The organism is Siphonobacter sp. BAB-5385 (genome assembly GCF_002261125.1).
Lineage (GTDB): Bacteria > Bacteroidota > Bacteroidia > Cytophagales > Spirosomataceae > Siphonobacter.
In genome coordinates this window covers 1-226,243 of the sequence record NZ_NMPS01000220.1, presented here as the reverse complement: position 1 = coordinate 226,243, position 226,243 = coordinate 1, and the positions used below count along the sequence as shown (strand labels likewise).

Genomic DNA, 226,243 nt, shown 5'->3' with positions numbered 1-226,243 from the left:
AAATTTCAATTCCACTCTGGTACGATTAAGACTGGGCACGGCTCCGCAGGAAATCATGGTCCGGTACCATTTCAATTCCACTCTGGTACGATTAAGACCTGTTCCCGTAAATGAGCTAGGAACACCACCACCATATTTCAATTCCACTCTGGTACGATTAAGACCCCAATCAAAAACGTGTAAAAAAGGCCTTTTCAGGCTTCTGCACGCTACTTACTTGCTATAAATTAAATCAAAAAATCGTCGATCTCCAATGGTATGAAAATACCCGTCGATCGACGACTTCTGATAATCACGGCTTTATGTCAGTAGAAGGGTAATTAATGCACGAAACAGGTAACTGCCACCGAGCTGTGTAATTCGATCGACGATCCCGTTTTACAAAAAATCGTCGGTTGATTGCCGTTCTATACCGACGATTTGTTTATCCAGCCACTTCTGGTCGCGATTCTTGAACAAAATTAGGCTGTCTTCCTCTTCATTCATGATCCGTTTCGCTTCGTGTAATAACTCCCTCAACTGTACGTCGGTCATCTCACCCTCAAAAACCGAGTTCTGGATCCAGTTCAAGTAACGCCGACAAAGTTTTAACATCTTGCCCACGCGTTTCTGGCCCATATCGTACACTAAAATGACATACATCTTTTATTGATTTTGAAGAAGAAAATCTCCAGAGGCAGGAGTATAAAGAACGAAGAAGTATTCTATAAACCATTCACCACCAGGCTTTAAAAGGTTTGTAGGCGTCAATGCCGAGCAGGTGCTTTTGTAATTTATAGCATTCCAGTTTAATCAGGTGTTTGTAGCTTACACTCCGGCCCAGCGAGCGGTGTTTGATGGTTTCTTTCAGCGAGGTATCAAATTCCTTTAAAAACCGTTTGCGGGCCGCTTCTTTCATGAGACAACCTTCTACTTCCATTCGAAAATCGGAGGGTTGCAACTGCTTTTTATTAACCATTCGAAAAATAAGTCGGTCGATAAGAATGGGTTTGAAAATCTCCGCCATATCCAGGGCGAGCGAGTACCGTCGGGCACCGGGTTCGTGCAGAAAGCTGATCGTCGGATTGAGTTGGGTATGGTAAATCATGCTTAAACAAGCCGAATAACAGAGCATGTTTCCCAGCGAAATCATGGCGTTTAATTCATTTTGCGGGGGCCGCTTGCTCCGCCCTTCCATACAAAAAGTCTCGCCCAGAATCGCATCAAAACAGCTGTAGTACGTTTGTCGAATGTTTCCTTCGATGCCCATCAACGACGGTACGTCCGTGGCCGAATGAATCAGGGTCATTAGCTGCTCGATGGTTAAAATGGCCTCGTTGAGCCCGCCGGCTTTCCGATTTTCGTAGTATTTGAGGACGCGTAAAATGTTAGTGGCCGCTCCTTCGACAAAGGCTTTAGCCAGAATGATTCGCTTCTTGCCGGAGACGTAATGTTTGGTTTGTTCTACCTGCATTTTGCCCGCCAGCAGGTACTCGCGGGGCATGAACGAACCCGTATAGTGTTCATAGTAATCAAAGAAGTGTACGGCGATCCCTTCTTTCCCCAAAAAATTATACAGGGCAGAGTTGGCGTCTAAACTTCCAAACACATACAAGTCGGAAACTTGGTTGACGGGCAGAAAACGCGGCTGTCCTTCATTTCCGTCTTCGTCAACGGGCGTAAACTTGAGGGTATGATCCTGCCGACTCAGCCGACCGGGATTCATCAGGTACTTGGTCTGTTTCATGGGTGTGGTAGAGAAAAGGGGAAGGAAGGGGTCAGGCTTCTGACTACGTCTATTCAACTTCCTCGGCGTAACAAAAATCGAAGTAACTACAGGCCTGACATCTACTCTTACTGATTCGCCCGGGGCACTGTTCGGAGTTTATTATACGTTCAATATCCTGAATCCAGCTCTCGACTACGGATAGGTCCGTCTCTTCCAGGTAAACCGTCTGGGTCTGGCGGAGTTTGGGATACTCGATCAATCCCGTGGCTCCTGCTACGCCATTCTTTTGCAATAGATAGAGATAGAACTGCACCTGAGCCACGTGAGAGTGCTCAAGCTTATCGGATTTTTTGATTTCATGGACGACTTTGTTATAGGGATCATAAAAGTCGATTTTAGAACCGTCGAGGGTAATTTCGCGGTAACGTTCGGCTCGCTGGGGATAGGCGTGTTCGTGCAGTTGTTTGCCTTCGGCAACGGCTTCTGAAGTATGCTCCATACGGATATGATTGGCATGAAGCCACATTTTCCGGTGGCAAAGGTGGTAGTAGTTAATTAAGGTAGCGTTGGGGTAGGACATGCATGGTAAACGGTTTAGAAAACAGGAGTTACTTCCGCTTATTTATTTCTATATACTTTCAATAATGTCAAAGTAACTCTGCTTTGATTATACCAGCAGAATTGATTCAAGATTATCGCATGTATATACTATAAAAAATTAAAATCAGGTGAACGTTCTATTCGTTGATAACCAACGCCTTTAATGTATTTGAAATTAGTTGCTACAAGCGTATTTTGCTTATCCTCCAATTTTAACTGATGTTCTTTAGGACATTCCCAAGGATAAGCCTGCACTAAAAGCTGGCTGGCTTCAATGTATTTGCCTTCCTTTCTTCTGGCCTCAAACTCGGATTTCAAATTCTCACAGAGAACGTCAATTTTTAAATTACTTTTATCAATAACTTCTTCAACCCAATCTGCCCAGTCACCCGCGTGAAATGTCTTCTCAAAATTAACAATTCGTTCGTGCGTGAAACCGATCAGAAAATCTCGTTCTTGTTCTTCAGTATAACCCTTCGCATAAACTTCATCACAGGCATCGACTAAATGTTGCTCAGATAACTCTTGTCCATTCAGTTTCAACAGAACACGCCATGTTTCATCTACGATAGCTTTGTCATAAATACGTTTGGTATTGCCAACGCTATTTTCAAAAAGATATATTTCTGATGGTTTTTTACGCTTCCCAGCTCGATTAACGCGACCGAATCGTTGAATCAGTGCATCAATAGGGGCATTTTCTATGAAAGCAACATGATAATCAATATCCAAACTAACCTCTACAGCCTGCGTAGCAATTAGTAGTGAAGGACGTTCTTTTCGATCATCAGCCGTAATGCTCTTTTCAATTTCTTTACGGTCTTCACGATGAAATCCGCCGTGTAGTAATTTAGGATTGTACTTTTCAAAAATCTCACTAAGTTTTTGACATGTGCTAACATTATTGACAATAATCAGCACAGTCTTCTTGTCTTCCTCTAATAGTTGCTTAATCTGATCAATTGAATTAATAATGGTTTTGTTAGCTTGGCAGATTAGCTTATGACGGATGCGTTTCAGTATTTCGGCATCTGCGGGTTCTTTTGGATTTGGACGTAAGACGCTGGATTCATCGCCATCAAATAATTCCCTGACAAGACGCTCAAGTAAAAACTTAGGAATCGTAGCCGACATCAGCATAATTTTGGCGTTGCAAAATCGTTTAAGCCACTTCAGTGTAGCCAGCATCATGCCTGTTAGGTGTGCATCGTAGGTATGAAATTCATCAACAATAAATAGTGCATTTTGGTAATCAAATAAACTCATATCCCAGCCTTTACCATGTAGGGCATGTTTCAATACCTGATGCAAGGTAGCTACTTTGACAGGATAGAACAATTCACGTGAAGCCGACCGCTTGTTTCGAGCAATCTCTTCACTTTTTTGAAAATTGTTCGTTTCGTTGATCGCTTCCTCATAGAAAAAATCAAGAGCTTTACTATGTAGAGCCGTTACACGGTCCTTGCCGTAAACGCCTTTAAGCCTACGTGTCATAGCGTTGATACTAGCCGTATATGGTAAAAGATAGAATAACCTGACATTTTCTGTCTGATTGGCATACACCCAACTTAATGCAGCTTCCGTTTTCCCCGACCCTGTTGGTGCGTGTAAGATGACATCGCCTTGGTAATGCTGCATTTGCTCCTGAAATGGCCGGAAAGGTACTCGAATGACTTTTTTCTCATCATTTATAGTAGTAGGATAAAAATCTGTCAATTCAAGTCGTTTCCATATGGGCAGCTCACTTTCTGTCTTTGCAGAACCAATGTGGTCAGCGGCCATTAGTAAGCCACGCATACGAGCTAGTTGCAACTTGTCTACTTCTATTGATTGTTGTGTGTTCTTGGATAAAAGGCCGTGAATTTCATCAGAATAATAATCTTTCGGAGAAAGATTATTACTTATGGGCCAAACCTCTTTAAAAATTGTTTTCCACTCTTTTACTATATTTTCAGCATTCTCAATTAATGCAGAATCTTCGGCCAGATGAAAGGCTAAATCGTTTCCGATTTCGTAAAAAGACAGCTTTTTGAAACCATCTGAAACGATCCCCTTATGGTGCGTAGCAATCGCAAATAATTCATCGATAGGAAGCTTTAAAAACTGTTCACAAAACCAGAGTGAGATGAGCTCATGACGAATACTTACGACTGTTGTTCCTTTTTTAGATTTAGCTGAAAATGCTTATGAATTTTACCTATATCGTGCCATACAGCACAGCGAATAGCTTTTTCTAGCCACTCCTTACGCTCAGGCTCCGTGAAAGGCAATCTGTTTACTAGTTCGATAGCCGCCCTGATTACTCTTCGTGTATGTTCCTCAAGCGTCATGCATAAAGCAAACGTTGAGTCATCGCTTTTGGCTTTGTAAACGCTGAAGTCCATATTAATTATTGCCAATTGTGTAAATAGAAACTTTTTCCCTCCTCGGTTTTAAACAAATTATTGATTGATACTTCTTGGCCATTGCCTGCCGCTAAATTGATAAAGACACGTGGATTTATCGGTTTTCGACCTGCCCCTATTCGCGAGTGTTCTTCGTAAGCATCGGCTAGCTGCACTAACTGTCCAGCTACCTGCATACCGGGTGAAAAAGGTAAGGCACATCCGCTAAGTTTGGCCTGAGCAATGGCCTCGACTGCGACCACCCGAACTGAATTAAAGCGAATTCGCAATAAGTCCTGCGAGCGTCCCAGTGCAGGTGTACCAACCGGATAGCGGAAGTAATCCATCCAATCCGTACGATTGAGCCAGAGAGTCAAACAGGGTTGAAGATCACCTACTGAATCAGTTTCCGCTATAACATGAAACTCCCGTTTGTATGCATCCGTACCCTTAGCGTGTGGCTTGACATTTCGGCCATCAAACTCTAATCGATGACGGGTTTCCAAATCATTAGCTTCTGTCACATATTGATAATGAAATCCAATCTGTACCTCATCATGTGAAACGATACGCCCTAAACAACAGCCAATCAGTCCAAGAAGCGAAGAATAAGAGGGGACGGTCATGCATAGGGCGTTTCCAGAAAGAACGAAGGGCAGGCGTGGCGTTGCTGTCCATCCGTCAAATTGAACTTCCAAAACTTCATTCATTGGGCGTTGTAGTCAAGTGAGCATTTATAAAATCTTGAGCAACGCTTATAGGCGAGCCTACCACAATTGTGGAATTATTTGCAAGTGCTTTAACTTCAAGTTCGTTCTGCAAATAGCCTTCACGTATACCAATATAAACGGGAGTAGCCAGTTTGCTTTGGTAGTCGTCGATGATCTGTTTTAAAGCGTTTATTTTTAAAGATGGCATTTCGCCAGAACCTTCAAACAGATTATTAAAAACTGGATTTGCACATTCAATTCCGGCTAAAATCAGCACTTTAGGGCTGACATCTGCTCCAAAGGCGGCTTGCTTTGCCCCACCCCGTAAGAAGGCTAATCCACGAAGTAACCCGGCAGCACGCTGTTTCCGTGATTGTTCAGCATTGTATAGCGTGAAGCGTTTGAATGTCCCCTTCGCTCCTAAAGGTTTGCTATCCAACTGATCTGCATATTGTTTCACTGTCTCGGAGGCCAACTCTTGTTTACTCCCCAGATTATCGAATTGCCCAAGTCGATAATATTCGAGATTGAAGAATCCCTCAAGATGAGCTGCGTAGAATTGGGTTGAGTAGGGAAGCGGCGTGTTTTCTTTGAGGTGTACAAAACCCTCATCAACGTTTAACGTCCGCTTACCTCGAATACCCTTTAAAACAGAGCATTTAAAGGGCGACGTACGTTGAACACTCTCCGCTTTCGTTTTTGCTGGGGCTTCATCTTCATCCTCTTCGTCTCCTGATCCCGACTTATCGTTTCCGCCACTACGCATGTAGCCGAACAAATCATCTTCTGGAAATGAAATTGGATCGAGTTGTGTAGCTATTTTGTTAGTTGTACCTTTTTTCGAGACGCCAATTGCTTGTAACTCACTTGGTGTCCAGTTATTCTCTTCATTAGATGTATTTCGAAGCCATCGTCTCCATGCCTGTGCGGATACATATGGAACGTCTTCTAAACGGCCATTCGCCGCACGTTCCTTAAATGTTTTAGGTACTACTTTGTTGCGATCTTCTCCTGCACCTAGACCTGCACCATTTAAAAAAGCAGCTGTACCATCAATGACTAATGCACCAGTAATGTTATTAAGAGTTGCCATATTAAAGTGTTATAAAGGAATGAGTTAATTGGTGATAAAATTGATTTAGAAGATATTCAATAGCAAATCGGGCAAACGATGGATTGTATCTGCCCATATAATCGTACAGAAGCTTTTCAGGAGGAATTGAAGAGGCAAAAGGTAGTTCCAATTCCTTTTCAAGTTTGGCCATACTTTCTCGAACAGAATCTATCCATTGAGCAATTTGAAAACTCTCTCTCCGCATTGGAATCAGTACATGCTGGTGAAATTTCTCTTCATCCAACTGACCTTTGCTTCGTCCTTCCTGGTAGTAATAGATATATTCTTTCGCGAACTGATGAAAATGTTGCAAGTAGTCCTTTTGTTCAATACTTGTTTTAGGAAGGAGGTTGATGGGTTGTTTTTCTAAGCGTGGTATTGACTCTTCACGGTAATAGTTTAAGTAGATTCTTACAATGTCACGAAGGCCATAAGCGTTTAATCGGTTTTCTGCGTCGAACAATAAAGCATAAATTACTTCAAGCTCATAAAACTGACTGCCTTCTCGAATTAATAACGGCAATGGACTGCCTTCCTGATACCGAGACCCTAACCATCGACTGCTGTAGCTACGCTTGTCCTGACCCAGCAAATGAAAGAATAGATTAACTGATTGGCCGACAGGTAGGTTAGATATATTAGAAATAGCAGGGACTGTTACGCCGATATCATCTGGTGATGTTAATAAGTGTAGATAATAGAAATGGACCATCCTATACATCCGACTAATCGCAGCATCTATGGGATTTCTTTCAGGATGATTGAGAATCGAAATGTGATAAGTCCAATGCCATTCTTTACGAGTTGCTGCTTTTACTAATGATTCGTAAACCATGCTTTTATATAAGGCATAGTCATCAGCAGGAGCATCTGTTTTTTCTAAGAATTTCTTTTGAGCTTTACTCCACTCTTCTTTAGCTAACAGGTGGGCAATATATTTGGCATATTCTAACCTTTCATCATTTCTAATGAGCCTTTGATATTCCTCATAAAATTGAACAGAAACGCCTTTTGAATTTTTGTTGGCGTATAGCCCATAGAAATCTAAGTTTCCTTCGAGAGAATCTAGGAAACCAGACTGAATTTTTGAATTCATTAAAATCCCTTCCAGCGTTGGCCTCAGTGAAGGGCTTCTGTACAACTTGAGTAGCTTGACGATTAATTGATTTGGAATACGATCTATCTCACAACTAGCTCCTGTTCCAGAATTGGTAAAACTCCAAAGATTAAAAGCAGTGATTTTATCATTTCGCTCCTTATCCGCAAGAATTTGCAAGGCTCTATCTAAGTAATGGCCTTTAGTGAAATCCTTAACGTTATCAACCGATGAATTCGATGAACCTGCCGTAGCTCTACTTTTTATGAGGGCTACATGATCAGCTATTAGCCGTTTAGACAACTCTTCATTCGATGAATCAATCAATAAAATTCCACCTTTGTAAAGTACCGCAGATAAGGGTAAAAATTGCATAATAGCCAAACAAATAGGGTGTACCGTAAGTGCATATTTGGCTTGTGGTAAAGCCTGAGCATCAGAGCCTAACCCACCGAGTAATGGAAACCAACATCGATTGACAGTTTTATCCTTACCATTAATTTTACTGGCTGGATAACCTACCTTGCGGAGTGTTTGTTCATAGAAAGCATCGAATGTAGTCTTGAACCTCAACCCTGACAATTCGCAAGTATACGGACCCTCATTCTCAGGGTTTTCCAGAATGCCAGCAATGAGTTGGTTGTAGATGGCTTCACCAAACTCTTTATCATTGAGCAGCGGGCCATTTTTAGAAAAGAGCATGGTGTAGCTCTTCAATCGCTTATTTAAGCGTGTAAGGGTATGTAAACCGTCATTGTACGGATTTTTGAATAGTTTAAGTAACGTATTAGTATCTAAAGTATTGATACGTTGATTGGTCAATGCTTCAATAGTTTGCAACGCGTTATTGAGCATCGCACTGCCAGTATAGATTCTAAACAGTATCATCGCATATAAAGAAGGTTAAATTGCAACATATTTCACAGTGGTCTTCTCGCTCTGCTTGAGTAGCTAACCCGCAAAGACTGCATCGTACAGGTCTATTTATTAGAGTATCCGCATGCTTCTTCATAACGCTGTTTTTGTTGTTCTCAACAAACTAAAACAAATGCTATGATAAAAACAATCCAATAATATGCTTAACTCTACCAAATATTGCTTACACTATTATTTTGACATATTTTTACTTTTCAAAGTCAGTGACAGAATTGAAATATAATATGCTTGTCTCTAATCGTACTATACTGACTATTAAGTGATTATATGTTATTATTTACTCGCACACCCAAACCCCTCCGCATTATACCGCCCTACCCCCGCAAGCACAGCCAATTCCAGAATCTCCTTTGGCCCCGTTAGCTCAAACGAAAACCCATAATACCCCCGCACCTTGGTTTCCTCCCGCGAGTTCTCCTTGATCGTGACTAGCCGGGATTTGGGTTCGGATCGTCCTGCTACGAATCGGTAGGTCAGGCTGTCTGCTATCCAATCTTCTCGATCCGCTACCAGAGGTATACTACGCCATTTTGCCAGCAGATTCGAAACCAGTAAAGGTCCAAAGGCTTCGTCGGCGGGATGCAGGTATTGATCCATGCCGCGTTCGTCTTTCTGAGCGATGACTACCGGAGAAAGGGTTCGAAGGTATAGGGTATTTTCTGTAATGTTGAGGGGAAGAGCTTCTACCCGTTCGACGATGAATTCTGTCCGATGGCGGGGAGAAGCAATGACGCACTTCTGATCCTGAAAAAGACCCATAATGAAATGCTGGGCCGCCTCATCTACGTAAAAACTTACCACCCACTCGATCGTAGGACTATTCACCCATAAGCCACCAGCTCTGGCATCTACCCGGGCCTGGGGCATGATCAGATCCGAAAACGTAAAAAGCTTGAATCGTCGGGTTGAGGAATATGTGTAGCCCTGATCATGTAAGAATTGAGCATACTGAACATCGGCGTCGGCCAGTACGCTGTAAATGAAGGCACTCAGCCGATACGCGTAGTTAAACGGTACCAGCGTTTGAGTTGAAGTAGGTCGGAGGGTTAAGCGAAATTGCATATCTACGTATCCAGTTCTAGGTCAAAAGGTTAACACGAAGTAAAAAGTTTTTCTTTATTAGCCTGACAAAGATTTGTAAGTTGCGTGCAGACTCCATGCACGATGCTGAATTAATTTTAAAGATTATCTCCATGCCCGCCTCCCAATCGCAACGCTTTCAAGCTATTAACGAGCAGCTTCGCCGGGGAGCCGCCGTTCCTACGGCTGTGCTCATGCAGTATTGTGGCGTGGCCGAACGTACGCTTAAAGAAGACATCGTCCGGATGCGGGAGCGGTACGCGGCTCCCATCCATTATGACCGTCGGCGGGGTGGCTACTGTTATACCCAGGCATTTGACCTGAAAACGGTCGAGATCGAGCTAACGGATCAGGACGTAGCCGCTCTGAAAAACGCCGTAGCAACGTTGAATCAATTCCGGGATTTAGCCGTATTCTCTGATTTTCGCGGAACCGTTGACAAGATTGAACAGGCCGTACGTTTCCGTTTCGGTCAGCCTCTACAGTCGCAGGCTCATATCATTTTCGAAGCCGTACCGTCGGGTCGAGGCCATGCGTTGCTGGATGTAGTACTGGCGGCCTGTCTGCATAAGCAGGTGATTGAATTCCAGTATCAGAAATACGGCGAATCGGAGTCCCGCTCACGAACGGTTTTTCCGCACCTGCTCAAGGAACATCGCAACCGTTGGTATATCATCGGCTATGAGCTGGATCCGCCCCAACTAAGGGTTTTTGGTTTAGATCGGGTGGTCACGGGAACGCTTAAGCGGAGCGAACTACCGTTTGATCCCCCACCGTTTGATGCGGACGCTTACTTTCGTCCGGCGTTAGGGGTAGCCGTATACGATCATCCGGCCGAAGAAGTAGTCTTATCTTTTTCGCACCGGGAGGGCCTTCGCTTTCAGGCTCAGCCTTTTTATCCCTTTCGGGAAGAAGATATTTTGCTGGATACACCGGAAGAATTTCGCGTGCAATTGTCGATTATCATCAATCAGGAGTTAGTCTTCGAACTGGCCCGACTGGGCGATTCCGTACGGGTACTCTCCCCACCGGCTTTGATTGATTCACTGCGGCAGTTTCATGGGCGGGCCGGACAGCAATACGAAGATTTACAGTCCGATAAGCCGAGCTAGCAAACGCTTTGACCCGCTGTTTCTACCAAGGAACTACCCTGACGATGGCTTTTACTAAAACCGGTTTCCCCTTTTTATTCCAGAATAAAAGAAGCCGGGATGCGTAATATCTGTCTTTGCTGTTGGTACTCGCTTGTAGTGAAAGGTCCGTAACGTTTACGGCTGCGATGATCGATAATCCAATAATTTTCTTTGGCTGATAAGATGCGTTGATAGAACGGATCACGGGCTATGATTCGATCAGCCAGGGTACTGGTTTCCATAATATCCGCATAGCTGTTGGCGGCATATTTGTGATTATTTCGCCTTACACTATCAGCAATCATAGTTTGATACTCGCGATATTCGGGTTTTTGTCGAGCGATAATGAAGGTGTCATCATACGCATACTGAACGACTTTACCGCCAATACTTTCCTTGCCTAAAGGAGCTAGAATTGCATCTCCATCACCACCCCGAAAGAGATACCCACCGGGCAGGTCTTCGTAATAGTCCATACCGCCTGCCCCAAGCATGAGTAAGGCTAAAATGGGTAAGAGAATAACCAGGCTTGTCAGGGCTAGTCCAAGTAACAGTTGCCATACTGAACGAGTACGCATGGGAGAAAAAGTGAAGACCTATGGAAGCGAATCCGTTTTTACAAAAGGATGTTAGACGACTACCGGTAAACCCTATACGGGAAAATAATCAGAACAAGCCACAGGGATCAATCTGATTAAAGGCCTCTTGGACTTCAATGACATAGTAGTAAGACTTGTATTTTTTGGCTTTGTAGATATAGTCGTAAAATTGTGACTTGTGGTGAACAAAGTTGGATACCCGATGCACGATATTGATGTACTTATCACGATCCGTTCGGTGTGCAATTCGTATGGTTATTTCTCCATTGCTGCATACTTCATACGATAAAGAATTTTGCTCCTCGGGGGTCAGATAGGTAGCTAACTGGTTCTGAACGGCTTTGGGTACCACCGTGAACGATTGATGGTTTGCTTTTTCTTCGGTGATAAACGTATAACAGCCGTCCGACTCCCTCTTTAACGTATCCTTTAAAACCTCTTCGAGCAAAGCATCCTTTTGCTGGTATAAAAGGTCGATGACTTTGCTGTACCGAGGCATATTGACTTCCACATTTTTGTAATAAGCCGCATTCTGCAACTCCCTTTGCTTTTCTGGCCAGGGAAGAGGTTCCTCGTTACAGGTGGACATGATCAAGGCAAAGACAGCCCAGCTCAGAATGGGCGTAAAAAACAGTAACAGACAAATAATAATCAGGACGATATAGAAACCTTTCATTGGGTAATAAAGGATGAAGGTTGATTACTTGGGTGGTTGATGTTGGATAGGTGAGCAGGTGTAGGGGAAACAGATGCAAGTTTTCAAACCGATAGCCTTCCGGCTGGGAATGCCAGTTTCCCCTCCAGATCGAGGTGACTATAGAAATTCGATGCAGTAATCGGGACGGGTTGTCCGTAGCATTCGCTACGGACTTTTATCCTTCGTAGGCTGTGCCTGCCCGGCTGGTCTGGTTCCCCGCATTTTATACAAGGTCCTACCGGTGTTTGGTGGTTTGGTTGAAAAAAGGACTAGGCTAGTGCAGATTCCCAAACCCGTACCGATTAGTAGAAAAATCCCAGCCTCTTGGTTACAGAAAGGGGCAGATCATCTAAATCCTAAGAATGCCAAAGACTTACTTGAATCCGAAAAACAGGGGAAAAAGGAACGTAACGATCACCGTCCAAACGCTATAGATGGGCAAGTAAAAGGCCATGGCTTTACCTACGTCAATGAGGTCTGATTTCTTGGCGATGACCTTAAAAAGTCGAAGCGTAACGAGTAGTAAGTTAATCAGTATCAAAATATTACTGCCCAGCACGGCCAATCGGTTCGGCGTGATGCCCCATTCTGAAATTCGGAATACAATCGCTGACAGGGCGATGCCATTCACCACGATGGTTACTACCGATAAGAGGGCGAGTATCCAGACCTCAAACATTCGCTGCTGGTTTTTGCTTGTTTCCGCTATCGAAAAAAAGATGAGGGCCATCACCCCAATCAGTAAGGCATTAAACAGCAGCAGGAATTCGCGATCCTGGTAAGGGTCTTTCCCCGAGTAGAAAATGGCGATCAGATAAATCACCAGCATGACGAGTACCAGCGGACTGAATAGTTTGGCAATCACGGGAGATACCTTGCCAACGAGCTGGGGATTGGTCTGCGTCAGGTAGGTACCCACCAGCGGAGCCGCAGGCAGGCCAAAAATGACTATGTACTCGAAGTAAAACTTCTGAATGTGCAGGCCGATTAACTCGAATAAGCCCAGGGTTAGACCCGTTAGAATGCCGCCAGCAATCAGAATCAACGTAGTCATGACAATCAGATCGCCATTGTAACGTAAATAGCTGAGCCGTTTTTCCGGGTCATCTTTTACGGTTCCTACAAACGTAAAGCCAAGTATTGACCACAGGAACAAGAGCAGATGAATACACGACAAAACGAGTGTATCACTCCTGGATACATCCGGGAAAACATTGATGAACACCAGCCCCCCCAGACTCAGAGCGACGATGATTGCAAGGTTGGACGTGGACAAGCGATGCTTCCAGGCAAAATAGGCCAGTAAAGGAGGAAAGGCAATAAAGCCGATATTCCGGGGATAGAAAAATTCCTCGCGGAACCCAAAGATGACGGGAAATTTAGCAATCAGTCCGGCCAGTAAAGCCGCAATTCCGATGAATAGTAATTCGCCGCGGCTGCCCCAGTGCAGTTCATCGCCTTCGTACTGAAGCCGTTCATGCCAGAAGTCGGCCAGGGGATTACCCCGAAGTTCGGGATAAAGACTGTTGAATTCCCGTTTAAACGATCCTTTGTTGGTCCGGTACAAGTGTTCGAGTTGCCGGGGATCGTGCAGCTGACTACGGATTTGCTCTTTCATGGAAGCTTTTCTTAACGCTTATCGAATGATTAATTCCACAAAGTGCCATCCAGGCCCACAATCGTACCCATCCATACGGCTACCAGGTAACCCAGTACGCCGATCAGCGTAGCCACTACTTTTTTCCAGGTTTCGTGTTGTCCCCATTGTCTGACCATGTAAAAGAAACCACCACCCAGAGCCCCCGCGACGGGAACCAGTACCAGCGGACGAACCATCCAGTACGCAGGCCAATTTGGATTAGGATGCTTCACACCCGCTAGAAAAAAGGAAATCAGCAGTAGAGCAAGCGTGGTTCCCACGACCAGGTGTTTAACGAAAGAAACAGTAAAGAAAGATGGGCTGGAGAATGAGCTGATCGGTGTCATGGTCGTTGCGTATTGAATCGATTATGAATTAGTTAAAGTACTTTGTGATGCAAAGTGAACGAATAAAAAATAGGGTTTTACGGTACTATTAAGCATTCACGAAAGATTACGCTTTCAAAATCAGAAAATACGTTCAAGGTAATCGATCAGTGCTTTAATAATTTTCTAAAAGTACTTTGTGGTTCAAAGTTATTAATGGTTTTTATTTTCACAAATACTCTGTCTATTTTCTGCTAAAAAATTTTACTTCCTCTGCTGGAGACGCCTATCTAAAGGTTACAAGCAATTCCTACGAGATCATTGCTCAGTAGTAACATGCTCAACGCTCGGGCAAAGCAGTTCGGGGCATTCGTCAGTAACCGCTAAAATTCTGTAGTAACTCGCCCTTGTTTCTGGTACGGTATAAGTTCAGACAGGCTTTGATGTAGTGATAGGGACGCGAAGTAAGTACGTAAAATTGAATATATTGACGCAACGTACGTATATCGCTTGATTTCAATCCGTTTCTACAATATGAGCCTAGCTTACGACTCTTCCCCGCAAGCCTTGGCAAACTTCCCAGAGCCATTGGCTCGACCAATCATTAAAAGTTGGTTTTCAACCCGGCCCATCTTTTAATGGATTTCATTTCAAGTTACGATCCGATATTCCTTTTTATTGGTAACAAATCATCCAGTACTGATAAATATTTGGCAGATATTCTAAATAACCCTAAAAAACTAGTGAAAAAAGTATCAAAGCCTAGTAAATATTGGGAGTTAGTCTAAGAGGTGGTTATCTACCTTTGAAGATACGCAAACGGATACGAGTAACGAAACCGTTTGCGTCCCGTATTACACTAACCTCATTTGTATCCGCCTATGTTTATGCGATACCTCTTCATCGGGCTCCTTTGCTGTTCACTCACTACGGCTCACGCCCAGGGAACTTTACGCGATTATCAACGAAGCGAAACGCTAAAAAAGCAGCTCGCTGACCGGGCTTACCACATTCCCCGACAGATCAACTGGCAGGAAAACGGTACTGGCCTGGTGTATATGATCCAAACTACGAAAGGCAGGGAGTATATCCAGGTGGATGGTCAAACGGGCAAACGTAGCAATGCTTTCGATCAGGAGGGATTAGCCAGACAGCTTGAACAAGCCCTGAGCAAAACCATTCCCGCGTACCAATTGCCCATCCAGGGACTGAAACGCACGGCTACGGGTTTCTCCTTCGACGCCGAAGGCTCCCAATGGACGTACGACGCCGGACAACTTCGCAAGAAAGGCAGTATGTCGGCTATGAATCGCTACTGGGGCGATCGTTCACGTGGCGAGCAGGTTCGACGTTTGTACACGCCCGACAGTAGTTATTCGGCTATTATTAAAAATTACAACGTATACGTTCGTAACGAACGCAGTAAAGAGGAGTTTCCGATGAGTTTCGACGGCTCGGAAGGGGAGTACTACAGCAGTGATCTTCGCTGGTCGCCCGATGGTACGAAACTGGCGGGAACGAAAACGCGTAAAAATACGCCGCATCTTATTTATTTGATTCGTTCCTCGCCCACGGATCAGCTCCAGCCCAAACTGGAAACCCGTAATTACCTCAAACCCGGCGATGCCTTGCCCATTCAGGAACCCGTGCTGTTTGATATCGCCTCGCGAAAGCAGTTGCCCATTGCGATGGATCTGATTGCTCAGCAGTACGAACTGAGTGATCCCAACTGGCGGGCGGACAGCAAAGCGTTTACGCTGGAATACAATCAACGCGGCCATCAGGTGTACCGGGTGCTGGAAGTAGAGGCCGGTACGGGTCGCATCCGTCCGCTGATTGAGGAAAAAAGCAAGACCTTCATCGACTACAGCGGCAAGCGTTTTCGCCACGATACACCCGATGGCCGGGAAATCATCTGGGCTTCCGAACGCGATGGCTGGAATCATCTCTACCTCTATGACGCGGCCAAGGCTCAGGTCAAAAATCAGATTACCAAAGGAAATTGGGTCGTTCGGAATGTCGTCCACGTGGATGATGCGAAACGGACCATTCTGTTTGCCGCCAGTGGCCAAACGCCCGGCGAAGATCCGTATTACCTGCATTACTACCAGATTAATTTCGATGGGAAAGGCCTGAAAGCCCTTACGCCCGAAGCAGCCCAGCACGAGGTTACGTTTTCGCCGGATTTTTCCACCTTCGTCGATACGTATTCCCGGATCAATCAGGCACCGGTTACCGTGCTTCGCAAGACTACCGACGGGTCGATTATCACAACGCTGGAAAAAGCCGATCTTACCGAATGGGAAAAAGCGGGCTGGAAGGCTCCCGAACCCTTTGTCGCCAAGGCTCGCGATCAGCAGACGGACATTCACGGCATCATCATTCGACCCACTAATTTTGATCCTTCGCGGAAATACCCGGTCATTGAAATGATCTACGCGGGTCCGCAAAGTGCCTTTGTGCCGAAAGCTTTTTCGACCAATACGGCCATGCACGAACTGGCGGAACTGGGTTTCGTCGTCGTACAGATCGACGGCATGGGGACTTCCAATCGCTCCAAAGCGTTTCACGATGTCTGCTGGAAAAATCTGAAGGATGCGGGTTTCCCGGATCGGATTCTGTGGATGAAAGCCGCCGCTCAGAAGTATCCGTACCTCGATCTGGAACGGGTGGGCGTGTATGGGACATCCGCCGGAGGTCAAAATGCCGCGGGAGCCGTCCTCTTCCAGCCCGATTTTTACAAAGTAGCCGTAGCTTCCTGCGGCTGTCACGACAACCGCATGGACAAAATGTGGTGGAACGAGCAGTGGATGGGTTATCCCATTGGCCCACAGTACGCCGAATGTTCTAACGTCACGCACGCCGATCAGCTACGCGGTGAATTACTGCTCATCGTGGGTGAAATGGACGATAACGTCGATCCTTCCTCTACTTACCAGCTAGCCGACGCTCTGATTCGGGCGAATAAAAATTTTGAACTGGTCGTCGTACCTAACATGGGCCATTCGGCGGGTGGTGACTTTGGCGAACGCAAACGCCGGGACTTCTTCGTACGTCACCTGCTGAACGTACAGCCGCCCCGCTGGAACGCGGCCCCGGTAGCAACGGAAGAAACGCCCGGGAAAGCGTCCCGATCTGAGCGTTAGTACTGACCACTCTTAACCGTTCCCGTTTATGCACGTTCGGCGTATCACTTTTCTTCTTCTCATGAGCGTAAGTACCCTTGCTACGGCTCAGGGTCCCACTGACCCGACTAAACTTAGCCAGCACATTATTCAATACGAGGCCGACCTGGGCAGTCTGCGTCGGTTTTATACCATTGCCAATTCACCCGAACGCCGCCAGCGGTTCAGGGAGCTGAATCAGCAGTACCTCTCGCAACTGGATAAGCTCGATTTCAAAACCTTGACGCCCAACAATCAGGTTGATTTCTTATTGTTTCAACGGGATTTGAAAGAAGACCTGCGGCTGTATACCGTGGCCGATCAGGAATCCGAACGCATCAAAGGCTGGTTTCCTTTTGCTGAACCGATTTACGGGTTGGAAAAAAAGCGGCGGCGGGGACTGGCTCTCAACGCCGAAGCACTCGCCCAGGATTTCAGTACCTGGACGGTACAGGCCGCTCAGGCTGAAGAAAAACTGGAAAAGATGTCCAGTATGGACCCTGTACTGGCTAGCCGGGCGGAAGAAACGGTGAAAGGACTGGAACAGGCCATTAAAAGTGTATTCGAGTTTTACAACGAATATGACCCCGCCTTTACCTGGTGGATGGCCAAACCGTACCCGAAACTCATTGAACAATTACAGAAACTCACCCGATCCATTCAACCCCGGGCCCAGCTGGGCGAAAAGGCCAAGGACGGCAGTGGAATTGTAGGCGTGGCCGTTGGACGCGAGGAGCTGATGCGTCAGCTGAAGATGGAATACATTCCCTACACGCCCGAGGAGTTACTCACCATTGCCAATCAGGAATTTGCCTGGTGCGACCGGGAATTACTGAAAGCCAGTCGTGAAATGGGTTTTGGCAATGACTGGCGGGCGGCTCAGGAAAAAGTCAAAAACAGTTATGTACCCGCCGGAAAGCAACCCGAACTGATCCTGCGACTGTATCAGGAATCCATGGACTTTCTCAAGCAGCACAACCTGATTACGATCCCACCGCTGGCGGAAGAAACCTGGCGAATGGGGATGATGACCCCCGAGCGGCAACTGATCAATCCCTTCTTTCTCGGCGGCGAACAGATTCTGATTTCGTACCCAACCTCCGGGATGGAACACGCCGATAAACTGATGAGTATGCGGGGAAACAATCCGCACTTTTCCCGCTCGACGGTGCACCACGAACTCATTGCCGGGCATCACCTGCAAATGTTCATGAACAACCGGTATCAGACGCACCGCCGTCGTTTTTCGACGCCCTTCTGGATTGAAGGCTGGGCTTTGTACTGGGAAATGGTACTCTGGGATAAAGGATTTCCGCAGTCACCGGAAGATAAAATCGGTATGCTGTTCTGGCGAATGCACCGCTGTGCCCGGATTATCTTCTCGCTTAATTATCACCTCGGCAAATGGACACCCCAGCAGTGCATTGACTTTCTGGTGGACCGGGTCGGGCATGAGCGGGCCAATGCCGAGGGAGAAGTACGCCGTTCCTTCGTGGGTGGTTACGAACCGCTGTACCAGCTGGCGTACATGACGGGTGGGCTTCAGTTTATGGCCCTCCGTCGGGAGCTGGTCGATTCCGGAAAAATGACGGATAAGCAGTTTCACGATTCCATCCTTCAACTCAACGAGTTGCCCGTGGAATTCATCCGGGCCTTGCTGACCCAACAGCCGCTTCGAAAAGATTTTCAGACCAGCTGGAAGTTTTATTCTTTTGCTAAATAACCCCTGAACAACTACTTCACAATGAACTTGAAAACGATGACCCATCGCGTGTTAGTAGTGAGTGCACTCGCTCTTACTACGCCGCTCTGGGCTCAACAGTCTCCCTGGAAAAAACTGGAGGAAAAACCATCGACGCTCCATCTGGAAAGCGGCTACGTAACCTTGCCGGGCCCAGCCCTGGAGCTACGTCTGGTGAAAGCCTCGCAAACGGTGGCATCGCTGAAACCTAATGCAGAAAAAGGCTTTGATTTTACTCCCGGTGATCGGCTCAAGGTTCGCAGTAGTGATGGACTCTATCATCTGGGAGATATTAATCTACGGCTTCGTACTCCGGGGCAGTCGGACTGGCAGGCCTATTCTTCCGCTCAGAAGCGAGGCGATGTCAAGACCTTGCCTGCTACCAAACCGGCAGCGGCTTCCGCCGATTTGTCGCCTAGTTTTCCCGCCGAATTTCCCCTGGAAGTCAAACGAAGCTGGGAACAGTCGGGTAAAGGCTGGGTGGTACGCTTCACGCTGAAAAACAAAAGTACGCAGCCCGTAGAAATCGGATCACTCGGTTTTCCGCTGATTTTCAACAACATTCTGGAGGGAAATACGCTGGAGCAGGCCCACGACCGCAATGTGTTCTATGATCCTTACATTGGCAAGGAAGCCGGATACTTGCAGGTAACCCGATTGCACGGCAAAGGTCCGGTATTGCTGGTACTGCCCGAGGGGAATACGCCTTTTGAAGCGTACAATCCTTTACTTGATGACCCCACCCCCCGGGGCATTACGTTTGAAGGGTTTCACGAGTGGATGGTTCACAGTAAAGCCCACGCGGAAAAGGACTGGTCGAAAGCTCAGCCCTGGAATCAGCCGACGTCGCTGACGCTGCAACCCGGCGAAAGTAAAAGTTACGGTCTGAAGCTGGTCCTGGCTCCGGCTATTCGTAGTATTGAATCGACCCTGGTGGAGCAGAAGCGGCCCGTGTCAGTGGGTATCCCCGGTTATGTGGTTCCGCAGGATGTGAACGCCCGACTTTTTCTGAAATACCCTTCGGCAGTGAAATCCGTGCAGGTAGAACCTGCTGGAGCTTTGAGCTGGCAGGTTGATCTGGCTACCAAAAACGGCTGGAAAGCGTATCTGATTCGCGGGAAACAATGGGGACGGGCTCGATTGACGATTCAGTATCAGGATGGCTTGACGCAAACGATTCATTATAAAGTAGTGAAACCCGAAGCCGAAACGATTGCTGATTTTGGGAATTTCCTGACGACGAAGCAGTGGTTCGAGGTACCAAAAGATACGTTTCATCGCAGTCCCTCGGTGATTAGTTACGACTACGAAACCAAACAGCAGGTGACGCAGGACAGCCGGGCCTGGGTGGCGGGTCTCAGTGACGAAGGCGGGGCCGGAAGCTGGCTCGGAGCGATGATGAAACAACTGGTGGTGCCTAATCAGCAGGAAATTCAGAAACTGGAACGCTTTGTCAACCAGACCCTGTGGGGCAATATTCAGCACAACGAAGGTCCGGAAAAGTACGGCGTTCGGAAGAGTCTGTTTTACTACCAGCCCGATTCCATGCCGCCGAATACCTACAGTACGGCGGTCAATTACAAGGGCTGGTCGGCCTGGCCCCGTAAAGAAGCCGAATCGCTGGGTCGTTCTTACAATTATCCGCACGTAGCCGCGGCTCACTGGGTCATGTACCGAATGGCCCGTAATCACCGCGATCTGGTCACGCAGCAGGACTGGAAATTTTACCTGGAAAACGCCTGTCAAACGGCTCTGGGCATGGTGAAGCTGGCTCCGTACTACGCTCAGTTCGGACAGATGGAAGGCACCGTTTTCTTCCTGATTCTGAAAGACCTGAAACGCGAAGGACTTACGGCACTGGCTTCCGAACTGGAAGCGGCCATGAAGAAACGGGCCGACCTCTGGAAATCGCTGGCGTATCCCTTCGGCAGCGAAATGCCCTGGGATTCCACGGGTCAGGAAGAAGTCTACATCTGGTCGTATTACTTCGGCTACCGCGACAAAGCCGAGGTAACGCTGAATGCGATTCTGGGTTATATGCCCACGCTACCGCACTGGGCTTACAACGGCAACGCCCGTCGGTACTGGGATTTTCTGTACGGTGGAAAAATCTCTCGGGTCGAACGGCAAATTCACCACTATGGCTCGGGTCTCAACGCCATCCCGGTACTGACGGCCTACCGCGATCAGCCGGACGATTTCTACCTGCTTCGCGTGGGCTACGGTGGCCTGATGGGAGCGATTGCCAACATTACGGAAGACGGATTCGGACCCGCCGCTTTTCACTCGTTCCCCTCTACGCTTGAGAATGACGCTCTTTCGGGCGATTACGGCTGCGGATTCTTTGGCTACGCGGTGAATACGACCGCTTTCCTGACGCAACATCCGGAGTTTGGCTGGCTGGGTTTTGGCGGAAACGTGACTAAAAGCAAAACAGACGTGACGCTGACGCCTACCACAGCGGCTCGGACCAGCGTATTTCTGGCGAGTGTTGGGCTGGATATCAGTCTGGATGCCGGAAAAATTGAAAAGGTAACGCTTAACCCGCAAACGAAAACCGTTACGCTTAGCCTTCAACCCGCTACGGTCACTACGCCAACGGCATATCTTCGACTGAAAACGGGTAAACAGTCGTATCATCCGAAAAAAGCATTTGCCCAGGAACGGGAAGCCTACGTAATTCCCCTGACCAATCAAACGCAGACGATTACGCTGGTATCGTCAGCGAAGAAATAAGCAACCTACCTTCAGGTACGTTTAAAAACCCTGGCCCCTTAAGTGGCCGGGGTTTTTCTTTACAAAACCAGCTTTTTATGGGAATAAATTTGCGTAGCTACTTAGCTACGCTTTTATTTGTAGTCAAATGACTACGCAATGAATTTAAGACGAGATGTATTCCAGGCAATTGCTGATCCCACGCGAAGAGCAATCCTCTTGCTGGTGGCCGCTCAAGCCCTGCCGGCGGGAGCAATCGCCGCCAACTTTGATACCGCCCGCCCGACGGTTTCCAAGCACTTACAGATACTGACGGAATGCGAATTACTCAAAGCCGAACCCAACGGTCGGGAGATATACTACCAACTGAATCCAGAAAAGATGAAGGAGGTCGCTGATTTTATCGAGCCTTTCCGTCAACTATGGGAGGAGCGGTTTAACACACTGGAAGCCCTTATGAAAGACTATTCCTCAAAAAGCAAGGAGTCATGACCCAGAAAACAAAGATTCAGGCCGAAGCTGGTAAGCAGGAGTTGGTGATTACCCGGGAATTTGACTTACCCGTAGCCTTACTGTTTAAAGCTTACGTAGTTCCCGAACTCGTGGAGCAATGGATGGGCACCAAAGTATTGAAGCTGGAAAGTAAACCCCACGGTAGCTGGCAGTTTGAAACGACGAATCCCCAGGGAGAAGTCGTGTTTCGGGCCAATGGTGTCATTCATGAATGTATACCAGATCAAAAAATCACCCGAACGTTTCAAATGGAAGATTCTCCTTTCGACGTACAACTGGAATTTCTGGAATTTGAAGCTTTATCTGATACCACGAGTAGACTTACCATGCATCAGGTATTTCGTTCGGTTGCCCTGCGGGATCAGCTCCTTCAATTGCCTTTTGCCAAGGGCTTAAACTGGGCTCATGATCGGTTGCAGGAAGTGGTCAGCCAACTGATTGAGCACTAAATAGAACAGGCGAACGCCTGCGTATCTGTGAAAACTTAACCTTATAACGGTGATGAATAATCCCTCTAAATCTTTGTCTGCTGAAGAGCAGGAAGCCTTATTGAACACGCTGAAGGCTCGTTTTGCGAAAAACCATCAACGCCACCCGGGGCTTGAATGGCCTACCGTACAGGTCCGTCTGGAAGCCTACCCCGAAAAACTCTGGTCGCTTCAGTTGATGGAAGAAACGGGCGGAGAACCTGACGTACTGACTCAGGATGCCAAGACGGGAGAATTCCTTTTTTACGATTGTGCCCCCGAAAGTCCTAAAGGTCGTCGCAGTCTATGTTATGATCGGAAAGCACTGGATGCGAGGAAGGAACATAAACCAGAAGATAGTGCTCTCGATCTGGCGGCTGCGATGGGCATTGAACTATTGACGGAAGAAAACTATCGGGAGCTGCAGATACGCGGAGCGTTCGATCAGAAAACGTCCAGCTGGATTAAGACCCCCGCCGAAATCCGGAATCTCGGCGGGGCCCTGTTTGCAGATTGCCGCTACGGGCGGGTCTTTGTTTACCACAACGGAGCTGAATCGTACTACGCCGCCAGGGGCTTTCGGGGTTCACTACGCGTGTAAGCCTTCGTATAAAGGGTAGGGGTGCCGTTTTATCGACCTCTGGTGCCTTTAAAAAAGCTGGAAAGAATCCAGATCAGTCCCAGGAAAAATGCGAGACTCAACAACATGAGTAGTATTTCCGGTCCGCCAATGCTAAATAAGAACATAGGATAGGGTTGTTTAGTGAGACGGAAAAATACGTAGTTATTTGTTGAAGGTGAGAACTTTGTGACCAATGGTTTGCCGCAGCTAAAGCAGGTTATTGGGTCCGGTGGGTTCCTATTCCTTCAGCATCCGAATACCATATACCGGCCCCGCCTGATTTCCTTTTTTTGCCTGAAAGGTGAGGACAACGGACGTTTTGCCGCTAGTCATTTCAGCGGGTAATGCGTAGGAAATATCATAGAAGCGGCTCTCTTTATATTGGTTGAGATCCTCGCTACTGAGCTTTTTGCCATCCACCAGAATGTCAAACTGGCGACCCCGGTTATCCATGCCCCAGTACGTAGCAATCAGCGTATTTTTCGCGTTGGGAGCTACTTTCATGGTGAATTGAAAGCTACCCCCCTCATTGGCTACCCGGAATTTCCGCGTATGCGACTCACCCGTTTCCAGCTTGTCGCCCGAAAAGTCGTGATCGCGTTCGGGCTGCATTTCACCCACGCGAAGGTTGTCTACAGTGCGAAGCTCCAGGTCACGGGCCTGGCGGCGTTGCTCTTCGTAACGTTTCTGCTGTTCTTTCCAGGTCTGGCTGTTGAATACATCCCAGTACACGCTGTAATGATCATCCTGTAGAGCGTAAAAAGGCTGTAAGGTCACCGTACCTTCTTTGCCTAGGGCCGTCGTCTGAAATTCCAGGGGCCGACCCGTTGGCTTGATCCAGTGATTAGGATTGGAGTCATTGCTGACAAAAACGGGTACGCCCTGAGCCGGATCAATTTCCTTGGGGCCCAGATTGCCCGCCAGAATCAGCGGACCGTAGAAATACGCCTTCCGATCCGGATTATCGGGCATGGCTACCGAATAGAGTTGCGTGGGTAGTTTGAGTTCGAGTACATCGCCCGTTTTCCAGGTTCGGTCAATCACTAGATATCCCGCTTCTTCGTTGACCTGTGAAAGCGGTTTTCCATTCAATAGTACTACGGCTTCCGTAGCCCAATGGGGTTTGCGGATACGTACGGGTAAGGAAACGGCTTTGCGAGTAGTAAAGCTCAGCGATAGGGTAGAGTCGGCGGGTAGGGTAGTCTGTAAAGTTACGCCCAGCCCTTTTTCCGCCCAGTTGAGTTGGGAGGGTATGAATAGATTGACGTACAAACTGCCGTCATTTCCCTGAAAATAAATGCTTTCGTTGTACTTCGTGTGGTTTTCCATGCCTGAACCCACGCAGCAGGTGAAATCGTCGTACCGACTGCTGAAGGGCTTCCGGGCACCCATCCGCAGGGGAACGAAGTAACACATCATACCCGTGGTATGGTTTTGCGAGGCCAGAATGTGGTTGTACAGGCCGCGTTCGTAATAATCCATGTACGTCGCTGAAGGTTGCAGAGCGAACAAATGCCGGGTAAGCTTCAGCATATTGTACGTGTTGCAGGTTTCCATGGTATTCTCCGTCAGCTTGTCGTTGAGCTGATCAGGAGTACTCAGGTACTCGTAATTGCTGTTGCCACCGGTCGCGTAGGAGTGATGGTTGACTACGGTATTCCAGAAAAAAGAAGCACTTTCAAGGTCTTCTTTGTTTCCGGTTAACTGATAGCGACGAACGGTACCAATCAGCTTGGGAATCTGCGTATTGGAGTGTTTGCCGGGGAGAATGTCTTTGTGATGGGCCAGTGAATCCAGAATCCAGCGGTCGTGAAATTTGTAGGACAGGTCCAGAAACTTCTTGTTCTTCGTCAGAGCGTAGGTATTCACCAGTACATCATTCATGCCGCCGTACTCGCACAACAGCATTTTCTGAATCTGCTCGTCATTGAGGTTTTTCAGCGTCTGTTCGACCCAGTTTGCCATCCCGACATTGATAGAGAGTGCTTGGGCGTTGTCGCAATACAGGTACGCATCCAGTAAACCCGCCATGACTTTATGCACGGTATACCAGGGCGACCAGGCTCCGTTGAGGTCAAAACCCCGGGAGCGAATGTCGCCGCGGGCGACTTCCGTAAAAACCGTATCTTCTTTGGGGATGGCTCCGATGTATCCCGTTTTGCGGGCTTTCTGGCATTCCGCCAGTTCATCCACGATGTAATTTATCCGCTTGAGGTATTCCGGATCTTTACTGCTGGCGTAGTGCATGGCACAGGCGGAGAGGTAATGGCCCAGTGTGTGTCCCGCCAGTCCGGAAGATTCCCAGCCGCCGTACTTTTCAGCTTTGGGTTTGAGGCCCGAATGACTGCGGAAATCCGACAACAGCCGGTCGGCTTCCAGGTCTTTCAGGAAAGCCACATCGGCCTGCATGGCCTGACGGAAAGGACTGTCGAGTAGCCGGACCTGACTCAACGGGAAACCGTATGCCCGGATCGGTACGACGGGCTGAACTTTTATCTTAGCATTCGTTCGCTCAGGCATGATGGACTGTCCAAAGACAGGCAACGTAACATTACCCAAAAGAATGACTGCGGTAAACAGGAATCTTTTCATGAATCAATACGCGTTATAAATGACTGGCAAATCCGTATTCCACCGGAGAACCTTTGCAAATTTGCTCGAAAGGCCATGAAATCTTAGGCCTGCGTTTCGCGAATACTGATACAATTCTAACCTTTCAGCCAACTGGAGAATACCGGGGCAGAAAAAGAAAAAAGCAACCTAAATGATTTGATTTGTTGCAGACGGTACGTTCAAATAGTTTAATGTAACCTAACTACTCTTAACTGGTACTTGTCTTGTATAACACTAGAATTACTAGATAAGCTGTAAGGAATAAACGAATGATAGTTAGCATGTAAAATGTTATATAATTGACCTTATGTTAAATAGTAAAAAGTAAGCCATGAAGGTATCTGTGGTAAATAGCTCCTCGCCCACCCTATTATCGATGATCCTGACCCGTAAGCTTTCGTAGAGAGCTCTGTGTTCAGGAATAACGCCCTCAGCAAATCAGGAATGCGTAGTGGCAACAACCTGAAAATGCTATATTTTTGACCCAAACCTCTATACGTCATGAATATACTGTGTAAGCTCACCCTGGCCCTGGGTATGGTGGGAATAATGCTTGGAGCCTGGAAAGCGAAAACACCCGCCCGCAAGCCACCCAATATCATCCTGATACTTGCCGATGACCTGGGTTATTCAGACCTGGGCTGCTACGGTAGCGAAATTCACACCCCTAATCTTGATTTCCTGGCTCGGCATGGCCTGCGTTACCGGCAGTTTTACAACACGTCCCGGTGTTGCCCTACCCGAGCCGCTCTGCTGACGGGTTTGTATAATCATCAGGCAGGCATTGGCAAAATGACTGATGCCGAGAACCAGCCCGGTTACCAGGGGCATATTACGGACCAGACGGTTACGCTGGCGGAAGTATTGAAATCGGCTGGGTATCAAACGGCGATGACCGGAAAGTGGCACGTATCGAATACACTCGTCCAGCCGAAAGGAACTGATCAGCAAGCCTGGCTCAATCATCAGAAAGACTTCGGTACCTTTTCTCCGCTGGAACAATATCCAACCCGTCGGGGATTTGACAAATTTTTCGGTACCATTTGGGGCGTAGTGGACTTCTTCGATCCTTTTAGTCTGGTCAATGGTACCGAACCCGTGCGGCAGGTGCCCAAGGATTACTACCATACCGACGCCATTAATGACACGACGGTGTCTTACATTAAATCCTTCGCGTCTTCGGAAAAACCATTCTTTATCTACGTTGCCCAAAATGCTCCGCACTGGCCTTTACAGGCCAGACCCGAGGACATTGCCAAATACGAAAAAACCTATCAGGCGGGCTGGCAAGCCATTCGACAGGCCCGCTACGAGCGAATGGTCAACATGGGACTCATCCGAGCGGATCAGGCGAAACTTGCCCCGACAGATTTACCCGACTGGCAAGCGAATCCGACCAAAGATTGGGACGCCCGGGCGATGAGTGTACATGCGGCCATGATTGATCGGATGGATCAGGGCATTGGCCGTATCATTCAGGCCCTTAAGCAGACGGGCGAGCTGGACAATACCCTGATCGTTTTTCTGTCGGACAATGGGGCCAGCTCCGAAAACTGTGCGGCTTACGGACCAGGCTTTGACCGTCCGAGCGAAACCCGGGATGGCCGGAAGATTGTGTATGCCACCGAGAAGCAGGCGTTGCCCGGGCCGCAGACCACCTACGCTTCCTTGGGAAAACATTGGGCAGCGGTGGCGAATACTCCTTATCGGTACTGGAAAGCAGAATCGTACGAAGGCGGAGTTAATACGCCATTCATTGCGTTCTGGCCGCAGGGGATTACTGCACCTAAGGGTTCGTACAGTGATCAGGTGGGACACGTCATGGATCTAATGGCTACCGTATGTGAACTTTCGGGAGCCAGGTACCCAACGCAGATCAATGGTAAAGCCATTCCTGTCAGCACCGGCCGAAGTCTGGTTCCCTCGTTTAAAGGCAAGTCCGCCGACCGGCCAACGGAGCTTTTCAATGAACATTTTGGGGCTCGATCCGTGCGGCAGGGTTCCTGGAAACTGGTATCCACAGCTTCAGATTCCACCTGGCATTTGTATAATCTAAAAACGGATCGAACCGAGACGCTGAACCTGGCCGCTCAACATCCTGAAAAAGTGACCGAACTGGCTCGCCTGTGGCAACGCTGGGCGGCGACGCATCAGGTATTGCCTAAACCAGGCCGTTAAACAGAAAAGCCCCTTACCGTACAAGTAAGGGGCTTTTTTGTACGAAATGAGCTTCATTCCAATCGTTATGCCTACCATTCCCTACGCCGGAACTATGGTTTTGATGCAGCGTGTAAAGCGATCAATCTATTGGGCGTATGCAAAAGTCAAAACAGTCTGGTTAGGTCAGGTAAGGAGTACAGTTCAGCAGGCAATCGATGACTTTCAGCAGAAGTTCTCAGCAGTTGAACCGGATTGACCTGGTGAAAGGTCCGCTTTGAGGCTAGGTTGCAGGCGAAACAACCGTTTTCCTTCAATCAAATGATTTCTTCGTTCAAACCGTTTTTGATGCTCGTATTCATTCTTCATACAACGAGCGTATGGGCCAGTTCGCTTCCAACGGGTAAATGGAGCTATGGCCGCTTCTCACCCACCAGTTTCTGGGGTACAGATGGCAGTTACAAGGGAGCCGCTAATGAACAGGCCATGCTCTGCACGTACAGGCCAACGGCACGTTTGAAATGTATGTACTCAATTCAGCAACCTATTACAATTGCCGCACGAGTTCTTATACGTACTGGAAGGGCACCATGCAGCCGGGCAATCAAACGTTCACACTCACGCCTCAGCAGGGAACGTACCGGGGTGAGTACAGTTGTTACCCCGGTAAAAATTTCAAAAGGCCGGCCAATAATCAGGAGATAGCCGCTGCTCAAAAACAATATCGCTATGCCTGGGAGAAAGACCGCGAAGGTCGAACAGCTCTGCGTATTTTCTTCGGAGCGGACGATCAACAGGGTGCTTTATTTACGCCGGGCCATTGGTAAGATAGCTATTCAACCTTCTGTGATACGATAAGGCAGAAGGTTGAATACTTTATACAGTTAAATAGGGTAGAGCTATAAGAACACTATTTAACATTTGTCTATACAAATCAACATTATAACGTTTTTTTTACGTTATAATAATTTTAAATATTTACAGCTGTGTAATACACTTCCTTATATATATACTAATCATTGCTTGCCTAACAAAGTCAATTTTTCTTCCTAAGAACTTCCAAAAACTTTTAAGTTCTTTTCGGGTTAATATCCTGCATTAAACTTTTCTAATGCTGAAAATTCTACACCACACACGTTCTCTCTGGCTTCCCTTCATCGTATGTTCATTGATCGCAATCTTGGCTGGAAAGTTATCTTCCATTATACCTGGAAAGGGCTGATTTACTATACCGTGCTTTCCGTAACGGTCTATCTACTTCACGATTATTACAACCTTTTTCATTTACACCTGCCGTTCACAACCATCACAGCGATTAGCACGGCACTCTCCATTTTCTTAGGCTTTAAGAACAACAATGCGTATGACCGCTGGTGGGAAGCCCGCCAGATCTGGGGTTTGTTAGTGAATTACAGCCGGGCCTGGGGGCGGGAAGTACTCATTATGATTATCCCCGAAGATCCGGCAGAAGCCGCAGAAGTTCGGGAACTGCAACATCGCATGGTATACCGACACATGGCCTTTGTGCATGCCCTGCGGGTTTTCTTACGGCGACCCCAGGCTTACAATCGCACCAGCCAGGAAGAAATTTACGAAGAACGCAATGAGTATTCAGATACTGAATCGTTTCTATCTTCGCAGGAATACAAGGTCTTTTGTAAGAAGAATAACCCACCCAATTATCTGCTCAACCTGCAGGGGGAAGATTTGAAACGGGCTTACCAGAGAGGCTGGCTATCGGATTATCGTTTTACTAAAGTGGAAGAAATTCTGGTTGAATTCAATAACATCCAGGGTCGCTGCGAACGCATCAAGAATACCCCCTTTCCCCGACAGTATAGTTTTTCTTCCCGCGTTTTCGTATTCATTCATGCTTCCCTCCTCCCCTTTGTCTTTGTCGAGGAAATCGGCTGGGCCAGCATGCCTGTCTCCGTGATTATTTCCTTTGTATTCCTGTGTCTGGATTTACTGGGTGAACGCATTGAAGATCCTTTCGAAAATCGGATGGAGGGTATCCCGATGACGGCCATGAGTCTCACCATTGAAACCAACCTGAAAGAACACTGGGGCGATAAAGATCTGCCTAAACCGCAACCTGCCGTGAAAGGTGTCGTATTATAAGTAGGCCTTCGCTCGAACAGCAGACCGCGAAAGAAAAATAATTAACGTTGCCATGGCGTTATGACAATTTTAGTACCTTTAGAGATCACTGACCATTACGCCTATGCCCCGTTTAAGCAAGGAAGGATTCAAGCATAACGCCAAAATCTTCGAAAAAACCTGCCAGTGGTGCGGTACGCCCTTTTTCGCCTCCCGCTCAACGGCTAAGTTCTGTTCATCTACCTGCCGGGCGTATTCGCACCAGGCGGATACACTCGATACCGCTGCTCCCTGGCAGGAAACCGAACGGACCGTCGATGCCCTGCTACACCAGATTGCCTTTTTGAAATCACAGATTGAATCGCTCTCGCGGGACAACCTGCAATTACGGCAGGCTTTGGAGAAGCAAAATCAGCCCCAGCCTGAGGCATAGGTTTTAGCTTCTTTTATTAGTTTCCGGAAGTTAGCTACGGCGTACGTTTTCCATACTAAGGGGCAACCCTTTGATTCGTTGATCAGGCGGTCAGGTTTTACCTAGCCGCCTGATCCATTGCTGGTGGTTTAGCTTCCCAGGTTTCGGTCCAGTTCAATGGCTGCTGTAATCAGAGCCAGATGGGTCAGGGCCTGGGGATAATTTCCCAGCTGTTCGCCCCGTTTACTGAGCTGTTCCGAAAACAGGCCGAGGGTATTGGCGTAGCCAAGAATTTTCTCGAAGAAATTACTGGCTCGCTCAATCTGTCCACCCTTGGTTAGACACTCCACGAACCAGAACGAACACATCGTAAAGGTCCCTTCTTCCCCGTCCAGTCCGTCAATCTGCGTTTCTTCGTTGCGGTACCGGTAAATGAGTACATCCAGCTTGAGTTCGCGTTCGATGGCCAGCATGGTTTTCTGCCAGTGGGGTTCATTGGGCGTAATGAACTGAACCAGGGGCATCAGCAATACGGAAGCATCCAGAGCTTGTCCACCCCGAACCTGTACGAAAGCTTCCTTTTCTTCACACCAGAATTCTTTGAAAATGAAGTCATAGATTTCGTCGCGTACCCGGTACCACTGTTCCCTTGGGTAGGGAAACGAGCGTTCATCTCCAATGCGAATGGCCCGATCCAGGGCTACCCAGCACATCATGAATGAATGCAGGAACTGTTTTTCTTCCCCCCGAATTTCCCACATCCCGTGATCGGGCAGTCGCCAGTGTCCGCAGACAAATTCGACTTCCTTGCTGAGTTTTTTCCAGAACTCGTACGTAATGTGGCCGCCGTATTTGTTGAACAGGTAGATGGTATCAATCAGCTCCCCGTAAATGTCCATTTGACGTTGCGTAGCTGCACCATTACCAATCAAAACCGGTTTGGAATCTTTATGACCCGAAAAATGACTGAGTTCTTCTTCCTCCGGCGGCGTTTGTCCGTCGATGGTATACATCAGTTTCAGGGATTCGTTGAGGCAGTGGTGTTCCACCCAATCCATAAACCGCCGGGCTTCATCCAGAAAACCCAGTTTCAGAAACGCAAACATGGTAAACGCCGAATCCCGTATCCAGGCGTAGCGGTAATCCCAGTTACGTTCTCCGCCCAAGCTCTCAGGTAAACCGAAGGTAGGGGCCGCAACTACCGAGCCGTGTTCGTGCGAGGACATGAGTTTCAGCGTAATGGCGGAGCGAATCACAATTTCCCGCCAACGCCCCTTATAAGTAGACTGCCGGGTCCAGGTTTTCCAGAACGCATGGGTGGCGTCGTAGTACGTCTTACATAAATCAGCGATACTGGATTCGGGCGTTTTGCTTTCCTCACAAAGCTTACTCTCATCGCATAGAATAAAACATAGTGTTTGGCCTTCCTCCAGTCGAAATCGCGATACGACGTCTGATTCGGATAGCTCCAGCGGAATTTCGCTGTATAACTGTAACTCCTGACCGTCCGCATCGGTAAACCGGATTCCCATTTCGTTCGCCTGAGCTTCGTGGCTGATTCGACCGTACGAAAAACGGGGCTTACACTGGATTTCAAACTCGATGTTTCCCCGTACAGCCATTAGCTTACGAATGACGGTCATCCGGGAACCCTCTTCGTGCACGGGCATGAAGTCCGTTAGTTCGGCAATGCCGTAATCGGAGAAAAAGCGGGTCACCAGTATAGCCGTATCCGTTAGATAAAGCTGCTTGTACGTTAAATCCGAAAACGTGGGCCGGATGGAAAAGTAACCGCCCTTTTCCGAGTCGAGTAGCTGGGCAAATACCGTGGGTGAATCAAACCGGGGCAGGCATAGAAAATCAATGGTTCCGTTGCAGGAGACCAGAGCCGCCGTATTCATGTTTCCGATTAAGCCGTGTTGATCGATGGGTGTCTGATTCATACGAATAGCGACGAACGCGTGGGTTCGTTCCGAGGGGATTGGCAGATGATAAGTGTCAACTGGTAGCGGGCGGGTTTTGTTTTGGGTCAGCCGGAAGCAGGCTTTGCTGATTTTCCGCTATTTTCGTCGGAAACGCTAACCTCTATACATGCTAAAACGATTCATTCCTCTGATCCTGCTTCTCCTGGGAAGTATGGCCTACGGTCAATCCCATACGGACTGGCCACGGTCGATGCCCTGGTGGAAAGCCAATAATCTCCGCGTAATTCAGTTCAACATGCCCGCTTACGAAGCCGCTACGATGCATCCGGATTCCATCGTGGAAGATTTGCAGCGAAGTTCGGCCAATACGCTGTTGATCAACATTGGGGGTATTATGGCTTTTTATCCCACCAAGCTGGATTTTCACTACCAGAATCCTTACCTCCGCTCACCCACGCTGATGGATGATCTGATTCGGAAGTGCCACCAGCAGGGCATCCGGGTGATGGTACGCTTTGATTTCAGCCGGGTGCACGAAAGCATTTTCAAGGCTCATCCCGACTGGTGTTACTTGTCTCCCAAGGGCGAGCGGGTCTACAATACGGACATGGTGATGGTTTCGATCAACGCTCCCTACGTACAAACCAAGGCTTTTGAGATCATCGCCGAAGTCATGGACCGTTTTCCCATCGATGGTATTTTTCTGAATATGCCGGGGTATCAGGTCAATAATCCTTACGAGGGCGTGTACCATGGGATTGATCAGAATGAACACGACCAGAAGCGATTTGCCGCCTACAGCAAGGGCCTTCGCTTACCGGTGAAAGAAAACAAAGGGGATTCCGTGTATAAGGTCTACGAAGCCTTTAAAAAATACACCGTCGATGACTGGACCAAACGCCTGCACGAGCTGATTAAATCCAAAAATCCACAGGTGGCTCTTTGTACCTACATGGATGAATACGTGGACATCATCCGCCACGAATCCCAAAGTTCGACTACACTTCCCTACTGGCCCTATACGGCATCGGATAATGTCAACAATGCCGTTCATTCCTATCCGGATCACATCATCAGTAACGCCAGCATTCAGCAGATTTCTTTTCAGTCGCGGTACAATGCTGTAGAACCAGAAGAGGTTAGAATCCGCCTCTACGAAAATATTGCCAACGGTTCAGGACTGGATATCAGCATGATGGGTGACATGCGGGGCTACGAAGACGAACGAAATTTTAAGGTCATCCGTCAAATCTACGCCCATCATAAAGCCTATGAAAAGTATTTTGGTCGCTACCGTTCCGTGGCCCGCATTGCTCTGATTGCTCCGGGTTCCTGGCCCAGCGGTTTACCCATGCAGGAGTATCGGGGCCTTCAACTCATGCTCAAGGAAGCTCACCTGCCTTTCGATATTATTGAAGATTCGCAGCTTGCCCGACGGGTCCAGGACCTGAAAAAATACCGGGTTTTGCTACTTCCTGACCTCACCTATCTGAGTCCAGGTTCGGTGGAGGCGTTAAAACAAATCAGTCAGCAGGGGACCAGTCTGCTGGCGACGAACCGTACCCTTTCTGATCATCCAGTGGCCTTAGCCGAATTATTCGGGGCGAAAGCAGTTCAGAGCGACCACGACGGCAGCGGTTTTTACCTGAGTCCCGAGCGGCAGGCACCGTTTAAACGTTTTCCGGGACAGAAAATGCTCTTCTGGAAGTTCAATCTGGGTCTCTACGATTTTTCGGCAGCCGACACCACCTACTTGCCCATTTTGGCGAAAGGACGACCCGGTCCGCCCGAAATCATTGGCGGCCACGACCCCACGGGCTACTATGCCATGGGGCTAAAAACCTACGGCAAAAGTACCAATGCCCTGTTACCCATTCATCTCGGTCGCCTGTATTACCAGCACGGGTATCAGCAACACAAAAACCTCCTGCTTGATGTGCTGGACCGGCTATATCCATCGGCGGGCCACCTTGTCCAGACCAATGCTCCCGACCGGGTGGAAGTCATTGTCCAGGAATTTACCGAAAACACGCCCCAGAAAATCCAGCAATCGGCCAGCGATGGCTGGATTGTACACCTGGTCAATCTGACCGGTTTTAGCGGTAACACGTATTTTACACCCGTACCTCTTCAGCAATTGCGTTTCCAGATGGCCTGTCCTTTCAAACCCAGCCGGATTCATATACTGGGTCAGCAAGGCTCGCTTCCTTTTTCCTACCAGAAAGGTACCGTTGCATTTACCCTGCCCTCGCTGGCTTCGTTTGCGGGTATTGTACTGGCTCGGTAAATGGTTGAGTGAAGTATCAAGTTTGATTTAGAGTATCAGGTTTGATTTTATGCATCGGAGGCTTCTTTCACTGGGCTTCCCTTTAGAAAAAGGTACGAACACAAGGGCCCCGGAAATTTTGATTTCCGGGGCCCTTGTGTTAGGTATCAAGTTTGATCCTAAACCTTAATAACTCATTTCCACGATGGCTCGTACATCCTGAGGCGTTAGCGATTTATGTTCGCCTAGTCCCAGCCAGCCCCGTTCCGTAAAACGGTCCTCAATGCGTTCAGCCGTACCTTCGTAGTTTTCGGTGTACTGCGAGAGTTTGGTTTTGATGTCGAGGGAGTGGAAAAATTCTTCCGTACGACCAATGGCCCGGATGGCCACTTCCTCTGGAGGCCCCGTCAAACCCCATACGCGTTGGCCGTACTGAGTCAGTTTTTCGCGTTTGGTGCGGAAGTTATACCGATAATGACTCGGAGCGATGATAGCCAGCGTTCGGGCGTGATCAATATTATAGAGAGCCGTAAGTTCGTGGCCCATGGCGTGCACGGCCCAGTCGGTCGGTACCCCTTTCTGAATCAGTCCGTTAAGGGCCATCGTACAGCAATACATAAAATCACCAGCTGCATCGGTATCAGACGGGTTTTGCATGATCACGGGAGCGATTTCAATCAGCGTTTGCATGATGCTTTCCGCAAAACGATCCTGTAAGCGAGCCCCGACCGGATAGGTCATGTATTGCTCCAGTACGTGCGTAAAGGCGTCGGTGATGCCATTGGCCAGTTGTCGCTGCGGTACGGAGCGAACCACCTGAGGGTCCAGAATTGAAAACGCCGGAAACAAACCTGATCCACCCATGGAGCGTTTTTCCTGCGTTTCGGCCCGGGTGATAACCGCTCCGGAGTTCATTTCCGAACCCGTAGCCGGTAAGGTGAGTACCGTACCAAAGGGCATGGCGTGTTCCGTACGGATGGACTGACTCAAAATATCCCAGGGTTCAGGGCCGGTATAGTAAGCTGCCGAAGCCAGAAACTTCGTCCCATCAATGACCGAACCACCCCCCACGGCCAGTAAATACGTAATGGATTGTTCTTTAATGATCGACAAGGCTTTCAGTAGTACTTCGTATTCGGGGTTGGCCGGAATCCCGCCAAATTCAACGACTTCGTAACTGGCAAGTGCCGCTTTAACCTCGTCATAAATCCCGTTGGTTTTAATACTTCCACCACCGTACAACAGCAGTACGCGGGCATCGGTTGGTATTTCCTGGGGTAACTGGGCAATTTTTCCCGTTCCAAAAATAAGTTTGGTTGGGTTTTTAAACTCAAAATTTAACATGGCTTTACCGGTTGATTGGGTAACTAACTGGCTGGGTAACGGCGGCCTCTGAAGGATTAGTTCCAAAGCCGGAGGGCTTAAACCGAAGCGGAGCGGTCATCAGGACCGCCCCGCCGGGTGTTCAGGGTTGAAGGTTGAAAAGATAAAGGTGTGGGTTAAAACAAGCAGCTCTACTGGTTTATCACCCTAAAACCCGAAAGGTTATCACTTTTGAAAAGAAATTTTCTGTTTTTTTTCACCTATACACTTTTATCGAATGAGGCTCGTCTATATGCATCGCTATGGCTCAGGGTTCGGGGTACTTTTACCACATCCCCTTGAAATTTGGGGGTCTCATTTTAGGCCTTTTTCCTTGGTTGCATGCATAGATCTTTCAACTTGTTTCCTTTAAGCGGACTTAAATGCTCTACTGGACTGGTGGGCATTCTTTTTTTTAGGCCTTGCTCACTACGTTTGACTCTACTTTCCATGAAAAAGAGTGACATCCAGCTCGACGACTGGAACCGAATTCTGTGGGGCATGGCCCCGCCCATATTTTTTCTGGAAGTTCTCTTTCGGACCCTGATTATTTATTTTTTCCTGCTGGTGATGATGCGGTTGCTGGGTAAACGCATGAACGGGCAACTTTCCATTACCGAAATGGGCGTCATGCTTACCACCGGGGCCATTCTCTCCCCGTCCATGCAGGCCCCGGACCGGGGCATCGGGCTGGGTATTTTCGCCATGATCTGTGCATTGCTGTACCAGCGACTAACTACCCTGTGGGGATTCAAAAACAAAAACGTAGAAATGCTCATGCAGGGCACCACTACCGTTCTGGTCAGAGACGGGGTTTTAGACGTTGGAGAACTGATGAGAAACCGTATTTCGCACCAGCAGCTCTTCACTGTTTTGCGAACTGAAAAGTATTATAACCTCGGGGAGGTCAAACGGGTGTATCTGGAAGCCAGTGGCCTGTTTAGTATTTATCCTGAAAAAGAAGCCCGACCGGGTTTATCTACCCTGCCACCGAACGTCAGTGATACGTCCATTCACGCCATTCAGCGGGAAGTAGTAGAGTACGTTGTTTGCTGTAATTGCGGAAAAACCGTCGAAAAAAAGACCCATCCCGGCCCGTGCCCCCACTGCCAGGTCGAAGACTGGGGCACGGCTATTCTCTAATTCTTTCTTCCTGCCTCGCATGAATCCAGATGATATTAAAATTGACGACTGGCTCCGGATCTTTTACGGTGAATTACCCGCCAGTTATTTCATCGAAGTCATCATCCGGATGACTTTCGTGTACCTGCTGCTCATGGTTTGTATCCGAATCATGGGGCGGCGGATGGCCTCCCAGCTCAACCGCAATGAAATGGCGGCGTTGACCTCTCTGGCCGCTGCGATTGGTATGCCCGTACTCTCGCCCGACCGGGGATTGTTGCCTGCAATCGCCATTGCGATTATCATTGTGGCCGGGCAACGCTGGATTTCTCGTATCGCTTCCCGAAATGAAAAGTTTGAGGCGATTACGCAGGATGATATGGAGATTCTGGTGAAAGATGGGGTGCTTGAACTCAAAGCGATGCAACACTCCCGCATTACCCGCGAACGTCTCTTCGCCGAACTTCGGGCCGCCAGTATTCTGCATCTGGGTCAGGTTCGACGCCTGTACATTGAAGCCAACGGTAAATTTACACTCATTGAAAACGAAAACCCGAAGCCGGGTCTCTCCGTAATTCCCAATGAAGATCCAGAACTTATTGAGGAGCAACCCAAAGCAGACGATCGGCTTGTCTGCAAGAATTGTGGGAATACCATGTTTCAGCCCCTGAAACCCGAGCATGAGTGTAATCATTGCAAAGACGTAAACTGGATACCTCCCATTAAGCCGGAAGCATAGTTTTTTTACAGCCTTTTCCTTCAACCAATCCCTAATTTATGAACGAAGCCAATCCCCTTTGGTGGCAATCAGGTATTGTGTACCAGATTTATCCCCGCTCTTTTCAGGATAGCAATGCCGACGGTGTCGGTGATTTACAGGGCGTAATCAAACGCCTTGATTACTTAAAATGGCTGGGCATCAAAGCCGTATGGCTTTCCCCCATTTACCCTTCGCCCATGGACGATTTCGGGTATGACATTGCTGATTATCAGGGCATTCATCCCTTATTTGGCAACATGGAGGATTTTGACGCCTTACTCAAGGAAGTACACGCCCGGGATATGAAACTGCTGCTGGATCTGGTTCCCAACCATAGCTCCGATCAGCATCCCTGGTTTCAGGAATCCCGTTCTTCCCGCGATAATCCTAAACGCAACTGGTACATCTGGAAAGACGCCCGCCCCGATGGCTCCGAACCGAACAACTGGCTGAGTGAATTTGGCGGGAGTGCCTGGCAGTGGGATGAAGCAACGCAGCAATACTATTATCACGCCTTTCTGACTTCCCAGCCGGATTTAAACTGGCGGAACCCGGAAGTACAGCAGGCGATGTTCGACGTCATGCACTTCTGGCTAAAAAAAGGCGTAGACGGATTCCGCGTGGATGTGATGTGGCACATGATCAAGGACGAACAGTTCCGCGATAATCCCATCAACCCTGATTATCAGGCCCATGAATCGAATGTTAAAAAGGTTCTGGCCGTGTATTCAACTGATCAGCCCGAAGTACACGAGATCGTGCGTAAAATGCGGAGTGTACTGGACCACTACAAGGAACGCATGATGATTGGGGAAATCTATCTCCCCATTCAACGCCTGATGACTTATTACGGCACCGATGGCAACGGGGCTCACCTGCCGTTTAACTTTCAACTGCTCACGTTGTCCTGGGACGCTCCCCATCTGGCCGCTTCCATCAGTCAGTACGAAGGGGCCTTACCTCAGTATGGCTGGCCCAACTGGGTACTGAGCAACCACGACCAGCCCCGCATTACCAGTCGCGTGGGTATTCAGCAGTCCCGGGTGGCAGCGATGTTATTACTGACCTTACGCGGTACGCCGACGATCTATTACGGGGATGAAATCGGGATGCAGGATGTACCCATTCCCTTTGACGAGGTACAGGATCCCCAGGGTCTGAACATGCCCGACAAAAATCTGAGTCGCGATCCGGCCCGTACGCCCATGCAATGGACGGAAGGCAACTTCGCGGGCTTCAGTACGGCCAAACCCTGGCTCCGGCTGGCCAATACCTACCGCCGCGTGAATGTGGAGACGCAAAAACCAGATCCGTACTCCATGCTTACCTTGTACAAACGGCTGATTGAACTCCGGCAGTCCGAACCCTCGCTGATGTGGGGTTCATACATTCCCGTTTATTCCGATCAACAGTTACTGTCCTTTATCCGTCAGGCTTCTACGGGTTCCCGTTTTCTGGTAATCCTCAACCTGACCCACCGACCTGCGTACTTCAAAGCAGAACATATTACGCTGGATGGGGTTGTGGAAATTGCTACTTTCCCTGAAGACGAAGGGCAACGCATTCACGATACCATTGCCCTCAGTGGCGACGCCGGTTTATTGATTCGACTCGATTAATTCTTTACTTCATACATCCACCTTCACCGATTCTAGACGACGAATCCCCGCAGTCATGAAAAAAATTGGTTCTGATTATCAAGGTGATAATCAATGTACATTTACGGTATGGGCTCCCGACAAGCAACGCATGCTGCTCCAGGTAGTCCAGCCTCAGCCCCGGACGATCGAGATGCAACCGCAGGCGGAGGGTTATTTTTTCGCTGAAGTATCCGATTTACCGCCGGGTTCGCAGTATTTTTTCCGTCCGGATGATCAGGAGTCTTACCCCGATCCCGCCTCGCGTTTCCAGCCCCTGGGCGTACACGGTCCTTCCGAAGTAGTTGATCACGCCGCTTACGCCTGGCAGGATGCTACCTGGCGGGGTGTACCCTTTCCGGAAGTGGTGCTCTACGAACTGCACGTGGGTACGTTTACGCCGGAGGGTACGTTTGAAGCCATCATTCCGCGATTACCGGAATTAGCCGATATGGGTATCAATGCCCTGGAAATCATGCCAGTTGCCCAGTTCCCGGGCCAGCGGAACTGGGGGTACGATGGCGTCTTTCCCTACGCCGTGCAAAACTCCTACGGCGGTCCTGAAGGGCTGAAAAAACTCGTGGATGCCTGCCATGCCTCAGGTATTGCGGTGTACCTGGATGTGGTGTACAATCACCTGGGCCCAGAAGGAAACTACCTCTCGGATTTTGGACCTTATTTCACGGAAAAGTACTGCACGCCCTGGGGTAACGCGTTGAATTTTGATGATGCTTATTCGGACGGGGTAAGGGATTTCTTTGTGGGTAATGCGTTGTACTGGATCGAGGAATTTCACATGGATGGACTTCGCTTCGATGCCATTCACACCATCTTTGATCAGGGAGCCGTCAGCTTATGGGCTTACCTGTACAGTAAAGTGCATCAACTGGAATTAAAGCTCGGGCGTACGGTTACGCTGATTGCCGAAAGTGATCTGAACAGTCCGCATATTCTTAAGAAACCGGAAGCGGGTGGCTTCGGATTTACAGCTCAGTGGCTGGACGATTTTCATCATTCCTTCTACGCCGTTCTGGATGAAAAAGAAGGCAAGAAACGCTACGGCGATTTTGGCCGCATGGATCAGATCGCTAAAGCCTATACTGACGGTTTCGTGCACAGCGGGGAATACGTCAGCTTCCGGAAGCGTAGGTACGGGGCCTCATCGGCGGGCATTCCGGGCGACCAGTTTATTGCCTTCATGGATAATCACGATCAGGCGGGCAATCGGCTGCTGGGTGAGCGGCTTTCCTCACTCATTGATACCGAACGTTTGAAAGTAGCGGCAGCGGCCCTGTTGCTGGCCCCTTACGTTCCCATGCTGTTTATGGGCGAAGAGTACGCCGAGCGGGCTCCTTTCCTGTATTTCATTCATCATTCTGAACCGGAGTTAATCAAAATGGTGCAGGAAGGTCGAACGAAAGATTTCAAATCATTCAACGACGGGGATGAGCAAGTACCCCCGGATCCGCAGGAAGAACAAACTTTCCGCGACTCCATCCTCCATTGGGAAGAACGGACCCAGGGCAAGCATGACCTCATCCGGCGGTGGTACAAAACCCTGATTGGCCTGCGGCGGGAAATTCCGTTGTTACAGAATTACTGCAAAAACGATATACGGGTTCAGGTCATCGATGAATCGGGTTTTGTAGTATTCCGGCAGAATGATTCCGGACAGGAACATCTCATGGCCATTCTGAATCTCTCCGGTGAGGACATTTCGTTTACCGTGCCGGCCATGGAACAGACCTGGAATAAAATCCTTGATTCAAAAGAAGAGCAATGGCTGGAGAGCAGTCAGCCTACTCCTGCCGCGGATCACGTATATGACAAAACGTTACTAACTGTTGCCCCCTGGAGCGTAACGGTCTATCAAAGCGAGTCCTAGTAGTACCTTCATTACTGAAAAGGGTCGTAAGCGTGCATAATCGTGCTTACGACCTTTTTTTGTTGCTTTCCATACATTTACCTACCCGAAATCCCACCCAGCCATATATAGGTATTTTTGCCGCATTCTCTCCCCATTTTTCCTCAATTTGCGTATCGGATACTTTTTTTAAAAGAATGTGATGGTTTATGGCACTCCATTCTGCCCCCTTGTAGCTGCAGAAAATAAATCGCTCAACCAGCACCGGAGTACCGTACGACCCATACACTAACACCCATATTTTCACATGAAGTCCACTACTACGTATCCTGGTGATCCCTTTCCACTAGGCTCAAAATACGATGGCAAAGGTGTCAATTTTGCCATTTTCGCCGAAAATGCAACCGGTATTGATTTATGTCTTTTTGATGAAGTTTCTAACGCCACTGAAACCATTCGCATTCCGCTGGAAGAACGGGCCTATCACATCTGGCACGTGTACATACCCGGTTTAAAACCCGGTCAGCTTTACGGTTACCGCGTTCATGGCCCGTATGAACCCGAAAACGGACATCGGTTTAACCCTAATAAGTTACTCATCGATCCCTATACCAAAGCGTTAGCCGGTACGGTAGAATGGGATAATTCGCTGTTTAGCTACAAGATCGGTGAGGATGATCTTTCCTTCAACGAAGAAGACAGTGCTCCGTTTTTACCCAAGTCGGTAGTAATCGATTCAAGCTTTGACTGGGAAGATGATGTAGCACCGAAGGTTCCGTATAATAAAACCGTTATTTACGAAACCCACGTGAAAGGTTTTACGCAGTTGCATCCGGATATTCCTGAAGAAATCCGCGGCAGTTATGCGGCCCTGGGTCACCCGGTTACGATCAAATACCTGCAAGACCTCGGTATTACTTCCGTAGAACTGATGCCGATTCACGCCTTTGTCAAGGACAGTCACCTCGTTGAAAAAGGGCTGACCAATTACTGGGGCTATAATACCATTGCTTTCTTTGCTCCGGATGCGGGTTATTCCAGCAGCGGCGTACAGGGCCAGCAGGTTACGGAGTTCAAAACGATGGTAAAAGAACTCCATAAAGCGGGTATCGAAGTCATTCTCGACGTAGTGTATAACCACACCGCCGAGGGTAACGAAATGGGTCCCACGCTTTCGTTCAAAGGAATCGACAACGCTGCCTATTACCGACTGCACGATGGCAGGTACTACATGGATTACACGGGTACGGGTAATACGCTCAACGTGATGCAGCCCAACGTACTGCGGCTCATCATGGACAGCCTCCGGTACTGGATTCTGGAAATGCACGTGGACGGATTCCGTTTTGACCTGGCCTCAACGCTGGCCCGGGGTCTGCACGAAATTGATAAACTCAACTCGTTCTTTGACGTCATTTACCAGGATCCGATCATTTCACAGGTGAAACTCATTGCCGAGCCCTGGGATGTGGGTGAAGGCGGCTACCAGGTAGGTAAGTTCCCTCCGGGCTGGGCCGAATGGAATGGCATGTACCGTGACTGCGTACGCGATTACTGGCGGGGAGCTGACAGTAAACTCGGCGAGTTTGCCCAGCGTTTTCTCGGAAGCCCCGACCTGTATCAGGAAGGGTACCGCAGTCCGACGGCCAGTATCAACTTTATCACGGCTCACGACGGCTTTACGCTCAACGATCTCGTTTCGTACAATGATAAACATAACGAAGACAACGGGGAAGACAACAAAGACGGAGAAAGCCACAACCGCTCCTGGAACTGCGGAGCCGAAGGTCCTACTGAAGATGCGGAAATCGTAGCCCTGCGAGCCCAGCAGAAGCGAAATTTCATCACGACTCTCTTCCTTTCGCAAGGGGTAGCCATGCTGGTAGCCGGAGACGAAATGGGCCGTACCCAGCAGGGAAACAACAACGCTTACTGCCAGGATAACGAAATTTCCTGGGTAAACTGGGAGAATGCTGATCACGAATTGCTGGAATTTACCCGCAAGGTGATTCGTTTCAGCAAGAGCCACCCGGTATTCTGCCGGCGGGGCTGGTTTAAAGGTCAGCCCATCAAAGGTACGGGCCTGGAAGACATTGCCTGGTTCTTGCCCGAAGGCACGGAAATGAGCGACGAAGACTGGCAAAATGGTTACGCCAAATCCTTGGGAATTTTCATGAGCGGACATGCCCTGCGTTCCGTTAGTGCCACGGGTCAACGTATTGTGGATGACACCTTTTACGTCCTCTTCAATGCTCACTATGAATCGATTGATTACAAAATTCCACCTAAAAAATGGGGCACGACCTGGATCAAGGTACTCGACACGAGTACGGCTCTGGTAGACGAAGAGGGCGATACGTTCCAACACGGTGATACCATTACCGTTGCGGCCCGCTCCGTCGTGGTGCTCAAAAATCCACTTTCTACGCACAAGTAAGTATGCAATCCATTAACCTGAGTTCTCGCACGCTCGGGGTTAATTTCAGTTCCAATGGGGAGGCTCACATCGTTTTGTGGGCTCCCCTGCTGGAACACGTCGCTATCCATCTGACCAAATCCAATACGATGTATCCACTGGTGAAAGATGGTTTTGGCTACTGGGAATTAACTACTACCGAGCTTCAGCCGGGTGACACCTACCAGTTCGTATTAAACGATGGTAAACATCTGCCCGACCCGACTTCTCTGTCGCAGCCTGAAACGGTCCATAGCGTATCCCAGGCTGTTGATTTATCCGACTACGACTGGCACGACCAGCACTGGAAAAACTTACCACTCGCCGATTACATTTTTTACGAATTACACGTAGGTACCTTCACACCCGAAGGCACCTTTGCCGCATTAGAAGAAAAACTTGATTACCTGATTTCGCTGGGTGTAACAGCGATTGAACTCATGCCCATTGCCCAGTTTCCCGGGAAACGGAACTGGGGCTACGATGGTGTGTATCCATTCGCCGTTCAGCACTCCTACGGAGGCGTACGCGGGCTGCAACACCTGGTAGACCGCTGTCACGAAAAAGGGCTGGCCGTGGTACTGGATGTGGTGTACAACCACATGGGGCCTGATGGCAATTACTTTGGTCAGTATGGCCCGTATTTTACCGATAAATACGCTACGCCCTGGGGAGACGCCCTGAACTTTGATGATGAACACTGCGATGGCGTGCGGCAGTATTTTATAGAGAACGTTCTGATGTGGTTTCGCGATTTCCACATCGACGGCCTCCGTCTGGATGCCGTACACGCCATCCGTGATTTCAACCCCTGTCATATTCTGCAGGAAATCAAACAGCACGTAGACGCGTTGAGCGAGCAAACGGGCCGTAGCCACTACCTGATTGTGGAGATGGACCTGAACGACACCCGTTACATCAAACCTATGGAGCAGGGTGGCTTCGCCATGGATGCCCAGTGGAGTGATGAATTCCACCACGCCCTTCGCGTAGCGGCCGGGGAGGAACGGACGGGTTATTACGAAGAAATGAATGGCATGAATCACCTGGCGAAAGCCTTCCGTGATGCTTACGTATATACGGGTCAGTACTCCTTTCGCCGTCATAAGAAATTTGGCGTGCATACGGATCAGATTTCGGGTGAAAAATTTGTGGTCTTCTCTCAAAACCACGACCACGTCGGGAACCGTATGATGGGCGAACGTACGAGCCAGCTGGTAAGCTTTGAAATGCTTAAATTACTGGCTGGAACCGTACTGTGTAGTCCCTACCTGCCCCTGCTGTTCATGGGAGAAGAGTGGGCTGAAGAGAATCCCTTTCTGTATTTTGTCGATCATACCGATCCCAAACTTTCAGCGTTGGTACGGGAAGGTCGCCGCAAGGAGTTTGCCTACTTCCACAGTGGTGAAGGAGAAGCTCCCGATCCGACCATTGAGGAAACCTTTCAGCAATCCAAATTGCAGTGGTCCTTACTCGAAAAAGAACATCACCAAACCTTATTTCGGTATTATCAGGCACTGATTGCCCTTCGCAAGGCTCATCCGGCTCTTAAAAATCTGGATCGTAGTCAAATGGAAGTAGTGGCAGACGAAGACCGGGATTTACTGATTATTCGTCGCTGGCACGAAACCCAGGATGTTCTCATCCTTTTGAATTTTTCTAAGCAGCCTCAGGCCGTACCTGTACCGGAGGCGAAGCTGGCCTGGCATAAACGCTGGGACTCCGCCGATGTTCGCTGGAACGGCCCTTTAGGTGCTCCTGAGGTCATTTTACCTGATTCAGGGCTCACCATTCAACCGGAGTCGATTCTCCTATACATCCATGAATAACCCCATCGCTACCTATCGATTTCAACTTCACAAGGCGTTCTCCTTTAAGGAACTCGAAGCCATTATACCCTATTTACAGAAACTGGGCATTCAAACGCTGTATGCCTCGCCCATTTTTGAATCGACGCCCGGTAGTACGCATGGGTACGATGGACTGAATCCCCACCGGATCAATCCTGAAATTGGTACGGAAGCGGATTTACTGCGGATTCAGTCTCAATTGCAGGAAAAAGGCATTGGCTGGTTGCAGGATATTGTACCCAATCACATGGCTTACACCCCTTCGAACCTGTGGATTTGGGATGTTTTTCAGAAAGGCAAACGTTCGGTTTACGCTTCATTTTTTGACATTGACTGGGATAATCCCGTCAGTCCGGGCCAGATTATGGCTCCCTTCCTCGGGGAATCGCTGGAAGAGGTAATCCAAAAGGGCGACTTGAAAGTTGCCTACCACAACAAGCAGCTGGTGCTAGTGGTGAATGAAATGGATTTCCCCTTGAGTACACCTTCGGTTGGCCGCGTACTGGAAGCCTTGCCCCAAGCGGCCTCCCTTTCGAAAGCCTTTCAGCAACTGGAACGTATCGAAGACGATGGTCTGTACGGCGTGACGCTCGTTGAACAGGTCTGGACGCCTTTAGCCGAGCAAACGGAGCTGCATGCGGATCTGGAAGCGTTACTGGAAAGCTGGAATAAAGACCCGGAAAAAATTCAGCAACTGGCGGATGAACAGTACTACCGCCTCTGCTTTTACGCGGAGACCGATACGCAAATCAACTTTCGGCGGTTTTTTACGGTAAATGGCCTCATTTGCCTCAACATCCAGCAACCCGAGGTATTTGAGCATTTTCACAAGTACATCCAGACGCTGGTGGATACGGGGGTCTTTCAGGGCCTTCGCGTCGATCACATCGATGGGCTGTACGATCCGACCGCGTACCTGCAACAACTGCGTGAACTGGCCGGGCCGGAAACGTATCTGACGGTAGAGAAAATTCTTGAGCCGGGTGAAGAGCTACCCGAGTACTGGCCTATTGAAGGAAACACAGGTTACGATTTTCTTTCGTACGTTAACAACCTGTTTACCAACACCGCCAGTGAAGAGGCATTTACCAAATATTATGAGAAACTGACGGGCGATCGTACCCCCATTCTTGAACAGATTCATCGCAAGAAAGCGGCCATTCTCTTCGACCACATGGCAGGCGAGCTGACCAACCTGGTGCGGCTTTACGGTCAATTGGACCTTCCCGAGCTGGCGGAGGAAGACTTGCGGGAGGCCATTGCTCAATGGCTGATTTATTGTCCGGTGTACCGCAATTACGGTAACCAGTGGCCCCTGGAGCCCGCTGAACAGGAAGCGATCCGTGCGGTATTCGCTGCCATTGAAGCGGATCAGCCGAAGTTGAAAAAGACACTAACGGCTTTGCAGGATACCCTGTTTAATCAGGCTGAATCTCTGCCCTTCTACCAGCGGTGCATGCAGTTTTCGGGACCGCTTATGGCGAAAGGCGTGGAAGATACCCTGCTGTATACGTATCACCGATTCATTGGTCACAATGAAGTGGGCGATTCCGTTGCCGAATTCGGACTTAGCCCGGAACATTTCCACCAGCTCATGCGGGATCGGCAGCAAAAATGGCCTTTGTCGCTGAATGGCACCTCCACGCACGATACCAAACGGGGCGAGGATGTACGAGCCCGACTCAACGTACTCACCGATTTACCGCAGGAATGGCTTAAGACCGTGGAAGAATGGTCAGCGGCCCATCGCCATGCGGAGCTGGACCCCAGCGATCAGTATTTTATTTTTCAGACCGTGCTTGGGGCGTACCCCATGCCGGGGCAGGACGAAGATGAGTTCCCGCAACGCCTCAACGAATACCTGCAAAAAGCCTTACGGGAAGCTAAACTCCACTCCAACTGGACCAAGCCTAATGAAACCTACGAGCAGGCAGCTCAGGATTTTGCCGGACAATTGCTGGATCAGGAAGGGGAATTCTGGACTGCGTTTGAGCCCTTCCACCGGAAAATAGCCGATTGGGGTATTGTCAATTCTCTGGCTCAGACGCTATTGAAATTTACTGCTCCCGGCGTACCGGACGTGTATCAGGGTACGGAATCCTGGGATTTGAGCTTAGTAGATCCGGACAACCGCCGCCCCGTTGATTATGAGCTTCGCCAGCAGTGGCTGGATGAACTGGACCGCGTTACGGTAGCCGATTTATGGAAACGTCGATTTACCGGACAAATTAAACTCTGGTTGACGCATCAGCTCTTCCTGAAACGCGGCGAACACGCGGAAACCTTCGCGGAAGGATTATATCTGCCCTTGCAGGTGATCGGAGCTTACGCCGAGCACGTCCTGGCTTTTGCCCGCCGTTACCAGCAAAACTGGTTCATCGTAGCCGTACCGCTGCACGCGGCTCAGCTCGGAGAAAAGCAGAAGTGTTCGGTACTGGAAATCGACTGGAAGGATACGCAGATTGTAATACCCGAAGAAGCTCCCCAAACCTGGCTCAATTTGCTGGGAATGCCGGTCGAATCATTACGCGTACAGGATTTGTTCCACCAGTTACCCCTGGCTTTATTACAGGGCGAACCGGAAATGCTGGACCGCAATGCGGGTATCTTACTTTCCGTCACTTCGTTGCCTTCCAACTTTGGTATTGGTGATCTGGGACCTCAGGCCCATGCCTTCGTGGATGCCCTTTCCCGTAGTAAACAAAGCTACTGGCAGCTGTTACCGCTCAATCCAACGGGAGTCGATCAGGCGTATTCGCCGTATAGTTCCATCTCAAGCCGGGCGGGCAATCCCCTGCTGATTAGTCCGGAAAAATTACTGGAACACGGCTGGTTGAAGGACCTGGAGCCGTATCAGCTTCCGGCTCAGTCGCAGGTCGATTACGAGCGGGTGAACGAGCTGAAAACCCAGATGCTCGCCAAGGCGTATCAGAAATTTCAACAATCGGCTTCCATTTACTGGCGAAAAGCCTTCCGTGAATTTTGTCAGCAGGAATCCGAGTGGCTCGACGACTATGCCTTATTTGTGGTGCTGAAAAATTATCAGCAGCAAAAGTCCTGGTCTGAGTGGCCGCAACCCTACAAAATGCGGGAGTCGGGAACCCTGATCGCGTTTGCCTGCGAACACGAAGCGGAACTTACCTACGAAAAATGGGTGCAGTTTATCTTCTTCCAACAATGGCGGGAGTTACGGGCGTATGGTAACCAGCAGAATGTACAATTCCTGGGCGACTTACCTTTTTATCCCAGTTACGATTCTGTGGATGTCTGGGCTAACCCGGAAATTTTCCACCTGGATGAACAGGGTGAAATGACCTGCGTAGCGGGCGTACCACCCGATTATTTCAACGAAGAAGGGCAACGCTGGGGTATGCCTTTGTACCGTTGGGACGTGCTGAAAGCCCGCCAGTACGACTGGTGGATTGATCGGATTGAAAAAAACATGGAATTGTACGATCGCCTGCGATTGGATCACTTCCGGGCTTTTGCCAGCTATTGGGAAGTACCTGCCGAGGAAAAAACGGCTAAAAACGGAGCCTGGAAACCCGGCCCCGGAGCCGAATTTTTCCAGATCTTACAGGAAAAACTGGGAAGCCTGTCGCTGATTGCTGAAGACCTGGGTGACATTGGCGAGGATGTCTATCAATTGCGGGATGAATTTATGCTGCCCGGTATGCGGGTACTGCATTTTGCCTTTAGCGACGACATGCCGCGTTCGGTCAATATTCCGCATAATCACCTGCCGCTGAGTCTGGTGTATACGGGTACGCACGATAATAACACGACGAAGGGTTGGTTCCGGCAGGATTTGTCCCCGGAAGAACACCGAAACCTGGAAAAATACGTGGGCGGCTCCCTGTCCGAAGAGACGATTCATTTCGTCATGATTCGGCTGGCCTATGCTTCCGTGGCCCAAACGGCCATTTTACCCTTGCAGGATGTACTGGGACTGGATGAAAAGGCCCGGATGAATACGCCCGCTGGTAATAGTGCCTGCTGGAAATGGCGATTACTACCCGAGCAGTTTACCGCCGTTCACGAAAAGCAGCTCCGAACCTGGGCTGAGATTTATCACCGGGGATAAGGGGTTAATAAAGACCCGTGCACATAAAGTGAAGGAGCCCGACACCAAATCGGGCTCCTTCACTTTATGTGGTTTTAGAAAGAATATGTTAGGATCTATTATACTTACTATCTTTCCGTTATTGTATTGGTTTATTTAAGTGCTTTTTTCTACTATGAAAAAGGAATGGTTTGATAAGATAGGGCAGTTACATCAAGAAAGCCAGAAAGGAGGAGTACGAACCTACGAGGGTCTTCTTTCAAAATTTACTATTCGGAAAAAGCTCACGAACAGGAACTCATAGCTTGTGGATCTTATTTCGACTTCAAATTACCTATTGATTTAGTAGCTTTTCTACGGAAATATAATGGAGCTACTTTTTATGAATTCGAAGATACAGGTGGATACCGATTCCTAAGCTGCCAAGAATTAGTAGATGAAAACAGGTTTCAACAAGAGAACTTTGGTGACGACTGGGACGAGCATATGCTTCTGTTTTGCTAATCCATTGGTGAGGCAGAGTATGTAGGGATGAAGATTATAAATGATGATACTTACGCTACGCATCAGTAGCCTATTGACGTGATGCCCCGGCCGTTCTGACTCCGGTCATACAGCAAATTTTACCTGATTTCGATAAAACAGGGCTTGAGTTAGGCAGCCATTCGCTATGGACACACTTCCTACGATTTCAACGAAGGGGTCCTCAGCTTTCTGGCACCCGAACAGGGATGCTGGCTGGCCAATGCGGAGGAACTTGCTGAAACCTTTGAAAATCTGAAGGGCTGGAGCCTACTGATTCATCCCGACCTGCTGGCTAAATACCCCTTAGGTCAGAAAATCATGCGTTATGGTTTCTTTTCCTACGCGACCAACGAGGCCCTGCACTTGTCGGCTGCCGAAGAAGCTACGCTTAATTAGCTCATCGATACCATTCGGGCGGAAGTCGAGTGGCCCATTGATTTGTTTAGTCAGGACGTGCTCGTTGCTCAGAGTGACCTGTTGTTAACCTACGCCGACCGATTTTATCACCGCCAGTTTCTAACCCGCCGGGCCGTTGAATCTAATCGGGAGCCGGATTCACTACTGACGCGTTTTGAGTCCCGTCTTGCGGCTCACTTTGCCCAGCCGGGCGAGCATTCCATTCCTACCGTACAGGAACTAGCCGATGAGCTGAATGTATCACCGGCTTACCTGAGTGACATGCTTCGTACGCTCACGAGTCAGAATACCCAGCAGCACATTCACCACGCCCTGATTGAAAAAGCGAAACGATTACTCCTGGTCACCTCCGCATCGGTCAATGAAACGGCCTACCAGCTTGGGTTTGAATATCCGCAGTACTTCAGTCGTCTATTCAAGAAAAAAACGGGTATGACGCCCGCCGAATTCCGACTATCGATGCAAATTGTCTCTCCTTAGCAAGGAAGGTATTGAATAAAACGAGGGACATCCCGTTGAGGATTGAGTCTTTTAGAAACGTTTCATTGTACACCGCAATCTTACCGAGCCAGCTTGTATGCCTGATGCTTTACGTACGCTTTTCGAAGCGGATCAGAACGAACGGATTCCTCATCCAGAGGTGGGCACCCCGGCGTACGAGACCTTACGAACCAGAGATCGCGAGCGACGTACACAGGTTCAGGCCCTGATTAACGAAGGGCGAGTTACTACCGCTCAGGATTACACCACGCGGCTCTCATTTTTCAGCACGGAGATAGCATCGACGAAATCTGGTCGGCTTACCAATTAGCCTTGACAAGCGTAGAACTGGGTAATCCGGCAGGAAAATGGTTAGCCGCAGCCGCATTGGACCGCTGGCACATGTACCAGGGTCAGCCCCAAAAATATGGTACGCAACTCGTTCCCGATGAGGGTCGGTACCGCTTATGGGACATAGATCCGGACACGACGGATGAAGAACAAGCCCAGTGGAATGTACCCGCATTAGCTGAAATGGAACGTCGGGCCAGCCAGCTCACCCTGGAAAATAAGGCCCGTCAGAAAGCCTCTTTTCGGACTCACCACCACCACGGCTTACACTGAATAGTTCATCCCTTCGTATGGGTAAACAACGGGTCCTGCCTAATTATAAAACGCCCTGAATTCCAGCGGGGTCTGGTTGGTTTTGGCTTTGAAAAGTTTACTAAACGACTGCGGATACTCAAACCCTAACTGATACGCAATTTCACCCACGGAGAGGCTGGTTGTCGATAGCTTTTCTTTGGCCTGTTCGATGAGTCGTTCGTGAATTAACTGCTGAGTCGTGCTGCCCGTCAATTGTTTCAGGCAGTCGCTCAGGTATTTATAGGAGAGATGCAGACTTTCTGCCAAGTACTGAGCGGTCGGTAAGCCCTTATTAGATTCCTGGGAAGCAAAGTACTCGTCCAGTAGTTTTTGAACCTTATCCAGTAACTCACTGCTGACGGCTTTCCGAGTGATAAACTGCCGATTATAATAGCGATTGCAGTACGTTAACAACAGTTCCAGGTGAGCAATCCAGGCATCCTGACTAAATTGGTCAATGGGAAGCAGAGATTCTTCCAGCATTTGAAGAAAAATGATTTCAATCCGGCGTTGCTCTTCTTCGGAGAGAATCAGGGCTTCGTTGACCGAGTAATCGAAAAAGCCATAGTTTTTAATTTTGCTGCCCAGCGGGTAATTCCGCAGAAAATCCGGATGAATGGAAAGTTGCCAGCCTGCCGTTGCGAAGGCAAAATCCTGATCGATAAAGTTTACCTGTTTCGGAGCAAAGCAGGCCATCACCCCCTCGTCAAAATCAAACCGGCTTTGTCCGTACTGAATCTTACAGGGACATTCCTTTTTCAGGGTGATCTGGTAACAGTCCGAAATCAGCCGGGTTCGCTGTTCAATTTTTATCGCAGGGAAATCTTCAAACCGAATCAGGCTCACCAGCGGATGGCGGGGTTTGGGCTGCTCCAAAAGCTGGTGCAGCTGCGTGATGGACTGAATATGAACGGTGGGCGTCGTTTCCATGTTTACGAAGGTAGTGATTGTTGAGCTAGTTTTTTCCGGTACGAACGGGCCATGTACCGGGCAATCGTAGTATGAGGTATTAAAGCGACAAGACGAAAGCCCAGACGGTTTCTACTACCGGAGATGTAAAACTGTTTTTTCGCATCCCAGGCTTTCAGTAACTCATCCGCCACTTCATCGGCAGTCTGATGCACCGCCGTTTGGTAGTCCGAGTTTAGCCCAATGGACTTTTCATTATTGATCCCGGCGGATTCGTTGAAATTCGTTTTCGTTAGTCCGGGAGCAAAGAGCATCAGATGGACCCCATCAGGCTGGCATTCCTCGGCGATGGCTTCGGTAAAGGAACGCACAAAGGCTTTGCTGGCGGCGTAGGTAGCCATGTAAGGGATAGGAGCAAAGGCGGCCATCGACGCCACGTTGATAATCGTGCCGCGTCTGCGTTCACGCATGGGTTGCAGAAAGAGGTGCGTCATCGCTACCAGCGAGGCGTTGTTGAGTTGCAGCAAGGCCAGCTCCGATGCCAGCGAAAGCGTAGCAAATTCGCCGCCGGACCCAATCCCCGCATTATTAACCAGTGCATCAATTTCCCAGTTTTGCTGTTGCGTTTCACGGAAAATCTGGTCAGCAGCGTCTGGCTTGGACAAATCGGCTGCGATGAAAACTACCTGAATCCCATACTGCTGCTGAAGCTGTTTACGCATCTCAGCGAGTTTTTCGGCATTTCGGGCGACGAGTACCAAGTTGTGTTTTCGCTGGGCTAATTTTCGGGCCAGTGCTTCGCCAATGCCAGCGGATGCTCCGGTTACAAGTGTGTATTTCATTGGTTCGATGACTAATGTTTAGGCAAAGAACGGCGGCACGGGCGAGTCGCTTGTAGCCAAAAGTCGGCTTGTTGTATCCAGCTTTCGATTCCCCACACCAATTATATCCTTGACACGAGAACACTTCCGCGGAACCCAATTCAACAGCTTTTCAGGCCCCGCCCTACCGAAGCGAATTTATTTCTTTTACTACATAAATGAACCGGACCGGCAGTAATCCAGTTAGGATACTAGAATGTACCTGTATTCGGAATCATTTTTCTTAGTCAGGGTTCTGTTTTTCAGACCTTTCCAGGTCTGTTTTCTTCACGTACTGCTTCGCTTTGGGTTAGCATCCTGATTCGGTTCGGTTATTCCCAACGATCATGTTTACGTTCAAAACGAGTACTTACCGGCTTTTCACGCGATTTTTTACGCTGGCCTTCAGGCCTTGTTTCCGGTATGTGCCGTTTTAGTTTTTTGAATGGCTGTCCTTTTGAAGAACGGACGGTATCCATACTCGTTTTCTAATCCTTCGTGTGGCCCATGTACTGCCGGGAAAATCATTCGGCTTGGCAGCCCACTCATCTCTTTTCACATTTGGACCAACGCGTCCTGTCCTCCTTAACTTACGGTCCTATGAAACCCAGTACTCAACAGATTAAAAATACCATTTCCCTGCTTCGTAAAAAACTCAGGGATATTCGCAGTATGGAACAGGATTCCGAAGGTTTTCAGGAAGCTTTGTCCATTCTCAGTGATCGCCGGACCACGTACCGTTCCATTTCAGGACTGCGAACCCGGCAGGGTCGTGCCATTGCCCTCTTGGCCATTGATTACATGAATGGAGCCTGTGAGTCGCGTACGTTACTAAGGTTTAAGTAATGGCCCTTTCATGAATGGCGTCTACCTGTTCGCCCGTGATTCGATGAAAATCCTTCCTTCTCATCGAATCATTTTCAATTTTCAACTAAATTTCTTCTCTTCGCAGCAGCCTCGTTTTTAGATTAGCTGCGACGTGTAAGAAGTATTGTATCATGATTCGATCCCTCATTTCAGGCACGGGTGCCTACCTCCCCCCGCTGACGGTTACCAATGACGCGTTTCTCACGCATGAATTTTATGATCAACATCAAACGCCCCTTCGCCAACCCGTAGAAACCACACTTAAGAAATTTACGGCCATTACGGGTATTGAGCAGCGGCGTTATGCCGCCCCGGGGGTTACGGCATCGGTGATGGGTTTACAGGCCGCTCAGCAGGCCATCAGTCAGGCACAGGTTGACGTAGAAACCATTGATCAGATTATTGTCGCTCATAATTACGGCGACATGGCGTATGCCGGGGCACCCCGGGATCAGGTACCATCGCTGGCCTCGCGGATCAAACAGGGTCTGGCTATCAAAAATCCGTTCTGCGTGGCATATGACCTGATCTTTGGTTGTCCGGGCTGGTTGCAGGGGCTGATTCTGGCGGATCAGGCCATTCGAAGCGGAGCGGCCTCGACAATTTTAGTGATTGGTACGGAGACGCTATCCCGCGTAATCGACGCCAGTGATCGGGATTCCCTGATTTTTGCCGATGGAGCTGGAGCCTGTGTGGTGACCAAAAGCCTGAGTGATGAGGGCGGTATCCTGCATGCGGTGGTTCGTTCGGATACGCTTACGGAAGCGGACTATATTTATTCGGGTAAGGCCAATGCCGATCAGGAAGGCTCGCCGCAGTTTATCAAAATGCACGGGCATAAAGTCTACGAATACGCTCTCACGCAGGTTCCTGGAGCGATGAAGAAGTGTCTTGATGAAAGTGGCCTTCCGCTGGAAGCTCTTAAAATGATCTTTATTCATCAGGCCAACGAAAAGATGGATGAAGCGATTCTCCGGGAATTTTACCGCCTGTACGGACAGACGCCTCCGCCCGCCATCCTGCCCATGAATATTCGCTGGATGGGCAATAGCTCCGTTGCTACAATTCCTACGCTGCTGCATCAGGTCATGCAGGGTGAATTGCCGGGGTATTCCCTGCAAAAAGAAGATTATATTTTACTGGCCTCCGTGGGAGCTGGTATGAATATCAATGCATTGATCTATCAGGTGTGATCCTCCGCAAACCTGGATACTCCACTTACCCCAATCCGTACCTATCTGACTTTAACCCATTGTTTTAGTTCAATGACTCCACTGGCTAATGATCCATGAAAATCTATTACTGATTTTATCCCTGTTTTTTATTATGGCGTTGCTCTACATGCTTAGTCAACGCCTGAACATATCCTACCCCATTTTTTTAGTGATGGGTGGTCTGGGGATCAGCTTCATTCCCGGTATCCCTTCCATGACCATTGACCCGGATCTGGTCTTTTTGATTTTTCTACCTCCACTACTTTTCGAAGCTGCCTGGGAATCTTCCTGGACGCAGCTTTGGAAGTGGAAACGGTCCATCCTTAGTTTAGGCTTCGGCCTGGTTTTAGCGACTTCACTGGCGGTTGCCTACTTCTCCACCGCCCTGATTCCTGGCTTTACGCTCGCTCTGGGTTTCTTACTTGGCGGCATTATTTCGCCTCCTGATGCCATTGCGGCTACCTCCGTACTACGCGGACTGGATGTACCCAAACGGGCCCAAACCATACTGGAAGGCGAAAGTCTGGTAAACGATGCGGCCTCACTGACGGTCTTTCGCTTTGCCCTGGCGGCCTTACTGACTGGAAACTTTGTATTTCAGCAGGCTATTGTAGACTTCCTGGTGCTTTCCGTCATGGGCGTATTCGTAGGGTTCAGTATCGCTTTTCTGCTGTACTGGATCATGCGTTACTGGGGAGGCACTTCCCGCATCATTACACCCATTACTCTGATCGCTCCGTATTTGATGTACTTGGTTGCCGAACAATTTCACTGGTCCGGCGTATTGGCCGTTGTTAGTGGCGGCCTGTTACTCTCGGCCCGTTCGAGTAAGTTTTTGAATTATCAGACCCGCCAGCAAACGCAGGAAGTATGGGCTACGGTAGGTTTTCTGCTCAATGGATTTGTATTTACGATTATTGGATTACAACTACCCCTCATTATTCAGGGTTTGGAAGAGTACACAGTTCTGCAGGTGATCTACTACTCGTTGCTGATAAGCGGCATGGTCATCATTATTCGGATAGTATTGGTATATCTTTCTTTTTTTCTGCCCCGTTTGTTGGCGGCTGGAAAACCCTACTCCGAACCTCACCCTGGTCTTAAACTGTCCCTGCTCATTGGCTGGGCGGGTATGCGGGGGGTTGTTTCACTGGCATCAGCCCTGGCCATTCCCCTGACCCTGCTGGATGGCATAAATCCGTTTCCGCATCGAAACCTGATTCTTTTCATCACGTTCGTAGTCATTCTTATCACGCTCGTATTCCAGGGCCTTACGCTTCCATTGTTCATGAAATGGCTTGGTATTAAAGAAACCGAAGAACAAATTCCGGCTCAGGAGCAAATTGAATCACTTCGGCAGGAACTCACTCAGCTTTCCCTGGAACATCTAGACACGCACTATGCCTATGAAATGGAACAATACGAAGTGGTGGGGCGTATCAAGGCTCAACTGATCTCCCAGGTTTCAGTGACCAAGAACGCCTTACAATCCAATGATCAGTCGTCCGGGTTATTGACCGTTCAGGACCTCTACCGTAAAGTGATGCTAGACCTCGTCGAAGTAAGGAGATTAGCTTTGGAACGCCTGAAAAAGGAAAGCCGTTTTGATGATGAAATTCTGCGGGCGAAAGAAAGTGAACTGGATTATGAACAAGCTCGCTGGTCGAAAAAGTAAGGGATGAACGAACTCTGAAGAAACGTTCGTTCATCGTTTATAAGATGCCTTACGGATACTATTTTCCTACGCGTAGCAGACGATTCGTCAGATACCGGCGGACGCGTTCATCGTACAGCTTCAGGCATCCATACGCCAGGATTACCGAACCCACGACCAGGGCCAACGCTCCGGGCAATGATTGTTCAAAGGTGAGCTTTTCATTTTTCACCCAGGCGAAGTACAGGTAGATGAAGGGGTAATGAACCATATACAAAGGATACGAAAGGTCCCCTAAAAAGGTACATAGTCGAGTCATACGTTGACTGATCGTGGTTTCGGAAGCTCCCAGATAAACCAGTGCCGGAAAGACGATCGTTACGCAGAGGGTATCGTATAAACCATTCATCCACAGGTATTCACTACCACCAATGCGTGGGATCGCCGATAAAACGAGTATGGCCAGACTACCGATCCAGAACGTTCCTTTGACCGCGATCGGTTTGAATACGCGGGAGAGGAGTAAACCCGCCGCGAACGAAAACAGCAGGCGTAACGAGCCGCCGAGCATGTTGTCACCCGTTATCGAAAACCCCACGCACAGGTCACCGTAGGGCCCAACCATCGCAAAGGCGGCCAAACCAAATGCCGCGAGGACAACCAGAACGGTCAATGCTTTGGTGGAAAGCTTACGGAGCCAGAACGCGTAGAGGAGATTACCGATATACTCGAAAAACAGCGACCAGCTTGGCCCATTTAAGGGAAACATTTCGCCGACGCCCCGAATTTCAAAACCAGGCGTCGCGGGGATGAGCAGGGCGTTGATTAACGTCGCTACCAAAAGCATCGAAATGGATACTTTGGATACGTCCCATACTGAACAACCCTGCGTATAAAACATAATCCCTCCGATAATGGCTCCTAGTACCACCATGGGGTGCAAACGAATCAGTCGGCGTTTGATAAAGTCCAGGACTGTCATCTTCTCCCAGCGATCATCGTACGCGTAGCCCACCACGAAGCCCGAGAGAATAAAGAAGAAGTCTACCGCCAGATAGCCGTGATTAATAATCTGGTCTAAGTGACTGGTAGCAAAGGCTTCGAACACGTGAAAACACACCACGCTCAAGGCCGCTACGCCCCGTAATCCATCCAGAATGTGGTAATGGGGTTTGGCATCCGCAAAGGCGGTACCGGGAATTTGGGAATTTGACATGGATACTCCTTGGGTTATCACCTCACTAGCTACACGTCTCCGTATAGGCTGTTCTCAGGTACCAGCAAAGCCTCAAAATTACCACCCGTACAAGCGTGATCCTACCGCCGGGCCATCGAAAAATTTGTTTTTCCCCTGAACAGCGGTGTACTACGAAAGCATACGGAAATAGATCGGATACTACCAACGCTTACTCAGTAGCAGACGGAATACAGTCAGCGTAACAACAACCAAACCCCTAGCTTTCAAAAATCTTCTTCCGGTGCTCGACGCCCCAGGTAGTCAGGTTCTCAATAATGGTCCTCAGCGACCAGCCGTGATCGGTCAGTTCATACTGGACGGTTACCGGCTGGGTATCCAGCACCGTTCGCTTGACGAGCTGATTGATTTCCAGCTCTTTGAGTTCTTTACTCAGCATTTTGTTCGAGATCCCGTCCACGTCGTTTAGAATGTCCGAAAACCTCCTTTTGCTGTAATAGCAAATGGATGAAATAATGGCAATTTTCCACTTTCCATTGAGTACGTGCATGCAGTCCTGGACCGCCCGCATCTCCTTTTTGTGTTCGTCGCTTTTACGGGGTTCGCACGTCATAGGTTACTTAGTTACTTCGGGGTTACTGTTACTTTTAGTTACAAAGTTACTAAAATAAATCAAGCTGCTCTAGCTTTGCTGCCCAAACAATAAATGAGCAGTAACCATGCGTAAGTTAATGAACAAAGTGACCCTGGTGACGGGTGCTTCCAAAGGTATTGGTGCCTCCATTGCTACCTATTTTGCGGCAGAAGGAGCTAAAGTAGTTGTAAACTATGCCTCCAGTAAGACCGGAGCGGACCAGGTGGTCCAGACTATCACCACCAACGGTGGTACCGCCATTGCTGTCCAAGGCGATGTATCGAACCCAGCCGATGTGAAAAGATTGTTTGAAGCAACCAGAGAGGCATTTGGTACGCTGGATATTCTGGTCAATAATGCAGGAACTTACATCTACGAGCCTATTGAACAGGTCTCCCCCGAAACGTTTCACAAACAGTTCAACATCAATGTACTAGGTTCCATTCTTACCATTCAGGAATCGTTGAAACTGTTTGGAGAGGAGGGAGGTAGCATTCTTAACATCAGTTCCGGTGCCAGCCGCATGCCTATACCGATGGGCTCCGTCTATTCGGCCACCAAAACGGCTCTGGATGCTCTTACCGTTGCCTTGTCCAAGGAATTTGCCGGACGAAAGATCCGCATCAACTCCATTTTGCCCGGTTCGGTAGAAACGGAGGGCACCCATGCAGCGGGCTTTAGCGGCAGTGATTTCGAGAAGAACCTCATTGCTCATACCCCACTGGGTCGCATCGGGCAGCCCGAAGACATTGCCCGCGTAGCGGTATTCCTTGCCTCCGAAGAGGCGGCCTGGATTTCGGGTGAAAAAATATCCGTTTCGGGTGGTCTTTACGGTTTGTAAACGGGTATCTCTGTCTGAATTTATTTCAAGGTGAATCCGGGTACCATCTTAAGATGCCCAGGAAATGCAGTCATCGACTCGCTCAGTCGAAGTCGATGAACCGGCTACGAATGCTTCCCTGATGCGTGGCGTACAACCCTATTCATTAGATGAAGCCATTGCCCGGCAATGCTGGGCATGATCCGAATACTGGAAGAGTATCTCCTCTCACCTGCCATGATTGCTGTCAGGAAAAGGTATTCTCTCTATTTTAACGCTTTTATAGTCCAGAATGAGGTAGTTTTACTCCCTTGCTCTGGACTATTTTTCTACTAACCCCTTAATCGTCAGTACCTTGTTCGAGTACGAACTATTCGAAAGTATAAGCTTCCTCGTGATTGAAATAAACTCATATCGTCAACTCAGCCAAATTTCAATTCGCATTTACGTATATCAATAGACGAATCGTAAGCATTTCTTTGCAATTTCGGCCTTTGGTGTAAGTCTGCCCTCCGATCGGCAACCTACGTTAACCCAATCGAAAAGCATACGAAGGCGAATAAGCTCGTCCGGTTGAATCTCGCTCTCGTAACGTATACGACCTCAAAAGGGCGATTGCCCGCTTATTTTATTAAATCACGAATGAATTACGCGAAGCTTTTAAGTAGCATGGTGCTGGCTGTCCTGCTAACCTCCTGTGCAGCCAGGCGTCCAGACGTTCTCCGCTACGTGGACCCCAACATCGGTACCGCCCACAGCCGGTGGTTCTTCTATACTCCCGCGGCCGTACCTCACGGAATGGCCAAGCTGGCTCCATCCACCAACGGGCACTACGGCAACAAGCAGGGCTGGGAAGCCGTGGGGTACGACACCCGGCATCAATCCATTGAAGGCTTTGTGCATTTTCACGAATGGCAGGTCGGTGGCGTAAGCGTGATGCCCGCCACGGGAGCCCTTAAAGTGAAACCGGGCGATCTGGATAACCCCGACAGTGGCTACCGCTCCCGTTTTGACCGAAAAAATCAACTGGCTGAACCCGGTTATTACAAAGTTTTGCTGGACGATTACCGGATTACGGCGGAACTGACGGCTACGACGCATGTCGGTTTTCACCGCTACACGTTCCCTAAACATGATCAGTCAAGGATTATACTCGACATTGGAAATGTACAGGGCGAAAGTGGCGAAGTAAGGAAGGCCGAAGTACGCATGACCGACGCGACCCACTTTGAAGGATTCGTTACTACCTATCCCAAGTACGTAAATACTTACGATCCAAAGGGCCTGGTTTCCATGTACATCTGGGGTGAAGTGAGCAAAGCCCCACGGTCAGTAGGAGCCTTTACGGATGCGGGCATTCAGGCTCAAAGTAACGCGGCTCAGGGCAAAGGAGCCGGGCTTTTCCTGGAATACACGACCAGCGATAACGAGGCTATTGAATTGAAAATAGGCTTATCCTACACCTCCATTGCCAACGCCAGGGCAAACCTGGACGCTGAGGCATCAGGACTTTCGTTTGAAAAAGCCCGGCAACAGGCTAAGAACACCTGGCAAAAGGAGTTGGGCAAGCTGACCGTCGAGGGTGATCAGGTGAGCAAGGTTAAATTCTACACCGGCTTATTCCATGCCTTACTCGGACGGGGCGTAGCCAACGACGTAAACGGCTCCTTTCCCCGGCACGATGGCTCCATCGGTCAGTTGCCCCGCGACACAAACGGGAAATTCAGTCATAACTTTTACAACACCGACGCCATCTGGGGTGCCTACTGGAATCTGACGCAGCTCTGGGCTCTTTCATACCCGGAGCGGTACAGCGATTTTGTCCATACCCAGCTGGAAATTTATAAGGAACGGGGTTGGTTTGGCGACGGCATCGCCAATAGCAATTTCGTGTCGGGTGTAGGGACCAATTTCGTCGGTCTGGCCATTGCGGCGGCTTATCAGGCGGGCATCCGGGATTATGATACCGATCTGGCCTTTCGAGCCATTCAGGCGAACGAATTGAGTGGTCGCAACCGGCCCGTTGGCTCGGGCAAGCTGGATGTGGAAGCATTTGTGAAGCAAGGCTTCGTTCCCTATCTCGACGCCGACAAAACCGATTCGACCGGCTCTCACTTTTCGGCCTCCCATACGCTGGAGTATAGTTTCAGTACGTTTGCAGCGGCCCAACTGGCCAGGGCCATGGGTAAGCAGCCGGAGTACGAGCAGTTGATCCGGCTCTCCAACGGCTGGAAGCTTCTGTATGAACCGAAGCAAAAACTGGTTCGTCCCAAGCGAGCGGATGGTAGCTTCATTGACAAGTTTGACCCTTCCGAACCTTGGCGGGGCTTTCAGGAAGGAAATGCGATTCAGTACACGTTTTACGTTCCACAAAATCCGAAAGCTCTCATTGAGGCGATTGGTAAAGACGAATTCAATACCCGGCTCGACGACATTTTTACCACGGCTCAGAAAAATGGTTTTGGGGGTGGTAAGGAAATCGATGCCTTTGCGGGCATCAAGTCACTGTACAACCACGGTAATCAGCCCAATTTACACGTGAGCTGGCTCTTCAATTTTTCCGGAAAGCCCTGGCTCACCCAGAAATGGACCCGTGCCATCTGCGATGAATTTTATGGTACGGAGCCTATTCATGGCTACGGATACGGTCAGGACGAAGATCAGGGCCAATTGGGTTCGTGGTACGTCATGGCCTCCCTGGGTCTGTTCGACGTGAAAGGTTTTACGGACCTGAAACCCATCATTGAATTAGGAAGCCCCGCTTTTGACCGGGCTACGATTCGGCTGGGCAATGGCAAACAACTCCGCATCGAGGCTAAAAACAATTCCGCAACGAATGTATACGTACAGTCGGCGACGTTTAACGGTAAAGACCTGCCCCATTGCTGGCTCTATCGCGACGAGCTGATGCGGGGAGGTAAGCTAACCTTTGTGATGGCAAGTCAGCCTAACACCACCTGGGGTACGCAGACACCGCCACCCTCGGCTCAGTAAGTAGCGATTCAGCGACCAGGCTACATACAGTAAGCTTTAAACCGATCTGCTATTAATAGTCTGGTTCGCAGATTATTACTGTAGAAAAGATCCGAGCAAAATTAAAAAGACGGAATAACTAAAAATTTAGTTATTCCGTCTTTTTCTTTGTATCCTTGCTACCACTAAGCTTTTACACCTTCTGACTCTTTACCTTATGAAAAAGCTGTTACTGCTGATGGGTACGCTTCTGTACCTGAGTGTGCCGAGTCTTGGCCAAACGAAACCTGCCCAACTGGACAGTCTGTTTACCGAATTGTACCGTCAGGGATCATTTAATGGGAATGTTCTGGTTGCCGAAAACGGCGTTCCGATTTTTGAAAAATCCTACGGCAAAGCGGATGAGCAATCGGGTCGGCCGTTGCATGCGGAATCCGTTTTTGAACTGGCCTCTTTATCCAAAGCGTTTACGGCCATGGGCATTGTACTCCTCCAACAACAGGGCAAGCTTCGCTACGATGACCCGATCGCAAAATACCTGCCCGAACTGTCTGGTTATGAAAAGATTACTATTCGACACCTCCTGCATCATACCAGTGGCCTGCCCGATTATACGGATTATTTTATTGAACACTGGGACAAAAGCAAGTTTGCAACCAATCCCGACCTGATCAATGCCTTTGGCCACGTTCGTCCGCCCGTTCTTTTTCAGCCCAACGAGCGATTCAGCTACAGCAATACCAATTACGCTTTTCTGGGAACCATCCTAGAACGGGTATCACATCAATCCTACGCTGATTTTCTGGCCCAGTCTATTTTTAAACCCCTGGGCATGAAGCGATCTCTGGTATACCAAAGCCGGTATAAACCCCAGAAGGTTGAAAACTATGCTCTCGGTCACCTGGTTGATAGTACCGGTCATAAAGTGCAACCGGATGCGTACGGCAAAACGTTCTTCACGTATTTTCTGGATGGAATTACGGGGGATCGTACGGTGAATTCCAGCGTTCGGGACTTACTGCTCTGGGACCAAGCCCTGTACTCGGATCGATTGATTAATGATCAAGAAAAAGATGAGGTTTTCAGCGGCGTTACATTGTTGAATGGTCAGACAACAGATTATGGCTTCGGATGGATGCTCAAACAGGATCCGAACTACGGAAAGCTCGTCAGTCATTCAGGTAGTTGGGCGGGCTATATTCACTACATCGATCGGCATATCGATTCGAAAAAAACCATCATCATCCTGCAAAACATGGATAATTTCAACAACCGGGTGGCGATGGACCGCGTACGAAAAATTCTGTATCCCTGAGACCTGATTGTACAGAGAAGCCCGCCGAACGCAAACCTGTGTCGCATTCGGCGGGCTTCTTTTCGTCTCCTCAGGATGGGCTATCCCGCTCCCTTTTGCTTCCCTGCGTATCTGGAAATAAACGCTTCGAATCAGCTTAAGGGAATTATCCTTTATTGACAGAGTAAGCCTGACTTTCCGTCTCAAAAAACTACTGAGGATAGTGCCCGTGCCTTTCCAGACCTTACTCGATCGTAGTGACTACTTTGGGGTGCCATTTTTCAAGCTTACTGATCAATTCTTCCAGTTTAACCGGTTTGGCCAGGTAATCATCCATACCCGCCTCCAGACACGTTTGTTCGACCCCACTCATGACGTTAGCCGTCAACGCAATGACGATGGGCTGATGCGACAGGGTCTGGCGAATGAGTAGCGTAGCTTCCAGGCCATCCATTACGGGCATTTGCATGTCCATCAATATCAGATCATATTTTTTCTGGCTGGCGGCTTCAACCGCCTGCTGACCATCATCGACCAGATCAGGCTCGTACCCTAGTTTCACCAGAATAGTTTTGATAACCCGCTGATTAATCGCATTGTCCTCCGCCACCATCAGAGTCAGGGGGTATTGTTCGCTAACCTGGGTACTCAGTTTACCCGGAACCGCGGGTTGCTTCGGAACCGACGCCTGCCAGTGTAGTGCGTCCAGCAGGTGCTTAATCAGTTCGTGTTGCCGGATGGGTTTGCTAAGCGTCGAGACAAACAACTGCCGTTGTCTGTGATCCAGCTCTTTCCCGATGGAACTCAGCAAAATGATCGGCAGATGAGGCATTTGCCTTTTGATTTGCTCCGCCAGCATCACTCCGTCCATCACTGGCATTTGCATATCGGTAATGACCAGATCAATGCCTGGATGAGCCGCCAGTACCTCCAGGGCCATCTCACCCGAAGAAGCCAGCATTGGATGGAATTTCCAGATCTCAAACTGCCGCTTCAGAATGGTCAGATTGGTAGTGTTGTCATCGACCAATAATACCTGCTTGCCTTCCTGCCCTTCCATCTGGTGCTGGGCCTGAGGCATCAGCGACCTGGTACTGTTCTGGCACTGCATAGTAAACGAAAACGTCGAGCCACAACCCGGCTGACTATCAACCCTGATTTTGCCGCCCATTAAATCAACCAGTCGGGCAGAAATGGCTAGTCCCAGACCCGAACCGCCGTACTTGCGGGTCGTCGTCGAATCTACCTGTGAAAAGGACTTGAACAAACGCCCTATCTTATGGCTGGGAATACCAATCCCCGTATCCCGCACCGAAAAGTGAAGCTGGATGACGGAAGGATCTTCCGTGACTCCGAGTGATACGGACAGGCAAACCTCCCCTTTTTCGGTAAACTTGATGCCGTTTCCTACCAGATTGACCAGAATTTGCTTCAGCCGCAACGAATCTCCGACAATCTGTACGGGTACATCTTCTTCGATCTGATAGATCAAATCGAGTTGGGCCTCCATGGCCTTGGTAGCGAAAATATCCAGCACATCTTCAATGCACTGGCGAAGGATGAAATCCTCCTGCTCGAGTTCTAAACTACCGGATTCAATCTTGGAAAAATCAAGAATGTCATTAATCACATTGATCAGGGAATCGCCGCATTTAACGATGGTTTCCGTGTAGTCGCGTTGCTCGGACGTCAAATGCGTTTCCTGAAGCAGAGCGGCCATGCCAATCACGCCATTCATGGGCGTGCGAATTTCATGGCTCATCGTGGCTAAAAACACACTTTTCGCCTGATTTGCTTTTTCTGCTTCCGCCCGGGCTTTCTCCAGGGCCAGATTAGCAGCTACCAGCCGACTGTTGATTTCTTTTTGAATCAGTTCATTCCGTTGTCGCTCTCTGGAAAGGGTGGCTTCTTTCTCCAGATCGGCCATTTTCTGGGCCTGAATCCGTTGCAATTCGCTGTATTTTTTCATCATGTACGCCCACAGACCACCAATGAAAAAGATAACGGCCGCCAGAAAGATGTGAATGACAAACGTTAGCAGGTCAAAGTAATCCAGCCGGGTAAAGTACAATTGGGAATAGCCGGTATTCTGCAAATAACCAAAAATGGCATGATGGACCAGCACCACAATCATTATGGGTATCTGTAATTGCCATTTCTGATAGGTAATCAAAATAGCACTGCCAATGAAGGCGTAAAAATGCATCTCAAAGAGGCCGTGCATCTGGTAGATGTACTGGGCCATGAAAATACCCAGCACTGCACTCAGTACATACTGATAAAGGTCCGAGTTGGGCAATGCCCGTTTGGTCGAGTAGTACGCCAGTAGCGAAAGTCCTCCAACGCCCAGGGCGATCAGCCAGGTGTCGTAGAAAGTAGCCAGTACCAGTCCTATTAAAAAGTAGCCGATCAGGAAGTAATTCATCAGGCGGTCCGATCGCTCTTTGACGGAGGAGATAAAGGCCGGTTCTGTACCTGATGATAAAGGCGTTTTGGCGGTTTGAATAGATTCAGGAAGCATTGATTATCAAGAGCTAAAATAAAAGGCGGGGCACTGGGTACGCGTAATCAGTATAAGGGATTCATTCGAAGGAAGAGGGAATGAACATTTTCAGGAGCCTGGAGCCAGCAGGATCGGCATGCGGCTGGGCTAATCAGGAATTCAGCTCTCTCGGGCTGGGTAGTAATGTTTTTCAGTGTTTTCAACGCAAACTTTCGGACCCAGAACCAATCACTGGGGCATCTGGCAAACGGGCAGAACACAGCCGTACGCTTTCAACGCCAGAGCATCAAAGTCTCCTGCCACCCGATGGTTCACTAGTTTCGCAAGGGCCATTTTGGCGTAACTGGTTTGTTCATCCGTGCAGTAGCGACTGCGATTATAATTACCCCGGTAAAACAATTGCTGCTCAGACGTCAGTAAAACCGCTTGCGGCGTTGAATAGACCCCGCACTGTTCAGCCACTGATTTTTCAAACAGAACAGGCAAGGTAAGGCCGATCCGTTCCTGGATCGCGGCTATCGAATAGTTTTTACTGCTCATCACGACAACCACAAAATTAACCTGCGATTGATAGGCTTTGACCAACGATCGGAAATGCGTCAGGTTAAATCGGGAACAGGGGCAATCCGGGTTATAAAAGTGAAGAAGCGTAGGCTTGTGCTCCGGGGTAAGTCCCTGTATTGAAAGCACCGATCCTACCGGAACCGGTTTATAGTTTTGGGGAATGGGAGTGGGAATCAGATATACCCAGGAGTTATACCAAAACAGAATTCCTATCGCTGAGAATAACACCAATAGCCAAACTCCAATCATCCATTTTCTTAGCGTGTAGGTATTCATTTAGTTTTGGTTCTTAACAAAACACAATATTAATTATATTTCTATGAATAATGAATTTCTTCGGGAAAACACTGCTAACTCGTTTGAAATGGCTGTTTAATCGGAAATTCTGGTTCAAATTTCGTTTTTGAATGCAAGGGTTCGATGGACCTAAGTACCCGCTGTGGATGGAAGTTCCGTAATCATACCGCCTCCTATGCTTTCGTACAAGCCGGATTTTGCGGGTACCATAGACGTAGAGACAATCAAAGAGCGAATGCCACAAAGCCATTCAATCCCGCTCGTAATCTTCAGGCATCGGAGTCTCTGTACAACTCTGCAGTGAACGAAAAGTTTGCACCGCGTACCCCCGCGTTTATTCAACGAAGTACCAGAGCAGAAGTTAAAAGGATAAGCTAACAGAAAAAACAGGCCTACTTAACAACCTATTCCCTGCTTACAGGCAGCCTTGTTGCTTCTGCAGCGTTGAACTTAGCCCATGCATGAATACCACGCAATAGCCTGATTAGTGACCAATAATGACCTTATAGCTCCTGGCAAACCCACTGTGCTCGATAACCGTGAGTAGATAGGTGCCTTTAGTCACTTTGCGAACGTTTATACCCCTGGCTGGGCAATCAGACGACCGGAAGAACACTACGCCACGCAGGTCCTGTAGTACGACTTCCCGCACCAGAGTTGCCTCTACGTTTTTCAAATAAAGCGTCTCTGCTACAGGATTGGGATAGACAATTGCCGTTCCCCGGGCCATCTCCACGCTTTGAGCACGCGTATACGTAAAAGTGTCATCCTTGTCCATCATTTTCAGTCGGTAATAATTAATGCCGCGTAACGGATACTCGTCCACAAAGCGGTAGTTAATCAATGACTGGCTTTCGCCACGAGCTTTCTGCGTGCCTAATACATTCCAATGTTCTCCGTCCTGATTCCGCTATACCTCAAAATGACTGGTGTTTTTTCGGAAGCCGTTTGCCAGACAACCAGCACCGAAGAATCTTTTCCGACGCCTGCAAAGCGTTGCAAACGTACCGGAAGTGCTCGCTGACATTCAACTGCGAATGCCCGCCCATGTGCGACCAACAGTACCGGATCGTATGATTCCCATTTCCTTACGGATGGAGATGAATTGTTTTGCAAAACCAGACCCTTATACTTTCCTTTGTATAGCACTTTCCTTTAAGAAAGCAACATATTTACAAGCAGTACATGGAAACTAAAAAGGGCTATTGCAATTGTCTGGAAACCATCAAACCCGTTCGGGATACGCTGGATGTAATTAATGGCAAGTGGAAACTGCCCATCATTATTTCGATTACCGTTGGTAATGAGCGGTTTACCGATATTCAGAATAGTATTCCGGGCATCACGCCCAAGGTGTTGGCCAAGGAATTGAAGGAGTTGGAAGAGCACAAACTCATCAAGCGAATCATTATTGAGGGGTATCCCGTGAAGATTTCCTACCAGGCCGACGCCTATGCTGATACGCTAACGCCCATTATTTACGCGTTGAAAGACTGGGGGCTTAATCATCGAAAGAAGATCATGCAGGTAGAGGTTTGAAGAACAGTAGCCCGGCTTTTTAGTGGGTAAGGCTCGTGCTAGCGGGGTTGGGGCAGTTCCGGTTAAGATCCATCACTACCTGGGCAGGCACCCGTATCATTCACACGATGGGTTGAAGAAAGAAAAACGGGCGTAGATTTCTTACGCCCGTTTCAATGGTTCTTGTCAGGACTAATCAGATCAAACTACCCTGATTTTGAAGACTTCCCCGCTTGATTATCAACATCCCGTACTCCTGATTTACGAGACCAATGCATTACTTGCTACCGTTTTGCTGGCATTGATCTCCTGCATTACCTCTGCAAACAACCGAATCGACTTTATCCGGTCTTCAAAATCATAGGTAGTGGATACGGCAATCAATTCATTAACCTGCGTTTCGGTTAGAAATGCCTCAATTTGCCTTTTTACGGTTGCCTTACTACCCACAAACGAATATTTCAGCATTTGATTCAGGGTAGGATGTTTCAGAATTTGCCGGAATTCGTCCGTCATTTCAGTCGGGGGCTGCAATGCATCTTTTGCCCCCGTCAATACCCCCAGAAACATGCGGATAAGAGTCGTGTATAGTTTTTCTGCTTCCTCATCGGTATCAGCAATCAGTACGTTGACGCCGGCTATTGTGTACGGCTCACGCAGAAACGGAGAAGGCTGGAATTCCCGGCGGTAGATAGCCAGGGCGTTCAATAAATGCGTAGAAGCAAAATGGCTGGCAAACGCATAAGGCAGTCCTTTTTTGGCGGCCAGGTGAGCACTATCGGTACTCGAACCCAGGATATACAGCGGAACTTCGGTGCCCTCGGCGATGGGAGCTCGTACTTTTGATCCCTGGTTTTCACTGGAAAAGTACGTTTGATCTTACTTACTTCCTGCGGAAAGGACTGGGCCGCTTCCATGAAATCAGATCGAATGGCATGAGCCGTCTGACCATCCGTCCCCGGGGCTCTTCCCAGACCCAGGTCAATGCGGTTGGGATACAACTGAGCCAGGGTACCAAACTGTTCGGCGACAATCAGGGGTGAATGATTAGGAAGCATGATCCCTCCCGACCCGACCCGAAGCGTACGGGTGTTTTCGGCTACGTAGCCGATGAGGATGGAAGGAGCATTACTGCCAATATGCTCTGCATTATGGTGTTCAGCAAACCAGTATCGGGTAAAGTTTAAGGCCTCCGCTTCCTGAGCCAGAGCCAGGGAGTTGTTCAGCGTCTCTTTGATGGTAGTCCCTTCCGGAGCCAGAGCGAGTTCTAAAAGCGAGTAAGCTATATTCTGATGATTCATCATGACTTTGTATTAATGGCGTGCATACTGCCCGGATGGAACTTCTCTGATGTAAGAAATTAATTCCTGGCAGTAACGATTCCGTAAATGTAACCAGACCTGCTTTCTTTTGTATAGTACTTTCCTAAAGGAAAGCAGAATCTGATTCAGGAAAGCGATCTTCTTTGAAAGGTAGTGCCCGTTAGCCTGACTTTTTTTCGGACTACGCTCTCTATACATCCCTGATAAACAAAAACGGCTGCTGATCGTTTCCTATCCCGTCGAAAACCCTTTTTCAAAACCGCCGGCCAGCATTTTGCCTGGATGAACTACGTACGGGTTCAGGTCTTTTATTCCTTTTCAAATCTCCATTAAATGGCTGTTGATCAACATAATGAACACCGTCTTAAAATCTTGAATAATAGCAACCCGTGTCTATACCTGGAGGCTTTAAAATGACATAGGCAGTATTTATGTAAGAATCGTTTCCGTATGGACCACGACGGAAGCCCCACTAAACGGTGGATCAGTACGCATGAAGTTTGCCTGCCTGAGCTTTGGTTGAGGGGTACTGAACCCAACTGGAGTCTATCCCCACTGGAAAGCATCGAGGAACCGAGGATTATTGCCCAGAATAGCCAAAGTCTGAGCAAAGCCCTCCCACGTAACGGCCTGCATTACTGCCTGCATTTCAGAACTATGGATGCAAGAAGCGAATTCAATCCGTAAATCATACAAGCCGTTGAAGACAAACTTTGACCGAACGGCTTTCTTCAAAGCCTGTAAAAAGGTCTTTGGCTAATCAATCCAGAAACGAGAAGGAAAGCTATGGAGAAATACTATCGCTGACGGAAGCTGCATCAGCACCTGAGCTAAAGCCTATCTACTAAAAACCTACTGTGAAGCCAGGATTAAGCTTCGGTTATGAATGGACCTGCCGGCATTACTTGATTATAAAATTTCTTTTTTGGGTGGGAATGGCGACACTTTTTGCTAATGCTCCCAGCTATATTTATCTACCTTTTTAAAGCCGCCAACACTTCCTTATTGCTTATTACGATTAGTTGATTCGTAGCCAACCTCGCTCCCACTGCTCCGCCAGGCAGTGGGAGTTTATTTAAATCCAGACTTAAATTGCCTGGAAAGCCTTTGCTCAGTCCGTTTCTGCTGCGGGATGAACCCCATCAATATGAAAGTACAAACGGATGCGATCTCCACTAAAAACCCGTTTTACGACGGCCAGTTCCTGATCGGCCAAAAGCTGATCGGCTATTTCGTACTGCTGTAATTCGTCTTCCTCAGTAGCATCCACCCAGAAATCCGGAGGATCAACAAACGTTGTTACCTTAAAGTCGAGGTGATCGCCTACCTGAGGCACCAGTTCATGGGGTAAGTCCAGCTCTAAACCAGCAAAGGCACTCAGCACTTCGTACCATTCTTCAGGAAAGTGGTCGTCCACCATAAATTCGACCGTAATTTTCATCATACTCGGTATAATAGGAAAGTAGTACTTAGAATAAGTGTTTTATTTCGTCAATTGATGAGGAGTTTGGCCCCCTCTTTTTATTAGATGTATAACTACTCCTATGGTTAAACTATCTATCCGTGCCTTTTTATACTTACCAGGTACAGCAGCACCGTGTTGACTCGATGTAGGCACGTGCTACTCTTCATTCCCTGCTGGTTTCAGTACGCAAAGAATAAAAGGAATAATTCCGCAGAAATACCTGATTCCGATTCGTTCCCGTATCCCTTCATGTACGAAGCGAATTTGAGTGAGCCAGGCCTGTAAATCATCCAGCAACGATGGACCGACAGCAATGGTATAGGCATGGATCATGATGGTGGTGCCGTATAGCGTAGCGGTGATCAACCGTATAAAGCACTGATCCTGTGTTAATGTTGTATTAATTTTTTAGCCAGGTTAGGATTGTTTTGCCTGCTTTGGACAAACGGGGAAGGGAAGCTGAGTTAACCAGAGTACTTATTTTTTAGCCAAGGGGATTAAAAGACTCCCTGGGATCTTTGCCGTTTATTCAGGGGAGATTAACGGACAACCGACAATACAGTGTCTATCTACAAAAAACTAGTGGTGAGGGGCTTGCGTCTAACCAAACCATTGCGTAAACTTTTCAGGTTCAACTGAGCCCGTCACCGCTTGAGTTTACGCTTTTTTCGCATTTTCTTTGATCAGTGCTGCCATGGTTGCATTGAACGTTTGTACATCGGTTCCTATCTGATTGAAGAACTCCAAATCGGCCGTTTCTACGCTGACAATGGCTTTTTGCAGTACCCGTTCTCCCTCCGGAGTCAATTTGATTGTCTTCGCCCGGGTATCGGTCGGATGTTCCTGACGGGTAATGAACTGCTTCTCTTCCAGCGTCCGCAGTACTTTCGATACCATCATCCGATCCGCATTGCTCTGCATGGCGATGTCAACCTGCGTGACCTTATCACTTTCCCTCAACAGCCAGGCCAGAGCACAGAGCAGGGCAAACTGCGTATGCGTTAGGTCCAGAGGATCCAGGACCCGCTTTTGTTTCCGCTGCCACAGTAGGGTCAGTTGCCCCAGAAGAAAACCCGGACTGTCTTCGGGGTTTTTAAAATGAAATTCAATGCGTTGGGACATCGTCTTCGGTTAACATGCGTGAAGCGATCCATTCGAAATCATGCCGATCAATTTCGAAAAAACCAAAACGGAATGGATAGCCCCAGCTTTTCTTATTCTGGATAAAATTCAATCCCGAAAGTAAGGGCAAAATGGAAACATCCCTACCCGGCAAAAATTCAATGGTACGTCTGGAGGGGCAAAAGTCCTCGGATACCCGGACCTGATACACTTCGTCATCCACAACCTTACCGATGGCAGTAAATTCCTGGCACGCTTCGGGTCTTCCCATCGTCTGCTTTCCCGAATAATAAATCAGGAAATCATCCTTACGCATTCTTTTCAAAGGTGACGCCTTACCATGACAGGCCTGAGCAAAGCCCCCGGCAAGTCCGGTTTTGACATGATCCTTCGATGCTACGATGATCCAGTATTTGGGTTCTCTGTTCATACCAATCAGGCTAGTTTGCTTTCAGAAAGGTGATGTTGTATCCGTCGGGGTCGCTGACAACCAGGATTTTCCCGAAAGGCGTTACCTGAATCGGTCCCAGCAGGGGCACATTCCTGGCTATTAACTGAGCCTGGAGGTCTTCAATTGCTTCATCGATGGCGAACCAGAGGGAAGTACCGATACCCAGCTCTTTTCCTTCCAGATTACTCAGGGGCGTTCGGATGGCAAAGCTGGCCTCGCCCTGGTTATAGCGAAATACACAAGCCTGAGGGTTAGGAATTCCAGCTTCTTCAAACCCTAGTTGGGTGATGTAAAACGTTTTGGAGATTTCCAGATCCCTTACCTGAAGGGAAGCAAATGCTAATTTTCTCATTGCATTGTTTTTGTTGTCACAAATATAGTATATTCGACAACAATATGGCAATTTTTCTGATTTTCCTTCATTGGCATCGAAACTGGCCTGTTTGCCTGTTGATCTGGCGTACTCCATTTAATCAGCCATCTTTTCCGATTTTCTGGAACGAAGTCCCGAAACCACTTTACCGATCAATAGCGTATGGACTTGCCATAGGCAGACCGTACCCCTGTCCAGTGCCGAGGCACAGCTAGTGGTGGGGGGTGCAACTTCATCAGTAGGCTATGGGAACAGTTCTTTATCATTCGTATCCGGGAAGCGAGAGGCTTTACGTCATACCTGCAGCTTAAAAGCAACTCTATTTTTTCAATTAGAAACCTTAGCAAGTACATGGAAACAGCAGTGCCCGGTTTATTTCTATACCCTGACTTCATTGATGAAGCCAGAGAAGCACAATTAGTGCAGGAGATTGATCATCAAACCTGGATTGTGGATTATAAAAGAAGATTGCAGTACTACGGCTATCGGAATGAACTCGATAAACCGTATGATCTGATCAAATTCCCGGTTGAAATGCCTTCGTTGATTTACCAGCTATCCAAGGAAATTGTTGAGCAACACATCCTTCTCCACCAGCCCGACCAGGTTATCATCAATGAGTATGAACCCGGCGAAGGCATTAAACCTCACAAGGACCGTAATTACTATGATAACCAGATCTGCGGGGTCAATCTGGGCAGTGGCTGTATCATGCGGTTTATCAGAGGGAAGAATCTGGAAGTGATTGATGTGGAAATCCCCCGCCGTTCGCTGTACGTGATGCAGGATGAAGCCCGGCTGAAGTGGAAGCATGCCATCCCGCCCCGGAAAAAGGATGTGGTTGATGGTCAGATACAGCATCGCGAAAGACGGGTATCTATTACCTACCGGAAAGTAAAACCGCAAAAAGTCAAGCCGATGGACCCCGAGGGTAAAGTGGCCCGCTTGTTAAAGGAGCAGTTTAATTTTGTTTAGCAATGGACTGTCTCCCAGCCCGGTACAAGGGAATTTTTAATTCGTACCCAAGCTATCCATACGAAGCAGCAGAAAAAACATACCCTTTAGGGATCTATTCACTTCTCAGCGTTTTGACCGGATTCGAAAGAGCGGCTTTGATTCCCTGACCACTGACCGTTAGCAAGGCGACGAGTACAGCGAACAGACCCGCCCCTGCAAAAAGCCAGCCCGATAGTGTGGTGCGATACGCAAAGCCTTCGAGCCATTGGCTCATAAGATACCAGGCAATGGGCGTAGCAGGATGCTGGCTCCCAGCACGACGATCAGAAGATCCTTCGAAAGCAGGGCAACAATGCCGGGAATGGATGCTCCCAGTACCTTTCGAATACCGATTTCTTTGGTTCGCTGTTCTGCCGTGAAAGCTGCCAGTCCGAAGAGGCCCAGGCAGGCAATGACGATAGCCAGTCCCGCAAACACATTAGCCAGTACGCCAACGACGCTTTCCTTTTGGTACAATCGTTCATAGTCTACTTCAGCAAACTGATAGCTGAACGGGTACTCTGCATTAAATCGCTTATACAAGGTCTGGATCTGGGCCAGGGCCGTTTGACTGGCACGGGGCCTGGTGCGGATCATAATCGTTTGCCCGGAAGCCTCTGTATTAAGCCGGATAATTAAAGGTTCTATGGTTTTATGCAAAGACCCGAAGTGGAAATCTTTGACTACCCCAATGATCTTACCCGGTTTGTTCCAGACGGATAAGTCTTTACCCAGCGGCTCCAGATAAGGTAGACGTTTGGCGGCGGCTTCGTTAATCAGATAATTGGTGGAGTCAGTAGCCAAAGCGGCGGAAAAGTCGCGTCCTTTGACCGTTAGTTTCAGGGTTTTTACCAAATCATATCCTACGGACTGAATCTGAAAGTCACTATTCTGGTCCGCCGCTTTTCCCAGCCAGTGAACGCTGTTTGTGCTATTTCCAAAATCAGACAAGCGATCGTTGACTCTGGTCACACTCTGTATCGCGGGCTGACGTAAGAGTTCCTGCTTGAAGATTTCGTAGTTGGACGCTATGGTTCCTTCGGCGGTCAGGTAGATCAGATTTCCTTTCTCATAGCCTAAATCCTTGGTCTGCATATAATCGAGCTGTCGATAGAGACCAGGGTTCCAATAATCAGAAGGATGGACAAGGTGAACTGAAAAGCTACTAAGCCCTGGCGAAACGTGAGGGCTCCTCCGGCCAACCGAAAAGCACTCTTGAGTACCCGACCCGCCTGCAGGGAAGATAAATACAGAGCCGGATAGCTCCCGGAGATCACGCCCACGAAGGCCCAGAGCCCCACCAGCATCAGCCAGAAAGAGGGGCTGGTTAGCGGTAGCTCCATCTGCTTTCCGGTTAACGCATTAAAAGCCGGCAAAACCAGGGAGGCAAGTTCAAGAGCTACAATCAGGGCGGGTAAAGCCAGCAGCAGGGCTTCGCTTAGGAACTGCCCGATCAGTTGTTTTTGCCCAGCTCCCAATACCTTCCGTACGCCTACTTCTTTCGCCCGTTTTACCGAACGGGCTGTAGCCAAGTTCATAAAATTAATACAGGCGATCAGGAGGAGAAAAAGAGCTACCACGCTGAATAACCGCACGTATGCGATTCGTCCGTCAGTCGCATAGCCACTCGACAGGTCATCGTACAGATAGGCCTCTGTTTCCGGCTGCAAGAACAATTCTATAGTAAAACCTGGCCCCATTCCGGGGTGCTTACCCTTCAAAAATGATTTAATCTTTGCTTCAAAAGCGGCAACATCCGTTCCGGGTTTGAGCTGAAGGCGGGTTTGCGGGCTACTCGTTCCCCATTCCTTCGCCCAGGAATTCTGGCTCAGGAAGTCCGACCAGCTTACCAGAAAATCATACGGGTCTTCCCCAGGGTTAGGTACGCCTTCGAATATCGCTGAGACTTGGTAATCTTTTTGATTATCAAGCCGTACCGTTTTCCCCAACGCCTGCGTACCCCCGCCAAATAAGCGTTCAGCCATCTGCCGGGAAATGGCTATACTGCCCGGATGCTGAAGTGCCGTAGCTGGATTGCCCGCTACGAGTGGAATCTCATACATCCGAAACCAGTCGGCACCGGCCGAACGGCCCATGCCCCGCATTGTTTTTTGCTCCGCCTGAATCAGGTGCGGTTCTTCCCAGGTCAATCCCGCCGCGTACGCAATCTCCGGAAACTGCTCCTGTAGCTCGGCAGGCAGTAAAGCGGGCGTTCCGGTTGAGGCACTGACCTCCCCATTCCGAAAGTGACGTTCGTAAATCCGGTATAAATGAGAGGCGTTTTTGTAGTGTTTACCAATGCTGTACTCGTCCTGTACCCAAAGGTAGATGAGCAAACTACTCGCCATCCCCAAAGCCAGGCCGATCACATTAATGACCGAAAAAACTTTGTTACGGCTTAAGATGCGTCTTGCGGTTTTGAGATGGCTGATTAGCATGGAGCTTGTTTTCCGGAACTCTTTGGAGAATACGCTTACTTGCCTGCACGGAAGGATTTCACCACAGCGACTACACTTCCCTGTCGTATTCTAAAGTATAGTTAAAACTATGCCTTTCCCTTTTCAGAAAACATAAAGACCTGATAATCATCCAGTAAACAATCATCGACTGTTCAGAAGCGTACAACACGCTGTTCATTTTTGAACGGCTGTATGCGAAGAAAAAGTGATGAAAACCTACTTGTCAAGCAGATTCTCCAGGTACACAAACAGGTGCAGTGCGTGATTAAATCGGTAGATGCGTAGTGCTTCATCCGGAATTCGCTGAACGGCAAACTGGTTTAGATACCCGACTTCCACCCGAAGGTTTTTCTTTACGTACCTGCCCATCGCCAGGTACGTTCGGTTTTGATCGAAGTGAGTAATGGAAGGAGAAATCACCGCCATTGGCTCTACGCTGACATGGGTGTACCACTTTTTGTTCAGCGGATTGATCCAGCGAGCCATGGCCCGTAAGCGAACATTGAATCGGTCGGCCAGTACTTCCTGAGATTCGCCGTCCGACAGAAAGATATAGGAAGTTGCCAGGGTATCCGTGTGCGAGGGCCATCGTAGTTCCGCCCGGTATCGCTGAACAAATTCACCCTTTTTCAAAGGCTTGGTGATCTGTAATTGAGGAATAACCCGAATTTCCTGAAAGAAGGTAATTGGCTGGTACTGATTGGTTTTTCCCCAGTTCCACCACACCCCGATGGGGGAAAGCGACAAACGGACGGGTTTCGAAAGCTGGTAATTAACCCAGGGCCTGAACACCTGTAAAAGCGGATGCCGGAATACGTTAAGATCGCGACCATGGTCATCGGCCTGCCGACGATACTGATGATCTAACTGCAAACTCCACCTGGTATTGATTTTATAAACGTAATTCAATTCAGTCCAGAACACGGCCCGGTGACGCACCTCATTTTGAAACGATTGTCCGTACGCCTTTAATCCTAAACTACAAAGTATAACCAGTAAATACCGACTCATTTTTATCCAGCGATACGAGGCTAACCCTCCTGCCTGCCTATATAACTCAGGCCTGCTGATAAAGTTACGGTTATGGAAGCAGCAGACGCCGTCATTCACCCTGTGTCGGATGCTCTGATTCCAGGATGCCGTTGCAGCGTATGAACGATCGTTCCTCTGACGATGTACTTTCCTTTCACCAAGTGTTCCTTACCTATTCAGAGCAAATGATTTAACTAAAACCGATCCGTTAAGAGTCCTGAGCATACTTCTCTCTTTGAAACTTACGTTTCCTAAAAATTTCGCCTGTCCATTCCGCCACTATCACTTACCAATACAAACAACTGTAAATCAGAATATTATATATGTTTTTTGAACACAGGTTCTCCTTTGTTGTCTTACAAACCTTGCCTACGGTCCTACTGTAAAAACCACCATTGGTCTCCTCTACTTAAAACATATTCGCCCGGCTGTACTGACTGGCACTTTGTCCGGTAACCTTTTTAAAGCTTCTGGAAAAGTAAGACAAGCTCTCAAAGCCTGTTTCAACCGCGATTTCCGATAAGCTCAGGGGGGTCGTGAGCATCAAAAACTGAGCTTTCTCGATTCTTTTTTGCAGCAAATATTCCAGGGGACGCTGACCCGTTGCCTGTAGAAACAGTTTAGAAAAATAATGGGCACTCTGACTTACCTGATCGGCTAATATCTCGACGGTTATTGTATTGCTTAACTGCTGCTGGATGTAGTTCATGGCCTGCTCAATTTTAGCCGGTATCCGGGTTTGCTGCGAGGATAGCCACTCGTCGTTTCCCAGAAAACGGGACAGCAATTGCAAAATCAGGCCATTGGTTTCCACATAGGCGGCAAAGGGAATCTCATTATTTCGCTGTTTGAAATCCTTCAGCAAGGGTTGATTCTGATATTCTCTGGGGTCATCACTCCTTCTTAAATCCCGCCCGGGATTTAATTGTAACAGCCGCCTGAAGAGAATTAAATCTTCCGGAATCGATTTGATTTTGATCACCCGACGGCTGGAGGCGAACAGCGACAATCCAGCCGGATTCTCTTCCAGAATATGCACGTAATATTGACTGAGCCAATCATTGCAGGCGTGATCGCATCGGGTGAAGCTGGGAATCAGATACAGGTGCCCCGCTTCCAGTACCAGGGACTGATCCGTATCCCCGAGCGAACCCAAACCGCCATCAATGAGATAAATCCGATAGAAAGGACTCATCACGTCCCGATAATTCCACGATTTGTTCAACTGGACATAGTCGGTATGTAACAATGAAAAAGTGGTTTTAAAGCCTGTATTATGCATAAGTCATTGATAGTTAGATTAATTAACTTTCTACCTGAATTTCTGCCAAATTTTCAAACTTACACAAAAACCCGATTTGTTAAAATTAAAATCCTTTTTGTACAATTCAAACATTTTATTATACTATACATTTGTATTATCAATTAGCTGTTCTAAAGGCGTCTTACGCTAGCCTAAGCATTCACCTATGAATCGTAGATCCCTCCTTAAAAGTACGCTTGGTTTATTACCCACGCTGGCTCTTTCCAATCCTTTGTTGGCTGAACTGGCCAGAACCCGGAAAGGCCCGTTCTTACCCACCTGGCAATCGCTGGAACAGTTTCAGACACCGACGTGGTTTAAGGATGCTAAATTTGGGATTTGGGCTCACTGGGGGCCGCAGTGTCAGCCGGAAGCCGGCGACTGGTACGCCCGGGGCATGTATCAGGAAGGCAGTCATCAATACAAATATCACCTCAACAAATACGGACATCCTTCCAAATTTGGCTTTAAGGATGTGATTCATGAGTGGAAAGCCGAAAACTGGAATCCGGAAGAGCTGGTGGCTTTTTATAAGCAGGCGGGAGCTCAGTATTTTATGGCCATGGCTAATCACCATGACAACCTGGATCTGTATAACAGCAAATACCAGTCCTGGAATTCAACGAAGGTAGGTCCCAGGAAAGACATCATCGGCGGCTGGGAAAAAGCCGCTCGCCGCCAAGGCCTTCCCTTTGGAGTCAGCGTGCACGCGGCCCATGCCTGGAGCTGGATGGAAACGGCTCAGCGGAGCGACAAACAAGGGCCTAACAAGGGCGTTCCTTACGACGGCAACGTGACCAAAGCCGATGGAAAAGGCAAGTGGTGGGAAGGCATGGATCCTCAGGAATTATACGCCCAGAATCACCCCCTGAGTAAAAACAGCTGGGACGACGGCATGATTCACAGCCAGTGGAACTGGGGCAATGGAGTGGCTAAACCCACCAAAGCATACTGCGACAAGTTTTTAAAGCGAACCATTGATCTCATTGATCAGTACAATCCCAAATTCATCTATTTCGATGATACGGCTCTGCCGCTGTGGCCCATCGATGACGCTGGGCTAAAAATTGCCGCTCACCTTTACAACAAAAACATAGACAAGCAAGGGAATCAACAGGCGATCGTGTTTGGCAAAGTGCTCGATGAGCAGCAGCGAAAATGCATGGTCTGGGATATCGAAAGAGGACAGAGTAATGCCATTGAACCCCTGCCCTGGCAAACCGATACCTGCATTGGCGACTGGCACTATAACCGGGCGGTATACGATCGGAAAGGGTATAAATCGGCTAAAACGGTCATTCACACCTTAGTTGACGTAGTCAGTAAGAATGGAAACCTGATGCTTAATATTCCGGTACGGGGCGATGGCAGTATTGATGAGCAGGAGCGGGCGGTGGTGACCGAAATTGGTAACTGGATGAAAGTCAACAACGAAGCCATCTACGGCACGCGGCCCTGGAAGGTATTTGGCGAAGGCCCGGCTCAGGAAGGAGCCGCCCCCCTGTCAGCTCAGGGCTTCAACGAAGGCAAAGGCAAAGCGTTTACCGCCCAGGACATTCGGTTCACGGCCAAAGGTGACGCCTTGTATGCGACCGTCATGGGCTGGCCCGAGAACGGCAAAGTGGTGATTACTTCGCTGGCTACCGAGAAGGGCTTACATCCGACCCCCGTTCGCCGCGTTTCGCTGCTCGGAGGCAATGATTCGCTGTCGTTTGAGCAAACCAGCCAGGGCCTTGTCGTGCAGATTCCCGAAAATAAACCGGCTCTATCCTATGCCAATGCCCTGAAAATTGTTTAGATCCGCGTATGAAAAAGTTCTGCCTTGCCCTGGATTTAAAGGACGATCCTGAGCTTATCCATGAATATGAGCGATACCATCAATCCGAAAATGCCTGGCCCGAAGTAACGCAAAGCATCCTGTCAAGTGGCATCACGGGTATGGAAATCTATCGAACCGGCAATCGCCTCTTCATGATCATGGAAACGAAGGATGACTTTGATTTCAGTCTAAAAGAGGAAATGGATCGCAACAATGCCAAAGTAATGGAATGGGAAGCCCTCATGTCGCAATTTCAACTTCCGCTTAGCTGGTCCGCTGAAAACGAAAAATGGGTACCCATGAATCGCATCTTTACCCTGGTTCCTGCTTAACCTCTCTAGTAAAATACCGGATTAGGTATCCTAGATTTCTAATCACTAAAAACGTATATCAATAAGCGTTAAAAACATGGTTTAGTGAGTGGCCGGGATGTGCATGCTTCAGGTATCCTGAAGTGTGCTTCCCAATGGCCCGCCAACTGAATTACCGAATAGCTCACCCCAAAACAATTCATTGATTTAGTATTTCACCCTTAAACCTCTAGTAGTGAATGGCCGGGTGCCCGCTTCCTCATAGCTGAAGTGGGCACCCAATAGCCTTTCATCTACTGCATTTTTACGGTTAGTCCTAAACGTCTAGTACCGAATCGCCAGTACGCGTTCCTTATTTCTGAAGCATACGCTTTCCCTTAGCCCTTTTCAAACCTAGTAACAGCTCCTGTCCCGGAGCTGCCGGAATCTTATTGTCTTCATGCTCATTACATCTTATGAAAAACCTATTTTTACTACCTCCTCACCAGCGAATGGTCCAGCGAGCGGTGCTCATGGGATGCCTGCTGATTGCGGGCGTTTCAAAGGCGGAATCCAATCGAATTCCTGCTTTCCTTACTCCCAAAACGCGAATCCCAGCGGCTTCCCCGCCGGAAAAAGCATCGCCTTCAGTATCACGGGTAAGCTTACGGATGAGAAAGGAACGACGGTTCCGGGAGCTACGATTCGCCTCCAGGAAAACGCGAACATCGGTACCACTTCCGATGCTGACGGGAAATTTTCGCTCAGCATTCCCACGGATGCGGGGACCTTACTGATCTCTTCCGTTGGTTACATCAGCCAGAGCGTTGCAGTTAACTCCAGTAAGACGGCGGTAGAGATTGTGCTTCAAACCGATACCAAAGCCCTTACCGAAGTCGTCGTGGTAGGATATGGTACGCAGAAAAAAGTAAACGTAACGGGCTCGGTTTCCAGCATTTCAACGAAAGAAATTGAGAACCGTCCCATCACGCAGGTTTCTCAGGCCCTGGCGGGTTTGATAACGGGAGCGGTCGTCTCCCAAGGATCGGGACAGCCCGGCAATAATGGAGCCGGGATCACCATCCGGGGCATTGGTTCCTACGGGGCCGGTGGAGGACCTCTGATTCTGGTGGATGGGCTAGCCACTTCCATCAACGACGTCGATCCCAACAACATCAAGAGTATTTCGGTCCTTAAAGATGCGGCCTCTGCCTCCATTTACGGAAGCCGGGCCGCCAATGGAGTGATCCTCATTGAAACCAAACGGGGCCAGAGTGGCAAACTTCAGGTAACGTATAACAATTACCTGGGCTGGCAAAAGCCCACCGCTTTGCCCGAATTCGTGGATTCCTGGGAATATGCCAAACTCCGCAATGAAGCGAATGTCAATGCGGGTCAGTCGCCCTCCTACACCGACGCTCAAATTGAGACGTTCCGCAACCAGTCGGACCCCGATAACTATCCCAACGTGCCGCATTTCAAAAACCTGCTGACTTCGGGCAGTGGTTTTCAAATGTCCCACGCTCTGAATTTTGCGGGCGGTACGGAGCGGAGCCGCAATTTGTTTTCCGCGAGTTACCTGTCCCAGGACGGCATTGTGGCCAAAAACGGATACACTCGTTACAACTTCCTCTTCAACAATGATAGTCAGCTCAGTGATAAGCTGACGCTGAAAGTGAGCCTGCAAGGCTACACATCCGAAAATCATTCGCCTAACTCGAACGGCGGTGGCATGAACAGTATTATTAACATGGCCGTTCGTCAGGGGCCCATCTACGCCGGACGCAAATCCGATGGCACTTACGGCTACCAGGATAATTATAGCCCGGAAGCCTGGTTATCCAGTAACTCCTTTTATAAAGGCACCAATAAATACTTTTTAGGTGGTGCCGAAATGAACTGGAACATTCTGCCTGGACTAAATTTAAGCGGTAAAGTCGGCTATAACTTCTGGAGCAGTTACAACAAGACCTATGCTTCTGATTTCCAGTTCGATGCCAATAAATACGTTGGTCCCAATAACCTTAATGTCTACTCCGGACAGGGTACGCAGGTAACGCTGCAATCGCTGCTTTCCTACGCTAAAGTCATTCAGGATCATTCCTTTACCATTCTTGGGGGTGTCTCGCAGGAAGAATACAATGATTCTTATATTTCGGGCTACCGCCGAGACTTTCCTACTTCCCTGCTGTACGAGCTGAATGCGGCTTCGGCCACGGGCATGAGTGTTTCGGGCTCGGCTTCTTCCTGGGGCATTCGATCGGTTTTCGGGCGGCTTAACTACGCATTTAAAGATCGGTATTTACTGGAAGCCAACCTGCGAGCCGACGGCACCTCCCGCTTTCCGGCCAAAGGTCGCTGGGGCGTGTTCCCCTCCTTCTCTGCCGGCTGGCGTATTTCCGAAGAAGCCTTTCTTCGCTCGGCTACTTGGCTGGACAACCTGAAACTGCGGGCTTCCTGGGGGATACTGGGCAATCAGAACGTAGGCACGTACCCGTACCAGAACCTGGTAAGTTTAGGCCAGAACTACTCTTTCGGCGGGGCTATGGCTACGGGAGCTGCGACGACCCGGCTTAGCAACGGAGACATTACCTGGGAAGAAACGGCGATTTCCAACCTGGGGCTGGATGTAACATTGTGGAAAGGGAAGTTAAGTATGGTTCTCGACGTATTCGATAAGAAAACGACCGGGGTTCTCTATACCGTTGCCACCTCTTCTACGCTGGGCTTAGGTACGTCATCTGTGAACGTAGGAAGCGTAAAAAATACGGGCTTTGAAGCTCAACTGACGTACCGAGGCAAAAGCAACGGGGTGAACTGGGCCATTTCGCCTAACTTCTCTTACATCAAAAACCGCATTACCGGCTTAGCCGATGGCTTGCAGCAAAACATCGGCAGTGGCTTATTCGTAGGACAGCCCATTGGCATTTTATACGGGTATGAAGCGGACGGCCTGTTCACGAATACGGATGACATCAGCACATACCCGGCCCAGCCCTACGCCGCTCAGCCCGGCTTGGTTCGTTACAAGGATATCAGCGGTCCCAACGGGGTTCCCGATGGGAAGGTCGATGCGACCTATGACCGAAAAATCATTGGCAACACCGTTCCAAAATATACGTTCGGAGCGAACCTAACCCTTGATTATAAAGGCTTTGATTTCTCTGCGTTGATTCAGGGACTGGCGGGTTATCAGAAGCAAATCGGTTCGTACTCAGCCTTTGCGTTTTATAATGGCGGACAAATTCAACGCTGGCAGGTGGAAAATCGCTGGACGACGGACAACCCCGATCCCAACGCAAAGTACCCCAAGCTGACCAGCCTTCAAATGGGCAGTGGAACGATTCAAACTTCTACCTACTGGAATCGGGATGGTAGCTTTGCCCGCCTGAAAAATATACAGCTAGGTTATAGCCTCCCTGCGGAAGTACTGCAAAAATGGAAGATCAGCCGGCTACGTCTGTATTTCAGCGGCGAGAATCTTATCTCGCTCAATAAGTTCTACAAAGGCTGGACCCCGAAATGACGAACGATCGCGGCGATGGCAGTCAGTTCTACCCCATTACCAAGGTCTACACCTTCGGCATTAATCTCAACTTATAGTACGCACAAACGATCAAGCATCGATGAAAAATATACTTTTCCCTACTACTCGAAGAATCGTTACCAGTTTACTAACGCTTCTCACGGCTACAATTGTACCGAGCTGCAAGTCCGATTTTTTCGATAAGCAACCCCTGGATGCCATCTCGGATGCCACCTTCTGGAAAACCGAAAAAGATGCCAACCTCGCCTTGGTGGGCTGTTATAATTTTGGTTCGGGATGGGCTTCGGGAGATTTCTTTGGCGGCATGTCCATGATCTACCTCGATATGATGGCAGGCCTGGGTTCTGAAAAAGAACTCATCCCTGATGCCGTAACCAATGGTACCCTGAACTCCACCTACTGGCTTACGGGTGCTTTCTGGAGCAATTCGTACGTGACCATTGCCCGCTGTAATAATTTCCTGGATCGCGTCAATACCATTACCATTAATGAGACGACCAAGGCCATGATGGTAGCCGAAGTAAAAACGATTCGGGCTTACTTGTACCTGAATCTGGCTACGTATTTCGGGGATGTTCCCATGCCTACTAAAACGCTTACCATCGCGGAGGCAAACAGCATCAGGCGAACCCCGAAAGCGGAAGTATGGGCGTTTGCTGAAAATGAACTGAAAAGCAGTTTCCCCAATCTTCCTTCCACGCGTCCGGTCAGCGAACGCGGCCGCATTACGTCCGGGGCCTCATTAGCCATTTTGGGTCGTCTGCAAATGGCCGAAAAGAAATGGAGCGATGCCGTCGCCACCTACAAACGGATCATCGATAGTGGCGTTTACAGCGTGGATCAGGCTGGCTTTGCCCAACTCTTCCGACAAACGGGAGAAAACAGCAAGGAAGTCGTGTTTGCCCACGAATACCTGGAAGATTTTCTGAGTACCGTCATGCTGCAATACCTCTACCCGGAAGCCTACGGCGGATGGCATCAGTTTTCTCCCTATAACGAGCTGGTTCAATCGTATGAATGCACGGACGGTAAAACGGTGGAAGAGTCGCCACTGTACAAGTCCAGCGACCCCTACGCCAATCGTGATCCACGTCTGGATTATACCATCATGATTTCCGGCCGTACGACGTTCAAGGGGATTACCTATGAAGCCAGTCCCACCTCTACGTCTCCCGACCGCATTACCCGTTACAACTGGAGTGGCTATTGCATCAACAAGTTCATGGACCCGTCGTTTTCGGGAAGCCTGACCAATTACGGGGGTAACTTTCCGCTCATTCGGTATCCGGAGGTATTGTTAAGCTATCTGGAATCAAAACTGGAAGCCGGAGAGGCGATCGATCAGGCTCTGCTCAATGCCACCATCAATCAGGTCCGGGGACGCAGTTCGGTAGCTATGCCCGCCGTTACCACCACCAACCCCGCCAGCCTGCGAACGATTATTCGCCGGGAACGGAAAGTAGAATTTGCCTTCGAAGGGCTGCATTACTTTGATATTCAACGCTGGGGAACGGCAGCGGCGGAGCTCAATCGCCAGTTTACGGGTATGAAACTAACCAATACGCCAGCCACCTATACGGCTTTCCCGGTCGATAGTCAGGGCTTTTATTTGTACCAGAAACGGAATTTTGTAGCGGGCAGAAATGAATTATGGCCCGTGCCGCAATCGGAACGGGATATTAACCCCAACCTGACTCAAAATCCTGGATATTAAGAAACTACCTTAACCCCCTCAGCCGTAGATACAACTTTCTGCGGTTGAGGGGGCTACAGGCAAAGAGCAATTTCTTCACTTATTCCCTTCGCTTTTGTAGGTTCCAACAATCCGGATAAAGTCTATTGTTTAAGCGGCCGTTACTGTTTTGTTTTCATTTTTCGCCGGCCATTTTTACTTTTCCAGTCTAGTATTCGCTTCCTAAACGAATTTTCATGCAAACCCTTTCTTCAACAGGTATCGATCTTCCCCCCGTCATTTTCGGAACCAGTTGCCTTGGTAACATTTATGAAGCAACGCCTTTTGAAACCAAGCTCAGCATTGTACAGGCCTGCGTTGAAAACTCACCCGGCAAGGCCGTTTTTGACACCGCAGGCAAATACGGAGCGGGATTAGCCCTGGAATCCCTGGGGAAATGTCTGGAAGAATTAAAGGTTGACCCGAAAGACGTGCTCATCAGTAACAAGCTGGGCTGGTATCAGGTGCCGCTTACCACGCCGGAGCCTACATTTGAACCCGGCGTTTGGAAGGAGCTCAGCCATGATGCGGTCCAGCGGATTAGCTACGAAGGTATTTTGGAATGTTTTCACCAGGGCAATGCCTTGCTGGGCTCGTACAGCTCCCAACTGGCTTCCGTACACGATCCCGATGAATACCTGGCCCGTGCCACCAGTCCGGAAGAAGAAGAACGCCTCTACCAGGATATTCTCGACGCATACCGTGCTCTTGCCGAGTTGAAAGCGTCCGGACAAGTGCTGGGCGTAGGCGTAGGAGCCAAACAGTGGCGAATCATCGAACGACTTTCGAAAGATGTACAGCTGGACTGGGTGATGATTGCCAATAGCCTTACCCTGCACGATCATCCGGCGGCACTGATTGAATTCATTGAGCAGTTGCACCAGAAAGGAGTAGTCGTCATCAACTCAGCCGTGTTCAACGGTGGTTTTCTCATTGGCAGTGAATACTACAACTATCGTCCGGTAGCTGCTGACACGGCAGAAGGCCAAAAGCTGCTGGAATGGCGAGAAAAATTCTGGGCCGTATGCGAACAATTTGGTATTAAACCCGCCGAAGCCTGTTTCAATTTCGGGTTCACCGTGCCCGGTGTGAGCAGTGTAGCTTTAAGTACAACCAAGCCGCATAAAGTGAAACCTAATATTGAAATGGCCACCAAAACCATCCCCCCAGCTTTTTGGGATGCGTTAGTACAGGAAGGGTTAATTGATAAAAGGATTTAATAAAATAATTCCTGCTGGTTAACATTCGTATACTCAGATAAGTAACCCCAAAGTGACTGCTATACATCAGACGCTTTGGGGTCACTCTTTTTTCGTACTAGTTACACTTCTGTTTGGTCTATTTCGCTGAATTGACTCAATTGATTTATGCCAACCATACACATACAGGATTTCTAAAAATGAGGTTACTTTTATTCAAAAGACCTCTATTAGAACAAGCTTTTGCTTTCTGAATCCATGCCTTACGCTTATTATTCTTTACCTTCTTTTTACTTCTATCATTTCCGGACAAACCAGATTGTAGTCCGATCCCTCCATTACTCCATCTTCGCGTTCCTTCTGAAAAACATCTTTAAACAGCAGGAGTCTAGAGGAATTACAGCCAACGCAGGTAACTGACTTAGAACCGGGTACACACAAAGATTGCTCGATCCGCTTGGACGGAAACACATCGACTAAGGTTGCAATGGCAGATTTCTTACGCAAGCTTCTTCCGGCTTATTTTTACAGAAATTCAATCATAGGTCCGGATGCAGCAGCCTAATGAGCAGATTATTTTTATTAATTAAAGGGAGCTTTATCAAGTAATTTTTCGGCAAAAACTGATGAATAAAAGCTATTAAAATCAAATACCGTAGCTGTATTTACCAATCGTAATCCCTGCTTTGTTTGAAATAAATCAGTAGCTTTTTTTCGTAAGAATACAGATTAATTATAAAAGAATGAACGTATACTAACTGCGGATAGCTTACGTTTTCATGGCAAGTAAAATACACACCTTCTAAACCCTATTTGTACCATGAGAATCCTTTCTTTGCTGGTATTGCTTTCGTGTACCGCCGCTGCTCAACCCGCAGTTATTCAGTTTACGAATGCTCATCGCTTCGATACGAGCTTCCGTGTTGATAAAAGGCCAGCTATGCAGAACTCATTTGTGATTAACTGGCAGGATTCCACTTCCTTTCGATTTTATGAAGCAAAAGCGGGAACCCGTCCGCAGCAGATGACCCTGGTACCGGAATCGCAGGGAGCCATTTTTAAGCATTTTACTGACCCCTTTAGCTACACTGATTTTCCCGTTTTTCGAGGCGATACCCTAACCCTCACGTATACGCCTACGGGTGTTCTGGCTAAAAACCAAAAGGGCGAAACGTATCCCGACGTTTTTGCGGATGATACTTCAGCCGATGGCTTTTCGGCCTGGGGTATGTACCTCAATTACACGCCTATGATCCGCAAGCGGATCACGGCTGACTATCCGAACTGGACGGCCATTCCGTCTGAAAAAAAGGAAGCAATCAAGCGGCAATACAAACAGAAATTGCGGCGGGAATTGTACGAACGCGTGAAGACACAGATGGTCCTCGCCGAACGCCGGAACGACTCCCTGCAGCGAAACCGGCAAATTCCCGCTCTGCTCTATACATTCAATACCCACAAGATTGCACAGATTCGCCGGATTATCGATTTTGAACAGGGACTGGTGCCTGATTCAACCCTGCAAGGCTGGTTCCGTACATACACCGCTCCGATTGCGGGGCTGCACGATTACTACTATCAAACCTTGCTTGAAACCGTGGTTGAATCCAGGATTATTCCCTGGGCGGGTTACATTTCTTCGGGCGGTGCTACGCTGGTCGATTCCCGGGCGGTATTCGATCACCTCACTACTTCCCCACTCTTTCCGGCTCGGGAACGGGATTGGCTGCTGACGCGTCAACTGGCCACCATCCGGGAAGATTTCTCCCGCGATATGTTTCTGACCTATTACACCAAATTAACGAAGGTAGCCGCCGATTCGCTGCTCCTGACCCGGGTACGCGGCGAATATGCCCTGGAGTTTGATCCCGCCCGGATTAACACCAAGGGCCTACTTCTTCAGAATGCTTCCGGCAAACGAACGGATCTGGCGACCCTGCTCGCCCAGCAAAAAGGCAAGGTAGTTTATGTGGACTTCTGGGCCAGCTGGTGTGCTCCCTGCCGGGCCTCGCTGCCGGCCTCCCGTGAATTACGTCAGGCCCTGAAAGATGAGCCGGTTACTTTCCTGTACTTATCCATGGATGAGAGCATGGGCAAATGGGACAAAGCCGCCCAGCAGGAGGATTTGAAAACGTATACGCATAGCTATCTGGCTCTCAATCCAGCTAGCTCCGCGTTTATCCAACAACAGAAAATTGCTTCGATTCCCCGCTACATGATTTTCGATAAAAAAGGGCAGTTGACGTATCCGAACGCTCCCCGGGTGGAAAGTAAAGAACTTGGCTCGCTGCTGAAGAATCTGGCCGCGAAACCTTAAACTGATTTCGACACACCCTGGGGCCTTTCAGCTTTACCTGATTCCCTTCTAAAGGCTTCGTCTTTAAGAGGTTTGTTATTCACCTAAACTGGGTTTGGTCCTCCTTCATTGGCGGGATGGTAGCAGGTGAGCCTTCTATGCGGGAGAGGCTTTCATTCGCCTACAAGAGTGGATGGTTGATAGTCTTTAATTGTTAAAACCAATCGAGCCTATTCATAAACGGCTTACGTCCGTATGCAATCCATGCGGGGCATGCGATGCCCCGCATGGATGCATACGGACGAAATAGAACTATTGTCACGCCAGGTGACAAGTCTTGGTACTACTCCTGGACGTACTAGGTACCCAAGAAAACACCTGCCTCATCGGGACAAAAAACATACCTGTTACACTAGTAACAAACGGATCAATACATTTCTCTTACTTCACCGTTCCTACGGCTCGCCGGTTTTTGCCTTCTTTCTTTTGTAAATCATCTCCCAGGTCTTCCCGGGCTCTTTCCGCGATTTTCTCTAATTCTGCCACGATTTCCGGGTGTTGTTCCAGGACATTATACCGCTCGCCCGGATCCCGGGTGAGATCGTAAAGTGCTTTGGGGAATTCGTGGTTTTCGGAGGTAGGGCCGGGTTGGCCGTCTTTCCCCGGCAATGACACTTCATAGCTCCGGCCCGGATGAGCGAAAATTAATTTCCAGTTATCCTTCCGCACCGCTTCCAGGTTATTTTTTCGGTAATAATACAGGAATTCCTGTCGTGGCGTTTTCGTCTCATCGCCCTTCAGTAAATCAACGAATTCAATACCGTCAATGCGTTCCGCCGGTAGTTTTGCCCCCGTTAGTTTCACAAGCGTTGGCAAAATATCAAGGGTAGAAAGCAATTTATTCGAAACGCGGCCCGCGGGAATCACCCCCGGCCAACGCATGATCGTCGGCTCGCGTTGGCGCCTTCGAAAGAGGTGCCTTTGCCCTCCCGAAAACCGCCCGAGGAACCGGCATGATCCCCGTAGTTCAGCCAGGGGCCGTTATCACTCGTGAAAATGACCAGAGTATTCTGATCCAGTCCCTGTTTTTTCAGTTCTTTGAGAATCTCGCCCACTGACCAGTCCAGCTCCATCAATACATCCCCAAAAATCCCTTTTTCACTTTTCCCTTTGAATCGCCTGGACGCGGCCAGCGGTACGTGCGGCAGAGGGTGCGGCACGTACAGGAAGAAGGGTTTGTTTTTATTTTTCCTGATAAACCCAACCGCTTTTTCCGTAATCGTGGGGGTGAGTTCACTTACTTCCTCCAGCGTTTTGATTTCCTTTCCCGGTGTATTATTCTCGATCCAGTGCAAGGCGGGGTAGTTCGCCTGTTTTTGCCAGGGATGCAGCGGCCACATATCGTGCGAGTACGGAACGCCGTAGTACTCGTCGAAGCCCTGTTGCAGGGGTAGAAACTCCGGTCGGCTGCCCAGATGCCACTTCCCAAAAATCCCGGTGGCATACCCTTTCGCCTTCAGTAATTCGGCAATCGTTTCTTCTTTGGGGTTTAAACCTACGAGCGATTCAGGCCCCAAGGCTCCGGAAATGCCCACCCGATTGGGGTAACAACCCGTGAGTAAGGCCGCTCTGGAGGCACTACACACGGCCTGTGCCGCCATAAAGTTGGTAAAGCGGGTACCTTCCGCCGCCAACTGATCCAGGTTCGGCGTTTTGTAGCCCAGTGCTCCGGTCACGGACAAATCGCCGTACCCCAAATCATCAATAAAGAAGAGTACGACATTGGGTGTTTTCGAAGGGGATTTCTGACCGACTGCCGTCAGGGCGATGACAAGTCCCCAAAGGATACCGGGAATAAAAGCGAAGCGTTTGATACGACTCATGTTACCAGCCTGGATTTTGCGTTAATGAATGATTCAAATCTATTTCCTTCTGCGGAATGGGCCACAGGTAATGACGATTAGGGTCAAAAACTTTATTGACAGCCACCACCTGAACGGTACTCACAACGCCATTTGGGTTGGTATACGTAATCCCATAGACCGGACCTGGAATGACTTTCTCGGCGATTTTCCAGCGACGGATGTCAAACAATCGTTGCCCCTCAAAGGCCAGCTCCACGGCTCTTTCCCGGCGAACGATTTCCCGCAATTCCGCCTGGGATGTACTGGTAATGGACGGTTGTTTGACGTCACTTCTCCCATTCCGAACCGTATTAAGGGCCGTCAGTACCTCCGCATCCAATTGATTCAGTTCAATTTTTGCTTCGGCGTAGGTTAATAAAATTTCAGCGTATCGGAGAAGAATGATGTTAATTCCGGAATTAGTGGGGTTCGCGTAATCCTCAGTGTTGATGTACTTCCTGATATTGAACCCCGTAGTCGAAGCAATGTACGTACTGCCCACGGCATCAGACGTACCACTGTTCGGTTGCGGTTTAAAAACGGTGCCGCTCGGTAATTGATCCCCTTCCAGATAAAAGGAAAACTTCAGGCGGTTATCCCGATTCTGGTACGGCTGGGCGGGGTTATAGCCGCTACCCGCAGTCGTAATCAATGTTCCCGAAGAAGTTTCGTATAAATCAGCAAGGGCCTTGGTAGGCACATAGCTACTGCCCCCGTTTTTCTGACTATAGGGAGCCAGCGTCTGAAACACGGTGTTTGGATACGTATCCTTGATAAACTGCCGGTCGAGCAGCACTTCTTTGTTATTCTCAGCGGCATAACTGAACAACTTTTCGTAGGATTCGTACAAGCCGTACACCCCGAGTTTGATAACTTTATCGGCAGCATCGGCGGCTTTCTGATACCGTCCAGCGAGCAAATTGGCCCGGGCTAACAGTCCCAGGGCAGCCCCGCGGGTTACTCTGCCTTTATCCGACGCCGCATACGTGACGGGTAAGAGTGGAGCGGCTGCGTTGAGTTCCTGATCCACGAAATCCCAGATCTGGGAAACGGGCGTTCGGGTCAGGCTCCTGCCTTCTTCAATGCTGATTGGAGTAGTTACCAGCGGCACATCTCCGAAAAAACCCGCCAGCTTGATGTACTGATACGCCCGCAACACCTTAGCCTCTCCCTTCAACTGGTTCATCAATGCCGTATTCGTGGTCGTTACTTTATCGACATTAGCCAGAAAATAGGACGCCGCCCGAATCCCTTTGTAGGCATTGGTCCATTCGGTATAAATCCTGGAGCTGGTCGCATCGTACGAACCCAGCTCAATATACGCCTGAATATCAAAGTTCTGATTGGTATGAGCAATATCCGTCAGGGCATCCCAGCTTAACACATTGACGCCATCCAGATCGGCATACAGGGCATTGACGGCTAGTCTGGCATCGTTTTCGGTGTGCCAGAATAAGCTTTCCGAGAGCCGATCATTGGGAAGCGTTTCCAGCAAATCCCGATCGCAGGCAGGCAACGTTAGGCTCATCAGGGTGACCCAAAGGATTAGAATCCGTTTTGTAGTTGTTATTGGTATCATTGCTTGAGTTTGATCAAAAGGTGATGCTTAGAACTGTAGGTTTATTCCCGTCGTGTACAGAGCCGTTTGCGGATAGTACATCGCCCGACCCGAAGGCGTTTCCGGGTCCAGATTCCATTCATTCAGTTTGGAAAGCGTAAAGAGGTTAGTGGCTGAAATGTATACCCGAACCCTTTTGAGCGAAGCTTTCCGGACGAGTGCCGTGGGTAAGCTATACGCCAGCTGTATATTCTTGAGTCGCAGGTAAGAGGCATCCAACACCAGGCGGTCCGAGGTTGCTACGTTACGCAAATCAAACTTGACCGGACGTGGAAAACGGGCACTGGGATTTTCGGGCGTCCAGTAATTGTTCGTGTAGATGGTATGCGTAAAGCCTTCCTGATTTCCCATTTCCGCCAGAGCCCCCGCCAGCCGGGTACTTACGCTGGCCGCTCCCTGGAAGAGAATGGACAGTTCGAAATTGCGGTAAGAGAAGTCGGTATTAAAACCGAAGGTGTACCGGGGAAACGAGTTACCCAGGCTGGTCATATCGTTGGCGTTGATGATGCCATCGCCATTGAGATCGACGTACTTGACATCCCCGGGCTTCGTATTGGCTACGTAGGTAGCTTTATACGCCGCTATTTCCTGTTCATTCTGGAATAAACCGTCGGTTTTGTAGCCCCAAAGCGTGTTGATGGGTAGTCCTTTTTTAATAATGTAGCGTGGATCAATGTCGGAACCCGTAATGTACGGCCCCGTACCTTTCAGATCCGTTACCCGGTTATCATTGATACTGAAGTTGGCTCCCAGGTTGTAGTGAAGACCAGGAGCTTTCGCAGCTCCCCGATAATTCGCACTAAACTCCCAGCCCTTGTTTTCCACGGAACCCGCATTCTGAGCCGGAGCCGTCAGTCCAATGGTTGCCGGAATATCAAGGTTAAGCAGGATGTCGTTGGTACGCTTGCGGTAGTAATCGATGGTAACGTTTAATTTCCGTTGAAAGAACGCAGCATCCAGCCCAAGATCCAGCTGCGTGGTGGATTCCCAGCCCAAATCCGAGTTGGCCAGTACGGTTTGCCGATATCCCTGCACGGGCAGTCCGCCAAACGTATACCCACTGGCCGTAAGAGCCGCGTAGTAGCTATAGAGGTCCACCGACTGATTGCCCGTGATCCCCCACGAGCCTCTCACTTTCAAGTCATTAACGGTCTGTGAAAGCGTATTCCAGAAGTTTTCCTTCGAAATACGCCAGCCCCCTGAAAAGGAAGGAAAGAAACTATACTGCCTGGCTCCGGTGAATTTCGATGATCCGTCGTAACGTCCGTTTACTTCGAAGAGGTACTTATGGTTATAGTCGTAGTTGATCCGGCCAAAATAGGAACGAAGCCCATACACGGCATCGCGGCCATCGTTGGAACGCGTACCGTCATTAGCTCCCTGCCCGATCGACCCAATATCATTGTTGTAGAAACTCTCCCGGTACGCCGAAAGGAAAGTCTGCGTATTACCAATCTGTGAATAACCGACTAAAGCTTTGAAATTGTGGTTTCCAAGGCTTTTGTCATACGTCAGTAGACTATTCAGCGTGTACTCCCGCAGGTTGTTTCTTACTTCCGTCAGACTATTATTGGCAACGGTTTTGGTCACGTTATTCAGCTTATCGGTATTCGTGTAGGCGTTGGTAAAGTTTTTCTGCTGGGTAAAAAGGCCCCGGCCCGCGATTTGGGTGGAAAAGGTCAAGCCTTCCAGAATATCCCATTCCCCTTTCACGTATCCCGCCAGGTAATCGGTTTTTTGCCGGGACTGCCCCCCGATTTCAATAAACATCAGCGGGTTATTGCCCTGTGAGCTTAAGCCATACGTTCCATCCGCGTACTTCGGAACGGCCCATAAACTACCGTGAAAAAAATTATTGAGGGGAGCCGCTGCATTCGTCGTTGGACTTTGATTGCTACTATACCGATAGTTGACATCCGCACTGATCCGGATTTTAGGAGAAACGGTATAATCCGAGTTGAGGCGAATTTCACCAATCTGATTGTCAAAGTTTTTAATCACCCCCTGCTGATCCTGATACCGAATGCTGAGTCGGGTTCGTAAAACATCATTTCCTCCGGCCACGGATAGACTGTGATTTTGCTGGGGTGCTGGTCGTAGCAGCGTATGGAACCAGTTATTAGCGAGCGGGTACTTTTCCCGATCCGTCGCGTTGACGTACGCCTGAATGGACTCCTCGGTAAAACGGGCAGGAAGCGTTGACCCCGCGTTGGTATACGCAGCGACCTGAAGTCGCATGTAGTCTTCCAGACCCATCATCTGAGGTACGTTGATGGCTTTCTGAATGGCGTAATAACCGTGATAATCCACCTGTACCTGATTATTTTTCGCTCGTTTGGTAGTAATCAGCACTACCCCATTCGTGGCCCGGGAGCCGTAAATAGCCGTAGAGGCCGCGTCTTTCAGGATCGAAACCGTTTCAATATCATCAGGATTGATGTCACTTAATTGCTGTTCGATGCCATCCACGATGATTAGGGCGTCGTTCTTCACGAGGTCAAACCCACTCGTACTACTGCTATTGATGTTGAAAGTCGTAATGCCCCTGACCCGGATCGTAGCGTTGGATTTGCCCGGCGAACCGCCCAGATCACTGACGGTCACCCCCGGCATCAATCCCTGAAAGGACTGCTGGAGGTTGGAGACGGGTCTTCGGGTTACTTCCTCGCCCGTAATCTGCGAGACTGCGTTCGTCAGGCTATTCCGCTTCTGAACTCCGTAGCCAACTACGACTACTTCATCCAATACACTCGGATCGGGTTGCAGCGTCATTTGCAGACTGGTCTGGTTGCGGATGGGTACTTCCTGCGTTTTATAACCGACGAATGAAAAGACAAGAACATCCTGTTCCGATGCATTGATCTGAAAAGTACCCGTAACATCCGTCGTAACGCCCCGTTGCGTGTTTTTTACCGTCACATTTACGCCGGGTAAGCCCTCGCCTTTTTCATCCGTTACGGTTCCCCGAATGATGCGTTCAGAACTTTCTGAAACGGAAACGGACTTCGTTTCTGCCGGGGCCGGTAGAGCAGGCACCACTGGTCTGGGCTTCGGTTTAATCAGGATATAGTTTCCTTCCCGTTCATACTGCAGCTGATTAGGATCCAGAATCCTCTTGAGTACGGATTTAAGCGGTTGCTCTTTCGCCTGAATGGAAACCGTACTGGCCTTTCGGACGATATCGGACCCAAACATAAATTTCACCCGGGTCTGGGTAGAAAGCTGATCCAGCACCGAGGCCAGGGATTGGTTACGGGCCGTTATACTTATGTTCTGATCCATAAACCCCTGCCCCAGAGCTGGATTTGGAAATGTAAGGGCACGGGCCATTTCCATGACCAGCAGCAAAATCAGCGTCATAGGCAAGGCTATACCATAGGATCGTTGGGAAAACGATACAGATTTCATAGGTTATTCATTAAAAGGAAGGAGTGTTTGTGAAGGCAACTGAGCGATAGGCCAGGCATAATCTGGTCGGTTTGAGGGGTACTTCCCCACTCGCTCAGCGGGGAGGTTTTTCAGGGGGTGCTCGCATGAAGGATGGTAGATTAACTGGAAGGGCAGCCCGACCCGGTAATCGAATAGCGGGTACCCGATTTTTGAAGTTCTGCCCCGATCAGGTACGTGAGGGCTTTCAGGGTACTTTCCACGGGCTCAGTACCGATTTTTGCGTAAATGCTACAGTCTTCCAGCCTCGGATCCAGTCTGATTTCAATGGCGAACCGGCGTTCCAACGCGGCGGCTACTTCGCGAAAGGGCTTGTTTTTGAAGTTCAGTATTCCCTCCATCCAGTCGGTTTCCTCATTCCCTTCTACGGTTCCTTTTCGCAGGACTCCGGTAGATAAGGCGTAGGTTACTTTTTGCTGAGCCGTGAGCAGAATCCCCGGATGAGTGTTTTTTGCGGATCACTCACCTGCACTTTCCCTTTCGTAACCGCTACCTGCTGCTCCGCATCCTGCGGATAGGACCGAACATTAAACTGGGTTCCTACTACCCGTATGTTCAGTTTTGAAGTCTGTACCTGAAAGGGTTGTTTCGGGTTGCTAACCACGTTAAAAAAACCTTCCCCTTGCAGTTCAACCTGACGGGTAGTTCCTTTGAATTGACTGGGATAACGCAGCATACTGCCCGCATTCAGCGTGACGTGCGTACCATCGGCAAGCGTAACTTCGGCGATTTGTCCAGACTTCACGCGTAGCTCCGTATAGGCAATCGGATTTACGAAACCCAGGAGCGTATCCCGGTAGAGATAAGCCATCCCGACTGCTCCTATGATTGCGATCACGCTGGCTACGCGAAGGAAGGTTCGTCTTTGACGCAGGCGTTTGAGCTTCGGATCGTTCTGAATCGTCGTCTGAATGCGACTGAATAGCTCTTTCCCTAAGACTTCATTAACCGGAGACGGAAGTCGGGGTAACGACGGGTCGTCGAATAACGCGTCGTACTGCTCCAGAAATTGCTTTTCTTCGGGTGTAGCATGGCCTGCCAGCAATCGTTTGATCAGGGTAGTAAAAGACTTTGCATTCATTAATCTATTAGTCTATATACTAACTAGTCAATATCAACTTGAAATGTCCTACGCTCTTGTGAAAAAAAATTAGTTCTGGTGGGCGAACAGGCCTTAATGTGGCCCGTTGATGAGCAGAATCAGCAGGGCAGTCAAAATCTCCCGGATGGAATCCAGGGCCTTAATAAGCTGATTTTGAACAGTCTTCTGTGTAATATTCAGTTGAGCCGCAATTTCTTTCGTCGAGAGCCCCTCTACGTGACGTAAGTCGAAAACTTCCCGTCTTTTCTCGGGCATTTGTTCCAGAATCTGTTTGAACTGCTGCTCCAGCTCCGTATACAACACGAAGTAATCGGCCGCACCGGACGATTGATCCAGCAGCGACAGGTATTTAAAGTAGGTATCGTTTACCTTCTGAAGAGCAATGAGATTATATACCCGGTAACGAACGGCGGTCTGGAGGTACGCTCGCAGATGCTGAATATCCAGCGTTTCCCGCTGATCCCATAGTTTAACAAAAACGTCCTGTACGACATCCATGGCCTGGTCTTGATCACCCAGCCGCTGATAGGCCGTTTCCAGCAACAATTGCCAGTACCGATCATAAATTTCCGTAAACGCCGCTGCATCGCTTTGAGCTAAAGCGGTCAGCAGCGTGTGTTCGGATGCGGGTATGGCTGTCAGTCTGTCGGGCATTAAGACGACAAAAATAGTAATCTATTTAATATATAGACTATATTGTATATAATTGATAAGTCTTTTTGGCTAAAGAAGCATTACGTTGAGTGGGTTTACTTAGTCTGCAAACAACCTGACATTGTCCTGTGCTTTTAATATCGCCAATTCACACCCACGATAACTAATTTTTAAGTTTATTAACTATTATTTTAGTTGTTTTTTTTACCTTAGACGGCACAACCTTTAACTCTTTCCGTCTATGCACTATACGCGTTACATCTGGACCTCACTGTTCATTGGTGTGTTTACCCTTCCCCTGGTACAGGCTCAGTCAGAAAACAGCTATGTAAATGGTCAGCAGATTCAGGCTACGCTTCGCGATCGCTCTGAAATGAGTTATTACATGGCCGCCTGGAATTATTCCTTTATTGGTGAGTACAGGAAGTCGCTGGCTGCCTTTGACCAGGCTCTCAGGGCTGATTCTTCTTCTGAGGAAGCGAAAATTCCCCTCCCTCCCAACACGGTTTTTACACCCGCTGCCCCGTACATTTTAAAACAAAGTCAGGGAAAAAGGCTCGTCATCATCAATGAGGCTCATCATCAGCCCTTACACCGGGTCTTCACGGAATCGTTACTGGAGGGTTTGTATGCCCAGGGTTTTCGGTACCTGGGCCTGGAAACGCTGGCCGAAGACTCCCTCCTCAATCTTCGCAAATGGCCGCTGGTGGAAGACGGCTATTACTCGCGAGAGCCGCAATTTGGCAACCTGATCCGTAAGGCCCTGAGTCTGGGTTTTCGGGTATTTGGTTACGAAGCGGATAGTAGCGGTACGGTTCGTGAAAAAGGACAGGCCCAGCACATTTACCGGATTTTGCAGAAAGACGCTACCGCCAAAATCCTCATTCACTGCGGGTTCAGTCATGTAGTGGAAGGCCCGTATCCCGGCTGGGGAAAGGCCATGGCAGGCGAGCTAAAAGCTTTATCGGGACTAGATCCCCTGACCATTGACCAGCAGGAACTCACCGAGCACCACGAGCCGATTTGTGAATCTGCCTATTATAATCCTGGCCAGCTGACTTACTCAGCGATTCTACTTAATAAACAGGGTCATCCGATCCGGCTGGATGGGGAACGTGAGCTAACGGATCTTCAGGTAATGCATCCCCGCACGCCGTTTGTGCGGGGAAGGCCCCGCTGGCTACTCCGAAACGGCTCCTGGCAGGAAGTCAGCCTGAAAAAATTTCGGTTTCAGGTTGCTTTTCCCTGTTTGATTAAAGCTTATTATCCTGGTGAATCGAACAGTGTGCCTTTGGATCAGATTGAACTCCGGAATCCGGCGGAACAATCACTCATCCTACCACAGGGCTCGTTTGTACTGGAATTAACCGATTCTCACGGAAAGACCCAGAAAGACACCCTTACGGTAAGATAGACTATGGATGGACCCGGACTTGTTTTTTATTCAAAGAATTGTTACCTCCGTCACTGCTTTCATTTTTCAGAGCTGGTATGTGATTGATCATTTCTTGTCTCTTTTTTGTATCAGCTACCCTAACGACTCAATGGCTGGGTGAAAGATCAGTCCAGCACAATAACCGACTTCCCGATACGCTTCCGGTGACGGGCTTCCGCATACGCTTCCCTAACATTGCTCAGGGTATATGTGTTAGCCACTTCAATCTGTAATCCCGCTCCGGCAAGATTCGTCAAGGTCGTAAGCCGTTCCACCGTCGGTTTCAAAATCAGAATTTTATGCTTTTTCCCGGAGAAGAGATTAGTCACGAACGAGGATAAAAGCGTCACAGGCGAAGGAAGTGTACTGACCAAGACCGATCGCGGTTTCATCAATGGCTTGGCCTCACCCAAGGATAACTTGGTAGATAAATCAATCAGCACATCGAAGCGTTGCGTGAGCTGGTTGATCGGTTGTTTTGTATAGTCGATGACCGTATCCGCTCCCCATTGGGTGGCTGCGGTAACCGCATCGGTGCTTACCACGGCCGTGACGTGGGCTCCGCGTTTTTTGGCAATCTGTACAGCAAACACGCCGATTCCACCGCTGGCACCGTTGATTAATACGTCTTGTTCTGGCCTTACTGCGGCTAGCTGATCCATGATTTGCAGAGCGGATAATCCGGTTACGGGCAAAGCGGCGGCTTGCTCAAATGAGACCAAAGCCGGTTTTCTGGTAATATCCTTCTCTGTAACGACTACGTACTCGGCTAACGCTCCGCCTTTGAATGCGTCCAGCAAACCCATGACCGCATCTCCTTCTTTAAACCGTGTTACTTGGCTACCCGCTTGTTCGACCATTCCCGAGAAATCAATGCCCAACGATTTAGGAAACCGGGAGCCTGACATCAATTTCATTTCTCCCCCGTAGACCTTCCAGTCCAGCGGATTTATCGAAACCGCTTTTACCCGGATTAGTAGCTGATCGTTCTGGATAGCTGGTACGGCCTGCTCTACCAATTCAAGCACACGTTCATCACCAAATTGATTGTAGATTACTTTTTTCATGATGGTTTCATTTGATCACATTCAGGAAACTGAGGTTCGTCTTTTTGCTCCGGATCACGGGTGAGCGAAGTGTTCACCTGGTAACCCTGGTTTTAGTTAAGTTACTAGCTATGAGTAAGCAGTAGGACTATTTCTCAGGGACGACATAAAACTGAACTCTGCCCCGTCGCATGCGGGCCATGACTACGTGCTTTTCAACCGCAGTTCGCCTTTGGCAAAAGATAACCGTACTCTTTTCATTGCTGTATGTTTGACTAAGTATACAGCAAAGGTGTCGGAATTTCAGAATTATAAATAGCACGAAAAGCCGGAAAAACAGTCGAATGCGACAGAGCTGCATCGCTGCCTGATGACTTGGGTACGTTTAGTTGGAATGAATGGAAGGTGTTAAATCGAGTTTGTCGGATTCGACTAATTTACCGTCCTATCGGGATATTTTCCATCCTAAAATCGCCTGAGCTTTGTGGGGTACTTAAAACCGTTGGTATGGAAAATCACATCAAACCATTGACCATTACCCCTGAAGCAGGAAACAGCATTTCCGTAGCGGGTAACAACTATCGAATCCTGGTTACCGGGAAAGACACGGGCGGAGCTTTTGCTACGATTGATATGCTGATCCCTCCGGGTGGTGGCCCCGGACCACACGCCCATGCAGACTTTGAGGAATCCTTTTATGTAGTAGCGGGCGAAGTAGAATTCAAATCCGAGTTTGGTACGCACGTAGCTACGCAAGGATCGTTCATTAGCATTCCCAAAGGCGGCGTGGTGCACGGCTTCAAAAATAAGACCCAGCAGACGGCCCATTTGCTTTGCACGGTAGTACCGGCCGGTCTGGAGTTATTCTTCGAAGAGGTGGGTCAACCCGTAGCAACGGGGCAGTTTCTCCCGCCACCCGTACTCGATGCAGCTACGTTAAAAAAGCTACAGGGTATTGCCGGGAAACACGGGCAGCACCTGTTTCCACCCGATTATCTGGGATAGTTTGATTCAGGAATATGAGTATCGCTTTGGATTGAGGCCGTAATGCTTTTCAAACAGCCGACTGAAGTGGCTCAAATTGGAAAAACCCAGCCTGTATCCCACCTCGCCTACGGAATGTCTGCCCTGTTTGAGCAGAAAGGCCGCCTCTTCCATCCGGGCTTGCTGGTAATAATTGTAAATGGTTGTACCAAAGGTTTGCTTGAAAAGCTGTTTTAGCTTGGTTTCGCTCATGGCCGCCCCCTGAGCCAGGTCACGAATGACGGGCGGTACACTCAAATCATTGATAATCTCATAGCGGATCTGCAGGAGTCTTTCCGCATCCACGCTATTGATGGTTTGGTAGGTGGCGTTCTCGCGTAATGACAAAGTATGGAACACCTGATACAGCAATTCCTGTGCTTTGATCTGTACGTAAAAGTTACTGAGGTGATCCTGCATGTCCACCGCGGCCATATTCTTCAGTAGTAACTTGGTCTCAGCGGTCATACGTTCGAAAAACAAAAAAGAATTGCCGCTGCCCGTAATGGTTTGTAGTACCGGGTTGGGCTCGCTGACGGCTAATAATCCATGCAAACGAGGCGGCGTAATGGCCATGACTACGTAATGAATCTGCTGATGGGCCGGAAAGCGGATCGTTGAGCTAAGATCATTGGACGTCACCTGGATCGCTGATTCGTCCCGCTGCGAAAACAGTACCTGAGTATCCTCATTATAAGCGATTTCCAATGCCTGCTCGTTGTTGTAAAAAAAGACCGTAATCAAGTCATTCCCCTGGCCGGAGGTATTCCGGTGGATGACTAAATCTTCCTTTAGCAAATACTGGTGAATGGTAATTTTAAAGTCGGCCCCGAAGGCTAATTTCCGGATTGACCCCTGCCCCAGATTATCCGGAATGATTAATAAGCCGTTCTGTACCGTTGCCTGAATATGGCGGGCAAAGTACGTCATGAAATCAAAGTCGGGGGTAGCGGTAAAACTGAAGATCACGAGGCTAGACGCTTAGGTTGGTTCGTAACGATTATACTGATTCTGAGAGAGTGCATTAACTGTACTATAGGTTTTCAGGCATTTTTTCACTGTCAGTCTTCTTTACGCCAGAGAAATAAACGGGAATTCAACAAAACTAGTCGGAAATGCCTTCCCCTGTTAATAACGAGTCGCCGGCCTAGATTGCTAATCCAGCTTAATCCCTAAAAAGTATCTCTTTATTTCAGCAATCTGATCTGCCTACTGAACCATAAAACGTTTTAGAACAACATTCCTTTCTGATACGTTAAAACAGGCATCGCTGGAGGCTATACATAAGATTTCATTAAAACATAAGAGCCGGCCACCTGGGCAGAAGGGCTCGACAGGCCTTGCTCCTAAAGTTATTAATGGTTCAACAAAAATCCCTCAACCCGTTAGCTACCGGTTGAGGGATTTATAGTAATCAAGGTTTTACCGTTGCTTAGAACGCCAGCGTGTACCGTAATGAAACCATACGGCCCGGTAAGTTATACCCCCGTTTTTCGTAGTAATTTTCGTCTGTCAGGTTCGAAACGGACAGGGTCAGTCGATGTTTCTGCTGGAACGAATACACGGCTACGGCATCGAGTACCATGAAGGGAGCGTACGTGATCTCCGGATTGGCGGCATCGGTATAGTCAATGTCCTTGCGGGAGCCTACGTAACGTCCGGTCAGTCGCAGACGAACATTGTTGATCGGACTATACTCCGCCCCATAAGAAACCAGATTCCGGGCTACGTTAGCAATGTCACGGCTGGTACGTGAATCATCGGTACCTACAATGACTTCTTTGGCTTCAAACATGGACGTCAGAGTGGCGTATACCTTCCAGATGCCTTCCTTCCCATACCCTGCTTCGGCTTCCAGACCGTTCATATCGGAATCGGCAGCATTCACAAAACGGGTCCGCGAAACAATGACATCACCATTCCCCACAGGTTCGTTCACCGCCGTCACCAGTCGGGCAATCCGGTCTTTCACCTGCGTAGCAAAATAGGTGGCATTGGCGTAGAAGCCACTTTTTTCGAAGGAAATCCCTACTTCCTGACTCCAGCTGCTTTCATTCTTCAAATCGGGATTACCGCTCGTCACCGCAATTTTTCCAGCCGTCGTACGAGCTTCGGAGTATCCGGCTACGTTGTAGGCATCCGGCGTAACGAAGGCTCGTCCTACGCTGGCTTTTATCCGTAAATTTTCCAGAATCTCGTACCCGGCGGCTACACTGGGACTCAGAAACGGGTTCGTCTTTTTACCCGGCTGGTAGGTCGTCAACAAGGGCGTGGTCTGTACATCAAAGGTAATCTGATCAAATCGCAGACCGGGTTGAAGCGTCAATTTGCCCCATTTCAAATTGGCCTGAGCGTAAAAGGCCGAAGAAATCAACGCGTAATTCGGCTGCGTAGGAGCCCGTTCCGTGGTTAAGTCTGCCCAGCGACGGCCTTTGGTCGAAGCCTTCAGGTAATCGTAGCCTACGACCAGGGAATGCTGCCCCAAAGTCCATACATCCTTGACCTGTACGCCCGTCCAGGCGTTGGCGGTACGATTGGAACGGTACGGAACCACCGGTTTGCCGGAAGCATTGAGGGTATAATTCGTGTTCGATTCATCCGCGGTGAACACTTTCAGACTCGGCTGATGGGCCCCCAGATTCCCCGACAAAGCGACTTCACCCGAGGCCCGCTCGACGTCCTTACTGCTGGATTCCGTGATGCCGTAAGCAATATCGCCGGGCGACTGTACATTCCGGGCCTGAAAGGTTTCGCCGCGAACGTCCAGCCTCCATTTCGAACTCAGTTGATAGCCCAGTCGCAAGGCTCCGGTATAGTAACTCAGCTGCGTATACGGTCGGGTTTGACCATCGCCAGTACGGTCATCGACCTCCACATCCGGTTGGTTAGCGTAATGTTTGACCGCATTGCGAAAATCGAAGGCATTGCGTAACCAGTTATTCTTCCCGATTTTATAATCATTGGCCCGCTGAAAGTAGGCAAAGGACAAATCGTAATCCAGCTGTTTGGTTAGATTGCCACCCGTTTGCAGACCGGCCTGCAGGGTTTTGAAACTACCGTACTCCACATACGCGGATCCCTGAGGCGTTCCCTGGGATCGGCGGGTGATGACGTTAATCACGCCGCCCATGGCCTGCGATCCGTACAAAGCTGAGGCGGGGCCTTTCAGTACCTCAATGCGTTCAACGCCATTGAGAGAGATCGTCGAAAGGTTAGTAGCCCCCGCCGGGCGGCCATCAATCAGTAAGAGCGTGCGTTGATTCAATCCCGAAAACTGGGGCCGAAAGCCGCGAATTCCGATACCCGAAGAAAGGTTCGGATACTGAATGACGTGTACGCCAGCGGTTTTCTTGGCAATATCCGTCAAATCGTTGGCGGGAGTTAAAGCGATGTCCTGACGGGTAATCACGCGTAAACTGCGGGGCACCTCGGCTAAAGTAGCCTCCGAGCGGGTCGCCGTCACCACGATGGGTTGAAGGGCGTACACCGAATCCGCTGGTGTTTGAGCGTAAGCCAGTCCAGGCAATAAAAGCATACTGGCCCAAAGGGCTTTTTTCTGGGGGGAAGAAAACATGAATGAGTAATAGAGAGTAAACGAATACGAAAGCAATAACCTAGAATGAGTCAATTAGCGTGAGGATGCCCACTGCAATCGAAAAAAAGCCAATGACATAATTCATCCAGCGAAGCACACGTTCCGTTCGCTGGGCTACTTTTTGTAGTGAAAAGGCAAAAACGCAACCATAGACAGTCATAGCCAGCAGAATACTCAGGCTTTGAATGATGATGATCCAGACAGCGGTAGAAGCGTCTTTAGCTGCCAGCGTAAGGGCAACTGTACAGGCCCCTCCGGTACCCGCCAGTCCGTGAATCATTCCCACGCCGAAGGAGCGGTTTAATGGCGTAGCTGCCGCGTTGGATGCATCCGTTGGGCGTACCAGGTCATTTTTGAAGTTTCTACGAATGGCAACAATGCCCAGATAGATCATTAATGGCCCTACCACGTATTCAACCCAGGAGGCAACTTCCAGAGATAGCTGGGATTTAAGCAGTAAGATCAGGCAGGCAAAGAGAATGAGTGAAAAAGCGTGCCCTAACGCCCAGTGCGAAGACCGCCAGGCTACCCGCCACAGCTGACCTTTCTTTTTTTCACTGGTCAGGACGGAAACAGCCGCCAGGTGGTCGGGTTCGAAGGAGTGCTGAATGCCCAGTACGAACGAATCGAGCAGTAAAGGATGAATCATGTCGTTTTCCCGGATGGATTCTATTGCTTACGGGAAAACAAAGCTAGAGGATGACGCAAGCGTCTCCTCACCGATTAGGCTAGCCTCCTGCTTTTCTTCCCGAAAGCACGTTGGTATGATTTCAATGGCAGGTCTTCTGGCTCGTTCCTTTCTCAACCCCTTCCCATGCTTGAAAGCACAGTGGTTTGTATCGTTGAGAAACGTTGGGAGTTTTGAGTTTGGGGTTTAGAGTTGTTTTGCACTCTAAACTCAAAACACTAGACTCGTTCGGAACTTACAGCAGCGGGTACTGCTCCGGAGTTACACCGGATTCCCTTTTAAGCCCAATGAGTGATCCACTGGGCACCAATTGAGCCGCGAAAGTACGACAATTTGCAGGATTCAACAGAGCCAAGCCTATTTTTTCCGCTCAATATTACTTCAGGGTTACGGGTTCATCCGTTTCAGACGGACCGGAACCGTCGTTGTATAACGAAGATCATTGCTGCTGGAGAAGGCACTTCCACGTTCGGTGATATACCGGAACGTAAGCGTCAGGGTCAGGGCTTCAGATTCCCAGTTACCGCCTTCCTCTGCAGTCATCAGATTAAAATTATTACGCAGCCGGGTTTGTTCGTCCTGAAATAAAAAGGTAATACGGTTCAGGGTCTGCTGCTTTGTATTCCGGATGACCCCTTCAACTCGGTATTGTTCCATACCCAGTCGGCTTTTTACCCGGGCCAGTCCTTTAAAATTTTGATCATTTTTCCGATGGCGTCGCCGATACAACCAGTCCACTTCTGGTTCAAAAATTTCCAGCTCAAGTGTTTTTGGAACGCCATCGGGATCTTTAAACGGTCCGAACCAGTGCCCTACCAGCCGGGGCGTTGCCGAGTCGTAAGCCCAGGGCCGTTGCCAGCGATGATAGACGTATTGAACGCCGTATAGGAGTCCCAGCAAAAGAAGTAATCCACCCCATAAACGAAACGCTTTCATAGGCATCAAAAGGTTTCTTTACCAACCTTTATAACAAAGTAACGGAATAGTTTTAAACCGGGAAGTAACCGGGGAAATAGACCTGAATTTAGACGTTGTAAAGGGGGAATAATCCCGTTACAACCGTGCCGCCCCTGGCCACTCGTAATGCCCTCCAAACGCTTAACGAGCAGAAGGTACGATTGGAAGCAAAAAGCCTGCGATTCGTAGAATAAACTGCTGTTTAAGGGCTGTAGACTGTACTTTTGAAGTAGATAGGTTGAAGGTTGAACACAAAACTCTCTCGTGCTTCATGGGGGAGTTTTTTTTGGTTTACTACTTCTATTTTCTACACACTTTTCCTAATGATAAACCCTAACCAGAGACCAGTTAGGGTTTACTATAACCAAAGTTTCGCGGCACCCTTTATTAAACCGCTAGGGCCCCGAACGTAAAGTGTTTACGCCACCAAATAGCTAGCTTTTTTATTACAAACCTAATCTTTAAATCGCTAAAGCTTTCTTTTGATAAGTAAGCGACTGATTTTACGAGATTTAGTACCAGTATTAATCTAAAACCTCAGGTTATTGACGACTGTTCGGGTCGTTTTCCCGGGTAATAAAAGGCCTTACGTATCTCGTTTAAAAGCAGTGAAATCGCAGAAAAAGCCCCAAGAAATCAATTTTTGGCCTTTCGCATTAAAAAGCGGGGCTTATATTGCGGGGTCGAATGTCGCGTCTGTCGCTACGTTTGTTACGCTGCATGTACGAATGAAAAAACTATTTGAAAAGATGTCCTCCTGGAACTGGGCGTGGATTATCACCTACGCGGTGATTGTAATCCTGGCCTTGATCTGGGGCTACTATCTGAGTGTGTGGATTCGCCGGGCCATCTAATCAGCCTCCCGGCGAATCATTACCGAAGTATCTCCTTATACAACGCCAGATACGCCTGAGCAGCTTTCTCCCAGGAAAATTCAGTCACCCGATCCCGAGCCAGTTGAATTTTATTCGAATACGGAAAATCGGTTAGTCCCTGCTTCACTACTTCACTCATGCGATCGGGGTGAAAACTGTCAAAGTAGTACGCCGCTTCCCCGCCTACTTCTGGCAAGGCCGTATGCGTGGATAAAAACGTGGGCTTTTCGTAGCTAAAGGCTTCGAGAACCGGCAGTCCAAAGCCCTCAGCAATTGAAGGAAACACAAAAGCACTGCAGTGCTGGTAGTACCAGTGTTTATCAATCTCTGACGTTTCGCCCAGCAGATGCACGCGTCCGGGGGCAATCCCAAAGCGTTCACACTCCCGTTTGATCAGTTTGTAGTACTCCAGACTATGGTCGTCGATTCGACCGGCTATGATCAGGTCGTAGTCCAGATTAGCCAGCATGGCTGGCAAAACATGGAAGTTTTTCTTCGCCATGACCGTCCCGACGGTGAATAAAAAAGGGCGTTCAGGCCGGAAACCGGGCTGGTGCCGTGCCAGCTCTTCCGCCGGGATAGTCGATACGTTTACGCCATTATAAATGACCCGAATCTGATCAAGTGGGTACTGCAGGTGTTCGGCAATATCACGGGCCGCGTACTGAGAAATGGTGGTAATGGCATCCACCTGATCCAGGTACCGGCGAGTTTGAGCCTGAAAATGCCGGTAAGGAGCCGAATCAACGGGATATTCGTAGCGATAATTTAAATCATGAATGGTCAGGATTTTCCGACCAATGATTTTATGGGGCTTGAGCAGCGTCGGATTTTGCTGCGTAAAATGTATCAGATCAAACTCCGGAATACTCTTCCACCGCAAATTCGTAAGCACACCCCGGGTTCGGTAATGGGCCTCCCCAAAGGGCTTTATTTTCGTAAATGACCGGGGGATCAGGTATTGTAAATCCAGCTCGTCGGTCTGATGTACCTGAAGCTGTTTAATCAGTTCGAAGGCAAAATGATACAAACCTGTGCTCGATGTAGCAATCTGATCGGCGGTAACTAAAATTTTTCTACTCATCCCTTCTGTGGGTTTCTTCCATACCCGCCCTGGAACACGATTGAACTCAAAAAAAAGCAAGGTAGTAAAAAAACGCCACGTGGGCTTTTTATTGGCCTATGCCCAGCTACGGCGTTCTGGTTTTCGGGCAAAAAATAATCCCGGTCCGTACAAGAGGTTACTCCTGCACGAACCGGGACATTACGCGACTATAGCTGCTATTTATTCCAGCTCATCCGGATGCGATCCGGAATGAGTACGGGTCGGAATGTACGCTCGCGAAGACTATTCCAATCCATCTTTACAAGCAGATAAGCAACAACACAACCTACGGACTGGGCGATTTGTAACATGGTTTTTCATTTATAGGTGAGCAAAAAATCCCTACGGCAGGGTCAGGCTTCCGCTGGTACGGGATCAGGCCGGACGCCCTAGTAGTTTTAGTAAACGGTAATGGGAGTGCAAAGCCGAAAAGAAGCTTCGATTTTCCAGATACGGCAGGTCAAAATCTGCGGCCGTTTGCTTAACCAGATGAGTAAGAGCCGGATAATGAATGTGACATACTTTCGGGAACAAATGGTGTTCAATCTGACGGTTCAGGCCACCGCAGAAAAAGGCAGCCACCGCCGAACGCGGAGCAAAATTCGCCGTGGTGCGTAACTGGTGAATGGCCCAGGCCTCTTCAATCGCTCCTTTGTCTGAAGGAACGGGGAAGGATGTACCTTCCACAACGTGGGCTAACTGAAAGACTAAGCCCAGCACGATTCCTTCAACCAGATGCATAACCAGAAAGCCAATACCAATTTGCCACCAGCTCAGCTCAAGAACCAGATAGGGTAAAATCAGGAACAGGAAATAGTACGCCAGCTTGGCAGCAAACAGCTTGACGTATTCGCGTTTCGGGTGTGACTGGTTTTCATGGTGACCAATCTGCTTTTTGAAAAACTTGATATAATCTTTCCGAAACACCCAGGACAAAGACGCCAGTGAGTACAAAGCAAATGCATACCAGTGCTGATACCGTTGCCAGGGCCGTACGGGCTCGTCCGTATCCACTCGGATCAGACCGGGAGCAATTTCAATATCCTCATCGTGGCCGGGAATGTTGGTATAGGTGTGATGGACAATATTATGCGTAATCTTCCATACGTACGGATTTGCTCCGACCAGATAAAAACTGGCCCCTAAGATCCGGTTTACCCAACTTTTGGAAGAAAAAGCACCGTGCAAAGCATCATGTGAAATATTAAAACCGATAAAAGCCGCAAACATTCCCAGCCCCACTGCAAAGCTCAGCATCACCCAGACGTTAAACTGGTTGGAAAGCAGGAGTCCATACAGCAGGAAAAACCCGCCCAGAAAGAAAATCGCTTTCCACCACATGGCTGAATTGGCATGAGGTGAAATTCCGTTGTCTTTAAAGTAAGTATCCACGCGTTGACGAACGGTAGCAAAAAATTGCGAACGATTCGTATTGGTAAATTTTAACTGGTTTTGCATAAGGATAGCATTAGCCTAACCTTTCGATGAAAGGGATCTGATGTCTTAGTAAATCAGGTAATTCATCCGCATGCAAAGTTTAAGCGGAGGTTAGGTACATTAAATAGATCGTAAGAGGTAACGGTGCTGAATCCTTTGAACCAGTACACCAGTATCCATGAAGGGAGATAAAGGTCTTGGATTAACCGAAGCGAGTCAGGTTGCTAACCCAAGCCGAAGCAGTGTAAGAACGAAATAGGCCCTTAAAGGCAATGTACTACTAGTCCCTTTTCTCGTTTGGAAATTTGCTAGTGTAGTAGTAAAACGAGTAACTACTGAACTAAGTTCAGAAAACCATTAAATAAAACGGCAGGATCAGAAATAGTCCGCTTTTACCAGGGGAGCAAGCGTAGGTCATCAAGCCTAGCTATGCGTAGGTGAGTCACACGCTGCGTACAGACGAAGCTTGCCGTGTGTACCTTTGGGTTTTGGTTATTTTTTAATCTTAAACGTGTGCCCTACTCGATTACTCCCCTCCAGCCCCATGAGCCTTTACCCATGGATCTGCTTTTGTTAGCCGATGAAAACCCTCAATTAATTAGGGAGTACTTGCCATTGAGTCAGGTTTATCTACTGAAACTTGAGGGACAAACCCAAGGCGTGGGGTTATTACAAGTTCAGGAGCAGGAAGCCGAAATCATAAACCTGGCCATTGCTCCATCCTACCAGGGTCAGGGATGGGGTAAGACGTTGCTGCTCCACTTAATAGAAGTAGCCCGCCAGCAAGGCTCCCCTCGGGTACTCATTAAAACTGGCAATTCCAGCATTAATCAATTCGCTCTCTATCAGCGAGTGGGCTTTGATCTCGTCGACGTCCGCTACAATTATTTTCTCGAAGCCTACCCACAACCGATTTGGGAGAACCAGATTCGGTGTAAACATCAACTCATTTTAGAATTACGATTCTGAAGCGGCGTCTTCCGGGCATGGAGCATTTTTTCCTTCCAGAATTTCCTCATACGCCTGCTCATAGGGGAGACCCCACGCTTCGATTGTCTGGGTAATGGGTAGTAAGGACTCCCCAAACTCGGTTAGAAAGTATTCAACTTTGGGAGGCAGTACAGGATAAATTTTCTTGGTAATGATACCGTGACCTTCCAGCTCCTTGAGTTGCTGATTGACTACCCAGCGACTGGCCGTGGTACCATCCGCTGTAGCTCGCTGGGGTCGCCGGAGTCCTTTACTGAGACAAAGAATAATCGCTGGCTTCCATTTACCTCCAATAATTTCCAGTGTAACCGCCGTACCGCAGGTGTATGGCCGGGAATTTTTACGTCGTACATACCTTTTTGTGTATGGTGACAAATTTGTCACTAGCTAATTAAATTACCCATACTTGCTTTCAGGAACCTATGCTTCGCGTTTTGCGTATTCATTAGCCCCCTAGGTTTTCCTTAAAGCCTAGGGCTCATCTAACGAATGCAATTATAGATTAGTCGGCTATTTAACCGTACATTCCCATGAAAACCCTTGCAGACCTTGAAAAGGTAGAGGCTCTTTTTCGCCCTTTCGATCTTAAATCCTTACACCTGCGGAACCGTATTGTCATGGCTCCCATGACCCGGGCCTTTTCACCCCAGGGTGTACCGACGGATGACGTCACAGCTTATTACCGCCGCCGAGCTGAAGGAGAAGTTGGTCTTATTCTTTCGGAAGGTACGGTCATTGATCGTCCCGCTTCTTCCAACGAGCCTAACATTCCTCATTTTTACGGTGATCAGGCCCTTGCTGGCTGGAAGAAAGTTATTGATAGCGTACATCAGGCCGGCGGAGCCATGGCTCCTCAGCTGTGGCACATGGGCGTGATGCAACCCAGCCAGTCGGGTTGGTTGCCCTCGCAACCCTTCGAAGGCCCTTCGGGCTACGTCATGCCGGGTCAGACGGGTGGGGTCGCCATGACCGATACGGACATTGCCGATACCATCGCCGCTTTTGCCAAAGCTGCTGCGGATGCCAAACGCCTGGGTTTTGATTCACTCGAAATTCACGGGGCCCACGGCTATCTGGTCGATCAGTTTTTCTGGGAAGGTCTCAACACCCGTACCGACGCTTTTGGTGGAAAAACCCTGGCCGAACGGAGCCGCTTTGGTGTGGAAGTCGTGAAAGCGATGCGGGCGGCCGTAGGCGATGATTTCGCCATCATTTTGCGATTATCGCAGTGGAAGCAGCAAGATTTCACGGTTCAGCTGGCTAAAACGCCGCAGGAACTCGAAGCTTGGCTGAATCCGTTGGCTGACGCCGGCGTGGATATCTTCCACTGCTCCCAACGCCGTTTCTGGGAAGCTGAATTCGAAGGTTCGGATCTTAATTTTGCCGGATGGGCGAAGAAGGTGTCGGGTAAAGCCACGATCACGGTAGGTTCCATCGGCTGAACAGTGACTTTATGGGTGCCTTCCAGGGTCAAAGTTCTCAGGCCAGTTCGATCGATGAACTCCTTCGCCGGATGGATCGCGGAGACTTTGATCTGGTGGCCATTGGTCGTTCACTGCTTTCAGATCCCGCCTGGGTGAAAAAAGTTCGCGAAGGACGTCTCGAGGAGTTGAGCGGTTTCAACAATCAGTCACTGGCTACGCTGGTGTAAGGCGTTGGATGCTTTAGCGTCTCAGGGTTAAAGGTTTGACATTTTGAGCGTTGGTAAACGCAAAAGCCCCTCCGTTTTCAATCACCGGAGGGGCTTTTGCTATAACTACCTAGCTGTTTTCTGGAAGTGAGTGTCGGTTACTGTTCATGACGGGTTTAAAGGTTGGGCGAGCAGCAGGCGTAACATTCGTAGGGCGAGTCGTACGCGTGGCATTTCCCTTCTTTTTACCCTTCCCTTTACCAAAACCTTTGCGGTTCCACCAGACCAGAAAACCCGTAACCGGCAGGGAAGCTCCAATTAAACTGGCCAGGAAGGCTAGTACTTTTCCCGGAAAGCCCAGTACACTTCCCACGTGAATATCATAGTTCATACGGCGGATTTGAGCCCCGGTGGAAGCTTCAGCAAAGGGCTTGCCATAGATTTTATCTTTCGGAAATTCCTTGAGTGTATGTTGATCGAAGGCGTACCCCTGATTATCGTAGAAATGCGTACGGCTCGGGTAAATGGTGATGGAAATCGGAGCTTTAGCGTCTTTAGGACTTGGATAGCTGTAGAAAAATCCTTCCGCTTCGGGATGACGGCTGATGACCGTATTCCAGGCCTTGTCCATCGCCTGATCCACGGTGTAGAATTTCTGGGCTTGTAACGTATCTGAGCTATTCCGGGCAAAAGGCGGCAGATGATCGCCTCCCGAAGTAACCCAGTACAAGCCTTTACTGTACCATTCAATGCCGTATACCATACCCGTCATGGCAATGGCCAGTAAAAATAGTAACGAGTAAAAGCCGAGTACGTTGTGCAGATCAAGGTTAAGGCGTTTGAACGAAGCTCCCCACTTAATTTTGAAGCTCTTATCTACCGTACTTTTATTCCATTTCTTGGGATACCACCAGATCAGTCCCGTGATCAGCAACACCACAAACACGAGGGTACCGTAATTAACAATGGGCCGACCAATGGGATACGGCAGCCACAACGCCCGGTGACCGTTGAGAATGAAGCGGAAGAAGTCCGTTCCATCTTTTTCGAGCACCTTCTTGCCCAGTACTTCGCCCGTATAGGGATTCAAACTGACGGTGTGATCACCCCGACGTCCTTCGCCCAGCGAAACTTCGGCAGCCCGACCCATGCGGTAAATGGCGTACACGACGCGTTTACCCGGAAACACGTTTGAGGCGATTTGCTTGAGTTCCGAGGGTTTGAGAACGGGTTTGTTCTGTTTTTCAATGCGACTGTTGGGTTCCAGCAGGGCGGTAATTTCATCGTTAAACACCCAGATACATCCGGTGATGCAGACAATGAAGACAATGACACCGGAAATGAGTCCTAACCACAAATGGAGCCAGTTGTTAACTTTTCGAAACAGGGACATTGGTTGTACAAAGAAATTTGAGATGGGTTTGAACCGGGCCTTAGAAAATGGGATCGTGCGTCAGGAAACGTGTTTCTGTTTTCTCAACCGCTACAAAACTAGAACGCTATTTGTATTTAGTCCAAATTAAATAACCTTTATTTTACTAATCCTGCCCCTATTTAGCTCGGCGGCCACGTAAAAGAGCCGCTTCTCACTAGAGAATCTTCCCGGATCCGGGCAGATCTGCTTTTCTATTTATAATGATTATAAATAATTTCACTACTTTTGCGGCCATTCAATGGCTGACACGACTGAACATACCTACTGGAATCAACTCCGAAGAGGCGACCGAGCCGCTTTTCTAAGCCTCTACGAGTCTTATTACCAGGCCTTGTATACGTTCGGTTGCCGGGTCAGTACGGACCGCGAACTCGTGAAAGATGCCATTCACGAATTATTTTGTGAATTGTGGGACCGCCGATTTCACTTGCCGGAAGTCACGCAGATCAAGTCCTATCTATTTACCTATCTCAAGCGAAAACTGTTGAAAGAACAGTCGTTTTCTTTCGATTCGCTTCAGGTGACGACGCCTCAGCCCAGCGAACGCTCCTACGAAGAGGTGCTCATGGACCAGCAAACCGACGAGGGCAACCGCCTTCGCATGCAGCAGCTGCTAACCAAACTTACCCCCGGCCAGCGGGAAATGATCCGCCTTCGGTTCTACGAACAACTCAGCTACGAGTCGATTGCCGAGCAGCTACAGGTGCAGCCCCGCACCGTATACAATCAGATATCCGAAGCCCTGAAAACGCTTCGCAAACACGTACAGGTTCTGATGAGCCTACTCCTTTTCTTTCTGGTACGGTAAGGCTTGCTCTTTTCTTTTCTAGAAAATTTACGCAACTAAGGTTCTGTCAGACAGACCATACTTCGTATTTTGAAAATTGTTCAACATTTTCCGGTAAAAATGACTGCTTTCCTGCACTGGTTTTCAAACGCAGTCAACCATGGATCATTACCAGGCCGAAGACTTTGCCGCCGACGAATCCTTTCTGGCTTACTATCTGAAAACCGACCCGGAGGCCGTTGCCTTCTGGGAGCATTGGATACGCACGCACCCGGAGAAGCTCGATGAAGTCGTAGCGGCCGAAAGCCTGCTTGATCTACTGACCGTACGACTTCCTTCTCTGGAACTTGAACAGGAAAAAGATCGCTTACAAGCCTACATCGATGAAGCTCCCGTGATAGGGCTGCCCAAACGAAAACCCTGGCTCATCGCTGCTTCGATTTTGCTGGTATTGAGTCTAGGAGCGGGTTTTTGGTACGCAAACCGTACATCCCGTACGGAAGCACCGGTTGAGGAATGGGTTCATTATTCAACCCCAAATGGCAAGAAGACCAAACTTACACTATCGGACGGCAGTACGGTGATTCTGAACGCCGCCAGTACCATTCATTACCCTAAGGCTTTTGTTTCAGACATCCGCGAAATTCGACTTGAGGGAGAAGCCTACTTTTCCATCCACCATGATGCCCAGAAACCCTTTCTGGTACGTACCGACGGCTTAACAACCCGGGTACTCGGAACTGAATTTAATGTGTCAGCCTATCCGGAAAAGGCGGAGATTTCTGTGGCTTTACTCAAAGGGAAAGTACAACTAGAAGATACGCTTCATCAACAGCTTCAACTTGTACCGGGTCAGCAGGCCGTGTATCAGCGGACCCGACATGAGCTCAGAAAAAACAGCTTCGATTCTCTGGCCGTCAGCGGCTGGAAGGACGGCTACCTGGTTTTCAAAAATGCTGATTTCAAAACCATTGCAGAAGCCCTGGAGCGAACCTACGGCTACCAACTGATTCTCCAACACCCCACCCAACCCTGGCAGTATACGGGCACCTTCCATCGGGAAGACGTTCGCCAGGTCCTTGAAACTATTTGCTTCTCTAAACACCTGACTTATAGCATCCATCAGCGTACGATTTATTTAAGAGCGGAGCAATGATTACACGGGTACCTGGGCTGCTTGTAGCCCTTTGGATTAGTTTTGGCATATGGAATCAGGCGGGAGCCCAGCAGCTTACCCTACGACTCCAGCAAGCCAGCCTGACTACTATTTTTTCAGAAATCGAAAAACAGGCGGGCGTTCAGTTTCACTACGACGCCCAGGACATTCCACTCAAACGCCGATTTGATTTCAACAGCTCGGGCCCGTTACCGGTTATTTTACGGGACCTCGCCAGCCTCAGCAATTTGGCTTTTCTGCAAAAGGGCAACCGCATTCTGGTACGTACGCAAGCCCAGCGACGCGTAAGCGGCCGCGTCATAGATCGTTCTGAAAAAACGCCCTTACCGGGGGTTTCGGTACGTTCGTCTACGGGACGGGTGTTGGCCGTTACGGATGCAGAAGGTTACTACACGGGTACGGTTTCGGCAACAGACCTAAGCCAGGCCCGGCTGGAGTTTCGGATGGTGGGCATGAAGCCGATCCTTTCTCCGCCCCTGGGCTCATCGGCCACGCTGGATGTGGAAATGGAGCCGGAATCCCGACAAATGAATGAGTTGGTCATCACCAATGCTTATACCAACGGGACACCCAAAGAGGAAGTAATCGGTAGTATTTCGCAGATCAACGCGAAAGAATTGCAGCCGTACCGGCCCATTGAGAGCTTCGATAAAATGCTGGAAGGACTCGCCGCTGGCGTGTACGTGGAGCCGACAACGCAACTGGGTACTCCCGTGAAAATTAACATTCGCGGTCAGGGTACGCTTACACCCGTTGGTGGTACGCGAACGACCTCTACGCAACCGCTCTTTGTCATCGATGGTATCCCCATCATGGAGCAGGAACGCGGCGATGCCGCTCAAATCTTCTCCGGTGAAACGCTGATTAACCCCATCGCGGGCATTAACCCGCAGGATATTGCTTCCATTTCCATTCTCAAGGATGCTTCGGCGACGGCTATTTACGGAGCTAATGCGGCCAACGGAGTCATCATCATTACCACCAAGGCGGGCTCGGCGGGCCGGACAGCGGCCCACGTCTCCGTCTCCCGGGGCGTGTCAACGTTCATCAACCGCATGAAGCTGTTGAGTGGTCCGGAATATTTCACGCTCAAACGGGAAGCCTTGCTCAACAGTGGTTTCACGGAATCGCAGGCCGCCGACCAGGCCGGTAGCTCTACGATTGATACCGACTGGCTGGGCCTTACCACTCGGAATGCTTCCTACACGGCGATCAATGCGGATGTATCGGGAGGTAAGGAAGGCACCACCTACCGCTTTTCAACGGGCTATCGTTACCAGCAGGCCAGTGCACTGAAGAATGATTTGCAACAGCTCAATTTGAGTTTGAAAGTAAATAGTATCCTGAATCGGAAACTTAAACTCGGGGTAACATTATCGCCGACGATTATCAAAAAGAGCGGACTCGATAACTTTAAAAACAACGCGTACCTACCCCCTAATCTATCGCCTTACGATGCGGAAGGGAACTTTACGACCTTGCTGGGCGTACCCAATCCGTTAGCCGTACTAGCTCAAAACGAAGCGTTTACTGATGCTCTGGCTTTTAATGGCAATGCCAACCTGCACTACGCGGTTACCCCGAACCTTACGATTTCGGGAACCATCGGGACTAACTTTTCGCAGAGTAAGGATGTAAGCTACGATTCAGCCAAAAACGCGACGGGCAGTACCAAAGGCGGACAGTTGCAGATTTTCGACCGGCAGACCCTGGGCTGGCTGGGCTATCTGCAGGGTACGTATGCCAAAACCTTCCAACAGAACCATTCCGTGCAGGTGATTGCGGGGCTGGAGGCTCAGGACCAGCGAACCGTGTTACTAGCCGGATCGGGCACGAACTTTACCTACGATCGCATTCGGGAAATCAGTCAGGCTACCCGCCAGTCCGCTTCTTCTTCCAAACAGGAAAACGCAACTGTTTCGTATTACGCTCAGGCTACGTACGATTTTAAGAAAAAGTACCTGCTTACCAGCAGTATCCGGGCCGATCAGTCGTCCATGTTTGGCAGTGATTTCAACCTGGCCCTTAATTCCGCCGTCGGCCTAAGCTGGATTATCAGCAAAGAGCCGTTTTTACAAAATCATCCGGCGTTTACCTTTCTGAAACTTCGAACCAGCTACGGCTCAACGGGCAATTCCCGCATTGGCTCGTATGCCGCCCGGGGTCTGTACAATTTCAGTTACGGCAACTATAACGGCTACGTAGCCGCTGTACCGGAAACTTCTTCCGCTCCCAACCCCAATTTAAGCTGGGAAAAAAACCTGAAACTCAACCTGGGACTGGATCTTACGCTGTTTGACCGCCTTTCAATTACAGCGGAATATTATCAGAATACGATCCACGACCTGATTTCCAACGTAGAAGTTCCGCTGGAAACGGGTTATGGTAGCATTTCCTACAATACCGCTAAGATGCGTAATCAGGGCTTTGATCTCACGCTGCAAACGCACTTCATTCAGAGCAAGCACTTTAAATGGCGTTCGACGCTGACGACGGGTTTTAACCGCAACCGGATTTTGCAGTACAATCAGGGTTTTACTTCCGTATATAGCGACCCGGCCTCTACTACGAGCGAAGCCAACGCCGCCATTCGGGAAGGCTACAGTACCACGGCGATCTGGGGGATCCGCTGGGCGGGCGTGAACCCGGAGACGGGTAATGAGCAATTCTATGCCCCCGATGGCTCTGTCGTGGACCGAACCACCATTCGCACCTATCCCCGTTCGAGTTACTTCGTGCTGGGCGATCGCCTGCCCAAAGCTCAGGGGGGCTGGGTGAACGATTTGAGCTACAAGCAATTTTCTCTGACGCTCAATATCCTGTATAACCTGGGCGAAAATCGGATGGAGCTACGCAATTTATAGGTGATGGAAGGAATCTACGGCATTCCAACATGAGTGTCAATCTGCTGGATCGCTGGCAGAAACCCGGGGATGTAGCACCCGTCTCGAAGTTGTTGATTGAAAAAGGATTGGTAACCAACTCCTCCCGGTACCTACAGGATCTGACGCACCTGAAGCTTTCCAACGTTACGCTCCATTACAGTCTGGCTTCCGCCTTGAGCAAACGACTTCGGATGCAGGGTGTCTCCGCCTTCCTCAATATCACCAACGTTGCGTACTGGTACAAAGACAAAAGTCCCGCGGGACGTAATGGCGTACGAGAAACCCGCTTTGCCTTTCCCGAAGCCCGTACGCTCAGTCTAGGTCTAAATCTTAGTTTGTAAACGCATCATGTTTTCTTTCATACTATCATACAAACGCCTCGTGCGAAAACTGGGAGTCCTGGGCTTGCTGGCGGTATTGGGCAGTTGTCAGGCTTTGCTTGATAAAGAGCCTCAAAATAAAATTTCACTGGAAGAAACCTTTCAGGACATTGAGTCCGCTACGGTAGCCCTGAGCGGAGCCTATCGTTCGCTGTTTGAAAGTAATTACCTGAACGGAAACCGGACGTTTTATCCCGATCTGGCAGGGGGCAATCTCAAGTATTCGGCAACGAACCGGCAGATCCTGGGCGATGTGTACAACTTTACGGCCGATCCCGACGCCGGGAGCATGAACAGTACCTACGCCCAGCTGTACTCAATTCTCAACAACCTGAATAACATTATTACCCGGGCTCCGCAGATACCCAATGGCTCCGAACGTACACGAACACGGCTCGTTGCCGAAGCAATGGCACTGCGGGCAATGATTCATTTCGATCTGGTCCAGTTGTACGCCCAGCCTTATACGTACACAGCAGATGCGTCGCATCCGGGTATCATCCTGAATTTGAAACCCATTTTAGTGACGGAATCGCAGCGTCCCCGATCCAGTGTCGCGGAATGTTACGCAGCAATTCTCTCGGATTTGGAACAATCGCTGGTGCTTTTTGAAAACAGTACGGCGATTTGGAGCTCGGGTAGCACGAAAAACTACATGAACTCCTCGGTAGTGCGGGCCCTGCTGGCCCGGGTGTACCTCCACAAGGCCGATTACCAGCAGGCGTATAACCAGGCCAACGCCGTCATTACCAGTGCGGCCTATCGCCTGTATACGAATCAGAATTACGTGGAATCCTGGTCACAGAAGAATACATCCGAGGCCATTTTCGAAGTCTCTGTTCCGGCCAATTATACGGGTACGAGCCTGGGCAGTTACTTCGATGCGACCACGGCGGGCGTTTCTACTACCTATTTGCAAATGGCCGCCACCAACGACTTATTGCAGCTGTACTCGCCCACCGACGTGCGGGCCAAAGCCCACTTGTACAACACCCTTACCATTGCGGGTAGCGAATATTCTTTCAGTAAAAAGTACGCCCGGGGAGAAGCCAATGCAACGGGTGTAAAAGTCATCCGCTTGTCCGAACTCTACCTGATCCGGGCTGAAGCGTCCGCCCGCCTGGGCCAGTTGAGCCAGGCCTACCAGGATCTGAATACCATCCGGACGCGAGCCGATGCCGAGGCCATACCCTTACAGGGGACCGATCCCGAGGCGGCCTTGAAGCTGATTTGGCTCGAACGCCGTAAAGAGTTGTGTTTTGAAGGCTTCCTACTGCTAGACCTTTCACGAACCCACCAGCCGCTACTTCGACAGGACTGCCAGGGCCTACGGTGTAGTTTGCCGTATCCCTCGCACTTTTATATCCTTCCCCTACCCGCCCGAACGGTGCTGGTCAACCCGCTCATTTCCCAAAATCCGGGGTATTAATTCGTTCATTTCAATCCCTTACTACAAATCCTACATACACCATGAAGTTGTTTCGCTTACTTCCCTTACTGATGGCCGGCCTTTTAGGGTTGCACAGTTGTTCCAAGGATAATTCCATCGAACCCGAAAAACCAGCTGAGGAGCAGGCTTCGAAAGATGTCGTTTCGGTCTTCCATAAAACCGATCAGTATTACCAGCCCTACGTGTATCGCTACGATTCGACCGCAAGAAAATGGACCAACCGGATTGCTTCCCACTTTTCAACGGTTCCGGCTAGTGATCCTACCTACATTGGTTTCACGAACCCCAACGTAGTAGACAGCGGCGTTAATCTTTTTGGAATGGTTACGCTGTACGCGACTCAGATTGGTACCAACAACATCAAGGAAGCAAAAATTAACGCTGAAAAAGTCCTGCAATTTTTTCCGGATGCCGTTGGTGCCACGAAGGGTAAAGTCAAAGTACTGAATCAGGACGTGACCATTTCGCGTAAAGACGGTGCTCCGTTCAAAATTGGTATTAGCGGAGAGGGTACGTATGATACCCAAACCAAAGTGATGGATCTGGTGGTGCATTTCAACGAAACGACCATTGGCGGTGCGGCAAAAGTCTCGCGTACCTACAAAATCAGCGTGGACGCATTAAGTCTCAATTAAGTAGCCTCGTACTGCATTTAACCGTAGCGATTCTTTATTACTTCCCGAAGGCTTTTCATGGGTTTTCGGGAAGTTCAGTAGACTGCCTATGCGATTTTTCTTTTTGCTTTCCGTAGCCTTTTTCATCGGACTTACGGCCTTCCAGCACGAGTATTCGGTGGATGAACTTCGGCACTTGTACAGCAGTGGAGATGTTTCCCGCTGGCCTAAACCGGAGATTGATTCTTCCGTCGTAGGTACGTTTCAGGAAATCGGGGTGCTGGGCAAGGTTAGCCATCCGGCTTCCAACCCGTATTCGGAAGCGAAAGCGAAGTTGGGAAAATTGCTCTTTTTTGATCCGCGACTTTCGCAATCCAAACAAATTGCCTGTGCCTCCTGCCACGATCCGGAGCTGGGCTGGGGCGATGGCCGGCATTTATCGTTCGGTCACAATCGCCAGAACGGCAAACGAAACGCCATGACCATTCTCAATACGGGCCATTACCAGCGGCTATTCTGGGATGGGCGGGCGGCGAGTCTGGAAGAACAGGTGAACTTCCCGGTGCAGGATCCGCTGGAAATGGCTCAGAATCTGAAAACCATGCAGCGAAATATTCGCAAGGTAAAAGGGTACCGGCCGCATTTCGCCGCCGCCTTTGGTACGGAAGAAGTGACGGTCAAACGCATTCAGCAGGCCATTGCCACGTTTGAACGAACGGTTGTCAGTCCGCCGAGCCGTTTTGATCGTTTTGTTCAGGGAAATGCCCGGCTGCTGAACGACGATGAAGTGATGGGCTTGCATTTATTTCGCACGAAAGCCCGCTGTATCAACTGCCACAACTCACCTTTATTTTCAGACAATCAGTTTCACAACGACGGGCAAACCCTGTACGGCTCTTCACAGCAGGACTTTGGAAAGTATCTCCAGACGGGTGATCCTCAGGACGTCGGCAAATTTCGTACGCCTTCGCTGCGGGAAGTGGCTCGTACCGGCCCCTGGATGCACCACGGCAATTTCCCGACGCTCCGGGATGTTATTGAATACTACAACCTGGGCAACCCCTCGCCCATTCAGCGAAGGGTAGTCGTAGACGAACGACTGCGGCCTGTCACCTCACCCCTGCTCCGGAAACTCCATCTCACCCAAACGGAGCAGCTTCAACTGGAAGCGTTTCTGAAAACGATTTCCGTTCCTTCCCAGAAAATCAATCCGTTTGAGTTGCCTCAGTAGCGAACAGGTGGTTCGACTGCCCATTTTTTTTTGCTCTTCCAACGCTTAGGCCGGACAAAGGGTCTTAGAGCAAACGTATCTGCAATGAGACTCCTTTGTATTCCGCTTCTTGTTTTGAGTGCCTTTCTCCTGGGCATGCTCGGCTGCAAAAAAGAGAATGAAGTGACGTGCAAGACCGTCAGCGAAGAGGTGGACAACCAGAAGGCCTCCGAGCCTTTTCACCGCGATTCCTCACGGGTTTTGACGTTCGAGATGTTTTTCAATGACTCCGTATCGATTACCGTGGGAAACCGGGTAGCCATTACCGGACATTTGAGTAGTGACCTGACCACCGGAATGGCCCAAAGCTTTTCTATTAAAGCACAACCCGGTGAGCTCATTAGGATTCAAATGACTAATGACTGTGCTTACTTTCCACTAAAAGACGGCTACAAATACCTGTATCTTAACCGTAACAAGGGGAAATGGAAAGTAACCTACTCGAATGTGGGGCGGGGATATTTTTAACCAGAGTTACGGAAGCATGCGTACCGAATGATGCTACGCTCAAAGCCATAAATAGTGCGTAATTTCCAGCATCAAAAAAAGCAGCTCTTTGTAGGGCTGCTTTTTTCGTACTTAGCTCGCAAAAATTTAAACGGGTGGTTCCCAGCCTTTTTCGTACGTGCGGCTCCAGAGCTTCATGGCTTCTTTATCCCGAATATGACCGTTTTTGGTATCGACTTCGAAGGATTTATTAATGCGGGAAGAAATGTTCGCTAGATGGCAGAGCAGTACACTTTTGGCTCCTTCATCGATGGGTGAATTTTGTTTGGCTTTCCCCCGAATGGCTTCGAAAAAATTAACCATGTGGCCAGTCGTCATATCACCACCGCCGCCCAGTGCCGTGCCCGCTTCGGAACCTTTGGCCTTGCTGTCTTTCACCAGCTTGCCTTCCCGGCTGAAGAGCTTGTACCCATCCCGATCAACGTATACCGTACCCGTCGAGCCGTAGATTACGGTACCGCGGTCGGTGCCGTAGGTTTTGTAACCCGATCGGCTTTTCCCGTCCCATTGGATGATTTTGTTGCCCGGAAAACGGAACGACGCTTCCATGGTATCGTACATCTCCCAGCCATCGTTGGGAAAATGGCGTTTCGCTGCTTCCACATTCACGTATTCAGGATAATCTACCTGCAAGGCCCAACGGGCGACGTCCAGCTCGTGCGTGGCGTTGTTGCCGCTTTCGGCCGTGCCGTAAGTCCAGCCGTACCAGTGCCAGTTGTAATCCCAGGTATCGTGCGTGTATTCGCGACGGGGAGCAGGACCCTGAAACAAATCCCAGTCCAGCCCCGTGGGTATAGGAGCCTTTTTCGGCACCGGTACTTCGCCCCGGGTAGCCACGTAAAAAGCCACGGCTTTATAAGGCGTACCGATGGCTCCATTATGAATTTGATGGATAATATCGATGGTTTCCGGTGATGAACGTTGCTGATTTCCCATCTGAATCACCTTCCCGTATTTTTTCTGAATGGCCACCAGAATCTCGCCTTCCCGGGGGTTGTGGCTGCAAGGCTTCTCCACATACACGTGCTTGCCCGCCTGTACCGCCAGCCAGGTACCCGGAGCATGCCAGTGATCGGGCGTAGCATTGATGAGTACATCGACATCCTTGTCGGCAATGACCTTGCGAATGTCATTTTCTAGCTTAGGTTGGTAATCGATGTGTTTGGCAAACTGCTTGAGAGCCGACTCCCGCTGCTTCTGCATTACATCGCAGAGGTACACCAGCTCGACATTACTGTCTTTCTTGCCAATGGGTTCAAAATAGGCTCCTAACCGCCGACCTAATCCGGCAATGGCTACCTGCAGCCGTTCGTTGGAGCCGATGATTTTAGCGTAACTTTTGGCGGACATCCCGACCCCGCCGAGGGTCAGTCCGGCCGTCGTAAGAGCCGTTTTTTTAAGAAACGATCGTCTGGATTTTTCCATAAGGAATTAGAGGCTTTGATACGCCCGTGCCTCGTCCGAAGCGGACCTGAGCAGACGGGTGGTTGAATCGCTGAAATTACAGGAATTTGTTAAAAATGATATAGTCTTGCGACAAATCCGGCGATTCTGAAGGTTCAAGTGGCCTAAAATGGTCCTTCTGCGGGAAGTGCGTCCGCTAGTTTCGGATTTTTTGCCGACCTGCTCGGGAAGCTTTCGTACCTTTGCGGCTTTCTTAAGTTGCGATACGATTGAGTCATGAAAACGGAAGCCTTCAAAACTATTCGATTAGCTTTACCCATTATTATTGGTGAACTTGCTCAAATGGCCCTGCACATCATTGATACAGCCATGGTGGGGTCCATTAATTACAAACAACTGGCCGCCGTTTCGCTGGTATTCAATGCCATGAATATTCCCTTTGTGATCGGCATCGGTATGACGATTTCCGTTTCCCAAATGGTATCTATGGCCCACGGTCAGAACGACGCCCGTCAGGTTTCCCATTACCTGTACAATGGCTTTTGCATTTGTGCCCTAACAGCCCTGCTGATTTCATTTACCCTGTTTTTCGGGAAAGACCTCCTCTTTCACTTGGGTCAGGACCCGGAAGTAGCCACGCTGGCCGTACCCTTTATGCAGTTGATGGGGATTTCCATTATTCCCATGTTGCTGTTCATGACACTCAAGCAATTCACGGATGGCCTCGAACAAACCCGCACGGCCATGCTGTTTTCGCTGGCGGCCATGCCCATTAACATTTTCATTAACTGGCTGTTGATTTATGGCAACTGGGGCTTCCCGCGACTCGAACTACTGGGAGCCGCCTGGGGTACGCTCATCACCCGTACGCTGATTACCATAGCGTTGGCGGCGGTTATTCTGACCCACCATTCGTATAAAAAGTACATTCAGCTTCGGAAAGAGGAATGGTACCTGCGTCGCTCGACGATTCAGGAATTGCTGCACATCGGGGTACCCAGTAGCCTGCAGGTCGGTATGGAGGCGGGAGCCTTCGCCGTTTCGGGCATCATCATCGGTACGATTGGTGCCGTCGCTCAGGCGTCCCACCAGATTGCCCTGAGTTGTGCGTCGGCTACGTTTATGGTCTCGATGGGACTGGCTCAGGCGGGCTCCATCCGGGTCAGCAATGCCTTTGGTCGTTCGGACTGGCCGTTGATCGCTACTATTGGAAAGAGTACGTTACTAACGGCCCTGGCTTACGGCGTTTGCTGTGCCCTGGGTTTTGTACTGCTCAAAGACCATCTACCCCATTTCTTCAATAGCAATGCGGAAGTCGTTTCGCTGGCGAGTATGCTGCTGCTGTTCGCGGCCATTTTCCAGATTTCTGACGCGACGCAAGCCATTGGAGCGGGCCTCTTACGCGGCATCAAGGACGTCCGAACGCCTACCTGCTCATTGCCGTGGCGTACTGGGTGGTGGGTATCCCGATGGGCTACTGGTTTGCCTTTCACGGCGGCATGGGAGCTTCGGGTATGTGGCTGGGCTTCATCAGTGGTCTGACGTTCGCCTCCATTTTCCTGATTGCTCGTTTTCTGCGAATGTCCAAACGAAACGCCCCGGTACTGGTCAGCTAGTTTTTTCGGGACACCTTTCTGCACCGTTTGTTTTTTCTGTCTGGAAAAGCAAACGGTGCTTTTTTTAACGACGCTTGGTACATGAAGCGATCGTTACGGAAAGCCTTTTTGATTTAATCTAGCCGTAACAGGCTCCCTTGGGAAAGTCTTTACTTTTGGGCCCAATTTTATCCGCAGACGGACCTTCCCGTTCGTATGCTCTTTCTTCTCCATTCACTCTATTATTTCCTGACGATGAAACGTCTTTGGTACGCTTTACTTTTCAGTGGACTTGTACTTCCGCGTGTACAAGCCCAACAAACCCTCGATGTACAGGCCCACCGGGGCGGTATGGGCCTGGTCCCGGAAAACACGGTTACATCCATGATTCATGCGGTACGGCTGGGTTGCCGGACGCTGGAGCTGGATTGCGTTATTTCGGCAGACCAGAAGGTGGTGGTTTCCCACGACCCGTATATGTCGTCCGTTTTCATGCGGAAACCTGATGGTAACGACATCACGAAAGAGGAAGAAAAGTCCTACGCTCTCTATCAAATGAAGTACGACAGCATCCGGACCTTCGATGCCGGGAGCAAACCGCACCCGAATTTTCCGCAGCAAAAGAAAATGAAAACGTATAAACCTCTGCTTTCGGAAGTCATCGACAGCGTGGAAACTTACGTTCGCAAGCATCATTTGAAGCCGGTTGCTTACAACATCGAAACCAAGTGTTCCCCGCAGGGTGACGGAAAGTACAATCCTTCACCGGATGTATTCGTACAACTGCTCATGCAGGTCATCCAGAAAAAAGGCATCGCCAACCGCGTAACTATTCAGTCTTTCGACGTGCGTACCCTTCAGGAACTCCACAAAAAGTACCCCAAACAAAGCCTTTCGCTGCTGCTTTATAACAAAGACAGCGTAGCCGATAACCTGGCCAAACTGGGATTCACGCCACAGTACTACAGTCCGCATTACACCCTGGTCACTTCCGAAACTGTGAAAGAAGTACACGAAAAGAAGATGCGAATGTTACCCTGGACAGTAGATGAAGAAAAAGATATGCAACGTATGGCTTCCTACGGCGTCGACGGGATTATCTCAAATTATCCCGAACGGCTGATTGGGTTGTATGGGAGTTATCAGAAGAAATAAGATTGATTTTTTGGTCCGTTTTATTACTCTAGATAGGTCTGCTCAGTAGGACGTACTCTTTCCATCGCGAATAATATCCGTAACCGAAGCTTTACTTTTTTTAGTATTTCGTCATTTACCTAGACTGAGTTTGGTGCTCAGATAGGGCTGTTCGGTAACCCGTAAGCCTCTCCTAGACTAAAAGACCACCCGTGCCTACGGGAAGAAATACTGCCACTGTGATACTATTGTTGCTAGAAACTTTTTATAAACCCTGTATACCAACTAAAAGCCAGCCTTGTCTGCGGAACAAAAAAGCCGCCTTGTTACTCTATAATAAACAATCCTATTTCTTCAACACAAAAGCCGGCTCTGATCGCTGGCTTTTGTGTTATACACTGCTTATTTATCCAATCTGCAAGGGCTGCTTCGAATCATCTTCCGTATCACTTTGCTCATCGGGTACTGGTTCGCCCTGATCTTTAATGATCCGGTACGCTAATGACAGATACAGGCCATAAATCCCGGTTATCGCTACCAACGTTTCCCAACCCAGCTGAATCAGGTAGGCTGCACTCCACATGAGGGCCAGCGTGATCCCGGTCAGCCCTACGTAGGGGCGGCGACGGGCGGCGTTTATCTTTTTCAGGCTCATCCAGGTCATAGCAGCCAGGTACAGTGTCATTCCCCAAACCAGCATCCACCAGGACGTATCATTGTCATCAATAGCGGCCGTTACGCCGATTGCCATCGTACCCGTACCCAGATAGAGCGGCAAATGCCCAAAGGAATACCGTAACCCATTGCCTTTGAGACGACCATTAAGAAATTCTTCCTGATGAAAGAAATACCACCACCAGAGCAGAATCACCAGTATCAAACCACAGCCGGCCGCAATGAGTCGATACGAATGCCAAAGTCCCTCGCTTAGTGAGGTGGATATACCCATGATGTTCTGCTCGACGACAATGAGCGTAAACATACCCAGTCGTTGGGGGAAATGTTGTTCCGTAGGTCCAATCTTCTCCAGCGATTTTCGGGCCAGCCAGGGGGTTGTCAATTCAATGACCAAACTGACCACCTGCCAGACGTGATTCTGGGTAATTCCGCCGACAATCCAGAAAACAAGACCTACACTATAACCTATCAACAAATGGCGGGCGGGCTTTCGGGCCTCTTCGTCTACCCAGATAGTATATACGTACAACCCCAGCAAGAGGATACGGGCTGCCGCGTAAAACCAGGTAAATCCTGCCACGTCTCCCTCCAGCGTATCGGGAGCCTTCACAGAAAGTAAAATGATAGGAACCAGACTCAGTAAAAGGAGAGCCTGCTGGAAGCGAGCATTTCGATCAAACCGATCAAAGTACAACGAAAAACCCGTCCATAGCCACCAGGCCGGAATGAAGAGACTGCAAAAATGCAGGTACTCCTTTGCGTAAACGGCTCCCGTAAACACATCGGCTAGCTGACCAATGACGGTACCAATCACTAAGTCATAAAAAGGTTCAATCCAGCGGTCAGCAATGGTTTGCCCCCGTTCGTCATTTCCTCGGGCTAAGTCGTTTTTCTGATTCAAACGTGTGGGTTATGAGAGTTTAATCTTTTTTTGATTTCACTTCGACCGTTTTTTTAAGGCCTTTGATATCTTCCAGATTGCCACGAATAACGGTTTTCATCTGACTATTCTTCAGTACATCGTTACTGGATGCCATTTTACAGTCCATGTGCAGGGCATATGGAAAATCCTTTCCTTGAAACAGCATCTGTACGCTGGCTTTCAACATCTTTCCTATCGTTAGCTGTACCGGAATGGTATATACTTTATCACTGCGGGCGGGTACTTTGGTAACCCCCGGCGATTGACCCCGAATCGTATTGCCTTCCTTACCGAGATCAACGGAATAAGTCATGTCTTTGAAGCTGATATCGAAGTCATTTTTATTGATGAAGCGAATCTGAAGATCAAGGTCCGTGTTTTTCAACCGAAATTTTTCCACATCATAACCCACCAGCTGAATTTCCGGCAGGTGAAACAAGGGTAGGCGTTTATCGGCTTCCAGTCGCAGCGTATCCTTACCCAGAAAAGGTTTGGCCAAGTGAAGGAGAGCGGCGATGTGATAGGTAGCACTGTCCTGACCACGAGCTTCCCCTTTTTTGGCGATGGACGAAAACGCATCCAGCTTGATTTGGGTAGGCACTGTCACCACACTACTGTCCCGGGCTTTGATTTCAATGGGCTTGGCATAATCACTTTCCGCGATTTTAACTCCGTCCACCCGCACTGTATAGGCAAAATCCTGAATATTCATGCCAACCGGAAGTGGATTGTCAATCAATACGCTCAGGTTTACGTCCATTTTTGAATCCGTAATGGAATGAATTTCTGCAATACTGACTCCCACCCGGGGTTTGAGACCCGATACTGGATTCGCGTTTTTACCTACATACCGCTGGTACAAAAACCAGCCGGCCAGTCCTATGACGACCAGTAACACAACCCAAAGGATCGATTTCTTTTTCATGGCGGAGTTAGCAAGTACGCTCATTATAGAAGGCTATATGCTGAATAAAACTGTGCCCGCCTTCGACTGGTCAATTCTGGCTCCCAACTTTATGTCATGCGTAACCCTACCTAACCCAATCGGTATAAAAAATTTTTAAAAATTTAATTTTTATTCAGACGTCATTTATTTAATCACTTACACCTAAAAAGCACGTAGTTCTTCGTAAGAATAAGTTCTCAAAAAAGGTCTTTTTAAGAAAACTGGATTTTAAAATGGTTCTAAAGTGAACGGTCAGATAACCGATAAGTAAAAGTTAATGCATTGATATTAATATATTTACCTAGCCTTCTCAGCCAATAACCTACACCCCTATGCAAACGCCCATCTACCGTGAAGCCCGGAAAATCTGGGATCGCATTAACCGGGATTTACCCACTGACCGCCTGGAGGTAATGGACTCCATTGAAAACTTTAAGTCGATTCTCGACTTATTTCATTTAGGTCCTTATTACTACTACCTTTTCAATTGTCGTACGGGTCAAATTGAGCATACCAGTAATTCAGTGGCGGAAGTACTCGGCTGCTCACCCGAAGAATTTACTCTGCCCTACGTGCTTGAGCACCTGCATCCCGATGATGTTCCCGTTTTTCTGAATCACGAAAACAGTGTTGTGGAGTTCTTTAACCAGATTCCCCCCGAAAAAGTCTACAAGTACAAAGTGAGCTACGATTACCGCCTACGTAGGAAAAATGGACAATACGCCCGGATTTTACAGCAAATCGTTGTGATTCAATATGGCGAAAATGTACGCACGTTAGGCGTACATACCGACATTTCACATTTGAAAGCAACGGGCCCGTCGATCCTTTCTTTTGTAGGAATCGATGGAGAGCCTTCTTACCTGAATATGCCTATTGAGAAGGTGTTCATTCCCCGCAAAGAAGTACTGAGCCAACGGGAAAAAGAAGTATTACGAGCCATCGTATCCGGCTATGCCAGCAAGCAAATCGCTGATTTACTGTGCATTACTAAAGAAACCGTGGACAGACACCGGAAAAACATGCTCGGCAAAGCGGAAGTACGCAGCTCGGCTGAGCTGGTCGCCAAAGCCGTCCGCGAAGGCTGGATTTAACAAAAAACGTTCGACCCAAGGGGCCGAACGCTTGCAGAAAACCGGAGAAAGCTCCGCCAGGCTTTCTTAGTAATGCATCGACAACTCCGCCGCCGCCGCCCGATCCAGAAACCAGTCCAGATAGCCGTTAACGGGAATAATGAGTTGAGCAGGGAATTGTTCAATATCGATTGGATCTTCAATTACGTGGCGAACCGCCTCCGCCTTTCCAGCTCCATAAACCAGAAAAGCCGTACGATCTGCCTGATTGATCAGCGGAGCCGTGAACGAAATCCGGTATATGCCCTGATCATTCAGAAACACTTCTTTTACGGATTGTGAATCGTCCGCCAGAATGCTGGTGTAAGGAAACAGGGAAGCCGTATGCGAATTATCACCCAATCCGAGCAGGATCAGATCAAAACTTAGCTTCTCGCCGTGAAAGAACTTTAGAATGGTCTCCGTATACGCCTCAGCCGCCTGCCTGGGTTCCAGGCTGGTATCGACCGCATATACCTGCAGAGGATTAATAAAAAGCGGATCGAACAGCGTCTGCTTCGCCATCAGGTAGTTACTGTCCGGATCCGTATGGGGTACGTACCGCTCATCACCGAAAAAGAAATGTACTTTTTTCCAGTCCAGATCATGGGCGTGCTGGGCTACCAGTAACTCATACAACTTCTTGGGCGAACTTCCCCCCGACAGAGCTACTGAAAAGCGGCCTTTTTCCTGAATATTCCGCTGGGCCGTTTCTACAAAAAATACCGCCAGATTTTGCAGCGTTTCATCGACAGTATCCGCAATTGTAATTTTCATAATCGTTTCATAATCAAGTGAGCAAAGGGAGGCGATAATCCGCCCCCCTTTTTTTGAATAGCCTAATGCTTCACATTACTCTTTAGCGGTAATGAAAACCAGTGGAAGCCATCGCGGGCAATCAGGGCCTCTGCCGACTCCGGTCCCCAGGAATCTGCGGCGTAGTTGGGGAAGCTCAGACTGGGTTTCGCGGCCCAGGTATCCAGTACGGGCATGAGTAAATCCCAGGCTGCTTCGACCTGATCACCCCGCATAAACAGGGTCTGATCGCCCAGCATCGTATCCAGTAATAGCGTCTCGTATGCTTCGGGAGCCTGATTGGTATACGTACCTTTGTAATCGAAAACCATATCGACCGTGTTGAGAATCATATCCAGTCCCGGACGTTTCGCCTGTACTTGCAGGCGAATGCTCATTTCGGGCTGAATACTGATAATCAGACGATTTTGGGGCAGACTATCTTTCGTACCAGAGGGGAAAATATCGTGAGGAACCTCCCGGAACTGAATGGAGATCACCGAAGCCGACTGGTGCATCCGCTTACCCGTCCGTACGTAGAAGGGTACGCCCTGCCAACGCCAGTTGTCCACGAAAAACTTCACGGCTGCAAAGGTTTCCGTATTGGATTGTGGATCTACTTTGGCCTCTTCGCGGTAGCCGGGTACCTGTTTGCCTTCCATCCAGCCACTGCCGTACTGACCGCGTACGGCCGACAACCGTACATCTTCGGCCGTAAAACGACGCATGGCTTTGAGGACGTCCACCTTGCGGTTGCGTACTTCGTCGGCACTGAAGCTAACGGGCGGTTCCATCGCCACCAGACACAGCAATTGCAGCAGGTGGTTTTGAATCATATCCCGCAGGGCTCCGGCACCGTCGTAGTAGTCGCCGCGTTCGCCCATGCCCAGCTGTTCGGTTACCGAAATCTGTACATGTTCAATGTAGTTGCGATTCCACAGAGGTTCCAGAATGGCATTGGCAAAACGGAACGCCATGATATTCTGTACCGTTTCTTTGCCCAGGTAGTGGTCAATGCGGTAAATCTGGCGTTCGTCGAAGATATGAGCCAGCAGCGAGTTCAGCTTCTTGGCCGATTCCAGGTCGTGACCGATCGGTTTTTCAATCACGATCCGTACGCGTTCGGTATCCGAAGCCAGTCCAGCTTTAGAAATATTTTCGGCAATAATTGGGAAGAAATTGGGGGAAACCGCCAGGTAATACACGACGTTGGCCTTCTCACCCCACTCCTGCGTGTATTGATCGATACGGTTACCAAACTCTTTGTAAGTTTCCGCATCTTTCAAATCCGAAGGTTGGTACGCAACGTGCTTGGCAAACGTTTCCCATTTGTCGGATTCTGCCTTCCCGCGACGGGAAAACGAGTTGATCCCTTCGAGTAAACGTTCGGCAAAAACCTCGTCCGTCAGCTCCGTACGTCCCGTGCCAATGATGGCAAATTTTTCGGGTAAGTAGCCGTCTAAGAACAAGTTATACAAGGCGGGTGCCAGTTTACGGGAGTTCAAATCGCCCGTACCGCCGAAAATGATAAATATAGTTGGCGTTGTTGTTGAATTCATGGGGAATGTTGTTGAAGTTGATTAGTAACAAGTCCCTGTTTCTTCAGGTAAGGAAGCCGCTAAATGGTCTTACTCTAAATCAACTTCTTCTTTGGGTACCCATTCAGTATGGAAAACGCCTTCTTTACCAATGATTTCGTACAAGTGTGCTCCGAAATAATCCCGCTGGGCCTGAATCAGGTTCAGGGCGGAACGACCCGTACGGAAGGCATCAAAATAACTCAGGGAAGTGGCATAGGCCGGAGCCGCAATACCCGACTGAACGGCACTCGTCACCACCGTACGCAGGCCCGGAATGGCCGCACTTAACTGTGTTTTTACCTCTTCATCCAGCAATAAGTGCTCGAGCTGAGGATTTTTTTCGTAAGCCTGGTAAATACTGTTCAGGAACTTCGAACGAATGATGCAGCCGCCCCGCCAGATTTTAGCGATTTCGGTGAGATGAAGTTCGTAGCCAAATTCCCGGGAAGCCTTCAGCAACATGTGCATACCCTGAGCATAGGTAATAATCATGCTGGCGAAGAACGCTTCTTCCAATGCCTTTAAATACTCCTGTTTTACAGCATCAATTCCCCGGCCTTCACCGCTGTATAATTCAGCGGCCTGTTCGCGAAGCTTTTTGTACTTGGACAAATCCCGCTGCGAAACGGCAATATCGATCGTCGGAATCGGCGTTTCCAGATCCATGGCCGCCTGTGAGGTCCACTTGCCCGTACCTTTGGCCTTCGCTTCATCTTTAATGTCGTCGAGCAGTTCGTGGTCGGCTCCGGGTTCACGGTAGTGAAAAATATCCTTGGTAATGTTAATCAGGAAGGATTGCAGACGGCCCTGGTCCCACTGGTCAAATACATCACCAATGGCGGTATTGTCCATTTTCAAACCATTTTTCAGCAAAGAATACGTCTCGGCAATCAATTGCATCAGACCGTATTCAATGCCATTGTGTACCATTTTCACAAAGTGTCCCGATGCTCCGGGACCGATGTAGGTTACACAGGGATCCCCATCTACTTTCGCCGCAATGGCTTCAAAGACGGGTTTCATTACTTCGTAGGCGTGCTTGTCACCCCCGGGCATCATACTCGGTCCGCGACGAGCCCCCGCTTCACCGCCCGAAATCCCCATCCCGAAGAAGTGGATGCCTTTGCTTTGCAGTTCAGCTACGCGGCGATTGGTATCCGTAAAGTGTGAATTTCCGGAATCAATCAGAATATCGCCCTCACTTAAAAGTGGTTCCAGATTGGCAATGACGCTATCTACCACTTTGCCCGCCGGTACCAGCATGATGATGGTACGGGGACTGGTCAGGCTTTCAATGAAATCGGGTAAAGAGACAAAACCCTTTACGCGTTTACCTTGCCCTTCCGTTTCGAGTAATTCAGCTTTGGAGGCGTCCGTATCGTAGCCGGCTACGGCCACATCGTGATCGGCCATATTCAGCAGGAGGTTTCGGCCCATGGTTCCCAGGCCGATCATTCCTATGGTGTACTGTTGAGCACTCATTAGGGATAGGATGGTTTATTTGAAGGTGGGGCGGTTGAAGCCCGTAGACCCCAACCGCCGAACCGAAGAATACAAGTAGCTAGACGTAACGTCTGCTAAAAATTAAAGACCTGCCGTTTTTTCGTGAATGGCTTTCAGCAGTTTCTGGTAGGGCTGGATGAATTTCTCGATGCCTTCTTCTTCAAGTTTCGTCGTTACTTCATCCAGGTTAATGCCTAATTCCTTGAGTGTTTCCAGCGTTTGGGTGGCCTCATCCATTCCTTCTTCCAGACGATTAGCAGCATTCCCGTGATCACGGAACGCTACCAGCGTTTCCATCGGAACGGTATCTACCGTATCCGGACCGATCAGTGCTTCTACGTAGTACGTATCCGCAATGGCGGGATCTTTGCTACTCGTACTGGCCCACAGTAAACGTTGGGGTTTGGCACCTTCCGCTTCCAGCTTTTTGAAACGTTCGCTGCTGAATACCCGCTTGTAGATTTCGTACGCTTTCTTCGCTGAAGCAACGGCCACTTTAGCCTTCAGGTCCGTGTTACCGGCTTTTTCCAGTAAGGGATCCACGGCCACGTCGATACGGCTCAGGAAGAAACTGGCTACGGAAGAAATCCGGTTGATGGGCTGACCAGCGGCCAGACGATCTTCCAAACCTGAAATGTATGCGTCGGTTACGGCTTCGTAGCGATCCAGGCTAAACAGCAGGGTTACGTTGATGTTCAGGCCTTCGCTGATGGCTTTACGAATCGCGGGCAGACCTTCTGCCGTACCCGGAATTTTGATCATTACGTTTTTACGATCTACTCGCTCCCACAAATCCAGGGCCTGATCAATCGTTCCCTGCGTATCACGGGCCAGTTCAGGAGACACTTCCAGACTTACATAGCCATCGGCTCCTTCTACTTCTTCGTCGTATACTTTTTTAAATAAATCGGCGGCATCCTGGATGTCGGTGATGGCCAGATTATAAAATACGTCCTCGTCAGACTGGCTGACCAGGTCTTTCAATTGCTCGTCGTATTCAGTACTGCCACTGATCGCTTTTTCGAAAATAGCTGGATTGGAAGTAATACCCCGAACGCCATCTTCATCGATCAGTTTTTGTAATTCGCCTGACCGAATGAACTTACGCTCGATGAAATCCAGCCAGATACTCTGACCATGCTCATGAATTGCCTTTACGCGATTGGTTGCCATAACTGAAGTAATTTGAGGTTGTTTCTACAGAGTGAACTTTTTGAAGATTAGGATAGTGCCTATGAACCGGAGAAATTTGAAATTTCAAGTCAGGCTACCCGTAAAGGATTGACCCTATTCCGGCCATACGGCCCCCAAACTTAGTATTTATTTTGTGGAATGAGCGGATTTAGAAATGATCCGCTCAGATTAAGCTCTCATTTCTGGAGTAATGCTTTCGTCCGACTGACTACGTTCTCAACCGTAAAGCCAAATTCCTTAAATAAGTCCTTGGCCGGAGCGGATTCGCCAAAGGTGGTCATACCAATGACATCCCCTTCGTCGGTCACGTATTTATGCCAGCCGAAAACGGAAGCAGCCTCTACGGCCAGGCGTTTTTTGATTCGTTTGGGCAGTACGCTTTCCTTGTACGCTTCATCCTGTACTTCAAAAAACTCCCAGCAGGGCATACTCACCACGCGGGCCTGAATGGATTCTTCGGCAAGCTTTTGCTGAGCTTCCAGAATGAGGGGGACTTCCGAACCCGTCGCAATCAGAATAACGTCTGGTTCGCCCTCACTGTCGGAAAGGATATAGGCTCCCTTGTGCAAATTCGTTGCCGGGGCGTATTTTTCCTGATCCAGAATGGGCAAATCCTGACGGGTCAATACCAGCAGTACGGGTCCAGTGGTATGCTGCAAAGCCGCTTTCCAGGCCTGAGCGGTTTCGTTGGCATCCGCTGGCCGGATCACCACGATATTGGGCATGGCCCGTAAGGCCATCAATTGCTCGACGGGTTGGTGCGTAGTCCCATCTTCACCCAGACCAATGCTGTCGTGCGTGAACACCAGTACTACCCGAATTTTCATAATAGCTGCCATCCGAATCGGTGGCCGCATGTATTCGGAGAAGATCAGGAAAGTCGCACCATAAGGAATGATTCCCTTCGTCAGGGCCATGCCGTTGAGGGCGGCTCCCATCGCGTGCTCGCGAATACCGAAGTGAAAATTCCGGCCTAGCCGATCTTCCGCCGTGAATGATCCGTAATCCTTCAGCAGCGTATCCGTTGAGGGAGCCAAATCCGCCGCTCCACCCATCAGACTCGGCAGCACGGAAGCCAGAGCGTTCAGAACCTTACCAGAGGCTTTCCGCGTGGCCATTTTACCCTCTTCGGCCTTGAATACGGGCAATTTTTCCTCCCAGCCTTCGGGCAGTTTCAGACTACGTTCCTGTTCGTACTGAGCGGCTAGTTCGGGGTACTCCTTGCTATAAGCTTCGAACAGATCACCCCACTGCTGCTCCAGCTGGGTTCCTTTTTCACCGATTTCCCGGTAATAGTTCAGCACTTCTTCGGGTACGACAAAGGACTGTTCGGGATCAAAGCCAAAGTTCTTTTTCACCAGTTTCACTTCTTCTTCCCCCAGGGGTGAGCCGTGTGAACCTGCCGTATTAACCTTGTTCGGACTACCGTAGGCAATTTGCGTTCGTACCTTAATCAGCGAAGGGCGAGTCGTTTCCTGCTTGGCCTTTTCTACGGCCGCTGAAATGGCTTCGATGTCGTTGCCGTCTTCCACCGCCTGTACGTGCCAGCCGTAAGCCTCAAAGCGTTTGGCTACGTCCTCATCAAAGGCCAGATTGGTGTTTCCTTCGATAGAAATGTGATTATCATCGTAGAGGTAAATCAGGTTACCCAGCTTGAGATGACCCGCTAGGGAAGCCGCCTCGGAGGTAACCCCCTCCATCATATCGCCATCACTGCAAATGGCGTAAATTTTATAATTGAAAAGATCAAAGCCGGGCTTGTTATAGCGGGCGGCCAGATGCTGCTGGGCAATGGCAAAGCCAATCCCGTTGGCAAAGCCCTGACCCAGCGGTCCCGTCGTAATGTCGATGCCGTCGAGCATACCGTACTCGGGGTGGCCCGCCGTTTTGCTGTGCAACTGACGGAATTGTTTAATATCCTCAATCGTCAGATTATAGCCCGTTAGGTACAGAAAACTATACTGCAACATACTCCCGTGACCCGCCGACAGCAGGAAGCGGTCGCGGTTGGGCCATTCGGGGTTTTTCGGGTTGTAATGCATGTGGTGAGCCCACAGTACATGCCCCATCGGAGCGGCCCCCATGGGCATACCGGGGTGTCCGGAGTTTGCTTTCTGTACAGCATCAATGGACAACACCCGTACGGTGTTGATGCCTAACTGTTCAAGGTCGGAATTTGTAGAAGCCATTGGTCACGTTTGAAAAGAAAGGAAACGATCCTTTCGGGTTTCACACTTCAGAATAAAAGGGTGTAGTTATTAGAAACTATCGTGAAGCTGGTGAGTGAGGCAAAAAATTATTCCTTTCCGGGTGTTTTTCAGACACTTCCAACAAATACTTTCTGGCACGTACTTTTTTGCCTGCCCTGCGATTTCTTTAAACGTCCCCTTACCTTTAGTGGCCTAGACCTTATTTTTGCTTCAACCGTTTCGTGTTTCTATGCCTTCTACCAAACTTGCCATCTATACGGCTTTAGGAGCTAATTTGCTGATTGCCGTGACCAAATTTGTTGCGGCCAGCATTAGTGGCAGTTCCGCGATGGTTTCTGAAGGAATTCACTCACTGGTCGATACGCTCAATGAAGTTCTGTTACTGGTGGGTTTACGGAAAAGCCAGCAACCCGCCGACCAGCGACGCCCCTTTGGGTACGGCAAAGAGATTTACTTTTATTCCTACCTGGTTTCCATTCTGATTTTTGCCGTAGGGGGTGGTGTATCCTTTTACGAAGGTGTTACGCACATTCTCGATCCGCACGTCATTGAAGACCCGTTTTGGAATTACATTGTACTGGGCATTGCTTTTGCTCTGGATGGCTTTTCTCTAATCACGGCAACCAGGGCCTTCAATGCCCAGCGGGGCGAGCAGGCCTTCTGGTCGGCGGTACGCGAAAGCAAAGACCCCTCTTCTTTTGTCGTGCTTTTTGAAGACGCAGCCGATGTACTGGGGCTGATGATTGCTTTTCTGGGCGTTTTTCTGGGCCATACGTTACAAAACCCGTACTTCGATGGGGCCGCTTCTATTCTGATCGGACTGATCCTCACGGCTGTTTCGCTGGTATTGGCCCGGGAAAGCCGGAGCTTGCTGATGGGTGAAGGTGCCGGATTCGCCATTGAGGCTCAGATTACGGAGGTTACGCAGGCTCATCCGTCCGTCGAGACCGTTGTTCAAACCTTGACGTTTCAGGTAGGTCCTGAGCAGATTGTGTTGGTACAGCGGGTGCGGTTTTTGTCCCATTTAACCGCCATTCAGCTTACCCAGAGTATTGAACAGATTCATCAGCAACTACAGGCGGCCATTCCAATGCTGACGCACGTTTTCATTGAGCCGCAATCCGGTAACAATTTATCGCAGCAATCCCCCGCTGCTCTCTCTACCGGGCACGCCTAATCAGAAATCAGCTTACGTATGATGTTAAGAGTATTGTAAACGTTAAGGTCAGAGCTAATCTGCCGGATTTTAGCATTTTGGCTGTATCTTACCGACTCACGCTTCCTTGCTTCCTATGAAATGGTTATTCCTGCTGTTGCTTCCCGGACTGGTTCAGGCCCAGTCTACCTCCCTCAAAGAACAAATTCAGCATTATTTATCCGGCAGAAAAGGCACCTACGCCGTCGCCTATAAAAATCTGGCCACGGGCGAGCACGTCTACATCAATGAAAACGATTCCTTTCACGCGGCCAGTACCATGAAAACGCCCGTTATGCTGGAAGTATACCGGCAGGCATACAAAGGAAAATTTTCGGTTCTGGATTCGATTGTGGTAAAGAATGAATTCAAAAGCATTGTGGATGGAAGTCCGTATTCGCTGGTAGCGACGGATGATAGTGAGCCGAAACTTTACGAGAAAGTGGGCCAGAAACGGACCATCTACGATCTGATGTACGAAATGATTATTTACAGCAGTAATCTGGCGACGAACATCATCATTGATCTGGTAGATGCTCGGAATGTCACCAAAACACTCTGTAAAATGGGAGCGAAACATACGCAGGTACTCCGGGGGGTCGAAGACAAAAAAGCGTTCGCTCAGGGACTGAATAATAAGGTTTCCGCGTATGATTTAGCCCTGCTGTTTGAGAAAATTGCGAAAGGAAAAGCCGTTAGTCCGGAGGCTTCGCAGGCGATGATCAGTATCCTGCTGGATCAGAAATTCAATTCCGTCATTCCGGCCAAACTACCGAAAAGCGTTAAAGTCGCTCATAAAACTGGCTCGATCGTAAGTATTATGCACGATTCGGGCATTGTGTATTTGCCCGATGGCCGTAAATACGTCCTGGTTTTGCTTTCCAAAAACTGGCAGGAGCCGGATCGCGAAGCGGCTGTTGAAACGATGGCTACGGTTTCAGAAATGATCTACCAGTCGATTCAATAAATCCCGGTTGCTTACCCTCGAAAGGCTTTCGACGCGTAAGCAACCGAGCCCGTGTTATTCCTGCGGAAGTTCCGGTTTCTGGATGTAACCCTTTTCCAGACTATCGTCGATCATCGTTTTGGCGAAGTCCCAGATGTGACTCGAACCTTTGTCAATCACGCCGACTTTCTTGATGACTTTTTCGTAATCCACGTTAAATTCCTTCCAGCTTCCGCCCTGATTGGACACGTTTTGCAGTACGGGCTCAAAGCGGTCGATGGCGTGAGCAAACCGGGACTCGGGCGTTTCGCGGGCCTCAAATTCTTCCCAGATTGTCAGGAATTCTTTGCTTTGTTCTTCGGGAAGTAAACCAAAAATGCGAAGGGCGGCTTTGTGTTCAGCCGTTGCATCATCGTGATTGAGCAGGGTATCGAACAGAAACACGTCTCCTGAATCAATTTCGACGATGTCGTGAATCAAAAGCATTTTAACGACTTTCGACACATCGACGGGTTCGTTGGCGTGCTCGGCCAGTACCATCGCCATGAGGGCCAGATGCCAGCTATGTTCAGCGTCGTTTTCGTGCCGATCGCTGTTAAACAGACGGGTTTTCCGCTTGATGTACTTGAGTTTGTCGATTTCCTGAATGAAGGAAAGTTGTTGAAGCAATTTGTCAAATGACATAGTCTAGATGATTGAAGGATGGTTAAAACCGCAAAAGTACGCGGATTTTTAGACGAGCCAAAGCCTGTTCGTACCCTATCGTAACAGACCACTTTCGAAAAGAGAATCAAACAGTAACTGGGCCGCCACGGAAACGTTCGCCCGATCTGCGTAAGCCAAGTACACCATTTCTTCAATTTCTGAGTCTGGTTGCAGCATTCCTTCGTACGCGGCGGTGTAGCAGCTCAGTCGTACCCGTACGCCTTCGGCCTGCCCGTGGGCCTGGGCTTCGAAGGTTCCAATCCAGGTTATTGTTTCGAACTGAAGTTGTACGCTGAGTTCTTCCTGAATTTCCCGTATCAAAGCCTCGGCATCCGTTTCGCCAGCTTCGCGTTTGCCACCGGGAATGTAATACACGTCTTTGTTACGACTGCGGGCGACCAGAATCCGGTGATTTTCCAGGTGTACCCAGGCCAATTTATCGATCATAGGGAAGTAAATGATGAGCTGATAGCTAAAAATGAATAGCGTTGTAAAAGTTCCTAGGCTTACGTTTGTATTACCGAGACGTACAGAAGCAGGCGTTGTTGAAAATGCCAGGTATTGCATTTCGTAACGCTTCAGCTCTGCAATCAAGCACGGATTTCATCCTTGCAAATCGAAAATAAAGTATTAGATTTACAAGGATGATTAATCGAGAAGCACAAGCTGAAATTATTCGTTTGCTGGAAGAATATCCGGCGGTAGGCGTGTTAGGCCCGCGGCAGGTGGGCAAAACGACGCTGGCGGAAGAGATTGCCGCCAGGATTAGTCCTGACCCCCTCTACCTGGATCTGGAAAGTCCGAGCGACCTGGCTAAACTTAGTCAGCCGGAAGCCTATTTTCAATTGCACGAGGGTAAACTTATCATTCTGGATGAAATACAGCGGGTTCCCGAGCTGTTCTCCATTCTTCGCGGCGTCATCGACCGGCGGCGGCGGCAAGGCTACAAAACGTCACAGTTTTTGATTCTGGGTTCGGCTTCGCTGGATTTGCTTAAGCAGTCCTCCGAATCGCTGGCCGGACGAATTGCCTACGTGGAACTACCCGGTCTGAATGCACTCGAAATTTTACAGGCAAGTCCGGCCATTCAGGACCAGCTTTGGTTACGGGGAGGTTTTCCCGATAGCTATCTGGCCCGGACAGATACCGCCAGTTTGCGGTGGCGAATGAATTTCATTAGTACCTATCTGGAGCGGGACGTACCGCAACTGGGCCCGCGTATTCCCGCCGTTACGCTACGGCGACTTTGGACCATGCTGGCTCATCAACAGGGAGCTCAGGTAAATCTGGCTCAACTGGGGGCCAGTCTGGATCTAACGGCTCCTACTATTAAACGTTACCTGGAACTGCTCGAAGATTTACTACTGATTCGTACGCTTCGGCCCTGGTCAGGCAACGTGGGGAAACGGCTCGTCAAAACGCCTAAAGTGTATATACGTGACAGCGGTCTTACTCACGCCCTTTTACAGCTAACTACCCTGGACGACGTATTAGGACACCCTGTCGTGGGAGCCAGTTGGGAAGGTTTTGTGGTGGAAAATATTCTATCGGTACTGCCCGTGGGCTGGACACCCTGGTTTTACCGCACCTCCGCCGGGGCTGAAATTGATCTGGTGCTGGAACGAAATACCCGGGAGATCTACGCCATTGAAATCAAGCGTTCGCTTACCCCAACGGTCTCGAAAGGGTTTTATCTGGGGTGTGAAGACGTCAGGGCTACGCGTCGCTTGGTGGTGTACGCGGGAAAGGAACGCTTTCCGCTTTCCAGTGGAGTCACCGCTCTTTCGCTCACGGACCTCATGCAGGAATTGCAGCAATTCAGGCAAGAATAAAGGGGGTAGTCTACAGGAAATAAATCCTTTCATGACGCAGAAAGGGAGTACGGTACTGCTTCCATCAATAAATTTCTGACCTATCGTAAGAAGATAATCTTCTGCCGTAACTCCATTTCTGCCAAATCGGATTAGGTGGCTTTTAACAACGTGCTTTGTTCACAAACGCCATTCATGTAATCGATGGTAAGCAGAGCAATGGCCCGACCCTGCCGGCTTTTCATACTCGGAATGGAAGCATACGTGGTTCGTCCGTCCAGCAGAATGGACAATGCTTCCTGAATACCTTCCTCCAGAGGGGATTCCTCAGTAGTGCGGCCCTGTAGAGAGAGTAGTTTTTTATCGAGTAACGTAATGGTACGCTGGATCTGATTTTCGGATGGTTTCATGCGTGGATGGTAAGAATAAAAAATGAAGTTTCGTCTATCGACGAAAGCGTGCTGTATTTAATCCAGCACTTGTATCCAGAGAATTTTAGGGTCAAACTTGGTGTCGACCTCCTTAATTTCAAAGGAATGCGTTTTTAACCACTGCAACAGTAATTGCACGTGGCGGTCCTGCGTAAAGGACGAATCCTGGAACAGGTATGAGCGTTTATGCCGGATGCCCGAGCCCGAAAGCGTATCGCCAATTTTAGGAACTGAGCTTACTGCGGTGGTCAACATAACCCCTTCTCGCAAAGGCGTCAATACGGTTAAACGAGTATTTTCTACGGTAAATTTAACGATCATCGTTTCCATAGGTTCAGCGATAAATGGTAAATACCCGCGGGTTAAGGCAGATACGATTTACAGAAAAATCATTTTTTCCTGTGAAAGAGAAGTACTGGAAAGCTAAAGAATGATCGGGGATCGAGAAGTAGCTACTCAGCGAACACAAAGGAGCGAGGGATTCCGAGCGTATCTATTCCTATCAACGATAGTTAACGGTATTTGTTTAACAAGGTAGTACTATAAATTGAAAAACCCTAATAATAAGGCCTTTATGTGATCTAAAGTTGACATAACTCAACGCATCTGTAAGGTTTGTAACTAAAAAAGGAGACTCCTCAACGAAGTCTCCTCTCTCTGGAACGAATACCCTTACTGTACCTCTTGCATACCCGATTGGGCGGAATAATGGTTTTTCTGATTGGAGTCTGTAACGATCAGCGTAGAAACCCCGTAAAACTGACCAGGCGTCTCTGTCAAGGACCAGAGTTCTACGCCGTTTTGCGGGTTGATGGCCCTTAGTTTCTGGCCGAGCGTGTACAGAACACCGTTGGCTACCACGATGGAAAAATTACCCGCTGAAGACCCCTGATCCGTGGAATGCCACTTGAGCATTCCAGTCTGAGCATCAAAAGCATACAGAGTATTTTCGAAGCCTCCCACGTAAATCAGATTGTTCGCATAGTAAGCATTAGAACTCACGCTGATTTTAGGCGTAGCCTGATTCCAGCGGATTTGTCCCGTCTTGGCATCCAGTGCACAAAAGCGGCCGGTTTTTTCACTTCCAATAAATAGCAGTCCATCATGAGCCGTCAGCGTAGTTCCGGTATCTACCTCAGAGCTTTCCCACTTTTTAATCCCCGTAGCCGCATCAAAAGCGAATAACTTCCCTACCGGATAATGCGAAGTAGCCAGGTAAACCATTCCCTGGTAGTAAAAGGGTTTACGGGTATGTTGTGCCAGCTGATCCACCTGCCAGCGAATGGCTCCTGTTTCGGAGTTAACGGCGTATAGCTTGGACATTGCTGCATAGTAAAGGGTGTTGCCTACCAGCACGGGGTCTTCGGTTACGGAATTCCAGCCGTATCGCAATTGCCATTTACTCTGTCCGGTACGGATATTGTAGGCCAGTATACTTTCGTACTTACCACCAATGTATAAGGTTTCGTGGGCTAAAAGAAAACCATCCCCCGGTACATTCAGTACATAATCAGTGATGAGCTGAATTTCGTTTTTTCTAATGCCTGTTTTGGCATCAAACTGTATGAGCTTCCCGTCCATGTTAAAGACAGACACCTGCCCATTGTTTACCACCGGATTGGTAGCCACTGACTTTTGAGTAGCCGATTGCCATACTTCCCTTCCATTAGCCGCGTTAAAGGCGTGGACTTCCCGGTCGCTAAGGGTTACGTAAATCCATTCATTTTGAATAGGTTTAGGGTCTTTTCTTTTGCATGAAATCAATAAACTGAGGGCAATCAGAAAGGTAAAAAGGGGCTTCATTTGCTAATGTTTGGGTGATAACGTTTTAAAAATACGCGATAAGCTGAGGTTAACAGAAATATACTTTTCACTGTATGCATTCCGGCGGTTTTAAATGTCCTGGATTACGCAGGTCTGACTCTAAATTTAATACCTTATAAACGACGCATTCTCTTCAAACTGCTACCTTTAACGTCTCCTCTATCCTGGTTGTATTTAATTCTTTACTCATGCGTGGATTCCTTCGAACCGTTATTCTTCCGCTTACGCTCTACTGCCTTATGATTCTTCCCGTACCGGCTCAAATCCGTTTAATGGGTTACCAGCAGGCCCACATCAATCCCGAATTATTCCAGCGAGCCTGGGCGGCCCGCTGGATTTCGGTACCCAATGCCTCCGACAACGCCTACGGCGTGTATCATTTCCGGAAAAGCTTTGATCTGACGGCCCGTCCTGAACACTTTTACGTACACGTTTCCGCTGACAATCGCTATAAGCTTTTTGTGAATGGGAAGCTCGTAAGTCTGGGACCAGCCCGCAGCGATCCGTATAACTGGAATTTTGAAACCGTCGATCTGGGTCCTCATTTGAAAAAAGGGAAGAATGTACTCGCCGCCATAGTTTGGAATTTTGCCGAGTACAAACCCGTAGCTCAAATGAGTTTTAATCGGACTGAGTTTTTGCTACAGGGTGATACGGAGGCTGAACAACTGGTCAACACCGATACCAGCTGGCGGTGCCTGCGTAATCCGGCCTATACGCCCTGGCAAAAACCCGTTTACGGCTATTACGTGGCCGGTCCGGGCGATAACCTGAATGCCCAGCCCTACCCCTGGGGCTGGCAGCAACCCTCCTTTAACGACCAGGCCTGGGTACCCGCCCGACAGGGTATGCCGGCGGCGACCAAGGGCCACCGCGACTATCCAAACCGCCTGCTGGTACCGAGTCCGATTCCACCCATGGAAATGGCTACTGAACGGCTGGCCCGCATCCGGCTTTCCGAAGGAATGGAGAAACCCGCATCCGGTTTTTGAAAGGAACCAGGTCCCTGACCATTCCCGCTCATTCGAAGGTGCGGCTGCTACTCGACAATGAACAGCTAACGACGGGCTATCTGTCACTTCAATTCAGTCGCGGAAAAGACGCGGAAATTCGAATTGGTTACAGCGAAGCCTTATACAGTGATTCACTGACGCACGCCAAAGGCCATCGCGATCAGATGGAAGGAAAGTTTTTTGTTGGATACGAAGATCGGATTCAGGCTGACGGCGGTTCAAATCGTGACTTTACCTCACTGTGGTGGCGAACGTATCGTTACCTCAATTTGCTCGTTACGACGGCCGACGAACCGCTCGTACTAGAAGATTTATTTGGAACGTCTTCGCGGTATCCTTTAAAACAGGAGACGACTTTTTCGGTACCGGAGCGTAAAGATTTGCAGCAAATGCTCGACATCGGCTGGCGTACGGCCCGGCTGTGTGCCAACGAAACGTACATGGATTGTCCGTACTACGAACAGTTGCAGTATTTCGGCGATACCCGCATCCAGGCCTTGATTACCCTCTACAACACCCGCGACCCGTGGCTGGTGAAAAATGCCCTGGAGCAGGGTCGGCAGTCGATGGTAGCCGATGGACTGACCATGAGCCGATACCCTTCTAATCTGCACCAGTTTATTTCTTCGTTTTCACTGCTTTGGATTGGCATGGGCTATGATTACTATCGCTACCGGGACGATGCGAATTATCTGAAAACGTTGCTTCCCGCCCACCGGCAGATTTTATCCTGGTACGAACAATGGCTCAAGCCCGATTACAGTTTAGGCTACGTCCCGAACTGGTTTTTTGCCGACTGGGCAAACAGCTTCGATTACGGCGAACCGCCCCGCGAAAAAGACGGTGATTCAGCTTTTCAGGATTTGCTGTACCTGATGTCCCTGCAAATGGCCGCTGAACTCGAACAAAACCTGGGCCTGCCCGCTTTGGCTCAGCATTACCAGACGCTACAAACGAACCTGAAGAAAGCCATTTATCAGCATTACTGGAACCCGGGAAAAGGGCTACTAGCGGATACAAAAACGCAGCGTTCGTATTCCCAGCACGTCAATGCTCTGGCGGTACTCGCGGGTGTGGTTGAAGCAGATCAGGCCAAGCAGGTGATGCAAACGGTACTTTCGGATCGCAGTTTGACGCAAACCACCATTTACTTTCGCTACTACGTGAATCAGGCCCTGAGCAAAGCCGGACTGGGTGATCTTCTGTTGAATCATCTGCAACTCTGGCAGGATCAGATGGGACTGGGCCTGACGACCTGGGCCGAAATGCCCGAACCGTCCCGGTCGGACTGCCACGCCTGGGGTTCGAGTCCGAATATCGAGTTTTACCGCATCGTACTCGGCATTGATTCCGAGGCGGCAGGTTTTAAGAAAATAAGGATTGCTCCGGCCTTAGGTACCCTGAAAGAAGCTTCGGGGAGTATGCCCCACCCCGCAGGGACGATCAAAACGCAGTATACCTTAAACGCACAAGGCAAGTTAACCGCCCGCATCACCCTTCCTCCGGCGACGAGTGGCACTTTCTACTGGAAGGGCAAAGTCTATCCCCTTCAGGAAGGATCTCAGGTACTTGAGTTATAAGGTATTTAGACAAAAAGCCCCCACTTAAAAGCTGATTTTTAAGCGGGGGGCTTTTCTATCAAGGCATTTTTATTCTTTTAATCCTTTCAGGTACGCAATGCTTTGAGGCACCTGCTGAGCGATACTCGGACTTTCATCCTCAATAAAGTAATGGCGAATGCCCAGCCGCTTGGCCTCTCTAATAACGCCGGGAATGTCGATCTGTCCTGTTCCTAAGGCTACGTCGTTTTCCAGCGGGGTTGATCCCGTAAAGTCTCCTTTTACTCCTTTCTTAAGGTCTTTCAGGTGAATCAACTGAAACCGTTTGCCGTATTTTTTGAGCAAAGCCACGGGGTCGGCCCCGCCGTGTTGAGCCCATAGAACATCCAGCTCAAAGGAAACATCCGACGGATTGGTGTTTTTGACGAGGTAATCAAACAACGTTCCCTGTACGTAAGGGCTAAACTCGTAGCCGTGGTTGTGGTAACAGAAAGTTAAACCCGCAGCTTTCAGTACTTTGCCCGCTTTGTTAAAATCTTCGACGGCTTTTTTCGCATGATCGATGTTGAATGCTCCCTGATGCGGAATCCAGGCGACCATAACGTACCGGGAGCCAGGGCTTTTGCCTGTTTGATAACACTCTGAGGGTCACTCACCAGCTCCTCGTACGAAGCTCCTGTGGCGGGTATGGTAAGCTTCCGCTTCTGAAGCATCTGCTTGTACGCTTCCGGAGTCAGACCTTTCGGCGTATTTCCCTCGATTTCCGTAATGCCCAGCGAGGCAATCAGATCCAGCGTTTTCTCCACGTCTTTCGCAAATTCATTGCGATACGTATACGCCTGAACCCCAATAGGAAAAGTGTATAAAGGTTTATTACTTTGGGCAAAGGTGACTTCCAGCCCCAGCAGAGCCATCAGAAGTGTGCGGACAAAGAATACTTTCATAGAAAGATTTAGATAAGATTTGTATTCAAAGATACACTCCTTGTGGATCGAGTGGTTTTCGTTCTAGCAGGAAAGTTCGTTGCTGGTTTGTCTGCTTCGGGAGTAATCCTTTTGTATCTAGGAACTGTCGCAAAGCTTTGCCTTGTAGAACGCATTGACAAGCGTCACAGACGCTCGTCAAACCACAATTAAAAAGGCTTCCTACCCCCTCAATAGCCCCTTATACACAAAAGGACTGCTTCTAAAGCAGTCCTTTCAAAAGTGAAGTATCGCAGTAATTACTGAATACTAATCAACCGGGGAGTTTTCTGTTTTACCTCTTCCCGTTTAGGAATGGTCAGATGCAGCAGTCCATTTTCGTAGCGGGCCTGGATGCCTTCTTCATTGACGACATCTTTCGGCAGAACAAAGGTCCGCTCAAAAGACTGGTAGCTAAACTCCCGGCGGGAGTAGTGTTCTTCTTTTTTGTCTTCCGTTACCGATTGCTTTTGAGAGGAAATCTTCAGCGTATTTCCGTCAAGCTGGATGTGAAAATCTTCTTTTCTCATCCCCGGAGAAGCCATTTCGACTTCAAACGCATCGGCGGTTTCGCGAATATTCACCGCCGGAACGGTCGTACCCGTCGATGAAAAATGCGATTGATTCCAATTGAAAAGGTCGCGACCTAGGAAATCATCAAAAAAGCTGGGGAAGCTGGGAAACAGCTCATCCTTTTTTCTCATGAGTGACATAGTTACCTCCTTTTTAAAAGTTGATCAAACGAATGTAATGAAGACATTTCTTCATCACTTCCGCTCTTTTAAACGGGCATGCCAAAATTGTTTTTCTTACCTTTTGTCAGCGAAAACTGTCAAATTTTCACTAGGTAATCTTTCCTTTTGACAGTTAACGGATTCAATAATCTTACTACTATCCCAACCATTGGGGACGAATCCCAGGGTTTATCCTACTGAAAGGCAAGCAAAGCAACGTATCTTCGTCCCCGAAAAGGTTCTGCTTAACCGCGGATGAATAGGGAATCGTGCGGACCGCCGATGCGGTTTAAATCACGAGCTGTCGTGCAACTGTATGTTTTTCAGTTTTCAGCTTACTGTTTTCAGTTTTCAGGAGTAAAATACTTCACTAATCAACTGTAAACGGAAAACCGACTACTGTAAACTTTCTTTAGAGAAGCCACTGTACCTCGCGTATGGGAAGGCCTTGGGAAGGAAACGAGCCAGGAGACCTGCCTTTTTGTATCGGTTACACGCTTTCACGGACTAAGGCGGAAATCAGAAGTAGGTTTGCCGGAGGGGTGTACACGTCTCCGATTCTTCTTTTTTGTCTTTTTCAGGAAGGCCAGCTTATTCTTTCATGGCCAGTCATTTTCTCATTGCGGCTCCGCACAGTGGTTCGGGTAAGACGACGCTTACGCTGGGTCTGTTGCGGGCTTTGCGACACCGGGGCCTAACGGTTCAGCCCTTCAAGTGCGGGCCCGACTACATTGATAGTCAGCACCATCGTACGGCCGCCGGACGAGCCAGTATCAATCTGGATCTGTTTATGGCCTCCCCCGAACACCTGAAAACGCTTTATCAAACGTACCGTTCCGGAGCGGATGTGGCCGTTACCGAAGGTGTGATGGGCCTGTTCGACGGAGCCGACCGGATGCAGGCAAGTACGGCCTCGCTGGCCGAATGCCTGGGTATACCCATCATCCTGGTGGTACAGGCCAAGGCAATGGCGTACTCGGCAGCACCACTCCTGTACGGCTTCAGGCATTTTTACGCGGGCATACAAATCGCCGGCGTCCTTTTCAATGGTGTACAGACGGCCTCGCATTTCCGTTTTCTGGAAGAAGCCTGTCAGGATGTAGGGTTGCCCTGTCTGGGCTATTTCCCTACCCATCCCGATTTTACCATTCCATCGCGTCACCTCGGGTTACGTACGTCTTCGGAGATCGACTACGAGCGAATCATCGAAGCCATCGCCCGGAAGATTCCGCAGACCATTAACCTGGATCGGCTCTTAGCCCTTACTAAAACCAATGAAGAGGCTCCCCTAGCTCAAGCCTTGTCCCATCGTACGGCCTGTAAGGTGACTATCGCCCGGGATGAAGCGTTTTCATTTCAGTATCACCAAAATCTAGCGGTGCTGGAAGCCCTGGCGGAAGTACAGTACGTAAGTCCGCTACGGGATAGCGAGCTGCCCGAAACGCATCTCTTGTACCTGCCCGGTGGCTACCCTGAATTGCACGCTCAGGCCCTGAGTGCCAATACGTCCTTTCGGGAAAGCGTGCGAGCGTATTGCCAGAACGGCGGATACGCCTACGCGGAATGTGGCGGGTTGATGTACCTGGGCCGGCAGTTAACCGATGCGGAAGGTCACAGCTATCCGATGGCGGGGGTGTTTCCCTTTTCAACGAGTCTGCAACACGCGAAGCTGACCCTGGGTTATCGACAAATTCACTTTCAAAATACCTTACTGAAAGGTCACGAGTTTCATTACTCTACCTTACAGGAAGCGGAAGAGTTTGCTTCCCTGGCTCCGGTCCGCAATGCCCGGGGTCTGGAAGTCGGGACTAAAATCTACCGCGTACAAAATACCCTGGCTTCGTACGTACACTTATACTGGGGCGATGGCCCAACGTGGCTGACGGATCTGCTTCGTACGCTTTCTACTTCCCTTTCCACGCATCAACATGGCTGAAATCAAACGGCAACGGGTCATGCGACCCGACGGAAAAGCCATTAATCTGGTCCAGCGGCGGGGACATTTGTCCTACTGCTATAATGCCTGCTGCTGCGGGCGAACCGACCGCGGGTACGCCCCGGTACTGGTTGACGTCTACAAAAACGAATGGCTCCGCCGAAAAATGCGGAATCAGGTTCACTTGACCAAAGGCGGCTGCCTGGGCCCCTGCACGCTGGCGAACGTGGCTACGTTGCTTTTCGACGGGCATTCGGTCTGGTTTCATTCGGTCAATAGCGAATGGCACATCAAAGCCATTTTCGATTACATTGATCGCATGCTGGCCGCCGACTGCTTCCTGAGTCCGCCCGCCGAACTGGCCGAATTTGTCTTTCAGTATTACACCTGGAAAGGCTCGGAAACCGCTACCCTACGCGGAGAAACGCCCTCGCCCACCGATGGAATCGTGTTTCTGACGCACGCCGATACGGATTTGCTGACCCTCAGCCGGATCAGTTTACCCGACGATTTTCCCAAAGTACTGGGCCTGAGTTTACTGGCGATCAAGACCGAGGCTCACATGGCTCAGTTGCTGGAGCGGGAGATTGGAGCGGCTCAGGTGATTATTCTGCGAATTCACGGACGGCCCAGTAGCGTACCGGGTTTTCATGAACTGGTGAAGCGGGCCCAGCAGAATCAGCAGCATTTGATTGTCATCAGCGGTACGGGCGAACTAAACCCCGAATTTGCGGCGGTTTCTACGGTATCTCCAGCCATTCAGCAGGATGCCTTGTCCTACGTGCAGGCGGGCGGAGCGGGGAATTTTACGTCGCTGCTGTACTACCTTTCCGATCACCTGTTGCTGACGGGGTACGGAGCCGACCTGCCCCAGACGCTGCCCGAACACGGCCTTTACCATCCCGACTTACCCGAAAATGCGGAACTGAGCGACTGGCAAAAACATTACGATCCCCGGCAACCGACGGTCGGGATTACCTTTTACCGTTCGCACTGGATCAGTGGGAACACGGCTTTCGTCGATGCCTTGATTCGTTCACTGGAAGATCGCCAGATCAATGCCCTGGCAGTGTATACTTCTTCCTTGAAAGCGATTCATCCCGGAACGGGCTGCCCGCAGGCCTTTCAGTTTTTTGATCGAACGACAGGCGTGGCCATTGATACGCTGATCAATACGGTTTCCTATGCCATGACGGATGCCGATCAGCAGGGTTCGTCCGGGGCTTTACGTCAGCTCGATGTACCGATTTTACAGGCCATCACGAGTGGAATGAGTCGTGTGCCCTGGGAATTATCGAGTCGCGGCCTGACACCCCTGGATACGGCCATGAACGTCGCCATTCCCGAATTTGACGGGCGTATCATCACCGTTCCCATTTCTTTCAAGGAAAAAAACGGCGATACCACGGCGTATGAGCCTGTCCCCGATCGCATCGAGCGGGTAACCGGAATTGCTCAGCGACTGGCCCGACTTCGGCATACGCCGAACGCTCAGAAACGAGTCGCCTTCATTTTTACCAATTCGAACGCCAAAGCCTCCCAGATTGGCAATGCCGTCGGACTCGACGCTCCGGCTTCCCTCCTGGCGATGTTACAGGCCATGCAGGATGAAGGGTATTCGCTGGAAAACCTACCGACCACGGGTACGGAACTGATTCACCAGCTCATTGACCGCTGTTCGTACGATGAAACCTACCTAACGCCCGAGCAACTCGCACAGGCAGTGGGACGCGTATCTACTTCGCAATACACGCAGTGGTTGAAAGAGTTACCCGAACCGCTCCAGCAGAAAATGCTCAAGCAATGGGGACCTCCACCGGGCGAAACCTATGTACATGAAGGAAAAATTTCATTCGCGGGTATCGAGCTGGGAAATGCCATCGTGCTGCTTCAGCCTCCCCGGGGGTATGGCATGGACCCCGACGCCATTTATCACCAGCCGGACCTGGCTCCGACGCACCATTACTACGCCGTTTACCGCTGGCTCCGGGATGTCTGGAAAGCCGATGCTCTGGTGCACGTGGGCAAGCACGGTACGCTGGAATGGCTGCCGGGCAAGGGGATGGGCTTGTCGGAAAACTGTTTTCCCGATGCGATTCTGGGTGATTTACCCCTGTTTTATCCCTTCATTATCAACGATCCCGGCGAAGGGTCGCAGGCCAAACGCCGGGGCCACGCCGTTGTTGTTGACCACCTGACGCCGCCCATGACTACCGCTGACCAGTACGGCGAACTGGCTCAGCTCACGCAACTGGTGGATGAATATTATCAGGTGGAAATGCTGGATCCGGCCAAACTTCCCCTACTCCAGCGGCAGATCTGGGAGTTGATTCAGCGGACGAATCTGGATACGGATTTGTCGGCCCTGCTGAGTCGCGACATGGCGATCACAAACATGACTGGGACGATGAACTGACGCCCGAAGGCGTACCCGTAACGCTGACGGAGATGGCAGGCAAGGACATTGCTCACTTGATTGAAGACATTGACGGCTACCTCTGCGAACTGGGAGCGGCTCAGATTCGCAATGGCTTGCACACCCTGGGGCAAGTACCCGAAGGCGACGCTCTGGTTGATTTATTACAGGCCATGACTCGCCTGCCCAATCAGGATTTCGCCAGCTTACCCGAGACGATTGCGGGCCTGTTCAACCTTGATTTTTCACGTTTACAGGAACACAAAGGACAGAAACTGCCGCAGGTTGACCCGCATTTTCAGGAATGGGCGGGCCGTCCCCTCATTACGGCGGCGGATGCTCTGGAAGTGATCGATGAGATGAGTAATCACCTGTTTCGGGTATTGCTACAACATCGGTTCCAGCCGTCGCGACTGGATGAAGTACTCTTTGAAACCTTCCAGCTTCCTCCGGCCCAGCTGGATCAGTTGCGACCCGTCCTGCAGTACGTGTGTGAACAGCTGGTACCGAACCTGACCCGAACGGACGAGGAAATTTCTAATTTGCTGCACGGTCTTTCGGGTGGGTATGTTCCCGCCGGTCCGAGTGGGGCTCCTACCCGGGGTATGGCTCATATCCTCCCGACCGGACGCAATTTTTACGCCGTCGATCCCCGTGCCCTACCCTCACAGGCGGCCTGGGAAGTGGGTCAGCAACTGGCCCGCGAGGTACTCGAACGACATAAGCGGGAATCTGGAACTTACCCCGAAAGTGTAGGCATCAGCATCTGGGGAACGAGTGCCATGCGAACGCACGGCGATGACGTGGCCGAAATTCTGGCCCTGCTGGGCGTGCAACCCGTTTGGCAAACCGAAAGCCGGCGAATTACGGGCGTTGAAATCATTCCGCTGACGGACTTGGGAAGACCCCGAATCGACGTCACGACCCGGATCAGTGGGTTCTTCCGCGATGCCTTCCCGCATTTGATTGATTTACTGGATGAAGCCGTACAGCTGGTCATCGCCTTGGATGAACCGGAGGATCAGAATTTTGTCCGCAAGCATTACTTAAAGGATTTAAGTCAACTACAGGATTTGCCGCTGGAAGAGGCGGAGGAACGGGCAGCGTATCGCATTTTCGGAGCGGCACCGGGTAGTTACGGGGCGGGAATTTTGCCCCTGATTAACGAAAAAAACTGGCAGAATGAAGCGGATTTCGCTCAGGCTTATCTGAACTGGGGTGGTTACGCCTACGGCAAACAGGCGGCGGGGGTAGATGCCCGACAGGAGTTTCAGCAGCGGCTTTCGGGCGTGGAAGTGGCCCTGCACAACCAGGATAACCGCGAACACGACATTTTCGATAGTGATGATTACCTGCAATTCCACGGCGGCATGATCGCAACCATTCGTAGTCTGACCGGACAGCAGCCCAAGCATTACTTCGGCGACTCGCAAAACCCCGCCCGACCCGTGGTGCGGGATTTGAAGGAAGAGGCTCTGCGGGTATTCCGTTCGCGGGTGGTGAATCCGAAATGGCTGGAAAGTATGCAACGCCACGGCTACAAGGGCGGTCTGGAACTGACGGCCACGGTCGATTATCTCTTCGGGTACGACGCCACGGCCCAGGTTCTTGAAGACTGGATGTACGAAAAAGTAGCCCAAACCTACGCCCTCGACCCGCAACTCCAGGATTTCCTGCGGGAAAGCAATCCGTGGGCCTTGCAGGCTATCACCGAACGTCTGCTCGAAGCCGCCCAACGAAACCTGTGGGAGGAACCTTCGCCGGAAACGGTACAGGCCTTGCAACAACTGTATGCGTTAAGTGAGGGAGTACTGGAGGGGCGGTCGGAATAAAAACTAGCCATGGGTGCGACCCATGGCTAGTCATATTGAACCCCTTCGGGATTAAGAGCACCTGAGCTCGAAGGGGTTCCCACTGGTGCGGGTTTCTTAACCTGCACTAGTCCCTCCCCTCTAACCAGACATCGCAACCCCGAAGGGATTCAATATGACTAGCCCCGTAGGCAATACGGGGAAAAGAAAAACCCTCTTACAACGTCAACCGCTGTCCATTCTTTAGCAAAACCGCTTTCAACTCCCCATACGGTAATCGTTGCGGACTAATATTCTTATCGATTGAAAGCACCGCCGCCGTCGCCGCCGATTCACCCAAAATCATGAATACCGGTTCCATTCGGATGGAACCATAAGCAATGTGCGAACTGGATACGCAGACCGGCACCAGCAAATTCGAACATTCCTTCTCTTTGGGTAAGATTGAGCCGTAGGCAATGGAATAGGGTTGTTTCGGATGTACCCCAATGTCGCCTTCATTTTGTACGTACCCTTCGGGCGTGACATACCGCTGGGCGTTGTGGGCATCCAGCGAGTACGAGCCCATACCAATCGGGTTCGGTACGGTCGTTTCCCCCAATGCATCCGCCTCCTTCATCACGTATTCCCCTAACATTCGGCGGGCTTCGCGAACGTAAATCTGATGCGGCCAGTGGTTGTTATCGGTAAACTCATCTTTGGCCAACCCCCACTGACTCATCTCCTTACGTACGTCTTCCGGCACGCGTGGATCGTTAGCCATAAAGTACAGCAGGCCCTGCTGATACCGTTGATGGTCCTGAATGATCTTTCGCCGCCGCTCGTACGTGGCCTCGGGGTAATCGTAGTTTTTACCAATATAGTCACTGCTGAACGGGCCGTGATTGTTGGTATCCGTTTTACGATTGGGAATGGGATCAAACTTCTGGAACGTCTCCCGCCAGCCGCTGTCAAATACCCGGCCCAGCAACTCATACCGGGCGGGATCGTAACCTTCGGGTTTGGGAAAGGGTACACGGTTGTCGGGATGGTTACTCATGCACATCCGGAAGCAATACGCCTGAATTTTAGAATCCCCCTCACCCTTCGGCCCCGGCCCTTCGGCAGCAATTTCCGGCAACAAGCCACTCTTCGGATCACCGGGCACTTTGTACGGACTCACCTTCGCTTTGAAGTAATGGCCGTGCTGAAATACGTTGGGCTGCACGCCATTCCAGGTTTCACCGTAGACGCGGTTGGCTTCGCGGCCCACGTGATACTTCACGCCCGCCGCCGCCATCAGGTCGCCTTCGTACGTAGCATCGATGAAGCGTTTGCCCTGGTATATCTGTCCACTGAGCGTCCGAAAAGACTGGATTGCTCCGCCTTTTTTCGTAAGACCTTTGGTCGAACGGTCCAGCCACTCTTCGCGATACACCGTAATATTATGTTCCCGAATCAGATCCTCAAAAATTTGTTCGGCGGCGTGGGGTTCGAAAATCCACATGGTCCGGGCGTTGCCATCAATGGCGGGGGTCCCCTGCCCTTTGTTGCCGTAGGCTTCGCGTTTTTGCCATTTCCAGGCGGAATCCTGCTGGTAATGCTGGTAAAGTCGCTGGTAAAACTGCCGTGACAATCCACCAATGACCTCTTTATTTCCCGTATCGGTGAAACCTAGCCCACCCGAGGATAAGCCGCCCAAATGCTTGTCGGGCGAAACGACCAGTACCGTTTTGCCCATTTTCTTTACCTGTACGGCAGCCATGACGGCCGCCGACGTTCCCCCGTAAATAATTACATCGGCCCGGCGTACCGACGATTGAGCGTGGGTTAAAAGGGCGGGCGACAGGCATAAACTGACTAAAAAAGCTCGACGCTTCAGTTGCATACTTCCCATAATTATAGGTTTAAAAAGAACGGATACTTATCGCTTCCGTTCCGGCACGAGTAATACGTCATCGACAATGACGTTGCCCTTTCCACTGATTTCTACGTAGGCCGTTGTTCCGGCGGGTAAGGGGTAACTGCCCAGCGAGACCCATTCCCCGGACGTCTGACCGGCCACCTGTACCTCCGCACTACGGATCATTTGCTGCTTTTTCTGCTTTCCGTCAAAGACTTCGATACTCGCTTCGGAGGAGCGGTTCTTTACTTTCGGTACGTAGGTGTAAATCGTATACGTTCCCGCTTTGGGAATCGTAGGTTTGAAGCGAATGGACTTTTCCTGATTCGTAGTATCCATCAAAAACGAAGGACCGAAACCGCCGTAGGTCTGTACCATCCAGGAACCCTTGCGAGTCGTCTGGGTTTCGTGGTCGCTGGTGACAAGAATATCCGGCTGACTGCCATCGGCGTAGGGATTACTGGCTAGCCGTTTCTGTAACTGTTTGACGTCTATGGCCTGAATGGGTTGTTTGCCATCAATCGCCATACCCGCGGCCACTGCCGCCGACTGTCCCAGTACCATAAAGACGGGTTCCATCCGGATCGAACCATAGGCAATGTGCGTAGCCGACAAACAAACCGGGACCAGCAAATTGGCCGCTTCTTTTGCTGAGGAACGATGGCCCGGTACGAAACCGGATAGGGTCCGAAGCCGCCTTCCTCCACGTTGCCTTCATTTTCACAAACCCGTCGATGATCAACCGATCGCAGTTATGCGAATCCATGGTATAGGCGGCCATCCCTACCCCATCCGATACCACTTCCCGGCCCTGACAGTGGTGTTGAGTCATCACCAGTTCGCCCACCATCCGGCGAGCCTCCCGAATGTATAACTGATGGCTCCAGTTTTCATTATCGGTATACTCGTCTTTAGGGTAGCCCCATTGCTGCATTTCCTGCCGAACGCTGGCGGGTACCCGAGGATCATTTCCCACGAAATACAACAGCCCTTTGGTATAGCTCACGTGGTCATTCCAGATCTTCGTCCGGGTCGCGTAATCACCGTCCGGATAGTCCCAGTTCATCCCGATCATATCCGTCGAAAACCCGTTTCGATTGTTGATGTCGGTTTTACCATTGGGCATCCGGCTCCAGATAAACATATCGTTGAGGGCTTTCCAAGACCGCTTTTCGATGATGCGAAGCAGCAATTCGTACCGTTTGGGATCGTAATCGGCGGGTTTGGTAATGGCAATCCGGTTTTCCGGCTGGTTGGTCAGACAAATCCGGAAGTTATAGGCCTGTACTTTTTTGTCCCCCGAGCCGATGGGTGCGAGTTGGGTGGAATTAATCCCCCAAAGCAATCCACTTTTCGGATCGCCGGGCACCACGTAGGGGTCCATTTTCTCGGGCATCTGATGACCATTCATCACCTGTACGCCGTTGAACGTTTCGTTATACCGGCTGTTAGCTTCCCGTCCGACCACGTACGAAACGCCCGCCTTCGCCATCAGATCGCCTTCGTAGGAACAATCGATGAACATTTTAGCCTGAATCGTCCGGTTGGTTGCCGCCGAGGGCTGATTCGATTTTTCCAGCGTGATTTGGTTAATCACGTTGTTCGTCTTTTTGACGCTGGCGAGTCGATATTCGTATACTACCGGAACGTCGCCCCGTTTACAGTACGCTTTGAATAAATTTTCGGCCACGCTGGGTTCGAAAATCCACTGTTCAAATTTTCCGTAGTGCTGACCGATGCGACGGTAGAAGTCGTTCGCCAGTCCCGTAATGGCGTACTTATTCCCAATGTCCGTATAACCCAGACCGCCCGAACTCATCCCGCCCAAGTGGCGGCCCGGCTCGATGAGCACCACCGTTTTACCCATTTTTTTGGCGGTATACGCCGCAATGACTCCCGCGGATGTGCCTCCGTAAATACAAATGTCATAGGAAGCGTTTTGGGCAAGAGCCATTCGGCTCATCGTCAGCAGGAAGAAGGCCCATCCAATCGTTTTTTTCATCATAGCTTCAAGCAAATTCGAAGACCCGGAGCTTATCTCCGGGTCAGAAGTCTACATTAATACCCCGGATTTTGGTCTTCGGCGTTAATCGCCCCGTTATTGTCGAGTTCAGCTTTTGGAATGGGCCAGAGCACGTGACTATCTTTCATCGTCTTGCCCTTGGCCCGCTGGACGATGGTCTTTACCTGATCTACGCCCAGTCGTTTCATATCATTCCACCGCTTGCCTTCAATCATAAATTCGTAGGCCCGTTCCTGTAGCACCGCCTCCCGAAAGGCCTGAGCACTCAGTCCGGCGTAATCGACGGCCGCGTTGGCCGTTGCGATATCCGCTCCGTACGCCCGGCGACGTACCTGATTGACCGCCTGATACGCCTCGGGTGTGGGACCGCTAGCAGCCTGACTCGCCGCTTCGGCGTAAATCAGTAAGACATCGGCGTACCGGAACAGGGGTAAATCATTGCCGCTGGCATTGGCCGCTACCGAGGCCGGATCTTTGAACTTCCGGAACTGGTACGGTTCGTTAGCGGGGAGGGTCACGATCTGGCCCGTGGTTCGGTTGACGTACTGTCCGTAAATATTGAACTCTTTTCGTAAATCTTTCGCGTCCCAGTTGGCAATCAGTGGAAAGGTCTGACGGGCGTAAATCGTCCGGAAGCCCGGTGGGGAGTACTGGGTATTTTCCGCGTGGATGTACAGCAGGTACTGAAAACCCTGACCGCCCGTGGAAGAATACTTCAGTGAGAAAATATCTTCCGAACTCGTCGTTACCGTCGCTCCGTAGATTTTCTCGAAATCAGCTACCGTCGTCACCGGCACCAGCGAGTAGGCCTTACCATCCATGACTTCCTTGGCTTTATCCCGGGCCTGCGTCCAGTTCTGACGCGTCAGATATACGTCGGCCAGTAGCGTTTTCGCCGCCCAGCTCGTCGCCCGTCCCGCCACGGCGGGCGTCGCGGGGAGGTCAGTTTCGGCGGCGGTCAGATCCTCCAGAATGAGTTTATACACCTCATCAACGGACGAACGGGGTACGTCATTGGAAGCCGTAGTCGAGGTACGAATTGGTACTCCACCCCAGTTCCGGACCAGATCGTAATACACCAGTGCCCGCAGGAACCGGGCTTCGGCGAGCAGACCCTTTTTCTCGGTTTCATCCATGGCAATGGCGGGAATGCGTTCCAGAGCAATGTTGGACCGAAGAATGGCCCGGTACGCCTGTGACCACACCCCTTCTACCCGACCAATGTTGGTACCATCCAGTCCCTGATACTCACTGATGAAGGCATACGAGCCGCGACCGTTGGCATAATCCGTATTGGCTTCCTGTTCCAGCAAATAGATCATTCCGTAATAACCCGTACTCCGCAAGGCGTCGTAAATGGAATAGATTGCGGAACGGGCATCCGTTGGCGTTTGGTAAAAATTTTCTTCGGTCAGGCGATCGACCGGTACTTCCTGTAAGGTCTTCTGGCAGGAACTAAGGGCTGTGACCACAGCCATTATGCAAAGTATCTTTTTCATAGCAGTTGGGCTTAGCATTAAAAGGCAAGGCTTACGCCGCAGGTATAGGTTTTGGCAACGGGATAACTGGTCTGATCGATACCGACCGTAATGGAGGCTGCTCCACCCCGGCTACTCACTTCGGGATCATACCAGGAGTACTTGGTGAAGGTCAGCAGATTTTGGCCACTCACGTAGATCTGAGCGGATTTCAACCAGTTGACACTCCACTTCGTCAACGGCAGGGTGTAGGCCAGGCGAATGTTTTTCAACCGTAAAAACGAGCCATCCTCCACAAAGCGGTTGGATTCCCGGAACGTAGAGCCAATGCTAACTTTCGGGTTTTTCGCCGCCGGATTGGGGTTTTCCGTCGTCCAGCGATCCAGCGAGCTGCGTACCTGATTTTCACCGAAGTTGAAAGCATTCGCCTGATTTGACAGGTTGAAGTTGAAAATATCCGCTCCCTGAATGCCCTGCAAAAACACGTTCAGCGTGAAGTTTTTGTAGGAAAAATTATTGGTGAAACCGTAAATGAAATCGGGATTGGGATTGCCGATGATGGTACGGTCCAGGTTATTGAGGGTACCGTTGCCGTCGAGATCCTTGTACCGAATCGCTCCCGTTTCCGTCAGTCCATCTTCCACGTAGCCAAAGAAAACACCTACGGGCTCGCCTTCGCGGATCAGGTTTACCGAAACGTTCAGTGGAATATCGAGTGAATTTCCGAACACATCACTACCCCCGGCTAGTTTGATTACTTTGTTACGGTTGGCCGCAAAATTCAGGCTCGCATCCCACTTAAAATTACCCGTCAGGATGTTTCCACCCAGATCCAGCTCCACGCCCTGGTTGCGAATGGTACCCAGGTTTTGTACCTGTTCGATATAACCCGAGGAGCTTGGCAAGGGCACGCGGGCCAACAAATCGTTGGTATTTTTGCGGTAGTAATCCACGGATAAGCGGAGGCGTTCCTGGAAAAACCCGAAGTCCAGTCCCAGGTTGGTTTGCGTCGTGGTTTCCCATTTCAAATTCGGGTTCGGTTTGGTCGCCCCCGGAGCAAAACCAGCGTACAAATCGTTGCCGTATATGACTTGCATGGACTGAAGCGTATTCAGCGTCTGGTAGGGATTGATAGCGGTACTACCCGTCTGGCCCCAGCTGGCCCGTAGCTTCAGATTGGAAACAAAAGTCAGGGGTTTGATGAATTCCTCTTCACTAATTCGCCAGCCCAGGGCCGCCGAGGGGAAATAGCCCCATTTGTTGGAAGCCCCAAACCGGGACGAACCATCGGCCCGAATGCTGGCCGTCAGCAGGTAGCGATCCCGGTAAGAATAGTTGGCCCGGGCGAGTCCCGAAAGCAGTTTCCAGTCTGAAATCGAAGCCGTAGGTGTAGCGATCACACTACCGGACTGGGGATTATTGTTCTGTAAGACATCGCTGGTAAAGCCACTCGCTCCGAGTCCGTTATTATTGACTAACTCGCTCTGATACGTAAAGCCCCCCGTAAAGGATACAGCGTGAGCTTCCTGAATGGTCTTGCTATAGGTTAAGATGTTCTCGTTGAGAAAGTTAGTTCGCGTATAATAGCTGGTACTACCCGATCCCGAAGGTGATGCTTTAAAAAGACGGGGCGAGTAATAATCACTCCGGGAGTTTGCGTAATCGACCCCGGCGGATACGCGAAGGCTTAGTCCGGGAATAAATTCGTAAGTCAAGCCCAGGTTGGTCAGAATACCACTCCCCGTCGTTTCGTTTTTCCGTTCCAGAGCTAGAGCCACGGCATTTTCGGCGGCGTTCGGACTAAACGAATAGGGTACTACGTTCGAATAATTGCCATTGGCATCGTAGGGAGCAATCATCGGTGGGGCAGTTAACGCGGCTGATACCACCCCATTGCCCCGCGAACTGTTGTCGCTGGAGATGGCCTGCGTTCCCGTACGGCTCAGTACGCTGGTATACGTAAGCCGTAATTTATCGTTGATTTTCTGATTCAAATTGGCCCGAACCGAGTACCGCTTGTACCCCGAGCCGATCACAATCCCCTGCTGATCGAATAAGCTGGCTGAGACGGAGTACTGCGTTTTTTCGCTACCCCCGGAAAACGTAACCACGTGGTTTTGGATGGGAGCCGTCCGGAAAATGGCATCCTGCCAGTCCGTACCCTGACCAAACGAAGCGACCTGATCGGAGGTGAAATACGGTTGCAAGCCATCGTTGCGAGCCCGTTCGTTGGCGATTTCCGCAAATTCGCGGGCATTGAGCAGGTCAAGTTTTTACGTACCGTCTGAAATCCGACGTAACTATCAATGTTGACCCGGTTACTGCCGCTTTTCCCCGCCCGGGTGGTAATCAGCACCACGCCGTTGGCTCCCCGTGACCCGTAAATGGCTGTAGCCGAGGCATCTTTCAGAATCTCCATCGACTCAATATCGGCGGGGTTCAGTGTAGTCGGGCTTCCGGACAAGGCAAAACCATCCACTACGTACAGCGGTTCGTTATTGCCGAGCAACGAATTACCACCCCGTACCCGAATGCTGATGTTGGCTCCCGGTGCACCTGAGTTTTGCACCACCTGCACGCCCGCCGCCCGGCCCGCCAGACCCTGTACGGCATTGACTACGGGCAGTTCATTCAACTCTTTAGAACTGACGACGCCAGGGAGCCCGTCACGTCACTCCGTTTCTGGGTACCGTAACCAATGACTACGACTTCAGAAAGCGATTTTGTATCGGTTTCTAGTTTGACATCAATCGCACTTCGCCCGCCGACGGACACTTCCTGCGTTACGTAACCCACGTACGAGAAAACCAGCGTGGCGGCATCGTCGGGGACATTCAGGGTATACCGCCCATTGGCGTCGGTAGCCGAGCCCGTCGTGGTGCCTTTCAGGACTACGCTTACACCGGTTAAGGTTTGACCCTGATTATCGGTAACAGTCCCCGTTACTGTTAATTTTGGGGCGGTCAGCAGCATCGTTTCCTGACTTTTGGAAAGCACAATGCGTCCCGACACGAGTCGATACTGGATGGCTAAAGGGCCTAGTAAGGCTTTCAGTACTTCTTCCAGTTTGGTATGCATGGCCTTGACCGATACCTGCTGATCGGACTGAATGACTTTGCGACTGTACACAAACTTGACGGAAGCCTGGTTCTCAATCTGACTTAAGGCCTGCTCCAGACTCACTTTCCCGGCAGGTAAGGTTACGGTACGCTCCAGCACATCCTGAACTGTATGGATGGGTTCAGCGTAACTAAAGAGCGGTACGGTTAGTAGTAGCGGCAGAAAAGAACGATGGAGCAACCAGCCCGCCAGAGCGTAAGGTTTGAAGTAACGTGTTTTTTTCATAGGTCTTATTCATTTTAACAGGCACAAAACGTCCCCGCACGCCTTCCGAGCGAAGGTGCGTAAGGGCTTTACTAGTGGTCGTACGAGACTACCAGAATTAGGAAATTAGATTAGGTCTTTGGAGTTAATCATGGCAATCAGTTTTAGAGGAGGTAAGTAGGATAAGTCATTTATCGGCAACCCGCACCCTGTAGCAGGATTTGAGTACCGTCGGATTGGTAGGTAGCATTCAGAGCCTGGCAAATCATACCCAGCTGCTCATAGAGGCCCAGTCCCGTCAGATCTCCGGTGAAGGGACACTGACGCAAGGCCGATTGCTTGATGAGCAGGGTGATGCCATAGCGTTTTTCAAGACGTTCAACCACGCGAAGCAGCGGTACGTCTTTGAATCGCATCGAAACGGAGGCATCCACCACCAGGGGATTTTGAACGAGGCCCGTTTGCAGCCAGGGTTTCTCCCGCGAATACGTAACGAGCTGATTCGGTACCAGGATTACCTGATTATGCTCATGCTGTACGGAAACTTTACCTGTAACCACCTGCACCTGCACGTAGCTTTGTTTCGGCTGATGCCTCACCCAGAAACTCGTCCCTAACACCTTCGTCTCCAGCGAACCCGTGTGCACCAGAAAAGGCTTTTCAGGATTTTTGGTAATTTGAAAGAAGGCGGTTCCCTGTAAGTCTACTTCCCGAAGCTTTCCAGTGAAGGTTGACGAATATCGCAGGCTACTTCCTTGCAGCAGCGTTACCTGACTCTGGTCGGAAAGGGTGAGCGTTTGCGGTCCACGAGCGGTAAGCAGCGGAGCCGCCGTATGAACCGCCAGTTGTCCAGAATTCACCGACGACTGCGTCCAGAACCACAGACCAATGGATAGTACTAGTAGTACCGATGCGGCCACCCCCACGTACCAACCGACTTTTCGGAGAGGACGGATCTGAATCTCCGGCTCAGGTTCATCAATACGCTCACGAATCGTCGACCACAGCTTGGCTTGCAACGGCGGACGTTCCGTTGGGGGAAGTTCTTCCTGCGAATCGGCTGCCAGGCGGTCGTACCAGGCGTGGATACGCTGCTGTTCTTCGGCGGTGGCTTCGTTACGCTGGTAGCGTAGCAAAAGCTCCTGAAATTCTTCCGGGGTCATACAAGCAGTAGAGAGCCTTGAGTGCCGCTCCTATCTAACAAGTCGGATGTGCGAGGATTTGACCTAAATCGTTTTAAAATTTCTACGAAAGTTTATATAAAAAGGCTCGATACCCACTAAAATTCTTGCCTTCGTTCAATTAACGGTTAGTAAGAATGAGATAAAGCAGCGTGCCCAGTAAATGATCCTGGTAGTGCGTACGGAGAAATTTGACGGCTTTAGTAAGATGATACTCTACGGCTTTTTCAGAAAGCTGAATGTGGTGGGCAATTTGGGTGACGGACCAGTTCTCAAAATAACTCAGGGTAAATACCTGGCGGGACTTTTCGGGCAGTGTTTGCAGCGAATCTTCCAGAGCCGAACGTAAATCATTCAGGATAATGGCCTCTTCCGTGGACGAATCCTCCGTCGATAAGAAGGACTGGTAATAGCTTAGATATTGTTCCCGCGTGACCCGGGCTCTGATCTGATCGATCACGGCGTACCGAACCGCCGAGAACAGGTAATAACTCAGCCGATTGATGGAGACACTCGCCTTTCGTTCCCAGAGCTTTACGAAAATATCCTGTACCATTTCTTCGGCTACTTCACGATCGTTCAGTTTACGGTACGCCACCAGAAACATCGGATACCAGTACTGGGAATAGATGGCCTCAAAAGCTGTCAAACTCCCCTGCTGGAGTTCGGAAATCAACTTTTGTTCATCGATCATTCCTGTTTGCATGGCGTGAGTAGTAAGTTAACCAATCGTCCGAAACCCCGATCAGAGCGTTTTGAATGGTTAAAATTATATATAATGTTCGTATGTTTATACGTAAAAAGAGTATTAAATGTATCAACCCTACACGGGTTACGGTTTCGTTTCTATTTTTAGACGGATCTGCGTACCGGCTCGTCTTTCTGCGGACGTATGCAATCCTTTGAAGTTATATCTTACCTTTAAGACCTTCTTTACCTCAAACCAACGATGACACTATCTCGACGTACCTTTTTGCAGCAGTTGGGCATGCACTCGGCTCAACTGGGTTTGCTTTCTACGCTTCCAGCCTGGCAGCCAGCCCCTGGAAACGCCCTTTCCCGTAGTACGCCCGAAGCTCAGGGCGTTGCTTCACAGGGCATCCTGGATTTCATTGCAACCGTTGAAAAGGAAAAACTCAACGTACATAGCCTGATGGTGCTGCGACACGGGCAGGTTATCGCCGAAGGCTGGTGGGCTCCGTACGCGGCTGATCTCAAGCACACGCTCTATTCGCTCAGTAAGAGCTTTACTTCTACGGCCGTTGGATTAGCAGTAGCCGAAAACCGGCTTCGGGTAGAAGATCCGGTCATCAAGTTTTTCCCCGAAGATCTTCCCGCAACGGTCAGTCCAAATCTGGCCGCCATGCGAATCAAGGATTTGCTGACCATGTCTACCGGACACGCGAAAGATACGACGGGTCCCATGGCCGAAAGTCCGAATTGGGTGAAGGGTTTTCTGGCCCAGCCCGTTGAACATCAGCCGGGTACGCACTTCGTCTACAACAGCGGAGCTACGTACATGCTTTCGGCCGTTGTGCAGAAGCTGACCGGACAAACTTTACTTGATTACCTCACACCCCGGCTCTTCAAACCCTTAGCCATTGAAGGGGCCGACTGGGAAGTAAGTCCGCAGGGCATCAACACGGGTGGCTGGGGCTTACGGGTTAAGACGGAAGACATTGCCAAATTTGGTCAGTTGTACCTGCAAAAAGGCGTCTGGAAAGGCAAGCGGCTGATTACCGAAGCCTGGATTGATGAGGCTACGCGTTTTCAGGTACAATCCTCGGGAGGTAGTCGTCCCAAAGAAACCAACGACTGGCTACAGGGTTACGGCTATCAATTCTGGCGGTGCCGCCACGAGGGGTACCGGGGAGACGGGGCCTTTGGTCAGTACTGTCTGGTATTGCCCAAGCTCGACCTCGTCATTGCCATGACCAGCGAAACCAGTAATATGCAGGGCATTATGGATGCCGCCTGGAACCACATTCTGCCATCCGTGGGCAAGTCTAGTCCGGCCTCCGCCCAATCGGCTTTAAAAAAACGGCTGACTTCTCTACGACTACCGCTGGCTGAGGGGACGTTTAGCTCCCCCTTGAGTGAACAAATCAACGGGAAAACCTTTCAGATTCAGGAAAATTCGCTGGGTATTCAATCCGTGCGAATGGACGTGAAGAAGGATTCCGTTCAATTGACGCTCAAGGATACCCAGGGCGAAGACCGCATCGAAGCGGGTTTAGGTCGTTGGAAATTCGGTCGTACGGATCTATCCACGACTCCGCTCAAACTTACCCAAACGCCCGTTCCCGGTGAAACGGTCACGCCTATTGCCACGAGCGGAGCCTGGCGAAACGAGAATACCTTTGATTTCCTGGTTCGATTCATCGAAACCGCTCATTACGAAATCATTTCCTTGCACTTTGAAACGGGGAAGGTACAGGTCAAATTCCAGCGAAGTCTTTCCATCCTCGATGGTAAACCCGACCGCCGACCTACGTTAGAGGGAACACTCACGGCTTAATTGATCAAACCCGAGGGCAGGCTGCGAAAGCGTTTGCCCTTTTTGCTTCTGACTTCGTTACCGAATGAAAACTATATTCTTCGTTTGTTTTTTTCTGCTGGGTATGCTGAACCTTCAGGCCCAAAAACCCGTCCGACTGGCCGTAGCTGGTATCACCCACGGTCACGTCCCCTGGATTCTGGGTCGAAAACCGCTGGGCGACATCGAACTGGTGGGCATCTCCGAATCCAATATGGACCTTTCGAAACGCTACGCTGAACGATACCACCTGGATTCCAAACTTTTTTACCGCGATCTGGTACAAATGCTGGATGCCGTCAAACCCGAAGCCGTCGTGGCCTTCGGATCGATTTACGAGCACAAAGCCGTCGTGGAGGCCTGTGCTCCCCGGGGCATTCATGTCATGGTGGAAAAACCGCTGTCTACCAACTTAGCGGATGCAGAACAAATGGCCTCTTTAGCCCGGAAGCACCAAACGCTGGTACTGACCAATTACGAAACGTCCTGGTATCCCAGCATTGAAAAAGCTTATCAGCTCGTGACCGATAGCAGTACCGTGGGGGCGTTTAAGAAAATGGTGGTACACACGGGACACGAGGGTCCGAAGGAGATTGGTGTCAATGCCGAATTCTTTAACTGGCTGACGGACCCCGTACAAAACGGCGGTGGTGCCCTGATTGATTTCGGCTGCTACGGAGCCAACCTGATGACGTATTTTATGAAGAATGAAACGCCGCTATCGGTCACGGCGGTTACCCGGCAGTTCAAACCCCAGATTTATCCCAAGGTGGACGATGAGGCCACGATTGTGATCGAATACTCCTCGGCTCAGTGCATTGTACAGGCTTCCTGGAACTGGCCTTTCAGCCGAAAAGATATGGAAGTATACGGCGATGCGGGCTACGTCATTACGGAAAATACCACGGATTATAAAGTCCGCTCTCGTTCGCAAAAAGAGCAGAAACGACGCATTACGAAACAGGAATTACCCGTTTACGACGATCCTTTTGCTTATTTTGCCGATTTGATCCGGGGAAAAATCAAACCTCATCCGCTGTATTCGCTGGAAAACAACGTGCAGGTGGTGCGTATTCTCGAAGCCGCCCGGGAGTCGGCCCGTACGGGAAAGACGGTGCAACTCCGAAAAAAATAAGTACGTGTTTTCCTGAAAATTCAGCCTGAGGCGAGGAAGTGGCTTTTCACCGAATGGAGCAAGCCCGGTCCTCCCCAAAGTCCTGTCATCAGGAGCCATCCCCTTTCTATATCGTATTATTTCTGTTTGTTCACTCATGACTTCTTCCCCCGAAAAACAGTGGTTAGGTCACCCGAAAGGCCTGTTTGTGTTGTTTATGACCGAGCTGTGGGAACGCTTTAGTTTCTACGGCATGCGGGCCATTCTGGTGCTGTACCTGACGGCTTCCGTGACGGGGCTGAATCCCGGTCTGGGCTGGACCAACGCCGAAGCCCTGACCTTTTATGGCTGGTACGGCTTCAGTGTGTACATGGCCAGCTTGCCCGGTGGTTACCTCGCCGACCGCTTTCTGGGCCAGAAGAAAACCGTACTGATCGGAGCTCTGCTTCTGGCGATTGGTCATTTGATTCTGGCGATTCAGACCATGTGGGCTTTTTACCTGGGTATCTTTCTAATTGTACTCGGCGTTGGACTTTTGAAACCTAACATCTCGACGATGGTGGGGGGACTGTACGCCCAGCACGATCCTCGCCGGGATAAAGGCTTCACCATTTTTTACATCGGGATCAATCTGGGAGCGGCTTTTGCTCCCATCATGGTGGGCTGGGTTGCCTATCAGTACGGCTGGCATTATGGCTTTGCCCTGGCCGGCATCGGCATGCTGTTGAGCTTGATTCTGTACATTCAGGGCCAAAAACACTTGGCAGAAGTCGGTAATTTTCTCGGCAAAAGTTCTGATCTGGAGGATCGCACAAAACTTAATCAACCCCTGACCCGCGTGGAAAAAGACCGGGTCTGGGTACTGATGCTGTCGTTTTTGATTGTGATCACCTTCTGGGGAGCGTACGAGCAGGCCGGCGGTTTGATGAATTTATACGCCGAACAAAAAACCAACCGGCAGTTTATGGGTATGGAGATTCCGGCGTCCTGGTTTCAGTCCCTCTCCGGTATCTTTGTCATTACGCTCGGTACAGCCGTGGCCAATTTCTGGGCCCGTAATGCTCGCAAGGGTCGGGAAAGCTCTTCCCTGGCGAAAATGGCCATCGGTACCATGATCATGGGTTCGGGCTTTTTCTTCATGACGGCCGCCGCTTTGCAGGCTCAGCAAACCGGACAGGCGGCCATGTACTGGCTGATTCTGGCGTACCTTTTCCACGTCATTGGTGAGCTGTCTTCCTCGCCGGTGGCCCTTTCATTCATTACCAAACTGGCTCCGGCTCAATATGCTTCGATCATCATGGGGGCTTACTGGGCAGCGACCGGACTGGGCGAAAAACTCGCGGGTCAACTCGGAGCCTGGTCGCAAACCTGGGGTGAACTGGAAACCTTCACTGGGATTGCAGTTTTCTGTATTTTGTTCGGAAGCCTGATCTTACTGCTCCTCAAACCGCTGAAACGACTCACGCACGGAGCGGACGATAATCTCCCGGAGACGACTCACTAGGAAATTGAGGCTGCGTTCGATCAAAAAAAGAAAGGGGGTATAAAATCTTGGTTAAGCAAGATTTCATACCCCCTTTCTTATCACATACGTTCAAAAACGGCCTTCCGGTCCTCCCGGATTTTCTTTTGGGCGAGTTGGGCCTTTACCAGCCAGTTCAGCGAAAGGTACACGGCTCCGATACTGATGCGAACGCGTTCCTGCTTCAACTGCAACCAGACTTGCTCAGCGTCCATCGCCCGCGTGGCTTTTTCCAGCACCATCGCTACCGCGTTTCGTTTGGGCGAGTGCCGAATGCCGTGCCGGGTTCCATACGCCCGAATGCGTTCGGTTATGGACAACGTATCCTTACTGTCCTTTGACTCGGTTTTGTACATCATCGGCTCCACTTTTACGGGTTGATCCGGTTTTGAGGTTCTGATTACCAAACCGATAGTTGAACGAAAGCGTAATGACGCGACTATCGAACCGGATGTTCGTGTTCAGATCCAGGTTCTCGTACCGGGCCGTTTGTACCCGGCGGCGTCCCTGAAAAATATCATTAGCCATCAGTTTCAGCGTAGCCTGCTTATTGAGAAGCTGCTTTTGTACCCCCGCTGAAATGACGTAGAAAGGCCGGGTTACGAACACGCCGTAGACTGATTTGGAGTTGTAAACGCCACTGAGTTCCAGGGACGCTCCCCGACCTAGCTGAAAGGAATTCTGAGCGTTGAAGGTAAAACTGGTGATGCTGTTATTGAGATCGCCGCCATTCTGGTCGCCCTTGTACTCATTCCGAAAAACGTTGAAAAAATTGCTGGTCGTCCACCACGAGGTAGGTGACTGGGACGCCGAAAAACTGATCCCGTAGTTAATCAGACTTTTCAGGTTTTGTGGACTTTGGAAAGTGGTATTGGTCGAATCGATCTGTCCCATCATCCAGTTGATGACGTCCGAGGTGTAACTATAGTTGAGCGTCGTCGTCAGGAAATTATTGAAGGTATGCCCTAACTCCAGTGAATGCGTCAGTTGCGGTTTCAGGAAGGGGTTTCCTTCGTAGTACAGAAAGGGGTCCCGAAAAAACCGGAAGGGGTTCAGATCTTCATAATCCGGACGCTCGATGCGGCGGCTGTACGAAAGCTGAAGCCGGTGCTTTTCGTTCAAAGTCTGCGTCAGAAACAGGCTGGGGAAGAGTTGAAAATACTTACGAACCACCAGTGAATCGGACGTAATCTGATGCCCTTTCGTATGCGTGTATTCCCCCCGCAAACCCGCCTGTACGCTAAACGAACCGAACTCCCGGTTGAAGTTACGTAACCCGCATGAATGATTTCCTGATAGGTAAAATGATTGGAAGCCGAAAAATCCCTGACCCAGTTGGTACCCGACAAGGTGTCGTACTTTACTTCGTTGTCGACGGTTACGTAGCTGCTTTTCCAGCCTGTTTCAAGTTTGGCCTTCGTTCCCAGCGGATGCGTGTAATCGGCCTTTCCCACGTATACGTAAGTGGTGGAAGGAATATCGCCCCGACGCGTGGAACGACGACTGGTAAAGGCTCCCGTTTCATCCACATAACGCGTATCGAGCAACTGATTGGATTGAAAACCATTGGCTGAATAGTCCCAGTCGGTTGTCAGTTCCCGGCCCTCCTGTTTGAAACGGTGGGTATAGTTGAGGTTGTACGAAAGATTCGACCAGCGGCTGTCGTCGGTATTGGTGCTGCGGGCATCCGCCAAAGTATGACGGGTAATGGTTTGCAGGAGGTTACTGGTGTTGCCATTGTTGGCATAGGTACCCACGTTTCCATTGATCACCAGTCCGAGGGTATTCCGGGAATCAAGAAAATAATCTATCCCCGCTTTGAAGTTATTCGTGTACAGGGGCTCATCGGTTACGGTGTTCTGGAATGAGATGCGGCTCGGACTGCTTTCACCCGGATCGCGGAAGCGGCGGGTATAGGACAACAACTCCTTTTCGCCCCGATACGCGTGATCATAGCTCCCGAATACGTTCAGGCGATTGCTGCGGTAATTGAGGTTCAGGCCCGTTCCGTAACGGTTCTTGCGGCTGCGGGCGACATTGGCGTACACATTGCCGTTGAAGCCGATCATTTCATTCTTCTTCAATTGAATATTGATAATACCCGAATTTCCGGCAGCATCGTACTTGGCGGAGGGGTTCGTGATAATTTCCACTTTCGAAAGAGCACTCGACGACGTTCCCCGTAACAGCGTAGCCAGTTCCTTCTGCGACAAATAAGTCAACTTTCCATTGATCATGATGGTAGCTCCCTGCTTGCCCTTGAGGGTAATGTTACCTTCGTCGTCCACGGTAACGCCGGGAGCTTTTTCCAGTACTTCCAGAGCCGTATTGCCTTCCGAGAGGATGCTGTTTTCAATATTCATCACCGTTCGATCGATCCGCTGTTCGACCAGGGGCTTTTTCGCCGTCACGGTTAAGGTTTGTAAATCCTGTTCGCCCGGTTGCAGTTGCAGCGTGGGAAGCAGCCGTTGCGGTTGCTTTTCACTCAACGTAAAGCGGGCACTTCGCTGGGGCTGGTAGCCGACGAAGCGAGCTTCTACGTAATAGGCCCCCAAAGGTATGCGGGTAAAGCCAAACTGCCCCAGGGAATCGGACACCGTTCCTTTCACCAGGGTAGAGTCGACGGCCGAGTAGAGAGCTAGCGTGGCAAATTCAATGGCGATACCCGCAGGATCAGTCACCCGGCCCCGTAGGTCGGTTTGGGCGTACACGGTACTCGTGATCAGCAGTAGGGCCCAGCGGAGGTGTTTCAGGGATTGAGTGGGAAAAGGCATTCGGTCTAAGACTTAGTAATAAAAAAAGAAAAGGCGTAATGGACCCGACCGATGGCCGGGTGAAACGGATGGGTGGCTCAGGAGTGTTAGGGTTTCGGTTTCGGCACAAACGTGGGTCGAACCCTTTTGCCGTTGACGGCCTCCCCTGCCGCTTGGGTCTCAGTCATCGGCGTTTTACCGGACCTGCCAGGCGTTTTGCCGACTGGTTTCTTTTTATTCCGACGCCCCCACCAGATCAGGAAGCCCGTAATGGGCAGGCTGGCTCCGATCAAGCTGGCGAAGAAGGCCATGATTTTACCGGGTAAACCCAGAATACTGCCCACGTGAATATCATAATTCATCCGACGAAGCTTGACGCCAAAATCCGCTTGTGCGTAAGGGCTGTCGTAAACGGTATTCCGGGGCATGGGCTTGAGCGTATGCTGATCGAACGCATAGGCCTGGTGGTTGTAAAACTGTCCTGCCGTAGGATAAACGGTGATGTGAAGGGGCGATTTCAGATCATTCTTTTCGGGATAGTTGTAGTAAAAGCCCTGAGCGTCGGGATGTTTGGTGAGCACCGTAGCCCAGGCTTTATCCATGGCCTGCGACTGCGTATAGAAGCGATGAGCCTGTAAGGTATCGGATTCATGGTTGGGGTACTCGGGCAAGGTTTGACCACCCGACGTTGCCCAGTAGAGGCTCCGGCTGTACCACTCTATGCCATACACCATGCCCGTCAGGGCGATAGCCAGCAGAAAAAGCAGCGAGTAGAAGCCCAGTACATTGTGCAAATCGAGGTTGACGCGTTTGAAGGATGCTCCCCATTTGATGGTAAAGCTTTTTTCCACGGTGCTTTTGCTCCATTTTTTGGGATACCACCAAACCAGTCCGGTAATGAGTTCGAGGACAAAAATCAGTGTCGCATAATTCACAATAGGACGACCGATTTCCCAGGGTAACCACAGAAAGCGATGGCCGTTTAAGATGATTCGGAAAAAATCCGCTTCGTCTTTCTGATGTACCTGCTGACAAATGATGGTTCCGGTATAGGGATGCATTTTAAAGGTATAATACTCGCCCTCCCAGGGGCCCACGCCGACTTCAATAGCTTTGCCCTGCTGGTAGGAAGCGTAGGTGACATCCTTACCGGGAAGAATCGCGGCAATAACGGTCTGTACCTGCGAAGGCGTGAGAACGGGTTTTTCCTCTTGGGCAACATTGCTTTCCGGCTCCAGCAGAGACGTAATTTCTTCGTTGAACACCCAGATACAGGCCGTGGTACAGACAATAAAAACGATGATTCCGGAGCCTAAGCCCAACCATAAATGCAACCAGTTATTAATTTTCCGGAAGGTCATAGCCGAATAGGATAGATTGAATGCGTTTCAGTACCGGGGGCGAGGGTAAGTACTGGGATTTACCGGATCGTTAGCCATTCGCAGCAATCCCTGAAGCCTTCCCGCTACCCCATACCTTTGGTACTTTCCTGGGTAGTTGCATAAGTCGGCCTGTTCCGCAGTAGGTATGGGAAAAAAGAATGGGTGAAGTTGGCCATGGGTTGCACCCATGGTTAATGATGTTGAACCCCTGCGGGGTTGAGCTGAACTAGTTGGGATAAGGTGGGGATAAAATTGTTTACGTAGGATACGAGCGATTCACTACTCTTATCTTTTCCAATTTGGAAGAATTCAGGTGGTTAGTCCTGCCCCTCATTCGGGCTGTGCTGCTGGGGAAAATGAAAGGTAAGTCTCGCTGATTTCAGAAGTAAATGGATCCGTAGACGTGTAGAAATAGAGACAGCTCATCCACTGCTTTCTTCAGTCTGGTTATACTGGGTTTGTTTTAGGGGGTGTCGGAAACGATTTTTGAACGGGTGCTTTAGTCATGCCAACCCTGGGAAAGGGTTCTTCTGCTTTGTTTCCGTTTATTTTCCTGAATCCATGAAAACGATTACGCTATTATCTATTCTGCTTTTATCCCTGAGCGGTTGCGGAGAGATAACCCATTCGACCGCTACTGATCCTCTAACGATTCCTTCCGCTCCTCCCAAGCCTTCCATTGCTGAACCCGGAGCGGTAACCCTCCAGTTTTTGCGGTGGTATCAGACGCATGAATCGGAAATCTCAGCCTTGCCGCTCGTCAACCCACCTGCTGATTCGACAGCTTTTTATTCGGTAAATCAACGGGGCACGGAACGTTACCTGGTTCTGTTTAACTCCACTAAACTAGTGTCGCCTGAGTACCTGGCTTACTGGAAAACCTATTTTAAAGAAGCCGAACGGCATTTCCAGACGCATCCGCAGCATGAGGGTCCACCCGAGGGATTCGAATACGATCTGGTACTGCAGTCTCAGGAAATAGACCTGGAACAACTGACGCAGGCACAGGTAATCCAGCAAACGGTTGAATCCAACCGAGCACACGTATTGGTACGCTTACCTGATCAGCAAAAGCTGCGTTTCACGCTACAAAACCAACAGAATCACTGGCTTATTGACGGTATAAGGGCTGAATAACCTTAGAACACCTAGAGAACAACAACGTCTTTATCGGCAGTTGGAAACTGCCTGATGGTAGGTACCGGTTTGGAAACCTGCACCAGTGGCGTCCTTGTTTTTAAACCAAACGCCTCAACCCCGGAGGGGTTCAATATAATTGGCCCCGTATGCAATGCGGGGAAATCAAAAGGGAGATAACCATGGGTTGTACCCATGGCTAATCAAATTGAACCCCTCCGGGGTTAGAGATGAACTATCCCTTCTAATAGATTTCCGCAACGAATCCGGGAAACCTGTAACATTCTTCCAGAAAAATAAAAACTTCAGGCTTCCGGGGTTTCCTACCTTTGAACGCCTGCAACAATACACCACAATCGAATGCCAATTACCTTAACCACCGTTCTTCCTGCCGACTATCCCGAACTCACGGACGTTTGGGAAGCTTCCGTCCGGGCTACCCATGCTTTTCTTTCCGAAGCCGACATTCAAGCATTCAGACCTTTGATTCTGAATGAATTTCTGGCGATGGTCGATCTGACCGCCGCCCGCGACGAAACCGGTAAAATCCTGGGCTTCGTGGGCGTTGCCGAACAGAAGGTAGAAATGCTTTTTCTGCACCCAGACGCCCGCGGCAAGGGCCTAGGAAAACAATTGTTACGTCACGCGATTACCCATAAGCAGGCTACTACGGTTGACGTCAACGAACAGAATCCTCAGGCACTGGCTTTTTACGAGCACATGGGTTTTGTTCGCGTGGGTCGATCCGACGTGGACGGCATGGGAAAACCCTACCCCCTGCTGCATTTAGCTTTAGTAACCGATCGTATCAGCCATGAATCACCACGAAAAAGTTGAACACCTGAAAGAACTCGCCCGCCAGCTGCGTTGCCCGGAAGGGGACGAAGGCATCCAGACGGGCGAACATATGAATGTCAACAACGCCGGAATGACGGCCCGAACGCTCGAAAAGCTGCATCCCGCCGAGCGGGTGCTTGAGATCGGACCGGGCAATGCCCAGCACGCCGCCCAGGTCCTGGAGAAAGTAAAGCACTACTACGCGGTCGATATTTCGGAAACGATGGTAACCGAAGCCCGGCAACGCAACGCGGCCTGGATTGAGCAGGGCCGCGTACACGTTGAGCACATCGACGGGCAGCATCTCCCCTTTTCCGATGCCTTTTTTGACGAAATTTTTACGGTAAATACCATCTACTTCTGGCCCAAACCGCTGGCGTATCTGGAAGAAATGTACCGCTGCCTCAAACCCGGTGGACGTTTAGTATTGGCCTTTGCTACTCAGGAATTTATGCAGCATTTGCCCTTCACCCAGTATGGCTTCGAGATGTACGCCACGGATACCGTTGAGGAACTGCTAACCTCGGTTCCTTTCACGATCCTAGATGTGCATCAGGAGGACGAAGAAATTCTAAGTAACGCGGGACACGCCGTCGTTCGTACCTTTGTGGTCGTTAGTGCCCAAAAGTAACGTAGCGTCATGTCGTACCCCTTCTCCGCCCTGGTTGGCCAGGATCAGCTTACCCTCGCCCTTTTGCTTTGTGGAATCAACCCGGGTATTGGCGGCGTACTCATTCAGGGCGACAAGGGAACCGCCAAAAGTACCGCTGCCCGGGCACTGGCCGAAATTCTGCCGCCCATTCAGCGGATTGCCGGCTCCCGCTTCAATACGGAACCCAGTCAGATTCTGGACTTTGATGCGGTCAGCCAGTCTGGCGAGTACGAAATCGAAGAAGTAGCCGTACCCCTGGTAAACCTACCTTTAGGTGCCACTGAAGATCGGCTACTGGGTCAGCTTGATCTGGAAAGCGTCCTCAACGAACGCCGACGGGCCCTCCAGCCGGGTCTGTTGGCTCAGGCTCACCGGGGCATTCTGTACATTGATGAAGTCAATTTATTACCCGACCATTTGGTGGATGTACTGCTTGATGTGGCGGCTTCGGGCGTCAATACCGTCCAGCGGGAAGGCTTGTCGGTAAGCCACCCCTCGCGGTTTGTACTCATCGGTACCATGAATCCCGAAGAAGGAGCGTTACGCCCACAGTTTCTGGACCGCTTTGGTCTGATGGTCAACGTACAGGCTCCGGATTCCATTGCCGAGCGTACCGAAGTGGTGCGTCGTCGCATGGCCTATGATCAGGCCCCGCAGGCGTTCATGCACGACTGGCAGCCCGCTCAGGTGGCCCTACGTGCTCGCATTGCTCAGGCCCGCGAGCGACTGCCGCAGGTACAGATGCCCGAGGGATTGCTCACCCTCGTCAGTCAGCTCTGTACACAATTACAGATCAGTAGCTTACGGGCCGATCTCGTTCTCTACAAAACGGCGATTACCCTGGCTGCTTTTGAGGGTCGAATGGAAGTAGAAGCCGCGGACATTAAACGAGCTGCGGAATTAGTCCTCCCCCATCGACGACGCAAAAAGCCCTTTGAATCTCCGTCCTTTCATTCGTCTGAACTGGACGATCTGATGAATACCCCACCACCGCCGCTACCCCAGCCGGAGCCGGAAGCTGAACCAGTAAAAGAAGAAGTACTGGGCATAGCTCCCGTAGCTGAGCCACCGGCTTTAACCGTTGAAAACCATTCGATGGAGGCCTTGAACGGACGCCGGAGCGAAATAGCCCGGACGCCCCGTGGCTTCAAAACCCAGACCGTACCCAGCACCTCTCCTACCGACCTGGCTCTAACGGCCAGCGTACAACAGGCTCTGATCCGGGATCCGGAGACGTTCCAGCTTTCGCGGGAAGACCTGCATCAAACGATACGAACCGGAAAAACCGGACATTTCATTCTTTTCGTGGTAGATGCTTCGGGTTCCATGGCGGCTAGTCGGCGGATGGAAGCCGTGAAAGGTAGTGTACTGAGTCTGCTTACTGACGCTTACCAACGCCGTGATACCGTGGCGGTCATTGCCTTTCGGGGCGTAGAAGCTCAGTTGCTCCTGGAACCTACGCAAAGCGTCGAACGGGCGGAAGTGGCTCTGCGTACCCTGCCCACGGGTGGACGGACGCCCTTACCTCAAGCCTTACAGCTGGCTCTTGACGTATTGAAACAGCAACCCGAAAATCCCCTACTGATTATCCTGAGCGATGGCAAGGCTAACGTACCCCTGCCCGGCGGTGGCGATGCCTGGCAGCAAACGCTGGAACTGGCGACACGCCTGCGTACGATTCCCGCCCTGGTGCTCGATACCGACACGGCGTACGTTCGACTGGGACGGGCGAGTGAGCTGGCCCGGACGCTGGGAGCCGAATGTGTATCTCTGGAAGATTTTTCTGCCGAAACCCTTACCCGAACGGTCTCCGGACTGATGTCATAAGATCCAAATGAATGCTTCACTTCGCCCGATTATGTTCGTGGGCACGGCCTCTGATGTGGGCAAAAGTGTGATTACCGCCGGATTCTGCCGGATTTTTAAACAGGATGGCTATTCTCCGGCTCCTTTCAAGGCTCAGAATATGTCGCTGAACAGTTACGCGACGCCCGAAGGACTGGAAATGGGCCGTGCTCAGGCCGTGCAGGCCGAAGCGGCGGGCATTCCCTGCCATACGGACATGAATCCGGTGCTGCTTAAACCGACTACCGATCAGCGTTCGCAGGTGATTCTAAACGGAAAACCCGTCGGTACGCAGTCCGCGTACGAGTACTTCCGCACGCAGGATCGGCAGGAATTATTCGCCGAAGTAACGCGGGCCTTCGACCGACTTTCGGCCCGACACTCTCCCATTGTGCTGGAAGGAGCCGGGAGCATTTCGGAGCTTAACCTGAAACACCGCGACATCACCAACCTACGCATGGCCCGGCACGCCGGAGCGGCCACTTATCTCATCGGCGACATCGACCGGGGTGGTTTGTTCGGGAGTGTCTACGGTACCATTGCTCTGCTAAGCCCCGAAGAACGGGCCTGCATGAAAGGCATTCTGGTGAACAAGTTTCGCGGCGATGCCCGTCTGTTTGCCGATGGGAAACAGATGCTGGAAGAGCTGACGGGTCTGCCCGTGGTGGGTATTCTGCCGTATTTCAAGGACATTTTTATTGAAGCCGAAGATTCCCTCGCTCTGGAATACAAAAAACAAGTCGCCCAAACGCAGAAAATCAACGTAGCCGTTGTGCATTTGAATCGACTTTCAAACTTCACGGATTTCGACCGACTGGAGAATGACCCCCGAGTCCACTTGTACTATACTCGCGAAGCCGACGAACTGGCCAAAGCTGACATCGTTATTTTACCCGGCAGTAAAAATACCATCGATGACTTACTGATTCTGAAACAAAGTGGGCTGGATCAGAGCATTGTGCGGGCTCATCGGGCGGGCAAAACGGTCATTGGCATTTGCGGTGGCTATCAGATGCTGGGTCAGAGCGTGGAAGATCCGCAGGGCGTGGAAAGTTCTATTCCAAGTATCGCCGGACTGGGGATTTTGCCCATCCAAACGGTACTACAGCCCATTAAAACCACTGTTCAGCGGCAGTTTCGCTATCGGGAAGATTCTTCCTGGTGTACGGGCTACGAAATTCACATGGGTGAAAGTCGCCCGTTAGGACCTGAACAGCCGCTGACGGTTTTCGAAGATGGGCAATCGGATGGCTATTACCTGAATGAGCGATGCTGGGGTACGTACCTACACGGCATTCTGGATAATGAGGTGGTAATCGAAGAGCTTTTGTCCGCGTATACTACCGAGTCAGTAAACTTCGATTACGCCGCCTACAAACAGGAACAGTATGATCGACTGGCGGATCTCATTCGTCAGCACGTAGATATGGAGCAGATTTACGCTCATTTGAAAAGCTAAGGTATGTTACAGGGACACGGCGATGATGGCTATCAGTACGAAAAGCCCATCCTCGCGGATTTTAGTACAAACGTTTGGTACGGGGGCGAACCCGCCGGGCTTCAGGCGTATCTGTTTGACCGCTGGTCGAGCATCAATCGCTATCCGGAGGTGCTGGCCGAAAGTTTGATCGAGCGGCTGTCGGTTCATCACCAGCAAGCCCCCACGCAGTTTCTGGTGAACAGTGGTACGACCGAAAGTATTTACCTGGTTGCCCAGGCTTTTGCGGGAAGTCGTACCACGATTGTGATTCCCGCATTTGCCGAATACGAAGATGCTACCCGGATGCACGGGCATACCCTGACGTTTTTGCCCTGGGAGCAAACGTATGCCCTGCCCAAGAGCGATCTCGTTTTTATCTGCAATCCCAACAACCCCACGGGAGCCGTTTTTCAGAAGCTGGACTACTGGCTTCGAACGTACCCGCAAACGGTATTCGTCGTGGATGAAGCTTTTATTGATTTCACCCGAGCCATTGACTCCTGCGAATCGCTGATCGCGTCGTATGGGAATCTGATTATCCTGCGGTCGCTTACGAAAACCTACGCCATACCGGGCCTCCGATTGGGTTACGTGATGGCTCAGAAAACCGGTATCGAACGATTGAAACGGTACAAGCAGCCGTGGACTGTCAACGCCCTGGCTCTGGCCGCCGGGCATTTCATTTTCGAACAGTTTGATGCCATTCAGCTTCCACTGGATCAGCTTTTAATCGATAAAGAAAAGCTGGTAACCGCCCTGCGAACGCATTCAGGGCTTCGGATTCACGACAGCCATACGCACTTTTTTTTGGGGGAAACACTCGACCGTACCGCCGCTGAATTAAAACGCTATCTGCTCGAATCGCACGGCTTACTCATTCGGGATGCCAGTAATTTTCGGGGCTTAAGTCCTCGTCACTTTCGGATCGCTACGCGTACGCCCGAAGAAAACCAGTGGCTCCTCAACGCCCTTCAAACATGGCCCTGCTAACTTTTTTCCCGCTGATTTTCGGCTACGGGCTGGACTTGATCATCGGTGATCCGGACCACTGGCCCCACCCCATCCGGCTTTTTGGTACGACGATTTACAAGGGTGAACGTTGGTTGAATCAGGGTCGGTATCGATTCTGGAAAGGGGGTTTGTTTGCTGTAGTATTGATTATCACCGTCTTTTCCTGCTTTTGGGGACTGGAACGGTTACTCTCCGCAGGCCCCTGGTGGATTGCCGGACTGGTTCAGGGCGTCTTCATCTGGTATGGGCTCGCCAATCATAACCTGATCCGCGAAGGCCGACAGGTATTTACCGTACTGGATACGCAGGGGCTGGAAGCGGGGCGTAAGCAATTATCCCGCATTGTGGGTCGTGATACGTCCCAGCTCAGTGCTCAGCAAATTCGTATTGCGGTACTGGAAACCATGTCCGAAAACCTGAGCGACGGCGTCATTGCTCCGCTTTTTTATTATGCACTGGCAGGGGTTCCGGGTATGATGGCGTACAAAATGGTCAATACGCTCGATTCCATGATTGGTTACCGCAATCCGCGTTATGAGCAATTCGGCAAAGTTGCTGCTCGCATCGACGATGTAGCTAACTTCATTCCTGCCCGACTCACGGCCCTGCTAATGGTACTCGTAACGGCGAGCGGCCGGGGACTCCGCTTCATTTTCCAATACGGTCATCAGCACAAAAGCCCCAACGCGGGGTATCCCGAAGCGGCTCTGGCGGGCATTCTTAACTGCCGATTCGGCGGACCTAACGTCTACCACGGCATCCGCGTAGAAAAGCCGTATCTGGGTAAACAGGAGCGAATGATTGAACCGCACGAAATCAAACGCGTAAGCTGGATCAACCACGCCTGCTGTCTGATGATGGTGCTGGGTTGCCTGGCTTGGAACGCGTGGAAACAGGGTGCGTGGTAGGGAAGAGTAGTTGGCAACGTTGACTTGTTTACTATTTGACCACGTAATTTCTATGCTATTAAATCGTCTTTTTAGATAGTTTGGATATTAGCAATCCTTTCCTTCTGTGCCAGTACACTAACCTCATTCAATTTTTTCTTACCATCTCTAATGCTTTGATTATCTGTACAAATCATTTATTCGGGTAAGTCAATCACTGGTTTTTTTCCCGCTTTGGGGTCGTTGCACTAGCGTCGGTATTGGTACGTACGTTTCCGTATAGCCACCGCCAGAACTTAAGAGAAAGCCATTACTCGTGGAAAGGCCACACCCATAGTCTTTTACGCTCCGATTTTGATCGCCGAAGGGCAGCGTCAATACGGCTTGAGTAACCTCCTGCCACTCACCGCTCAGGGTACGCACCCACACGTTTTGATAAGATGCAGATCTGCGATGCCGATCATCATGCGTGGAAAAATCTTCCAGAAAGGCTTGAGCTTCGGTCAGGCTTTTCATCAGGGTAGGTGTACTTATTTTTGCGATTCTCTCCCACCGCTGGTCTTTTTCGAAGAATAAAGTGTATATCGTTTGATGGTGTACGGAATCGGGTTGAAGATGGATTAAAAATTTGTAGGTAGTATCTTCTTTCCAATCATACACCAGATGGGTATGAACGCCGCTTCCTTCGCGGCCAAATCGGGAACTAAACACCCGCAGTCCTTTTTCCAGTAAGGTGGCCCGCATCGAATCCGGCACCTGCCTAGGATTGTTATTGCCCGCATTGGCATCCCAAACCGAAAAAATCACTCGCCTTTCCCTGGTAGAATGTACCTGGATTCCACTATAGAATAATCTTCCTCCCAACACCGAATAATAGGTATGGGTCGGAGCCTCACCCGTTGGCACGTTTATCTCGGCATAAATCCAGTCCGCCGGTTCTTTTAAAACGTAATCTAATGTCAGATAAGCTGCTCCGTGTTTTTTAGAGCCTTGCGTTAGCGGACGCGTACGGTCCAGATCAGCCTGCGTGACTAGCTTCAGAGGCGGATGAATGCCCCCCTGAAAGGTGGTTCCGGTCACCGGCATCTCAGTCGTTACTACTTCCCACTGCAGGTCAGGGTCCATCCAGAGTTTACCCGGCCCTACCAAACCCGCTCCTACTTCGATTCGCGTCGTTTGCGATGGAATATCCAGCACAATCGTATATTTTCCCCAATCCAGCGATCCTTTTATGCCTCGCTTCTGCATGTTGTCAAAAGCGACCGGATAACTCCCAGCCTCTGCCCGGAAGCACAGTCCGGCCCATTGCTGGATATTCTCCACTTTGAGATATCCCGTAAGACGAACGCGTTTACCCGCCAGCTTTTTCACGTCAATGGCTTTCAATAGATAGCCAAACCCATTAGGTCGGTTGGTATTGGATTCAATCCGGAGTGACGCCTGTTCACCGTGCCGTTGGTTCTCATCCACAGTCAGTTGATACTCGCCGGGATGGCTTTCGTAGGTAAGCCATCCCGGTGGTATAGTGAACGTACCCAACATCAAAGGCAGGCACAGCACGCTCCAAAACACGATTTTGAAAGGCATTTCAGTAGAGGTTAAGTCTGGCAGATGCGGCTATTGTACCCAAGGTTGCTTTGGTTTCACCTTAACTGCCTAGAAAAGGCAGGCGGAATCAGGGATGTTATTGCTGGATACAGGGGGTACATCGTGGCACCTTTAGCATCTCAGCGAAACGAAACCTAGAAGACGCCTGACTCAGCTCCTGTTTTTACAGAAAAACCTCCCAACGTAATTTTTCAACCACATCAGGAGGTTTTTTCCCCTACGTAAGGATTGGGGCGGGCTTACTTTCCAACTTTATCACATCCCATCCGTCCGCATTGCATATACCAGTTTTACGTGACGATAGGCACCGATTTCCGACCATTCGTTATCATAGTTCAGTCCATACGGCCAGAAGTGACTTCCACCAGTATTGATGACCGCATTCGGTCCATCGAAGGTCTTAACAGTGGCGACGGCATTTGCTCCCGTGAAGGGTCCCGTAGACGTGTTGGCATACCAGCCACCCGAGATACCGACACCCCAGGTGTGGGCGATTTCGTGCATGGCCGTACGCGTGTTTTGGTAACTGGGATTACCCCCGAAGCGAATGTTTCCGTTGGTATTACCGTCGGCGGTCTGTACACCGGTATTATACTCAACGGTCAGGGTTCTGGCGGGCCAGTTGGCCAGACGGTTATAACGGGCACAGGCGTCGTTCATGGCACTCGTAATCCGGGCCCGTACATCATCGGGTACATTAGACGTCGTTAAAACCCAGCCTAACTGCCCCGCTTGCTGGGCTTTAATCAAGGCCCACTGCTGGTTTTCTCCACCCCAATACCCCCATTGTTTAATCTCGGCCAGATCGTCGATCGACTGGTTGAATACATCCAGATCTTTGCCACTGTTCCGATTAATAATGCGATAATAACCATCCCCTAAGGCCAAAAATTGCCATTGTTGCTGGTTGGCTCCGGTGTAGTTGGCGATGCTAATGTCTCCCCCATCGGTCGTTGAACCTTGTACCACTTCCAACGCACGTTGACTTTGCACCCCTACAATGGAATAAAATCCACCCGAAAGCTGGGTCAGCGTCCATTCCTGATTACTGGCTCCGGTTCCGCCGTACTGGACAATATTAGAACCTGAAGCCGTCTGTAAACCTTCCACATCCAGCATTTTTCCGCTGCGTCGATTCACAATAAAGAACCGGCCATTCGCAGCGGTTTGCAGAGTTTCTGAGGCAGGAACGCGGGCCCCTTTAGAGCTGACGACAACGTTAGATTCAGGTTTTGGTGGGGTTAAGTTTTCTTTTTGGCAACTGGTTACCAAAGCCAGGACCGCCAGAGCGAGTCCTTTTAAACCTACTTGCGTTTTCATAGTAATAGAGTTGATTGACATGTGGTGTACATACCCATGCTTATGTACAATGTTTGGGGTGAACAAGAGAGCATGAGAAAAGCAGTGGCTAAGCGACTTTCTCCTGTAGTCGTTACTCCCTAACGAGGGATGAAGCAGGAAGGGCGGAAGTAGTGCATCTGAAGTGGTTCCATCTAGTTAGTTTTGGCGGTGAACACGATGAACAGATTTGTACTTACTGAAAACCCACCGTATCTAAAAGCATAGGCGGGAAAGCAGTCTGATGAAAAAGTTTAAGTGAAGAAATGGGTGAATGATTTCTTCAAGGACGCTTTACGGCATCAGGCCTGCTTTTGATGCTCCTATGCAAGTACCCTTAGCGATATACTCTATTTCGTTCTAGTTTTTTATAAAAAAATACAAAATATAAGTATCATAAGGTAAGAAGAGGCCTGTATCATTTCTCTTTACTCGCAGGTAAAGGCCTATTCTATTAGGGCAGGAATGGGATTGATTTACAATTAGCTGGTTCGTATCGCTTACCAAACAACCGCCAGTATTGACAAACACACGTTTAGCATCCGGTTGGTCTGACCATCAGAATCGGTATTTTTGTGGGTCAAAACGGAGGCCATGCAGCGAATCATCATCTCAGGAGGACCGGGAGCCGGGAAAAGTACCTTACTCGAAGCGTTACAGGACCGGGGGTATCCTACTTCGGTCGAAGTATCGCGACTTCTGATTCAGGAACAGGTACAGCTGGGTTCCAAGCAGGTTCCCTGGAATGATCTGAGCGGTTTTGCCGGGCTGGCTTTGGAACGAATGCAGAGAGCCTATCAACAGGCTCAGGGACCGCTGACGTTTTTCGACCGGGGCATTCCTGATATTCTGGCGTATCTACGGGTAGGCAACATTCCGCTGGAACCGGAATGGATGCAGGTGGCCCATCAATACCCTTACGCTCCCTGGGTGCTGATGGCTCCGCCCTGGAAAGAAATTTACGTCAACGACGCCGAACGCTGGCAGACCTTTGCCGAAGCCACACGGCTGTACGAAACGCTGTCGGAGGTGTATCAGTCGCTGGGCTATCAGCTGATCGTACTTCCCCAGGTTTCTGTGGCTGAACGCGTGGCTTTTGTGGAGACTATACTGAAAAAATGGTTTCTGGAAGAACCCTTGTCCGCCCTTACGCCAGAGCCCAGTTTTTGTCAATCAGGCAAGCTTCGTATGAGTGACCCGACAATTTCTTCGTAGTTTTGCGGCCCCATCCAGGTAACCGTCGTGAGACGACGGTTTGAAAAGGGAATCCGGTGCAATTCCGGAACAGTCTCCGCTGCTGTAAGTTCTTTTCGTTTTCAGTTTCTGGTTTTCAGTTTTCAGTACTTAGGCTGTAAACTGAAAACGGCGAACTGAAAACTGAAAACTTCTCCACCATACGCCACTGTACCCCCTGGGTACGGGAAGGGGTTGGGAAGGGAACGAGTCAGAAGACCTGCCTGAGTGGTTAACCCCCGACAGCTTTCGGAAGAAAAGCTCGTACGAATCATGATGCATCCTTTGTTTACTTTTCCGCAGAAATGTATGCGGCAATGGGTTCCACTGTTGGTAGTGGCAGCCTTCACGCTGGGTTTACTGACCCAGTGTAGTTCCACCTCTTCCGTTGCCGAACAGGGCGAAGCGGCCGTTAAACACGACTACTTTCCCGAGAAAGTCCAGATCAAACACGCCAAAGGCTTTCGGATTACCTACCGCTCGCATTACAAAGTGGTACAGATCATGAGTCCCTTTGAAAAGAGCACGGATACGGCGACCTACGTTCTCCTGCAACGCGGTACGCCCCGTCCGAAAGGGTACGAGAATAGTCAGCTCATTGAAATTCCTCTACGTTCGCTGGTTGGGATGTCGTCCATGCACATCGGACTGGTCAGTTTTCTAGACGCCGAAGCTATTCTGGTAGGACTGGGCGATCTCAAGTACGTATCTTCCGAAAAAGTCATTGCCCGTATCAACGAAAAGAAAATTACGCAGGTGGGCAAAGACCAGACGCTCAACGAGGAAACGCTGGTCGCCATGCACCCCGATTTGGTAATGGCCGTCGGGCAACCCAATGCCCGCATGGATCGCTATCAGACGCTCAACGCCGCCGGAGTACCCGTACTCATCAACTCCGAGTGGGTCGAAACAACACCACTGGGCCGGGCCGAATGGGTGAAGCTGCTGGCAGCCTTGCTCAACCAGGAAGAACAGGTGAATCAGCGATTTGCCGCCGTAGAAAAGGAATACAATCGACTCAAATCCCTGACCCGTTCAGTCAAAACACGGCCCAGTATCATCACCGGTACCAGCTACAAAGATTCCTGGTTTGTACCCAATGGCAATAGTTACATGGCTCAGTTTTTCCGCGATGCCGGAGCTACTTACCACTGGAATGCCACCCGGGCCACGGGCAGTTTGCCGCTTAACTTTGAGGCCGTGTATCCCATTGGCCTACAGGCCGATTACTGGTTGAATGTAGGCATCAGCGGACGAGATACGAAAAAAGACATCCTGGCCCGAGACGCCCGTTACGGAGATTTTAAAGCCTTCAAAACCGGCCAGTTGTATAACTACAGCAAGCGAACCAACGCCCGGGGATCAAACGATTACTGGGAATCGGGAGCTGTTCATCCGGAGCGGGTACTGGGCGATCTGATTAAAATTCTGCATCCCGAACTCCTGCCCGATTACGAACTGTATTATTACAAACAACTCCAATGACACCACGCCTGCGACTCGTACTGGGTTTACTCCTGGCAGCAACGGTAGTTGGTTTTCTGGTGAACCTTACCCTGGGTTCCGTAGCCATTCCGCTTCGGGAAGTGGTACGTATCGTACTTCACCACGAATCCGAACAGACGGCCTGGCTCTTTATCGTTGAAAAAATTCGTATTCCCAAGGCCTGTACCGCCGTGCTGGTCGGCTGGGGATTATCCGTGAGTGGGCTGCAAATGCAAACGCTTTTTCGCAATCCGCTGGCTGGCCCCTCCGAACTGGGTATTACCGCCGGGGCGGGTCTGGGCGTGGCGGCGGTGATGCTGGGTAGTGGGAGCGTTACCAGTCTATACGCCATCCGTCAACTGGGGCTTTCCGGGAGCTGGCTGATTGTGGGCATGGCTTCGCTGGGTTCTGCTCTGGTACTGGGACTGGTCCTGCTCATTGCCGGACGACTCCGCGACCATGTGGTTCTGTTGCTGGTCGGGGTAATGGTCGGCACGATCACCTTTTCCGTCATTAGTATCTGGCAGTATTTCAGTCAGCCCGAACAGATTCAGGAATACTTACTCTGGACCTTTGGTTCGCTGGGTGGCGTACTCGGGACACACCTGTACGTGCTCGCGGGCGTGGTCATGCTGGGACTGGTACTGGCCTTTGCCTCTTCCAAAGCCCTGAATGCCTTGCTGCTGGGAGAAGCCTACGCCCGTAGTATGGGGCTAACCGTTCGGCGAGCCCGTACTCTGATTATTGCCAGTACGAGTCTGCTTACGGGGAGTATCACCGCGTTTTGCGGTCCGATTGGTTTCATTGGAATTGCCGTACCACACCTGACCCGTTCGTTGCTGGGTACCTCCAATCACCGCATTCTCATTCCAGCGAATGGCCTCATTGGCAGTCTGTTGATGTTATTATGCGACAGCATTGCCCAGCTTCCCGGTACGCAATCGATCTTACCCATTAATGTAGTGACGTCCTTACTGGGGGCTCCGGTGGTGATCTGGATGATTGTCAGTCGTCATAAATCCGTTTTTGTATGAGCCAGCCGCTACTAACGACCCATGACCTGCGGATTGGTTACCCAACGAAATCCGTTGCTGGGCCTCTCAATCTGAGCTTGCAGCCGGGTCAGCTGGTCGGTTTGCTGGGCCCCAACGGAGCGGGCAAATCGACGCTGATGCGAACGCTCTCGGGTTTACAGGCGGCTTTGAGCGGCGAAATTCACCTGGACGGGCAGGTACTAGCCAGTCTCGCTCCTACTGATCTGGCCCGAAAACTCAGCCTGGTCCTGACCGAACGCGTCGAAGCCGGACACCTGCGGGTTCGCGAACTGGTGGCTCTGGGCCGCACGCCGTACACCAACTGGCTGGGCAGTCTGACGGCGGAAGATCAACGTAAGGTTGACTGGGCTTTGGAACTAACAGGTACAGTGGCCTTTGCCGACCGACGCCTGCCCCAACTCAGCGATGGCGAACGGCAGAAAGTTATGCTCGCCCGGGCACTGGCTCAGGATACCGATCTGATTTTGCTGGATGAACCCACCGCTCACCTGGATTTACCGAGTCGGGTCGAGTTAATGCGACTGCTGCACGAACTGGCCCGACAAACGGGAAAAGCCATTCTACTTTCCACGCACGAACTGGATCTGGCCCTACAGGCCGCCGACCAGTTGTGGCTCATGGGGACCAACGGCAGCTTTGCTCAGGGTGTACCCGAAGATTTGGTCCTCACCGGTGCGTTTGAACGGGCCTTTACGGCTACTGGTTTTGTGTTTGATCGTCTTACGGGGACTTTCCAGTTGTACCCCTCCCCTACCGGGCCGGCTGTACAACTGACGGGCGAAGCCGGTCCGCTGTTCTGGACCCGACGGGCCTTGTGGCGGGAAGGCTACGGTACGGAGCCTGGGGCTGCCCTTACCGTGGAGGTACAGTCCGATCGCTGGCTGATTGATGGAGGCATTGCGGTCACTTCCATCCAGGCATTACTTGAAGAACTTTCCAAACGGCTTAAAGGCCGATAACTCATCTTATGAAAATTTATACGAAAAAAGGCGACAAAGGAACGACGGGTTTGTTCGGCGGCAGTCGCGTTGCCAAAGATGACGTCCGCGTGGAGTGCATCGGTACGCTGGACGAGGTTAACTCAACGATTGGACTGTTACGCGTGAAGCTCGGGACTGAGCACGAATGGCAGGCCAATCTGCACAAAATCCAGAAGGATCTGATGGACATGATGTCGCACCTGGCCCGTCCTTCCGACGCGAAAAAAATCAATACGAATCCGCTTCCCGAAGACGGAGCCGAGTTTTGCGAAACCTGGATCGATAATCTGGAAGCGGCCATGACCTCCCCTTCCGACTACTTTCTCTTACCCGGCGGAAACGAGATTTCAGCCCTCTGTCACATGATTCGTACGCAGATGCGGCGGGGTGAGCGGCGACTGGTTTCACTCATCAAAACCGATACCGTCCACGACGCCATTCCGGCCTACATCAACCGCCTGTCCGATCTGTTTTTTACACTGGCTCGGGCCGAAATGGATAAAGCCGGAGTCGCCGAAGAAAAATGGCAACTTTTTCTGTACAAACGTTTTAAGAAACCCGAATGATCATTTACATCTCGGGTGGAGCCCGGAGCGGCAAAAGTCGCTACGCTCAGGAGCGGGCTCTCGCTCTTTCGGAGTCGCCGGTGTACGTGGCTACGGCGAAAATCTGGGACGAAGATTTCGCCGGACGGGTGGATCGGCATCGGCGGGAACGAGGTCCGGAATGGACGACGTTTGAGGCCGAAAAAGATCTGGCTACCCTTCCCTTACCCGGTCGGGTAGTCGTCATCGACTGCGTCACGCTCTGGCTCACGAACCTGTTTATGGCTCACGAAAACGATCTGGATCGGACACTGGCAGCGTTTCAGGCCGAGGTGGATGCTTTGGTAGAGATTCCGGCTACGTTACTGATTATTTCCAACGAAATTGGCATGGGCCTCCACGCCGATACGCCGCTCGGACGGCAATTCACGGATTTGCAGGGCTGGGCGAATCAATACGTGGCCCGTCAGGCGGAGGAAGCAATTTTTATGGTATCCGGCTTGTCCTTACGATTGAAGTAATGAACCTGGCTTAAATGACCTGACCGAAACGAATGAATTCCGGTCAGGTCATTTATCCGCGAAAATCCGACTCAATTCCCGTTGCAAATCTTCTCCCCGCAGATTCCGGGCAATGATTTTACCCGAAGGATCAATCAGAAAATTAGCGGGAATGGACGTAATGCCGTACTGCTTGGCCGCTGCGTTTTCCCAGCCCTTTAAATCCGAAACCTGGGTCCAGGTAAGCTGATCTTTCTCAATGGCTTTTAGCCAGGCTTTTTTCTGACCCGGAAAATCGAGGGATACGCCCAGGATCGTAAAGCCTTTGGCCTTGTAGGTCTGATAAGCCTTAACAACTTGCGGATTTTCCTGCCGACAGGGACCACACCAACTGGCCCAAAAGTCGATTAACACGTACTGATTTTTAAAATCCGATACCTTGACGGCCTTGCCTTCGGGCGTGGACTGCTCAAAATCGGGAGCCGTACTGCCTAACTGAGTAAGTGTAGGGGCTGCCAATTGCAGGGGAATATCTCTACCCAGCGGCGTTCGCCTGAGCTTTTTCGGTACTTTCTGATAGACTTTAGCGGCTCGCTCCGCCATACCCGACTGAGCGGCCACGTGGGACAGGCTAATCAGGCTGAGGTAAGCGTCGGGATGCTGGTCGGCAAAAGCCAGATGAATTTCGTAGGATTCCCGCAACAGCTCCTGCTCCCGATTTAGCAGACTGTCGTAGATGGTTTTATCCTTCAGCTTCTCCGGCGGCAGGGCCTGAGCTTGCCGAACAAAACGCTGAAAGGTTTCATCGTTGGCTTTCAGCTGACTTTGCAGCTCCCGGTGTAAGGTATTACTCGGCGAATTCTGAATACGGATATGTTTCAGGGAATCTTTCGCCTGAAGCTGCATGGTAACCGGTTCCAGATAGAATCGCAGATAATCCATTTTTTCCCCTGCCGCCAGCTTGGTCTGGTAGGGATTCTTGTGCAGATATAGTGCTGAAAGGATCGGGTATTCCACCGTTCCCTGAAAGGTAAACCGCCCGTCCTGTACCCGAGTGGAATCTACGATTTGCTGATTCCCCTTTCCGTAAATTAAAAAGACTGTATCGCCATTTTTCAACGCGTCTACTTTGCCATTTAGGCGAAAGGTAGATTGTGCCTTCAGTAAGCAGGGCGACAGGGCGAATAGTATACTTATAATCAATCGGAGCATAGCAGTAAATGAAAAGCCCTTTGTCAGGTCAGACAAAGGGCGGGTTTGTTAATCTTCGATCCAGGTCAGCTTATCCATAATCGGTTTACGAACGGCTGGTTTGCTCGGGGCGGTATGGTGGCCCAGATAAAAGAGCCCGACGCACTTCTGATTTTCCGATAGATTCAGGAAGGTTCCCAGGGCGGTCAGGTTACCCGGCGTGCTCCAATAGCCGCCCAATCCCATTGCCGTTACGGTTAACCATATATTCTGTACCGCACAGGCTACGGCGGCCAGTTCTTCCCACTCGGGTACTTTTTCGGGGTGGACTTCCATCACGATAGCGATGACAGCAGCCGATTGGAGGGCTTTTGAACGCGTACCTTCGTATTTGGCTTCCGAAAAATTTTCGGGTGTGGTTTGCGAACGGTACGTTTCACCCAGAAAATCAGCGAGTTTCGTTAAGCCATTTCCCCGGAAAATCGTAAAACGCCAGGGTTCAGTTAGTCGGTGCGTGGGAGCAAAATTAGCGTTCTCCAGAATCATCTCCAGGTCCTTCACCGAAATTTCCTCATCGGTATAGCTGGGCGGGAAGATACTGCGACGCGAACGGATCACTTCGTTCAATACTTCTAGGGAAAGAGTCATAGCTTCAAACGTAAAGATCTGATTTGAAAGTCCCGAAGTTAGGGCTATTCCGCCAAACGCTGACAAAAATCGTGTTAACCCAGCCTTACCTCTTGGTATAAATCCGGCCCATTAGCCATCTTTATACTATCTTTACTATTTCCATTTCCCACTCCTTTATATCTTCTACGGATCGGTACAAAAGCCGTTTACGCAGGTGGATGATTAGCCGTTGGGAGAATTCCGCCATACAATCATTGCTATTCCGCCACCCGGCAGATTTTCTGTCATGAAGAAAAAATATTACTTGCTGTTGCTGCTGGCATGGGTAGGTTTCCTGTCCGGTGCCTACGCTCAGCCGAAATCCGTCAGAGGTATACTCGACCTTCGCCATACTTCCCTGGAGCAGTCGAAAGTACCCCTCAATGGCGAATGGAAGTGGACCTGGGGGCAACTTCGTACGCCCGGCCAGACCGTCTCCCGTACCGAAGATATTCCTTTCCCCAGTCTGTTTAATGAGTCCCACTGGCAGGGCAAACCATTGACGGGTCAGGGTTACGCTACGTATGAACTGACCGTGCTTTTACCCGCCGGGCATCCGCGGCTGGCTTTGGCCATGGGTGATTGTTACAGTTCCTTCCGACTTTTCATCAATGATGAGGAACTGATGCATAACGGTCAGCCGGGTACGAGCCGGGCTACCACGGTGCCTTTCTGGACTTCCCAATGCCAGTTGCTCCCCCGTCAGACCAGCGATACGCTACGGCTCCTGCTGCAGGTAGCGAACTTTCATCATTCGAAGGGCGGAACGTATCAGGAAATTCAGCTTGGTGATGCACAGAAGCTTCTTTCGGAATACCGCCAGGTGAAAGCCATTGACTGGCTGCTAACGGGTTTTCTGCTCATGGGTGGATTGCTGTTTCTGGGGCTGTTCCGGTTTGGTCAGCACGATAAGGCCATTCTGTACTTTGCCCTGTTTGCGTTTTGTTACAGTTACCGCATTGTGGGTACCGATCTGTACGAAATCCATGATCTGTTTCCGGAAGGCTCCTGGAGCTTTACACTTCATCTGGAGTACCTGGCTCTGTTTCTGGGAATCGCCTTTTTTACGCAGTATACCCAGGCCCTTTACCCACTGGATACCCATAAGATCATCATTCGGGGTATGACGGGAATTTGTATCCTGTTTGCTCTGATTACGCTGCTAAGTTCTCCTTTGATTTTCACGCAACTTATCAATCCCTTTCTGGTTTTGATGTTTCTCTACATTGCTTATGCCTTCTACGTGTATTTGCAAGCCGCCCGGCATCGCCGTCTGGGAGCCTATTACGCCCTTTTGAGTACGGGGGTATTGATGGTGGTTTTCACCGTAATCAACCTGCGGTATTTTGGGCTGACTACCCCTGAGAAACAACTGCTGTTTATTGGCTATCTCTGTTTCTTTTTGCTGCAATCGCTCATTCTTTCTTTTCGCTTTGCCTTTACATTGAAACAGGCCCGGCTTCAGGCCGAAGAAGGATTACGGGTGAAGAGTGATTTTCTGAGTACCATGAGTCACGAAATCCGAACGCCGCTGAATTCCATCATCGGTATGACGCACCTGCTGCTGGGCGAACGCCCCCGCCCCGATCAGCAGCAGCATTTGGACGTGATGCTTTTTTCGGCGAACAATCTGCTTAATATCATCAACGACATTCTGGATTTCAATAAAATTGAGGCGGGGAAAATCGTTTTTGAAGCCATTCCTTTTGATCCGGTTCAGATGGCCCGCAATATCCTGGCCAGCTACCGGCCTTACGCTACCGAAAAGCAGCTGGAGCTGAACCTCAAAGCTGATCCCGCATTGCATACCCTGATTGTAGGTGATCCAACGCGTACTTCGCAGGTCCTTACGAATTTGATACACAATGCCCTTAAGTTTACGGAAAGCGGCTGGGTGCAACTGGGCATTCACGTACACGAGCAATCCGTAGCGGACATTCTGCTGGAATTTTCCGTGGAAGATACGGGGATCGGTATTGACGAGGCGAAACAGAAGCTTATTTTTGAACGCTTCACCCAGGCCGACTCTTCCATGACGCGTAGCTTCGGTGGTACCGGCCTGGGTCTGGCCATTTGTAAACATTTGCTTGAGTTACAGGGCGTGCCTTTGCAGTTAAGCAGTACGCCGGGACAGGGTTCGCGGTTTTATTTTCACCAACGTTTCAATACAGCCACAAAGCCCGCGGAAAAAAATCCTGCGGCGGCGGCTGACGAACAGCCCTTACGGGGCTTGAAAATCCTGCTGGTTGACGATCAGCCGATGAATATTCTTGCTGCCCGTGGTATTCTCAAACGTTGGGGAGCGGAGGTCGTTACGGCAACGCAGGGGGAAGAAGCCCTGCAAAAAGTGAAGGCCGAGCCACCCATGCTCATTCTGATGGACCTGCAAATGCCGGTTATGGATGGTTACGAAGCTAGTCGGCAGTTACGCGTGAGTGGTTATACCTTGCCTATCATTGCGTTAACGGCGAACCTCGTCCCTGAGATTACGGAAAGAATTAAAGCTTCGGGCCTGAATGATATGGTACTGAAACCCTTCAAGCCCGAAGAATTACTACGCGTTATTCTTGATCATACGGCTTCGGTGATACGGTAACGTCGGTTTTCTGCAACGTTCGTATCGCAAAAATCACGCTAAACAGGGCAAATATAGCTCCGGCTACGAACGGAGCACCCGGGAAATATAGGGGTGCCGAAGCCTGCGTAAAGTACGAAAACAGGCTCGTCATAAAAGGCGGTCCGATAATGGAAGTTACGCTGACCAGACTCGTCAGAGCCCCCTGGAGTTCGCCCTGTTCGTTGGCGGGTACCTGACTCGAAATAATCCCCTGCAACGAAGGTCCGGCAATTCCGCCGAGGGCGTAGGGAATGGTGAAGACAAACATCATCCATCCCTCGGAAGCAAAGGCGAAACAGGTAAACCCTACAATGGTACAAAACAGACCGGCATATACGGATCGCCGGGGGCCGATTCGCGGTGTAATAATCCGGATTACACCCGCCTGTACAATGCCTACGCACAAGCCAATACAGGCCAGGGAAAGGCCTACCCATTTTTCGGTCCACTGAAATTTTTCCATGGTAAAGTACGTCCAGGTGCTCTGAGTGGCATGACTGGCCATGTAAATACACACCAGCGAGGCCGTCAGACTTAGTATGATGGGATACCGACGCAGGCTCAGCAGCGAACCTACCGGGTTGGCCCGCTTCCATTCGAAGGTTCGCCGGTTTTCCGGAGCCAGGGATTCGGGTAAAACAAAATAGCCGTACAGGCAGTTAGTCAGCGACAGGGCTGCTGCGACGAAGAAGGGTACCCGAGACCCCAAACTTCCCAGCAATCCGCCCAGGGCCGGTCCCAGGATAAATCCGGCACCAAAGGCCGCACCGACCAGTCCAAAGTTCTGAGCCCGTTTTTCGGGCGTACTCACATCGGCAATGTAGGCACTGGCCGTCGTGAAGCTTGCCCCGGTAATGCCCGCCAGGATGCGGCCCACAAACAGCCAGCCAATGGAAGGGGCAAAACCTTGCAGAATGTAGTCGAGACCAAAGCCGAACAGGGAAGCTAACAGGACGGGGCGTCGTCCAAAATGATCGCTTAATCCCCCGAGTACAGGAGCACAGAGAAACTGCATGATGGCGTAGGCAAAAGTCAGCCAGCCGCCGTACAGCGAGGCCTCACTGATATTACCCTGGATGAGTTCTTCAATGAGTTTGGGAAACACTGGAATAATGATTCCCAATCCCGTAACATCAATCAGAAGAGTAATGAAGATGAACGTTAGTGCTGCCGAAGACTTGGTCGTGGCCATGTAGGTAAGGAGTGTCAAAACCAAAAATACAAAGGTACGCTGATGGATGGTGGGATTGCTTAAAAAGACTTAATTAGCCGCCGACAAATGGCTGTACGCGTTTAATTAGTACGATTTTTTTAGAAAATTACGAGTAGCCCCGTATGTGACTGATGAAATCACCCCAGATTGATATAACTTCAGAAGCTAATGATTCCCTGAGAGTTCCGTTTTTTCACCAGGGGTCGCTTTGCTTGATCCAGTGTATGCTGCGGAACAGCTCATGGATCTTCGCTTTGTATTTATCAATGAAACTGGCCGCCACCTGTTGCAAGCTACGCAGGAAACCTCATTCCGGTCATACGTACCCGATTCCTTTTTCCTGGGTATTTGTCCACAGGTTATTCATACTCGACAGCCCGTTCAGCAAAGCTTGCAAATCCGTCCGGACCTGTGTCTGCATGTAGCACTCGAAATGGCCGGTACGCAGGTACTCTGTACTTTCTGGGAAGCAGCCGATTCGCCACATGTATTACAAGCGATTCTGGATGCTTCGCCGAATAGTATCATTTCGATGAAAGCCCTTCGTCAGGAGCCGAATACGCCCGGACTGATTACGGATTTCCTGATGGAACATGTCAATGCAACCGTCGAGCGGGATCTTTATCTTAAACCGAAAAATATCGTAGGGAAAACCCTGATGAGCGTTTTTCCGGGAAATAAAGAATCGGGTTTATTCGATATGTACGCCCGGGTAGCTGAAACGGGTCAGCCGGAACACGCCATTCAGTACTACCGGGACAGCAACGGACTGGAAGCTTGGTTTGATGTCTCGGCCGTGGCCCAGGGACCGGATCAGATTACCATTACCTTTACTAACATTACCGAGAGCCAACGTAACCAGCAGCAACTCAAGCAATCCAACGAAGCGTTGAACAGTTTGCTTCCATCGCCAGTCACGATTTGCAGGAACCGCTGCGGAAAATCAGACACTTCGGTCATTTGCTGGCTACGCAATACCAGACCAAATTGGGTAATGGTGCCGAACTCATTGACAAAATGCATTCGGCTACCGACCGGATGGGCTCACTCATTGACGATCTGCTTACTTTCGCCCAACTGAATAATGAATCGACGACTTTTGAAACCGTTGACCTCAATCAGATTCTGACGGAAGTCTGCTCGGATCTGGAAGTACCCATTCGGCAACAGCAGGCAAGCGTAACCATCGATCCCCTGCCCCACATTCAGGCGAATGCCTGGCAAATGCGGCAATTGTTTCAAAACCTGCTTTCGAATGCTCTGAAGTACGTTGCCCCGGGTGTTTGCCCCATCATCCACATTCGTTCTCAGGGTCCCCAGATTTACCTGCGGGATCGGGCTGATTCGTTTTACCGGATCGAGGTATCTGATAACGGCATTGGTTTTAACGAGCAGTATCAGGAGAAAATTTTTGAAGCCTTCCAACGCCTGCATTCCCGCAGTACGTATACGGGTACGGGGTTAGGCCTGACTATTGTTCGCAACATCGTCGAAAACCATGGGGGCCGGATTACCGCCCGTAGCCAGGAAAACCAGGGCTCTACGTTCCAGCTTTACCTGAAAGCGTAGGCTGTACTTACTACATGACGCTGTATGAACGACTACGATATTCAGGATTGGTCCCGCATCCTGCTTGGTGATTTACCGGGTCAATTTCTGCTGGAGGTAACGTTGCGAACCCTGATCATGTTCATCGTGATTGTGGTAACCATGCGTCTGACCGGCAAGCGGGCCGTACAGCAGCTTTCCATCATTGAACTGGTGCTGGTCATCGGTCTGGGCTCGGCGGCGGGCGACCCCATGTTCTACCATGATATTGGCTTGTTGCCTCCCCTGGTGGTTTTTATAGTCGTGCTGCTGGCCTATCGGCTCATCACCCGTATGGCAGCCAAATCACGGAAAGTAGAGGAACTGCTGGAGGGCCGACCTATCCTGATCCTTGAGAACGGTCAGTTTTCCATTCAGAATTTTGATAAGGAGGACGTTGGACAGGATGAATTTCTGATGGAATTACGCCTGCACGGTATCGAGCACCTCGGACAGATCCGTCGGGCCTACATCGAACCCAACGGTCAGGTGAGCGTGTTTTATTACGCCGATGATGAAGTCCGCATGGGTCTTCCTATCTTACCTGAATTGTTTCATCGGAAAACCGAACGTATTTCTCAAGCGGGTACTTACGCTTGTACGTTCTGCGGACAGGTGGAGGAAATCGTACCGAAAGATTCGTATCACGTTTGCCCGGTCTGCACGCACAGCGAATGGGTACAGGCACTGGATACGCCCCGCATCACCTGAGCCCCGCCAGGTACTGCCGACAAAGTGAAAAAAACCATCTATTTCCGGGCAATACCTATGAGCTTTGCAGCGAGGGTTTACGCATCAACACTGACAACTCATGGATGATTTTCTAGCTGCCCGTTCTCAGATGGCCCTTTCCCTGGGGTTCCACATCGTCTTCTCCTGTATTGGCATGGTTATGCCCTTTTTATGGCTGTTTCCCATTACCTATGGCTGAAGACGGATGCTATGGTCTACCAGAATGTAACCAAAGCCTGGAGCAAAGGCGTGGCCATTTTCTTTGCAGTTGGAGCCGTATCGGGTACGGTTCTCTCTTTCGAACTGGGCCTACTCTGGCCTACCTTCATGAAACATGCCGGGCCCATCTTCGGAATGCCTTTTTCCCTGGAAGGTACTGCTTTCTTTATCGAAGCCATTGCCCTGGGTTTTTACTTGTACGGCTGGGGCCGGTTTAATCCCTGGTTTCACTGGGTAACGGGCGTTGTGGTGGGTATCAGCGGCTTAACTTCCGGTATTCTGGTTGTAGCGGCCAATGCCTGGATGAACAGCCCGGCGGGATTTGACTTTGTTAACGGTCAATACCTGAATGTTGATCCCATTCAGGCCATGTTCAACAAAGCCTGGTTTTCGCAGGCCCTGCACATGTCTCTGGCGGCCTTTGCCGCTACGGGCTTTGCCGTAGCAGGCGTTCATGCCCTGATGATCCTGAAAAATAAAAATGTTGATTTTCACCGAAAGGCCTTCAAAATTGCGGCTCTGTTTGCCTGCCTGGCAGCGATTCTGCAGCCCCTGAGTGGCGACCATTCGGCCAAGGATGTAGCCCGGCGGCAACCCGCCAAGCTCGCCGCAATGGAAGCTCACTTTCACACCGAGAAAGGGGCCTCGCTGGTCATTGGAGGTATTCCTGACGCGGATGCGGAACGGGTGAATTATGCTATTAAAATTCCGGGCGGACTGAGTTTCCTGGCCCACGGCGATTTCGACGCCGAAGTAAAAGGCCTCGATCAGATTCCTAAAGCCTTTCATCCGCCCGTGGCTATTACGCATTATGCTTTTCAGATTATGGTCGGGCTGGGTATGGCCATGCTGTTGCTTTCGCTGCTGTACCTCTGGGCTTTGTGGAAGAAAAAAACGGACCGTTCCTGGCTCCTCAAATTATTCGTAGTAGCCATTCCGCTCGGTTTTATTGCCGTGGAGGCGGGCTGGACCGTTACGGAAGTAGGTCGCCAACCCTGGATTATTTATGGCATCATGCGTACGGCCGATGCGGTAACGCCCATGCCGGGTATTGCGTATTCGTTTTATCTGTTTACGGCGGTCTACCTGTCGCTGGCCGGAGTCGTGGTCTTTATGCTGTATCGGCAAATTAAAATGGTCGATCAGCTCTACGATCGTCCCCAGGGGGTTAAGGAATACCATTAATAATTCTCAGGCCTATGCTTACCGTTGTCATCATTTTTCTCTGGGCTTCTCTCCTGCTCTATCTACTGCTGGGCGGAGCCGATTTTGGTGCGGGTATCATTGAAGTCTTCACCTCGCGGGCCAATAAAACCCAGACCCGCAAAACGCTCTACCGAGCCATCGGTCCGATTTGGGAAGCCAACCATATGTGGCTCATCATTGCCATTGTGATTCTGTTTGTAGGGTTTCCGGCCATCTACGCGACTATGTCCGTGCATTTGCATATCCCGCTGACCATTATGCTGTTAGGCATTATTGCCCGGGGTACTGCCTTTTCATTTCGGCATTACGACGCGGTAGTGGATGACATGCAACACCTTTACAATCGGATTTTTGGCATTTCCAGCGTCATTACTCCGCTGTTTCTTGGCATCATTGCGGGAAGTACCGTATCCCGTCACATTGATCCGCAGGCCCGCACCTTTCTGGATGCGTATATCTTTTCGTGGTTACACCCCTTTCCGGTCGCCGTGGGCTTGTTCACGGTCGCCATTTGCGGCTTTCTGGCAGCCGTTTATCTGGTGGGCGAAACGGATACGCCCAGCGAACGGCAGCAGTTTGTTGACAAAGTAAAAGGAATGAATATCCTGGCGGTCGGTTGCGGAGGACTCGTTTTCCTGGCGGCGTACTGGGAGGGTATTCCGCTCATGGATTGGGTGTTCGGTCATCCGCTGGGTCTCCTGGGCGTACTGGCAGCCTCGGCTTCACTGGTGTTACTCTGGTATTTGCTCCTGCATGGAAAAGGAACGGTACTCCGTATCCTGGCGGGCTTTCAGGTTATGATGATTCTGTTTGTGGCCACCTACCGACATTTTCCCAACTTGGTACTACTCAAAGGCGGCGGGTACCTCTCCCTGCTCGAGCACCGGGGGCAGGATAAAACCATTCAGGCTTTGGGCCTGGCTTTATTGCTGGGCAGTGTATTGATTCTGCCCGCCCTGATCTATCTGATCTACAGTTTCCAGAAAAAAGAGCCCAAACAGGCTCCCGTATACTGATTATTCAGCTACAAATCCAGCCGGGCCATTAACGTAAAACCTGTAAGCGGCCCGGCTGGATTTGTAGCTGCACGGGGCCGAGTGCTTCGATGCGTTCGTCATCACAATGGGCGTTCGTCTGTGCCCATTCAATGCGAATCTCCCGGGCCATGATGCTGGGCAAAGGAAAAACGTCGTGAATGCCGTGGCTTTGATCCAGCACATGTTTAGCCAGAACATTCCGGTCTTCCTCTGAAACCAGTACAATTTCAAAAGCTCCGTCTCCCCAATCCGCATTCGGAGCCAGAGCCAGATTGGGACCAATGGAGCGAATATTCATTACTTCAATGAGAAGATAATTTCCTTCGTAAACCTTTCCATCGATAGTCAGTCGAGCCTGACAGGGCTTCGCTTTTTCAATCAACTCATGAAGTACCTCCAGAGCAAAGGTCAGTTCATCGGAAGGATTCTCAGGTTTATCGAGCGTTTTCATGGCATCCATCAAGTCGGGAAACAAGCCAAAGCCGAAGGCTTCCATAAAAAACGCTTCTTCTGACAAGCCCTCTACCTTGCCAATGTCGAAAGGCTGCGGCTGGCACTGACTCCAGGACTGGACAATCTGCCGGGTTGGAGCCGAAATCCCCAATGACTTGGCGATGTTATTAGCCGTTCCGCAGGGAATAACGGCCAGAGGCAAATGGCTGTCTGCCCATGCTCCCTGTACGAGTGCTTTGGCCACCTGACGAATGGTACCGTCACCTCCTACCACGGCAATGAGTCCTGTGTCGGAGTCGGGCAAAGGCCAGTTCTCCTCATTTGCTGAAGTATACTCGCAGGCGTAGCCTTCTTTCTGTAGTAAAGCAATTAGATCCTGAGCTTCGTGTTCTTCGTCCCCAGCGGTTGGGTTATGCACGAGTTGTACTTTCTTTTTCATGCGTCATTTTCTACTAAAAGTATACCCGAAGGCAAATCGATGACGTATGAGTTAAATTCATTAACCTGCCTGATCAAAAGCCTTCCTAAAATTTTGTCTAATGGATACCCCAAACTTACTCAATCTCCCTCTGAACGGTTTTCTAGCAGTTACTCCCCTATACGCAACCAATCGAATGTATCATGCGAATCTTAGTAACCAACGACGACGGTATTTATAGCCCCGGCATTGCCGCCTTAGCTAAAGTAGCTACTGAATTTGGAGAAGTATACGTGGTTGCTCCGGATGTCGAGCAATCTTCCATGGGCCATGCCGTTACGCACTCCCGCCCCTTGAGTTTTAAAAATCACCCATTACGTTTGGGGATCACATACAGGCCCACCGGGTCAACGGCACGCCCGCCGACTGCGTAGCTCTGGGTACGCACCTATTTACGGACGTAGATGTGGTACTATCCGGAATCAATATGGGACCCAATCTGGGTAACGGCATGTGGCATTCGGGTACGTTAGCAGCGGCCAAACAGGCTGTTTTGTTAGGGATCAAAGGAATTGCCCTGAGCACCCCTGTAGGAAATACGGAACCCGATTTTGACGTTCTGGAACCCTTCGTACGACAAACCCTGGAGTTATTACTGGCGGATAAAGAAGTTAATTTAACCAACGTAAACTTTCCTCCCGAACCGACTGATCTCCGCTGGACCCGGCAATCCGTACGCCAATATGATGGTTACATTGTTCCGGGTCAGGACCCCCTGGGTCGGAGGCATTACTGGTTTACGGTTACTCCCCTGGAGCCCGCGGACGAAGGTACGGACCGCTGGGCCGTTGAAAATGGTTTTGTATCCATGACGCCCTTACGGCTGGATTTAACCGATGAAGTGGCTCTGAAGAAGGCTTTGCAGACGTAATAATTTTTTCAATTAAAGGAAATCCCTCGTTCAGCTTAACTCCTGAAGAGGGATTTTTTATGCCTTCGGTAAGAAAAATCATTTTCTTTTGGGATAAAAAAAGTTCTTTCTATTTTTGACAAAGAGAAAATTTTATCCCTGAGCTTATGCTTACGCCTGAAAAAGCGATTCGATTTCTACGTTCGAAACCTGCTCTTAACCTTTCTCAAATCGAAAAAGAAGCTGGTATTCCTTCCAAAACACTTCACAAAGCTCTTTCCGAACAGAAAGACATTCCGGTCAAACACCTGCAGGCTCTGGATGAAGCCCTGCGTAAGTACGGTTATTCGGAAACCCTGTTCGATAAAGCCCAAATCATTTCCATTGTCAACCACAAAGGTGGCGTAGGCAAAACCACGACGGTCATTAATCTGGGGAAGGCCCTGAGTCTGCTCGGAAACCGGGTGCTACTGATTGATATGGATTCTCAGGGTAATCTTTCGCAGTGTTTTGGAATTCACGAGCCGAAAGAGCAAATCATTGATGCTCTGCTGCACAACTCGCCCCTGCCCATGCTGCAAATTACCGAGACGCTGTACCTGACGCCATCGGACATTCGGATGGCTTATAAGGAATCCGAACTGGCCAACGCCATTGGTGCTGACCGCCGGTTAGCTCTCAAGCTGGAAGAAGCCCGCGATAAGTTTGACTATATTCTCATTGACTGTCCACCGAGCCTGGGCATTTGTACAACCTGCTCACTGGTGGCTTCCAATTCCTGTATTGTGCCTATTCAACCGGAAGCCAGTGCGTACCACGGGGTAGAAAGTCTTTTCAACCGGATTGCTGAAATCCGTACCTATATCAATCCAACGCTTTCCGTGAAGGGCATTGTTTTCACGATGGTTCACAAAAACCAGAGCGTTCATAAAAGCATGATGGCTCACATCCGGGAGAATTATAAAAACTTCCCGATCTACAGTTCCATCATCGAGGTCTCTACGGTTATCAAACAATCGCAGGTAGCCAAAGAAGACTTGTATAGTTATTCTCCAAAATCGGTTTCGTGGCAGCAGTACAACCAGCTGGCTACCGAACTAATTGAACACTGATATGGCGAAAAAAGACTTCATGAACCTAATGAAGGAAAAGACGACTGATCTGAAACCTTCACTCCTGTCTTCCGAGGAACATATCAAGAGTCAGATTACCGTTCTGCCGGAATTAAAAGATCTTATTCCGCCCCTCACCGCGGACGAATCCCATCAGCTGGAACAAAATATCACTAAACACGGGATCAAGGATCCGCTGACCATCTGGGAAACCACGGCTGCAACGGCAGGAATCAGTGAACAGCCAACGCCGGTTTTCATTCTTATCGACGGCCATAACCGATACGCCATCGCTCAGCGGTACCACCTGGATTTTCGCATCAATCTGGTACATTTTACTTCCCTTGCCGAAGTAAAAGATTACATGATTGATTACCAGTTAGGCCGTCGGAACCTGAGTCCCGAGCAGGCTTCGTACCTGCGGGGTTTACGCTATTTACAGCAGAAGAACGCACGGGGTGGGAATCAGTTTGCCGAAAATGAAAACGTATCCGCAGCACTGGGCAAGGAATATGGCGTAAGTAGCCGGACCATTAAACGCGACGGTGACTTTGCAGCTGGGCTGGAAAAGTTAACGCCCGATTTGAAAAACGCGGTTCTGACCGGGAAGCAGAAATTACCGAAAGCTTCGATCAATGCGGTTGCCAAAGCAGCACCGACTCACTTACTCAGTACTCCCGAAGAAGTAATGGAAGTTGCGGCTCGCCCCAGTCTCCAGCACGACGAACGGCAACAACTTCAGCAGACCATCCGCACCCTGGCGGCAGGCCCGTTGACCAAAGAAACTTGTCAGCAGTTACTCGATCAATTACACTACTATCAGCAACTACTCAACCAAAGTCACAGCGTGTCACTTTGATCGGGCAAGTCCCATGGGATGATTATTCAAAAGCAAAGTGACAGCGTGTCACTTTGCTTTTTTTGTGACGCTTTGTTCCGCACGAACCAGAGTAACCTTTTCCATCTGAGTAAGTTCCACAGCGTATCATTAACGATCGTAAGCAGGGCAGGGGGTGACTACTAGTTAGTCATTACTCTAATTACGCTTCCGACCAAAGTGACAGCATGTCCCTTTGGTTGACAGCACAGTCATAAACTATCACAATTTGTGACACTTTCCGTGAAGAGATGAGGCTTATACTTCTCATAACTATCACAATTTGTTATTTTAATTATCTGAAAAACAGCACTATATATCCACAAATTGTGATAGTTGTATTTATAGGTAGAGCAATCTAACTACTCTCGTAAATAGTTCACGAATCCAATGAAGGCCCTAATTATCAGCTAGTCAGGAAACTTTCATTCATGAGACCAAAGTGACAGCGTGTCACTTTGGTCTCATGAACCACCCTAAAAAAAACTATCACAATTTGTGACACTTTTATCTTTATCAAAATGCGGCTGATGCAAAGGAATTGCAGGGCATAAAACCTTTAATTGTCTGTATATCAATACTTTACACAAACAATTTGTGATAGTTCCTGTATACCATGTGTATAACTGTACTAGAATAAATACTGACCCTTTGCTATGGGTTTGTCCTTACAAATCAAGGCTTTACAAAAACAATTTGTGATAGTTAATAAACAGCTATAAATCCATTCAAAATCAGATAAGAATAGAAGAATAATAATATAACTATCTGTTTATCAAGAATGTAACAAAACAATCTGTGATAGTTTCTCAGTTTACGAAATGTTCTACCCATCTAGGAATTTGATCAGAACGCAGATTTTATAAAGATTTATTTGCTACTCACAAATTGTGATAGTTTTCAAAATGACTTTTAACTAGTAGCCTCCGCGAGTATTTTCAACTTCATAATGAATACATTAACAGGGATTGCACCTCTTCCATCGCATGAAATCAGATTGAATCCCGGCAAACTATCACAAAATGCACGTGCCCGCCCACCGGAACTTTTATCTAGCCATTTCAATCTCCTTTATTTTTAAGTCTTCTCTTAAGCCCATCAGCTTTACTCGCAGCTTTTTCTTTTCATCAGAAAAATTACAAAAATCATCATCAATTCTTTGTTTGATGTTTTTATATTATATTTTAATAATATTTCCGGCAAAAAAAAAGCTTGTAAGTAATTGATATTCAATGAATTATTTGTGGATAACTTGAGAAACTATCACAGATTCCACGTGCAACTATCACAGATTCCACACCAAACTATCACAAAATGCACGTAAAACTATCACAGAAATCACGTTTGTTTCGTACCTTGGAAGCGTGGAATTTGTGATAGTTGGTTGATGTATGTACAGAATCGTCCAGAAAGCTGCCTTTAAATCGAATATCTAGTGGAGAAAAAGCTTAATCCTCGTAAGAATACCCGTAAAAAGAAGCGGAATAACACCGTGGTTCTGATCCGGAAGTCAAACGCTCTGGTAGAAGCCCATTACAAATTCACCATTTGGGAAACGCGGGTATTTGCCAAAATGATTTCCATGATTGACTGGGAAGACCGCGACTTCAAAGAGTATAAGATTTTTTTCCGGGATGTCATTCAGGATTTCGGCTTACGCAAGGACGGTCGTACCTACGAAGATCTCAAAGAAGGAGCCCGCGGCCTGATGAGTAAAATCATCAAACTAAAGGTCAAAACCGATGGGGTTTACGAAACACTGGAAACGCCCATTATTGGTGGTATTAAAACGCCGGATGATGTGCAGCGTAAAATCATTCAGTCGAAACGCCTGGACGACGATCGGGTGTACCTGAAGGTTTCCTTTCATCCCGATCTAAAGCCCTTCCTGATTGAACTCAAGGAGCGGTATCTGGTATACGAGATGGCCAATATTCTCGACCTGTCGAGTCCCTATACCGTGCGGATTTACGAATTGCTCAAGCAGTACGAAAAACTGGGGGAGCGGACGATTGAATTACAGGAACTCAAAGCCATGCTAGGCATGGAGGAGGAGTACAAGCTTTACGGGCACTTTCGCGACCGCGTACTGGAAAAAGCCAAGGAGGATTTGCAGAAGTATACCGACATCCGGTTTGATTACGAAGGCGTACAGGCCAAGAACTATCCCTACGAACTACCCGTCAAATTGAAGGCGAACGCAGTAGTGGCCATTCGCTTTTACAACATTACCAAAAACGATACGAGTCAGGGAGCCGTACCGCCGGTATTGAAATTAAAACGGGCTCCGGTTCAGGAACCCGTACCGGAAGAAGAGGGTTCGGCCGTGGAAGTATCACACTTTGATGAAATTTTTCCACTGGTCAGTGCCTATGTTTCCGAGCAAACCGTCTGGCAGTGGCTGGAGAAGGCTCCCATTGAGCACATCCGGACCAGTATTCAAACGACCTTAAAACAGAGCCGGAAGAAAAACTCACCCATTCAGAATATTGGGGGTTATCTCAATACACTCATTTTATCGCCTCCCCTTTTTGCCGCGGCTCAACCCGTAGCCCCTGCACCGAAATCACAAGCTCCGAAAGAAGAAAAGAACTGGCAGGACGAATACGACCAGTGGAAAAATCGCTGGTACGAACGGCAGTACGAAGTCATTCAGGCATTCCTGGCCATACGCCCCGGTTTGCGGATGGAACTCTTCGAACAGGCGAAGAAAACCGTACCCTTTTCGTTCGATCCCAAGCTGAGCGACGAGCAGAATTACAAGGACAAAATGCTTTTTGCCACGGCCGTTTGGGAGCTGGCCCGTCAGTACTGTCAGGAAGAACTTCACGTTATCGAAAAGCAGTATCTGCCGCAGTTGCAGGAACTCGAACGCCGCATGGGGCGTGCTTAGGTGTTCATAGGGGAGAAAGCAATCCGGAGTTTTGGGTAAACAGGTCAATTTCCGTACCTTACCCAACGCATGATGGCCTGCCTGTTCGCAAGCCGTTATCAGTCCGCATCACGCATTCCTCTATTCCCGTATGACGCATTCCCGCAGAAAATTTCTTAAGCAAACGGCCGCTGCAGTAGCGGCCTTCAGTATAGTGCCCCGGCACGTACTCGGCAAGGGGTATCTGGCCCCCAGTGATCAGTTGACCAAAGGAATCATTGGTCTGGGAGGAATGGGCCGTGGGCACATTCCTTACGCGGGTACCCGCGTGGTCGCTTTGTGCGACGTAGATCAAACCCATTTACAGAAAGGGCTGCAACTGGCCGGTGGCTCCGGCATCAAGACGTTTAAGGACTACCGCGAACTGCTTCTGCTACCCGAAGTTGATATTGTACACATTGCCACGCCGCCCCACTGGCACGGACTCATGGCGATAGACGCCGCCCGGGCTGGTAAAGACATCTGGTGCGAAAAACCCATGACGCGGACCATCGGCGAGGGAAAACGCGTGAAAGAAGCCGTTGCTCAGTACGGACGCATGTTTCGGCTGAATACTTGGTTCCGGTTTCAGGATACCTTTTACGGCATGAAAACGACGGTGCGGCCCATTAAAAAGCTTGTAGAAAGCGGATTGCTGGGCTGGCCCCTGACGGTTACCGTAAGTAAGCATACGGGCTTTGACTGGAAATTTTACTGGGTAGGCAAGACCCACCTGGAAGAAGCCCCCGTACCTACCGAACTGGATTACGAAAGCTGGTTAGGACCGGCTCCGTACAAGCCCTACAACGCCCATCGCGTTCATGGAACGTTTCGGGGGTACTGGGATTACGATGGCGGCGGACTGGGCGACATGGGCCAGCATTACCTCGATCCAATCCAGTATTTTCTGGGCAAAGACAACGAAAGCCCGATTAGCGTAGAAATTGACGCTCCCCAGCAGCATCCGGATGCGGTGGGTACCTGGCGACGTATTACCTATACGTACGCCGATGGTTGTAAAATCGTACTCGACGGTGAAGGTCGTGACGAAGGCGTACCCTACATCCAGGGACCGAAAGGAAAACTGTACCCCGAATTCCGCTCGGATATTCCTGATTTAGCCCGCAAACTGGCGTCCTTTCCAGATCCGAAACCCCAGGTGACCAACTTTCTGGAATCCGTACGAGAGCGGAAACCCTTTGCCCTGAATGAGCAGAATGGGTACCGTTCCTGTACGCTGGTTAATATGGGAATCATCGCTCTGCGGCTGGGCCGTTCGCTTCGCTTCGATCCAAAAAATCAAGTTTTTATTGATGATGAAGGAGCCAATCGCCTCATCGATCAACCCATGCGTGCTCCCTGGGTCATGTAATTTCTTTTCAATTGCCTTATTCCTCTATTCTATGAAACCAAGTATACTTCTATTGGGGATTCTCTTCCAGCAGGCCGCATGGGCTCAGTCCGACCGCGTCGCTGGCGTGTTAGCTCAATTACCGGCGGGCAATCAAACCCAGCTACACACGGCAATGGGCGAAGTGGGCAAACTCAACGAAGAAGGACTCCTGGCTCTGGCAGCGGGCCTGAATGCACCGGGCGATCATACCCAGACGGAGTACGCCCTGGGAGGGTATACAGCCTACGCCAGCAATCGTTCTGCCGACCGCATGAAAAGTTCAATGGCGTATCAGAAGGCCCTGAAACAGGCCACTACACCCGAAGCCAAAGCCTTTCTGATCGCCCAATTGCAGATGGTGGGAAAAGAAGAAGCGGTGGCAACGCTGGCCTCTTTCCTGGGAGATAATCGGCAAGCCGATCCGGCCGCCCGGGCTCTGGTGCAAATCAATACGCCTTCCGCCCGGCAGGCACTGCTCACAGCGTTGAAAACGGCTCAGGAACCTGCTCAGTTATACCTGATCGAAGCCATTGGTAAAACCCGTACTGGGGATGCCGTACCGGTGCTAACCCAGCTCGCTCAAAACGCTTCTGATAATGCGAAGAAATTAGCTTTATACGCTCTCGCGAATATCGGCAATCCAGGTTCTGGAGCTTTACTGGCTCGTGCAGCGGCAGATCGGCAGTATAGGTTCGAAGCCTCCAACGCTACAGCCTCCTATCTGCTCTGGATAAAGCGGGTAGGGGAGGCGGGGCATACCGCTACGGCCGAAAAGGCAGCTCGGGCCTTGATCGAGGCGGCCAGTCAGCCTTCCCAACAGGCTACCCGACTAGCGGCTGAGCAACTGTTCATTCCGCTTTCGAAGGATCTGACGGCCAATCTTCAGCGACTGAACCATGCCTCGTATACGGAACCTCAGCGACTTGTGTTGCTACAAAAGAGCATGGACGTAGCCCGAACTCCGCAACAGAGACAGGAAATTCTAAGAGAAGTAGGGAGCCTTCGTCAATACGCGGCTCTGTCGTATGCCGCGAGTTTTTTAAACCATCCCGTATTGCGAAAACCAGCCGCTGAAGCGGTTGCTCAGATTGCGTTAGCCGAACCTCGTTTTAATAATCTAGAAGTTCGCGAATGGTTGAAGAAAGGTTTGCCGTACCTCAGTCAGCCCGCTACCCTGGAAAAGCATCTGGCAGGCTTACCTCAATTGTTTACCCTAACCGAAGCAGAAAAGCAGGAAGGTTTCAAGGTCCTCTTCGATGGTTCCGATCTGGAGCAATGGACGGGTAACAAAGAAGACTACGTAATCAAAGACCAGAATCTGGTGATTGAGCCTACCGGCAAGGGACAGGGTAACCTGTATACCAAAGACGAGTATGCCGACTTCGTATTCCGATTCGATTTTCAGCTTACGCCGGGAGCGAATAACGGACTGGGGATTCGGGCTCCGCTCGAAGGCGATGCCGCGTATACCGGCATGGAGTTACAGATTCTGGATAATACGGCAGACCAGTACAAGAACCTGCAACCCTACCAGTATCACGGATCCGTCTATGGCATTATTCCAGCGAAGCGGGAAGGTATGAAACCCGTTGGGCAATGGAATACGGAGGAAGTAACGGTACGTGGTACACGTGTGAAAGTGGTACTGAATGGCGTAACGATTCTGGACGGTGACGTAGCCGAAGCAAGCCAAAACGGTACCCCCGACCACAAAGAACATCCTGGGCTGAAACGGACTTCAGGCCACATTGGTTTTCTGGGACACGGCTCGGTGGTGAGATTCCGGAATATCCGCGTGAAAGCTTTGTAAAAGAATCAGTACTACAGGAATAGCCACGCTGCTTATTTCTGTAGTACTGATTCTTAGACCAGTAGTACAGTTACTTCGAAAAGATACACTGGGCCATACTCTGCACGTATAAGGTGTCATCTTCATTGACTTCCTTACTAACCTGATGATTAATCGTAATTTGCTCAATTAGCTTATTTTCAAGCATTTCCCGCTCTTGCTTGTTTAAAGAAATAAGAGCAGAATGCTTATAACCTCTTCCGTGAGAAAACTCACACTGAGACGTAACCCGTTGAAAAACATGTTTGGATTGATCCTTGAAAATCACTTCCGCATGGTTGAGTTCTTCTTCGGCCGTTTGGCTATAAAACGTAAGACTCAGCAGATACGAAGAGGGTTGCTTTTGTTTTTTTTCTTTTCGAATTTCTATCCATTTCCATCTTCCTAAAACATCCTTGTTTTGCGGATTAGTGCTGGAAATTTTTTCTTCAAGAGTGTAGCCGTTCTTAACGGAAAAAGCATACTCACAAGGATACGTCTGAGCGAGACTGGGAATGGAGGACGACAGAAAAAGTAAATAAAAAAGTAGTTTCACGGGTAGGGCGGTGATAGTAATTTGAAACGTGAAAATATAATTTTTTAAATGAAATCGGACGGTACTGGTTTAATTGTAACTAATTTAAAATGAAATAGATACTAAGTACTTAGGGGATTCGCTTAATAGTACTTAGTGCTTCAGTAAAAAGTATTAAGAATGGCGTAAATCTTAGCCTTTTTAAAAAGAAAGTCCAATAGTAATCATTTTATACTATAATGTCTATACGTAAATTTTTAAATAGTATATATAATATAATTTATTAAACATAATAAAGATTATCTTCTATTAGTATACAAATTCTGTAGATTATATTTGCTAAATACCGAAGCCTCTCTAGTTTTGTCGAGCTGTTCCGCTAGCGAGGACCTCCGCCCCGCCCTCCGTCGGTCGCCAAGCATCTCTAACGTTCAAGGGAGTAAACCCATTGTAAATCTGTGTTCTTGATTTGTATAGTTAATCTATATAAGTAGTAGAAAAGAATTTAGTACTCAACCATCACAGTTATTGAATGAAAAATTACGTACACATGCACGGGAATTATTGGAAGGCCTGGATGCTGCCTCTGCTCCTAAGCGTATCATCGGGGCATGCCGCCATTCCTGCCAAAGAGGTTCGATCCTACTGGCGAGCGACGGAAGGACCCATCAAAGGGCAGGTACTTGATGAAACGGGGAAAGGCATTCCGGGGGTGAATATTCAGATTAAGGGCACTATTCAGGGGGTATCCACCAATGCCAATGGTGAGTTTGAAATCAGTCAGGCACCCGACCGGGCTCGATTGGTGGTTTCCTTCATCGGTTACAAAACGCAGGAGGTAAGCGTAGGTAATCAAACCCAGCTAACCATCCAGCTCGTACCTGATCAGAACCAACTGAGTGAAGTAGTCGTGGTGGGCTATGGTACCCAGGAACGCAAAAACCTGATCGGTTCCATCACCAAAATTGACCCTTCCGACACGAAGAATATTCCCACAGGTAGTTTCGACGCCCAGCTTCAGGGCAAAATTCCCGGTGTACAGATTTCCAGTAATACGGGCGTACCGGGCGAAGCGGTAAACATTCGCGTTCGCGGAGCCACGTCCATCAATGCTGATAATGATCCCCTGTACGTGGTAGACGGCGTTTTCATCAATAACAACAGTTTGCAGTCGGTGAGTACGGGTGGAAAAGCAACCTCGCCCATTGCCGACATCAACCCTTCCGACATCGAGAGTATCGAAATTCTGAAGGATGCCGAAGCCACGGCTTTATACGGATCGCGGGGAGCCAATGGCGTTATTCTCATCACGACCAAACGCGGCAACTTCGAACAGAAACCCAAGGTAAGCCTCAATGCTTCCACGGGCTGGTCGAAAGCGGCCCGGCTCTGGGATTTGACGACGGGCCCCGAACACGCCCAACTGGTCAACGAATGGTGGATTAATGCGGGCAAGGATACGCCTTCGTTGAATCGTACGGTAGCCAATCGGCCCTTCCGCCCCGTATCCGAAGGGGGCCGGGGACTACCGGAAGAACAGCAAACCTACGACCGACTTGGCGAATTATTCCGTACCGCCCGGTTACAGAACTACGACCTGTCACTAGCCGGGGGAACCACCAACACCAAATACTACATCGGCGGTAGCTATACCCAACAGGAAGCCATCATCAGACCCATCAACTTCGAACGGGCCAGCTTCAAAATCAATCTCGATCAAAAAGTCAACGATAAGGTGCAGGTAGGCGTGAGTAATATCCTCAGCCGCACCTTCCGCAATCAGGCACGGGCCGGGGACGGCCCGCAGGGCGGTTTGTTACAGGCCGCTTTGCATACGCCTACGTATCTTTCGCCCTACGAAAACGGTGTACTGGTCGGCCGGGCGGGTTTTGATAACCTGACGTTACTGCTCAATAATTACGACGTTCACTCCATCAGCCTGCGTTACATCGGCAACGTATACGGGGAAGCGGAAATCGTACCCGGACTGAAATTCCGTACCAGCTTCGGGTTGGATTATAACGGCTACGACGAATCCGAATACTGGAATAACCTGCTCATTGCGGGCAGTCCGTCGGGACTAGCGACTTCCAGTCAAACGCAGTTTTCCAGTGTACTCAATGAACAAACGCTGGCGTACCGCAAGACGCTGGGCAATAAACACACCTTCGGATTGCTGGTAGGAAATACCCTGCAAAGTGATGTACTGAAGCGTACGTATGCCGAAGGTCGCGGTTTCGCCAACAACAACTTTACGCAGATTTCGTCGGCTTCAACAACGGCCGCTTCCCAGAACTGGAGTAAGAGTACGCTGGCCTCGTTCTTCGCCAAAGCCGATTACAACTTTGCGGGTCGGTACCTGATCAATGCCAGTATCCGGGCTGACGGCTCGTCCCGCTTCGGGAATGAACGTAAGTGGGGCTACTTTCCGGCAGTGGGGGCGGCCTGGCGAATCAAGCAGGAAGAATTCCTGAAAGACGTAACGGTACTAAGTGATTTGAAACTGCGGGCCAGTTACGGAATCACGGGAAACCAGAACGGCATCGGCAATTTCGCTGCCCAGGGTTTGTGGACCGGAGGAGCTTCATATCAGGGTAGTCCCGGCATTGCTCCCCAGCAATTGGGCAACCCGGATTTGCAGTGGGAAAAAACCCGTCAGCTGAACGTAGGTCTGGACCTGGCGTTCTTCAACGGACGCCTATCCGCCGAATTCAACGTCTACAACAAATACACGACCAATGGCCTGCTGCAACTGACCTTACCCGCCACAACGGGCTTTAGCACATACTGGAGCAACGCGGCAGAAATCAGCAACAAAGGCTTTGAATTAGGTATTCAATCGGTCAACCTTCAAACTTCTCAACTCAAATGGACGACGAGCCTGAATCTGGCCCGCAACGTCAACACCATTGAAAAACTTGAAACGCCCTTACGCTACGGCAGCCGCGATCTGATTTTGCAGCAGCAGGGTCATCCGCTGTACTCGTTCTGGGTGTACAGGCAATTGTCCGTCGATCCGCAGACGGGCAACGTGGTGTACGAAGACGTCAACAAAGACGGAAAAATTACTACGGACGACCGGCAAATTCTGGGTAGCATCTGGCCCAAACTCTTCGGCGGTCTGACCAATAACCTGACTTACGGCAGTTTCGATCTGAATGTGTTCTTTTCCTTTTCGTACGGAAACAAAATTTACAATCACAACAAATTCTTCGGAGAGGGTGGGGGAGCCCGCGACGCTGCCCGGATCATCTTCGCCAGCAACCTGGCCCGCTGGCAGAAACCCGGCGACATCACCGACGTACCCCGTCCCGACGGTGTCAACGTCAACAACTATCGCGATGGCGGCAGCCGCTGGCTGGAAGATGGTTCGTTCCTCCGCCTTCGTTCCCTGACGCTGGGCTATACCTTACCGAAAACCTGGTCCAAGAAAGTGGGACTGGATAACCTCCGCCTCTACGCCGTGGGTACCAACCTCTGGCTGCTGACCAAATACACGGGTCTGGACCCCGAATCGAGTGCCAGCAGTGACCAGAATCAGCAGGGCATTGATCTGGGTACGCCACCGCAGCCGGTGGGTTTACAGTTGGGTTTAAACGTGACTTTGTAAGAACAGACCGTAATGAAAGCAACTTTTTTAATCCTAGTAAGTATTCTGTTCCTGACTTCCTGCCAGTCCTTTCTGGATGTGAAGCCGAAGGAATCCATTTCGGATGCCGTTACCATTACCGATAAAACTTCCGCTGAAACGGCCGTTCGCGGTGTGTACAGTGCTCTGGCGAGTGGTAATTATTACGGTACTAACTTTCAGGCCATCGGTTACCTGTCGGGTGATAACGTGGAATGGACTGGCTCGCAGTCCATCGTTCAGGAATTCATCAACCACAAAGTCAATGCCGATAATGGCATGATTAGCGGCGTCTGGATTGCCATTTATCAGACCATCAACCGGGCCAACAATGTGCTGGCGAAGGTCAACGACGTAGCCGATCCGGCCCTGACGACCGCGTTGAAAAACCAGTACCTCGGCGAAGCGTATTTCGTGCGGGCTTTGGCCTATTTCGATCTGGCCCGCGTCTGGGGTGGGGTACCACTGATTACCAAACCGACTGTAACGCCCGCCGACAACCGGGGCATTGCCCGCAGTTCCACCGCTGAGACCTACGCTCAGGTACTTAAAGATCTGGATGCGGCCGAGTCCCTGCTCCCCGCAACCACCGACCGCTACCGGGCCACGCAAAAGACAGTCTGGGCTTTGAAAGCCCGCTATTACCTCTATCAGAAAGATTGGGTCAAAGCGGAAGAATACGCCAGCAAACTCATCGGTGATGCTACGAATTATTCCCTAATCAAGCCGTACCGTACCTTTTTTGCCGATAACGCCCGGGGTACGCAGGAATCCATTTTCGAGATTTTCTACAACGGTACCACTGAAATCAACGCCCATCGCGGGCAGTGGCAGCCGCAAACTAACGGTGGTACGCGTCAGTGGGCACCCAATACGGCTCTGGTCACGCTACTCAACGATGCCAGCGTGGGTGGAAACCGGAGCGTACTCGTCGCCAAAGACAACCAAAATCGCTGGTACGGCAACCTCTACTACCGCAACCCTGGCTCAGACCCTTCGTACGTGCTTCGCATTGCCGAACAATACCTGATTCGCTCCGAAGCCCGGACTCAACAGAACAAATTGACGGCTGCTCTGAGCGATCTGAATGCCGTGCGTGATCGGGCTGGGCTGCCCGCCGTTACAGCGGCTACGTCTGAGGCTGTTTTACTGGCGATCGAAAACGAACGCCGCGTGGAATTTGCCCTGGAACCGCACCGCTGGTTTGACCTGGTACGGACGGGACGGGCGGCTACTGTACTGGGCGTTACGGATCCGAAACGTTACGTATTACCCCTGCCCGTAGATCAGCTACTGGTGGATAAAGCACTGGTTCAAAACGAAGGCTACTAACCGCTATTCAAACGATGGATCAACCAACGCATCTCTCGGAACCGGCCGCGTGGAGTACGGCCGAAAAAGCCATCTTCCGCTTTTTCTTTCTGTACTTTTTCATTCAGGTCGTACCGCTCGATTACAAGTATTACCAGTATCTGTTTTCCATCGACTGGCTACAGTTGAGTTACCGCGAAATTTTTTACCTGTCGCGGTACAGTCCCAAATTCATTGATGGAGCGGACACGTTTCTCAATTGGGCCATCGTGGCGGGTATCGCTTTGGTGGGTTCGGTCGTGTGGAGTGCATTCGATCGCCAGAAGCGGGAATACAACCTGTTGTATTATTGGCTGCGGGTGCTGGTTCGGTATCGGCTGGCCGTGGGTGTGCTGGCGTATGGATTCATCAAGTTCTTTCCCGAACAATCGCCGCTGCCTTCGCTAAGTCATCTGAACACTAATTACGGCGATTTTTCGGCCTGGAAACTCTTCTCTCTAAGTTTAGGTGTCGTACCAACCTACGAATCCTTCCTGGGCCTGATCGAAATTATTGGAGGCTTATTACTCCTGCACCGGAAAACGGCTACGATTGCCACGCTCATCATTCTGCCGTTTACGGGAAATGTTTTTGTCTCGAACCTGGCCTACGAGGGGGGTGAATACGTGTATAGTCTCTACCTGATCAGTCTGGCCTTGTTTCTGTTTTCCTTCGATGCCATTCGACTCTTTACGCTACTATCGCTGGAAAAAGCTACGAAACCCAATCGCTTTCAGCCCGTGTTCTCCGAGCAGTGGCTGAAAAACGCTAGGCTGATGGGCAAGCTGGCCTTTATCGTCTTCTTCGTCTTTTTCTACGGCTATCAAACCTACGCTGGTCACCGCAAAGGATCGTATCAGTATCCCCGGCAAAAAGGACTTTCGCAGGCAGCGGGGCTCTATAATGTCAGCGAATTTATCATCAATGGAACGGACATTCCCTACTCGAAAACCGACCCCATTCGCTGGAAAGATGTGGTGTTCGAAACCTGGGCTACGCTGAGTATCCGTTCCAATCGTCCGGTGCAAATTGATTCGCTCCATACGGAAGAGATTTTCGCCGCTGATTCCCTGCGGAACTACGAAGCAACCGGTTCGATCAGTCGTCACTATTATTCTTACACGATTGATTCGCTGACTCACACGCTGGTACTGAAAAACAAAAACCGCCATTACAAAGGCGAGCAACTGGTATTGCATTACGAGCGTCCCGAAGCTGGAACCATCCTGCTGAAGGGCCTCAACGAAAATCGCGATTCCATCCGCGTCGTACTCAACCAGGTGGACAAAAAGTATCTGATTCAAGAAGCTAAAAAAGTAGGTCGCCGTAAAGGTCTTAAACTCTAAACCGCTATGTCAACGCTCCCTGTCGATACCTTACGTCCGGAAACGGCGGCTTCTGAAACGCAGCTTCGACCTCCCTTCTGGACGGCCTGGCAGAAGATTCTCTTCCGCATTGCTTTCGTGTTTTTTGTGAGTCTTGCTCTGCCCAATGATCCGGGCTGGTACAAAGACCTGTTTTCGTTTGACTGGACGCGACTGCATTACCGCGATTTGTACGACATTGCCCGGTTTGGTTCCGGTCTGAACATTTTCGGAAACAAGATTTTCGGTAGCCCGCTCAATGGCTACGCCACCTGGGTAATCACCCTGATTTTTGCCATCGGGGTAGGGTTGGTCTGGACCTTTATCGATAGTCGCCGCAAACCTCAGCCCCGCGAGTACAACCGATTGTATTACTGGCTTCGGGTGGTCGTACGTTACCGGGCGGGGATTGGCATTATCGGTTTCGGGTATACCAAACTATTCCCCACGCAACTGCCGTATCCTTCGCTGGGCGTTCTCAATACCGATTTTGGTGATTTGACGCTACAAAAAATCTACTGGCTTTCGATTGGTATTGTCCCCTGGTACGAAGTGTTCGCGGGCGTGGTGGAAGTTTTGGCTGGAGCCTTACTGTTTTTCCGAGCCACGACCTTTTGGGGTTCCGTACTATTATTTGGAGCTTTGGCTGACATTGTCTTTGTTAACTTCGAGTACGATGGAGGAGTCCACGTATATAGTTCATACTTCGTGCTGCTATCCGGCTTTTTGCTCATTTACGACATTCCGAAAGTATACAATTTGCTGGTTCGCGAACAGTTGACCATTCCCGTTCATTACTATCCTTCGTTTGATAAACCCTGGCAACAATGGAGCCGGGTTTTCCTAAAAACCGGAGTAATTGGGGTGTTTGTGGTGTGGTTTTTCTACCTGCAGGGCGTGAACTTCCTGTATGATCCGTACAAACAGCCCGCCCTTAAAGGTGTGTCGGAATTGCGGGGAAATTATAACGTGACGGAATTTAAAATCAACAACCAGGTCATTCCCTATTCGCCGCTGGATTCCGTACGCTGGCAACAAGCCACCTTCGAAAACTGGACGACGCTAACGTTCAAAGTCAACCGACCCGTGGATCTGGATTTGTCCAACGGCGGCGGCTCGCCCATGCGGGACATCAACCGAACCTTCGAGCTGACGGGCGTCGCGGGTGGGCAACGCGTCTTCTACTACGAAGCGGATACCCTGCATCACGTCTTGTATTTACAGGACAAAAACCGGGGTCGTCAGAACCGGGAAACGCGGGAGGTTGAGGGAAAAGCGGCTCGTACAGAAGCCAAAGCAAAACCCGTCGTGGCCAGCTGGATACCCAAGGAAGCTTTGGCGATTATCGGTTCGGAAGATGAAAAAATTCATCCGCTGGCCCGATCTACCCGCCGCACCCGTGGGATGATCAGCGAAGCCGAAAACCCCGGCGGCGAAAGTTCGCAGGTCGTAGGCTGGGATCGTAGCAACAACGGTACCGTGAAAGCACCCACGCCGCTACGCAACCGGATGATTCTGAACTATCAAGCCATTAACGGAGGAAACCGGGTCATCCTGTCAGGGATTAATGAAAACAGAGATTCGATTCACGTAGTACTCGATCGGGTTCCCCGCAAATACGCTCTTTCCGAAAGTACCCTGAAAGCGGGTAAATACGATTAGAAGGATGAGTTTAATTGTAAAAAAAGGACTACTCTGGGCCGGATTGGGGCTGGGAGCCTGGGCCAGTCTGAGCTTTTCCCAGCCCCGAAGCCCTACGGTCGGAAGGATGTCTGCTGATACCATTTATGGCTTGGGTCGTCCGGCTACGGCTGAACGGATCAAAGCCTGGGATAGTGCCATTCGTCCCGATGGAAAAGGCTTACCACTGGGTTCGGGGACGGCCGTGAAAGGAGCCGTGCTGTATGCGGAACGTTGTTCGGCCTGTCACGGCAAAACGGGCGTAGAAGGTCCCAATGACCGACTAGTGGTTTCGGATACCAGCAAAACCAAAGGTATTGGTAACTACTGGCCCTACGCTACGACGTTGTTTGATTACATCCGGCGGCTATGCCGTTTAACGCTCCAGGCAGTCTGACCGACGCTGAAGTGTACAGTCTGACGGCTTTTTTGCTGGAAAAAACCAGCGGATCCAGCCTGGATTTGTGCTCGATGCTCAGACCTTACCCCGCGTGGCAATGCCCGCTAAAGCCAACTATATTCTGGACGACCGTAGTGGAGGTCCCATAATCCGGTAAAGCCGTTTTTGAAAGAACCAATGAAAGTATTACCCGGAGAAAAACCCGTTGTACTCGAACAAAAAGTCAGTCGGCGAAGTCTATTAGGCGGAGCGGCTACCGCCGCGATCGTGCTGGCTCAGGCTCCGTTCGGCAAAGCTGTACAGGCGGCTCTGTCAGAAAAAGAGTGGAAGACCGACCCGACCAAAGTTCCTGGTGTACCACCCGGCACAGTGGGCACGCGGTCGCCGTTTGAAAAGCCCGTCAAAAAACCGTCGGATATTTCTTCCCGAACGCCTTTACAAAATCTATACGGCACGATTACGCCCTCGGATTTGCATTTTGAACGGAATCACAACGGTGTTCCCGCCATCGATCCGGCTCAGCATGAGCTGTTGATTCACGGGCTGGTAGAAAAGCCACTGGTATTGACGCTGGCTGATTTGAAGCGGTATCCATCCGTTACGCGGATTTGCTTTCTGGAATGTTCGGGTAATTTTCGTTCGGGGAATCCGAAGCTGAGTCCACAAGACATCTGCGGCCTAACCAGCCAGAGCGAATGGACGGGTGTCATGCTCTCTACCTTATTTCGGGAAGTAGGAGTGAAGCCCCAGGCCCAGTGGTTTCTGGCCGAAGGATCGGACGCGGCGAAGATGACCCGCAGTATTCCACTGGCGAAAGGCTGGTCGGATGCCATGATCGTGTACGCCCAAAACGGCGAGGCCATTCGCCCCGAGCAGGGATATCCGTTTCGGTTGTTTCTGCCGGGTTACGAGGGAAACATGAGTGTCAAATGGCTTCGGCGACTGGAACTTTCCGACGAACCCTTTATGACCCGCGAGGAAACGTCCAAGTATACCGAACCGGTGAAAGACGGCAAGATCCGTTATTTCAGTTTCGACATTGACGCCCGTTCCATCATTACCTTTCCGGCGTATCCGGCTCAGGTACAAAAGGGCTGGATCGAAATTCGGGGGATTGCCTGGAGTGGTCGTGGTAAGGTAGATCGGGTGGAAGTGAGTACCGATGGCGGCCGTAGCTGGCAACTAGCCCAGATCCAGGGACCCATTTTAGATAAGGCCCATACGGGTTTTCGTTACCTTTGGCACTGGGATGGTACGGAAACCGAAATCCAGAGCCGGGTAACCGACGAGACCGGTTATATCCAACCCACGTATCAGCAGTTAGTAGCCGCCCGCGGTTCCAAAGGCGGCTATCATTTCAATCCCATTACGGGCTGGGTGCTCCAACGCGACGGGCAGGTATTGCTCCGAACGTAACGGTTCCGGTCGATGAAGGTATGACAAAAAAAGAGTACGATGCCGTAGTGGTGGGCTCGGGTCCGAACGGACTGGCTGCTGCCATTACCCTGCAACAGGCGGGACTTTCGGTGCTGGTGATGGAAGGCAAATCAACCATCGGGGGCGGACTCCGTACGGAGGAAGTTACCCTGCCAGGTTTCAAGCATGACATTTGTTCGGCCATTCATCCTTTGGCGGCAGGCTCGCCCTTTTTCAATACGCTTCCGCTGGCGGATTTTGGTCTGGAATTCATCTATCCCGAAGTCGCGGCGGCCCATCCCTTCGATGTGGGTCCGGCAGCGGTACTGTTTCAATCTATTCAAAAAACCGCTCAAACGCTGGGCGTGGATGAGCGGGCCTACGAAAAACTCGCCGGATTTCTAACCAAAACCTGGCCCAAGGTGGCGGTCGATACGCTCGGTCCGCTGACGTTTCCTTCGCATCCCCTGGACTTCGCGGCCTTCGGCTTACGGGCTTTACCCCCGGCGACCTGGTTTAAACATTTATTCAAAGGAACGCAGGCTCAGGGACTGTTAGCCGGTATGGCCGCCCACGCCATTCAACCCTTGAGTAACCTCACCACCTCCGCCATTGGACTGGTACTCTTAACGGCTGGCCATCTACGGGGCTGGCCCATACCCAAAGGTGGCTCGGGACAAATTGCTCAGGCCTTAGCAACGTACTTTCAGTCACTAGGCGGAAAAATCGAAACCAACTTTTACGTCGAATCCTTACAGCAATTGCCTTCCTCGCACGCGGTGCTGTTCGACATTACGCCCCGACAATTGCTTAAAATTGCTGGACATACCTTTTCCCCCTTGTATCGCTGGCAACTGGAACGTTACCGCTACGGGATGGGTATCTTCAAAATTGACTGGGCTCTCGACGCTCCGATTCCGTTTACCGACGAAAATTGCCGGAACGCCGGAACCCTGCATTTAGGGAACACTCTTCAGGAAATCACGGACACCGAAAAGCTTAGTTCACAGGGCGGCTACCCGGAGAAGCCTTTCGTTTTGCTGGCCCAGCAAAGTCAGTACGATCCTTCGCGGGCTCCCGAAGGCAAGCACACGGCCTGGGCGTACTGCCACGTGCCCAACGGCTCCACGCGGGACCGTACCGAAGCCATCGAAAACCAGGTGGAACGCTTTGCTCCGGGTTTCAAAGACCGGATTCTGGCTCGCCACGTCATGAATACGGCTCAGGTACAGGAGCACAACCCCAACTACATCGGTGGCGATATTAACGGCGGAATTCTTGATATTACCCAACTGTTCACCCGACCTGCCTTACGCTTTTCGCCGTACCGGACGTCTACGAAAGGCCTGTACATCTGCTCGTCATCCACGCCTCCGGGTGGGGGCGTGCATGGCATGTGCGGCTATCATGCGGCCCGCAAGGCCTTAGAGGACGTATTCCAGATTCGGGAAAACCGGACGCTAATTCCCTAAGAATAAGCATTGGTCGCGGTTCTGTTCCGGAAAATCGCTGTTTCCTTCGTTTGTAATGGACGGTTCCTACCTTCCGGTTTTCTTCCTGACGTATGCAAAAATTCATTCTACTTTTCTTCTTAATCGTCTGGACGCTTGACCTTTCAGCCCAGACACCGATTGTCATCAATGAAAAAAGTACCACTCGCCACGGCCCCGAAAAGGGTTCACTACTCATCATTGGTGGTGGTACCGTGGGACCGGAAATCTGGGCCCGCTTTGTGGAACTGGCTGGAGGGAAGGAGAAAGCCCGCATTGTCGTCGTTACCGCCGCAGCGGGCGATTCGGCGGCGTTGAGTCCGACGCATCTGGAAAGTATCCGGAAACAGTCGGGCGTGAGACGGGTTACGCTTCTCCATACCAAAAACCTGACCGAAGCCAACAGTGACGCGTTTATCGCTCCGCTGAAGGAAGCGACGGGTGTGTATTTTATCGGCGGTCGGCAGTGGCGAATTGCGGACTCTTACCTCAACACTCGTACGCATCAGGCTTTTTTTGAGGTACTGAACCGGGGCGGGGTTATTGCGGGAAGTTCGGCGGGGGCGAGTATTCAGGGGTCGTTTCTGTGGCGGGGCGATACGAAGAGGGCTGACATCCTCGTCGGCGATCATACGCAGGGACTGGGTTTTCTGAAAAATTCCGCAATTGATCAGCATTTACTCAAACGTAATCGGCAGTTTGACCTCATTGATTTCATCCGCCAGTCGCCACAACTGATTGGGATCGGGCTGGACGAATCGACGGCCATTGTTGTACAACAAGATCAGTTGGAAGTGTTGGGCAAATCGTACGTGGCGGTGTATGACTACCAGACGATTATCGGTAAAGGAGAGCCTCACGTACGGGATCAGCAGGAGCAGTTTACCGCATCTAACGGCGGGTTTATTTTGTTGAGTCAGGGGCAGCGGTATGATTTGAGGGAGAGGAAAGTAATGAGGGGTCGTTAGTTTTTTTGATGAATTAGTTTTTGTGTCGGTGAGACGGCTGGTCTTTTGGTTCGTATGCATTTCCTACTAAAAGCTACTGATGGTAATGTTATTACAAGACTATTTTCGTCCCGCTGACGGAGCTGGTCTTTTAGTCCGTATGCATTCCATGGGGGCCATCCCATGGTGGCCGCCATGGAATGGAAAGCGGCTTGAGCCCCAGAATGCGATTCCCGGAAT

General features: G+C 49.9%; 178 protein-coding genes, 6 pseudogenes and 3 riboswitches. Of the genes and pseudogenes, 99 read left to right on the top strand and 85 right to left on the bottom strand.

Annotation, left to right across the window (positions count from 1 at the left end):
• Nucleotides 1–378 precede the first annotated feature (378 nt).
• The 8 genes from cas2 to cas6 form a co-directional block, all read right to left on the bottom strand.
• A complete protein-coding gene (gene cas2, locus BWI93_RS23730; protein WP_094816049.1) occupies nt 379–642 on the bottom strand; it encodes a CRISPR-associated endonuclease Cas2 in 264 nt (87 codons plus the stop codon).
• A gap of 73 nt (nt 643–715) precedes the next feature.
• Complete coding sequence (gene cas1b / locus BWI93_RS23725; RefSeq protein WP_094816047.1) at nt 716–1,726, bottom strand: type I-B CRISPR-associated endonuclease Cas1b; 1,011 nt, start codon at nt 1,724–1,726, stop codon at nt 716–718.
• 49 nt (nt 1,727–1,775) lie between these two features.
• On the bottom strand, nt 1,776–2,288 hold the full coding sequence (gene cas4, locus BWI93_RS23720; RefSeq protein ID WP_094816045.1) for a CRISPR-associated protein Cas4: 513 nt from the start codon (nt 2,286–2,288) through the stop codon (nt 1,776–1,778).
• A 128-nt stretch (nt 2,289–2,416) separates the two neighbouring features.
• Entirely contained in the window at nt 2,417–4,105 is a 1,689-nt protein-coding gene (gene cas3, locus BWI93_RS23715) for a CRISPR-associated helicase Cas3' (protein WP_094816043.1), read from the bottom strand.
• 592 nt (nt 4,106–4,697) lie between these two features.
• Entirely contained in the window at nt 4,698–5,402 is a 705-nt protein-coding gene (locus BWI93_RS23705) for a CRISPR-associated protein Cas5 (protein WP_094816039.1), read from the bottom strand.
• On the bottom strand, nt 5,395–6,495 hold the full coding sequence (locus BWI93_RS23700) for a DevR family CRISPR-associated autoregulator (protein WP_094816037.1): 1,101 nt from the start codon (nt 6,493–6,495) through the stop codon (nt 5,395–5,397). Before BWI93_RS23700 ends, BWI93_RS23705 begins: the two co-directional genes overlap by 8 nt.
• A gap of 1 nt (nt 6,496) precedes the next feature.
• Nucleotides 6,497–8,500 (bottom strand): hypothetical protein, encoded by a 2,004-nt coding sequence (locus BWI93_RS23695; RefSeq protein WP_094816035.1) that lies wholly within the window; start codon nt 8,498–8,500, stop codon nt 6,497–6,499.
• Between the two features lie 321 nt (nt 8,501–8,821).
• Nucleotides 8,822–9,610: a CRISPR-associated endoribonuclease Cas6 gene (gene cas6 / locus BWI93_RS23690; RefSeq protein ID WP_094816033.1), complete on the bottom strand. Its 789-nt coding sequence runs from the start codon at nt 9,608–9,610 to the stop codon at nt 8,822–8,824.
• Between the two features lie 80 nt (nt 9,611–9,690).
• Between cas6 and BWI93_RS23685 the strand changes: the two genes are divergently transcribed.
• A complete protein-coding gene (locus tag BWI93_RS23685) occupies nt 9,691–10,740 on the top strand; it encodes a YafY family protein (RefSeq protein WP_141217579.1) in 1,050 nt (349 codons plus the stop codon).
• A gap of 74 nt (nt 10,741–10,814) precedes the next feature.
• On the opposite strand, the gene BWI93_RS23680 is transcribed toward BWI93_RS23685, so the two are convergent.
• The 4 genes from BWI93_RS23680 to BWI93_RS23665 form a co-directional block, all read right to left on the bottom strand.
• Entirely contained in the window at nt 10,815–11,339 is a 525-nt protein-coding gene (locus BWI93_RS23680) for a DUF3997 domain-containing protein (protein ID WP_094816028.1), read from the bottom strand.
• Between the two features lie 88 nt (nt 11,340–11,427).
• Nucleotides 11,428–12,036: a hypothetical protein gene (locus tag BWI93_RS23675; RefSeq protein WP_094816026.1), complete on the bottom strand. Its 609-nt coding sequence runs from the start codon at nt 12,034–12,036 to the stop codon at nt 11,428–11,430.
• 394 nt (nt 12,037–12,430) lie between these two features.
• Nucleotides 12,431–13,675, bottom strand: a complete 1,245-nt coding sequence (locus tag BWI93_RS23670) for a DUF4153 domain-containing protein (RefSeq protein ID WP_094816024.1) — start codon at nt 13,673–13,675, stop codon at nt 12,431–12,433.
• A gap of 29 nt (nt 13,676–13,704) precedes the next feature.
• Complete coding sequence (locus BWI93_RS23665; RefSeq protein WP_255158036.1) at nt 13,705–13,977, bottom strand: potassium transporter KefB; 273 nt, start codon at nt 13,975–13,977, stop codon at nt 13,705–13,707.
• Between the two features lie 932 nt (nt 13,978–14,909).
• Between BWI93_RS23665 and BWI93_RS23660 the strand changes: the two genes are divergently transcribed.
• The 6 genes from BWI93_RS23660 to BWI93_RS23635 all read left to right on the top strand — a co-directional run bounded on the left by BWI93_RS23660 (nt 14,910) and on the right by BWI93_RS23635 (nt 23,223).
• Nucleotides 14,910–17,168, top strand: a complete 2,259-nt coding sequence (locus tag BWI93_RS23660; protein ID WP_217902329.1) for a S9 family peptidase — start codon at nt 14,910–14,912, stop codon at nt 17,166–17,168.
• A gap of 61 nt (nt 17,169–17,229) precedes the next feature.
• Nucleotides 17,230–18,909 (top strand): DUF885 family protein, encoded by a 1,680-nt coding sequence (locus tag BWI93_RS23655; RefSeq protein WP_255158035.1) that lies wholly within the window; start codon nt 17,230–17,232, stop codon nt 18,907–18,909.
• A 21-nt stretch (nt 18,910–18,930) separates the two neighbouring features.
• On the top strand, nt 18,931–21,663 hold the full coding sequence (locus BWI93_RS23650) for a DUF5695 domain-containing protein (protein WP_217902328.1): 2,733 nt from the start codon (nt 18,931–18,933) through the stop codon (nt 21,661–21,663).
• A 138-nt stretch (nt 21,664–21,801) separates the two neighbouring features.
• Nucleotides 21,802–22,134, top strand: a complete 333-nt coding sequence (locus BWI93_RS23645; RefSeq protein WP_094816015.1) for a helix-turn-helix transcriptional regulator — start codon at nt 21,802–21,804, stop codon at nt 22,132–22,134.
• Nucleotides 22,131–22,604 carry an SRPBCC domain-containing protein gene (locus BWI93_RS23640; protein WP_094816013.1) on the top strand — a complete coding sequence of 158 codons (474 nt, stop codon included), beginning with the start codon at nt 22,131–22,133 and terminating at the stop codon, nt 22,602–22,604. The genes BWI93_RS23645 and BWI93_RS23640 overlap by 4 nt, the downstream gene beginning before the upstream one ends.
• Before the next feature lie 52 nt (nt 22,605–22,656).
• Entirely contained in the window at nt 22,657–23,223 is a 567-nt protein-coding gene (locus BWI93_RS23635; RefSeq protein ID WP_094816011.1) for a DUF4256 domain-containing protein, read from the top strand.
• Between the two features lie 258 nt (nt 23,224–23,481).
• Here BWI93_RS23635 and BWI93_RS23630 read toward each other — a convergent pair whose 3' ends face one another.
• Nucleotides 23,482–25,836, bottom strand: coding sequence for a glycoside hydrolase family 127 protein (locus tag BWI93_RS23630; RefSeq protein WP_094816009.1), 2,355 nt, complete (start codon nt 25,834–25,836; stop codon nt 23,482–23,484).
• 522 nt (nt 25,837–26,358) lie between these two features.
• Between BWI93_RS23630 and BWI93_RS23625 the strand changes: the two genes are divergently transcribed.
• From BWI93_RS23625 to BWI93_RS23605, 4 genes are all read left to right on the top strand, one after another.
• Entirely contained in the window at nt 26,359–28,035 is a 1,677-nt protein-coding gene (locus BWI93_RS23625; RefSeq protein WP_094816007.1) for an arylsulfatase, read from the top strand.
• 500 nt (nt 28,036–28,535) lie between these two features.
• Nucleotides 28,536–28,841 carry a hypothetical protein gene (locus tag BWI93_RS23615; RefSeq protein ID WP_094816003.1) on the top strand — a complete coding sequence of 102 codons (306 nt, stop codon included), beginning with the start codon at nt 28,536–28,538 and terminating at the stop codon, nt 28,839–28,841.
• A 334-nt stretch (nt 28,842–29,175) separates the two neighbouring features.
• Nucleotides 29,176–30,135, top strand: coding sequence for a bestrophin family protein (locus tag BWI93_RS23610; RefSeq protein ID WP_094816001.1), 960 nt, complete (start codon nt 29,176–29,178; stop codon nt 30,133–30,135).
• Between the two features lie 103 nt (nt 30,136–30,238).
• Nucleotides 30,239–30,547 (top strand): hypothetical protein, encoded by a 309-nt coding sequence (locus tag BWI93_RS23605; protein WP_094815999.1) that lies wholly within the window; start codon nt 30,239–30,241, stop codon nt 30,545–30,547.
• A 128-nt stretch (nt 30,548–30,675) separates the two neighbouring features.
• Here BWI93_RS23605 and BWI93_RS23600 read toward each other — a convergent pair whose 3' ends face one another.
• On the bottom strand, nt 30,676–32,469 hold the full coding sequence (locus tag BWI93_RS23600) for a glycoside hydrolase family 15 protein (RefSeq protein ID WP_094815997.1): 1,794 nt from the start codon (nt 32,467–32,469) through the stop codon (nt 30,676–30,678).
• 148 nt (nt 32,470–32,617) lie between these two features.
• Here BWI93_RS23600 and BWI93_RS23595 point away from each other — a divergent pair, with 148 nt between their 5' ends.
• Nucleotides 32,618–34,738 carry an alpha-amylase family protein gene (locus BWI93_RS23595; protein ID WP_094815995.1) on the top strand — a complete coding sequence of 707 codons (2,121 nt, stop codon included), beginning with the start codon at nt 32,618–32,620 and terminating at the stop codon, nt 34,736–34,738.
• Nucleotides 34,739–34,903: 165 nt separating this feature from the next.
• On the opposite strand, the gene BWI93_RS23590 is transcribed toward BWI93_RS23595, so the two are convergent.
• On the bottom strand, nt 34,904–36,061 hold the full coding sequence (locus tag BWI93_RS23590) for an iron-containing alcohol dehydrogenase (protein ID WP_094815993.1): 1,158 nt from the start codon (nt 36,059–36,061) through the stop codon (nt 34,904–34,906).
• A gap of 468 nt (nt 36,062–36,529) precedes the next feature.
• On the opposite strand from BWI93_RS23590, the gene BWI93_RS23585 reads away from it, so the two are divergent.
• From BWI93_RS23585 to BWI93_RS23535, 11 genes are all read left to right on the top strand, one after another.
• Nucleotides 36,530–37,222: a YetF domain-containing protein gene (locus BWI93_RS23585; RefSeq protein ID WP_094815991.1), complete on the top strand. Its 693-nt coding sequence runs from the start codon at nt 36,530–36,532 to the stop codon at nt 37,220–37,222.
• 19 nt (nt 37,223–37,241) lie between these two features.
• Nucleotides 37,242–37,940: a DUF421 domain-containing protein gene (locus BWI93_RS23580; protein WP_094815989.1), complete on the top strand. Its 699-nt coding sequence runs from the start codon at nt 37,242–37,244 to the stop codon at nt 37,938–37,940.
• A gap of 38 nt (nt 37,941–37,978) precedes the next feature.
• Nucleotides 37,979–39,580, top strand: coding sequence for an alpha-amylase family glycosyl hydrolase (locus BWI93_RS23575; RefSeq protein ID WP_094815987.1), 1,602 nt, complete (start codon nt 37,979–37,981; stop codon nt 39,578–39,580).
• A 55-nt stretch (nt 39,581–39,635) separates the two neighbouring features.
• A complete protein-coding gene (gene treZ, locus BWI93_RS23570; protein WP_094815985.1) occupies nt 39,636–41,483 on the top strand; it encodes a malto-oligosyltrehalose trehalohydrolase in 1,848 nt (615 codons plus the stop codon).
• A gap of 286 nt (nt 41,484–41,769) precedes the next feature.
• On the top strand, nt 41,770–43,899 hold the full coding sequence (gene glgX, locus BWI93_RS23560; protein ID WP_094815981.1) for a glycogen debranching protein GlgX: 2,130 nt from the start codon (nt 41,770–41,772) through the stop codon (nt 43,897–43,899).
• A 2-nt stretch (nt 43,900–43,901) separates the two neighbouring features.
• Entirely contained in the window at nt 43,902–45,746 is a 1,845-nt protein-coding gene (treZ, locus tag BWI93_RS23555) for a malto-oligosyltrehalose trehalohydrolase (protein WP_094815979.1), read from the top strand.
• Complete coding sequence (gene treY / locus BWI93_RS23550; RefSeq protein WP_094815977.1) at nt 45,739–49,851, top strand: malto-oligosyltrehalose synthase; 4,113 nt, start codon at nt 45,739–45,741, stop codon at nt 49,849–49,851. The genes treZ (BWI93_RS23555) and treY overlap by 8 nt, the downstream gene beginning before the upstream one ends.
• A 243-nt stretch (nt 49,852–50,094) precedes the next feature.
• The gene (locus BWI93_RS29825; RefSeq protein WP_369679214.1) at nt 50,095–50,334 is read left to right on the top strand and encodes an SMI1/KNR4 family protein; all 240 of its coding nucleotides are present in this window, start codon (nt 50,095–50,097) and stop codon (nt 50,332–50,334) included.
• 459 nt (nt 50,335–50,793) lie between these two features.
• On the top strand, nt 50,794–51,252 hold the full coding sequence (locus BWI93_RS29170; protein ID WP_255158034.1) for an AraC family transcriptional regulator: 459 nt from the start codon (nt 50,794–50,796) through the stop codon (nt 51,250–51,252).
• A gap of 97 nt (nt 51,253–51,349) precedes the next feature.
• The gene (locus BWI93_RS23540) at nt 51,350–51,583 is read left to right on the top strand and encodes a hypothetical protein (RefSeq protein WP_094815975.1); all 234 of its coding nucleotides are present in this window, start codon (nt 51,350–51,352) and stop codon (nt 51,581–51,583) included.
• Between the two features lie 2 nt (nt 51,584–51,585).
• Complete coding sequence (locus BWI93_RS23535; protein WP_094815973.1) at nt 51,586–51,876, top strand: hypothetical protein; 291 nt, start codon at nt 51,586–51,588, stop codon at nt 51,874–51,876.
• 39 nt (nt 51,877–51,915) lie between these two features.
• Here the strand turns inward: BWI93_RS23535 and BWI93_RS23530 are convergent, their stop codons facing one another.
• Together BWI93_RS23530 and BWI93_RS23525 are read right to left on the bottom strand one after the other, a co-directional pair.
• The gene (locus tag BWI93_RS23530) at nt 51,916–52,827 is read right to left on the bottom strand and encodes an AraC family transcriptional regulator (RefSeq protein ID WP_094815971.1); all 912 of its coding nucleotides are present in this window, start codon (nt 52,825–52,827) and stop codon (nt 51,916–51,918) included.
• Between the two features lie 2 nt (nt 52,828–52,829).
• Entirely contained in the window at nt 52,830–53,648 is an 819-nt protein-coding gene (locus BWI93_RS23525) for an SDR family oxidoreductase (RefSeq protein ID WP_094815969.1), read from the bottom strand.
• Between the two features lie 618 nt (nt 53,649–54,266).
• Here BWI93_RS23525 and BWI93_RS23520 point away from each other — a divergent pair.
• From BWI93_RS23520 to BWI93_RS23510, 3 genes are all read left to right on the top strand, one after another.
• Nucleotides 54,267–54,512, top strand: coding sequence for a hypothetical protein (locus tag BWI93_RS23520; protein ID WP_141217578.1), 246 nt, complete (start codon nt 54,267–54,269; stop codon nt 54,510–54,512).
• Between the two features lie 152 nt (nt 54,513–54,664).
• Nucleotides 54,665–55,726: a 3-oxoacyl-ACP synthase III family protein gene (locus tag BWI93_RS23515; RefSeq protein ID WP_217902327.1), complete on the top strand. Its 1,062-nt coding sequence runs from the start codon at nt 54,665–54,667 to the stop codon at nt 55,724–55,726.
• 88 nt (nt 55,727–55,814) lie between these two features.
• Complete coding sequence (locus tag BWI93_RS23510; protein WP_094815965.1) at nt 55,815–57,422, top strand: Na+/H+ antiporter; 1,608 nt, start codon at nt 55,815–55,817, stop codon at nt 57,420–57,422.
• A 58-nt stretch (nt 57,423–57,480) separates the two neighbouring features.
• Here BWI93_RS23510 and BWI93_RS23505 read toward each other — a convergent pair whose 3' ends face one another.
• Both BWI93_RS23505 and BWI93_RS23500 read right to left on the bottom strand, forming a co-directional pair.
• Entirely contained in the window at nt 57,481–58,617 is a 1,137-nt protein-coding gene (locus BWI93_RS23505; RefSeq protein WP_094815963.1) for an acyltransferase, read from the bottom strand.
• Nucleotides 58,618–58,855: 238 nt separating this feature from the next.
• Nucleotides 58,856–59,209 (bottom strand): helix-turn-helix domain-containing protein, encoded by a 354-nt coding sequence (locus BWI93_RS23500; RefSeq protein ID WP_199182081.1) that lies wholly within the window; start codon nt 59,207–59,209, stop codon nt 58,856–58,858.
• 118 nt (nt 59,210–59,327) lie between these two features.
• On the opposite strand from BWI93_RS23500, the gene BWI93_RS23495 reads away from it, so the two are divergent.
• From BWI93_RS23495 to BWI93_RS23485, 3 genes are all read left to right on the top strand, one after another.
• A complete protein-coding gene (locus BWI93_RS23495) occupies nt 59,328–60,071 on the top strand; it encodes an SDR family NAD(P)-dependent oxidoreductase (protein ID WP_233207991.1) in 744 nt (247 codons plus the stop codon).
• Nucleotides 60,072–60,692: 621 nt separating this feature from the next.
• Nucleotides 60,693–63,044, top strand: coding sequence for a GH92 family glycosyl hydrolase (locus BWI93_RS23490; protein ID WP_094815959.1), 2,352 nt, complete (start codon nt 60,693–60,695; stop codon nt 63,042–63,044).
• A gap of 196 nt (nt 63,045–63,240) precedes the next feature.
• Nucleotides 63,241–64,338, top strand: coding sequence for a serine hydrolase (locus tag BWI93_RS23485; protein ID WP_217902326.1), 1,098 nt, complete (start codon nt 63,241–63,243; stop codon nt 64,336–64,338).
• 223 nt (nt 64,339–64,561) lie between these two features.
• Here the strand turns inward: BWI93_RS23485 and BWI93_RS23480 are convergent, their stop codons facing one another.
• The 3 genes from BWI93_RS23480 to BWI93_RS23470 form a co-directional block, all read right to left on the bottom strand.
• Nucleotides 64,562–66,838 carry a response regulator gene (locus BWI93_RS23480; protein WP_094815957.1) on the bottom strand — a complete coding sequence of 759 codons (2,277 nt, stop codon included), beginning with the start codon at nt 66,836–66,838 and terminating at the stop codon, nt 64,562–64,564.
• 210 nt (nt 66,839–67,048) lie between these two features.
• Nucleotides 67,049–67,660: a peroxiredoxin gene (locus BWI93_RS23475; RefSeq protein ID WP_094815955.1), complete on the bottom strand. Its 612-nt coding sequence runs from the start codon at nt 67,658–67,660 to the stop codon at nt 67,049–67,051.
• Between the two features lie 505 nt (nt 67,661–68,165).
• On the bottom strand, nt 68,166–68,525 hold the full coding sequence (locus BWI93_RS23470) for a T9SS type A sorting domain-containing protein (protein ID WP_094815953.1): 360 nt from the start codon (nt 68,523–68,525) through the stop codon (nt 68,166–68,168).
• A gap of 341 nt (nt 68,526–68,866) precedes the next feature.
• Between BWI93_RS23470 and BWI93_RS23465 the strand changes: the two genes are divergently transcribed.
• Entirely contained in the window at nt 68,867–69,220 is a 354-nt protein-coding gene (locus tag BWI93_RS23465) for a helix-turn-helix domain-containing protein (RefSeq protein WP_094815951.1), read from the top strand.
• Nucleotides 69,221–69,460: 240 nt separating this feature from the next.
• Here the strand turns inward: BWI93_RS23465 and BWI93_RS29820 are convergent, their stop codons facing one another.
• The 7 genes and pseudogenes from BWI93_RS29820 to BWI93_RS23430 all read right to left on the bottom strand — a co-directional run bounded on the left by BWI93_RS29820 (nt 69,461) and on the right by BWI93_RS23430 (nt 73,911).
• Nucleotides 69,461–70,027 carry an LLM class flavin-dependent oxidoreductase gene (locus BWI93_RS29820; protein ID WP_369679213.1) on the bottom strand — a complete coding sequence of 189 codons (567 nt, stop codon included), beginning with the start codon at nt 70,025–70,027 and terminating at the stop codon, nt 69,461–69,463.
• A gap of 104 nt (nt 70,028–70,131) precedes the next feature.
• Nucleotides 70,132–70,500, bottom strand: a pseudogene (locus tag BWI93_RS29815) (MsnO8 family LLM class oxidoreductase); the annotation flags it as partial.
• Nucleotides 70,501–71,632: 1,132 nt separating this feature from the next.
• Nucleotides 71,633–71,965, bottom strand: coding sequence for a hypothetical protein (locus tag BWI93_RS23450; RefSeq protein ID WP_141217577.1), 333 nt, complete (start codon nt 71,963–71,965; stop codon nt 71,633–71,635).
• A 177-nt stretch (nt 71,966–72,142) separates the two neighbouring features.
• Nucleotides 72,143–72,352: a hypothetical protein gene (locus BWI93_RS23445; RefSeq protein WP_094815945.1), complete on the bottom strand. Its 210-nt coding sequence runs from the start codon at nt 72,350–72,352 to the stop codon at nt 72,143–72,145.
• A 291-nt stretch (nt 72,353–72,643) separates the two neighbouring features.
• Nucleotides 72,644–73,108 (bottom strand): MarR family winged helix-turn-helix transcriptional regulator, encoded by a 465-nt coding sequence (locus tag BWI93_RS23440; RefSeq protein WP_094815943.1) that lies wholly within the window; start codon nt 73,106–73,108, stop codon nt 72,644–72,646.
• The gene (locus BWI93_RS23435) at nt 73,092–73,538 is read right to left on the bottom strand and encodes an EVE domain-containing protein (protein WP_094815941.1); all 447 of its coding nucleotides are present in this window, start codon (nt 73,536–73,538) and stop codon (nt 73,092–73,094) included. The genes BWI93_RS23440 and BWI93_RS23435 overlap by 17 nt, the downstream gene beginning before the upstream one ends.
• Nucleotides 73,539–73,548: 10 nt before the next feature.
• The gene (locus tag BWI93_RS23430; RefSeq protein ID WP_094815939.1) at nt 73,549–73,911 is read right to left on the bottom strand and encodes a VOC family protein; all 363 of its coding nucleotides are present in this window, start codon (nt 73,909–73,911) and stop codon (nt 73,549–73,551) included.
• Between the two features lie 372 nt (nt 73,912–74,283).
• On the opposite strand from BWI93_RS23430, the gene BWI93_RS23425 reads away from it, so the two are divergent.
• Complete coding sequence (locus BWI93_RS23425; protein WP_094815937.1) at nt 74,284–74,907, top strand: alpha-ketoglutarate-dependent dioxygenase AlkB; 624 nt, start codon at nt 74,284–74,286, stop codon at nt 74,905–74,907.
• A gap of 94 nt (nt 74,908–75,001) precedes the next feature.
• Here BWI93_RS23425 and BWI93_RS29165 read toward each other — a convergent pair whose 3' ends face one another.
• From BWI93_RS29165 to BWI93_RS23410, 5 genes are all read right to left on the bottom strand, one after another.
• Nucleotides 75,002–75,163 (bottom strand): hypothetical protein, encoded by a 162-nt coding sequence (locus tag BWI93_RS29165; RefSeq protein ID WP_255158033.1) that lies wholly within the window; start codon nt 75,161–75,163, stop codon nt 75,002–75,004.
• Nucleotides 75,160–76,023, bottom strand: coding sequence for an ABC transporter permease (locus BWI93_RS29160; protein WP_255158032.1), 864 nt, complete (start codon nt 76,021–76,023; stop codon nt 75,160–75,162). The genes BWI93_RS29165 and BWI93_RS29160 overlap by 4 nt, the downstream gene beginning before the upstream one ends.
• Entirely contained in the window at nt 76,005–77,366 is a 1,362-nt protein-coding gene (locus tag BWI93_RS29155; protein WP_255158031.1) for an ABC transporter permease, read from the bottom strand. Before BWI93_RS29155 ends, BWI93_RS29160 begins: the two co-directional genes overlap by 19 nt.
• Before the next feature lie 237 nt (nt 77,367–77,603).
• The gene (locus BWI93_RS23415; RefSeq protein WP_094815935.1) at nt 77,604–78,398 is read right to left on the bottom strand and encodes a DUF2490 domain-containing protein; all 795 of its coding nucleotides are present in this window, start codon (nt 78,396–78,398) and stop codon (nt 77,604–77,606) included.
• 430 nt (nt 78,399–78,828) lie between these two features.
• The gene (locus tag BWI93_RS23410) at nt 78,829–79,668 is read right to left on the bottom strand and encodes a helix-turn-helix domain-containing protein (protein WP_176454308.1); all 840 of its coding nucleotides are present in this window, start codon (nt 79,666–79,668) and stop codon (nt 78,829–78,831) included.
• Between the two features lie 220 nt (nt 79,669–79,888).
• Between BWI93_RS23410 and BWI93_RS23405 the strand changes: the two genes are divergently transcribed.
• From BWI93_RS23405 to BWI93_RS23380, 6 genes are all read left to right on the top strand, one after another.
• Nucleotides 79,889–81,520, top strand: coding sequence for an alpha-L-fucosidase (locus tag BWI93_RS23405; protein ID WP_094815931.1), 1,632 nt, complete (start codon nt 79,889–79,891; stop codon nt 81,518–81,520).
• Nucleotides 81,521–81,528: 8 nt separating this feature from the next.
• Complete coding sequence (locus BWI93_RS23400; protein ID WP_094815929.1) at nt 81,529–81,873, top strand: L-rhamnose mutarotase; 345 nt, start codon at nt 81,529–81,531, stop codon at nt 81,871–81,873.
• A 418-nt stretch (nt 81,874–82,291) separates the two neighbouring features.
• A complete protein-coding gene (locus BWI93_RS23395; protein ID WP_094815927.1) occupies nt 82,292–85,357 on the top strand; it encodes a TonB-dependent receptor in 3,066 nt (1,021 codons plus the stop codon).
• Nucleotides 85,358–85,457: 100 nt separating this feature from the next.
• Nucleotides 85,458–87,092 carry a RagB/SusD family nutrient uptake outer membrane protein gene (locus BWI93_RS23390; protein ID WP_094815925.1) on the top strand — a complete coding sequence of 545 codons (1,635 nt, stop codon included), beginning with the start codon at nt 85,458–85,460 and terminating at the stop codon, nt 87,090–87,092.
• A gap of 215 nt (nt 87,093–87,307) precedes the next feature.
• Complete coding sequence (locus BWI93_RS23385) at nt 87,308–88,330, top strand: aldo/keto reductase (RefSeq protein WP_094815923.1); 1,023 nt, start codon at nt 87,308–87,310, stop codon at nt 88,328–88,330.
• Nucleotides 88,331–89,129: 799 nt separating this feature from the next.
• A complete protein-coding gene (locus BWI93_RS23380) occupies nt 89,130–90,626 on the top strand; it encodes a TlpA disulfide reductase family protein (protein WP_094815921.1) in 1,497 nt (498 codons plus the stop codon).
• A 420-nt stretch (nt 90,627–91,046) separates the two neighbouring features.
• On the opposite strand, the pseudogene BWI93_RS23375 reads toward BWI93_RS23380, so the two are convergent.
• The 6 genes and pseudogenes from BWI93_RS23375 to BWI93_RS23350 all read right to left on the bottom strand — a co-directional run bounded on the left by BWI93_RS23375 (nt 91,047) and on the right by BWI93_RS23350 (nt 99,330).
• Nucleotides 91,047–92,488 (bottom strand): annotated as a pseudogene (locus BWI93_RS23375) (sulfatase).
• Nucleotide 92,489: 1 nt separating this feature from the next.
• Nucleotides 92,490–94,037, bottom strand: coding sequence for a RagB/SusD family nutrient uptake outer membrane protein (locus BWI93_RS23370; RefSeq protein ID WP_255158030.1), 1,548 nt, complete (start codon nt 94,035–94,037; stop codon nt 92,490–92,492).
• Between the two features lie 78 nt (nt 94,038–94,115).
• A complete protein-coding gene (locus tag BWI93_RS23365; protein ID WP_094815917.1) occupies nt 94,116–97,535 on the bottom strand; it encodes a TonB-dependent receptor in 3,420 nt (1,139 codons plus the stop codon).
• Nucleotides 97,536–97,675: 140 nt separating this feature from the next.
• Nucleotides 97,676–97,915: a FecR domain-containing protein gene (locus BWI93_RS23360; RefSeq protein ID WP_176454307.1), complete on the bottom strand. Its 240-nt coding sequence runs from the start codon at nt 97,913–97,915 to the stop codon at nt 97,676–97,678.
• 65 nt (nt 97,916–97,980) lie between these two features.
• Nucleotides 97,981–98,655, bottom strand: a complete 675-nt coding sequence (locus tag BWI93_RS23355) for a FecR family protein (protein ID WP_094815913.1) — start codon at nt 98,653–98,655, stop codon at nt 97,981–97,983.
• A gap of 93 nt (nt 98,656–98,748) precedes the next feature.
• Nucleotides 98,749–99,330: an RNA polymerase sigma-70 factor gene (locus tag BWI93_RS23350; protein WP_094815911.1), complete on the bottom strand. Its 582-nt coding sequence runs from the start codon at nt 99,328–99,330 to the stop codon at nt 98,749–98,751.
• A gap of 241 nt (nt 99,331–99,571) precedes the next feature.
• Between BWI93_RS23350 and BWI93_RS23345 the strand changes: the two genes are divergently transcribed.
• A complete protein-coding gene (locus BWI93_RS23345) occupies nt 99,572–100,744 on the top strand; it encodes a hypothetical protein (RefSeq protein ID WP_094815909.1) in 1,173 nt (390 codons plus the stop codon).
• Nucleotides 100,745–100,890: 146 nt separating this feature from the next.
• On the opposite strand, the gene BWI93_RS23340 is transcribed toward BWI93_RS23345, so the two are convergent.
• Nucleotides 100,891–101,832, bottom strand: coding sequence for an NAD(P)-dependent alcohol dehydrogenase (locus BWI93_RS23340; RefSeq protein ID WP_094815907.1), 942 nt, complete (start codon nt 101,830–101,832; stop codon nt 100,891–100,893).
• A 486-nt stretch (nt 101,833–102,318) separates the two neighbouring features.
• Here BWI93_RS23340 and BWI93_RS23335 point away from each other — a divergent pair, with 486 nt between their 5' ends.
• On the top strand, nt 102,319–102,816 hold the full coding sequence (locus tag BWI93_RS23335) for a cupin domain-containing protein (protein ID WP_094815905.1): 498 nt from the start codon (nt 102,319–102,321) through the stop codon (nt 102,814–102,816).
• Nucleotides 102,817–102,822: 6 nt separating this feature from the next.
• On the opposite strand, the gene BWI93_RS23330 is transcribed toward BWI93_RS23335, so the two are convergent.
• From BWI93_RS23330 to BWI93_RS23315, 4 genes are all read right to left on the bottom strand, one after another.
• A complete protein-coding gene (locus BWI93_RS23330; protein ID WP_094815903.1) occupies nt 102,823–103,803 on the bottom strand; it encodes an AraC family transcriptional regulator in 981 nt (326 codons plus the stop codon).
• Nucleotides 103,804–104,266: 463 nt separating this feature from the next.
• Nucleotides 104,267–106,408: a TonB-dependent receptor gene (locus tag BWI93_RS23325; protein ID WP_094815901.1), complete on the bottom strand. Its 2,142-nt coding sequence runs from the start codon at nt 106,406–106,408 to the stop codon at nt 104,267–104,269.
• 40 nt (nt 106,409–106,448) lie between these two features.
• A complete protein-coding gene (locus BWI93_RS23320; protein ID WP_094815899.1) occupies nt 106,449–107,078 on the bottom strand; it encodes a cytochrome c biogenesis protein CcdA in 630 nt (209 codons plus the stop codon).
• A gap of 108 nt (nt 107,079–107,186) precedes the next feature.
• A riboswitch (cobalamin riboswitch) is annotated at nt 107,187–107,443 on the bottom strand.
• A gap of 61 nt (nt 107,444–107,504) precedes the next feature.
• Entirely contained in the window at nt 107,505–108,053 is a 549-nt protein-coding gene (locus tag BWI93_RS23315; protein ID WP_094815897.1) for a hypothetical protein, read from the bottom strand.
• 749 nt (nt 108,054–108,802) lie between these two features.
• Between BWI93_RS23315 and BWI93_RS29150 the strand changes: the two genes are divergently transcribed.
• Nucleotides 108,803–108,928, top strand: coding sequence for a hypothetical protein (locus BWI93_RS29150; protein ID WP_255158029.1), 126 nt, complete (start codon nt 108,803–108,805; stop codon nt 108,926–108,928).
• Between the two features lie 19 nt (nt 108,929–108,947).
• Here the strand turns inward: BWI93_RS29150 and BWI93_RS23305 are convergent, their stop codons facing one another.
• From BWI93_RS23305 to BWI93_RS23300, 3 genes are all read right to left on the bottom strand, one after another.
• A complete protein-coding gene (locus BWI93_RS23305) occupies nt 108,948–110,033 on the bottom strand; it encodes a glycosyltransferase family 1 protein (protein ID WP_094815893.1) in 1,086 nt (361 codons plus the stop codon).
• 197 nt (nt 110,034–110,230) lie between these two features.
• Entirely contained in the window at nt 110,231–110,365 is a 135-nt protein-coding gene (locus BWI93_RS29145; RefSeq protein ID WP_255158028.1) for a hypothetical protein, read from the bottom strand.
• A 64-nt stretch (nt 110,366–110,429) separates the two neighbouring features.
• Nucleotides 110,430–111,512 (bottom strand): acyl-CoA desaturase, encoded by a 1,083-nt coding sequence (locus tag BWI93_RS23300; RefSeq protein WP_094815891.1) that lies wholly within the window; start codon nt 111,510–111,512, stop codon nt 110,430–110,432.
• Between the two features lie 492 nt (nt 111,513–112,004).
• Between BWI93_RS23300 and BWI93_RS23295 the strand changes: the two genes are divergently transcribed.
• Nucleotides 112,005–112,460: a GNAT family N-acetyltransferase gene (locus BWI93_RS23295; protein ID WP_133163410.1), complete on the top strand. Its 456-nt coding sequence runs from the start codon at nt 112,005–112,007 to the stop codon at nt 112,458–112,460.
• Here the strand turns inward: BWI93_RS23295 and BWI93_RS23290 are convergent.
• The gene (locus tag BWI93_RS23290; RefSeq protein ID WP_094815887.1) at nt 112,449–112,856 is read right to left on the bottom strand and encodes a helix-turn-helix domain-containing protein; all 408 of its coding nucleotides are present in this window, start codon (nt 112,854–112,856) and stop codon (nt 112,449–112,451) included. The two genes, BWI93_RS23295 and BWI93_RS23290, sit on opposite strands and share 12 nt — an antisense overlap.
• A 155-nt stretch (nt 112,857–113,011) precedes the next feature.
• On the opposite strand from BWI93_RS23290, the gene BWI93_RS23285 reads away from it, so the two are divergent.
• Together BWI93_RS23285 and BWI93_RS28350 are read left to right on the top strand one after the other, a co-directional pair.
• Nucleotides 113,012–113,923 carry a 12-oxophytodienoate reductase gene (locus tag BWI93_RS23285; RefSeq protein ID WP_217902325.1) on the top strand — a complete coding sequence of 304 codons (912 nt, stop codon included), beginning with the start codon at nt 113,012–113,014 and terminating at the stop codon, nt 113,921–113,923.
• A gap of 11 nt (nt 113,924–113,934) precedes the next feature.
• Nucleotides 113,935–114,132, top strand: coding sequence for a hypothetical protein (locus BWI93_RS28350; RefSeq protein ID WP_217902324.1), 198 nt, complete (start codon nt 113,935–113,937; stop codon nt 114,130–114,132).
• Between the two features lie 109 nt (nt 114,133–114,241).
• Here the strand turns inward: BWI93_RS28350 and BWI93_RS23280 are convergent, their stop codons facing one another.
• Complete coding sequence (locus BWI93_RS23280) at nt 114,242–115,504, bottom strand: PepSY domain-containing protein (RefSeq protein ID WP_094815885.1); 1,263 nt, start codon at nt 115,502–115,504, stop codon at nt 114,242–114,244.
• 280 nt (nt 115,505–115,784) lie between these two features.
• Between BWI93_RS23280 and BWI93_RS23275 the strand changes: the two genes are divergently transcribed.
• From BWI93_RS23275 to BWI93_RS23240, 8 genes are all read left to right on the top strand, one after another.
• On the top strand, nt 115,785–116,354 hold the full coding sequence (locus BWI93_RS23275) for an RNA polymerase sigma factor (RefSeq protein ID WP_094815883.1): 570 nt from the start codon (nt 115,785–115,787) through the stop codon (nt 116,352–116,354).
• 139 nt (nt 116,355–116,493) lie between these two features.
• Entirely contained in the window at nt 116,494–117,489 is a 996-nt protein-coding gene (locus BWI93_RS23270) for a FecR family protein (protein WP_094815881.1), read from the top strand.
• On the top strand, nt 117,486–120,374 hold the full coding sequence (locus BWI93_RS23265; RefSeq protein WP_094815879.1) for a SusC/RagA family TonB-linked outer membrane protein: 2,889 nt from the start codon (nt 117,486–117,488) through the stop codon (nt 120,372–120,374). Before BWI93_RS23270 ends, BWI93_RS23265 begins: the two co-directional genes overlap by 4 nt.
• Nucleotides 120,375–120,403: 29 nt before the next feature.
• A complete protein-coding gene (locus BWI93_RS23260; RefSeq protein ID WP_094815877.1) occupies nt 120,404–120,736 on the top strand; it encodes a hypothetical protein in 333 nt (110 codons plus the stop codon).
• 40 nt (nt 120,737–120,776) lie between these two features.
• Nucleotides 120,777–122,204, top strand: a complete 1,428-nt coding sequence (locus BWI93_RS23255; RefSeq protein ID WP_176454306.1) for a RagB/SusD family nutrient uptake outer membrane protein — start codon at nt 120,777–120,779, stop codon at nt 122,202–122,204.
• Between the two features lie 41 nt (nt 122,205–122,245).
• A complete protein-coding gene (locus BWI93_RS23250; RefSeq protein WP_094815873.1) occupies nt 122,246–122,860 on the top strand; it encodes a hypothetical protein in 615 nt (204 codons plus the stop codon).
• Between the two features lie 88 nt (nt 122,861–122,948).
• Entirely contained in the window at nt 122,949–124,070 is a 1,122-nt protein-coding gene (locus tag BWI93_RS23245) for a cytochrome-c peroxidase (RefSeq protein ID WP_094815871.1), read from the top strand.
• Nucleotides 124,071–124,154: 84 nt separating this feature from the next.
• Nucleotides 124,155–124,577 carry a hypothetical protein gene (locus BWI93_RS23240; protein WP_141217576.1) on the top strand — a complete coding sequence of 141 codons (423 nt, stop codon included), beginning with the start codon at nt 124,155–124,157 and terminating at the stop codon, nt 124,575–124,577.
• A gap of 126 nt (nt 124,578–124,703) precedes the next feature.
• On the opposite strand, the gene BWI93_RS23235 is transcribed toward BWI93_RS23240, so the two are convergent.
• A complete protein-coding gene (locus BWI93_RS23235) occupies nt 124,704–126,041 on the bottom strand; it encodes a Gfo/Idh/MocA family oxidoreductase (RefSeq protein WP_094815868.1) in 1,338 nt (445 codons plus the stop codon).
• Nucleotides 126,042–126,296: 255 nt separating this feature from the next.
• Between BWI93_RS23235 and BWI93_RS23230 the strand changes: the two genes are divergently transcribed.
• A complete protein-coding gene (locus BWI93_RS23230; RefSeq protein WP_255158027.1) occupies nt 126,297–127,562 on the top strand; it encodes an MATE family efflux transporter in 1,266 nt (421 codons plus the stop codon).
• A 269-nt stretch (nt 127,563–127,831) separates the two neighbouring features.
• Nucleotides 127,832–128,770, top strand: a complete 939-nt coding sequence (locus tag BWI93_RS23225) for a glycerophosphodiester phosphodiesterase family protein (protein ID WP_255158026.1) — start codon at nt 127,832–127,834, stop codon at nt 128,768–128,770.
• A 385-nt stretch (nt 128,771–129,155) separates the two neighbouring features.
• Here the strand turns inward: BWI93_RS23225 and BWI93_RS23220 are convergent, their stop codons facing one another.
• Both BWI93_RS23220 and BWI93_RS23215 read right to left on the bottom strand, forming a co-directional pair.
• Nucleotides 129,156–130,328, bottom strand: a complete 1,173-nt coding sequence (locus BWI93_RS23220; RefSeq protein ID WP_094815866.1) for a low temperature requirement protein A — start codon at nt 130,326–130,328, stop codon at nt 129,156–129,158.
• 19 nt (nt 130,329–130,347) lie between these two features.
• Complete coding sequence (locus BWI93_RS23215) at nt 130,348–131,298, bottom strand: LEA type 2 family protein (protein WP_094815864.1); 951 nt, start codon at nt 131,296–131,298, stop codon at nt 130,348–130,350.
• A gap of 329 nt (nt 131,299–131,627) precedes the next feature.
• Between BWI93_RS23215 and BWI93_RS23210 the strand changes: the two genes are divergently transcribed.
• Entirely contained in the window at nt 131,628–132,389 is a 762-nt protein-coding gene (locus BWI93_RS23210) for a LuxR C-terminal-related transcriptional regulator (protein WP_094815862.1), read from the top strand.
• A 66-nt stretch (nt 132,390–132,455) separates the two neighbouring features.
• Here the strand turns inward: BWI93_RS23210 and pgl are convergent, their stop codons facing one another.
• From pgl to tkt, 5 genes are all read right to left on the bottom strand, one after another.
• The gene (gene pgl, locus BWI93_RS23205) at nt 132,456–133,184 is read right to left on the bottom strand and encodes a 6-phosphogluconolactonase (RefSeq protein WP_094815860.1); all 729 of its coding nucleotides are present in this window, start codon (nt 133,182–133,184) and stop codon (nt 132,456–132,458) included.
• Between the two features lie 62 nt (nt 133,185–133,246).
• Complete coding sequence (gene zwf / locus BWI93_RS23200; RefSeq protein ID WP_094815858.1) at nt 133,247–134,761, bottom strand: glucose-6-phosphate dehydrogenase; 1,515 nt, start codon at nt 134,759–134,761, stop codon at nt 133,247–133,249.
• A 69-nt stretch (nt 134,762–134,830) separates the two neighbouring features.
• Nucleotides 134,831–136,264 (bottom strand): NADP-dependent phosphogluconate dehydrogenase, encoded by a 1,434-nt coding sequence (gene gndA, locus BWI93_RS23195; RefSeq protein WP_094815856.1) that lies wholly within the window; start codon nt 136,262–136,264, stop codon nt 134,831–134,833.
• A gap of 102 nt (nt 136,265–136,366) precedes the next feature.
• A complete protein-coding gene (tal, locus tag BWI93_RS23190; RefSeq protein WP_094815854.1) occupies nt 136,367–137,458 on the bottom strand; it encodes a transaldolase in 1,092 nt (363 codons plus the stop codon).
• 197 nt (nt 137,459–137,655) lie between these two features.
• A complete protein-coding gene (gene tkt, locus BWI93_RS23185) occupies nt 137,656–139,668 on the bottom strand; it encodes a transketolase (protein ID WP_094815852.1) in 2,013 nt (670 codons plus the stop codon).
• A 250-nt stretch (nt 139,669–139,918) separates the two neighbouring features.
• On the opposite strand from tkt, the gene BWI93_RS23180 reads away from it, so the two are divergent.
• The gene (locus BWI93_RS23180) at nt 139,919–140,866 is read left to right on the top strand and encodes a cation diffusion facilitator family transporter (protein WP_094815850.1); all 948 of its coding nucleotides are present in this window, start codon (nt 139,919–139,921) and stop codon (nt 140,864–140,866) included.
• A gap of 115 nt (nt 140,867–140,981) precedes the next feature.
• Nucleotides 140,982–141,851 (top strand): serine hydrolase, encoded by an 870-nt coding sequence (locus BWI93_RS23175; RefSeq protein ID WP_094815848.1) that lies wholly within the window; start codon nt 140,982–140,984, stop codon nt 141,849–141,851.
• Nucleotides 141,852–141,905: 54 nt separating this feature from the next.
• Here BWI93_RS23175 and BWI93_RS23170 read toward each other — a convergent pair whose 3' ends face one another.
• Nucleotides 141,906–142,514, bottom strand: a complete 609-nt coding sequence (locus BWI93_RS23170) for an HD family hydrolase (RefSeq protein WP_094815846.1) — start codon at nt 142,512–142,514, stop codon at nt 141,906–141,908.
• Between the two features lie 75 nt (nt 142,515–142,589).
• Nucleotides 142,590–142,982: an NUDIX domain-containing protein gene (locus tag BWI93_RS23165; RefSeq protein WP_094816061.1), complete on the bottom strand. Its 393-nt coding sequence runs from the start codon at nt 142,980–142,982 to the stop codon at nt 142,590–142,592.
• 197 nt (nt 142,983–143,179) lie between these two features.
• On the opposite strand from BWI93_RS23165, the gene BWI93_RS23160 reads away from it, so the two are divergent.
• Nucleotides 143,180–144,367: an ATP-binding protein gene (locus BWI93_RS23160; protein ID WP_094815844.1), complete on the top strand. Its 1,188-nt coding sequence runs from the start codon at nt 143,180–143,182 to the stop codon at nt 144,365–144,367.
• Between the two features lie 131 nt (nt 144,368–144,498).
• Here BWI93_RS23160 and BWI93_RS23155 read toward each other — a convergent pair whose 3' ends face one another.
• The 3 genes from BWI93_RS23155 to BWI93_RS23145 form a co-directional block, all read right to left on the bottom strand.
• Nucleotides 144,499–144,756 carry a hypothetical protein gene (locus tag BWI93_RS23155; RefSeq protein ID WP_094815842.1) on the bottom strand — a complete coding sequence of 86 codons (258 nt, stop codon included), beginning with the start codon at nt 144,754–144,756 and terminating at the stop codon, nt 144,499–144,501.
• Between the two features lie 57 nt (nt 144,757–144,813).
• Nucleotides 144,814–145,107: a hypothetical protein gene (locus tag BWI93_RS23150; RefSeq protein ID WP_094815840.1), complete on the bottom strand. Its 294-nt coding sequence runs from the start codon at nt 145,105–145,107 to the stop codon at nt 144,814–144,816.
• A gap of 342 nt (nt 145,108–145,449) precedes the next feature.
• Nucleotides 145,450–146,580, bottom strand: a complete 1,131-nt coding sequence (locus BWI93_RS23145; RefSeq protein ID WP_094815838.1) for a PQQ-binding-like beta-propeller repeat protein — start codon at nt 146,578–146,580, stop codon at nt 145,450–145,452.
• A 209-nt stretch (nt 146,581–146,789) separates the two neighbouring features.
• On the opposite strand from BWI93_RS23145, the gene BWI93_RS28345 reads away from it, so the two are divergent.
• Together BWI93_RS28345 and BWI93_RS23140 are read left to right on the top strand one after the other, a co-directional pair.
• Nucleotides 146,790–147,593, top strand: coding sequence for an alpha-L-rhamnosidase N-terminal domain-containing protein (locus BWI93_RS28345; RefSeq protein ID WP_217902323.1), 804 nt, complete (start codon nt 146,790–146,792; stop codon nt 147,591–147,593).
• Nucleotides 147,590–149,194, top strand: a complete 1,605-nt coding sequence (locus tag BWI93_RS23140) for an alpha-L-rhamnosidase C-terminal domain-containing protein (protein WP_217902322.1) — start codon at nt 147,590–147,592, stop codon at nt 149,192–149,194. The genes BWI93_RS28345 and BWI93_RS23140 overlap by 4 nt, the downstream gene beginning before the upstream one ends.
• A 69-nt stretch (nt 149,195–149,263) precedes the next feature.
• Here the strand turns inward: BWI93_RS23140 and BWI93_RS29810 are convergent, their stop codons facing one another.
• The 3 genes from BWI93_RS29810 to BWI93_RS23130 form a co-directional block, all read right to left on the bottom strand.
• Nucleotides 149,264–149,773 carry a sugar phosphate isomerase/epimerase family protein gene (locus tag BWI93_RS29810; protein WP_369679211.1) on the bottom strand — a complete coding sequence of 170 codons (510 nt, stop codon included), beginning with the start codon at nt 149,771–149,773 and terminating at the stop codon, nt 149,264–149,266.
• Nucleotides 149,683–150,117, bottom strand: a complete 435-nt coding sequence (locus tag BWI93_RS29805; RefSeq protein ID WP_369679210.1) for a hypothetical protein — start codon at nt 150,115–150,117, stop codon at nt 149,683–149,685. Before BWI93_RS29805 ends, BWI93_RS29810 begins: the two co-directional genes overlap by 91 nt.
• A gap of 278 nt (nt 150,118–150,395) precedes the next feature.
• On the bottom strand, nt 150,396–150,839 hold the full coding sequence (locus BWI93_RS23130) for an Hsp20/alpha crystallin family protein (protein ID WP_255158025.1): 444 nt from the start codon (nt 150,837–150,839) through the stop codon (nt 150,396–150,398).
• A 249-nt stretch (nt 150,840–151,088) separates the two neighbouring features.
• Nucleotides 151,089–151,365, top strand: a riboswitch (cobalamin riboswitch).
• Nucleotides 151,366–151,470: 105 nt separating this feature from the next.
• Between BWI93_RS23130 and BWI93_RS23125 the strand changes: the two genes are divergently transcribed.
• From BWI93_RS23125 to BWI93_RS29135, 3 genes are read left to right on the top strand one after another with little or no spacing between them, the layout of a single operon-like run.
• Complete coding sequence (locus BWI93_RS23125) at nt 151,471–152,805, top strand: cobyrinate a,c-diamide synthase (RefSeq protein ID WP_094815834.1); 1,335 nt, start codon at nt 151,471–151,473, stop codon at nt 152,803–152,805.
• Entirely contained in the window at nt 152,798–155,221 is a 2,424-nt protein-coding gene (locus BWI93_RS29140) for a cobaltochelatase subunit CobN (protein WP_255158024.1), read from the top strand. The genes BWI93_RS23125 and BWI93_RS29140 overlap by 8 nt, the downstream gene beginning before the upstream one ends.
• Before the next feature lie 32 nt (nt 155,222–155,253).
• Nucleotides 155,254–157,053: a cobaltochelatase subunit CobN gene (locus tag BWI93_RS29135; RefSeq protein WP_255158023.1), complete on the top strand. Its 1,800-nt coding sequence runs from the start codon at nt 155,254–155,256 to the stop codon at nt 157,051–157,053.
• 196 nt (nt 157,054–157,249) lie between these two features.
• Here BWI93_RS29135 and BWI93_RS23115 read toward each other — a convergent pair whose 3' ends face one another.
• The 9 genes and pseudogenes from BWI93_RS23115 to BWI93_RS23090 all read right to left on the bottom strand — a co-directional run bounded on the left by BWI93_RS23115 (nt 157,250) and on the right by BWI93_RS23090 (nt 167,614).
• Nucleotides 157,250–158,899 (bottom strand): FAD-dependent oxidoreductase, encoded by a 1,650-nt coding sequence (locus tag BWI93_RS23115; protein ID WP_094816059.1) that lies wholly within the window; start codon nt 158,897–158,899, stop codon nt 157,250–157,252.
• A 36-nt stretch (nt 158,900–158,935) separates the two neighbouring features.
• Nucleotides 158,936–159,529: an FAD-dependent oxidoreductase gene (locus BWI93_RS29800; protein WP_369679209.1), complete on the bottom strand. Its 594-nt coding sequence runs from the start codon at nt 159,527–159,529 to the stop codon at nt 158,936–158,938.
• Nucleotides 159,432–160,919, bottom strand: a complete 1,488-nt coding sequence (locus BWI93_RS23110) for an FAD-dependent oxidoreductase (protein ID WP_369679208.1) — start codon at nt 160,917–160,919, stop codon at nt 159,432–159,434. Before BWI93_RS23110 ends, BWI93_RS29800 begins: the two co-directional genes overlap by 98 nt.
• A 53-nt stretch (nt 160,920–160,972) precedes the next feature.
• Nucleotides 160,973–162,436 carry a RagB/SusD family nutrient uptake outer membrane protein gene (locus tag BWI93_RS23105; RefSeq protein ID WP_094815832.1) on the bottom strand — a complete coding sequence of 488 codons (1,464 nt, stop codon included), beginning with the start codon at nt 162,434–162,436 and terminating at the stop codon, nt 160,973–160,975.
• 17 nt (nt 162,437–162,453) lie between these two features.
• Complete coding sequence (locus tag BWI93_RS23100; RefSeq protein WP_303396368.1) at nt 162,454–164,652, bottom strand: SusC/RagA family TonB-linked outer membrane protein; 2,199 nt, start codon at nt 164,650–164,652, stop codon at nt 162,454–162,456.
• 143 nt (nt 164,653–164,795) lie between these two features.
• Nucleotides 164,796–165,050 (bottom strand): annotated as a pseudogene (locus tag BWI93_RS29130) (TonB-dependent receptor plug domain-containing protein); the annotation flags it as partial.
• Complete coding sequence (locus BWI93_RS28340; protein ID WP_217902321.1) at nt 165,047–165,760, bottom strand: carboxypeptidase-like regulatory domain-containing protein; 714 nt, start codon at nt 165,758–165,760, stop codon at nt 165,047–165,049. The pseudogene BWI93_RS29130 and the gene BWI93_RS28340, both read right to left, overlap by 4 nt.
• 170 nt (nt 165,761–165,930) lie before the next feature.
• Complete coding sequence (locus BWI93_RS23095; protein WP_094815830.1) at nt 165,931–166,902, bottom strand: FecR family protein; 972 nt, start codon at nt 166,900–166,902, stop codon at nt 165,931–165,933.
• A 139-nt stretch (nt 166,903–167,041) separates the two neighbouring features.
• Nucleotides 167,042–167,614: an RNA polymerase sigma factor gene (locus BWI93_RS23090; RefSeq protein ID WP_176454305.1), complete on the bottom strand. Its 573-nt coding sequence runs from the start codon at nt 167,612–167,614 to the stop codon at nt 167,042–167,044.
• Nucleotides 167,615–167,869: 255 nt separating this feature from the next.
• On the opposite strand from BWI93_RS23090, the gene BWI93_RS23085 reads away from it, so the two are divergent.
• The 3 genes from BWI93_RS23085 (at nt 167,870) to BWI93_RS23075 (ending at nt 172,074) form a co-directional block, all read left to right on the top strand.
• The gene (locus BWI93_RS23085) at nt 167,870–169,438 is read left to right on the top strand and encodes a serine hydrolase (RefSeq protein WP_094815826.1); all 1,569 of its coding nucleotides are present in this window, start codon (nt 167,870–167,872) and stop codon (nt 169,436–169,438) included.
• A 64-nt stretch (nt 169,439–169,502) separates the two neighbouring features.
• Nucleotides 169,503–170,591 carry a Gfo/Idh/MocA family protein gene (locus tag BWI93_RS23080; protein ID WP_094815824.1) on the top strand — a complete coding sequence of 363 codons (1,089 nt, stop codon included), beginning with the start codon at nt 169,503–169,505 and terminating at the stop codon, nt 170,589–170,591.
• Nucleotides 170,592–170,727: 136 nt separating this feature from the next.
• Nucleotides 170,728–172,074 carry a peptide MFS transporter gene (locus BWI93_RS23075; protein WP_094815822.1) on the top strand — a complete coding sequence of 449 codons (1,347 nt, stop codon included), beginning with the start codon at nt 170,728–170,730 and terminating at the stop codon, nt 172,072–172,074.
• A gap of 80 nt (nt 172,075–172,154) precedes the next feature.
• Here BWI93_RS23075 and BWI93_RS23070 read toward each other — a convergent pair whose 3' ends face one another.
• From BWI93_RS23070 to BWI93_RS23055, 3 genes and pseudogenes are all read right to left on the bottom strand, one after another.
• The gene (locus BWI93_RS23070) at nt 172,155–172,451 is read right to left on the bottom strand and encodes a transcriptional repressor (RefSeq protein WP_094815820.1); all 297 of its coding nucleotides are present in this window, start codon (nt 172,449–172,451) and stop codon (nt 172,155–172,157) included.
• Nucleotides 172,420–174,866 (bottom strand): annotated as a pseudogene (locus BWI93_RS23060) (outer membrane beta-barrel protein). The gene BWI93_RS23070 and the pseudogene BWI93_RS23060 overlap by 32 nt, the downstream one beginning before the upstream one ends.
• 86 nt (nt 174,867–174,952) lie before the next feature.
• Nucleotides 174,953–176,206: a PepSY domain-containing protein gene (locus BWI93_RS23055; RefSeq protein WP_094815813.1), complete on the bottom strand. Its 1,254-nt coding sequence runs from the start codon at nt 176,204–176,206 to the stop codon at nt 174,953–174,955.
• Between the two features lie 582 nt (nt 176,207–176,788).
• Between BWI93_RS23055 and BWI93_RS23050 the strand changes: the two genes are divergently transcribed.
• The 7 genes from BWI93_RS23050 to cbiB all read left to right on the top strand — a co-directional run bounded on the left by BWI93_RS23050 (nt 176,789) and on the right by cbiB (nt 184,097).
• Complete coding sequence (locus BWI93_RS23050) at nt 176,789–177,364, top strand: hypothetical protein (RefSeq protein ID WP_094815811.1); 576 nt, start codon at nt 176,789–176,791, stop codon at nt 177,362–177,364.
• Between the two features lie 360 nt (nt 177,365–177,724).
• Nucleotides 177,725–178,201, top strand: coding sequence for an acetyltransferase (locus tag BWI93_RS23040; RefSeq protein WP_094815807.1), 477 nt, complete (start codon nt 177,725–177,727; stop codon nt 178,199–178,201).
• Entirely contained in the window at nt 178,179–178,832 is a 654-nt protein-coding gene (locus tag BWI93_RS23035; protein ID WP_094815805.1) for a class I SAM-dependent methyltransferase, read from the top strand. Before BWI93_RS23040 ends, BWI93_RS23035 begins: the two co-directional genes overlap by 23 nt.
• A 9-nt stretch (nt 178,833–178,841) precedes the next feature.
• Complete coding sequence (locus tag BWI93_RS23030; RefSeq protein WP_094815802.1) at nt 178,842–180,680, top strand: magnesium chelatase subunit D family protein; 1,839 nt, start codon at nt 178,842–178,844, stop codon at nt 180,678–180,680.
• A gap of 7 nt (nt 180,681–180,687) precedes the next feature.
• Complete coding sequence (locus BWI93_RS23025; RefSeq protein WP_094815800.1) at nt 180,688–182,157, top strand: cobyric acid synthase; 1,470 nt, start codon at nt 180,688–180,690, stop codon at nt 182,155–182,157.
• Between the two features lie 3 nt (nt 182,158–182,160).
• Nucleotides 182,161–183,168, top strand: coding sequence for a histidinol-phosphate transaminase (locus BWI93_RS23020; RefSeq protein WP_094815798.1), 1,008 nt, complete (start codon nt 182,161–182,163; stop codon nt 183,166–183,168).
• Entirely contained in the window at nt 183,156–184,097 is a 942-nt protein-coding gene (gene cbiB, locus BWI93_RS23015) for an adenosylcobinamide-phosphate synthase CbiB (RefSeq protein ID WP_094815796.1), read from the top strand. The genes BWI93_RS23020 and cbiB overlap by 13 nt, the downstream gene beginning before the upstream one ends.
• A gap of 189 nt (nt 184,098–184,286) precedes the next feature.
• On the opposite strand, the gene BWI93_RS23010 is transcribed toward cbiB, so the two are convergent.
• Nucleotides 184,287–185,663, bottom strand: a complete 1,377-nt coding sequence (locus BWI93_RS23010) for a DUF3472 domain-containing protein (RefSeq protein ID WP_094815794.1) — start codon at nt 185,661–185,663, stop codon at nt 184,287–184,289.
• Nucleotides 185,664–185,939: 276 nt separating this feature from the next.
• Nucleotides 185,940–187,004, bottom strand: coding sequence for an RICIN domain-containing protein (locus tag BWI93_RS23005; protein WP_176454303.1), 1,065 nt, complete (start codon nt 187,002–187,004; stop codon nt 185,940–185,942).
• 612 nt (nt 187,005–187,616) lie between these two features.
• On the opposite strand from BWI93_RS23005, the gene BWI93_RS23000 reads away from it, so the two are divergent.
• The 6 genes from BWI93_RS23000 to BWI93_RS22975 all read left to right on the top strand — a co-directional run bounded on the left by BWI93_RS23000 (nt 187,617) and on the right by BWI93_RS22975 (nt 192,841).
• Nucleotides 187,617–188,237 (top strand): AAA family ATPase, encoded by a 621-nt coding sequence (locus BWI93_RS23000; RefSeq protein ID WP_141217575.1) that lies wholly within the window; start codon nt 187,617–187,619, stop codon nt 188,235–188,237.
• A riboswitch (cobalamin riboswitch) is annotated at nt 188,237–188,498 on the top strand. Its footprint overlaps the gene before it by 1 nt.
• 66 nt (nt 188,499–188,564) lie before the next feature.
• Entirely contained in the window at nt 188,565–189,740 is a 1,176-nt protein-coding gene (locus tag BWI93_RS22995; RefSeq protein WP_094816057.1) for an ABC transporter substrate-binding protein, read from the top strand.
• Nucleotides 189,737–190,774 carry an iron ABC transporter permease gene (locus BWI93_RS22990; protein WP_094815788.1) on the top strand — a complete coding sequence of 346 codons (1,038 nt, stop codon included), beginning with the start codon at nt 189,737–189,739 and terminating at the stop codon, nt 190,772–190,774. The genes BWI93_RS22995 and BWI93_RS22990 overlap by 4 nt, the downstream gene beginning before the upstream one ends.
• Nucleotides 190,771–191,754, top strand: coding sequence for an ABC transporter ATP-binding protein (locus BWI93_RS22985; RefSeq protein WP_094815786.1), 984 nt, complete (start codon nt 190,771–190,773; stop codon nt 191,752–191,754). Before BWI93_RS22990 ends, BWI93_RS22985 begins: the two co-directional genes overlap by 4 nt.
• 8 nt (nt 191,755–191,762) lie before the next feature.
• Nucleotides 191,763–192,341 carry a cob(I)yrinic acid a,c-diamide adenosyltransferase gene (locus BWI93_RS22980; RefSeq protein WP_094815784.1) on the top strand — a complete coding sequence of 193 codons (579 nt, stop codon included), beginning with the start codon at nt 191,763–191,765 and terminating at the stop codon, nt 192,339–192,341.
• Nucleotides 192,338–192,841, top strand: coding sequence for a bifunctional adenosylcobinamide kinase/adenosylcobinamide-phosphate guanylyltransferase (locus BWI93_RS22975; RefSeq protein WP_094815782.1), 504 nt, complete (start codon nt 192,338–192,340; stop codon nt 192,839–192,841). Before BWI93_RS22980 ends, BWI93_RS22975 begins: the two co-directional genes overlap by 4 nt.
• 48 nt (nt 192,842–192,889) lie before the next feature.
• Here BWI93_RS22975 and BWI93_RS22970 read toward each other — a convergent pair whose 3' ends face one another.
• The gene (locus tag BWI93_RS22970; RefSeq protein WP_094815780.1) at nt 192,890–194,032 is read right to left on the bottom strand and encodes a TlpA disulfide reductase family protein; all 1,143 of its coding nucleotides are present in this window, start codon (nt 194,030–194,032) and stop codon (nt 192,890–192,892) included.
• A gap of 48 nt (nt 194,033–194,080) precedes the next feature.
• A complete protein-coding gene (locus BWI93_RS22965; RefSeq protein WP_094816055.1) occupies nt 194,081–194,659 on the bottom strand; it encodes a nitroreductase in 579 nt (192 codons plus the stop codon).
• 268 nt (nt 194,660–194,927) lie between these two features.
• On the opposite strand from BWI93_RS22965, the gene BWI93_RS22960 reads away from it, so the two are divergent.
• Nucleotides 194,928–197,276 carry a response regulator gene (locus tag BWI93_RS22960; RefSeq protein ID WP_094815778.1) on the top strand — a complete coding sequence of 783 codons (2,349 nt, stop codon included), beginning with the start codon at nt 194,928–194,930 and terminating at the stop codon, nt 197,274–197,276.
• Here the strand turns inward: BWI93_RS22960 and BWI93_RS22955 are convergent.
• Nucleotides 197,242–198,489, bottom strand: coding sequence for a TCR/Tet family MFS transporter (locus BWI93_RS22955; protein ID WP_094815776.1), 1,248 nt, complete (start codon nt 198,487–198,489; stop codon nt 197,242–197,244). The genes BWI93_RS22960 and BWI93_RS22955 overlap by 35 nt on opposite strands.
• 262 nt (nt 198,490–198,751) lie before the next feature.
• Here BWI93_RS22955 and BWI93_RS29795 point away from each other — a divergent pair.
• The 5 genes and pseudogenes from BWI93_RS29795 to BWI93_RS22935 form a co-directional block, all read left to right on the top strand.
• Nucleotides 198,752–199,348, top strand: a pseudogene (locus tag BWI93_RS29795) (PAS domain-containing protein); the annotation flags it as partial.
• Between the two features lie 83 nt (nt 199,349–199,431).
• The gene (locus tag BWI93_RS22950; protein ID WP_094815774.1) at nt 199,432–200,079 is read left to right on the top strand and encodes an ATP-binding protein; all 648 of its coding nucleotides are present in this window, start codon (nt 199,432–199,434) and stop codon (nt 200,077–200,079) included.
• Between the two features lie 24 nt (nt 200,080–200,103).
• On the top strand, nt 200,104–200,808 hold the full coding sequence (locus BWI93_RS22945; RefSeq protein ID WP_094815772.1) for a DUF421 domain-containing protein: 705 nt from the start codon (nt 200,104–200,106) through the stop codon (nt 200,806–200,808).
• A gap of 100 nt (nt 200,809–200,908) precedes the next feature.
• Nucleotides 200,909–202,233: pseudogene (locus BWI93_RS22940) on the top strand (cytochrome ubiquinol oxidase subunit I).
• 14 nt (nt 202,234–202,247) lie between these two features.
• A complete protein-coding gene (locus tag BWI93_RS22935) occupies nt 202,248–203,270 on the top strand; it encodes a cytochrome d ubiquinol oxidase subunit II (protein WP_094815770.1) in 1,023 nt (340 codons plus the stop codon).
• Between the two features lie 28 nt (nt 203,271–203,298).
• Here the strand turns inward: BWI93_RS22935 and BWI93_RS22930 are convergent, their stop codons facing one another.
• A complete protein-coding gene (locus BWI93_RS22930) occupies nt 203,299–204,183 on the bottom strand; it encodes a diacylglycerol kinase family protein (RefSeq protein ID WP_094815767.1) in 885 nt (294 codons plus the stop codon).
• Between the two features lie 182 nt (nt 204,184–204,365).
• Here BWI93_RS22930 and BWI93_RS29120 point away from each other — a divergent pair, with 182 nt between their 5' ends.
• From BWI93_RS29120 to BWI93_RS29115, 7 genes are all read left to right on the top strand, one after another.
• Nucleotides 204,366–204,596, top strand: coding sequence for a 5'/3'-nucleotidase SurE (locus BWI93_RS29120; RefSeq protein WP_255158021.1), 231 nt, complete (start codon nt 204,366–204,368; stop codon nt 204,594–204,596).
• Nucleotides 204,536–205,093: a 5'/3'-nucleotidase SurE gene (gene surE, locus BWI93_RS22925; RefSeq protein ID WP_369679212.1), complete on the top strand. Its 558-nt coding sequence runs from the start codon at nt 204,536–204,538 to the stop codon at nt 205,091–205,093. The genes BWI93_RS29120 and surE overlap by 61 nt, the downstream gene beginning before the upstream one ends.
• 146 nt (nt 205,094–205,239) lie before the next feature.
• Complete coding sequence (locus BWI93_RS22920) at nt 205,240–206,184, top strand: ParA family protein (protein ID WP_094815765.1); 945 nt, start codon at nt 205,240–205,242, stop codon at nt 206,182–206,184.
• A 1-nt stretch (nt 206,185) separates the two neighbouring features.
• Nucleotides 206,186–207,043, top strand: coding sequence for a hypothetical protein (locus BWI93_RS22915; protein WP_094815763.1), 858 nt, complete (start codon nt 206,186–206,188; stop codon nt 207,041–207,043).
• A gap of 1,453 nt (nt 207,044–208,496) precedes the next feature.
• On the top strand, nt 208,497–209,954 hold the full coding sequence (locus tag BWI93_RS22910; protein WP_176454302.1) for a replication initiation protein: 1,458 nt from the start codon (nt 208,497–208,499) through the stop codon (nt 209,952–209,954).
• A 130-nt stretch (nt 209,955–210,084) separates the two neighbouring features.
• Entirely contained in the window at nt 210,085–211,344 is a 1,260-nt protein-coding gene (locus BWI93_RS22905) for a Gfo/Idh/MocA family oxidoreductase (RefSeq protein ID WP_094815759.1), read from the top strand.
• A gap of 31 nt (nt 211,345–211,375) precedes the next feature.
• Nucleotides 211,376–213,175, top strand: a complete 1,800-nt coding sequence (locus BWI93_RS29115; RefSeq protein WP_255158020.1) for a DUF1080 domain-containing protein — start codon at nt 211,376–211,378, stop codon at nt 213,173–213,175.
• 70 nt (nt 213,176–213,245) lie between these two features.
• Here the strand turns inward: BWI93_RS29115 and BWI93_RS22895 are convergent, their stop codons facing one another.
• Nucleotides 213,246–213,749, bottom strand: a complete 504-nt coding sequence (locus BWI93_RS22895) for a hypothetical protein (RefSeq protein WP_094815755.1) — start codon at nt 213,747–213,749, stop codon at nt 213,246–213,248.
• Nucleotides 213,750–214,260: 511 nt separating this feature from the next.
• Here BWI93_RS22895 and BWI93_RS22890 point away from each other — a divergent pair.
• The 8 genes from BWI93_RS22890 to BWI93_RS22855 all read left to right on the top strand — a co-directional run bounded on the left by BWI93_RS22890 (nt 214,261) and on the right by BWI93_RS22855 (nt 226,024).
• Complete coding sequence (locus tag BWI93_RS22890) at nt 214,261–217,338, top strand: TonB-dependent receptor (RefSeq protein ID WP_255158019.1); 3,078 nt, start codon at nt 214,261–214,263, stop codon at nt 217,336–217,338.
• Nucleotides 217,339–217,350: 12 nt separating this feature from the next.
• Nucleotides 217,351–218,688, top strand: a complete 1,338-nt coding sequence (locus BWI93_RS22885) for a RagB/SusD family nutrient uptake outer membrane protein (RefSeq protein WP_094815753.1) — start codon at nt 217,351–217,353, stop codon at nt 218,686–218,688.
• Nucleotides 218,689–218,702: 14 nt separating this feature from the next.
• Nucleotides 218,703–220,052 carry a hypothetical protein gene (locus tag BWI93_RS22880; RefSeq protein WP_094815751.1) on the top strand — a complete coding sequence of 450 codons (1,350 nt, stop codon included), beginning with the start codon at nt 218,703–218,705 and terminating at the stop codon, nt 220,050–220,052.
• Nucleotides 220,053–220,058: 6 nt separating this feature from the next.
• Nucleotides 220,059–221,732, top strand: coding sequence for a hypothetical protein (locus tag BWI93_RS22875; RefSeq protein WP_255158018.1), 1,674 nt, complete (start codon nt 220,059–220,061; stop codon nt 221,730–221,732).
• Nucleotides 221,733–221,736: 4 nt separating this feature from the next.
• Nucleotides 221,737–222,147 (top strand): c-type cytochrome, encoded by a 411-nt coding sequence (locus BWI93_RS22870; protein ID WP_255158017.1) that lies wholly within the window; start codon nt 221,737–221,739, stop codon nt 222,145–222,147.
• 180 nt (nt 222,148–222,327) lie between these two features.
• On the top strand, nt 222,328–223,566 hold the full coding sequence (gene soxC, locus BWI93_RS22865) for a sulfite dehydrogenase (RefSeq protein WP_094815749.1): 1,239 nt from the start codon (nt 222,328–222,330) through the stop codon (nt 223,564–223,566).
• Between the two features lie 20 nt (nt 223,567–223,586).
• Nucleotides 223,587–225,038 (top strand): NAD(P)/FAD-dependent oxidoreductase, encoded by a 1,452-nt coding sequence (locus BWI93_RS22860; RefSeq protein ID WP_094815747.1) that lies wholly within the window; start codon nt 223,587–223,589, stop codon nt 225,036–225,038.
• A gap of 92 nt (nt 225,039–225,130) precedes the next feature.
• Nucleotides 225,131–226,024 (top strand): cyanophycinase, encoded by an 894-nt coding sequence (locus BWI93_RS22855; RefSeq protein WP_094815745.1) that lies wholly within the window; start codon nt 225,131–225,133, stop codon nt 226,022–226,024.
• Nucleotides 226,025–226,243: the final 219 nt, after the last annotated feature.

Bases quoted from the DNA above. Each gene is read 5' to 3' on its own strand.
- BWI93_RS22890 (WP_255158019.1), top strand. From the start codon at position 214,261: ATGAAAAATTACGTACACATGCACGGGAATTATTGGAAGGCCTGGATG.
- BWI93_RS23600 (WP_094815997.1), bottom strand. From the start codon at position 32,469: ATGAATCAGACACCCATCGATCAACACGGCTTAATCGGAAACATGAAT.
- BWI93_RS23335 (WP_094815905.1), top strand. From the start codon at position 102,319: ATGGAAAATCACATCAAACCATTGACCATTACCCCTGAAGCAGGAAAC.
- BWI93_RS23495 (WP_233207991.1), top strand. From the start codon at position 59,328: ATGAACAAAGTGACCCTGGTGACGGGTGCTTCCAAAGGTATTGGTGCC.
- BWI93_RS22915 (WP_094815763.1), top strand. From the start codon at position 206,186: ATGGCGAAAAAAGACTTCATGAACCTAATGAAGGAAAAGACGACTGAT.
- BWI93_RS29135 (WP_255158023.1), top strand. From the start codon at position 155,254: ATGGCAGGCAAGGACATTGCTCACTTGATTGAAGACATTGACGGCTAC.
- BWI93_RS23655 (WP_255158035.1), top strand. From the start codon at position 17,230: ATGAGCGTAAGTACCCTTGCTACGGCTCAGGGTCCCACTGACCCGACT.
- BWI93_RS23435 (WP_094815941.1), bottom strand. From the start codon at position 73,538: ATGAACAGAGAACCCAAATACTGGATCATCGTAGCATCGAAGGATCAT.
- cas1b (WP_094816047.1), bottom strand. From the start codon at position 1,726: ATGAAACAGACCAAGTACCTGATGAATCCCGGTCGGCTGAGTCGGCAG.
- BWI93_RS23670 (WP_094816024.1), bottom strand. From the start codon at position 13,675: ATGAAAGAGCAAATCCGTAGTCAGCTGCACGATCCCCGGCAACTCGAA.
- BWI93_RS23590 (WP_094815993.1), bottom strand. From the start codon at position 36,061: ATGTTAAATTTTGAGTTTAAAAACCCAACCAAACTTATTTTTGGAACG.
- BWI93_RS23080 (WP_094815824.1), top strand. From the start codon at position 169,503: ATGAAAACTATATTCTTCGTTTGTTTTTTTCTGCTGGGTATGCTGAAC.
- BWI93_RS29115 (WP_255158020.1), top strand. From the start codon at position 211,376: ATGAAACCAAGTATACTTCTATTGGGGATTCTCTTCCAGCAGGCCGCA.
- BWI93_RS22935 (WP_094815770.1), top strand. From the start codon at position 202,248: ATGCTTACCGTTGTCATCATTTTTCTCTGGGCTTCTCTCCTGCTCTAT.
- BWI93_RS22930 (WP_094815767.1), bottom strand. From the start codon at position 204,183: ATGAAAAAGAAAGTACAACTCGTGCATAACCCAACCGCTGGGGACGAA.
- BWI93_RS23145 (WP_094815838.1), bottom strand. From the start codon at position 146,580: ATGAAGCCCCTTTTTACCTTTCTGATTGCCCTCAGTTTATTGATTTCA.
- BWI93_RS23280 (WP_094815885.1), bottom strand. From the start codon at position 115,504: ATGTCCCTGTTTCGAAAAGTTAACAACTGGCTCCATTTGTGGTTAGGA.
- BWI93_RS23175 (WP_094815848.1), top strand. From the start codon at position 140,982: ATGAAATGGTTATTCCTGCTGTTGCTTCCCGGACTGGTTCAGGCCCAG.
- BWI93_RS23530 (WP_094815971.1), bottom strand. From the start codon at position 52,827: ATGGAAACGACGCCCACCGTTCATATTCAGTCCATCACGCAGCTGCAC.
- BWI93_RS23260 (WP_094815877.1), top strand. From the start codon at position 120,404: ATGAGTGTCAATCTGCTGGATCGCTGGCAGAAACCCGGGGATGTAGCA.
- tal (WP_094815854.1), bottom strand. From the start codon at position 137,458: ATGGCAACCAATCGCGTAAAGGCAATTCATGAGCATGGTCAGAGTATC.
- BWI93_RS23235 (WP_094815868.1), bottom strand. From the start codon at position 126,041: ATGGAAAAATCCAGACGATCGTTTCTTAAAAAAACGGCTCTTACGACG.
- BWI93_RS22875 (WP_255158018.1), top strand. From the start codon at position 220,059: ATGTCAACGCTCCCTGTCGATACCTTACGTCCGGAAACGGCGGCTTCT.
- BWI93_RS23540 (WP_094815975.1), top strand. From the start codon at position 51,350: ATGCCTGATGCTTTACGTACGCTTTTCGAAGCGGATCAGAACGAACGG.
- BWI93_RS23340 (WP_094815907.1), bottom strand. From the start codon at position 101,832: ATGAAAAAAGTAATCTACAATCAATTTGGTGATGAACGTGTGCTTGAA.
- BWI93_RS23275 (WP_094815883.1), top strand. From the start codon at position 115,785: ATGGCTGACACGACTGAACATACCTACTGGAATCAACTCCGAAGAGGC.
- cas6 (WP_094816033.1), bottom strand. From the start codon at position 9,610: ATGCAATTTCGCTTAACCCTCCGACCTACTTCAACTCAAACGCTGGTA.
- BWI93_RS23305 (WP_094815893.1), bottom strand. From the start codon at position 110,033: ATGAGTAGAAAAATTTTAGTTACCGCCGATCAGATTGCTACATCGAGC.
- cas4 (WP_094816045.1), bottom strand. From the start codon at position 2,288: ATGTCCTACCCCAACGCTACCTTAATTAACTACTACCACCTTTGCCAC.
- BWI93_RS23095 (WP_094815830.1), bottom strand. From the start codon at position 166,902: ATGACCCCGGAAGAATTTCAGGAGCTTTTGCTACGCTACCAGCGTAAC.
- BWI93_RS23010 (WP_094815794.1), bottom strand. From the start codon at position 185,663: ATGCCTTTCAAAATCGTGTTTTGGAGCGTGCTGTGCCTGCCTTTGATG.
- BWI93_RS28345 (WP_217902323.1), top strand. From the start codon at position 146,790: ATGCGTGGATTCCTTCGAACCGTTATTCTTCCGCTTACGCTCTACTGC.
- BWI93_RS23150 (WP_094815840.1), bottom strand. From the start codon at position 145,107: ATGGAAACGATGATCGTTAAATTTACCGTAGAAAATACTCGTTTAACC.
- BWI93_RS23285 (WP_217902325.1), top strand. From the start codon at position 113,012: ATGAAAACCCTTGCAGACCTTGAAAAGGTAGAGGCTCTTTTTCGCCCT.
- BWI93_RS23245 (WP_094815871.1), top strand. From the start codon at position 122,949: ATGCGATTTTTCTTTTTGCTTTCCGTAGCCTTTTTCATCGGACTTACG.
- BWI93_RS22860 (WP_094815747.1), top strand. From the start codon at position 223,587: ATGACAAAAAAAGAGTACGATGCCGTAGTGGTGGGCTCGGGTCCGAAC.
- BWI93_RS23130 (WP_255158025.1), bottom strand. From the start codon at position 150,839: ATGAGAAAAAAGGATGAGCTGTTTCCCAGCTTCCCCAGCTTTTTTGAT.
- BWI93_RS22905 (WP_094815759.1), top strand. From the start codon at position 210,085: ATGACGCATTCCCGCAGAAAATTTCTTAAGCAAACGGCCGCTGCAGTA.
- BWI93_RS23440 (WP_094815943.1), bottom strand. From the start codon at position 73,108: ATGTCCCAACGCATTGAATTTCATTTTAAAAACCCCGAAGACAGTCCG.
- cas2 (WP_094816049.1), bottom strand. From the start codon at position 642: ATGTATGTCATTTTAGTGTACGATATGGGCCAGAAACGCGTGGGCAAG.
- BWI93_RS23465 (WP_094815951.1), top strand. From the start codon at position 68,867: ATGGAAACTAAAAAGGGCTATTGCAATTGTCTGGAAACCATCAAACCC.
- BWI93_RS23425 (WP_094815937.1), top strand. From the start codon at position 74,284: ATGGAAACAGCAGTGCCCGGTTTATTTCTATACCCTGACTTCATTGAT.
- BWI93_RS23370 (WP_255158030.1), bottom strand. From the start codon at position 94,037: ATGAGCCTAACGTTGCCTGCCTGCGATCGGGATTTGCTGGAAACGCTT.
- BWI93_RS23660 (WP_217902329.1), top strand. From the start codon at position 14,910: ATGCGATACCTCTTCATCGGGCTCCTTTGCTGTTCACTCACTACGGCT.
- BWI93_RS22955 (WP_094815776.1), bottom strand. From the start codon at position 198,489: ATGGCCACGACCAAGTCTTCGGCAGCACTAACGTTCATCTTCATTACT.
- BWI93_RS23125 (WP_094815834.1), top strand. From the start codon at position 151,471: ATGGCCAGTCATTTTCTCATTGCGGCTCCGCACAGTGGTTCGGGTAAG.
- BWI93_RS23170 (WP_094815846.1), bottom strand. From the start codon at position 142,514: ATGTCATTTGACAAATTGCTTCAACAACTTTCCTTCATTCAGGAAATC.
- BWI93_RS23380 (WP_094815921.1), top strand. From the start codon at position 89,130: ATGAGAATCCTTTCTTTGCTGGTATTGCTTTCGTGTACCGCCGCTGCT.
- BWI93_RS23505 (WP_094815963.1), bottom strand. From the start codon at position 58,617: ATGTCAAATTCCCAAATTCCCGGTACCGCCTTTGCGGATGCCAAACCC.
- BWI93_RS23580 (WP_094815989.1), top strand. From the start codon at position 37,242: ATGAATCCAGATGATATTAAAATTGACGACTGGCTCCGGATCTTTTAC.
- BWI93_RS23450 (WP_141217577.1), bottom strand. From the start codon at position 71,965: ATGATGAAAATTACGGTCGAATTTATGGTGGACGACCACTTTCCTGAA.
- BWI93_RS23085 (WP_094815826.1), top strand. From the start codon at position 167,870: ATGACACTATCTCGACGTACCTTTTTGCAGCAGTTGGGCATGCACTCG.
- BWI93_RS23230 (WP_255158027.1), top strand. From the start codon at position 126,297: ATGAAAACGGAAGCCTTCAAAACTATTCGATTAGCTTTACCCATTATT.
- BWI93_RS23395 (WP_094815927.1), top strand. From the start codon at position 82,292: ATGCTCATTACATCTTATGAAAAACCTATTTTTACTACCTCCTCACCA.
- pgl (WP_094815860.1), bottom strand. From the start codon at position 133,184: ATGAAAATTACAATTGCGGATACTGTCGATGAAACGCTGCAAAATCTG.
- BWI93_RS29140 (WP_255158024.1), top strand. From the start codon at position 152,798: ATGGCTGAAATCAAACGGCAACGGGTCATGCGACCCGACGGAAAAGCC.
- BWI93_RS22965 (WP_094816055.1), bottom strand. From the start codon at position 194,659: ATGACTCTTTCCCTAGAAGTATTGAACGAAGTGATCCGTTCGCGTCGC.
- BWI93_RS23585 (WP_094815991.1), top strand. From the start codon at position 36,530: ATGAAAAAGAGTGACATCCAGCTCGACGACTGGAACCGAATTCTGTGG.
- soxC (WP_094815749.1), top strand. From the start codon at position 222,328: ATGAAAGTATTACCCGGAGAAAAACCCGTTGTACTCGAACAAAAAGTC.
- BWI93_RS23270 (WP_094815881.1), top strand. From the start codon at position 116,494: ATGGATCATTACCAGGCCGAAGACTTTGCCGCCGACGAATCCTTTCTG.
- BWI93_RS23165 (WP_094816061.1), bottom strand. From the start codon at position 142,982: ATGATCGATAAATTGGCCTGGGTACACCTGGAAAATCACCGGATTCTG.
- BWI93_RS23000 (WP_141217575.1), top strand. From the start codon at position 187,617: ATGCAGCGAATCATCATCTCAGGAGGACCGGGAGCCGGGAAAAGTACC.
- BWI93_RS22870 (WP_255158017.1), top strand. From the start codon at position 221,737: ATGAGTTTAATTGTAAAAAAAGGACTACTCTGGGCCGGATTGGGGCTG.
- BWI93_RS23105 (WP_094815832.1), bottom strand. From the start codon at position 162,436: ATGAAAAAGATACTTTGCATAATGGCTGTGGTCACAGCCCTTAGTTCC.
- BWI93_RS23325 (WP_094815901.1), bottom strand. From the start codon at position 106,408: ATGTTTTCTTCCCCCCAGAAAAAAGCCCTTTGGGCCAGTATGCTTTTA.
- BWI93_RS23615 (WP_094816003.1), top strand. From the start codon at position 28,536: ATGTATGTACTCAATTCAGCAACCTATTACAATTGCCGCACGAGTTCT.
- BWI93_RS23675 (WP_094816026.1), bottom strand. From the start codon at position 12,036: ATGAAAGGTTTCTATATCGTCCTGATTATTATTTGTCTGTTACTGTTT.
- BWI93_RS23030 (WP_094815802.1), top strand. From the start codon at position 178,842: ATGTCGTACCCCTTCTCCGCCCTGGTTGGCCAGGATCAGCTTACCCTC.
- BWI93_RS22880 (WP_094815751.1), top strand. From the start codon at position 218,703: ATGGATCAACCAACGCATCTCTCGGAACCGGCCGCGTGGAGTACGGCC.
- BWI93_RS23050 (WP_094815811.1), top strand. From the start codon at position 176,789: ATGAAAACGATTACGCTATTATCTATTCTGCTTTTATCCCTGAGCGGT.
- BWI93_RS23390 (WP_094815925.1), top strand. From the start codon at position 85,458: ATGAAAAATATACTTTTCCCTACTACTCGAAGAATCGTTACCAGTTTA.
- BWI93_RS29160 (WP_255158032.1), bottom strand. From the start codon at position 76,023: ATGCAGACCAAGGATTTAGGCTATGAGAAAGGAAATCTGATCTACCTG.
- BWI93_RS29155 (WP_255158031.1), bottom strand. From the start codon at position 77,366: ATGCTAATCAGCCATCTCAAAACCGCAAGACGCATCTTAAGCCGTAAC.
- BWI93_RS29810 (WP_369679211.1), bottom strand. From the start codon at position 149,773: ATGGTCGCCTGGATTCCGCATCAGGGAGCATTCAACATCGATCATGCG.
- BWI93_RS23300 (WP_094815891.1), bottom strand. From the start codon at position 111,512: ATGCAAAACCAGTTAAAATTTACCAATACGAATCGTTCGCAATTTTTT.
- BWI93_RS23210 (WP_094815862.1), top strand. From the start codon at position 131,628: ATGCAAACGCCCATCTACCGTGAAGCCCGGAAAATCTGGGATCGCATT.
- BWI93_RS23400 (WP_094815929.1), top strand. From the start codon at position 81,529: ATGAAAAAGTTCTGCCTTGCCCTGGATTTAAAGGACGATCCTGAGCTT.
- BWI93_RS23525 (WP_094815969.1), bottom strand. From the start codon at position 53,648: ATGAAATACACACTTGTAACCGGAGCATCCGCTGGCATTGGCGAAGCA.
- BWI93_RS23070 (WP_094815820.1), bottom strand. From the start codon at position 172,451: ATGATGTACAAAACCGAGTCAAAGGACAGTAAGGATACGTTGTCCATA.
- BWI93_RS29120 (WP_255158021.1), top strand. From the start codon at position 204,366: ATGCGAATCTTAGTAACCAACGACGACGGTATTTATAGCCCCGGCATT.
- BWI93_RS23625 (WP_094816007.1), top strand. From the start codon at position 26,359: ATGAATATACTGTGTAAGCTCACCCTGGCCCTGGGTATGGTGGGAATA.
- BWI93_RS22855 (WP_094815745.1), top strand. From the start codon at position 225,131: ATGCAAAAATTCATTCTACTTTTCTTCTTAATCGTCTGGACGCTTGAC.
- BWI93_RS23500 (WP_199182081.1), bottom strand. From the start codon at position 59,209: ATGACGTGCGAACCCCGTAAAAGCGACGAACACAAAAAGGAGATGCGG.
- treZ (WP_094815985.1), top strand. From the start codon at position 39,636: ATGAAAAAAATTGGTTCTGATTATCAAGGTGATAATCAATGTACATTT.
- BWI93_RS23350 (WP_094815911.1), bottom strand. From the start codon at position 99,330: ATGCCCGACAGACTGACAGCCATACCCGCATCCGAACACACGCTGCTG.
- BWI93_RS29165 (WP_255158033.1), bottom strand. From the start codon at position 75,163: ATGAGCCAATGGCTCGAAGGCTTTGCGTATCGCACCACACTATCGGGC.
- BWI93_RS23480 (WP_094815957.1), bottom strand. From the start codon at position 66,838: ATGCTTCCTGAATCTATTCAAACCGCCAAAACGCCTTTATCATCAGGT.
- BWI93_RS23490 (WP_094815959.1), top strand. From the start codon at position 60,693: ATGAATTACGCGAAGCTTTTAAGTAGCATGGTGCTGGCTGTCCTGCTA.
- glgX (WP_094815981.1), top strand. From the start codon at position 41,770: ATGAAGTCCACTACTACGTATCCTGGTGATCCCTTTCCACTAGGCTCA.
- BWI93_RS23225 (WP_255158026.1), top strand. From the start codon at position 127,832: ATGCTCTTTCTTCTCCATTCACTCTATTATTTCCTGACGATGAAACGT.
- BWI93_RS29150 (WP_255158029.1), top strand. From the start codon at position 108,803: ATGAAAAAACTATTTGAAAAGATGTCCTCCTGGAACTGGGCGTGGATT.
- BWI93_RS23640 (WP_094816013.1), top strand. From the start codon at position 22,131: ATGACCCAGAAAACAAAGATTCAGGCCGAAGCTGGTAAGCAGGAGTTG.
- BWI93_RS22920 (WP_094815765.1), top strand. From the start codon at position 205,240: ATGCTTACGCCTGAAAAAGCGATTCGATTTCTACGTTCGAAACCTGCT.
- treY (WP_094815977.1), top strand. From the start codon at position 45,739: ATGAATAACCCCATCGCTACCTATCGATTTCAACTTCACAAGGCGTTC.
- cas3 (WP_094816043.1), bottom strand. From the start codon at position 4,105: ATGCGTGGCTTACTAATGGCCGCTGACCACATTGGTTCTGCAAAGACA.
- BWI93_RS23695 (WP_094816035.1), bottom strand. From the start codon at position 8,500: ATGATACTGTTTAGAATCTATACTGGCAGTGCGATGCTCAATAACGCG.
- BWI93_RS23515 (WP_217902327.1), top strand. From the start codon at position 54,665: ATGATTCGATCCCTCATTTCAGGCACGGGTGCCTACCTCCCCCCGCTG.
- BWI93_RS29805 (WP_369679210.1), bottom strand. From the start codon at position 150,117: ATGAAAGTATTCTTTGTCCGCACACTTCTGATGGCTCTGCTGGGGCTG.
- BWI93_RS23040 (WP_094815807.1), top strand. From the start codon at position 177,725: ATGCCAATTACCTTAACCACCGTTCTTCCTGCCGACTATCCCGAACTC.
- BWI93_RS23650 (WP_217902328.1), top strand. From the start codon at position 18,931: ATGAACTTGAAAACGATGACCCATCGCGTGTTAGTAGTGAGTGCACTC.
- BWI93_RS23415 (WP_094815935.1), bottom strand. From the start codon at position 78,398: ATGAGTCGGTATTTACTGGTTATACTTTGTAGTTTAGGATTAAAGGCG.
- BWI93_RS22985 (WP_094815786.1), top strand. From the start codon at position 190,771: ATGAGCCAGCCGCTACTAACGACCCATGACCTGCGGATTGGTTACCCA.
- BWI93_RS23090 (WP_176454305.1), bottom strand. From the start codon at position 167,614: ATGATCGATGAACAAAAGTTGATTTCCGAACTCCAGCAGGGGAGTTTG.
- BWI93_RS23595 (WP_094815995.1), top strand. From the start codon at position 32,618: ATGCTAAAACGATTCATTCCTCTGATCCTGCTTCTCCTGGGAAGTATG.
- BWI93_RS22960 (WP_094815778.1), top strand. From the start codon at position 194,928: ATGAAGAAAAAATATTACTTGCTGTTGCTGCTGGCATGGGTAGGTTTC.
- zwf (WP_094815858.1), bottom strand. From the start codon at position 134,761: ATGAATTCAACAACAACGCCAACTATATTTATCATTTTCGGCGGTACG.
- BWI93_RS23680 (WP_094816028.1), bottom strand. From the start codon at position 11,339: ATGCGTACTCGTTCAGTATGGCAACTGTTACTTGGACTAGCCCTGACA.
- BWI93_RS23020 (WP_094815798.1), top strand. From the start codon at position 182,161: ATGTTACAGGGACACGGCGATGATGGCTATCAGTACGAAAAGCCCATC.
- BWI93_RS23520 (WP_141217578.1), top strand. From the start codon at position 54,267: ATGAAACCCAGTACTCAACAGATTAAAAATACCATTTCCCTGCTTCGT.
- BWI93_RS22980 (WP_094815784.1), top strand. From the start codon at position 191,763: ATGAAAATTTATACGAAAAAAGGCGACAAAGGAACGACGGGTTTGTTC.
- BWI93_RS23405 (WP_094815931.1), top strand. From the start codon at position 79,889: ATGAATCGTAGATCCCTCCTTAAAAGTACGCTTGGTTTATTACCCACG.
- BWI93_RS28350 (WP_217902324.1), top strand. From the start codon at position 113,935: ATGGGTGCCTTCCAGGGTCAAAGTTCTCAGGCCAGTTCGATCGATGAA.
- BWI93_RS23345 (WP_094815909.1), top strand. From the start codon at position 99,572: ATGCACTATACGCGTTACATCTGGACCTCACTGTTCATTGGTGTGTTT.
- BWI93_RS23510 (WP_094815965.1), top strand. From the start codon at position 55,815: ATGATCCATGAAAATCTATTACTGATTTTATCCCTGTTTTTTATTATG.
- BWI93_RS23025 (WP_094815800.1), top strand. From the start codon at position 180,688: ATGAATGCTTCACTTCGCCCGATTATGTTCGTGGGCACGGCCTCTGAT.
- BWI93_RS23385 (WP_094815923.1), top strand. From the start codon at position 87,308: ATGCAAACCCTTTCTTCAACAGGTATCGATCTTCCCCCCGTCATTTTC.
- BWI93_RS23155 (WP_094815842.1), bottom strand. From the start codon at position 144,756: ATGAAACCATCCGAAAATCAGATCCAGCGTACCATTACGTTACTCGAT.
- BWI93_RS22885 (WP_094815753.1), top strand. From the start codon at position 217,351: ATGAAAGCAACTTTTTTAATCCTAGTAAGTATTCTGTTCCTGACTTCC.
- gndA (WP_094815856.1), bottom strand. From the start codon at position 136,264: ATGAGTGCTCAACAGTACACCATAGGAATGATCGGCCTGGGAACCATG.
- BWI93_RS23705 (WP_094816039.1), bottom strand. From the start codon at position 5,402: ATGAATGAAGTTTTGGAAGTTCAATTTGACGGATGGACAGCAACGCCA.
- BWI93_RS23115 (WP_094816059.1), bottom strand. From the start codon at position 158,899: ATGCAACTGAAGCGTCGAGCTTTTTTAGTCAGTTTATGCCTGTCGCCC.
- BWI93_RS23215 (WP_094815864.1), bottom strand. From the start codon at position 131,298: ATGAGCGTACTTGCTAACTCCGCCATGAAAAAGAAATCGATCCTTTGG.
- BWI93_RS23575 (WP_094815987.1), top strand. From the start codon at position 37,979: ATGAACGAAGCCAATCCCCTTTGGTGGCAATCAGGTATTGTGTACCAG.
- BWI93_RS23360 (WP_176454307.1), bottom strand. From the start codon at position 97,915: ATGGAGGGAATACTGAACTTCAAAAACAAGCCCTTTCGCGAAGTAGCC.
- BWI93_RS23005 (WP_176454303.1), bottom strand. From the start codon at position 187,004: ATGAAAACGCAAGTAGGTTTAAAAGGACTCGCTCTGGCGGTCCTGGCT.
- BWI93_RS23160 (WP_094815844.1), top strand. From the start codon at position 143,180: ATGATTAATCGAGAAGCACAAGCTGAAATTATTCGTTTGCTGGAAGAA.
- BWI93_RS23265 (WP_094815879.1), top strand. From the start codon at position 117,486: ATGATTACACGGGTACCTGGGCTGCTTGTAGCCCTTTGGATTAGTTTT.
- BWI93_RS23645 (WP_094816015.1), top strand. From the start codon at position 21,802: ATGAATTTAAGACGAGATGTATTCCAGGCAATTGCTGATCCCACGCGA.
- BWI93_RS23605 (WP_094815999.1), top strand. From the start codon at position 30,239: ATGCCCCGTTTAAGCAAGGAAGGATTCAAGCATAACGCCAAAATCTTC.
- BWI93_RS23180 (WP_094815850.1), top strand. From the start codon at position 139,919: ATGCCTTCTACCAAACTTGCCATCTATACGGCTTTAGGAGCTAATTTG.
- BWI93_RS22995 (WP_094816057.1), top strand. From the start codon at position 188,565: ATGCGGCAATGGGTTCCACTGTTGGTAGTGGCAGCCTTCACGCTGGGT.
- BWI93_RS23035 (WP_094815805.1), top strand. From the start codon at position 178,179: ATGAATCACCACGAAAAAGTTGAACACCTGAAAGAACTCGCCCGCCAG.
- BWI93_RS22970 (WP_094815780.1), bottom strand. From the start codon at position 194,032: ATGCTCCGATTGATTATAAGTATACTATTCGCCCTGTCGCCCTGCTTA.
- BWI93_RS23055 (WP_094815813.1), bottom strand. From the start codon at position 176,206: ATGACCTTCCGGAAAATTAATAACTGGTTGCATTTATGGTTGGGCTTA.
- tkt (WP_094815852.1), bottom strand. From the start codon at position 139,668: ATGGCTTCTACAAATTCCGACCTTGAACAGTTAGGCATCAACACCGTA.
- cbiB (WP_094815796.1), top strand. From the start codon at position 183,156: ATGGCCCTGCTAACTTTTTTCCCGCTGATTTTCGGCTACGGGCTGGAC.
- BWI93_RS28340 (WP_217902321.1), bottom strand. From the start codon at position 165,760: ATGAAAAAAACACGTTACTTCAAACCTTACGCTCTGGCGGGCTGGTTG.
- BWI93_RS22975 (WP_094815782.1), top strand. From the start codon at position 192,338: ATGATCATTTACATCTCGGGTGGAGCCCGGAGCGGCAAAAGTCGCTAC.
- treZ (WP_094815979.1), top strand. From the start codon at position 43,902: ATGCAATCCATTAACCTGAGTTCTCGCACGCTCGGGGTTAATTTCAGT.
- BWI93_RS23475 (WP_094815955.1), bottom strand. From the start codon at position 67,660: ATGAATACCTACACGCTAAGAAAATGGATGATTGGAGTTTGGCTATTG.
- BWI93_RS23635 (WP_094816011.1), top strand. From the start codon at position 22,657: ATGAATAATCCCTCTAAATCTTTGTCTGCTGAAGAGCAGGAAGCCTTA.
- BWI93_RS22945 (WP_094815772.1), top strand. From the start codon at position 200,104: ATGAACGACTACGATATTCAGGATTGGTCCCGCATCCTGCTTGGTGAT.
- BWI93_RS23110 (WP_369679208.1), bottom strand. From the start codon at position 160,919: ATGATGAAAAAAACGATTGGATGGGCCTTCTTCCTGCTGACGATGAGC.
- BWI93_RS23075 (WP_094815822.1), top strand. From the start codon at position 170,728: ATGACTTCTTCCCCCGAAAAACAGTGGTTAGGTCACCCGAAAGGCCTG.
- BWI93_RS23485 (WP_217902326.1), top strand. From the start codon at position 63,241: ATGAAAAAGCTGTTACTGCTGATGGGTACGCTTCTGTACCTGAGTGTG.
- BWI93_RS23315 (WP_094815897.1), bottom strand. From the start codon at position 108,053: ATGAAAGCGTTTCGTTTATGGGGTGGATTACTTCTTTTGCTGGGACTC.
- BWI93_RS29145 (WP_255158028.1), bottom strand. From the start codon at position 110,365: ATGTTACAAATCGCCCAGTCCGTAGGTTGTGTTGTTGCTTATCTGCTT.
- BWI93_RS23250 (WP_094815873.1), top strand. From the start codon at position 122,246: ATGAAGTTGTTTCGCTTACTTCCCTTACTGATGGCCGGCCTTTTAGGG.
- BWI93_RS23320 (WP_094815899.1), bottom strand. From the start codon at position 107,078: ATGATTCATCCTTTACTGCTCGATTCGTTCGTACTGGGCATTCAGCAC.
- BWI93_RS23630 (WP_094816009.1), bottom strand. From the start codon at position 25,836: ATGAAAAGATTCCTGTTTACCGCAGTCATTCTTTTGGGTAATGTTACG.
- BWI93_RS22990 (WP_094815788.1), top strand. From the start codon at position 189,737: ATGACACCACGCCTGCGACTCGTACTGGGTTTACTCCTGGCAGCAACG.
- BWI93_RS23355 (WP_094815913.1), bottom strand. From the start codon at position 98,655: ATGAATGCAAAGTCTTTTACTACCCTGATCAAACGATTGCTGGCAGGC.
- BWI93_RS23365 (WP_094815917.1), bottom strand. From the start codon at position 97,535: ATGAAATCTGTATCGTTTTCCCAACGATCCTATGGTATAGCCTTGCCT.
- BWI93_RS23430 (WP_094815939.1), bottom strand. From the start codon at position 73,911: ATGAGAAAATTAGCATTTGCTTCCCTTCAGGTAAGGGATCTGGAAATC.
- BWI93_RS23700 (WP_094816037.1), bottom strand. From the start codon at position 6,495: ATGGCAACTCTTAATAACATTACTGGTGCATTAGTCATTGATGGTACA.
- BWI93_RS23240 (WP_141217576.1), top strand. From the start codon at position 124,155: ATGAGACTCCTTTGTATTCCGCTTCTTGTTTTGAGTGCCTTTCTCCTG.
- BWI93_RS23610 (WP_094816001.1), top strand. From the start codon at position 29,176: ATGTTCATTGATCGCAATCTTGGCTGGAAAGTTATCTTCCATTATACC.